The 227,756-nt window shown below is 63.3% G+C and carries 220 protein-coding genes, 1 tRNA gene and 3 pseudogenes (1 of these 224 cut by a window edge); 101 read left to right on the top strand and 123 right to left on the bottom strand.

The features are described 5' to 3' along the window. Positions 1-49 precede the first annotated feature (49 nt). Together NDO75_RS04615 and NDO75_RS04620 are read right to left on the bottom strand one after the other, a co-directional pair. Positions 50-241, bottom strand: a complete 192-nt coding sequence (locus NDO75_RS04615) for an HEWD family protein (RefSeq protein ID WP_310904919.1) — start codon at positions 239-241, stop codon at positions 50-52. A gap of 143 nt (positions 242-384) precedes the next feature. Beyond that, positions 385-1,896: a phosphoenolpyruvate carboxykinase (ATP) gene (locus tag NDO75_RS04620; protein WP_310904920.1), complete on the bottom strand. Its 1,512-nt coding sequence runs from the start codon at positions 1,894-1,896 to the stop codon at positions 385-387. A 340-nt stretch (positions 1,897-2,236) separates the two neighbouring features. On the opposite strand from NDO75_RS04620, the gene NDO75_RS04625 reads away from it, so the two are divergent. Continuing rightward, positions 2,237-5,674 (top strand): chromosome segregation ATPase, encoded by a 3,438-nt coding sequence (locus NDO75_RS04625; RefSeq protein WP_310904921.1) that lies wholly within the window; start codon positions 2,237-2,239, stop codon positions 5,672-5,674. A 97-nt stretch (positions 5,675-5,771) separates the two neighbouring features. Here NDO75_RS04625 and NDO75_RS04630 read toward each other — a convergent pair whose 3' ends face one another. Both NDO75_RS04630 and NDO75_RS04635 read right to left on the bottom strand, forming a co-directional pair. Continuing rightward, positions 5,772-5,903, bottom strand: a complete 132-nt coding sequence (locus NDO75_RS04630; RefSeq protein ID WP_310904922.1) for a rubrerythrin-like domain-containing protein — start codon at positions 5,901-5,903, stop codon at positions 5,772-5,774. Between the two features lie 138 nt (positions 5,904-6,041). Then, on the bottom strand, positions 6,042-7,271 hold the full coding sequence (locus NDO75_RS04635; RefSeq protein ID WP_310904923.1) for an MFS transporter: 1,230 nt from the start codon (positions 7,269-7,271) through the stop codon (positions 6,042-6,044). A gap of 180 nt (positions 7,272-7,451) precedes the next feature. Between NDO75_RS04635 and NDO75_RS04640 the strand changes: the two genes are divergently transcribed. From NDO75_RS04640 to NDO75_RS04650, 3 genes are all read left to right on the top strand, one after another. After that, positions 7,452-7,634, top strand: coding sequence for a hypothetical protein (locus tag NDO75_RS04640; RefSeq protein ID WP_310904924.1), 183 nt, complete (start codon positions 7,452-7,454; stop codon positions 7,632-7,634). 114 nt (positions 7,635-7,748) lie between these two features. Further along, on the top strand, positions 7,749-8,336 hold the full coding sequence (locus tag NDO75_RS04645; protein WP_310904925.1) for a class I SAM-dependent methyltransferase: 588 nt from the start codon (positions 7,749-7,751) through the stop codon (positions 8,334-8,336). Between the two features lie 113 nt (positions 8,337-8,449). Further along, a complete protein-coding gene (locus NDO75_RS04650; RefSeq protein WP_310904926.1) occupies positions 8,450-8,590 on the top strand; it encodes a rubrerythrin-like domain-containing protein in 141 nt (46 codons plus the stop codon). A 21-nt stretch (positions 8,591-8,611) separates the two neighbouring features. Here the strand turns inward: NDO75_RS04650 and NDO75_RS04655 are convergent, their stop codons facing one another. Next, positions 8,612-9,082: a hypothetical protein gene (locus tag NDO75_RS04655; protein WP_310904927.1), complete on the bottom strand. Its 471-nt coding sequence runs from the start codon at positions 9,080-9,082 to the stop codon at positions 8,612-8,614. 75 nt (positions 9,083-9,157) lie between these two features. Beyond that, complete coding sequence (locus tag NDO75_RS04660) at positions 9,158-9,607, bottom strand: hypothetical protein (protein ID WP_310904928.1); 450 nt, start codon at positions 9,605-9,607, stop codon at positions 9,158-9,160. Positions 9,608-9,733: 126 nt separating this feature from the next. Here NDO75_RS04660 and NDO75_RS04665 point away from each other — a divergent pair, with 126 nt between their 5' ends. The 3 genes from NDO75_RS04665 to NDO75_RS04675 all read left to right on the top strand — a co-directional run bounded on the left by NDO75_RS04665 (position 9,734) and on the right by NDO75_RS04675 (position 11,335). Beyond that, positions 9,734-10,513 carry an HAD-IIA family hydrolase gene (locus NDO75_RS04665; RefSeq protein WP_310904929.1) on the top strand — a complete coding sequence of 260 codons (780 nt, stop codon included), beginning with the start codon at positions 9,734-9,736 and terminating at the stop codon, positions 10,511-10,513. Between the two features lie 84 nt (positions 10,514-10,597). Next, on the top strand, positions 10,598-10,825 hold the full coding sequence (locus tag NDO75_RS04670) for a hypothetical protein (RefSeq protein ID WP_310904930.1): 228 nt from the start codon (positions 10,598-10,600) through the stop codon (positions 10,823-10,825). Positions 10,826-10,996: 171 nt separating this feature from the next. Further along, positions 10,997-11,335, top strand: coding sequence for a hypothetical protein (locus tag NDO75_RS04675; RefSeq protein ID WP_310904931.1), 339 nt, complete (start codon positions 10,997-10,999; stop codon positions 11,333-11,335). 82 nt (positions 11,336-11,417) lie between these two features. On the opposite strand, the gene NDO75_RS04680 is transcribed toward NDO75_RS04675, so the two are convergent. The 5 genes from NDO75_RS04680 to NDO75_RS04700 all read right to left on the bottom strand — a co-directional run bounded on the left by NDO75_RS04680 (position 11,418) and on the right by NDO75_RS04700 (position 15,030). Then, a tRNA-Gln gene (locus NDO75_RS04680) sits at positions 11,418-11,520 on the bottom strand. Between the two features lie 101 nt (positions 11,521-11,621). Beyond that, positions 11,622-12,371, bottom strand: coding sequence for an HNH endonuclease (locus NDO75_RS04685; protein WP_310904932.1), 750 nt, complete (start codon positions 12,369-12,371; stop codon positions 11,622-11,624). Between the two features lie 124 nt (positions 12,372-12,495). After that, positions 12,496-13,641: a pyridoxal phosphate-dependent aminotransferase gene (locus tag NDO75_RS04690; RefSeq protein WP_310904933.1), complete on the bottom strand. Its 1,146-nt coding sequence runs from the start codon at positions 13,639-13,641 to the stop codon at positions 12,496-12,498. Next, entirely contained in the window at positions 13,638-14,075 is a 438-nt protein-coding gene (gene ribH, locus NDO75_RS04695; protein ID WP_310904934.1) for a 6,7-dimethyl-8-ribityllumazine synthase, read from the bottom strand. Before ribH ends, NDO75_RS04690 begins: the two co-directional genes overlap by 4 nt. A 127-nt stretch (positions 14,076-14,202) precedes the next feature. Continuing rightward, positions 14,203-15,030, bottom strand: coding sequence for a DUF4097 family beta strand repeat-containing protein (locus NDO75_RS04700; protein WP_310904935.1), 828 nt, complete (start codon positions 15,028-15,030; stop codon positions 14,203-14,205). A 190-nt stretch (positions 15,031-15,220) separates the two neighbouring features. Between NDO75_RS04700 and NDO75_RS04705 the strand changes: the two genes are divergently transcribed. From NDO75_RS04705 to NDO75_RS04785, 17 genes are all read left to right on the top strand, one after another. Further along, on the top strand, positions 15,221-16,429 hold the full coding sequence (locus NDO75_RS04705; RefSeq protein ID WP_310904936.1) for a 5-(carboxyamino)imidazole ribonucleotide synthase: 1,209 nt from the start codon (positions 15,221-15,223) through the stop codon (positions 16,427-16,429). Positions 16,430-16,505: 76 nt separating this feature from the next. Beyond that, positions 16,506-17,141 carry an AIR carboxylase family protein gene (locus NDO75_RS04710; protein WP_310904937.1) on the top strand — a complete coding sequence of 212 codons (636 nt, stop codon included), beginning with the start codon at positions 16,506-16,508 and terminating at the stop codon, positions 17,139-17,141. Positions 17,142-17,435: 294 nt separating this feature from the next. After that, positions 17,436-17,840: an NADH-quinone oxidoreductase subunit A gene (locus NDO75_RS04715; protein ID WP_310904938.1), complete on the top strand. Its 405-nt coding sequence runs from the start codon at positions 17,436-17,438 to the stop codon at positions 17,838-17,840. Next, on the top strand, positions 17,837-18,544 hold the full coding sequence (locus NDO75_RS04720) for an NADH-quinone oxidoreductase subunit B (RefSeq protein WP_310904939.1): 708 nt from the start codon (positions 17,837-17,839) through the stop codon (positions 18,542-18,544). Before NDO75_RS04715 ends, NDO75_RS04720 begins: the two co-directional genes overlap by 4 nt. Further along, positions 18,541-20,202: an NADH-quinone oxidoreductase subunit D gene (locus tag NDO75_RS04725; protein ID WP_310904940.1), complete on the top strand. Its 1,662-nt coding sequence runs from the start codon at positions 18,541-18,543 to the stop codon at positions 20,200-20,202. The genes NDO75_RS04720 and NDO75_RS04725 overlap by 4 nt, the downstream gene beginning before the upstream one ends. 1 nt (position 20,203) lies before the next feature. After that, on the top strand, positions 20,204-21,286 hold the full coding sequence (locus NDO75_RS04730) for a complex I subunit 1 family protein (RefSeq protein ID WP_310904941.1): 1,083 nt from the start codon (positions 20,204-20,206) through the stop codon (positions 21,284-21,286). Continuing rightward, a complete protein-coding gene (locus NDO75_RS04735; protein WP_254522901.1) occupies positions 21,283-21,744 on the top strand; it encodes an NADH-quinone oxidoreductase subunit I in 462 nt (153 codons plus the stop codon). Before NDO75_RS04730 ends, NDO75_RS04735 begins: the two co-directional genes overlap by 4 nt. Before the next feature lie 41 nt (positions 21,745-21,785). Next, on the top strand, positions 21,786-22,061 hold the full coding sequence (locus NDO75_RS04740; RefSeq protein WP_310904942.1) for an NADH-quinone oxidoreductase subunit J: 276 nt from the start codon (positions 21,786-21,788) through the stop codon (positions 22,059-22,061). Beyond that, complete coding sequence (locus NDO75_RS04745) at positions 22,058-22,558, top strand: hypothetical protein (protein WP_310904943.1); 501 nt, start codon at positions 22,058-22,060, stop codon at positions 22,556-22,558. Before NDO75_RS04740 ends, NDO75_RS04745 begins: the two co-directional genes overlap by 4 nt. Further along, a complete protein-coding gene (gene nuoK / locus NDO75_RS04750; RefSeq protein WP_310904944.1) occupies positions 22,555-22,860 on the top strand; it encodes an NADH-quinone oxidoreductase subunit NuoK in 306 nt (101 codons plus the stop codon). Before NDO75_RS04745 ends, nuoK begins: the two co-directional genes overlap by 4 nt. A gap of 1 nt (position 22,861) precedes the next feature. After that, positions 22,862-24,910 (top strand): NADH-quinone oxidoreductase subunit L, encoded by a 2,049-nt coding sequence (nuoL, locus tag NDO75_RS04755; RefSeq protein ID WP_310904945.1) that lies wholly within the window; start codon positions 22,862-22,864, stop codon positions 24,908-24,910. Further along, complete coding sequence (locus NDO75_RS04760) at positions 24,907-26,427, top strand: NuoM family protein (RefSeq protein WP_310904946.1); 1,521 nt, start codon at positions 24,907-24,909, stop codon at positions 26,425-26,427. The genes nuoL and NDO75_RS04760 overlap by 4 nt, the downstream gene beginning before the upstream one ends. Beyond that, on the top strand, positions 26,427-27,953 hold the full coding sequence (locus NDO75_RS04765; RefSeq protein WP_310904947.1) for an NADH-quinone oxidoreductase subunit N: 1,527 nt from the start codon (positions 26,427-26,429) through the stop codon (positions 27,951-27,953). Before NDO75_RS04760 ends, NDO75_RS04765 begins: the two co-directional genes overlap by 1 nt. Before the next feature lie 49 nt (positions 27,954-28,002). After that, positions 28,003-29,502, top strand: coding sequence for a DHH family phosphoesterase (locus NDO75_RS04770; RefSeq protein ID WP_310904948.1), 1,500 nt, complete (start codon positions 28,003-28,005; stop codon positions 29,500-29,502). Between the two features lie 55 nt (positions 29,503-29,557). Then, positions 29,558-30,382 carry a CBS domain-containing protein gene (locus tag NDO75_RS04775; RefSeq protein WP_310904949.1) on the top strand — a complete coding sequence of 275 codons (825 nt, stop codon included), beginning with the start codon at positions 29,558-29,560 and terminating at the stop codon, positions 30,380-30,382. A gap of 114 nt (positions 30,383-30,496) precedes the next feature. Continuing rightward, entirely contained in the window at positions 30,497-31,237 is a 741-nt protein-coding gene (locus tag NDO75_RS04780) for an NAD(P)-binding oxidoreductase (protein WP_310904950.1), read from the top strand. 84 nt (positions 31,238-31,321) lie between these two features. After that, positions 31,322-33,022, top strand: coding sequence for a methylmalonyl-CoA mutase family protein (locus NDO75_RS04785; protein ID WP_310904951.1), 1,701 nt, complete (start codon positions 31,322-31,324; stop codon positions 33,020-33,022). 46 nt (positions 33,023-33,068) lie between these two features. On the opposite strand, the gene NDO75_RS04790 is transcribed toward NDO75_RS04785, so the two are convergent. From NDO75_RS04790 to NDO75_RS04800, 3 genes are all read right to left on the bottom strand, one after another. After that, positions 33,069-33,308: a hypothetical protein gene (locus tag NDO75_RS04790; RefSeq protein ID WP_310904952.1), complete on the bottom strand. Its 240-nt coding sequence runs from the start codon at positions 33,306-33,308 to the stop codon at positions 33,069-33,071. 214 nt (positions 33,309-33,522) lie between these two features. Continuing rightward, complete coding sequence (locus tag NDO75_RS04795; protein WP_310904953.1) at positions 33,523-33,771, bottom strand: DUF6684 family protein; 249 nt, start codon at positions 33,769-33,771, stop codon at positions 33,523-33,525. A 31-nt stretch (positions 33,772-33,802) separates the two neighbouring features. Then, positions 33,803-34,204 (bottom strand): hypothetical protein, encoded by a 402-nt coding sequence (locus NDO75_RS04800; RefSeq protein ID WP_310904954.1) that lies wholly within the window; start codon positions 34,202-34,204, stop codon positions 33,803-33,805. Positions 34,205-34,461: 257 nt separating this feature from the next. On the opposite strand from NDO75_RS04800, the gene NDO75_RS04805 reads away from it, so the two are divergent. Continuing rightward, a complete protein-coding gene (locus NDO75_RS04805; protein WP_310904955.1) occupies positions 34,462-35,169 on the top strand; it encodes a DUF2270 domain-containing protein in 708 nt (235 codons plus the stop codon). 15 nt (positions 35,170-35,184) lie between these two features. Here the strand turns inward: NDO75_RS04805 and NDO75_RS04810 are convergent, their stop codons facing one another. Further along, positions 35,185-36,249 carry a polyprenyl synthetase family protein gene (locus NDO75_RS04810; RefSeq protein WP_310904956.1) on the bottom strand — a complete coding sequence of 355 codons (1,065 nt, stop codon included), beginning with the start codon at positions 36,247-36,249 and terminating at the stop codon, positions 35,185-35,187. Between the two features lie 134 nt (positions 36,250-36,383). Here NDO75_RS04810 and NDO75_RS04815 point away from each other — a divergent pair, with 134 nt between their 5' ends. Then, complete coding sequence (locus tag NDO75_RS04815; protein WP_310904957.1) at positions 36,384-37,694, top strand: M28 family metallopeptidase; 1,311 nt, start codon at positions 36,384-36,386, stop codon at positions 37,692-37,694. A 104-nt stretch (positions 37,695-37,798) separates the two neighbouring features. Continuing rightward, positions 37,799-38,623 (top strand): NAD(+)/NADH kinase, encoded by an 825-nt coding sequence (locus NDO75_RS04820; RefSeq protein WP_310904958.1) that lies wholly within the window; start codon positions 37,799-37,801, stop codon positions 38,621-38,623. A 15-nt stretch (positions 38,624-38,638) separates the two neighbouring features. Here the strand turns inward: NDO75_RS04820 and NDO75_RS04825 are convergent, their stop codons facing one another. Together NDO75_RS04825 and nth are read right to left on the bottom strand one after the other, a co-directional pair. Next, complete coding sequence (locus tag NDO75_RS04825; protein ID WP_310904959.1) at positions 38,639-38,896, bottom strand: hypothetical protein; 258 nt, start codon at positions 38,894-38,896, stop codon at positions 38,639-38,641. Positions 38,897-38,994: 98 nt separating this feature from the next. Further along, positions 38,995-39,678: an endonuclease III gene (nth, locus tag NDO75_RS04830; protein ID WP_310904960.1), complete on the bottom strand. Its 684-nt coding sequence runs from the start codon at positions 39,676-39,678 to the stop codon at positions 38,995-38,997. A gap of 130 nt (positions 39,679-39,808) precedes the next feature. On the opposite strand from nth, the gene NDO75_RS04835 reads away from it, so the two are divergent. The 3 genes from NDO75_RS04835 to NDO75_RS04845 all read left to right on the top strand — a co-directional run bounded on the left by NDO75_RS04835 (position 39,809) and on the right by NDO75_RS04845 (position 42,753). Beyond that, positions 39,809-40,480 carry a hypothetical protein gene (locus tag NDO75_RS04835; protein ID WP_310904961.1) on the top strand — a complete coding sequence of 224 codons (672 nt, stop codon included), beginning with the start codon at positions 39,809-39,811 and terminating at the stop codon, positions 40,478-40,480. A 40-nt stretch (positions 40,481-40,520) separates the two neighbouring features. After that, positions 40,521-41,504, top strand: a complete 984-nt coding sequence (mvaD, locus tag NDO75_RS04840) for a phosphomevalonate decarboxylase MvaD (RefSeq protein ID WP_310904962.1) — start codon at positions 40,521-40,523, stop codon at positions 41,502-41,504. Between the two features lie 82 nt (positions 41,505-41,586). After that, positions 41,587-42,753 (top strand): FAD-dependent oxidoreductase, encoded by a 1,167-nt coding sequence (locus NDO75_RS04845; protein ID WP_310904963.1) that lies wholly within the window; start codon positions 41,587-41,589, stop codon positions 42,751-42,753. 46 nt (positions 42,754-42,799) lie between these two features. Here NDO75_RS04845 and NDO75_RS04850 read toward each other — a convergent pair whose 3' ends face one another. The 4 genes from NDO75_RS04850 to NDO75_RS04865 form a co-directional block, all read right to left on the bottom strand. After that, positions 42,800-43,780, bottom strand: coding sequence for a hypothetical protein (locus NDO75_RS04850; protein ID WP_310905177.1), 981 nt, complete (start codon positions 43,778-43,780; stop codon positions 42,800-42,802). Between the two features lie 51 nt (positions 43,781-43,831). Further along, entirely contained in the window at positions 43,832-44,047 is a 216-nt protein-coding gene (locus NDO75_RS04855; protein WP_310904964.1) for a DUF4177 domain-containing protein, read from the bottom strand. Between the two features lie 131 nt (positions 44,048-44,178). Then, positions 44,179-45,156, bottom strand: a complete 978-nt coding sequence (gene fen / locus NDO75_RS04860) for a flap endonuclease-1 (RefSeq protein WP_310904965.1) — start codon at positions 45,154-45,156, stop codon at positions 44,179-44,181. A 374-nt stretch (positions 45,157-45,530) separates the two neighbouring features. Beyond that, complete coding sequence (locus NDO75_RS04865) at positions 45,531-46,289, bottom strand: DUF2797 domain-containing protein (protein WP_310904966.1); 759 nt, start codon at positions 46,287-46,289, stop codon at positions 45,531-45,533. 148 nt (positions 46,290-46,437) lie between these two features. On the opposite strand from NDO75_RS04865, the gene NDO75_RS04870 reads away from it, so the two are divergent. The 4 genes from NDO75_RS04870 (at position 46,438) to NDO75_RS04885 (ending at position 49,375) form a co-directional block, all read left to right on the top strand. Further along, complete coding sequence (locus tag NDO75_RS04870) at positions 46,438-46,782, top strand: BsuPI-related putative proteinase inhibitor (RefSeq protein WP_310904967.1); 345 nt, start codon at positions 46,438-46,440, stop codon at positions 46,780-46,782. A gap of 104 nt (positions 46,783-46,886) precedes the next feature. Further along, positions 46,887-47,792 carry a CbiX/SirB N-terminal domain-containing protein gene (locus NDO75_RS04875; protein ID WP_310904968.1) on the top strand — a complete coding sequence of 302 codons (906 nt, stop codon included), beginning with the start codon at positions 46,887-46,889 and terminating at the stop codon, positions 47,790-47,792. A 3-nt stretch (positions 47,793-47,795) separates the two neighbouring features. After that, positions 47,796-48,959 carry a DR2241 family protein gene (locus tag NDO75_RS04880; RefSeq protein ID WP_310904969.1) on the top strand — a complete coding sequence of 388 codons (1,164 nt, stop codon included), beginning with the start codon at positions 47,796-47,798 and terminating at the stop codon, positions 48,957-48,959. Between the two features lie 281 nt (positions 48,960-49,240). After that, on the top strand, positions 49,241-49,375 hold the full coding sequence (locus NDO75_RS04885; RefSeq protein WP_310904970.1) for a hypothetical protein: 135 nt from the start codon (positions 49,241-49,243) through the stop codon (positions 49,373-49,375). 9 nt (positions 49,376-49,384) lie between these two features. Here NDO75_RS04885 and NDO75_RS04890 read toward each other — a convergent pair whose 3' ends face one another. The 3 genes from NDO75_RS04890 to NDO75_RS04900 form a co-directional block, all read right to left on the bottom strand. Further along, positions 49,385-49,975, bottom strand: a complete 591-nt coding sequence (locus tag NDO75_RS04890; protein ID WP_310904971.1) for a hypothetical protein — start codon at positions 49,973-49,975, stop codon at positions 49,385-49,387. Positions 49,976-49,990: 15 nt separating this feature from the next. After that, positions 49,991-50,185, bottom strand: coding sequence for a methytransferase partner Trm112 (locus NDO75_RS04895; protein ID WP_310904972.1), 195 nt, complete (start codon positions 50,183-50,185; stop codon positions 49,991-49,993). Positions 50,186-50,288: 103 nt separating this feature from the next. Further along, a complete protein-coding gene (locus NDO75_RS04900) occupies positions 50,289-51,653 on the bottom strand; it encodes an adenylosuccinate synthase (RefSeq protein WP_310904973.1) in 1,365 nt (454 codons plus the stop codon). 266 nt (positions 51,654-51,919) lie between these two features. On the opposite strand from NDO75_RS04900, the gene NDO75_RS04905 reads away from it, so the two are divergent. Beyond that, a complete protein-coding gene (locus tag NDO75_RS04905) occupies positions 51,920-52,225 on the top strand; it encodes a hypothetical protein (RefSeq protein WP_006429686.1) in 306 nt (101 codons plus the stop codon). Positions 52,226-52,425: 200 nt separating this feature from the next. Here NDO75_RS04905 and NDO75_RS04910 read toward each other — a convergent pair whose 3' ends face one another. From NDO75_RS04910 to NDO75_RS04930, 5 genes are all read right to left on the bottom strand, one after another. Further along, entirely contained in the window at positions 52,426-54,984 is a 2,559-nt protein-coding gene (locus NDO75_RS04910) for a transcriptional regulator (protein ID WP_310904974.1), read from the bottom strand. 57 nt (positions 54,985-55,041) lie between these two features. Beyond that, entirely contained in the window at positions 55,042-55,320 is a 279-nt protein-coding gene (locus tag NDO75_RS04915; protein WP_006181940.1) for a UPF0058 family protein, read from the bottom strand. A 69-nt stretch (positions 55,321-55,389) separates the two neighbouring features. After that, the gene (locus tag NDO75_RS04920) at positions 55,390-56,034 is read right to left on the bottom strand and encodes a DUF998 domain-containing protein (RefSeq protein WP_310904975.1); all 645 of its coding nucleotides are present in this window, start codon (positions 56,032-56,034) and stop codon (positions 55,390-55,392) included. A gap of 122 nt (positions 56,035-56,156) precedes the next feature. Further along, complete coding sequence (locus NDO75_RS04925; RefSeq protein ID WP_310904976.1) at positions 56,157-57,335, bottom strand: ABC transporter ATP-binding protein; 1,179 nt, start codon at positions 57,333-57,335, stop codon at positions 56,157-56,159. A 106-nt stretch (positions 57,336-57,441) separates the two neighbouring features. Continuing rightward, positions 57,442-57,912, bottom strand: a complete 471-nt coding sequence (locus tag NDO75_RS04930) for a DUF5793 family protein (RefSeq protein ID WP_310904977.1) — start codon at positions 57,910-57,912, stop codon at positions 57,442-57,444. A 169-nt stretch (positions 57,913-58,081) separates the two neighbouring features. On the opposite strand from NDO75_RS04930, the gene NDO75_RS04935 reads away from it, so the two are divergent. The 6 genes from NDO75_RS04935 to NDO75_RS04960 all read left to right on the top strand — a co-directional run bounded on the left by NDO75_RS04935 (position 58,082) and on the right by NDO75_RS04960 (position 64,823). After that, positions 58,082-59,875 (top strand): type II/IV secretion system ATPase subunit, encoded by a 1,794-nt coding sequence (locus NDO75_RS04935; RefSeq protein ID WP_310904978.1) that lies wholly within the window; start codon positions 58,082-58,084, stop codon positions 59,873-59,875. Continuing rightward, positions 59,872-61,950 carry a type II secretion system F family protein gene (locus NDO75_RS04940; RefSeq protein ID WP_310904979.1) on the top strand — a complete coding sequence of 693 codons (2,079 nt, stop codon included), beginning with the start codon at positions 59,872-59,874 and terminating at the stop codon, positions 61,948-61,950. The genes NDO75_RS04935 and NDO75_RS04940 overlap by 4 nt, the downstream gene beginning before the upstream one ends. 193 nt (positions 61,951-62,143) lie before the next feature. Beyond that, the gene (locus NDO75_RS04945; protein ID WP_310904980.1) at positions 62,144-62,617 is read left to right on the top strand and encodes a 30S ribosomal protein S15; all 474 of its coding nucleotides are present in this window, start codon (positions 62,144-62,146) and stop codon (positions 62,615-62,617) included. Positions 62,618-62,623: 6 nt separating this feature from the next. Next, positions 62,624-63,880, top strand: coding sequence for an exonuclease (locus NDO75_RS04950; RefSeq protein ID WP_310904981.1), 1,257 nt, complete (start codon positions 62,624-62,626; stop codon positions 63,878-63,880). Beyond that, positions 63,877-64,185, top strand: coding sequence for a KEOPS complex subunit Pcc1 (locus tag NDO75_RS04955; protein ID WP_310904982.1), 309 nt, complete (start codon positions 63,877-63,879; stop codon positions 64,183-64,185). Before NDO75_RS04950 ends, NDO75_RS04955 begins: the two co-directional genes overlap by 4 nt. Then, on the top strand, positions 64,182-64,823 hold the full coding sequence (locus NDO75_RS04960) for a 30S ribosomal protein S3ae (RefSeq protein ID WP_310904983.1): 642 nt from the start codon (positions 64,182-64,184) through the stop codon (positions 64,821-64,823). Before NDO75_RS04955 ends, NDO75_RS04960 begins: the two co-directional genes overlap by 4 nt. A 141-nt stretch (positions 64,824-64,964) precedes the next feature. Here the strand turns inward: NDO75_RS04960 and NDO75_RS04965 are convergent, their stop codons facing one another. After that, entirely contained in the window at positions 64,965-65,270 is a 306-nt protein-coding gene (locus NDO75_RS04965) for a putative quinol monooxygenase (protein ID WP_310904984.1), read from the bottom strand. A 94-nt stretch (positions 65,271-65,364) separates the two neighbouring features. Next, positions 65,365-65,802 carry a plastocyanin/azurin family copper-binding protein gene (locus tag NDO75_RS04970; protein ID WP_310904985.1) on the bottom strand — a complete coding sequence of 146 codons (438 nt, stop codon included), beginning with the start codon at positions 65,800-65,802 and terminating at the stop codon, positions 65,365-65,367. Between the two features lie 109 nt (positions 65,803-65,911). Between NDO75_RS04970 and NDO75_RS04975 the strand changes: the two genes are divergently transcribed. The 3 genes from NDO75_RS04975 to NDO75_RS04985 all read left to right on the top strand — a co-directional run bounded on the left by NDO75_RS04975 (position 65,912) and on the right by NDO75_RS04985 (position 69,769). Then, complete coding sequence (locus NDO75_RS04975) at positions 65,912-66,637, top strand: protein sorting system archaetidylserine synthase (RefSeq protein WP_310904986.1); 726 nt, start codon at positions 65,912-65,914, stop codon at positions 66,635-66,637. A 66-nt stretch (positions 66,638-66,703) separates the two neighbouring features. Further along, on the top strand, positions 66,704-68,044 hold the full coding sequence (locus tag NDO75_RS04980) for a HEAT repeat domain-containing protein (RefSeq protein WP_310904987.1): 1,341 nt from the start codon (positions 66,704-66,706) through the stop codon (positions 68,042-68,044). A gap of 78 nt (positions 68,045-68,122) precedes the next feature. Continuing rightward, positions 68,123-69,769, top strand: coding sequence for a phospholipase D-like domain-containing protein (locus NDO75_RS04985; RefSeq protein WP_310904988.1), 1,647 nt, complete (start codon positions 68,123-68,125; stop codon positions 69,767-69,769). An 8-nt stretch (positions 69,770-69,777) separates the two neighbouring features. Here the strand turns inward: NDO75_RS04985 and NDO75_RS04990 are convergent, their stop codons facing one another. The 5 genes and pseudogenes from NDO75_RS04990 to NDO75_RS05010 form a co-directional block, all read right to left on the bottom strand. Further along, entirely contained in the window at positions 69,778-69,975 is a 198-nt protein-coding gene (locus tag NDO75_RS04990; protein ID WP_310904989.1) for a hypothetical protein, read from the bottom strand. A gap of 521 nt (positions 69,976-70,496) precedes the next feature. Further along, positions 70,497-70,772, bottom strand: coding sequence for a PadR family transcriptional regulator (locus tag NDO75_RS04995; protein WP_310904990.1), 276 nt, complete (start codon positions 70,770-70,772; stop codon positions 70,497-70,499). A 1,435-nt stretch (positions 70,773-72,207) separates the two neighbouring features. Further along, the gene (locus tag NDO75_RS05000) at positions 72,208-72,648 is read right to left on the bottom strand and encodes a response regulator (protein WP_310904991.1); all 441 of its coding nucleotides are present in this window, start codon (positions 72,646-72,648) and stop codon (positions 72,208-72,210) included. Between the two features lie 696 nt (positions 72,649-73,344). Beyond that, positions 73,345-74,117, bottom strand: a pseudogene (locus NDO75_RS05005) (IS5 family transposase). 505 nt (positions 74,118-74,622) lie between these two features. Beyond that, positions 74,623-74,811: a hypothetical protein gene (locus NDO75_RS05010; protein WP_310904992.1), complete on the bottom strand. Its 189-nt coding sequence runs from the start codon at positions 74,809-74,811 to the stop codon at positions 74,623-74,625. A gap of 121 nt (positions 74,812-74,932) precedes the next feature. Here NDO75_RS05010 and NDO75_RS05015 point away from each other — a divergent pair, with 121 nt between their 5' ends. Together NDO75_RS05015 and NDO75_RS05020 are read left to right on the top strand one after the other, a co-directional pair. Then, entirely contained in the window at positions 74,933-75,286 is a 354-nt protein-coding gene (locus NDO75_RS05015; RefSeq protein WP_310904993.1) for a hypothetical protein, read from the top strand. Between the two features lie 105 nt (positions 75,287-75,391). After that, positions 75,392-76,093 (top strand): recombinase family protein, encoded by a 702-nt coding sequence (locus NDO75_RS05020; protein WP_310904994.1) that lies wholly within the window; start codon positions 75,392-75,394, stop codon positions 76,091-76,093. Here NDO75_RS05020 and NDO75_RS05025 read toward each other — a convergent pair whose 3' ends face one another. Further along, positions 76,094-76,273, bottom strand: a complete 180-nt coding sequence (locus NDO75_RS05025) for a hypothetical protein (RefSeq protein ID WP_310904995.1) — start codon at positions 76,271-76,273, stop codon at positions 76,094-76,096. It lies immediately after the preceding gene. Positions 76,274-76,506: 233 nt separating this feature from the next. Here NDO75_RS05025 and NDO75_RS05030 point away from each other — a divergent pair, with 233 nt between their 5' ends. After that, positions 76,507-76,866, top strand: coding sequence for a hypothetical protein (locus tag NDO75_RS05030; RefSeq protein ID WP_310904996.1), 360 nt, complete (start codon positions 76,507-76,509; stop codon positions 76,864-76,866). 253 nt (positions 76,867-77,119) lie between these two features. Here the strand turns inward: NDO75_RS05030 and NDO75_RS05035 are convergent, their stop codons facing one another. The 6 genes from NDO75_RS05035 to NDO75_RS05060 form a co-directional block, all read right to left on the bottom strand. Beyond that, positions 77,120-77,869 carry a DUF6339 family protein gene (locus NDO75_RS05035; RefSeq protein ID WP_310904997.1) on the bottom strand — a complete coding sequence of 250 codons (750 nt, stop codon included), beginning with the start codon at positions 77,867-77,869 and terminating at the stop codon, positions 77,120-77,122. Positions 77,870-77,900: 31 nt separating this feature from the next. Further along, positions 77,901-78,971, bottom strand: coding sequence for a hypothetical protein (locus NDO75_RS05040; protein ID WP_310904998.1), 1,071 nt, complete (start codon positions 78,969-78,971; stop codon positions 77,901-77,903). After that, on the bottom strand, positions 78,971-80,860 hold the full coding sequence (locus NDO75_RS05045) for a hypothetical protein (protein ID WP_310904999.1): 1,890 nt from the start codon (positions 80,858-80,860) through the stop codon (positions 78,971-78,973). Before NDO75_RS05045 ends, NDO75_RS05040 begins: the two co-directional genes overlap by 1 nt. Before the next feature lie 1,731 nt (positions 80,861-82,591). After that, positions 82,592-83,365 (bottom strand): hypothetical protein, encoded by a 774-nt coding sequence (locus NDO75_RS05050; protein WP_310905000.1) that lies wholly within the window; start codon positions 83,363-83,365, stop codon positions 82,592-82,594. A 546-nt stretch (positions 83,366-83,911) separates the two neighbouring features. Further along, positions 83,912-84,520, bottom strand: a complete 609-nt coding sequence (locus tag NDO75_RS05055) for a hypothetical protein (protein ID WP_310905001.1) — start codon at positions 84,518-84,520, stop codon at positions 83,912-83,914. Between the two features lie 10 nt (positions 84,521-84,530). Continuing rightward, positions 84,531-85,646: a DNA cytosine methyltransferase gene (locus NDO75_RS05060; protein ID WP_310905002.1), complete on the bottom strand. Its 1,116-nt coding sequence runs from the start codon at positions 85,644-85,646 to the stop codon at positions 84,531-84,533. Between the two features lie 189 nt (positions 85,647-85,835). Here NDO75_RS05060 and NDO75_RS05065 point away from each other — a divergent pair, with 189 nt between their 5' ends. The 3 genes from NDO75_RS05065 (at position 85,836) to NDO75_RS05075 (ending at position 89,462) form a co-directional block, all read left to right on the top strand. Next, positions 85,836-87,737, top strand: a complete 1,902-nt coding sequence (locus NDO75_RS05065; protein ID WP_310905003.1) for a hypothetical protein — start codon at positions 85,836-85,838, stop codon at positions 87,735-87,737. Then, positions 87,734-88,771, top strand: a complete 1,038-nt coding sequence (locus NDO75_RS05070; RefSeq protein ID WP_310905004.1) for a hypothetical protein — start codon at positions 87,734-87,736, stop codon at positions 88,769-88,771. The genes NDO75_RS05065 and NDO75_RS05070 overlap by 4 nt, the downstream gene beginning before the upstream one ends. Before the next feature lie 64 nt (positions 88,772-88,835). Then, positions 88,836-89,462: a DUF6339 family protein gene (locus NDO75_RS05075; protein ID WP_310905005.1), complete on the top strand. Its 627-nt coding sequence runs from the start codon at positions 88,836-88,838 to the stop codon at positions 89,460-89,462. 6 nt (positions 89,463-89,468) lie between these two features. Here the strand turns inward: NDO75_RS05075 and NDO75_RS05080 are convergent, their stop codons facing one another. The 4 genes from NDO75_RS05080 to NDO75_RS27715 all read right to left on the bottom strand — a co-directional run bounded on the left by NDO75_RS05080 (position 89,469) and on the right by NDO75_RS27715 (position 92,921). Further along, the gene (locus tag NDO75_RS05080) at positions 89,469-90,233 is read right to left on the bottom strand and encodes a hypothetical protein (protein WP_310905006.1); all 765 of its coding nucleotides are present in this window, start codon (positions 90,231-90,233) and stop codon (positions 89,469-89,471) included. Further along, positions 90,226-91,233 carry a hypothetical protein gene (locus NDO75_RS05085; RefSeq protein ID WP_310905007.1) on the bottom strand — a complete coding sequence of 336 codons (1,008 nt, stop codon included), beginning with the start codon at positions 91,231-91,233 and terminating at the stop codon, positions 90,226-90,228. Before NDO75_RS05085 ends, NDO75_RS05080 begins: the two co-directional genes overlap by 8 nt. Positions 91,234-91,400: 167 nt before the next feature. Next, a complete protein-coding gene (locus tag NDO75_RS05090) occupies positions 91,401-92,402 on the bottom strand; it encodes an HNH endonuclease (protein ID WP_310905008.1) in 1,002 nt (333 codons plus the stop codon). Between the two features lie 237 nt (positions 92,403-92,639). Continuing rightward, positions 92,640-92,921, bottom strand: a complete 282-nt coding sequence (locus NDO75_RS27715; protein ID WP_345784886.1) for a site-specific integrase — start codon at positions 92,919-92,921, stop codon at positions 92,640-92,642. Between the two features lie 589 nt (positions 92,922-93,510). Between NDO75_RS27715 and NDO75_RS05095 the strand changes: the two genes are divergently transcribed. The 5 genes from NDO75_RS05095 to NDO75_RS05115 all read left to right on the top strand — a co-directional run bounded on the left by NDO75_RS05095 (position 93,511) and on the right by NDO75_RS05115 (position 101,600). Then, a complete protein-coding gene (locus tag NDO75_RS05095) occupies positions 93,511-95,598 on the top strand; it encodes a HEAT repeat domain-containing protein (RefSeq protein ID WP_310905009.1) in 2,088 nt (695 codons plus the stop codon). A 144-nt stretch (positions 95,599-95,742) separates the two neighbouring features. Next, the gene (locus tag NDO75_RS05100; protein ID WP_310905010.1) at positions 95,743-96,714 is read left to right on the top strand and encodes a hypothetical protein; all 972 of its coding nucleotides are present in this window, start codon (positions 95,743-95,745) and stop codon (positions 96,712-96,714) included. After that, on the top strand, positions 96,707-97,624 hold the full coding sequence (locus NDO75_RS05105) for a DNA-processing protein DprA (RefSeq protein WP_310905011.1): 918 nt from the start codon (positions 96,707-96,709) through the stop codon (positions 97,622-97,624). The genes NDO75_RS05100 and NDO75_RS05105 overlap by 8 nt, the downstream gene beginning before the upstream one ends. Positions 97,625-97,744: 120 nt before the next feature. Continuing rightward, on the top strand, positions 97,745-99,436 hold the full coding sequence (locus tag NDO75_RS05110) for a hypothetical protein (RefSeq protein ID WP_310905012.1): 1,692 nt from the start codon (positions 97,745-97,747) through the stop codon (positions 99,434-99,436). Next, entirely contained in the window at positions 99,426-101,600 is a 2,175-nt protein-coding gene (locus tag NDO75_RS05115; protein WP_310905013.1) for a hypothetical protein, read from the top strand. Before NDO75_RS05110 ends, NDO75_RS05115 begins: the two co-directional genes overlap by 11 nt. A 237-nt stretch (positions 101,601-101,837) precedes the next feature. Here the strand turns inward: NDO75_RS05115 and NDO75_RS05120 are convergent, their stop codons facing one another. From NDO75_RS05120 to NDO75_RS05190, 15 genes are all read right to left on the bottom strand, one after another. Beyond that, positions 101,838-102,725, bottom strand: coding sequence for a phosphatidylserine/phosphatidylglycerophosphate/cardiolipin synthase family protein (locus NDO75_RS05120; protein ID WP_310905014.1), 888 nt, complete (start codon positions 102,723-102,725; stop codon positions 101,838-101,840). Next, complete coding sequence (locus tag NDO75_RS05125) at positions 102,722-104,671, bottom strand: DUF1998 domain-containing protein (protein ID WP_310905015.1); 1,950 nt, start codon at positions 104,669-104,671, stop codon at positions 102,722-102,724. Before NDO75_RS05125 ends, NDO75_RS05120 begins: the two co-directional genes overlap by 4 nt. A gap of 2 nt (positions 104,672-104,673) precedes the next feature. Further along, positions 104,674-108,381, bottom strand: a complete 3,708-nt coding sequence (locus tag NDO75_RS05130) for a helicase-related protein (RefSeq protein ID WP_310905016.1) — start codon at positions 108,379-108,381, stop codon at positions 104,674-104,676. A gap of 202 nt (positions 108,382-108,583) precedes the next feature. Then, positions 108,584-111,049 carry a DrmE family protein gene (locus NDO75_RS05135; RefSeq protein WP_310905017.1) on the bottom strand — a complete coding sequence of 822 codons (2,466 nt, stop codon included), beginning with the start codon at positions 111,047-111,049 and terminating at the stop codon, positions 108,584-108,586. Between the two features lie 81 nt (positions 111,050-111,130). Continuing rightward, the gene (locus NDO75_RS05140) at positions 111,131-111,850 is read right to left on the bottom strand and encodes a hypothetical protein (protein ID WP_310905018.1); all 720 of its coding nucleotides are present in this window, start codon (positions 111,848-111,850) and stop codon (positions 111,131-111,133) included. A 38-nt stretch (positions 111,851-111,888) separates the two neighbouring features. Beyond that, a complete protein-coding gene (locus tag NDO75_RS05145; RefSeq protein ID WP_310905019.1) occupies positions 111,889-112,200 on the bottom strand; it encodes a hypothetical protein in 312 nt (103 codons plus the stop codon). A 136-nt stretch (positions 112,201-112,336) separates the two neighbouring features. Beyond that, positions 112,337-113,125: a hypothetical protein gene (locus NDO75_RS05150; protein WP_310905020.1), complete on the bottom strand. Its 789-nt coding sequence runs from the start codon at positions 113,123-113,125 to the stop codon at positions 112,337-112,339. A 326-nt stretch (positions 113,126-113,451) separates the two neighbouring features. Continuing rightward, positions 113,452-113,772 carry a hypothetical protein gene (locus tag NDO75_RS05155; RefSeq protein WP_310905021.1) on the bottom strand — a complete coding sequence of 107 codons (321 nt, stop codon included), beginning with the start codon at positions 113,770-113,772 and terminating at the stop codon, positions 113,452-113,454. Next, positions 113,769-116,276 carry a phage/plasmid primase, P4 family gene (locus NDO75_RS05160; protein WP_310905022.1) on the bottom strand — a complete coding sequence of 836 codons (2,508 nt, stop codon included), beginning with the start codon at positions 116,274-116,276 and terminating at the stop codon, positions 113,769-113,771. The genes NDO75_RS05155 and NDO75_RS05160 overlap by 4 nt, the downstream gene beginning before the upstream one ends. A gap of 193 nt (positions 116,277-116,469) precedes the next feature. Next, on the bottom strand, positions 116,470-116,643 hold the full coding sequence (locus tag NDO75_RS05165) for a hypothetical protein (protein WP_310905023.1): 174 nt from the start codon (positions 116,641-116,643) through the stop codon (positions 116,470-116,472). 47 nt (positions 116,644-116,690) lie between these two features. Continuing rightward, the gene (locus tag NDO75_RS05170) at positions 116,691-117,020 is read right to left on the bottom strand and encodes a hypothetical protein (RefSeq protein WP_310905024.1); all 330 of its coding nucleotides are present in this window, start codon (positions 117,018-117,020) and stop codon (positions 116,691-116,693) included. Positions 117,021-117,571: 551 nt separating this feature from the next. After that, positions 117,572-117,706, bottom strand: coding sequence for a hypothetical protein (locus NDO75_RS05175; protein WP_310905025.1), 135 nt, complete (start codon positions 117,704-117,706; stop codon positions 117,572-117,574). A gap of 22 nt (positions 117,707-117,728) precedes the next feature. Continuing rightward, positions 117,729-117,962, bottom strand: coding sequence for a hypothetical protein (locus NDO75_RS05180; RefSeq protein WP_310905026.1), 234 nt, complete (start codon positions 117,960-117,962; stop codon positions 117,729-117,731). A gap of 4 nt (positions 117,963-117,966) precedes the next feature. After that, on the bottom strand, positions 117,967-118,167 hold the full coding sequence (locus NDO75_RS05185; protein ID WP_310905027.1) for a hypothetical protein: 201 nt from the start codon (positions 118,165-118,167) through the stop codon (positions 117,967-117,969). Between the two features lie 198 nt (positions 118,168-118,365). Further along, positions 118,366-119,847 (bottom strand): tyrosine-type recombinase/integrase, encoded by a 1,482-nt coding sequence (locus tag NDO75_RS05190; protein WP_310905028.1) that lies wholly within the window; start codon positions 119,845-119,847, stop codon positions 118,366-118,368. Between the two features lie 48 nt (positions 119,848-119,895). Here NDO75_RS05190 and NDO75_RS05195 point away from each other — a divergent pair. After that, positions 119,896-120,120 (top strand): annotated as a pseudogene (locus tag NDO75_RS05195) (phospholipase); the annotation flags it as partial. A gap of 24 nt (positions 120,121-120,144) precedes the next feature. On the opposite strand, the gene NDO75_RS05200 reads toward NDO75_RS05195, so the two are convergent. The 7 genes from NDO75_RS05200 to NDO75_RS05230 all read right to left on the bottom strand — a co-directional run bounded on the left by NDO75_RS05200 (position 120,145) and on the right by NDO75_RS05230 (position 129,570). Then, complete coding sequence (locus NDO75_RS05200; protein WP_310905029.1) at positions 120,145-120,573, bottom strand: metal-dependent transcriptional regulator; 429 nt, start codon at positions 120,571-120,573, stop codon at positions 120,145-120,147. A 124-nt stretch (positions 120,574-120,697) separates the two neighbouring features. Further along, positions 120,698-121,192: a ferritin-like domain-containing protein gene (locus NDO75_RS05205; protein WP_310905030.1), complete on the bottom strand. Its 495-nt coding sequence runs from the start codon at positions 121,190-121,192 to the stop codon at positions 120,698-120,700. 139 nt (positions 121,193-121,331) lie between these two features. Next, positions 121,332-122,552, bottom strand: a complete 1,221-nt coding sequence (gene sufD, locus NDO75_RS05210) for a Fe-S cluster assembly protein SufD (protein ID WP_310905031.1) — start codon at positions 122,550-122,552, stop codon at positions 121,332-121,334. 1 nt (position 122,553) lies between these two features. Further along, positions 122,554-123,984, bottom strand: a complete 1,431-nt coding sequence (gene sufB / locus NDO75_RS05215; RefSeq protein WP_310905032.1) for a Fe-S cluster assembly protein SufB — start codon at positions 123,982-123,984, stop codon at positions 122,554-122,556. Between the two features lie 61 nt (positions 123,985-124,045). Continuing rightward, complete coding sequence (locus tag NDO75_RS05220; protein ID WP_310905033.1) at positions 124,046-124,954, bottom strand: ABC transporter ATP-binding protein; 909 nt, start codon at positions 124,952-124,954, stop codon at positions 124,046-124,048. 210 nt (positions 124,955-125,164) lie between these two features. Then, positions 125,165-127,903, bottom strand: coding sequence for a DNA-directed DNA polymerase (locus NDO75_RS05225; RefSeq protein WP_310905034.1), 2,739 nt, complete (start codon positions 127,901-127,903; stop codon positions 125,165-125,167). Positions 127,904-127,956: 53 nt separating this feature from the next. After that, on the bottom strand, positions 127,957-129,570 hold the full coding sequence (locus tag NDO75_RS05230; RefSeq protein ID WP_310905035.1) for a carboxylesterase/lipase family protein: 1,614 nt from the start codon (positions 129,568-129,570) through the stop codon (positions 127,957-127,959). A 140-nt stretch (positions 129,571-129,710) separates the two neighbouring features. Here NDO75_RS05230 and NDO75_RS05235 point away from each other — a divergent pair, with 140 nt between their 5' ends. From NDO75_RS05235 to NDO75_RS05245, 3 genes are read left to right on the top strand one after another with little or no spacing between them, the layout of a single operon-like run. After that, complete coding sequence (locus tag NDO75_RS05235) at positions 129,711-129,896, top strand: hypothetical protein (protein WP_310905036.1); 186 nt, start codon at positions 129,711-129,713, stop codon at positions 129,894-129,896. 51 nt (positions 129,897-129,947) lie between these two features. Next, a complete protein-coding gene (locus NDO75_RS05240) occupies positions 129,948-130,454 on the top strand; it encodes a hypothetical protein (RefSeq protein ID WP_310905037.1) in 507 nt (168 codons plus the stop codon). Further along, positions 130,451-130,900, top strand: a complete 450-nt coding sequence (locus NDO75_RS05245; protein WP_310905038.1) for a hypothetical protein — start codon at positions 130,451-130,453, stop codon at positions 130,898-130,900. The genes NDO75_RS05240 and NDO75_RS05245 overlap by 4 nt, the downstream gene beginning before the upstream one ends. Before the next feature lie 21 nt (positions 130,901-130,921). Here NDO75_RS05245 and rad50 read toward each other — a convergent pair whose 3' ends face one another. From rad50 to NDO75_RS05260, 3 genes are all read right to left on the bottom strand, one after another. After that, positions 130,922-133,609 carry a DNA double-strand break repair ATPase Rad50 gene (gene rad50 / locus NDO75_RS05250; protein WP_310905039.1) on the bottom strand — a complete coding sequence of 896 codons (2,688 nt, stop codon included), beginning with the start codon at positions 133,607-133,609 and terminating at the stop codon, positions 130,922-130,924. Next, positions 133,606-134,982: a DNA double-strand break repair protein Mre11 gene (gene mre11 / locus NDO75_RS05255; RefSeq protein ID WP_310905040.1), complete on the bottom strand. Its 1,377-nt coding sequence runs from the start codon at positions 134,980-134,982 to the stop codon at positions 133,606-133,608. Before mre11 ends, rad50 begins: the two co-directional genes overlap by 4 nt. A 185-nt stretch (positions 134,983-135,167) precedes the next feature. Then, a complete protein-coding gene (locus tag NDO75_RS05260) occupies positions 135,168-135,437 on the bottom strand; it encodes a helix-turn-helix domain-containing protein (RefSeq protein WP_254763671.1) in 270 nt (89 codons plus the stop codon). A 126-nt stretch (positions 135,438-135,563) separates the two neighbouring features. On the opposite strand from NDO75_RS05260, the gene NDO75_RS05265 reads away from it, so the two are divergent. Continuing rightward, complete coding sequence (locus tag NDO75_RS05265) at positions 135,564-136,781, top strand: proteasome-activating nucleotidase (protein WP_310905041.1); 1,218 nt, start codon at positions 135,564-135,566, stop codon at positions 136,779-136,781. Between the two features lie 217 nt (positions 136,782-136,998). Here NDO75_RS05265 and NDO75_RS05270 read toward each other — a convergent pair whose 3' ends face one another. Together NDO75_RS05270 and NDO75_RS05275 are read right to left on the bottom strand one after the other, a co-directional pair. Then, positions 136,999-137,136, bottom strand: a complete 138-nt coding sequence (locus tag NDO75_RS05270) for a hypothetical protein (protein WP_310905042.1) — start codon at positions 137,134-137,136, stop codon at positions 136,999-137,001. Between the two features lie 89 nt (positions 137,137-137,225). Next, the gene (locus NDO75_RS05275) at positions 137,226-137,447 is read right to left on the bottom strand and encodes a hypothetical protein (RefSeq protein ID WP_310905043.1); all 222 of its coding nucleotides are present in this window, start codon (positions 137,445-137,447) and stop codon (positions 137,226-137,228) included. 205 nt (positions 137,448-137,652) lie between these two features. Here NDO75_RS05275 and NDO75_RS05280 point away from each other — a divergent pair, with 205 nt between their 5' ends. From NDO75_RS05280 to NDO75_RS05305, 6 genes are all read left to right on the top strand, one after another. Continuing rightward, the gene (locus NDO75_RS05280; RefSeq protein WP_310905044.1) at positions 137,653-138,924 is read left to right on the top strand and encodes a PQQ-binding-like beta-propeller repeat protein; all 1,272 of its coding nucleotides are present in this window, start codon (positions 137,653-137,655) and stop codon (positions 138,922-138,924) included. Positions 138,925-139,054: 130 nt separating this feature from the next. After that, entirely contained in the window at positions 139,055-139,609 is a 555-nt protein-coding gene (locus NDO75_RS05285) for a GMP synthase subunit A (protein ID WP_310905045.1), read from the top strand. A gap of 106 nt (positions 139,610-139,715) precedes the next feature. After that, positions 139,716-140,213: a DUF892 family protein gene (locus tag NDO75_RS05290; RefSeq protein ID WP_310905046.1), complete on the top strand. Its 498-nt coding sequence runs from the start codon at positions 139,716-139,718 to the stop codon at positions 140,211-140,213. A gap of 253 nt (positions 140,214-140,466) precedes the next feature. Continuing rightward, positions 140,467-141,369: an NmrA/HSCARG family protein gene (locus NDO75_RS05295; protein WP_310905047.1), complete on the top strand. Its 903-nt coding sequence runs from the start codon at positions 140,467-140,469 to the stop codon at positions 141,367-141,369. A 119-nt stretch (positions 141,370-141,488) separates the two neighbouring features. Beyond that, positions 141,489-141,995: an LUD domain-containing protein gene (locus NDO75_RS05300; protein ID WP_310905048.1), complete on the top strand. Its 507-nt coding sequence runs from the start codon at positions 141,489-141,491 to the stop codon at positions 141,993-141,995. 1 nt (position 141,996) lies between these two features. Then, entirely contained in the window at positions 141,997-144,306 is a 2,310-nt protein-coding gene (locus tag NDO75_RS05305; protein WP_310905049.1) for an LUD domain-containing protein, read from the top strand. A 318-nt stretch (positions 144,307-144,624) separates the two neighbouring features. On the opposite strand, the gene NDO75_RS05310 is transcribed toward NDO75_RS05305, so the two are convergent. The 5 genes from NDO75_RS05310 to NDO75_RS05330 form a co-directional block, all read right to left on the bottom strand. Beyond that, a complete protein-coding gene (locus tag NDO75_RS05310; RefSeq protein ID WP_310905050.1) occupies positions 144,625-145,131 on the bottom strand; it encodes a metal-dependent hydrolase in 507 nt (168 codons plus the stop codon). Then, positions 145,131-145,763, bottom strand: coding sequence for a hypothetical protein (locus tag NDO75_RS05315; RefSeq protein WP_310905051.1), 633 nt, complete (start codon positions 145,761-145,763; stop codon positions 145,131-145,133). Before NDO75_RS05315 ends, NDO75_RS05310 begins: the two co-directional genes overlap by 1 nt. Before the next feature lie 180 nt (positions 145,764-145,943). Beyond that, the gene (locus NDO75_RS05320; RefSeq protein ID WP_310905052.1) at positions 145,944-146,252 is read right to left on the bottom strand and encodes a hypothetical protein; all 309 of its coding nucleotides are present in this window, start codon (positions 146,250-146,252) and stop codon (positions 145,944-145,946) included. 388 nt (positions 146,253-146,640) lie between these two features. Further along, complete coding sequence (locus tag NDO75_RS05325; protein WP_310905053.1) at positions 146,641-147,813, bottom strand: MFS transporter; 1,173 nt, start codon at positions 147,811-147,813, stop codon at positions 146,641-146,643. A gap of 84 nt (positions 147,814-147,897) precedes the next feature. After that, positions 147,898-149,067, bottom strand: coding sequence for an acyl-CoA dehydrogenase family protein (locus NDO75_RS05330; protein ID WP_310905054.1), 1,170 nt, complete (start codon positions 149,065-149,067; stop codon positions 147,898-147,900). Positions 149,068-149,289: 222 nt separating this feature from the next. On the opposite strand from NDO75_RS05330, the gene NDO75_RS05335 reads away from it, so the two are divergent. Beyond that, on the top strand, positions 149,290-150,510 hold the full coding sequence (locus NDO75_RS05335; RefSeq protein ID WP_310905055.1) for an MFS transporter: 1,221 nt from the start codon (positions 149,290-149,292) through the stop codon (positions 150,508-150,510). A gap of 12 nt (positions 150,511-150,522) precedes the next feature. On the opposite strand, the gene NDO75_RS05340 is transcribed toward NDO75_RS05335, so the two are convergent. Continuing rightward, positions 150,523-151,710 carry a CaiB/BaiF CoA-transferase family protein gene (locus NDO75_RS05340; RefSeq protein WP_310905056.1) on the bottom strand — a complete coding sequence of 396 codons (1,188 nt, stop codon included), beginning with the start codon at positions 151,708-151,710 and terminating at the stop codon, positions 150,523-150,525. 260 nt (positions 151,711-151,970) lie between these two features. Here NDO75_RS05340 and NDO75_RS05345 point away from each other — a divergent pair, with 260 nt between their 5' ends. Beyond that, entirely contained in the window at positions 151,971-153,107 is a 1,137-nt protein-coding gene (locus NDO75_RS05345; protein WP_310905057.1) for an acyl-CoA dehydrogenase family protein, read from the top strand. Positions 153,108-153,130: 23 nt separating this feature from the next. Here NDO75_RS05345 and NDO75_RS05350 read toward each other — a convergent pair whose 3' ends face one another. Continuing rightward, positions 153,131-153,541, bottom strand: coding sequence for a DUF6069 family protein (locus tag NDO75_RS05350; protein WP_310905058.1), 411 nt, complete (start codon positions 153,539-153,541; stop codon positions 153,131-153,133). Positions 153,542-153,746: 205 nt separating this feature from the next. Here NDO75_RS05350 and NDO75_RS05355 point away from each other — a divergent pair, with 205 nt between their 5' ends. Continuing rightward, complete coding sequence (locus NDO75_RS05355; protein ID WP_310905059.1) at positions 153,747-154,538, top strand: SDR family oxidoreductase; 792 nt, start codon at positions 153,747-153,749, stop codon at positions 154,536-154,538. On the opposite strand, the gene NDO75_RS05360 is transcribed toward NDO75_RS05355, so the two are convergent. The 4 genes from NDO75_RS05360 to NDO75_RS05375 form a co-directional block, all read right to left on the bottom strand. After that, positions 154,539-154,934, bottom strand: a complete 396-nt coding sequence (locus tag NDO75_RS05360; RefSeq protein ID WP_310905060.1) for an OB-fold domain-containing protein — start codon at positions 154,932-154,934, stop codon at positions 154,539-154,541. Positions 154,935-154,936: 2 nt separating this feature from the next. Continuing rightward, positions 154,937-156,103, bottom strand: coding sequence for a thiolase family protein (locus NDO75_RS05365; RefSeq protein WP_310905061.1), 1,167 nt, complete (start codon positions 156,101-156,103; stop codon positions 154,937-154,939). A gap of 76 nt (positions 156,104-156,179) precedes the next feature. Further along, positions 156,180-156,647, bottom strand: a complete 468-nt coding sequence (locus NDO75_RS05370; protein ID WP_310905062.1) for a MaoC/PaaZ C-terminal domain-containing protein — start codon at positions 156,645-156,647, stop codon at positions 156,180-156,182. A 174-nt stretch (positions 156,648-156,821) separates the two neighbouring features. Next, positions 156,822-158,000, bottom strand: a complete 1,179-nt coding sequence (locus NDO75_RS05375; RefSeq protein WP_310905063.1) for an MFS transporter — start codon at positions 157,998-158,000, stop codon at positions 156,822-156,824. Positions 158,001-158,239: 239 nt separating this feature from the next. Between NDO75_RS05375 and NDO75_RS05380 the strand changes: the two genes are divergently transcribed. From NDO75_RS05380 to NDO75_RS05395, 4 genes are all read left to right on the top strand, one after another. After that, the gene (locus tag NDO75_RS05380) at positions 158,240-159,436 is read left to right on the top strand and encodes a 3-hydroxyacyl-CoA dehydrogenase NAD-binding domain-containing protein (protein WP_310905064.1); all 1,197 of its coding nucleotides are present in this window, start codon (positions 158,240-158,242) and stop codon (positions 159,434-159,436) included. A 132-nt stretch (positions 159,437-159,568) separates the two neighbouring features. Further along, positions 159,569-160,744, top strand: a complete 1,176-nt coding sequence (locus NDO75_RS05385) for a thiolase domain-containing protein (RefSeq protein WP_310905065.1) — start codon at positions 159,569-159,571, stop codon at positions 160,742-160,744. Further along, positions 160,741-161,151, top strand: a complete 411-nt coding sequence (locus NDO75_RS05390; protein WP_310905066.1) for a Zn-ribbon domain-containing OB-fold protein — start codon at positions 160,741-160,743, stop codon at positions 161,149-161,151. The genes NDO75_RS05385 and NDO75_RS05390 overlap by 4 nt, the downstream gene beginning before the upstream one ends. 211 nt (positions 161,152-161,362) lie before the next feature. Further along, positions 161,363-162,529, top strand: a complete 1,167-nt coding sequence (locus tag NDO75_RS05395) for an acyl-CoA dehydrogenase family protein (protein WP_310905067.1) — start codon at positions 161,363-161,365, stop codon at positions 162,527-162,529. Positions 162,530-162,561: 32 nt separating this feature from the next. Here NDO75_RS05395 and NDO75_RS05400 read toward each other — a convergent pair whose 3' ends face one another. The 3 genes from NDO75_RS05400 to NDO75_RS05410 form a co-directional block, all read right to left on the bottom strand. Then, a complete protein-coding gene (locus tag NDO75_RS05400; RefSeq protein ID WP_310905068.1) occupies positions 162,562-163,338 on the bottom strand; it encodes an aldolase/citrate lyase family protein in 777 nt (258 codons plus the stop codon). Positions 163,339-163,399: 61 nt separating this feature from the next. Then, positions 163,400-164,188: an enoyl-CoA hydratase-related protein gene (locus NDO75_RS05405; protein WP_310905069.1), complete on the bottom strand. Its 789-nt coding sequence runs from the start codon at positions 164,186-164,188 to the stop codon at positions 163,400-163,402. A 34-nt stretch (positions 164,189-164,222) separates the two neighbouring features. Continuing rightward, positions 164,223-164,372, bottom strand: a complete 150-nt coding sequence (locus NDO75_RS05410) for a hypothetical protein (protein WP_310905070.1) — start codon at positions 164,370-164,372, stop codon at positions 164,223-164,225. A 77-nt stretch (positions 164,373-164,449) separates the two neighbouring features. On the opposite strand from NDO75_RS05410, the gene NDO75_RS05415 reads away from it, so the two are divergent. Then, a complete protein-coding gene (locus NDO75_RS05415) occupies positions 164,450-165,289 on the top strand; it encodes a VOC family protein (protein ID WP_310905071.1) in 840 nt (279 codons plus the stop codon). A gap of 188 nt (positions 165,290-165,477) precedes the next feature. Here NDO75_RS05415 and NDO75_RS05420 read toward each other — a convergent pair whose 3' ends face one another. Next, on the bottom strand, positions 165,478-166,218 hold the full coding sequence (locus NDO75_RS05420; protein WP_310905072.1) for a redoxin domain-containing protein: 741 nt from the start codon (positions 166,216-166,218) through the stop codon (positions 165,478-165,480). A gap of 170 nt (positions 166,219-166,388) precedes the next feature. Next, on the bottom strand, positions 166,389-166,601 hold the full coding sequence (locus NDO75_RS05425) for a hypothetical protein (protein WP_310905073.1): 213 nt from the start codon (positions 166,599-166,601) through the stop codon (positions 166,389-166,391). 108 nt (positions 166,602-166,709) lie between these two features. On the opposite strand from NDO75_RS05425, the gene NDO75_RS05430 reads away from it, so the two are divergent. Next, on the top strand, positions 166,710-167,003 hold the full coding sequence (locus NDO75_RS05430) for a helix-turn-helix domain-containing protein (protein WP_310905178.1): 294 nt from the start codon (positions 166,710-166,712) through the stop codon (positions 167,001-167,003). A gap of 148 nt (positions 167,004-167,151) precedes the next feature. Here NDO75_RS05430 and NDO75_RS05435 read toward each other — a convergent pair. Beyond that, positions 167,152-167,501, bottom strand: a pseudogene (locus NDO75_RS05435) (response regulator). Continuing rightward, positions 167,494-169,923 (bottom strand): PAS domain S-box protein, encoded by a 2,430-nt coding sequence (locus NDO75_RS05440; protein WP_310905074.1) that lies wholly within the window; start codon positions 169,921-169,923, stop codon positions 167,494-167,496. The pseudogene NDO75_RS05435 and the gene NDO75_RS05440 overlap by 8 nt, the downstream one beginning before the upstream one ends. Before the next feature lie 363 nt (positions 169,924-170,286). Here NDO75_RS05440 and NDO75_RS05445 point away from each other — a divergent pair, with 363 nt between their 5' ends. Together NDO75_RS05445 and NDO75_RS05450 are read left to right on the top strand one after the other, a co-directional pair. Continuing rightward, complete coding sequence (locus NDO75_RS05445; protein ID WP_310905075.1) at positions 170,287-170,580, top strand: hypothetical protein; 294 nt, start codon at positions 170,287-170,289, stop codon at positions 170,578-170,580. A 202-nt stretch (positions 170,581-170,782) separates the two neighbouring features. Continuing rightward, entirely contained in the window at positions 170,783-170,965 is a 183-nt protein-coding gene (locus tag NDO75_RS05450) for a hypothetical protein (RefSeq protein WP_310905076.1), read from the top strand. Between the two features lie 4 nt (positions 170,966-170,969). Here NDO75_RS05450 and NDO75_RS05455 read toward each other — a convergent pair whose 3' ends face one another. Further along, positions 170,970-171,416 carry a universal stress protein gene (locus tag NDO75_RS05455; RefSeq protein ID WP_310905077.1) on the bottom strand — a complete coding sequence of 149 codons (447 nt, stop codon included), beginning with the start codon at positions 171,414-171,416 and terminating at the stop codon, positions 170,970-170,972. Between the two features lie 275 nt (positions 171,417-171,691). On the opposite strand from NDO75_RS05455, the gene NDO75_RS05460 reads away from it, so the two are divergent. The 3 genes from NDO75_RS05460 (at position 171,692) to NDO75_RS05470 (ending at position 174,020) form a co-directional block, all read left to right on the top strand. Next, positions 171,692-172,117, top strand: a complete 426-nt coding sequence (locus NDO75_RS05460) for a universal stress protein (protein WP_310905078.1) — start codon at positions 171,692-171,694, stop codon at positions 172,115-172,117. A gap of 308 nt (positions 172,118-172,425) precedes the next feature. Further along, positions 172,426-172,773 (top strand): hypothetical protein, encoded by a 348-nt coding sequence (locus NDO75_RS05465; RefSeq protein WP_310905079.1) that lies wholly within the window; start codon positions 172,426-172,428, stop codon positions 172,771-172,773. A gap of 59 nt (positions 172,774-172,832) precedes the next feature. Next, positions 172,833-174,020: an MFS transporter gene (locus NDO75_RS05470; protein ID WP_310905080.1), complete on the top strand. Its 1,188-nt coding sequence runs from the start codon at positions 172,833-172,835 to the stop codon at positions 174,018-174,020. A gap of 124 nt (positions 174,021-174,144) precedes the next feature. Here NDO75_RS05470 and NDO75_RS05475 read toward each other — a convergent pair whose 3' ends face one another. Then, positions 174,145-174,900 carry a PAC2 family protein gene (locus NDO75_RS05475; protein WP_310905081.1) on the bottom strand — a complete coding sequence of 252 codons (756 nt, stop codon included), beginning with the start codon at positions 174,898-174,900 and terminating at the stop codon, positions 174,145-174,147. Between the two features lie 64 nt (positions 174,901-174,964). After that, entirely contained in the window at positions 174,965-175,540 is a 576-nt protein-coding gene (locus NDO75_RS05480) for a DUF5806 family protein (protein ID WP_310905083.1), read from the bottom strand. Between the two features lie 268 nt (positions 175,541-175,808). Here NDO75_RS05480 and NDO75_RS05485 point away from each other — a divergent pair, with 268 nt between their 5' ends. From NDO75_RS05485 to NDO75_RS05510, 6 genes are all read left to right on the top strand, one after another. Further along, complete coding sequence (locus NDO75_RS05485; RefSeq protein ID WP_310905085.1) at positions 175,809-177,353, top strand: AMP-binding protein; 1,545 nt, start codon at positions 175,809-175,811, stop codon at positions 177,351-177,353. 1 nt (position 177,354) lies between these two features. After that, positions 177,355-178,050: a helix-turn-helix domain-containing protein gene (locus tag NDO75_RS05490; protein ID WP_310905086.1), complete on the top strand. Its 696-nt coding sequence runs from the start codon at positions 177,355-177,357 to the stop codon at positions 178,048-178,050. Between the two features lie 139 nt (positions 178,051-178,189). Continuing rightward, entirely contained in the window at positions 178,190-180,349 is a 2,160-nt protein-coding gene (locus tag NDO75_RS05495; RefSeq protein ID WP_310905088.1) for a hydantoinase/oxoprolinase family protein, read from the top strand. Continuing rightward, the gene (locus NDO75_RS05500; RefSeq protein WP_310905089.1) at positions 180,346-182,601 is read left to right on the top strand and encodes a hydantoinase B/oxoprolinase family protein; all 2,256 of its coding nucleotides are present in this window, start codon (positions 180,346-180,348) and stop codon (positions 182,599-182,601) included. The genes NDO75_RS05495 and NDO75_RS05500 overlap by 4 nt, the downstream gene beginning before the upstream one ends. Before the next feature lie 4 nt (positions 182,602-182,605). Further along, positions 182,606-183,121, top strand: a complete 516-nt coding sequence (locus tag NDO75_RS05505) for an acetone carboxylase subunit gamma (protein ID WP_310905090.1) — start codon at positions 182,606-182,608, stop codon at positions 183,119-183,121. Positions 183,122-183,128: 7 nt separating this feature from the next. Beyond that, complete coding sequence (locus NDO75_RS05510) at positions 183,129-184,736, top strand: long-chain-fatty-acid--CoA ligase (RefSeq protein WP_310905091.1); 1,608 nt, start codon at positions 183,129-183,131, stop codon at positions 184,734-184,736. Positions 184,737-184,784: 48 nt separating this feature from the next. Here the strand turns inward: NDO75_RS05510 and NDO75_RS05515 are convergent, their stop codons facing one another. After that, positions 184,785-185,183, bottom strand: coding sequence for a thiamine-binding protein (locus tag NDO75_RS05515; protein ID WP_310905092.1), 399 nt, complete (start codon positions 185,181-185,183; stop codon positions 184,785-184,787). 148 nt (positions 185,184-185,331) lie between these two features. Here NDO75_RS05515 and NDO75_RS05520 point away from each other — a divergent pair, with 148 nt between their 5' ends. Together NDO75_RS05520 and NDO75_RS05525 are read left to right on the top strand one after the other, a co-directional pair. Beyond that, on the top strand, positions 185,332-185,475 hold the full coding sequence (locus tag NDO75_RS05520) for a hypothetical protein (protein ID WP_310905093.1): 144 nt from the start codon (positions 185,332-185,334) through the stop codon (positions 185,473-185,475). Positions 185,476-185,528: 53 nt separating this feature from the next. Beyond that, entirely contained in the window at positions 185,529-186,260 is a 732-nt protein-coding gene (locus tag NDO75_RS05525) for an SDR family NAD(P)-dependent oxidoreductase (RefSeq protein ID WP_310905094.1), read from the top strand. Positions 186,261-186,294: 34 nt separating this feature from the next. On the opposite strand, the gene NDO75_RS05530 is transcribed toward NDO75_RS05525, so the two are convergent. After that, positions 186,295-186,633 (bottom strand): hypothetical protein, encoded by a 339-nt coding sequence (locus tag NDO75_RS05530; RefSeq protein WP_310905096.1) that lies wholly within the window; start codon positions 186,631-186,633, stop codon positions 186,295-186,297. A 224-nt stretch (positions 186,634-186,857) separates the two neighbouring features. Between NDO75_RS05530 and NDO75_RS05535 the strand changes: the two genes are divergently transcribed. The 3 genes from NDO75_RS05535 (at position 186,858) to NDO75_RS05545 (ending at position 189,303) form a co-directional block, all read left to right on the top strand. Then, a complete protein-coding gene (locus NDO75_RS05535) occupies positions 186,858-187,295 on the top strand; it encodes a universal stress protein (RefSeq protein ID WP_310905097.1) in 438 nt (145 codons plus the stop codon). Between the two features lie 51 nt (positions 187,296-187,346). Further along, positions 187,347-188,210 (top strand): universal stress protein, encoded by an 864-nt coding sequence (locus NDO75_RS05540; RefSeq protein ID WP_310905099.1) that lies wholly within the window; start codon positions 187,347-187,349, stop codon positions 188,208-188,210. 208 nt (positions 188,211-188,418) lie between these two features. Continuing rightward, positions 188,419-189,303 (top strand): universal stress protein, encoded by an 885-nt coding sequence (locus NDO75_RS05545; protein ID WP_310905100.1) that lies wholly within the window; start codon positions 188,419-188,421, stop codon positions 189,301-189,303. A gap of 3 nt (positions 189,304-189,306) precedes the next feature. Here the strand turns inward: NDO75_RS05545 and NDO75_RS05550 are convergent, their stop codons facing one another. Continuing rightward, a complete protein-coding gene (locus tag NDO75_RS05550; RefSeq protein ID WP_310905101.1) occupies positions 189,307-189,738 on the bottom strand; it encodes a DUF2267 domain-containing protein in 432 nt (143 codons plus the stop codon). Between the two features lie 303 nt (positions 189,739-190,041). Between NDO75_RS05550 and sulP the strand changes: the two genes are divergently transcribed. Continuing rightward, positions 190,042-191,748, top strand: a complete 1,707-nt coding sequence (gene sulP / locus NDO75_RS05555) for a sulfate permease (protein ID WP_310905102.1) — start codon at positions 190,042-190,044, stop codon at positions 191,746-191,748. Between the two features lie 95 nt (positions 191,749-191,843). On the opposite strand, the gene NDO75_RS05560 is transcribed toward sulP, so the two are convergent. Further along, positions 191,844-195,383 (bottom strand): PAS domain-containing protein, encoded by a 3,540-nt coding sequence (locus tag NDO75_RS05560; RefSeq protein WP_310905103.1) that lies wholly within the window; start codon positions 195,381-195,383, stop codon positions 191,844-191,846. 175 nt (positions 195,384-195,558) lie between these two features. Here NDO75_RS05560 and NDO75_RS05565 point away from each other — a divergent pair, with 175 nt between their 5' ends. Continuing rightward, positions 195,559-196,347 carry an enoyl-CoA hydratase-related protein gene (locus tag NDO75_RS05565; RefSeq protein WP_310905104.1) on the top strand — a complete coding sequence of 263 codons (789 nt, stop codon included), beginning with the start codon at positions 195,559-195,561 and terminating at the stop codon, positions 196,345-196,347. A 44-nt stretch (positions 196,348-196,391) separates the two neighbouring features. On the opposite strand, the gene NDO75_RS05570 is transcribed toward NDO75_RS05565, so the two are convergent. Both NDO75_RS05570 and NDO75_RS05575 read right to left on the bottom strand, forming a co-directional pair. After that, positions 196,392-197,183 (bottom strand): enoyl-CoA hydratase-related protein, encoded by a 792-nt coding sequence (locus tag NDO75_RS05570; protein ID WP_310905105.1) that lies wholly within the window; start codon positions 197,181-197,183, stop codon positions 196,392-196,394. A gap of 112 nt (positions 197,184-197,295) precedes the next feature. Then, positions 197,296-197,676, bottom strand: a complete 381-nt coding sequence (locus NDO75_RS05575; protein WP_310905106.1) for a putative zinc-binding protein — start codon at positions 197,674-197,676, stop codon at positions 197,296-197,298. A gap of 84 nt (positions 197,677-197,760) precedes the next feature. On the opposite strand from NDO75_RS05575, the gene NDO75_RS05580 reads away from it, so the two are divergent. Then, the gene (locus NDO75_RS05580) at positions 197,761-197,922 is read left to right on the top strand and encodes a hypothetical protein (protein ID WP_310905107.1); all 162 of its coding nucleotides are present in this window, start codon (positions 197,761-197,763) and stop codon (positions 197,920-197,922) included. Here NDO75_RS05580 and NDO75_RS05585 read toward each other — a convergent pair whose 3' ends face one another. The 3 genes from NDO75_RS05585 to NDO75_RS05595 are packed head-to-tail and all read right to left on the bottom strand — an operon-like array spanning position 197,923 to position 204,515. Continuing rightward, complete coding sequence (locus NDO75_RS05585) at positions 197,923-199,107, bottom strand: hypothetical protein (RefSeq protein WP_310905109.1); 1,185 nt, start codon at positions 199,105-199,107, stop codon at positions 197,923-197,925. 46 nt (positions 199,108-199,153) lie between these two features. After that, positions 199,154-199,450 carry a colicin immunity domain-containing protein gene (locus NDO75_RS05590; protein WP_310905110.1) on the bottom strand — a complete coding sequence of 99 codons (297 nt, stop codon included), beginning with the start codon at positions 199,448-199,450 and terminating at the stop codon, positions 199,154-199,156. A gap of 10 nt (positions 199,451-199,460) precedes the next feature. Continuing rightward, entirely contained in the window at positions 199,461-204,515 is a 5,055-nt protein-coding gene (locus tag NDO75_RS05595) for a colicin D domain-containing protein (RefSeq protein WP_310905111.1), read from the bottom strand. Between the two features lie 252 nt (positions 204,516-204,767). Here NDO75_RS05595 and NDO75_RS05600 point away from each other — a divergent pair, with 252 nt between their 5' ends. After that, positions 204,768-205,205 carry a hypothetical protein gene (locus NDO75_RS05600; RefSeq protein WP_310905113.1) on the top strand — a complete coding sequence of 146 codons (438 nt, stop codon included), beginning with the start codon at positions 204,768-204,770 and terminating at the stop codon, positions 205,203-205,205. 87 nt (positions 205,206-205,292) lie between these two features. On the opposite strand, the gene NDO75_RS05605 is transcribed toward NDO75_RS05600, so the two are convergent. The 13 genes from NDO75_RS05605 to NDO75_RS05665 all read right to left on the bottom strand — a co-directional run bounded on the left by NDO75_RS05605 (position 205,293) and on the right by NDO75_RS05665 (position 215,771). Continuing rightward, positions 205,293-205,544 carry a DUF3194 domain-containing protein gene (locus tag NDO75_RS05605; protein WP_310905115.1) on the bottom strand — a complete coding sequence of 84 codons (252 nt, stop codon included), beginning with the start codon at positions 205,542-205,544 and terminating at the stop codon, positions 205,293-205,295. Next, positions 205,545-205,943 carry a prefoldin subunit beta gene (locus NDO75_RS05610; protein WP_310905116.1) on the bottom strand — a complete coding sequence of 133 codons (399 nt, stop codon included), beginning with the start codon at positions 205,941-205,943 and terminating at the stop codon, positions 205,545-205,547. It lies immediately after the preceding gene. Positions 205,944-206,048: 105 nt separating this feature from the next. Then, positions 206,049-206,597 carry a DUF2243 domain-containing protein gene (locus tag NDO75_RS05615; RefSeq protein ID WP_310905117.1) on the bottom strand — a complete coding sequence of 183 codons (549 nt, stop codon included), beginning with the start codon at positions 206,595-206,597 and terminating at the stop codon, positions 206,049-206,051. Between the two features lie 101 nt (positions 206,598-206,698). After that, a complete protein-coding gene (locus NDO75_RS05620) occupies positions 206,699-206,965 on the bottom strand; it encodes a KEOPS complex subunit Pcc1 (protein WP_310905118.1) in 267 nt (88 codons plus the stop codon). A 3-nt stretch (positions 206,966-206,968) separates the two neighbouring features. Next, complete coding sequence (locus NDO75_RS05625; RefSeq protein ID WP_006181151.1) at positions 206,969-207,103, bottom strand: DNA-directed RNA polymerase subunit P; 135 nt, start codon at positions 207,101-207,103, stop codon at positions 206,969-206,971. An 18-nt stretch (positions 207,104-207,121) separates the two neighbouring features. Then, entirely contained in the window at positions 207,122-207,385 is a 264-nt protein-coding gene (locus tag NDO75_RS05630) for a hypothetical protein (RefSeq protein ID WP_008009665.1), read from the bottom strand. Between the two features lie 97 nt (positions 207,386-207,482). Beyond that, positions 207,483-207,689 carry a hypothetical protein gene (locus NDO75_RS05635; RefSeq protein WP_310905119.1) on the bottom strand — a complete coding sequence of 69 codons (207 nt, stop codon included), beginning with the start codon at positions 207,687-207,689 and terminating at the stop codon, positions 207,483-207,485. A 139-nt stretch (positions 207,690-207,828) separates the two neighbouring features. Continuing rightward, a complete protein-coding gene (locus NDO75_RS05640) occupies positions 207,829-208,608 on the bottom strand; it encodes a DUF2103 domain-containing protein (RefSeq protein WP_310905120.1) in 780 nt (259 codons plus the stop codon). Positions 208,609-208,719: 111 nt separating this feature from the next. Next, positions 208,720-210,261 carry an Ig-like domain-containing protein gene (locus NDO75_RS05645; RefSeq protein ID WP_310905121.1) on the bottom strand — a complete coding sequence of 514 codons (1,542 nt, stop codon included), beginning with the start codon at positions 210,259-210,261 and terminating at the stop codon, positions 208,720-208,722. 2 nt (positions 210,262-210,263) lie between these two features. Continuing rightward, on the bottom strand, positions 210,264-212,513 hold the full coding sequence (locus NDO75_RS05650) for a type II secretion system F family protein (RefSeq protein ID WP_310905123.1): 2,250 nt from the start codon (positions 212,511-212,513) through the stop codon (positions 210,264-210,266). Positions 212,514-212,516: 3 nt separating this feature from the next. Continuing rightward, positions 212,517-214,376 (bottom strand): type II/IV secretion system ATPase subunit, encoded by a 1,860-nt coding sequence (locus NDO75_RS05655; protein WP_345784889.1) that lies wholly within the window; start codon positions 214,374-214,376, stop codon positions 212,517-212,519. 82 nt (positions 214,377-214,458) lie between these two features. Further along, positions 214,459-215,295 (bottom strand): 5'/3'-nucleotidase SurE, encoded by an 837-nt coding sequence (gene surE / locus NDO75_RS05660; RefSeq protein WP_310905126.1) that lies wholly within the window; start codon positions 215,293-215,295, stop codon positions 214,459-214,461. 26 nt (positions 215,296-215,321) lie between these two features. After that, positions 215,322-215,771, bottom strand: a complete 450-nt coding sequence (locus NDO75_RS05665; RefSeq protein ID WP_310905127.1) for a zinc ribbon domain-containing protein — start codon at positions 215,769-215,771, stop codon at positions 215,322-215,324. Positions 215,772-215,867: 96 nt separating this feature from the next. Between NDO75_RS05665 and NDO75_RS05670 the strand changes: the two genes are divergently transcribed. Further along, positions 215,868-216,389: a hypothetical protein gene (locus NDO75_RS05670; protein ID WP_310905128.1), complete on the top strand. Its 522-nt coding sequence runs from the start codon at positions 215,868-215,870 to the stop codon at positions 216,387-216,389. A 118-nt stretch (positions 216,390-216,507) separates the two neighbouring features. On the opposite strand, the gene NDO75_RS05675 is transcribed toward NDO75_RS05670, so the two are convergent. The 4 genes from NDO75_RS05675 to NDO75_RS05690 all read right to left on the bottom strand — a co-directional run bounded on the left by NDO75_RS05675 (position 216,508) and on the right by NDO75_RS05690 (position 220,161). Beyond that, positions 216,508-216,804, bottom strand: coding sequence for a hypothetical protein (locus NDO75_RS05675; RefSeq protein WP_310905129.1), 297 nt, complete (start codon positions 216,802-216,804; stop codon positions 216,508-216,510). Between the two features lie 136 nt (positions 216,805-216,940). Beyond that, positions 216,941-218,320, bottom strand: a complete 1,380-nt coding sequence (truD, locus tag NDO75_RS05680) for a tRNA pseudouridine(13) synthase TruD (RefSeq protein ID WP_310905130.1) — start codon at positions 218,318-218,320, stop codon at positions 216,941-216,943. Positions 218,321-218,398: 78 nt separating this feature from the next. Beyond that, positions 218,399-219,172, bottom strand: coding sequence for an ABC transporter permease (locus NDO75_RS05685; protein WP_310905131.1), 774 nt, complete (start codon positions 219,170-219,172; stop codon positions 218,399-218,401). After that, positions 219,169-220,161 carry an ABC transporter ATP-binding protein gene (locus NDO75_RS05690; protein ID WP_310905132.1) on the bottom strand — a complete coding sequence of 331 codons (993 nt, stop codon included), beginning with the start codon at positions 220,159-220,161 and terminating at the stop codon, positions 219,169-219,171. Before NDO75_RS05690 ends, NDO75_RS05685 begins: the two co-directional genes overlap by 4 nt. Before the next feature lie 326 nt (positions 220,162-220,487). On the opposite strand from NDO75_RS05690, the gene NDO75_RS05695 reads away from it, so the two are divergent. Further along, positions 220,488-221,444: a TIGR03557 family F420-dependent LLM class oxidoreductase gene (locus NDO75_RS05695; RefSeq protein ID WP_310905133.1), complete on the top strand. Its 957-nt coding sequence runs from the start codon at positions 220,488-220,490 to the stop codon at positions 221,442-221,444. 24 nt (positions 221,445-221,468) lie between these two features. Here NDO75_RS05695 and NDO75_RS05700 read toward each other — a convergent pair whose 3' ends face one another. Then, positions 221,469-223,097, bottom strand: a complete 1,629-nt coding sequence (locus NDO75_RS05700; RefSeq protein WP_310905134.1) for an NAD-binding protein — start codon at positions 223,095-223,097, stop codon at positions 221,469-221,471. A gap of 145 nt (positions 223,098-223,242) precedes the next feature. Between NDO75_RS05700 and NDO75_RS05705 the strand changes: the two genes are divergently transcribed. From NDO75_RS05705 to NDO75_RS05715, 3 genes are all read left to right on the top strand, one after another. Continuing rightward, complete coding sequence (locus NDO75_RS05705; protein WP_310905135.1) at positions 223,243-223,404, top strand: hypothetical protein; 162 nt, start codon at positions 223,243-223,245, stop codon at positions 223,402-223,404. A 47-nt stretch (positions 223,405-223,451) separates the two neighbouring features. After that, positions 223,452-224,468: an aldo/keto reductase gene (locus tag NDO75_RS05710; protein ID WP_310905136.1), complete on the top strand. Its 1,017-nt coding sequence runs from the start codon at positions 223,452-223,454 to the stop codon at positions 224,466-224,468. 222 nt (positions 224,469-224,690) lie between these two features. Beyond that, positions 224,691-225,233, top strand: coding sequence for a hypothetical protein (locus tag NDO75_RS05715; RefSeq protein ID WP_310905179.1), 543 nt, complete (start codon positions 224,691-224,693; stop codon positions 225,231-225,233). A 93-nt stretch (positions 225,234-225,326) separates the two neighbouring features. On the opposite strand, the gene NDO75_RS05720 is transcribed toward NDO75_RS05715, so the two are convergent. Continuing rightward, complete coding sequence (locus NDO75_RS05720) at positions 225,327-226,523, bottom strand: Xaa-Pro peptidase family protein (protein WP_310905137.1); 1,197 nt, start codon at positions 226,521-226,523, stop codon at positions 225,327-225,329. Between the two features lie 102 nt (positions 226,524-226,625). Between NDO75_RS05720 and NDO75_RS05725 the strand changes: the two genes are divergently transcribed. Next, a protein-coding gene (locus tag NDO75_RS05725; RefSeq protein WP_310905138.1) for a DUF2092 domain-containing protein crosses the window boundary here: on the top strand, positions 226,626-227,756 show its 5' portion. 24 nt of this gene lie beyond the right edge of the window; the window shows 1,131 of its 1,155 coding nt (coding positions 1-1,131); its start codon is at positions 226,626-226,628; its stop codon lies beyond the right edge, outside the window.

The following is a 227,756-nucleotide window of genomic DNA, read 5'->3' on the forward strand; positions in this document are numbered from 1 at the left end:
ACCGGAAGCCGGCCGTTCGGCGGCTCGGGCGGCGGTCGAGGCGCTCGGGTTAGCTGTCGTCGCTTTCGACGGGGTTGAACGTCCCGTTGATGTCCCACTCGTGGATGCAGTGGGGGTTGCCGACTTGCTTCTCGCCGTCTTCGCGGGCGAGTTGCCAGGCCTCGAGGTCGTCGTCCCATACTTCGCCGCGACCGCAGGCTTCGCAGACCCGTGCGGTCGGTGTTCGTACCTGTGCGCTCATTACCCAACCGTGGGAACTCGACACATATAACGGTATTCGTGTGCGGCAAGGACTGCGCCGCTGTTGGCGGCTCGAGAAAACTGAAACCTGTGACCGATCCGCTGAGCGTCGTGCTGCTGGTCGAAACCGGTGTCTGAGGCCGGTCAGTAGACGGCGTCTTTGATCTCGTCGCGGAGTTCGTCGAACTGGTCCAAGTACTCGCGGCGTTCGGCACGCAGGTCGGCGAGCGCGTCTTCGTAGTCGTCGACGTGGTCGGGAACGTAGTAGTCCTCGATGTCGAGGCCGGGGACGTACTCGGGGATCGTCAGATCCATCCGATCGTCGTGGTCCCACTCGATCGTTCCGCGAGCGGCCTCAGTGAGGATGGTGACGGATTCCGTGACGCCGATGTCCGCGGATTTCTGGCCGAGATAGCCCGTGTTGATCACGTAACACTCGACGTCGAGGATGTCGATGAGTTCGTGGAAGATGTTGCCTTCCTCGCCTTCGGGACCGACGATGAAGGGGTTCGTCCCGACGACGCGAATCGATTCGCCGGCTCGGGACGGATCGCCCGCACTGGTCTCGATCGACTCGCCGAGCATGAAGGCGACGGCAGCCTGGTCGTCCTCGAGCTTGGCGACCGGCGGCATCAGCGGGTTCCGGGTGATGAAGAAGACCTGATCCATCCGACCGAGGTCGATCTCCTCGTCGGCGCTCTCGAGCTCGTCACGCTGGACGATTGCCCGGGAGTTCGACGTGTAACGGTCCTCGTCGAAGTGGACGGTGCCGTCGTCGTCGACTGCGACGTTCTCCAGGATCGCGGACTCGTCCGTCGCGGCCTCGTAGAGTTCGGGCTGTTCGTCCTCGTCCAGGCCGATCGTCTTGATGAACAGGCCCTGGCCCTCGCTGCCGGCCACGGAGCCAGTCGGCAGGAGCCCGCAGACGTCGTCCTGGAGCATTGCGGCGCTTTCCGGCTCCTCGAGCCAGCAGCCGTGAGAGGTCAGGGTCGATTTGCCCGTCGCAGAGAGGCCCATGAACACCTGCCCGACGGTCTGGAGTTCGCCGTCCTCGTCGCGAACGCGGACGCGCTTGCTGCCGGCGTGGAGGCCGAGGCCGCCCTGCTGTTTGATTCGGTACATGAACAGCCGGAGGAACGACTTCTTGGCCTCGCCGGTGTAGTCGCTACCGAGCACGGCCGTAAAGCCGGTATCGGGAAGGATTCGGATCGCGGTTTCGTCGTGATCCGGTAGCTGGACGGTGTAGAGATCGGGGTCCTGTCCGTCGGCCGGCTCGAAGAGGTTCGCCCACGCGTAGGCGATCCGGGCGTGTTCGACCGGCACGAACAGGCGACAACAGAACATCGCGTCCGGATGCCGCCCCATCAGTCGGTCGACGCAAACGAGCTCGAGCTCCTCGGTGCGGTCGACGGCGTCGTCGATCAGGTCGTGATCGCGCCCGGTGAACTCGTCGTCGACGGCGTTTTTCGTCCGATCGGCGCTCCGCGAGCGAAACTCGCTGACGTACGACGGCGAACCGAACTCGGTCGTCGTCTCGTCGGCGTCGGCGAGTTCGCGCAGTTCCGCGAGCGACGGGTTGTACCGGACGTTCGACGCTGTCGCTGGATCGGGAAGCTGTCGGACCAGCGGACGGGACTCCGTCCCGGTTTCAGACATACACGTAATCCACCATCAGCCTGATAAATAAACGTGAGGATTTCTCTCTTCGTATGCTATCGACTACCCAGTGACGAAGTGACGTACGCTGTGTGAGCCCACCAGCGGCCGGAAATAACCGATTCCCGTTTCGTCGACGAAAGTGGTGTGTCGACCGTCCACAAGTATTCAGATACGAGATAATTCTTGTCTCACGGTGGGCGAATGCTCGGGAATCCGGGGACGGAATCCGGAGTCGGAAGGTGTGCCGCAGCCGCCGGACCATCTCGACGGCGGGCTGATTTTCACATCTGGTATTCCGGGGGGAACCTCCAAGAGGATGGTACGACTTGCCGAGGCTATGGACTACGGTCTCGACATCGGCCCGGGGGGGATTCGGGCCGCCACCGATGCCGGCGACGGCCCGACGATCGACTCGACCCCGCCGGTCGTACTGGCGGTCGACGACGACGCGCTCGAGGCGGCTGAACTCACCGAGGAGAGTGCCACCGTCAGCGCGGACGGAACGACGTACGCGGTCGGTTCGGCTGCGCAGACGGTCGCCGACGCGGTCGGAGAGGAGCCGACGTCGCTGTTTTCGGGCGGCAGTCTCGCCGTCGATGCGGGGGCCCACGTCACGCCCGCACTGGCGGCCCTCGTCGACGACGCCGTGGGGGACGCGACGGACGGCCGGCTCTGCTACACGACGCCCGGTCCGTTCGCCGACGCGGCGGCGTCGACCGACGCGCACCGCGAGATCGTCGCGTCGGTCCTCGACGACCGCGAGTTCGAGGCGACGCCGATCCACAAGGGCTTCGCCGTCGTCTACGACCAGCTCGCGAGCGACAACTACACCGGTCTCGGGATCTGTCTCGAGGCCCGATCGACCAGCGTCACGCTCGCGTACTACGGCGTCCCGGCGATGGCCGTCTCGATCGAGAAGGGACGCGAGTGGATCGTCGAGCGGGCGGCCGCCGAGACCGGCCACGCGCCGGCGCAGGTCGCGGGCGTCCTCGAAGGATTCGCGCTCGACCCCAACGCGGCGGCGGGCGGGATCGAGAGCGCGCTCGCAGAGGCCTACGATGCCCTGCTCGGCGAGGTGATCGCGGCGATCGCCGACGAGGCCGACGAAAGCGACGTGCAACAGGGACTGTCGGTCCCGATCGCGATCGCCGGCGAGGCCACCGTCGACGGCCTCGAGTTCCTCGTCGGCGGTCGGTTCGATGCGGCCGGACTCCCGTTTTCGGTCCGCGGCGTCCGGCTCGCGGACGAGCCCGGCGAGAGCGCTGCCAGAGGTGCGCTCGCCGCCGCTCGAGACGGCGTCGAGGCGTACGAGGGGGTCACCTGGTCGGACTCCAGCGCCGACGGCGGCGAAACCGCCGAAACGTCGAGCACTGCCGGTGCGACGACCGAAAGCGAGCAGATGGAGCTCTCCTTCGACGAACCGACGGCCGCGACCGCCGCAGCCGAGCGCACCGACGACGCGATCGACCAGCTGTTCGACCGGCTCGCCAACCGCGACGACGAGATCCAGTCCGTTCGCGAGGATCTCGAGTCGGTGTTCGAAGACCTCGAGTACGTCCAGGAACGGGCGGCCGCGGTCGACGACGTCGACGAACTCGACGAGCGCCTCGAGACGTTCGCCGACGACCTGGCGGATCTCGAGGCCGAAAGCGAAACGCACGCGAGCGCCGAGACCGTCGAAGCGATAGACGACGACCTCGAGACGCTCTCGACGGCGCTCGAGGAACTGGAAGCCGATGTCGACGACGTGGATTCGGCGCTCGAAGGCGTCGAGACGGATGCGGCCGACGAGCGAGCCGAACTCGACGAACGGCTCACGAACGCGGCTGCCGATCTCGAGGACGTAGCCGACCGAACGGCGGCGCTCGACGACGACATCGAGACGGTTCGAGCGAATCTCGACGAGCTCGAGTCGACCGCCGCCACCGAGTCGTCGCTCGAGAACGTCGAGGAGACCGTCTCGACGCTGGGCGACGGGCTCGAGGAACTCGACGCGGCCGTCGATCGGACCGAAACGCGACTCGACGGCTTCGCCGGTCGACTGGAGGAGCTCGGAACCCGAATCGACGGCGTCTCGGAACGGCTCGAGGAGCAGTCCGAGCGGACGGACGAACGGGTCGACGCGCTCGAGGCGACGATCGACGCGGAGACCGACGCCGTCGACGACGAACTCGCCGCCGTCCGCGAGACACTGGACGACCGTACCGACGAGCTCGAGACGGCTCTCGACGACACCCGGGAGACGATCGCCGCTCTCGAGGACGCGGCGGCCGAGACCGACCGGGTCGACGCCGTCGCCGACGATATGGCCGAACTCGAGGCGACGGTCGAGGACGAACTGACCGACTTCGAGACGGCGGTCGAAGACGACCTCCCGGCCCTCGAGGCGACGGTCGACGGGATCGACGAGACGGTAACCGCCCTCTCGGAGCGACTCGACGAGATCGACGCGCAAACGGCGAGCGCGGAGACGGTCACCGCGCTCGCAGACGACCTCGGTGCGGTCGAATCGGACCTCCGGTCGCTCGACGCCGAACTCGACGAACGGATCGACGACGCCGTCGCTGACGTCGAGACGGACCTCGACACAGCGACCGACGCACTCGAGGACGATTTCGAGGGGCTGGCGGCCGACCTGGAAGCGCTCGAGACGACCGTCGACCGGCTCGACGAGGAGGCCGCGACCGACGACGAACTCGCCGCTGTGCGCGAATCGATCGCCGATGCCGGCGACGAGATCGATTCGGTGGCTGCGGACGTCGCCGACGTCGCGGCGAATCTCTCGGCCGTCGAGGAGCGACTCGACGAGTTCGACCGCGAACTCGCGGCCCAGTTAGACGACGTTCGGACGACGGTCGACGATCGGCTCGCCGAGACGCAGGCGGCAGTCGACGAGACGCAGGCGGCGGTCGACGAGACGCAGGCGGCGGTCGGCGAGACGCAGGCGGAACTCAACGAGCGAATCGACGAGACGCGGACAGCGCTCGACGACCGGAGTAGCGAGCTTCGGACGACGCTCGACGAGCATCGCGACGAAATCGAGGCGGTTCGAACGGCGCTCGAGGAGAACGTGGCCGCGCTGGAGGCCGTCCTCGAACGCGAAACCGACGCCCTCGCCGACGACCTCGGGTCCCTCGAGGATCGCGTCGACGACGGCGAGCAACGGCGAGACGCCATCGAACGCCGCGTCGACGAGTTCGCGTCGACGCTCGAGGCAGTCGAAACCGTGGCCGACCGCCTCGACGACGAGGTCGAGACCCTCGACGGGCGGATCGACGAGGCCGTCAGTCGAGATGCGCTCGCGTCGCTCGAGCGCGAGCTATCGACCGTCGGTGAGCGCCTCGACTCGCTCCAAGCGGAGCACGACGAACTCGGCCAGACCGTCGCGTCCGGCCCGGACGAGTCGGCGGTGCAGGCCCTCGACGAGGTTCGGACGCTCGACGACGACGTTGACGCGCTGGACGAGCGGGTAGCGACGGTCGCCGACGGACTCTCGCGTCTCGAGGAGCGAATCGAGTCGATCGACGCGCAACTCGACGGCGACGAGCGCGGAGCCGGTGACGAGGAACTCGCGGCGCTTCGAACGGAGCTCGAGGCCGTCCGAACCGACGCGACCGCGACGCCGGCGGTGTCGTCCGCGGTCGCGGCCGGCGGCGGGGGTGCGGGTATCGTCGCCGGGAGCGTTACCGCGCTGGCCGGCGACGCTGCTATCGGAGCCGGTGCAGTCGTCCTCGGCCTCGTGCTGCTCGGTGTCGCGTTACAACAGGCTCGCTAACGTTCACGGAGGGACAGTGAGCGGTAGCAGCTAGAGGGGTCGACCAGCGACGCCGCTCGAGGTGTGTCTGCGACTCGACGGACCCCGCTCGGTCCAGTCAGTCGCGGACCGGTTCGACGTTTCGCATCTCGCCGCCACACCGGCGGCACGTGCTCAGCAGCGCGTCGCCGGCCGTCTCCCGCCGGCCGCACTGCACGCACTCGTACTCGCGCTGGGCCTCGAGAGCCATGTGCTAACATCACACACGGGCTCTATTAACTCTTTTCGTGGTAAATCGGCCCGGCGAACGAGTGAGACGGTAGCCGGCGGTGACCCGTGCGTTCGAACGTCGGTTCGACGGCGAACGGACGCTCGCTCGAGTGAGTCGTCACGACCGCTTCTCGAAGACCCACAGCAAGCAACCGAGTCCAGTTGCACAGAGGACCGACGACGCGAGCAGCCAGAACGCGGCCTCGAAGCCGGCGGTTTCTGAAAGCGCGCCGACGACCGCGGGTGCGATCGCGCCGGCACCCATCAACAGCGTCCGGACGACGCCGAGACCACCCCCGGCGACGTCGTCCGGGATGGCCGACATCAGGTACGCACCTCGGACGGGGCGAAAGCCGTGTGAGCCGATCCCGACGGCGACGAGCAGCCCGCCGAGCAGGATCGGTTCGCCCGTCTCGGTCAGCGCGACGAACGCGACCAGCGCGACCGACGCGAGCCCGAGCGTCGCGACGATGATCGGGAGTCGCCCGACGCGGTCGCTGAGGTTGCCGGTCACCAGCTGGACGAGGCTCGCGAGGAAGAGGCCGCTGTAGAGCAGACTCGCGGTCGCCGTCGTGAGCCCCGCCTCCACCGTCAGATACCGCGGTGCGAACGCGACCAGCCCGTTGTAGGTGAACGAAAAGAGGACAGTCAACAGAGAAAACGCCGAAAACCGCCAGTCCCGAAAGAGCGCGGCATACCGTGCGATTCCGCCGCCGCGTCCGTTCGCGCTCGCGTCGATCCCGCTGGCTTCGTCGGGAAGTCGCAGCGGAACCCGGATCCGGAACGTCACCGCGAGCGCCAGCCCGACCACTCCGGCCCCGAAGAAGAGCAGCTGCCAGCCGGCGATCGAACCGATGTGGAGCGAGGCGACCGCGACCACCGCAGCGGGTGCGACGACGCCGCTGAAAGCGCCGAACGTATCGAGGACGCCGAGCGCCCGCCCCGTCCGGGCGGGATAGGCTCGAGCGAGGAGCCGCACGGCGACGGTCTTGTGTGCGCCGGTCCCGGCCCCGATCACGAGCATCGCGCCCACGACGACGAGAAACGGCGAATCGATGGCGAGCACGAGCGACGCGGCGGCCGCGACGACCGCACCCGCGGTAATGACGGTCACGGTGCCCAGCCGGTCGGCGAGGACGCCCGAGGGAAACTGCATGGCGGCGTAGACGAGCATGAGTCCGGAGAAAGCGGCTCCGAGGACCGCGTCCGAGACGCCGAAGCTCGCTCCGAACGCGTCGAACAGGGGCGGGAAGGCGTACCGAAGGAACTTCGCGAGAAACCAGATCGCAGCCGTCAGGACGAGCGCGTCGTACCCTGCAAATCGACCGGCTGCGCGTCGAACCGACATTCGTTCTCGCGAGAGTCACGACCGGACGACCGAGTATCCTCCGATCGCAATCCGCGCTCACTGCCGATGGTTCGAACGAAACCGACCGGTCCACCATTGTTGGCATTATATGCCATACAAAGTGTACTAGACCTTAACGGACGAGACTTATATGATAGTTCCTGATAGACTCGGGTACCAATGGCTGCGAACACGACGACAGACTGGGTCGACCCGATCACGTGTCCGTTCTGCGGCGACGAGCTCGCGTCACCGGGCGCCGGATTCATGGACCACATTCACGAGAACGCGGACTGCGAGGACGGCTTCGACCACTGGCGCGAAAATATCGCCGGCGACCTCGCCGGCGAGTGGACCGGATAACCGAACGGATCGATCCACGAACCGTCACGGTCGTCGAGTAGTGACATAGTTTTCCCGTTCGCTGCCACGGCGGCGTAGCGAAATCGAAAAGTCCGGGGAACGCCGAACGGTCGTATGGGTTTTCACACGTTTCCGATCGAACGGGCGGAGTCCCTCGAGGATCCCGGGCGCTACCGGTACTGCTCTCGCGAGGAACTGGTCGCGATGCTCGAGCCGACGGCCGACGGCGTCGTGGCGGATCTGGGTTCCGGGACGGGGTTCTACGCGGACGACGTCGCGCCGTTCGTCGACACGCTGTACGCGGTCGACGTGCAGCCGGCGATGCACGACTACTACCGTGAAAAAGGTGCTCCCGACGCCGTCGACTTTGTGACGGCCGAGGTCTCGTCGCTTCCGTTCGAGGACGACCGACTCGACGGCGCCTATTCGACGATGACCCACCACGAATACGCATCGCCACCCGCGGCCGACGACGGCGATCTCTCGACCGATGGAGCGCTAGTTGAACTAGCGCGCGTGATCCGATCCGGCGGCCGACTCGTCACGGTCGACTGGTCAGCCGACGGCGACGGGGAGGCCGGCCCGCCGGTCGAAGAGCGGTTCAGCCTCGCCGATGCGACCGCCGGCCTCGAGGACGCCGGTTTCGAGATCGAACGCGCCTGCGAGCGGCCGGAGACGCTTGCGATCGTTGCGATCCGATGAGTTGGAATACATTCGTCCAGTAATTAAACGAATATAGTCTTCCTTGGTCAACGTCTTCCGATTATTATTGTAGCTCCACAACACTTTTCCGAGGTATTGTCTAGCATTGTTCTATGCTGTACGACGATCCGTACACGCCCGAGCGATCGTACTACGAATGCCTCGATTGCGGCCATCGGGAGACGAGCGACTCGCTCGAGACCTGTCCGGAATGTGATGGCCGCGTTCGGAACATCGCAGTGCCGCGAGAGTAAACCGCCCCGTCGTGAGGCCGATCAGTCGAAGTCGGGCAGGTCTTCCGGCGGCTCGTACTCCGCTTCCCAGTCGACGTACTCCTCTTTGAGGGTGACCGAGACGATCTGGCCGAACTCCGTGAGTTCGGCGTTGATCGAGGAGACCGTCCCCCAAGTGTCGAGGTCGGGGTGGTACTCGCGGGCCTGCCAGTCCTCCGGAATGCCGGGCGCGTGATAGCCGACGCGATCCGCGAAGTCGTCCCAGAAGAAGTCGAAGCCGGCGAAGAGGTCGAGATCGCGCGCAATTCCGTACTCCCGCTCCCCGAGATCGGTGTCCGCGCGCCACTCGTCGAACGCCTCCGTCCAGGCACCCTCCTCGAGGAACGCCTGTAACTCCTCGCGGCGGTAGTCAATCTCCTCGGCACCGTCGGCGCTGATGGTCGCGTCCTCGTACTCGTTCGGGTCGACGAACTCCAGTTCCGGCGGCTCGGGTGGTTCGACCTCGAGTGTCATGGGCAGTCGTAGGTCGGGTCGGCGGATAAGAATTCCCACCTCGCTGTCGATCGATGGCGACCGCCCGGTCGCCGGTCATTCCCAGGAGTAGCCGAATTCTTCGCCGTCGCGGTGAATGTAATCGTTTTCCAGCACCTCACTTACCGTTCGACCGAGCTCGGCTAACTCGTCCTGAACGTCTTCGACCTCGCCCTCGTCGATATCGTCGTACTGGGTCGTCAGGTCCTCGGGAACCGTCGGCACGCGATAGCCGACGTCTTCCGCGGACGGATTCCAGTAAAAGTCGAGTTCCTCGAGCAAGCCCAGTTCGCGGACGGCTCGAAACTCCGACTCGTTCATGTAGGTGTCGGCCGCCCACTCGTCGAAGGCGTCCTCCCAGGCCCCCGCTTCCAGGAAGTCGGCTAGGTTTTCCCGGCGGGTGCTGTCACCCGTTCGCTCGTCGGGTTCGTCGACGGCGTCGTAGTCGCCGGGGTCTTGCGGCCCGCGGAGCGTCGGCGGCTCGGGTGTCTCGACGTCGAGGGTCATGAGGGCTACTACGACCGACAGCGGTATGGGGTTTTCCCGGCGAGTGGACGGCTGGTCGCCTCGTTTGCCCGCTCGAGGCGCCGTCGATCCCAACACTCAATCGCCGGCCGACCGTACCCGTACGCCATGACCGACTACGAGGCGGCGATCCTCGACGTCGACGGGACGATTGTCCGAGGCGACGACCCGCTTCCCGGCGCGGCCGACGGCGTGCGCGCGCTCGAAGCGGCCGGCTGCTCCCGCTTGCTCTTCTCGAACAACCCGACGCGCGGGAGCGATCACTACGGCGAGAAGCTCGCGCCCCACGGGATCGACGTCGATCCGAACACCGTCCTCACGTCCGCGACGGTCTCGGCGGAGTACCTCGCGGCGACCCACCCCGACGAGCGGGTCTATCTCGTCGGCGGAGAGCGCCTCGAGGCGATCCTCGAAGCAGCGGCCGTCGAGCTAACGACCGACCCCGACGCGGCCGAAGTCGTCCTCGGCTCGTTCGACAAGAACTTCTCCTTCGGCACGCTCTGGGAGGCCCTGCGAGCGCTCGAGGGCGACGTTCCGTTCTACGGCACCGATCCCGACGCAACGATCCCGATCGACGACGGTGAGATACCGGGCTCGGGCGCGATTCTCGCCGCGATGGAGGCCGTCGCCGGACGCGAACCGGACGCGATCCTCGGCAAACCGTCCTCGGTCGCGGCCGCTGCCGCCATGGACCGACTGGACGCCGATCCGACGAAGACGCTGGTCGTCGGCGACCGACTCGACACCGACATCGCCCTCGGGAACCGGGCCGGCATGGAGACGGCCCTCGTCCTCACCGGCATCACCGATCGCGCGGCCCTCGCTGCCGCCGACGTCGAACCGGATCACGTTCTCGAGTCGCTGGCTGCGGTCGAGACGCTTCTCTGAGCTGCAGCCGATTCTGCCGGAGCCCGCTCTCATCCGGTGCACTCGAGAGACATATTTATCCGTCACAGTCACGATGTACGACACATGAGAGAACGAATCAAGCAGGTGTTGCTCCGCGCTCGGTACGCGGCGATGGGGGCAGCGATCGGCGCGGCGATCGGCGGACTATTCAATCGGAACGCCGCGAGTACCGGCGGCGCAATCGGCGGCCTCGTCGGCGCGACGGTCGCCGACACCCGGGGGACGCTCGAGGGAGCGCTCGAAGAACTGCAGGAGCGCGATCCCCGATCGAAAGATATCGAACTCGAGTAACCGGACGGATTCGTCGAAACGTCGATTTTTGAACAGGCCTGAATTCAAACGTGTCAGTCTCGCTTCGGCTCGTCTCGGTCACTCGCGACTGCTCCGTCTAACCGGGTACCGTAGTAGATGCATCATTGCAGGCTCGATCATATGGCGCCATCTATTGAGAATTCCATACTCATGGCTACCGTCGAGACTGTCCTCTCGTCGATTTTCAGCACGATTCCCGAACTTCACTCCGGCCAACTCGGGTTGCTAGCGGGTGTTCTCGTCGGCCTCCTCTACTGGCACGGCCACCGCCAGTCGTCGCTCGCCCTCCTCACCGCGTTCTACCTGCTGGCGCTCGGTGTCGTGCCCGCTCCCTCGAGAGGACTCATTGTGGTGCAGTCCAAACCGTGGTACTTCTGCTCGTTTCTAGTACTGACGTCGGTGAGCGCGATCGGCCTCCGCGTCATGTGGGCGCGCGTTTCGGGCTCGAGTCGGCCGCAGGTGCCGGAGATCGGGCAACGAGAGATCTAGCGCTCGTTCGCAGCTCTTTGACGGCCCGCTACGGATTTTTCGGAGAGTCCAAGGCCACCGCAGAAATGTAGGAAGTATTTCATAGTCCCGGGCGGATTCGAACCGCCGTCATGGGCTCGCTTCCGTGACGGCCTGAACCGGACACGTCCAAAGGCCCATATGATTGGCCACTACACCACGGGACTCCTTGTTTCACTCGTCATCCCGCGTACCTCGCAAGTCCGTACGGACTCGCTCACCATCACGGGACTTCACTTGCGGGATAGATTGCCGTCGCACAATAGTGTTACTTTTCGGCGACAGGCGAGACGGCTATCTGTCCGTTCTCGGCGCGCCGATGACAGCTCCGACAGAGCGTGATCACGTTATCCATCGTGTGTGAATCTTCGACGTGCTCGAACGATCGGACGGGCCGTAGATGATGGACGTCCGGATTTCGACCGAGTTCTTCGTCGTCCACTCCGCAGTGCTGGCACTCGTAGTCGTCTCGCTCGAGCGCTTGGCTTCGAATCCGCCACCACTTCTGCCCGTAGTTGATCGAGCCGCCCTCCCACTGGTGGTGATCGGGGCCGACGACGTTCTCCGAGAGCCAGTCACCGTAGCACTCGAGCGTGCAGAACGGCCCTCGTTTCTGCCGTTCGAGTCTTGCCGGCCGGACTTCGAGGGACGCACCGCAGGCACGACACTCGATCACTACCCGTTTCCCTTTTTCTGCGTAATTCTTCGGAAGCAACCCGTCGACGGCCTCGACACACGCCGAACAGTAAATACCTTTTTTCGATGACGGATAGAACGAGAACGTCGATCCACAGCACGTACACGCTGCCGTTTCCTTCCCACCTTTCCAGTTGCCGTTGTGCTTGCCGCTGTTGGGATCGCAGTCGTCGCAAAACTCGAGTCGGGCTTTTGGATCGTGAAATTCGGACTCGCAGCCCGTACACGTTCGATTCGGGAGCGGTTCGTCGTGGACTTTGGTATGGCGTTGACGCATTCCTCGTTTCGTGCTCAACGACTTTCCACAAGTCGGACAAGCCATACGGGGGTTGGCCTCGGTATCCTGTATAAATATGAGGCCACGTCGACGGAGAATGCGATACTAAAATTACGTCAATTGATAAGAACGAGATGGTGAAACGGCTACCGAGAAGCCGGGGAATTACTTACAGATAGCCTTCCTCGGCCAGCCGCTCGATTCCTTCCTCGAGCCGTTCGTCACTCGCCGCGTAGGAAATCCGCGCGTAGCCGGGGGTACCGAACGCGCTGCCCGGTACCGTGGCGACGTGGGCGTCCTCGATCGCGCCCTCGCACCAGGCCTGATCGTCCTCGTCTACCGGAAGCATCATGTAGAACGCGCCCTCCGGCACCGCTACGTCGACGCCGTGGTCGTCGAGCAGGTCGACGACGAGGTCGCGGCGCTCTTCGAAGGCCTCGACCATTTCGGTGACGGCGTCCTCGGTCTCGAGGGCCTCGAGGCCGGCGTGCTGGACGAAGTTGACGGCTGACGACACCGAGTGGCTGTGGAGTTTGCCGGCCTGGTCGATCAGTTCCTCGGGGCCGGCGAAGTAGCCGAGCCGCCAGCCGGTCATCGAGTAGGCCTTCGAGAAGCCGTTGACGGTGACGGTGCGGTCGGCCATCCCCTCGAGCGTCCCCAGACTCGTCGGCTCGACGCCGTAGGTGATCTCCTTGTAGATCTCGTCGGAGATGACGGTGATGTCGTGTTCGACGGCCAGCTCGCGGACGCCCTCGAGCGCGGCGTCGGAGTAGACCGCGCCGGTGGGGTTCGACGGCGAGTTGACGATCAGCAGTTCGGTGTCGTCCGAGACCGCAGCGTCGAGATCGTCGAGCGCGGGCTCGAGCTTGAACTCCGAGTCGGAGAGATCGACGCGGGTCAGGTCGCCGCCGGCCATCTTGACCATGGCTTCGTAGGAGACCCATGCGGGGTCGAGCAGGACGACTTCGTCGCCGTCCTGGATCAGCGCCTGAACGATCTCGTAGAGGGCCTGCTTCGCGCCGGGCGTGACGATGATCTCGTCGGCGGTGTGGTCGAGGCCGTCGTCGGCGAGTTTGTCGGCGATCGCCTCGCGGAGCTCGAGGATGCCCGCGGAGGTGGTGTAGCCGGTGTGGCCGGCGTCCATCGCGTCCTTGCCCGCTTCGATGATGTTCTCCGGCGTAGGGAAGTCGGGCTCGCCGACCGAGAGGTCGACGACGTCTGCGCCCTCGGCCTCGAGTTCGGTGGCGAGCGCGGAGATGGCGAGCGTTGCGGACGGTTCGACTCGGCTTACGCGGTCGGTGAATTCCATCGTCATTGTGAATCGGAGTCGGTCGCGGGACTGGGGTCGGGGAGTTCGTCGACGAGATCGAGCGCGCCGTCGACGGCTTTCGCAGCGTTTTCGACGCGCTCGCGGGCTTCGGCGGCGGACATGCCGGGCCCCGTCACGCCGAGGGTTACGGGCGTATCGCGCTCGAGGCTCACGTCGGAGAGCCGCTGGGCGGTGGCGTCGGTGATCACCTGGTCGTGATTCGTATCGCCGGTGATGACGGTTCCGACGACGGCGACGGCATCGACCTCGTCGCGGCGGGCGAGCCGGTCGGCGGCCAGCGGCGCGTCGTACACGCCCGGCACGCTGACTGTCTCGTACACCTCCGCGCCCGCGGCGGTGGCCGCCTCGAGGGCTTCCTGCTCCATCTGCTCGGTGATCGGCCGATTGAACTCCGCGACCACCAGTCCGAGCGAGGTCATACGCGAGCGGTGGGGAGGGCGAGTAAAAGAGGTACCGTTCTCGGGTGACTGCGCGCCGACGCACCGCCGCCGAACCGAGCGCCGATGTGCCGGGGGCGCAATCCGAGATACCGCTCGCGTGACGGCGTTACGACGCGTTTTCGCTCCGGATCGTCACGCTCCCGTTCGTCGTTTCGATACGGATCGTCCGCGTTCCGTCGCCCAGCGTCACCTCGACGTCGCCGTCGCTCGAGACGTTCGAGCCGTCGAATCCCTCGATCGACACCTCGCCGTTGGTCGTCGAGACGCTGACCGACGCGTCGAGCGACGACGGTGCGCGAACCGTCACTTCGCCGTTGGTGGTGTCGGCGGTCAGATCACCGCCGTCCGCCGCGAGGGTGACGTCGATACTTCCGTTGGTCGTCTCCGCGCGCACGTCGCCGTTGACCCCGGCCGCGTGTACCGTCCCGTTGGTGCTGTCGGCGACCAGTGCTCCGTCGACGCCCTCGACGTCGATCCTGCCGTTCGTCGTGTCTGCGACCAGTTCACCCGTCACGTCACTGACCTCGACATCACCGTTGGTCGTCTCTGCGCGCGCGAGTCGGACCCCCGCCGGAACCGTCGCTTCGAGGTCCATCTTGGCATCGGGACCGATCAGGAACGGCGTCTCGTCTCGGTTCGTTTCCACCGTGAGGTGGCCGTCGCTCCGTCCGGTCTCGAGCGTCAGCGACTCGAGGGCGTCCTCGGTCGGGGCGGCCTTGTGGCCCCGAACCTCGATCTCCTCGCCCTGGTTCCCCTCGACGGTGACCGAGCCGTTCTCGGCGATCAGCGAGAGGGCATCGACGCCGTCGGTCCCGTAGGTCTCCGTCACGGTTTCCGTCGCGCTTCGTCCGGTCGCGAGACAGCCAGCGAGCGATCCGAGAACGCCGAGACTCCCCCCGGCGAGCAGCCGCCGCCGCGAAACGTCAGTCCTCATACCCATAGCTATGTGTTTCAGACGGGATATGTAATACCTGTCAGTTTCCGACCCGGGTGTTCTACACGAGGATTTTTATAGAATGAGTATCCGGCCCGGTCTTCTCCCGGTCGCGGTGGCGAAGCGACCGGGTCTCGAGCGACGGTCCGTTTGAGAATTCTTAAGCGCGGGCGACGACAACTGCCGCGCAATGACGACGTTACGGACGCCGGGACCGACGATCGGCGTAGTCGGCGGCGGACAGCTCGGGCGGATGCTCGCCGAGGCGGCTGCGCCGCTGGGCGTCGAGGTGGTCGTCCTCGATCCGACGCCGGACTGTCCGGCGGCGTTGGTGGCCCGCGACCAGATCGTCGCCGAGTTCGACGACGAAGCGGGGATCCGCGAGCTCGCCGAACGGGCCGACGTCCTCACGTTCGAAATCGAACTCGCGGATCAGGACGTGATGGCCCGGATCAGCGAGGAGACGGGGACGCCCGTTCACCCCGAGCCGTCGACGCTCGAGACCATCCACGACAAACTCGTCCAGAAGCGCGAGCTCGAAGACGCCGGGGTGCCGGTTCCGCCGTTCCGCGCGGTCTCCGACGCCGACGACGTGCGCGCGGCGATCGACGACTACGGCGCGCCGGTGATGCTCAAAGCTCGCACCGGCGGCTACGACGGCCGGGGGAACGTTCCCGTCGAGTCGAAAGCCGACGCCGAGGCCGCCCTCGAGTCGGTCGCCGGCCCCGCGATGGTCGAGTCGTTCGTCGACTTCGAGCGCGAGGTCTCTGTTATCGCGGTCAAAGGCGACGACGAAATCGAGACCTTCCCGATCGGCGAGAACGTCCACGAGGAGGAGATCCTCCGGGAGACGATCGTCCCCGCACGCTCGAGCGAGGCCCTCACCGAACGCGCCCACGCGGTGGCGCGCGACGTGCTCGATGTCATGGAGGGCCGCGGCGTGTACGGGATCGAACTGTTCGAAACGCGCGAGGCGCTTCGCGCCTCGGACGACTCGAGCGGCGATCAGCCGCGAGAAGGTGAGATCCTGCTCAACGAAATCGCGCCCCGGCCGCACAACTCCGGCCACTGGACGATCGAGGGGGCGCAAAGTTCGCAGTTCGAGCAGCACGCCCGAGCCGTGCTGGGCTGGCCGCTCGGCTCGACGGAGCTTCGCTCGCCGACGGTCTCGAAGAACCTGCTCGCGGACGTCGAGACGGACCAACCGGCGCAGTTGGGCGACATCGACGAAATTCTCGAGACGCCCGGCGCGCACCTCCACTGGTACGGCAAACGACAGGCCCGCCCCCTGCGGAAGATGGGCCACGTGACGCTCTCGGGCGGCGACGCGGACGCAGCGGTCGACGAATTGCTCGAGCGTGCGCGCGAGCTCGAGGCTGCCGTCACGTTCCGATCGTAACGTTTCGATTACGGGCCGCCCGGGTGGTCGACACGTTTGCTACCGTTTCAAGTCGCTCGCCCGACCACGACCAGCCATGAGCGACAGCGTCTCAGACCTGATCGATCGCCTGCACGACGAAGCCGAACAGGACCGTCCGTCCGAGGACACCCCCGACGTGGGGATCGTCATGGGCAGCGATTCGGACCTCGAGACGATGATGACCGGCGGCGAGCGCCGCGGAGCCTACGACGCCTTCGTGGACGAACTCGACTTCGCTGAACAGACGGATTACGAGCACCCGCCCGACGAGCGTTTTACCTTCGAGACGTACGTTACCTCCGCCCACCGCACGCCCGACTTAATGACGGCTTACGCCGAGACGGCCGAGGACCGCGGCCTCGAGGTCGTCATCGCCGGCGCCGGCGGCAAGTCGGCTGACCTGCCGAACATGACCGCCTCGATCGCGTACCCGCTGCCGGTCATCGGGGTGCCGGTCCAGGAGAAGTCCGTCGACAGCGTCATCGGCATGCCGACCGGCGCGCCGCTGGTCGCGGTCGACGCTGGGAAGTCGTTCAACGCCGCGCTGTCGGCAGCCCAGATCCTCGCCCGGCAACACGAGACTGTCCGCGACCGGCTCGTGGCGTACCACCAGGACCTGCGCGAGGGCGTCGGCGACGTCTCTCGAGAACTCCACGACAGCGGGACGCCCGCGTTTCAGCAGCGCGACTGACGAAACACAGCCTGAAACCGGTCGTTCCACCCCTCTCGAGTCCGGTACCCGTTCGGATATCCGAACCGGTTCGGTAGCGTGACCGTCTCGGTGCAGTGTGCGTATCGAACCATTTCCACCGCGAGTAATACTCGATTTCCGATTCGGCCACACCTCGGACAGCCATATATAATTTAAGGTGATTATTCATCAGGATCGTTTCGGGCTGAAGTCGCGCTACGGGCCCGCGTCCCCCCGAAAAGGGAAGAATCAACCCTTATATGCGTGCGGTTTGAAGCTCCGAACGTTACCGAGATGAATGATTGGATCGCCATCGGGGCGTTGGCGCTCGTCGGGGTACTGATACCGTTCAGTATGATGGCGGCATCGTACCTCCTGCGGCCCACCGTGCCCGAAACGAGCAAACGCGCCACCTACGAGAGTGGCGAGATTCCGACCGGCGGAACGCGCATCCGGTTCAACATCCAGTACTACATGGTTGCGCTTCTGTTCGTCGTCTTCGATATCGAAGCCGTCCTCCTGTTCCCGTGGGCGGTCGTCTATCGGGATGCGCTCGCGGCGGATATCCCGCTCGTCCGCGCGCTCGGGCCGATGCTGTTGTTCGTCGCCATCCTGCTCGTCGGACTCGCGTGGGCGTGGCGCAACGGCGCGGTACAGTGGGCACGGACACCCCGCCAGCTGGATACAGACAGACTATGAGTAGCGATCAACCACGCCAGACAATCCACGGCAGCACCGCACCGTCGACGGACACCCGCGACTCGCGGATCGGCGAGGGTGCCGACGACCGATTCAACTCCAAACTCCGCGAGGCCTTCGGCTCCACCCCGTTCATCCTCACGAAGTTCGACAAGTTCATGAACTGGGTTCGGGGCAACTCGATGTTCATGCTGCAGTTCGGGATCGCGTGTTGCAGCATCGAGATGATGCACACGTACGCGATCAAACACGACCTCGACCGCTTCGGAGCCGGGGTCCCCCGCGCGTCACCGCGGCAGGCCGACGTGATGATCGTCCCCGGGACGATCGTCTCGAAGTTCGGCCCCCGCATGAAGCGGGTCTACGACCAGATGCCCGAACCCAAGTTCGTCGTCGGCATGGGCTCGTGTACCATCTCCGGCGGCCCGTTCCAAGAGGGGTACAACGTGGTCAAAGGGGCCGAGGAGATCATCCCCATCGACATCCACGTCCCCGGCTGCCCGCCGCGACCGGAGGCGCTCGTCTACGGCATCGCCAAACTCCAGGAACGCATCCGCAACGGCGAGTCGACCCCCGTCGTGGTCAAACCGTACGAACTCGAGGAGTTCGGCGACCTGCAGAAGGACGAACTCGTGCAGAAACTCGCCGACGACATCGACGAAGACGACCTCGTCATGCGCTACAACTGGGCTGATTCACCATGAGCACGGGACTCGAGCGAGGACAGCGACCGCCGGTCGAAGTCTCGGAGGACGAACTCGAGGCGCTGATCGGCGACCGCGCGCTCGCACGCGACGATCACCTGAACGCACCGGGCTTCGTCATCCGACCCGACGACGTCCAGAGCGTCCTCTCGGATCTGCGTGACGAGGCCGGCTTCGACCACCTGGCCTGTCTCACGGCTCAGGAGTACCCCGACCGGTACGAATCGATCTACCACCTCCGGAAGTACGTCGATCCGACCCAGGAGGTGAGCGTCGTCGTGCCGACGACCACCGACGAGCCGGTCAGTCAGACCGCCGAACCGGTGTTCCGGACCGCCGACTGGCACGAACGGGAGGCGTTCGACCTCGTCGGCATCGACTACGAGGGCCATCCGGATCCGCGACGGATCCTCCTGCCCGAGACCTGGCAGGGTCACCCGCTCTCGCGGGGCTACGATCAGGAGAAACCGCAGATCGTCACCCTGACCGAACACGCCAATCCGGTCCAGCCGGACCACCACGACGACGAGTCGGACACGATGTTCCTGAACATCGGTCCCCACCACCCGGCGACCCACGGCGTGCTCCACATCGAGACAGTCCTCGACGGCGAGACGGTCGTCGACGTCGATCCGGACATCGGCTACCTCCACCGTTGCGAGGAGCAGATGTGCCAGCAGGGCACCTACCGCCACCAGATCATGCCCTACCCGGATCGCTGGGACTACGTCTCGGCCGGCCTCCTCAACGAGTGGGCCTACGCGCGAGCGGCCGAGGACCTCGCGGACATCGAGGTCCCCGACTACGCGCAGGTCATCCGGACGATGGGCGCGGAGCTCTGCCGGATCGCCTCGCACATGCTCGCGCTGGCGACGTTCGCGCTGGACGTCTACGGTGACTTCACCGCCATCTTCCAGTACGGGATGCGCGACCGCGAAGTCGTACAGGACATACTCGAGGATCTCACCGGCCAGCGGCTCATGTTCAACTACTTCCGACTGGGTGGGGTCGCCTGGGACCTGCCCGAACCCCGCGAGGAGTTCGTCGAGAAGACGCGGGACTTCCTCGACGGGCTTCCCGCCAAGGTCGACGAGTACCACGACCTACTGACCGGCAACGAAATCTTCCAGATTCGGACGCACAACACGGGCATCTTAGAGCCCGAGGTCGCCAAACAGTACGGCTGTACCGGGCCCGTCGCCCGCGGCTCCGGGATCGACTACGACCTCCGTCGAGACGACCCCTACGGCTACTACGAGAACCTCGAGTGGGACGTCGTCACCAAGGACGGCTGCGACAACTACAGCCGCGTGCTCGTTCGCATGCAGGAGGTCGAGGAGTCCGCGAAGATCATCGAGCAGTGTCTCGACCTGCTCGAGGACTGGCCCGAAGACGAGCGGACGGTCCAGAGCAACGTCCCGCGGACGCTCAAGCCGGACGCGGACACGGAGATCTACCGCAGCGTCGAGGCCGCGAAGGGCGAACTCGGAATCTACATCCGCTCGGACGGGACGGACAAGCCGGGGCGGTTCAAGATTCGGAGTCCGTGCTTCCACAACCTCTCGGCGCTGCCCGAGATGTCCGAAGGCGAGTACGTCCCGGACCTGATCGCGTCGCTGGGCAGCCTCGACATCGTTCTCGGGGAGGTGGACCGCTAGTATGTCGGCTGGCGTCTCTGCGTATCCGCTCCAGGATACGGTCTTGCTCCCCGAACGGATCGGCGAACTGACCGGTCTCGACGGATTCGGGCTCGCCGGTGAGCTCGTCGCGGCGTTCGTCGCGGCCGCCATCGTCGGCAGCCTGATGCTCGCGATGACCGGCGTCGCGGGGCCGTGGGCGAAGCGAAAGATCACCGCTGCCTTCACCGACCGAATCGCGGTCAACCGGCTCGGGCCGGCGGGCATCTTCATCATCGTCGCCGACGCGGTCCGGCTCCTCTCGAAGGAGCTGATCATTCCCGAGAACGCGGACCGGCCGGCCTACGACCTCGCGCCGATCGTCGTCGCGGGATCGGCGCTGCTTGGCTTCGCCGTGATCCCGATGGGCAGCGGGATCCACCTCGCGGATCCGGAGGTCGGGCTCGCTTACGTCTTCGCAGTGTCGGGCATCGCGAGCATCGGCCTGGTGATGGCCGGCTACTCGTCGTCGAACAAGTACTCCCTGATCGGCGGGCTCCGTGCGGTGGCACAGAACATCGCTTACGAGATCCCGCTGGTCGTCACCGGGATGTCGGTCGTGATCTTCGCCGGCACCTTGCAGATGGGCGAGATCGTGGCTGCACAGCACGAGACGCTGGTGGAGATCGCTGGCGTCTCGATTCCGACGTGGTACGCGCTGGTCAACCCCTTCGCGTTCGTCCTGTTCCTCGTCGCGAACTTCGCGGAGGTCGGCCGCAACCCCTTCGACACGCCGGAGGCACCGACCGAAATCGTCGCAGGCTACCAGACCGAGTACTCCTCGGTCTACTTCGTGTTGATCTACCTCGGGGAGTTCCTCCACATCTTCCTCGGCGGTGCGATCATCGCGACAATCTTCCTCGGCGGCCCCGCCGGGCCCGTGCTGCCGGGAATCGTCTGGTTCCTCATCAAGATCTGGGCGGTGTTCCTCGCGACGCAGTGGCTGCGCTCGGCCGTGCCGCGGGTTCGAATCGACCAACTGATCGAGATCGGCTGGAAGGGGCTGCTGGTGCTGGCCTTCGCCAATCTCGTCCTGACAGCGGTAATCGTGGGGCTGATAGCATGATCGGGATACTCAAATCGATGGCAACGACGATGAAGCATGCGCTGGACGGCTCCACCTTCACGGTGGAGTACCCGGAGACCGCACCCGACGTGTCGCCACGCTTCCGCGGCGTCCACAAGTTCAGTCAGGAGCGGTGCATCTGGTGTCGGCAGTGCGAGAACGTCTGTCCGAACGACACGATCCAGATCGTTATGGACGAGCAGCGAAACGGCGAACAGTACAACCTCCACATCGGGCAGTGCATCTACTGTCGGCTCTGTGAGGAGGTCTGTCCTGTCGACGCCATTCTGCTGACGGAGAACTTCGAGTTCACCGCGGACACGAAACACGACTTCGTCTACAACAAAGAGCAGCTGAAGGCGGTGCCGTGGTACAAGGACATCGATCCGCTGGCCTCGCGCGAACCCGACCGGGGCGCGTGGGTCGGCGAGGGTGAGGGAGAGGTCGACTACCAGTAACGGGTCCGCCCGTCCCGCAAACGGGCACCAACTACCAACACATGAACTACGAGCTGATCGCGTTCGCGCTGTTCGCGTTCGTCACGCTGGCCAGCGCGGTGGGTGTCGTCCTCGTGCAGGACCCGTGGCATTCGGCGCTCCTGCTCGGCGTGGCGCTGCTCAGCGTGGCGGTCCACTACGTGATGCTGGCGGCGGAGTTCGTCGCGATGATGCAGGTCCTCGTCTACGTCGGCGGGGTCCTCGTCCTCATCACGTTCGCCGTCATGCTGACCCAGCGCGACGAATCCGACGCCGACGCAGAGGTGGTACAGGCATGACGACCGGTCCGAAGCTCCGACTCGGCAAGACGCTCGTTCCGGGACTGCTCGCCGTCGGGCTGTTCGGCGTGATGGCGCTCATTACGTTGAACACGGCGTTCGAGCCGATGACCCAGGCCGCGGGGGCCGGCTTCCCCAACGACGTCTCCATCACCGCCGAGCTCGGCTACGCGCTGTTCGGCTTCGACGAACTCCAGCAGATCGGCGGCACCGAACCGTTCCTCGCCGCCGTCTTGCTCGTCGCGGTCGCGCTCGACGCCGCGCTCGATGCCTCGCTCGTCCTCGCGAAACGCGAGGAGAGTGGCGAACCCGTCGCCGCGCTCTCGACGACCGGCGACGCCTCGAGCGCCAGCGAGGGAGCGCAACCGACCGTCGCCGACGGCGGTGAGCGGTCCGCGGATGGACCGCGATCCACGTCAGACCGAGGGTCTGACGGCGGTGAGCCGAGCGAAGTCGAGGCCGACGAATCTGCCGATGGGGAAGGTGAGACCCGATGACCGTCGACGTACAGTACTACGTACTGCTGTCGATGGCGCTGTTCTCCATCGGGCTGTTCGGTATTCTGACGCGTCGCAACGCACTGTTGTTCCTGATGTCCGTCGAACTGATGCTGAACGCGGCGAATATCAATCTGATCGCGTTCGCGTTCTATCACGGCAACCTCACGGGCCAGCTGTTCGCGCTGTTCACGATGGCGCTGGCCGCCGCCGAGGTGGCCGTCGGACTCGGGATCATCCTGGTGCTGTACCGTAACTTCCGTGACGTCGACGTCACGGTTCCGACGACGATGAGGTGGTAAGATGGCAGCAACAGCAACAGGACCGTTCGGATTCGCACCGGCGATCGCAGTGCTCCCGCTCGTGGCCTTCGCCGTCACGCTGCTGTTCGGGAAACACCTGCCGAAGAAAGGCGCGTTCCCCGGCATCATCGCGACGGCGGGCTCGCTCCTGATCTCGCTCGTCATGTTCGCGAGCGTCGCCGGCGGGAACGCCCATCACACGACGTTGTACGAGTGGACGGCCGGTTCGGCCGCCAGCGAAACCGGCGTCGAGACGATCGCCTTCTCGTTCGGGATCCTGATCGATCCGCTCTCGGCGCTCATGCTGGTGATCGTCTCGCTGGTCGCCCTCCTCGTCCACGTGTTCAGCCTCGGATACATGAACGCCGAAGGGGAGACCGGACTGCGGCGGTACTACGCCGAACTCGGCCTCTTTACCTTCAGCATGCTCGCGTTCGTCTTCGCGGACAACCTGCTGATGGCGTTCATGTTCTTCGAACTCGTCGGGCTGTGTTCGTACCTGCTGATCGGGTTCTGGTTCCGCACGGAATCCGCGCCCTCGGCCGCGAAGAAGGCGTTCCTCGTCACCCGTTTCGGTGACTACTTCTTCCTGATCGGGGTCGTCGCCATCGCGGCGACGTTCGGTACAGTCGGCTTCGCCGGCGAGGAGTCGTTCGTCGCCGCCGCGGAGACGGCGATCGACGACGGCGCGACGCTGTTCGGGTTCGACGCCCAGACGTGGGTGACGATCACCGGACTGCTCGTGCTCGGCGGGGTGCTGGGCAAGTCCGCACAGTTCCCCTTCCACACCTGGCTGCCCGACGCGATGGAGGGTCCGACCACCGTCTCCGCGCTCATTCACGCGGCGACGATGGTCGCGGCCGGCGTCTACCTCGTCGCGCGGATGTTCGGCTACTACGCCCTGTCGCCGACCGCGCTGGCGATCATCGCCTTCGTGGGCGGCTTCACCGCGCTCTTCGCGGCGACGATGGGTGTCGTCAAAGACGACATCAAGCAGGTACTGGCCTACTCGACGATCAGCCAGTACGGCTACATGATGCTCGGCCTCGGGGTCGGCGGCTACGTCGCCGGGGTCTTCCACCTCATGAACCACGCCTTCTTCAAGGCGCTGCTGTTCCTGGGTGCCGGGGCCGTCATCGTCCTCATGCACCACGAACAGGACATGTGGGAGATGGGTGGCCTGAAGGACAAGGCGCCGATCACCTACTACACGTTCCTCGCCGGCGCGCTCGCGCTCGCGGGGATCGTCCCCTTCTCGGGCTTCTGGTCGAAAGACGAGGTCCTGTTCGACGCGCTGATCGTCGGTTTAGAGCAGCCAGTCATCCTCGCGGCCTACGCGATGGGGCTCGTGGCGGTGTTCTTCACCGGCTTCTACACGTTCCGAATGGTCTTCCTGACCTTCCACGGCGAGCCGCGGACCGAGACGGCCGAGGACCCGCACCCGGTCGGCTGGTCGATCAAGGTGCCCCTGCTCGCGCTGGGCGTCCTCGCGGCCGTCGCCGGACTGGTAAACATGGCCCCGGTCGCCAAACTCGCGGGGATGGACATCACGTTCCTCGAGTTCTGGCTCGACGGCGAGTACGGCTACGTCGAGGGGCTGACCTATCACGCCTACCACGAGACGGTGGCCTTTGAGGAGGGCGCCATCGGGTCCGAAACGACCACGTTGCTGTTGAGCGCCGGGCTCTCGCTCGGGCTGGCGCTGGCCGGCGCGTTCGCGGCACACACGCTGTACAACGTGCCCGAGCCGGAACGCCACACCCGGAAACTCGGCGGCGCGTACCGCGTCCTCAAGAGCAACTACTACCAGGACGAGTACCAGGTCTGGCTCGCCCGCGGATTCACGCTGCCGCTTGCTCGAGCCGCAGACCGATTCGATCAGACGATCGTCGACGGCGTCGTCAACGGCACGTCGACGATCAGTCTGTTCGGGAGCAACTGGATGAAACGACTACAGACGGGTATCGTGACTAACTACGCGGCGTTGCTGGTCGCCGGGTTTATCGGCTTATTGCTGATTCTCGGCGTTCTCGGAGGGTGGTTCGTATGATGATAGAGATTCTGCTCGCGGTGACACTGGTGGGCGCGCTGGTCACGTTCGTCGCGCCGAATCGTATCGCTGGCAAACTGGCGTTCGCGATCAGCCTCGTCCCGGCGGCGCTGTCGCTGTGGCTGTTCGCCGCCTTCGACGGCAGCGGGAACGCCTTGCTCGACGGCGAACTCGCGTTCGAGTCGCAGGCGGCGTGGCTCGAGGTCGGCGAGTACACGATCTCGTGGTTCGTCGGGCTCGACGGGATCAGCCTACCGCTGGTCGTCCTGACGACGATCCTCTGTACGCTCGCGATCGTCAGTTCGTGGACGCCGATCGACGAGCGCGAGTCGCAGTTCTACGGTCTGATCCTGTTCATCGAGGCGATGCTGATCGGCGTCTTCTCGGCGCTCGATTTCTTCCTGTGGTTCGTCTTCTGGGAGGCAGTCCTGATCCCGATGTACCTGCTGATCGGCATCTGGGGCGGTCCACGCCGGAAGTACGCCGCGATCAAGTTCTTCGTCTACACGAACGTCGCGTCGCTGGTGATGTTCGGCTCCTTCATCGCGCTGGTCTTCGGGCTCGACGTCTCGTCGTTCGCGCTGCCCGAGATTGCGACGGCGATGCTCGAGGGCGGGCCAGGCAGCTTCTTCGGCCTCGAGGGGACGACCCTCGCGTCGGTCGTCTTCGTCGGGCTGTTCCTCGGCTTCGCGGTGAAGGTGCCCGTGGTGCCGTTCCACACGTGGCTGCCGGACGCCCACGTCGAGGCACCGACGCCGGCGTCGGTGCTGCTGGCGGGGGTCCTGCTGAAGATGGGGACCTACGCCCTGCTGCGGTTCAACTTCACGATGTTCCCGGAGCAGGTCGCGACCTACGCAGTCCCGATCGCAGCGGTCGCGGTCATCAGCGTCATCTACGGGGCGATGCTCGCGCTCGCCCAGACCGACCTCAAACGGATCGTCGCCTACTCGTCAGTCTCCTCGATGGGCTACGTCATCCTCGGACTGGTCGCCTACACCCAGTTCGGGGTCGGCGGCGCGACGTTCCAGATGGTCTCGCACGGCCTCATCTCGGGGCTGATGTTCATGGCCGTCGGCGTCATCTACAACGCCACCCACACCCGGATGGTCACCGACATGTCCGGGATGGCAGATCGGATGCCGATCGCGGTCGGGATCCTGATCGCCGGCGCGTTCGGCTACATGGGGCTGCCGCTGATGTCCGGCTTCGCCGCCGAGTACTTCATCTTCTTCGGCGCGTTCGGTGCCGGCTTCGACTACGCGCCCCTCTTTACGGCGCTCGCGATGTTCGGCATCGTCATCGTCGCCGGCTACCTGCTGTTCGCGCTCCAGCGGACGGTGTTCGGCCCGTATCGACTCGAGACCGACTACGAGGTCGGCCGCGCGCCAGTCCACGACGTCGCGTCGATGGTCGTCCTGCTGGGACTGATCATCGCGCTGGGCGTGGCCCCCGACCTGATCTTCGACATGATAACCGACGCAATCGATCCGATCATCCAGCAGGGAGGTGAGCTCTGATGGCGGTCGTCCAACTCCCCGAGTGGGCGGCGCTCGCGCCGGCACTGATTCTGGCCGGGACGGCACTCGTCCTGTTTCTGATAGACAGCATCGACCCGCGCTCGACGAACCGGCCGCTGCTGGCCGGTACCGCCGTCGTCGGCTCGCTGGCCTCGCTGGCCGTCGCCGTCTGGTTCACCGTCGCCGGCGTCGGCGCGACGGGGATCGAGAACTACGGCGTCATCGAGATCATGGGCGGCCAGTTCGTCGTCGACCGATTGGCGCTGTACTTCATGATCATCATCGCGACCGTCACCGCGCTCGTCGCGGTCGCGAGCTACGACTACCTGCGGGATCACACCTACCAGGCCGAGTACTACTCGCTCGTGACCCTCGCGGCGACCGGGATGGCGATGATGGCCGCCTCGAACAGCCTCGTGACGATCTTCATCGCCCTCGAGCTGACGAGCCTGCCGTCGTACGCACTTGTCGCGATCCTGAAGGACAACCGCGGCAGCGTCGAAGCGGGACTGAAATACTTCCTGATCGGCGCGCTGTCCTCTGCGATCTTCGTCTACGGCGTGTCGCTGGTCTACGGCGCGACCGGCTCGCTGCGGCTCCCGGACATCGCGACGGGACTGCAAAACGCCGGCGAGATGGGCGGCCTGCTCGGACTGGGCATCCTGATGCTGATCGGTGGGATCGCGTTCAAGACCGCGAGCGTCCCCTTCCACTTCTGGGCTCCGGAGGCCTACGAGGGCGCGCCCGCGCCGATCTCCGCGTTCCTCTCCTCGGCCTCGAAGGCTGCCGGCTTCGTGCTCGCCTTCCGCGTGTTCACGACGGCGTTCCCGCTCGAGGCGACGACCGACGTCATCGGTGTCGAGTGGACGTGGGCGTTCGTTATCCTCGCGCTCGTCACGATGACGGTCGGCAACTTCGCGGCCGCGACCCAAGAGAACGTCAAGCGGATGCTCGCGTACTCCTCGATCGGCCACGCCGGCTACGTGCTGATCGGGCTGGCGGGAATCACGGCCGACGGCGGCGAGTTCGTCATGGGCGCGGCCATGATGCACCTGCTCGTCTACGGCTTCATGAACACGGGCGCGTTCCTGTTCGTCGGGCTGGCCGAGTACTGGGGTGTCGGCCCCCGATTCGAGGACTACAACGGCCTCTCGAAGAAGGCACCCGTCGCCTGCGCCGCGATGGCCGTCTTCATGTTCAGCCTCGCGGGCGTCCCACCGTTCGGCGGGTTCTGGAGCAAGTACCTGCTGTACACCGCGACGCTCGAGGCGGCCGCGGACAACACGGTCTTGCTCGTCCTCGCCGGCGCGCTCGTCGTCAACAGTGCGCTGTCGCTGTACTACTACTCGCGGCTGGTCAAGGCGCTCTGGATCGAGGAGCCGATCATCGACCGGGAGCGGCTGGCCCAGCCGACCGCGCTCTACGCGGCGGTCGTCGCCGCCGCCGTGATGACGGTGGTCATCCTGCCGGCGTTCGATCCGATTGCCGACGCCGCGCTCGAGGCGGCCGCCGCGGTCATCGCCTGACGAGAGGGACCCGGTAGCTTTTACCCGTCGCGGTCGCAAGCCGCGACAAATGGTTTTCTGGCTCGTGCTCGGCTGCGGGACCATCTGTCGGCAGGTCACGCAGCGACTGTCCGAGCGCGGCGGCGGGCGATTGCTCGCCATCACCGACGACGAGGGCGTCGTCGAGACCCTGCGCGACGAGAGTGTGCCGGCCAGACGTGCCAATCCGGCCGACCCGGAGACGATCGCGACGGTCGATACCCCGGACGTGATCTTCGTCGCCGGCGACCGCACCGACGTCAATCGGACCGCGCTCGAGGCCGCCCGGGACCGGTTTCCGGACGCGGCGATCGTAGCCTACGTGGGCGGCAACGCGACCGCAGCCGACCGCGAGCGGTTCGACGACCTCGCCGATCGCCTCGTCGACCCCTCGAGCGCCATCGCCGAACGGGTGCTCGAGGACGCGGCGAGTCCGTCGGCCGAAGCCGCTATCGAACTTCGGGAGCTGCTGTCCGGGATCGACGGCCGGCTCGCGGTGGTGGCCCACGACAACCCGGACCCCGACGCGATCGCCAGCGCGGTTGCGCTCGCCGACATCGCCGACTTCGTTGGGGTCGACGCCGACGCCTGCTACTTCGGCGACATCTCTCATCAGGAGAACCGAGCGATGGTCAACCTGCTCGATCTCGACCTGCGAAATTTGGATCCCGGCGACTCGCTCGAGGAGTACGCGGCGTTCGCGTTGGTCGACCACTCGCGGCCCGGTGTCAACGACCAGTTGCCCGTGGATCTCCGTCCGGACATCGTCATCGACCATCACCCGCCGCGGGGTCCGGTTCCCGGCGAGTTCGTCGATCTGCGCCAGGGGGCCGGTGCGACCAGCACCGTCCTGACCGAGTACGTCGACCGGTTCGATCTCCCGTTCGACCCGTCGACGGCAACTGCGCTGTTGTACGGTATCAGAGTCGACACGAACGACTTCACCCGGGAAGTTTCGCCCGCCGACTTCCGGGCCGCGTCGCGCCTGTATTCGCACGTCGATACGTCGCTCCTCCGCCAGATCGAACAGCCCTCGCTCGAGGGCGACACTTTGGAGACGATCGCACGGGCGATCAAGAACCGCGACCAGCGCGATTCCGTGGCCGTCGCCAGCGTCGGCCGGATCGGCGACCGCGACGCGCTCCCCCAGGCGGCCGACCAGTTGCTCGCGATGGAGGGTGTCGAGACGACGCTCGTCTTCGGCTTCGACGGTGAGATGGTGTATCTCTCGGCCCGATCGCGAGCGGCTGACGTCGACTTGGGCGAGACGCTCCGGGACGCCTTCGATCGGATCGGCAGCGCCGGCGGTCACGCCGACATGGCCGGCGCGCAACTCGAGATCGGGATCCTCGGCAGCGCCGACGGCGAGGAGGAGATCGAGTCGATCGTCAGCGTCGTCGAGGAGGTCATCACCAACCGATTCTACGAGGCCCTGGAGACGCGACCGGGGGTTCCGGTGGGGGCCTACACGCAGACCAGCGAGTGGCTGTTCACGCAGCGAGGCGAGCGCGAAGACGGCGAATCGGCGTGATTCGAGGCCGACCGCAGTGACAGTACTTTTGCGCGCGGCTCCCGTTTATGCCGGTATGGAGGTCGTGTCGGACCGGACGAAACCACGAGTCAAGGACTACATGACGCGCGACGTGGCGACGGTGTCGCCCGACGAGACCGTCAGCGATGTCGCGACGCGGATCGCCGAGAGCGAGGAGCACAGCGGCTTTCCCGTCTGCGAGCGTCGCCGCGTCGAGGGCTTCGTCAGCGCCCGCGATCTGCTGCTCGCCGAGGACGACGATCCGATTTTCAAGGTCATGGCGACCGATCTGCTGGTCGCCCACCCGGACATGAAAGTAAACGACGCCGCCCGGGTCATCCTCCGATCGGGCATCCAGAAACTCCCCGTCGTCGACGACGCAGGTAACCTCGTGGGGATCATCTCCAACGCCGACGTCATCCGGAGCCAGATCGAGCGCGCGACCCCCGAGAAGGTCGGCAAGCTGATGCGCACCCTGGAACAGATCCACGAGATCGACCTGACCGAAGAGCGGCGCACCATCCCCCTCGAGGACCTCACGCCGACGCAAGGCCGGGTCTACGCCGACGAACTCGAGGGGCGGCGCTACGAACTCGAGCGCGGCCTGGCCGAGCCGCTGGTGGTCATCGACAACGACGGAACCCTCTTGCTGGCGGACGGCCACCACCGCGTGCTCGCGTCCGACCGGCTCGGGATCGACGAGATGGACGCCTACGTCATCGTCGTCGACCAAGAGATCGATCTCGGCATGGCGCAGACGGCCGAGAAGGAAGACCTCGAGCGGATCGACGACATCGAAGTCGTCGACTACGCACGCCATCCGCTCGTCCGGACGACACAGCGGCTCCAGTCCGACGAGGACGACGTCGAAAAGGAGTGAACGCCCCGTTTGGGAGGAGCCGCCTGCGACGCTGTCTCACGTTCTTCGCGGACGGACGGTCAGTACCGTCGACCGCTGGTGAGGGTTTTCCGTGTCCGCGCAGTACCTCGTCCGATGGCTGGATCACGCAATCCTGACCGAGTCCTGCTGGCCGGTGCTAGCGGCGCGACCGGACAGGAACTCCTGTCCGTTCTCCGACCGACCGACCTCGACGTCCGCGCGACGACGCGATCGTACGCCAACGTCGACACGCTCGAGCGCCACGGCGCGGACGAGGTGATGGTGGCCGACTTCTTCGAATCTGCCGACGCCGTCGCGGCGGTCGAGGACTGCGATATCGTCTGCTGTGCGCTCGGGACGCCGCCGAGTTACCGCCACGTGACCGGCGGAAAGCTGGTCGACCGAACGGGCGTCATCAACCTCGTGACTGCCGCGGTAGCCGAAGGGGTCTCGCATTTCGTCCTCGAGAGCGCAATCGGCGTCGGAAACTCGAAGGCGGGGATGCCGCTCCCGGCCCGGCTCGTCGTTCGAGGTTCGCTGTCGGCCAAGCACGACGCCGAGGTGTCGCTTCGCCGGTCGGGAGTACAGTACACGATCATCCGTCCGGGGAAGCTCACGAACGACCCGCCGAGCGACGACATCCTCGTCGGTGAGGGCGGCGACTCCGTCTCGGGGTCGATCCCGCGGGCCGACGTCGCCCGGATCATGGCCGCCGCGCCGTTCACGCCGGACGCGCGCAATCGGACGTTCGAGGTCGTCAGCCGCGATGGGCTCTCCGGAACGCCGACGAACCTCGTCGACGTCGACTGGGCCGACGACCGGCTCACGGCCGCGTACGAACGCCACCAGCACTGACCGCCGCGTCGCCGCCGACGGCCGGTTCTCACCGCGACCCGTCGTCCCCGAACCTTCATTGCGTCGTCGGCAAATATTACGACCATGTACGACGAGGACGAGCTCCGGGAAATCCGCGACGCTGGAGAGCGATGGGAAGCCGAGACGCTCGAGTCGGTCCTCGAGCGCCACGGCGAACGGCAGGACCGGTTCGCGACCGTCTCGAACCACGAGGTCGACCGCCTGTATACGCCGGCGGACGTCTCGGAACTGGACTACCTCGAGGACCTCGGCTTCCCGGGCGAGGAGCCCTACACGCGCGGACCGTACCCGACGATGTACCGCGGGCGGACGTGGACGATGCGACAGTTCGCCGGCTTCGGCACCGCAGAGGAGACCAACGAGCGGTTTCACTACCTGATCGACGAGGGCCAGACCGGGCTTTCCGTGGCCTTCGACATGCCGTCGTTGATGGGGCTGGACTCGGACGACCCGATGAGCGAAGGCGAGATCGGCAAGGAAGGCGTCGCGGTCGACACGCTCCGAGATATGGAAATCCTCTTCGACGGGATCGATCTCGCGGAGATCTCGACGTCCTTTACGATCAATCCCTCCGCGCCGGTGATCTACGCGATGTACGTCGCCCTGGCCGATCGACGCGGAGTACCGCGAGAACAGCTTCGCGGCACCCTGCAGAACGACATGTTCAAGGAGTTCATCGCGCAGAAGGAGTGGGTGATCCCGCCCGAACCCTCCCTCGATCTCGTGACAGACGTCCTCGAGTTCAGCACCGAGGAGACGCCGAAATTCCATCCCATCTCGGTCTCGGGCTACCACATCCGCGAGGCGGGATCGACGGCGGTACAGGAGCTGGCGTTCACCCTCGCGGACGGCTTCGGCTACGTCGAGGACGCCGTCGACCGCGGGCTCGAGGTCGACGAGTTCGCGCCGCGGCTCTCCTTTTTCTTCAACTGCCACAACTCCTTCTTCGAGGAGATCGCGAAGTTCCGCGCGGCCCGCCGGATCTACGCGCGCGTGATGGACGACTGGTACGACGCCGAGGCCGACGAGTCGAAACGGCTGAAGTTCCACACGCAGACGGCGGGCCAGTCGCTGACGGCCCAGCAGCCGCTGAACAACGTCGTCCGGGTGACGATTCAGGCGCTGGCCGGCGTCCTCGGGGGCACCCAGTCGCTGCACACCAACAGCTTCGACGAGGCGCTGGCGCTGCCCGGCGAGAAGGCCGTCCGGGTCGCCCTGCGAACCCAGCAGATCATCGCGGAGGAGTCCGGCGCGGCCGACATCGTCGACCCGATGGGCGGCTCCTTCGCCGTCGAGACGCTCACCAACGAGATCGAGGAGCGGACGATGCGCTACATCGAGGAGATCCGCGAGATGGGCGACGGCTCCGTCCGCGACGGTATCCTCAAGGGCATCGAGGACGGCTACTTCCTCCGGGAGATCCAGGAGGCCTCCTACGAGTACCAGGAGCGCGTCGAGCGCGGCGAGGAGGTCGTCGTCGGCGTCAACGAGTACACCCTCGAGGAGGACACCAGTCCCGACATCCTCCAGATCGACGAGACCACGGCCGAGCGCCAGCTCGACCGCCTCGAGTCGGTGAAAGAAGAGCGCGACGACGAGGAAGTCGAGGACGCGCTCGAGGCGCTCGACGACGCCTGCGAGCGCGGCGAGAATACGATGCCGTACATCGTCGACGCGGTGAAAGCTTATGCGACGATGGGCGAAATTATGGGCGTCTTCGAGGAGCGGTACGGTGCCTACAGCGAGCAGATAGGACTGGCCTGATCGCGACTCGAGCGCGGAATTGGTGCGAACCCGCCCGAATCGCCGGCTACGCAGTATCCCCGTCCCGCGTGTCGACGCGCCGCGAGACGGCGTGGACGACGAGTCCGGCCGTCGTCAGTGCGATCCCCATCGCGACGGCCCCGTAGGCGGCCAGCGTGAGCGGTGAGACGGGGACTGCGATCGTGAAGAGCGTAATTTCGTTCACGCCCATCTGGGTCGGGAGGGTCGCACCGAGCAACGCGCCGAAGGCGGCGGTCGCGGCGACCAGCGCGAGGCCTAGGCTCACGACGACGCTCCGACCGGTGAGCCGACGACCGTCAGGCACGATATCAGGGACGCCACTGCGGAAGTAGGTTTTTGCGCCCGGACGGTGAGCGAGTGCACATGAAGGAGAAGGAACTGTTCTTGCTCCTGCTGGTCGGTATCGCGGCCCTGATGGCGGTGACCGGGTTCGTTCTCATCATCAATTGAACCGGTGGGTATCGACGCTCGGACGACCGTCAGGTCTCGGACGAATCGCCTCGCGTACGGTCGTCCGTCTCGATCCTCCTGGCCGCGACGAGGGTCACGATCGCCAGCGAGAGCATCGTCGTCACGAGAATGGCGAACTGAACCGTCGACTGGAGGAGATCGAACCCCCACGGGTTGAACAGCGCGAAGACGGCGACGAAGAAGCCGATGATCAGGAACGGAATGGCATTGACTGCGAGGTCGAGCGCGATCTCCGCGTCGTAGGCACGTCGGCTCATGGTTCGGTCTTGGATCTCGGTTTCGCGACGGCTATCGCTCGTCTCGAGCCCGCCGAAATCGGAGGACGGTGGCTCCGGCCATCGTCACGACGCCCGCCCCGACGAGTGCGACGCCGCGACTCGTCAGCCCCGAGAGGGGCTCGAGGAGGCCGATCGGCAGTGTCCCGGTCCCGTGAGCGGCCAGCACCGCGCCGATGACGACGAACGCGGCACCGAAACCGGCCGCGAGCCTGCCGGGCCGATCGACGTACTCGGCGTCGGTTAGAATGCCGGCGACGCTCGCTGCGAAGACGACGAGACCGGCGACGGCGACGGGGAGGAGGCCCACGACGAGCCCGACCTCCGAGCCGACGAGTCCGAGAGCGACGAGGAGCGGCCACGGCTTCGCGGCGTCGGCCCGCTCGGATCTGACCTGCCTCGAGTGGTCGGCCATATCCGCCGTTCAACGTCGGGGGTGTAGTATCTGGCCCTACCCGTCGGGTTCCGTGACGGTCGTGGTGTCGTGACGGCAGTTCGGCCCGTCACCCGGCGGTCACCGGCGGAAAGGTCATCGTCGCACCCGGCCTACTAGTGACATGGTATTGAGAGAACGATCGCCCGGCGTCCCCGTTCCTCTCTCCGGCGGCGGGACGTTCGCCCGCGTCACCGCTTGTCGACTGCCGTCGCCCCTCTCGAGGTCGGAGGCGGCCGATGACTGAGCCGATCCCCGAGGATTTCGATTCGACCGCGCACGAGGAGCGCAACGTCGCCACCGTCGCGGCGACGGACCGCGAGGAGTTCCTCGCGCTACTGCCCCACTATTACCGCGGCGAGATGTCGCAGTCTGGGAACCTCCTCTCGCGGCTCGACCTCACGACCGACTGGGCCATCGTCGCGGTCACGGCCGTTCTCGCGCTCGCCTTTCAGGGCGGCGACGTCTCCGCGTACCTGCTGTTGATCGGCATCGTCGGCGTCTCGCTGTTCCTCCTGTTCGACGTCCGGCGGTACCGGGTCTACGACGCCAGCCGCGCCCGTATCCGCCTCATCGAGGAGAACGTCTTCGCGAACGCCCTCGAGCCGAGCGACGCGGTGCTCGAGGCGTGGCGGGCCGAACTCGCCGAGGATCTGCGCCGGCCGACGTTCAAGGTCTCCTACTGGGAAGCCATCTCACGTCGGCTGCGCCGCATCTACTACCCGCTCTACCTGCTGCTGGGGATCGCGTGGCTCTTCCGGATCACGCTGTACACGCCGAAGGAGACGTGGACGCAGACCGCCTCCGTCCCCGGCGTTTCGGGTCCGATCGTCGTCGCCGTCGTCGCCGCGTTCTTCCTCGCGGCGACGGTGGTCACCGTCTGGCCGCGCGGTCGGGAGGCGAAAGGCGAGTTTCACGGGGAGAAGTCGGGACGGTGGAAAGACTGATACCGCACGGATCCGCTACTCGTCGCGGTCGATGACGAACTCCGTGAACTCCTCGAGTTTCCGGGTCGTTTCGTCGTCGAAATCGAGGCCCTCGATCGCTGCGCGCGCCTCTGCGGCCAACTCGAGTGCGCGTTCGCGGGCGTACTCGACGCTGCCGGCGTCCTCGAGGATCTCGAGGGCCTCGAGGATCTCGTCGTCGGTGTTGTCGTCGGCCTCGAGGATGTCCTGCAGTCGGCGGGCGCGCTCCGGCTCGCTTTCGCCTACGGCGTGAATGACCATGAGCGTCTTCTTGCCCTCGCGGATGTCGTTGCCGAACTCCTTTCCGAACTCACCGGCTCGCCCGAGGGAGTGTTCGACGTCGAGGATGTCGTCGCCGATCTGGAAGGCGACGGCAGTCAGTTCGGCGTACGTGGCGACGGCTGCCTCGACCTCGCGGGGCTGACCGGTGATGATCGCGGCCAGCCGGGCGACGATCCGACCGAGACAGCCGGTCTTGCACGCGCACATCTCGAGGTACTCCTCGGTGCCGACCCGGACCTCGCGTTCGTTGTGCCAGCAGATGTCCATCCCCTGGCCGAGGTGGGTCCGGTTGAGTTCCTCCATCAGCATCTCGTAGGCGGCGAGCTGACGGTCGGCCGGGAGGTCGGCCGGGTCCTGCGTGATGACCTTCAACGGCAGGAAGTACATCGCGTTGCCGGCGTTGAGCGCGATGTCGCGACCGTAGACCCGATGTAACGCCGGTTCGCCGCGTCGGATCGTCGCGCCGTCCTCGACGTCGTCGACGATGATCGTCCCGTTGTGGAGGATCTCCGGGATACAGGCGTAGGGCAAGTACTCGGCGGGGTCCTCGCCGAACCCCTCGACGAAGACGAGGAAAAGTATCGCGCGCCACCGTTTGCCGCCGCGGTCGAGCAGTTCCCACAGCGGCGTCGCAAGCGCGCGCTGGATGCCCTCGGGATCGTACTCGTAGGTGGGGGACCCGAAAAACGACTCGAGGTAGTCGGCGTCGATCTCGCGTGGGACCAGGTCGGCGATCGCCTCGTCGACGGCCGGCCGCCAGTCGGCAAGCGTCTCCCGCATACCCGCACCGAGAGGGAGCGACGTAAAAAAGATTCGCAGTTCTACCTGTCAGCAACGACTAACAGCGAGCCGTCGATTCTCCCGGACCGCGCCCGAGCGATACAGTTACAGAGCCGTATCTCGACGCCTCATCCATGTCCGACTGGATCGGCTCGATTTTCGAGAGCGACGCCGGCTGGGACCACCTCGAATCACTGGTCGACGTGGGGAACCGCATGGCCGGCAGCGAGGGCGAACGCGAGGCCGCCGAACTGACCCGGGACGCGCTGGCCGAGGCCGGCGCGCGAGACGCCCGCCTCGAGTCCTTCGAGATACAGGGCTGGACGCGGGAAGACAGCGCGATCACCGCCGGCGACACGACGCAGGACTGCATCGCCCTCCCGCGCAGCCCCGACGAGCGCGTCGTCGCGCCGCTGGTCGACCTCGGCTACGGGCTGCCCGCGGACTTCGAAGACACCGACGTCGAGGACGCGATCGTCATGGTCCGCAGCGACGTGCCGGGCTACTACGACCGGTACCTCCACCGCCGTGAGAAGTACCACCACGCTATCGAGCACGGCGCGGTGGGGTTCGTCTACCGCAACCACGTCGAGGGCTGTCTCCCGCCGACCGGCAGCGTCGGCTGGAAAGACGAGCCGATCGGGCCGATCCCGGCCGTCGGCGTCTCGAGCGAGGTCGGCGCGCGGCTGGGCCGCCGGTTCGACGGCGAATCCATCACGCTGTCGGTCGAGGCGGATATCCATCCCGCCGAGAGTCAGAACGTCCGGGCCGGACTCGGCCCGGATACCGACGAACGCCTCCTCGTGACGAGCCACGTCGACGCCCACGACATCGCCGAGGGCGCGATGGATAACGGCGCGGGGACCGCCATGGTGGTCGAGATCGCCAACGCGCTGGCCGCTCGGGAGGACGACCTCGAGACGCGCGTCGAGTTCGTCGCGTTCGGCGCGGAGGAGGTCGGTCTCCTCGGCTCGACGACGTACGCCGAGCAGGCGGACAGCGAGTCGATCAAAGCGGTAGTCAACAGCGACGGCGTCGTCCGCGATCGGACGCTCTCGATCGTCACGCAGGGGTTCGACGCGCTCGGCGAGACGGCCGACGAGATCGCGGACCGTTACGATCACCCGATCGGGACGGTGCCGAAACTCGGCCCCCACAGCGACCACTGGTCGTTCGTCGAATCCGGCGTCCCCGGCTGTCACGTCAAATCGATCTCCGACGGAGAGGGCCGCGGCTGGGGCCACACCTTCGCCGACACGATCGAGAAGCTCGAGCCCCGAAACCTGACAGAACAGGCAATCCTCCTGACCGCGTACGTCGTCGCACTCGCTCGCGAGGACGTGGCGATCGAGCCCAGGGAACCGGCCGACATCGCGGCCGACCTCGAGGAGCAGGGCCTCGCGGAGGGAATGAAGGTCACCGGCGACTGGCCGTACGACGAATAGATCGCGCGGCGTCGGTGAGGCGATCTCGCGGACAGATCGCCGCCGGCGCGCGGTCGGGGACCGACAACCGTACGCTTTTGAGCGGGCCGTGTGAACTGACGGTCATGGATACCGCGTGGCGCGCGGGCGAGGACCCCGTCGTCGGCGTCGTCGATCGCGACGAGGCGACGAGCGACGCCGCGGACGTCGGCTCTCGCCTCGAGACCGACGCTCTCGAGGCGGCGCTCGCCGGCGACGCGACGGTCGTGGGCGGCGACCTCGAGGACGTCCTCGCGGCCGAACCGACGGTACTTGTCACGGCCGGCGAAGCACCCTTGTCGGCGGCCGCCCGCGCCGGCGTCGACGTTCCCGTGCTCCCGGTCGGCCCGGTCGACGGCATCGAGTCGGCCGATCGCGAGCGGTTGCCCGCCGCGCTCGCGGCGGCGATCGAGGGCGACGCCGTCCGACGTACACATCCCGTTCTGGGCGTCGAGATCGAGCCTGCGGCCGAATCCGGCGCGAGCGAGCTCGAGGGCCGCGAGCGGGCGCTGTTCGACGTGACGCTCGTGACCGACGAACCGGCCCGCATCTCGGAGTACGGCGTTCACAGCCGCGGGGAGACCGTCGCGACCTTCCGCGCCGACGGCGTCGTCGCGGCGACGCCGGCCGGCAGTCACGGCTACGCGAGCACCGTCGACGCACCCCAGCTCTCTTCGGCCGTCGACGCGGTCGCGGTCGCCCCAATCGGCCCCTTCGTCACCCAGACCCGACAGTGGGTGCTGCCGGACGACGGTCTCGCGGTGACGGTCGAACGGGAGGAGGGCGACGTCGCGCTCGTCGTCGACGGTCACTCGGTCGGTACCGTCTCCCTCGACTCTACGGTGACCGTCGCTGCGGTCGGCACGCTCGAGGCGCTGTCCGTTCCCGCCGAGCGCCTCGGGCGTGAGTAACGCGACGGGTCTCGCTCAGCTGTTGTACGGCTCCTCGTCGCGGTGGTGATCGGGGTTCGCGTTCTCGAGGGCGTCGTCCTCCCGGTCGTCGGACTTGTGTTCGATGTCCTGGCGACGCTGTTCTTCGTCCTGTCGCTCGCGGGCTTCCTTCTCTTCCTCGGTGAGTTCCGTTTCCTCCTCGTCGTCGGGATCTGACTTCTCCTTCGCGAGTTCGACGTCGCGCCCGTGTTCCTCTTTCCCCGTGTTGTCGCGCTGGTCGGAGTCGTCGGACATAGTGATCCGACTGGGGATACCCGTGAGTCGCGAAAAGGCGTTGGGCTTGCGAGGGTCGGCGACCCGAATACCGCAGCTTCAGCTCCGTCTGCAGGTCCTTACCACGGTTCGCCCGAGGCGAGGTCGACCTCGCTGTCGCCTCGCTCGGAGGGACAGATATCCGCCAGTACACAGCCGTCGCAGTCGGGTTTCCGGGCCGTACAGACCGCTCGACCGTGATCGATGCAGAGGTGAGTGAACTGCTGCCAGTGCTCCTCGGGGACGATATCCATCAGGGTCTCCTCGATCCGTTCGGGCCGTTTCTCCTCGGTCAGGCCGAGCCGCCGCGAGAGCCGCTGGACGTGTGTGTCGACGACGACCCCCTCGACGATGTCGTGGCCGTGCTGGAGGACGACGTTCGCCGTCTTCCGGCCGACGCCCGAGAGTTCCGTCAACTCGGCCATCGTGTCCGGCACCTCGCCGTCGTGGTCCTCGAGGATCGTCTGACAGGAGTTGCGGATGTACTCGGCCTTGCTGTTGTAGTAGGTGATGGAGTTCAGATCCTCGGCGAGTTCGTCCTGCGGCGCGTTCGCGTAGTCTTCGGGGCCGTCGTACTTCTCGAAGAGGTCGGCCGTCTCCGTGTTTACCCGCTCGTCCGTACACTGCGCCGAGAGGATCACCGCGATCAGCAACTCGAGTCGGTTCGAGTATCGCAGCGAGATCGTCGAATCGGGATACTCCTCCTCGAGCCGGTCGACCACCGTCTCGGCCTGCGCCTGCGTGGTCTCGCGTGGCGTTCCCATAGGAACGACGTGGCAGGCGCCCCGGTTTAGCGTTCGGGTTCGGTTCGGCCCGCCGTTCAGACGGAGGGGCACTATTATTAGGTCGGGCGCGGACCGTACCAAAAAGCGGTCGACGGGGGACGTTCAGACAATGACGGAAGACGACCGGCGCACGGCGGACGACGAGGGGAACCAGCGACAGCGCGTCGACATCCTCGACGCGGTGTTGGCCGAACTCGAGGCCGACGACGGGGCGCGAACGGCGGCGTTTCGGCGGCGGCTCGACCTCGAGCCCGAGCCGACGGTAACCGCGGGCCGACTGGAGGCCGTCGAAGACGAACTCGCGTCGCTCCGGGACGAGATCAACGACCTCGCCGCGGCCGACGCGCAGCGCCGAGCGGCGATCGAAAGCGAGATCCAGCCGCGACTCGACACCCTCGAGCGGCGACTGCGCGAGATCGACGATCAGGTGACGAACGTCCGGGCCGAAGCGGGCGGGCTCCGAACGGAGGTCACCGGCGTGCGCGACTCGCTCGAGGCCGCGTCCGACACCGGCACCGGCACCGGGTCTGGGTCTGGGTCCGGGTCCGCGTCCGACGGCGATGGCGACCCCGATATCGAGGCCCTCGCGGACGACCTCGCTGAGCTCGAGCGAACCGTCGCCGAGGCCTTCCGGGCGGTCACGTCCGAGGCCCAGAGTGATCTCGAGTCGCTGCAGGCGACGTTCCGGGCCGATATCGAGTCTCTCGAGCGGCGACTGGACGCGCTCGAGACGGCAGTCGGTGTCGACACGGACGCAGACCCCGACGACTCGTCAGCGTGATGCCGTGAGCTTTAAGCGGCCTTCATCCACCAATGAGGGTATGAAAGCCACCGCCATGGCCCACCCCATCCAGGGGCTGGTCAAGTACCACGGGATGCGCGACGAGATCGAGCGGCTCCCCTATCACGACAGCATCAGCGTCTGTACGGCCCCCAGCCACACCCGAACGACGGTCGAGTTCTCGATGGACTACGACGAGGACACGTTCATCGTCGACGGCGAGGAACTCGAGGGTCGAGCGTACGAACGGGTCGAGGCCGTCGTCGAGAAGGCTCGCTCGATGTCCGACGCCGCCCACACGGTGTATCCGGTGCGCCTCGAGAGCGAGAACAGCTTCCCCACGAACGTCGGACTGGGCTCGTCCTCGTCGGGCTTTGCGGCCGCAGCGATGGCGCTGGCCGAAGCGGCCGAACTCGACGCGTCGAAACAGGAAATCTCGACGATCGCCCGCGTCGGATCGGCCTCGGCCGCGCGAGCGGTCACTGGCGCGTTCTCACATCTCCGGACCGGCCTGAACGACGAGGACTGCCGCTCCGAGCGGATCCCCTCGAACCTCCACGAGGACCTCAAGATCATCGTCGGCCTCGTCCCCTACCACAAGGACACCGACGACGCCCACCGCGAGGCCGCCGACAGCCACATGTTCCAGGCCCGCAACGCCCACATCCACGGGCAGATCGCCAAGATGCGCGACTCGCTGCGAAACGACGACTTCGAGGGCGTGTTCGAACTCGCCGAGCACGACTCGCTCTCCCTCGCGGCGACCACCATGACCGGGCCCTCGGGCTGGGTCTACTGGCAGCCCGCTACTCTCGCCATCTTCAACAAGGTGCGCGAACTCCGCGAGGAGGAGGACATTCCAGTCTACTTCTCGACTGACACCGGCGCGAGTGTCTACGTCAACACCACCGAGGAGTACGCCGAGGAAGTCGAGGAAGCGGTCTCGGACTGCGGCGTCTCGACGACGACCTGGAACGTCGGCGGCCCCGCGAAGCTCCTCGACGAGGAGAAACACCTGTTCTGAGGGCGCTCTTCGATTACCGTTCTCGATCCCCGTGCTCGCCCTCGCGCACAGCTATACGCCGCTCGAGGCCCTACGGAGACCCATGCACGTCGTCGTCCTCGGCGCAGGGTACGCCGGGCTGGTTCTGACGCGCTTGCTCGAGCGGGATCTCCCCGCCGAGACCGACATCACGCTGGTCAACGAGTCGCCGGATCACCTCGTCCAGCACGAACTCCACCGGGTGATCCGGCGGCCGGAGCTGACCGCGGCGATCACGGTTTCGCTGCCGCAGGTCGTCGATCGGGCCGCCGTCCGCGTCGCCCGCGTCGAAGGGATCGATCAGGACGAGCGGACGGTCTCGCTCTCATCTGGCTCGCTCTCCTACGACGTAGCGGCGGTCTGTCTCGGCGCGCGGACGGCGTACTACGGACTCGAGGGCGTCCGCGAGCACGCGACGCCGCTCAAACGGCTCTCGCACGCGAACCGGATCCGCGCGGGCGCGCTCGAAGCCCTCTGGTCCGAGGACCCGCAGTTCGTCGTGGGCGGTGCCGGCCTCTCCGGCGTGCAGGTCGCGGGCGAACTCGCCGCGCTGGCCTGCGAGGAGAACAGCGAGGCGACGGTCACGCTCCTCGAGCAACTCGAACGCGTCGCGCCGAACTTCCCGGCGGACTTCCAGCGAGCGGTGCGGGACGCGCTCGAGGATCGCGGGGTCGACGTTCGGACCGGCGCGACCATCAGCCGGGCCGACGATGCGGCCGTCTCCCTCGAGTCGGGCGATCGTGTCCACTACGACCAGTTCGTCTGGACGGGCGGCATCCGAGGCGGGGACGTGCTCGGGGGCGAACGGCCGACCGTCGAGAGCGACCTCCGACTCGACGACCGGACGTTCGCACTGGGGGATGCAGTCCGCGTGACCGACGCCACCGGTGAGCCGGTGCCGGCGAGCGCGCAGTCGGCCGTCCGCGAAGCCCGAACGGTCGCCGAGAACGTCTCGCGGATCGTCGAGGCCGACGGTGGCGATGGCGATCCCGAGCTCGGCGGTTCCGATCCGCTCCTCGAGCCGTTCACCTTCGACTCGCCCGGCTGGGCCGTCAGCGTCGGCGACGAGGCGGTCGCGACGATCGGCTCGCGGGTCGTCACCGGCCGCGCGGCGACGGCGCTGAAGGCGACGATCGGGGCAGGATATCTCTCCGCGGTCGGCAACGCCGGGAACGCGCTCGGGTTCGTCTACCGGGACCTCGTCGCGGACCGAGTTCGGCGCCAGCGATAGATCCGTCGCTCGCCGAGGGCCGTGGAAGTCGGTAGCGGGACCTCGCCTACCGCTGTGAATCGCGGAGGATGAGCGGTTCGATGGCGAGCGTCCGCTTCGCGATCGTGACGATTCGCAGGACGTAGGCGGTAAACAGGAGGAAGGGCAAGAGCGTGATGGTAAACGCCACTCCGATCGCCCACGTCATGTTCGAGACGCCGACCGTCGCTCCCGGAAACGTGCCCGCGTCGACGACGGTCAGCATGACTCCGGCGACGACCAGCGCCGGCACCGCCGCGTAGAGGATCATCTGCGACAGCGAGACGAGCGCCCACTCGAAGTACAGCGTCTTGACGTGTTCGCGCGCCGGGCCGAACAGGCTGAGCGCGGTTTTCAGGTTGTCCAAGTGTTCCGTTTCGTCGGCGGAGAGCTCGTCTTCGTGTTCGTTTGCGATCCGTTCGACCTGATAGATCTTCCAGCCGTAGTTGAAGTTGAGCGCCGCGAACAGGACGTCGAACGTTCCGAACGAGGCGTCCTCGAGCTGGTCGCGGACCAGCTCGGCGTTACCGACGAGGCTGTCGGTGAACTCGTCGACCTCCTTGCGAAGCTGGTCGCTGTCGTTCTCCGAGATAGCGGACTGTAGCACCGTCGCTCGATGCTTCGTGACGCCGATGAGATCCTGTAGGAACGTCGACGGGTCCGGGGGACTGGGCGACCCGATCAGCTCCTCGGTGAAGTCGCGGAAATCCATCGCCCCTTCCATCCGGGCCCGCTGTTCGCCGAGCGGGCCGTTCTCCTGGGAGAGGACGAGCTGTCCGATCGTGACGACGAGGGTCGCACCGGTGATAATGGCTCCAATCATCGTCGAGAACATCGTCTCGATCGTGTCTTCGGCTCGAAGCTGTGGCAACAGCGGTTCCGGCAGGAGGGTAACGGCCGCGACGAACGTCGCTAACACGGCCAGCGCCAGTACGGCGGTCACTTCGAGTCTGTTCGCGCCGAGGAGGAGCCAGATCTTGAGCCGGCTTTCGCCGGCCCGCTCTCGCATCGTGTTGGCCGTACTGATCTCGTCCGAATCGGAGGACTCGCTCACGCTACGTCACTCCTCGTCGCTGCTGTCGGCGGACTCAGCCGGCCGTTTGAACACGAGATACTTCGTCCCGCCACCGGTGTACTCGATCGTCTCGACGAGCTCCCAGCCGTCGTCGCCGTACTCGTTCAGGGCGTCCTGGGGGTTCTGGGCTTCCTTTTTCGTCTCGTCTCGAGGCGGCCTGAGCGTCCTGTACTCCCATCGACGGATCGCGGCTCTGCTCACCGTCGTCGGTACGCGGTCGACGCCGGTAAGACTGGCGCCACTCTCATCGGTTCTGACCGAAACGAACCGATAAACGGCCCGGAACGGTGACGTTCACGAACCGATGTCGGTCCGGCCCCGTTCGGTCGCGGCTACGTCCAGCGGTCGAGCCCCGTCTGGGTGACGCTCTCCTCGATCCGTTCGAAGCCACGCTCGACCTCGCCGGCGTCGACCGCCCACTCCTCGGTGACGTACTCCCGTGCGGCCGTGATATCGGGATCGAGCGTCGTCTCGAACTCGTAGTTGTCGGTCACGTCGGGGTCGCGGAACAGCTGTCGGACGCGGTCGCCGTACTCGATGTGTGCGCCCCGGGCCTCGAGGACGCTCCAGAGGTCGCCGTGTTCGGTGATCGCCGAGATCGCCGTCTTCGGGCCGATGCCGGAGACGCCCTCGTTGAAGTCCGTCCCGATGAGGATCGCCGCGTCGATCAGTTGCTCCAGGGTGAGGTCGTGGTGCTCGAGGGTCGCCTCGAGATCCATCAGTTCGGGATCGCCCTTGCTCGTCAGCTGGCGCAGCGTCAGCGGCGCGCCGAAGAGCAGGGCGTCGTAGTCCTCCGACCCGACGTAGTCGGCGTCGCCCCGTTTGACCATGTGGGCGGCCTGGGCCTCGCCTTCTGCGGGCGCTTCGACGACCGGTACGTCGAGCAGCCGGAGCAGTTCTCGGCTGGTCTCCTGGATCGTCGGCGTCAGCCGCTGGGTGCGGGACTCGAGTTGCGCGATGGCGACTTCGTCGCCCTCTTCGCGGGCGGTCTCGAGTTGCTCCTCGTAGCTGCGGCGCTGTTCGCGGCGGGACTCGATCTCGTCGGTCTTGAGCTCGGAGGGGCCGCCGTCGAAGACCATCACCGGCGTCACGTCGTTCTCGAAGAACTTGGGCAACCCCTGAACGATTCCGACGAGGTTGGCGACCTCGGTCCCGTCCGCGGTCGTGTACTTCCCGCTGTTGGTCCACTTGACCGTCGTCGTCAGATACCGATAGAGCCAGTTGTGAGCGTCGACGGCGACCACGCCTTCGATTTCATCGAAGGGGATCTCCTCGATGACGGCGATGTCCCGGAGTGCAGCGTTTCCCATTACCGACTCCTTGGTACGACTGGGATTTGAATCGTTGGCTTCCGTCCGTCACGATCGGAGCGAGAACGATCGCGGCCCTACGGGAAGTCGCGCCGGGATCTCTTCCTCGGGTACGCGCGAAAATTGCGGTGAGTACAGGCGAACGACGTATCACTTCACCCACTCGTTCAATCACGGTGGCGTGTGCTGGGCCGCGGTGAGCGGACAGCGAACCGCGGCTCAACGCCGCGCGAGGGATGAGCGAACGCCGGAGGCGAGAGCGAATCGGCTGGGGAGGACGTGGAAATTCCCTGGTGCCACGCGAGCAGGACGCTTTGGTTCCCACGAACGCCTTCAAACCCCTTCTCAGCGAACGCAACTGCCGAATTCTTCCTCTATTCGAACGAGCCGAGCGACGACTGTAGGTTTCGATCCGCCGCTCCTTCCTCCACGTCGTAGCCCACCAGATCGCGCATATCGACGGCGTAGGTCGTCCCGCCGTTCTCGAGGACTAGCAGTCGCCCTTTGACACCCACGACGGTCCCCGAGGCGATCGTCTCGCGCACGGGCCGCGCCTCGAGGTCGATCCCGTAGTCGAAGTCGAACCGGTCGATGACGTCGAACTCCGTGAGGGTTTCTTCCCACGCGTCTTCGTCGACGGCGGCCGCGAGTGCGGCGACCTTCGGGCCGGTTCGAACGCGGTCGGTGAGCCGGGTCGCGATCTCGGCCTCGAGTTCGCGGGCGATCCGGCCGTTCGAGACGGTGTGGACGTGCGCCGCGCGATCGGCCCCCTGTTCCCGGAGACGGGTCTCGAGTCGCCACTCGCGGGTGACGCCGACCTTGAACGTGTCCGGGGCGAACGCGGCGACGTAGACGGCGTGCGCTTCGTAGCAGTCCATCTCGTCTTTGAGGCAGCTGCCGGTACAGCGGGCGCAGACCCAGGTGCTCGTGTGGTACTCGCAGTAGGGGGCCGACGGCCGGTCGCAGGCGATGTGGGCTCCGTCGTCGATCGTCCCGGCGCAGTGGCGCTCGCCGAGCGAGAAGGCGAGGTCGTCGCCGGGCTCGAGCGGGTGGCGCTCGACCGCGGCGCCGTCGCCGTCGCTCACCAGCAGCGCCGAGCCGGTCCCGCTCGGTTCGTAGCCCACCAGTTGCACGGCTTCGGGTTGGGGTCGGCCGCAAATATACTCCCCGCTGTCGCCGAGGCGGGTCGCGACCCGTCACGGCTGCAGCCGTTGCACCGACCCCGTCCACCGCTGTCCGCGCGGACGAACACCTATACGCGACGGCGGCCAACGCGGGGCTATGACTCTCGACGGATCGCTCGAGACGGCGGGCGACGACGCCAGAGACGCCGTGTTGTTCGTGTTCACCGTCACCAACGCGGGAAGCGAACCGGTCGAACTCCGATTTTCGGACGCGTGCAAGGCGGAGTTCGTCGTGATCGACAGCGACGAAGAGGTCTGGCGGTTCTCCGAGGGGCGCATGTTCGCGCAGGTGCTCGAGTCGGAGACGATTGCGCCCGGCGAGTCGACGACGTACGAGGCGGAGTGGTCCGATCCCGAACCGGGGACGTACGAAGCGGTCGCCGACCTGCGAGCGCAGGACGAGACCTGCGAGGCCCAGACCGCCCTCTCGATACAGTCGTAACGCCCGCCATGTAACGGGACGAACAGGTCGCGACGGCGTCGGCGGACCCGGCGACGTGGACCGCCAGCGAAGTCCATATACCATCTCCATCCTAAGCCGCCTCTATGCAAGCGCTGGTCGTCGCGGCACACGGATCGCATCTGAATCCGGACGCCTCGGACCCCACCTACGCCCACGCGGATATGGTTCGCGAAACGGGCGCCTTCGACGAGGTCCGCGAGGCCTTCTGGAAGGAGGAACCGCACTTCCGCGAGGTGATCCGAACCCTCGAGTCCGACGAGGTGTTCGTCGTTCCGCTGTTCATCAGCGAGGGCTACTTCACCGAGCAGGTCATCCCGCGGGAACTGCGTCTGGAGGAGTGGGATCCCGACCGGTGGGACTCGGACGGAACCGACGCCTCGCAGGCGACGCTCGAGGCCGAAGACGTCGGGAAGACGATCCACTACTGCGGGCCGGTCGGAACCCACGACGCGATGACGGACGTGATCGTCCAGCGAGCCGAGACCGCCACGGAGGACCCCGACGTGGGCGACGGCGTCGGCCTCGCGGTCGTCGGCCACGGCACTGACCGCAACGAGAACTCCGCGAAGGCCATCGAGTACCACACCGAGCGCATCCGCGACCGCGACCGCTTCGACGAGGCCAAGGCGCTGTTCATGGACGAGGAGCCCGAGGTCGACGACGTGACGGACTACTTCGAGAGCGACGATATCGTCGTCGTCCCGCTGTTTATCGCCGACGGCTACCACACCCAGGAGGACATCCCCGAGGACATGGGTCTGACCGAGGACTACCGCCTGGGCTGGGACGTACCGACCGAGGTCGACGGCCACCGGATCTGGTACACCGGCGCGGTCGGTACCGAGGACCTCATGGCCGACGTTCTCTTAGAGCGGGCCGCCGACGCCGGGGCCGACATCGGCGACGCCCGCGAGGCGGTACGCGAACGGGCCGCGTCGGTCGCCGATTCCGACGCGGAACCGAGCGCGGACGCGAGCGCGGGGGACTGATTCGTGACGGTGGCGATCGAGGACCTCGAGATCCTGGTCGACCGCGCGTCGTCGGGCGTCGCGTTCGACGGTCTCCGAATCGACGAGACGGACGGCGAGTTCACGCTCGAGACGCCCGACGACGAGTGGACCGGTCTCGACGAGGCCGACCTCGAGGAGCCACTCGCCGCCTGCGAGGAGTACGTCACGAACTGGCGCTACTGGGCGGAGACGGTCGGCGGCGAGGGGACCGCCCGCCGCGCGTTCCTCCGGTGGTGTGAGCACGCCCCGGTCGCGGACGCGGATCCGGAGACCGATCCGTCGGGCCCGTGGAGCGAGCGCGGCGAGGAGGCGAACGCCGGCCCCCTCGCGGTCCCCGACCGGTACGACGCCCTCCGCGACGGCATCGATCGTCAGTGGGGTCAACTGTGTATCACGGCCCGCTTCGTCGACGTCGCCGATCCCGACGGCGAGCGCGTCTACGATCTGTGGCACGTCGACGACGCCGACAGCGACCTCGCCGACCTCGCGGTCCACGACGACCCCCGCGACGCGCGCGAGATCGCGACCTACGACGCGGACGGTCGGTACCGGCCGCTGAAGACCGCCCCGACGCTGTCGGACGGCTGGGCCTTCACCGGCCTCTCGGGCGACGAACTCGTCGAGACGGTCGAGTTCTTTTACCCCGCGACGGTCGCCAACTGGCACCGAGAACTGCGCGGGAATCTGGACGTCGATCACTGGCTCGAGACCGCCGAGCGACAGACCGGCATCTACGACGTGATCGACGACCTCCCCCGCGAGGCCGTCGCTTGGATGGCCGAGGCCTGTTGCGTCGACTCGCAGTGTCTCCGCCGCCGCGAGTGGCAGTACGAGGAGGGCGACGACCTCGCCGTCGACGGCGGCGACGGCCCCTTCCCCTGCCGCGAGCCATGCTCGCTCGTGATCGCCGCGGCGCGCAAGTGGGCTATCCTCGAGTCCGAAGACGAGCACACCTACGAACTCGAGCTCACGACGAGCGAACGCAATCAGCTCGAGGAACTGATCGACGCCGTCGCCGAGGGGCGCGTCGACGAGATCCGCGAGGCAGACGTCAACGACGGCGCGAACCGGTACCGGGCACGCTATCTCCGGGCCAAGCGATTCGACGAGGACGGCGCGCTCGAGGCGACGCAGGTCGACGACTGACCGCCGTCGCCGGAGCGTGTTGTCGTTCTCGTTCGAGGGTCGCGCCCGCGTCTCTCCCGGCGGTCGCCGGCTGTTCGAGCAGCGGCTCGAACGAGACCGGCCGAACCTATACCCTCGCTATCTCCGACGGTGCCGACGACCTGTCGGGCGATCTACTCGATTTCGATACGACGGGGCTGGCCGGCAGCCAGGCCGACGTTCTCGAGGAGGCGATCCGAACCGGGTCGTACAGTGAGGAGGGGGTCAACTGGGACTCGCTACCGGGTCGAAAGGGAATAACGATGGAGTTTCGGACGGTGATCCAGCTGATCGCCCGTCACGCCGGCCGCGATCCGCAGGTCAAAAGCGAGGCGTCGTTCGGCGCGCCGTGTCGGTACGACGGGCGGCGCTACCGAGCGACCGTCGAGGTCACGTGAGGACGCCCGCTACCAGACGAGCAAGAGCGCTGCGACGACGACACCGGCGACGACGATGCCGAGCCCGGCCGTCGCGACCGGGCTGGCGATCGTCGCCGCGGTCGCCGCGGCGATACCGACCGCGACCAGCCCGAGCGCGAGGACCGCGACCGTCGCCGGTTCGAGCCCGCTACCGCTGGTGACTCGATCGACGGCCCGCTCGAGCGTCGTCGGGTCGGGCTCCCGGCGAGCGGGTTCGGCGAGCGTCTCGTCGACGTCGACGGCTGGCGGGCCGGAGACGACGGTGACGCCGATCGAGATCGATTCCGAGCCGTAGCCGGTCAGTACCTCGAGCGTCCCCTCGATAGGGCGGTCGATGCCGTCTGCATCGACTGCGATCGGAACCGTCGTGACGCCGTTGGGCTCGACGTAATAGTTCGATCGGTCGACCGATGCGATCCGCTCGAGGTCACCGTCGAGGCGACAGTGGACGTGCGCGGGCGACTCGTGGCCCTGCAAGCGGAGGCCGAACGACTCGTGGGTTTCGAGCGTCGCGCTCGACGCCTCGAGTTCGTCGGCGGCTCCGCGGTTGACGTGGACGGTGACCTCGGGTTCGGACATGGGTAGCGTGGCCGCTCAGGCCGGCGTCTCTTCGCGCATATCCGGCGGGAGCAGGTTCGGAATACCGTCCTCGATCGGGTATCGCTCGCCGCATTCGGTGCAGACGAGATCGCCGGCGACGACCTCCCCCTCGTCGTAGGCGGGGTCCTCGAGCTCGAGGTCGTGTTTGTCGAGCGGACAGCAGAGAATCTCCAGTAACGACTCCTTCATACTACGTAGGCTCGTCGCCTCCAGCAAAAGGTTTCGGGAACGTCGATCGTGAGTGGAAGGTCAGCGACCGGTATTACCTGCGGTCGAAGATCCTCAGCCGGCGCTACTCGTAGGGATTCTCGACGACGACGGTCTCGCCGCGACCGGGACCGACGCCGACCGCGTAGATCGGCGCGTCGAGCTCGTCTGCGATGTACTCGAGGTAGGTCCGTGCGTTCTCGGGAATCGCGTCGTAGCCGTCCTCGGCGGCCGCGGACCAGTCGACGTCGGACCAGCCATCGAAGGTTTCGAAGGTGGCCTCACAGCGGCCCCACGCCTCGGTCGTCGGCGGCATCGTGAAAATCTCCTCGCCGTCGAACTCGTAGCTGTGGCCGACTTTGACCTCGTCGAGACCGGCCAGCACGTCGATGTGATTGACCGCGAGGCCGGTGAAGCCGTTCGCGCGGGCCGCGTGGCGCAGCATCGGCATGTCGAGCCAGCCGACTCGTCGCGGGCGGCCGGTGACGGTACCGTACTCCCCGCCTTCGTCGCGGATGTACGTCGCGAGCTCTTCCTCGTCCGCGTCCGCCCCCTCGGTGGCGTCGTAGTCGGGCGTCTGGCCCTCGACGCCACCGAGCTCGGTCGGCAGCGGCCCGGTACCGACTCGCGAGAGGTAGGCCTTGACGATGCCGATGACTTCGCCGTCGCCGATGACGGTCGGGCCGAGCCCGGTGCCGACGGTCGCGCCACCGGCGGTCGGGTTCGAGGAAGTGACGTAGGGGTAGACCCCGTGGTCGATGTCGAGGGAGGTTCCCTGTGCGCCCTCGAGCATAACGTTGTCACCGGCGTCGATCCGCTTCTGGAGGAAGCTACCGCAGTCGACGGTCATGTCCTCCTCGGCGAGTCGCTCGCCGTATTCGCGGTACGTCTCGTACAGGTGGTCGATGTCGAATTCCTCCCCGGTCTCCTTGCCGAAGACCTCCTCGGCGAGGGCCTTCTTCTGGGGGACGACGTACTCGAGTCGTTCGCGGAGCACGTCCGGATCGAGCAGGTCGCCGACGCGGACGCCGCGACGGCCCGCCTTGTCCTCGTAGGTGGGGCCGATGCCGCGCTTGGTCGTCCCAGCGGCGAGGTCCTCTTTCTCGTCCTCTTCGATGCCGTCGAGCGCGCGGTGATAGGGAAGGATAACGTGTGCGCGCTCGGCGACGCGGACGTCGGGCTCGAGCCCGCGCTCGCGGAGCGTATCGATCTCGTCGAACAGCGTCTCGGGGTTGACGACGCAGCCGTTGCCGAGGACACCCACCTTGCCCCGGACGGCCCCCGACGGCACGAGCGACAGCTTGTACTTTGCACCGTCGTGAACGACGGTATGGCCAGCGTTGTCGCCGCCCTGATAGCGGGCGACGACGTCGGCGGCGTCGCCGTAGAGATCGACGACGCCACCTTTGCCTTCGTCGCCGAGTTGCGACCCGACGATAGTGACGGTCATAACAGCGGCGGGTTCTTGCCGGGCCGATAAACAGATTACGGTATGCGCGGGGCCGGACCCGGGATCCATCGCCGCACTCTTCGTGCTGCATCGCCTTTCGTCCTCCAACGCCAGCGCTAGGTGCCGGGATCGAGGCGCTCCCCGCCCGATTATTTCCCGGAAACGGAAACGTTAACTACTGACAGGAACGAACATCCAGTTGACAGTGGTCGTTTCACTCGCCGAGAGTAACTTTTAAAAGGTCCAAAGACAAGTTAACAAATGCCATGATAGACCGACTTGAGAAGGAAGTCGATATGTTGGAACGCCATCTGCAGGTCCTGAAGATGGTGATCGAAAACGAACCCATCGGGATCGTCAAGATGTCGAACGAGACCGGCTACCCCCACCACAAGGTCCGCTACTCCCTGCGGGTCCTCGAGGAGGAGAACCTGATCGAGCCCTCGAGCCAGGGCGCGATCAAGACCGAGCGCACCGCGGAGTTCGTCGACGAACTCGACGGGAAGATCGACGACATCGTCGACAAGCTCGACGGGATGAAGATCGAAGACGTCGCCGAGATCGAAGGCTAGTCTCTCGTCCGGTTCGGCTACCGCCGCCCGTCCCCGCGAGCGATGACGATACGGCTGGATCGACTTTTGACTTTTCTCGTTCCTCGAGCGATTCGCTTCTCGCTTGCGAACTCCCGAACGACGGTGACTGTCGGCGCTGGCAGCGGCGCTTTCGTGTCGAACATCCCTCGAGGTACCGGCGGCGAAATCGGGCCCGACTGCTACAGCTCGGGAACGTTCATGTGGAACCCTTCGGAGCGCGATTCGGCCAGACAGAGGTGGTACCCCTCCTTGCGCGAGAGGTTGACGTAACTCAGCTTCGAGCCGCGACTGAGGAGTCCGCCGCTGGTGGCCTGTTCGGTCACCTCGAGCGCGCCGGGTTCGAAGTAACTCGAGGTGACGGCGATCGCCGCCGCGAGCGACGGATAGTTGGCCTTCACCGCGGAGGCGGCTTCCTCGAGTTCCTCGAGGAGGGCCTTCGATGCCGGCTCGCGCGAATCGTTGAGCGTGGCCAGCACTAACGGATTCCCCATCTTGTCGAACGCGACGATGTCGAAGGTGACCTGATTGGGGACGTCCTCGGTGTCGTCGTCTTCTAACGAGATGGTCGCGCCGAGTTCGGCCCGGTCGATGCGGGGAATCGCATCGTACAGGTCGCCCAGTCCGTCGGCGTTGCCGGTGTCGCGGATCTCGTAGAGCACCATCTCGGTGAGCCAGTCGACGAACCGGTACTCCATCGTCGACGCGAGGAAGTCCCCGTAGGGCTCACCGTCGACGACGGCGTCGGCCGAGTCGAACTGGGTGTGGTGTTCCAGCCGCAGGTTCGAAGCGACCTCGCTGCGGTCGGCGGCGCCGTCGTGGGCCGTCTCGAGGGTCGGTTGGCTCTTGGAGGCGTACCGGACGAAGAGGTTCGTCCCCGAGAGGGCTTGCTGGGGCGAGAGGTGCGTTCCCCGTCCCGCGCTGGCGTCGGCGGCCCCGGCCCCCGTTTCGGTCTCTCGCGTGCGAGCCTGTTCTAAATCCGTCTCGAGGCTCTCGATTCGGGACTGAAGCCGTTCGACGGTGGCGGAGAGATCCTCGTTCTCCGATCGCAGTCGGTCGCGTTCGGCCTCGAGTTCCTCGGCTTTCGCCACGAGCGCGTCGCGTTGCTCCTGCAAGGTTTCGACCTTCTCGGTGAGCGCTGCGACCTGCTCTTGATTCCCCTGCTCGGCCGTCTTTGTCCGAGACTGCGCCGTCTCGCGCCCGCGGCTCTGAGCCTGCGACCGTTCACCGCGACCGCTGGCCCGGGACGCCGTCGACGCCGAGTCGGCCGGTCGTCCTCCCCTCGAGTCGGACTGACCGCCGGTCGACGCTTCGGCACCGGCCGTGCGAGCGTTCCCGCCGCCGCTGCTCGAGTCGGCGTCCGAGTCGCTGTCGTCGGGATCGATCGACGGGATGCGTCGCGTCTCGCGCCACTCCTCCTCGCGTTCGAACTGTTCCTCGAGGTCGTCCTCGTCGGATTCGGGTTCGGCTGCCGAACCGGCGTCCGACTCGTCGGTAGTGCTACCTTCGACCGTCGAGGCGGCGTTTACGTCCGGCTCGTCGTCCTCTTCGACCCAGGAGATGTTTCGATCCAGTTCCTCGGCCGCCGCCTCGACCTCGGCGAGGTCCGGATCCGTCGGGCTCTCGACCTCGTCGGTCTCGGGTTCGCTCTCGATCGGCTCGGAATCGCCGTCCGACGCGTCGCCAGCAGCGGCGTCCGCCGTGGCGTCTGCCTCCGAAAACTCGGTTTCCACGCCGGTCGTCGACGACGAATCCGTTTCGTCCGATACCTCTGGTTCGTCGTTCCCGTTCCGGTCTACCGATTCGACGCTTTCGTCCGACGCTGTCGACTCGGCCTGAGAGGTTGGATCGGAGTCGAGGGACGGCTCGGCCTCCGTGATCCCGGGCGATGCCGACTCCGATTCGACCTCCGTCTCCTCGGTCGCGGTGATCCCCGACGCATCGCCCGTGAGGTCGATGTCGCCCGTCAGCGCGGAGTCGTCGGCGGTCACGTCCTCGATCGGGTCGCCGGCTGCGGCGTCGGCCGTATCCGTACTCGAGACGTCGATCGGATCGATCGAGGACGTCGTCGGATCGGCGCTCGGCTCGGCGTCCGTGTCGTCGACCGTGGACGAACCGGCAGCGCCGGTGTCGATCGCGTCGTCGTCGTTTCCGTCCGCCGTCGCCCGATCGCTGCCCGACGAGTCGGGCTCGGCGCCGCCCGTTCCCGGAACGTCGGTGACCTCGATCTCGACGTCGACGACCTCGTAGATCCCGACTTCGTCGGCCGCGCGGTCGAACGCCTCGTCGCCGGTGAGCAGCCGTTCGGCGTTCCCGATGTAGGCGGCTGCCATGCGGCGACCGCCGTAATAGACGGCGTAGTAGTCGCCGCTCAAGACGTTCTCGCTCAGTTCGACGTAGCCGGTAAACGACCCGCTCTGGAGGGTGTTGTCGACCTCCCGGAGCGGCGTCTCGTTGGTGTAGTAGTTCGCCCGTGTCTCGCCGCCCCGTTCCTCCATCGTACAGAGCAACGGTAGCGACGGGTGGGGTGCCTCGTACTGCGTTCCCGAGGCCGTCTCGAAGTCCTCGATGTCGCCGTCGAAGACGCCGACGATCCGGCCGTTGAGCATAAAGAGCCACGTGCCGGCCGCGGAGACGGCACCCGAGAAATCAGCAGCAGCGAGATCGGAGAGGCCATCGAAGCCGCCGTTGAACGGGCGGGAGTCCCACTCCTCGACGCGCTCTTGCGTGCGCGGGTCCATACGTCAACAAGCGGGAACCACACCAAATACGTTTCGCCTAGAATAGGTCGATCTTTTCTATATCTTCGACTCTGCATCCTCGGCGAGTTCTTTCATGCGCTTGCCGATCCGGCCGGCGCTCGAGAACTCGTCTTCGCTCATCGCACTCGCTAGCGCGTTTCCGAGGACGAAAACCGCGTGTTTGTGTTCGCTCTTCGACTTGTGGACGTGCGAGGGATCGACGTCGAGCTGGCGGTAGGGATCGAACAGCGTTTCGTCGACCTCCTCGCGCTCCGAGAAGTACTCCATGATGACGACGAGTTCTTCGTGGAGCTCGAGGAGTTCGTCCTTATGCATACCCGCCTGTAAGGACGGTCTCGATTTAAGCGTTGTGTGGCCGAGGGTCCCAAATACTGGTGCGAACGCTCAGCGGTTCGGTCCGTCCGAGTCGCGGTCGGCTCGGCGGTAAATGACGATTGCAAGCAGCAGAATCCAACCCCCGAAGGCGACGGCGGCGACGAACTCGGGGACGGCGAACCACGTCCCGGTATCGGTGCTCCCGCCGAGCGAGAGCACCCAGGCCAGCCAGGCCACCGGATGAACGTTGCCGAGCCAGAACGACGCGACCGCGAGCGGGCCGTCGCCGGCCAGTGCCGCTCCGGTGCCGTAGACCCAGCTCGCGAACGGGGCGACGCCGAACACGGTCAGCGCCGCGAGCCCGTGCAGACTCGTCTCGAGGTAGACTGCCGTGTGTTCGAGGAAGAAGATCCCGACCCCGATCTGTCCGAGGACGGCGACCGCGAGCAGGACGATGCCGAGCCGCTCGAGGGCGTTCCGACTCGCGACCCACAGCCGCCAGGCGAAGGGGAGGCCGACGAGGCCACCCAGAATCAGGCCGCCGTTGAACACCGGAAACGTCGGGGCGCCGTACCGGCCCATGTCCGAGAGCGCCCGGTCGGCCCAGGTGAACGTCTCCGGAGGTGCGAGGAGGGTCGCGAGGAGAATCGCAACCAGCGAGAGGAGCGCCCCGGCGGCGCCGCAGTACGTCGCGATCCGTTTTCGGTCGGGCATGGTACTGGTTCGTAAGGGACGACGTATCAAGATGACTGTATGGGTCGCTGACAACTGTGGTGATCGGAGTCAGAGAAAACGGATGGCAGACGGAGAGCGCAAAACGCTGTGGGTGCGTCCGATCAGTCAGCGCCAGCGGGGGCGCTATCCGCGTTCGCGTCGCCGTTGCCCTCCTCACGGTGATCCGCGGGGAACCACGCGAGTTCGTGGTCGGCGGTGACGCGGACGCGGACGCGCTCGTCGAGATCGATCCGGTCCGAGTGGTTGTGCATGCACTCGATCGTCTCGCCGTCGTCGAGTTCCACGCGGTAGAGGACGGTCGGACCGAGATAGCGTCGGTAGACGACGCGGCCGTCGGCTTCCGATTCGTCGGCCGGGTAGGCCGTCACGTCGTCCGGCCGGACGAGCAGGTCGACGGCGGAGCCATCGTACTGGTGAGCGAGGCCGTGAACGTCGTCACGGAGGACGCGGCCGAGCGCGGTGTCGACGCTGTCGCCGCGGACCTCGCCGGCGAGGAAACTCGCGTGCCCGAGGAAGCCGGCGACGAACCGGGATTCGGGCTGCTGGAAAACGCGCTGGGGCGTGTCGATCTGTTCGATATCGCCGTCGTTCATCACGGCGACGCGGTCGGAGATCGACAGCGCCTCCTCCTGATCGTGGGTCACCGAAATGGCGGTGACGCCCGTCTCTTTGATGATCCGGCGGACCTCCTCGCGCATCTCGACGCGAAGGTCCACGTCGAGACTCGAGAACGGTTCGTCGAGCAACAGCATCTCGGGTTCGGGGGCCAGCGAGCGCGCGAGCGCGATCCGCTGTTGTTGCCCGCCGGAGAGTTCGTCCGGATAGTGATCGCCGTGGGATTCGAGGCCGACGAGTTCGAGAAGGTCGTCGACGCGGGACTCGCGGTCGGCCGCGTTCCAGTCCTGGAGGCCGAAGGCAACGTTCTCACGGGCGTTCAGGTGGGGAAAGAGCGCGAAGTCCTGAAAGACGACGCCGATATCGCGGTCCTCGGGCGAGACGAATCGTCCCTCGCCCGAGACGGTCTCGTCCTCGAGTCGGACCCGGCCGGCGTCGGGCCGCTCGAGGCCGGCGATCAGCCGGAGCGTCGTGGTCTTGCCACAGCCCGACGGTCCGAGCAGGGTCAGGATCTCGCCCTCGCGGACGGACAGCGAGAGGTCGCCGATAACGTCCTGGCTGCCGTAGCGTTTCGCGATGCCGTCGAGTTCGAGTACCGGCTCCTCGGCCGTCGGCTCTCGCACTGGTTCTTCGACCGCCGTCGTGAGCAGTTCTCCGTTCCCCATAAATCGACTCTCCGGCGTGGGCCGGCGTTACTCTATTTAGGCACGCCTAAAATACTTATAGCTGCCGGTCCAGTTCTGGCTGGCGGAAAACGGAAGCGAGAGAACCCTAGAGTTCCACACCGCTGGGAATCAGGCTGTGCTGGCGGAGCAGGCTCCCTTCGTCGTCGTAGACGAGAAACGTCCGTTTGTCGTAGGTAACGAACGGCTCGCCGTCGAGCGTGATTTCGACCTCGTACCGACCCTCGTCGTCGGCGGCGGTCTCGCCGTAGCCCCGCGCCGCGCGGATGAACTGGAGGACGTCGTCGGCGTCCTCGTTGAGTTCGAGGATGAACTCGCCGGTGATGCGGTTGGTCACGCTCACCACTCCCGCGGTGTCGTCCCCGAGCGGTCCCTGGAGTCGGAGGGCCGCGTCCGTCTCGCCCGCCTCGAGAACCTCGCCGTCGGGACCAGTCAGGCGCTCGCGAAGCATCGTCGCCGGGCCGGTGAAGTCGATCGATACCGCGGGCTTTTCGGGTTCCCCGTCGGTTTCGACCCAGTCGATATTGTTGACGTCTAACGTGAAGTGCTCGCGCCTCATTCCGTACGTGTCGCTTCGGACTCCGGCAGTATGAACGTAACGCACAACAGATACGCCGGCGACACAGTTCGGACGGCGAGGGAGTAACGGCCGAACGACTGCCCGGTGGACTGATCGGCCATCTCACTTATCAGGGTTGCGCCCGGACGTGTCACGAAACCTGCGTTCAATGGAGCCTCCAGATCACACCGACTCGGCCGTGGACGCGCCCGTCGATAGCGCGGCCGGTGCTCGTCCCCGCCGCGACGCGCCGGCCGAAACCGGTGACCGCGAGCCAGCGTCGGACGACGAGCGCCCGGCGTCGACGATCGACGTCGCCCGACGACGGATCCAGCGCGTCGTCGAAACGCTGCGCGGATCGACCGTCGATGTCGGCGACTACGAACCAGACGCGCACGGTCCGCTCGTTTCCTTCGACGATCCCGACGGTCTCGAGGAGGTCGACCGCTACTGGGTCGACGCCCCGTTCTCGTTCGTCTCGATCGGCTACGACGACGAGGCGAACGAACACCGGTATCGCGCGGTCGAACCCTCGCTGCGCGAGGAGGAGGCGGTCGTGCTCGAGACGCTGTTCGAGGACGTTCGCGATCCGCTGCTCTATCGCGAGGCCGACGGCGACGATATCGACGGGCTGCTGCGCGAGACGATTCGGGAGTCCCTCGAGCGCTACGGGGCCGAGGTCGACGCGGCGACGTTCCACCGGCTGTTCTACTATATCCACCGCGACTTCCGCGGCTACGGTCGGCTCGCCCCGATCATGCACGACCCGCACGTCGAGGACGTTTCGTGTGACGGCTACGGACTGCCGATCTTCGTCTACCACGACGAGTACACCGACATCGAGACGAACGTCTCGTTCGAGAAGACCGCGCTCGACCGGTTCGTCGTCCGGCTGGCCCAGCACTCCGGTCGACACATCTCCATCGGCGATCCGATGGTCGAAACGACGCTGCCCGACGGCTCCCGCGCCGAACTCGCGCTCGGCGAGGAGGTGACGCCGCGTGGCTCCGCGTTCACGATCCGAAAGTACGCCGAGGAACCGTTCACGCCGATCGACCTGCTCGAGTACGGGACGTTCAGCGTCGGGCAGTTGGCCTACCTCTGGCTCGCGATCGAGCACAACAAGAGCCTGCTCTTTGCGGGCGGCACCGCATCGGGGAAGACGACGAGCATGAACGCCGTCTCGATGTTCATTCCGCCGCGCTCGAAAGTGGTGACGATCGAGGACACCAGCGAACTCCAGCTCTCCCACGACAACTGGCTCTCGTCGGTCACGCGCGAGCGCATCCACGAGGGAACCGACGTGACGATGTACGACCTGCTGCGCTCGGCGCTGCGCCACCGCCCCGAGTACATCGTCGTCGGCGAGGTCCGCGGGGAGGAGGCGATGACCCTCTTCCAGGCGATGAACACCGGTCACACGACCTACTCGACGATGCACGCCGATTCGGTCCAGACGGCGATCAACCGGCTCGAGAACGAGCCGATCAACGTCCCCCGGTCGATGGTTCGCAGCCTCGACATCCTCTCGATCCAGACGCTGACTCGGTCGGGCGACCAGCGCGTCCGCCGCAACAAGGTACTCGCCGAAATCGAGGGAATCGACCAGCGCACCGGCGAACTCGACTACTCGACGGCGTACACCTGGGAGAGCGAGAGCGACACGTTCCGGAGCAGTTCCAGCCACGTCCTCTCGGAGATCCGCGACGAGCGCGGCTGGAGCCAGCAGGAACTCCTGACGGAACTCGAGAACCGCGAGCGGTTCCTCACGTATCTCCGAGACAACGGCATCGCCGACTACCAGCGGTTCACCGCGCTGGTCAACGAGTACTACGGCGATCCCGAGCGCGTCCTCGAGACGATCGGCGACGAGCGCGATCACGGCGCCGACGTGCGGGACGAAACCGAGCACACGGCGAAGACCGACCCCGGAACCGGGGGCGAGACGGCAACGGACCGATGACCCCCGTCACCCTCGTTCCGCTGGTGATCGCCCTGCTCCTCTGTTCGCCCGTCGCCGTCGCCAGGTACGTCGACCGCGTCGATCGCGCGCTGACTCGAGTCGCGGTCCGATCGTTCGGAAGTCACGTCGACGTGTTCGCCAGCGTCCACCCGGACCGGCGGGCGGCCTTGCGCGCTGCGCACGTCCCGACGACCGACCGCGAGTACGGCTCGCGGACGCTACTGTCCGCGGCGATCGCCGCGCTCGTCGGCTCGATCCTCGGGGTCTACGCCGTCTGGGGTCTCCTGACGGTTCTCTCGGTCGGCCCCGAAACGATGCGTGCGGCGTTGCCCGGCCCGCTCGGGTTCCTCGCAGCTCTCGGAGGGCTCCCATCTTTGTCGGCCGGCGAACTGGCCGTCCTGTTCGCGTTCTCCGCGCTCACACTGGGGGCCGTCGCCGGCGCCGGGACCTACTGGTTCCGGTGGTGGTATCCCGGCTACGTCGCCGCCGCTCGCGCCCGCCGGATCGAGGCGGGACTCCCGTCGACGGTGGCGTTCGTCTACGCCCTCTCGAAGAGCGGGATGGCGTTTCCGAACGTGGTCCGGGTCGTCGCCGACCAGGAGGACACGTACGGCGAACCCGCCGCGGAGTTTTCCGTCGCCGTCCAGCAGATGGACACGTTCGGGACCGACGTCGTCACCGCCCTCCAGACGATGGGGCGGCGCTCACCGAGCCCGCAGTTTCGCGAGTTCACCGAGAACCTCGTCAGCGTCCTCCAGAGCGGGCAGGGACTCTCCGACTTTCTCGAGCGCCAGTATCAGGAGTACCGCGAGGAAGCCGAGTCCCAGCGGGAAGGAATCCTCGAGCTGCTCGCCACGCTGGCGGAGGGCTACGTCACGGTGCTGGTCGCGGGGCCGCTCTTTCTGATCACCATCCTCGTCGTCATCGGCATCGCCGCCGGCGACACGTTCGGGGAGCTGCAGGCGCTGGTCTACCTGCTCTTGCCGCTCGCCAACCTCGGCTTCGTGGTCTACCTGAGCATGGTGACGGACAACCTCGATCCCAGCGACGGGGTCGACGGAGAGCCGACCGCCACCGAACCGCAGACGGTCGAGACGGCCCGAACGGCGCGAGCCGACGGTACCGGAACAGCGCCGGGCCCGACCCCCCATCCCAACGTCGAGCGAGTGCGGTACCACCGCCGGATTGCGGGCCTGCGCGAGCGGTTCGGCCACCCGATCCGGACGTTCGTCGAACGGCCGTCGCTCACGCTCGCGGTTACCATTCCAATCGCGCTCGCGGCGATCGGGACACAACTCCCGACGGCGCTCGAGGGCGGATTCGATACGACTGCGATCGACGACGCGATCGCCGTCGGTACGCTCGGCGTCGTGACCGTCTTCGCGGTCGCCTACGAGATCCACCGCCGCCGGCTCACGGCGATCGAAACCGCGGTGCCGGACCTGCTCGACCGCCTCGCTAGCGTCAACGAGGCCGGCCTGTCGATCGTCTCGTCGATCGATCGGATTCGAGGATCGGATCTGGGGCCGCTCAGCGACGAACTCGACCGCGTCTGGGCCGACGTGCAGTGGGGTGCCGACCTCCAGACCGCCTTGCGTCGATTCGAGGCGCGCGTCGGCACTCGCTCGATCTCGCGGGTCGTCACGCTGCTGACCGAGTCGATGAACGCCAGCGGAAACCTCGCGACCACGCTCCGGATCGCCGCGCGAGGGGCGGCGGCCGACAGACGGCTCGAAAGAGAGCGCAGGCAGGCGATGCTCGAGTACATGGTCGTCGTCTACGTCTCGTTTCTCGTGTTCCTCTTCATCATCGCCGTACTGGCGGGGTATCTCCTGCCGAACCTCCCGGCCGACGGCGCGGAGCTGGGATCGAGCGCGGCCGCGTCACAGCTCGGTGGATTCTCCGGAGCCGATACCGACGCGTACGCCACGCTGTTCTATCACGCGGCGCTCGTCCAGGGGCTGTGTTCGGGGCTGATCGCCGGCCAGCTGAGTACCGGCGACATCCGAGCGGGCGCGAAACACGCCGCGATCATGCTCGCGCTCTCGGTGACCCTGTTCGCGCTCGTCCTCTGAGGGCGTCTCCGACGTGCCGGTATCGGCGGTGTCGATGTAGAAACCCTTTAGTCATCGACGGCGGAACCTCTACTGGGAAACGCACGGCCGCAAATCCGACTGCGTCGCCCGCTCTTTCGGGCGGCTTGGGATTGCGGAAGTGCACGGCGAGAGCCGTATTTACGCGCGGTCAGTGCGGTTCCTATCCTCAACAATGGCACGAATGCACACCCGCCGTCGCGGCTCGTCCGGTTCGGACAAGCCGTCGGCAGACGAACCGCCGGAGTGGAGCGACGTCGACCCCGACGATATCGAAGACCGGGTCGTCGAACTGGCAGAGCAGGGTCACGATCCCAGTCAGATCGGAATGAAGCTGCGTGACGAAGGCGTCACCGGCACGCCCGTCCCGGACGTCAAGCTGGCGACCGGGAAGAAAATCACCGAGATCCTCGAGGAGAACGACGCCACGGCCGAAGTCCCCGAGGACCTGCGGAATCTGATGGAGCGCGCAGTTCGCCTGCGCGAGCACATCCGTCAGAACCCCCAAGACGCCCAGAACAAGCGCGCCCTGCAGAACACCGAATCGAAGGTGCGCCGCCTGGTCGACTACTACCGCGGCGACGAACTCGAGCCCGACTTCACGTACACGCCCGAGTTCGCGGCAGAACTGCTCGACGATCTCGAGTAATCCCGTATGTCCACCGAGGGTCGATCCGCCGAGCCGGCATCCGCCACCAGCGCACTCGAGAGCGCCGGCTTCGTTCGGCTGGTCGCCCGCGCCGACGGCGACGCGCTCGCGGCGAGCGGGCTCATCGCGAGCGCCCTCGCCGCCGCCGAAACGCCGTTTCAGGTGACCGTCGGCCGGACGATCGCGGAGCGATCCGAACGCCTTCGCAAGCCGACCGGTGACGGCGACGCGACGGTCGTCGTCGGCACCGCCGACGGAGCCGCCGACGCGGACAATGTGCTCCGACTGGCGGCGACCGACCGACCAGCCTCGCTCGAGGCCGTCGATCTCGTCCGCGATCTCGGCGCGACGCCGGATCCGGTGCTCGCACTGGCCGGCGTCGTCGCCGCCGGCGGCGAACCCGGCGCTGGCGAGAGCGAGTGGCTCGTCGAGACCGCACGCGAGCGCGATCTCCTCGAGCGACGGCCGGGCGTCGCGGTGCCGACCGCGGACCCGATCGACGGGCTCGCACACTCGACGCGCGTTCGTGCGCCGTGGTCAGGCGATCCCGATGCGGCTCGTGACGCGCTCGCCGACGCCGCCGACGGGGATCCCGCGTCCTTCGACGCGGACGACCACCGCGCGATCGGCTCGCTGGTCGCGCTCGACGCCGTCGGTGCCGAGGGGGCTGCAGACGCCGCCGCGGCGTCGATCGCTCGAGCGCTGCGACCGTACGCGACGCCCGACGGCCCCTTCGCGACGCTCGGCGGCTTCGCCGACGTCCTCGAGGCGACGGCCAGAACGGAGCCCGGCACGGGAACGGCGCTGGCGATGGGCCACGACGTTCGCGAGCGCGCACTCGAGGCCTGGCGCGAACGCGGACGCCGCGCGCACGCGGCGCTCGAGGGAGCCTCGACCGGCCGCTACGACGGACTGTTCGTCGTCGGCATCGACGACGGCCCCGTCGAGGCGGTCGCACGGCTTGCGGCGGCCTACCGGTCGCCGGAGCCGACCGTCCTCGTCGTCGCGAACGGCGAGGGACAGGGTCCCTCGGGCAATCAGGCGCCGTCCGATGACGGCGAGGCCGCGATCGCGACCCGCGAGACCGACCCCCTCGGCGCGACCGTCGAGGGCGTCGCTCGCGACCTCGAGGGCGCAGCGCCGGATTCGGCGACGGACGCTGCCGGCGTCGACTACGACGTCGGCCACCGGCGCGGATACCTGCGATACGACCCCGGAACGGACGAATCGACGATCATCGCGGCAGTGAGGGACCTGCTATGAGCCGGCGAGCGACGATCCGGACGGACTGCGACGACCCCGAACTCGTCGCGCGGTCGCTCGCCCCGGACAACACCGACGAGATGGAGACGACCGTCGAGCGGACCGACGAGGGACGCGGGACGGTCGTCACGCGGATCGACCGCGAGACGACGAGCGGCCTCCGCTCGACCGTCGACGACTACGTCGTCAACCTCTCGGTCGCGATCGACGTCGCGACACACGCACGGAACGGACAGCACGCGGAACCGACGGACGCGGGACCTGCGTCCGATAGCGATACCGACTCAACACACGATACACAATGAGCGAACGATCAGTTTCACGCGCGAAACAGGAGAAGCGGTGGTACACCGTCCTGGCACCCGAGCAGTTCGACCGCCAGGAACTCGGCGAGACCCCCGCTGACGAACCCGAGAAAGTCTACGACCGAACCATCGAAACGACGCTCGGCGAACTGACCAACAACGCCAGCGAGAACAACACGAAGCTCACCTTCAAGGTGGCCGACGTGGGTAGCGACAGCGCCTACACGGAGTTCGTCGAGCACGCGCTGACCCGCGACTACCTGCGCTCGCTGGTCCGCCGCGGCGCCTCCAAGATCGAGGCCTACGTCACCGTCCTCACGACGGACGACTACCGCGTCCAGATCCAGCCCGTCGCCTTCACGACCAAGAAGGCCGACGCGAGCCAGGAGAAGGCCATCCGCGAAACGATGGTCGAGATGATCGAAGAGGCCGCCGAGGAGCGCTCCTTCGAGGAACTCATCGACAGCGTCGTCGAGGGTCGCCTCTCCTCTGCCATCTACGGCGAGGCCAAGACGATCTACCCGCTGCGCCGCGTCGAGATCCAGAAGTCCACCCTCGAGGCTCACCCCGAGGAAGTCGCCGAAGAGGAAGCGACCTCGGTCGACGTCGACGACGAAGACGTCGCCGCGGACGACTGATTCGGACGGCGAACGCAGCCGACACTCGCTGGGCGCTGTTCGATATTTTTGATCGATCGCCGATCGACTCGAGTCCGTCAGGGAGCGCTGTCGCTCTCCACCAGTCCGGTCGGCGAGAGCCGGGATCCGCGACGCGGCCGCTCAGAGGTCGACGTCTTCGGCCGACTCGACGTCGAATCGGGTCACCGTGGGCTCGCCGGCGAGCAGGTCCGGCAGCGCCGCCGAAAACTCCTGGAAGTGGTCCGCCTGACCGTGGGCACCGAGGGCGGCCTCGTCTTCGTACTGCTCGAAGAACCGGACGACGTTCGGATCGGACACGTCGGTCGCGGCACGGTAGTCGATTATCCCGTCTTCCCGCTGGGATTCGTCGACGAGATCGTCGACGAGTTCGAGCGCCTCTTCGCGGCTATCGGGGTCGAGCGGAAAACTCGCGTGAACTACTATCATGCGACAGTAACGTCCTGTCGTCGAGGGATAAAACTGCCTGTGTCAGGCATTTGTGCCGGCGCAGCGGGTCGTTGGTCGTCGGTCGTCCCGGCAGTCACTCGGTGACGACGATCTCGCCGGTCATGTTCCCGCGTTCGTGGGGAATACAGAAGTACTCGTACGTGCCCGGAACGTCGAAGGTGTGCTCGTACGTCTCGCGCGATCCGAGACGGCCACCGCGCTCGCCGTGCCACGCGTTGTACGCTGAATCCTGGTCCTCGAAGCCGCCAGAGGCGAAGTACGCCGCGTCGTCGGGGATGAGCTCACCGTAGGCCGTGACGGTGTGGTCGGCTTCGCTCGTGTTCTTCCAGACGACCGTATCGCCGACGGAGACCTCGTAGGTGGCGGGGAGGAACTCAGTGCGATTCATACCGATGTGACAATCCCCGCCGCTACAGGGGTCGCTCTCGATAACGCTGAGCGCGGACGAACATCCCGCGAGGCCGGCCGACGCGGCGGTGCCGACGGCGGCGAGGTAGACACGCCGGTGCATACCGGATCGTTGGGAGAGTCGCGGTATAACCGTCTTGGTTCGCTCCCCGAAACTGGGAACGCCCCGGAAACGAAAACACGTAAGGTAACTCCCCGTCGAATCCGGGCATATGCTCCCCCGGTTCGTCGGTCGGCTGGGCGTCGCCGACGCGGTGACGATCGCCAACGCGGCGCTGGGGTTCGTCGCCGTCGTCGTCGCGACCGTCGACATCGAGTTAGCCGCCCGACTCATTCTGCTGGCGGCCATCGCCGACGGCCTCGACGGCATCCTCGCGCGCCGGTACGGCGGCACCGACGCCGGCCCGTATCTGGACTCGCTCGCCGACGTGGCCTCCTTCGCAGTCGCTCCCGCCGTCCTCTCGTTCGTCGTCGTTACGACCGGACTCGAGGTCGCGTTCGACGCAGTTACGGCCGAACTGCTGGCCGTGGCGGGGATCTGTGCGCTGTTCGTCGCGATGGCCGTCACCCGACTGGGAATGTACACCGCCTACGATATTTCGGGCAGCTACACTGAGGGCGTGCAGACGACGCTGGCCGCGACGGTGCTCGGCGCGGCGATCCTCGCCGGCGAGACCTACCCCTGGCTCGTCCTCGCGGTCACCGGCGCGTTCTGTTACCTGATGGTCTCGCGGATCCAGTACCCCGACCTGCTGGCTCGAGACGCCGGGATCATGGGCGTCGTCCACGCGCTCGCGATCCTCGTCCCCGACTTCGCCGGCCGGACGTTCCCGTACGCGCTCCTGACGCTCGGGCTTGCCTACATGACGCTCAGCCCGTGGCTCTACTGGGGCGAGAAGGAACGTTCGTCGGAGGTCGACGTGCATGGAAACGCTTAGGGCCGTGCTGACACGACCGTAGAGTATGTACACTGTCACGCGTCGGCGTCGTCCCCGGGTGGTACGATGAGCGAGGACGAGGCGAACGGTGACGACGCTGCCGCCGCGGACGACGCGAGCGAAGAGCAGCCGGCCGATCTCGAGGAAATCGGCGAGCGACTCGACGCGCTGGCCGCCGACCTCGAGGATCTCGCTTCGGAGCTCGAGGCGGCCGAGACGGAAGACGACCTCGACGTCGTCGAGGCCGACCTCGAGGCGTTCCGCGAAGACCTCGAGGCCGTCGAGATACCGGAGCCGCCCGAGACCGACGACGAGGAGGAAGACGAGGAGCCCGCGCCCGAGGAGGAACTGCAGGACCGGTACGACGAGACCGAGAGCGATCTCTCGGATCTCGAGTCCGACCTCGAGGACCAGCGCGGCCCGTATGGCGAGGACGTCGTCAGCGAGATCGAGAGCGCGAGCGGAACGATCACCGGCACCCGCTGGACCGAGGAGGGCAACGCCGAACTGATCGAGGCGGTCGACGACTTCCTCGACGAACTGAACGACCTGCTCGGCAGTTCTGTCACCCTGATCAATCAGGGCGAGACCGTTCCCGATCAGCTCGACGCGACGCTCGACGAGGCAGCCGAGGCGGTCGAGAACGCCGACCTCGACGCGGACGACGACGCCGAGACGATCGCCGGCCTCCTCTCCGCGACCGACGGTCTCCAGAGCGACGTCGACGACGCGACCGAGTGGACCGACCTCGAGATCCGCGAACGGCTCCGCCGAGAGGGCTACTACGACGTGCTCGACCACGTCAAGGACTTCCCGCCGGAGTGGCACGCGCTCAAGGTCCACGAGAAGCAGGGGAACGTCGACATGATCCTCCTGGCGCTCGAGACGTTCGATTCGGACTTCATGGAGGAACACTGCATGGAGGCCCTCGAACGGATGGGACCCGAAGAGGCCATCGAGCCGATGCTCCAGAAGGCCAATCGGCGCGATCAGGCGGCCATGCGCATCCTCGGCACGATCGGCGTCGACGACGAGGAGATCGTGGAGACGCTGGTCGATTACGTCGACTCCAACCCGAACCTCCAGCAGCCCGCCTTCCGCGCTCTCGGCGAGATCGGTGCCGAAGCCGCCGTCGAGCCGATCGCCCAGCAGCTCGTCGCCGACGAGGCGGACGTCCGAAGCTGGGCCGCTCGCGCCCTCGGCCTGATCGGCGACACCCGCGCTATCGACCCGCTCGCGGACGTCCTCGCCGACGACGAGTCCGACCGCGTCCGAGCCAGTGCTGCCTGGGCACTCCAGCGAATCGGTACGAAGGACGCCCTCGAGATCGTCGCCGACTACGGCGACGACCGGGCCTACCTCGTCCAGGCCGAAGCCGAACGCGTCGACCTCGAGCCGGCGGCCTGACGACGACCGCTTCCTCGCGAGCACCGTTTTCACGGCGGCTCCGAGATTTTAAGTAGGAAAACGCGGCCAGACGCGGTGATGGACGCCCGTCGGGCCACCCTCGTCGCCGTCTTCGTCTGCTGTCTCGTCACCGGTACCGCATCGTTCTCGGGACTCACGCCCGTCGACGGGACGGCTGCGAACGGATCGGTCGCCGCTCGAGCGACCGCGGCGGCGACTCCGGTTCCGTCCGACCCCGCCTGTCCCGCTCGAGCGTCGACGACCACCGGCGACACCGACCCACCGACGCGCCCGAGGATCGTCGGTCTCTACCCGAACCCGACCACCGATGACGATGTCGGCGAGTACGTCGTCCTCGAGACGCCGCCCCACACCCGTCTTCGAAACCTGACGCTGACCGACGGCCACACGACCGCGCGGCTCCCGAACGCGACGGGTTCCGGTCGCGTGGCCGTGAGTAGGGCCCCCAACGTCACCGAACGGCTCACTGATACACCGGTCGTCGGCCTCGAGGCCAATCTCCAACTCGCGGACGATGGCGACGACATCCGCCTGCGAAACGCGACGGCGACGATCGGTTCGGTGTCGTACGACAGCGCGCCGACGGCGGAACAGTGGTATCGGGCGGCGACGACCGGCGACGGCGACGCCGCAGCACACGGAACGAAGAGTGACCGCGCCAGCGGCCGGTGGTGGCCGCGAGACGCGACCTGTCTCCCCGTCTCGAGCGCCAGCGTCGACGATGCGACGGTGTTCGTCCTTCCGGACGCACCGGGCGTGTCGCGTGAGACGATTCGCACCGCCGACGAGCGGCTCCTGCTCGCGGGCTACACCGTCACCTCTGACGCGATCACCGACGAGCTCGTGGCCGCAGCCGAGCGCGGTGTCGACGTATCGGTCCTCCTCGAGGCGAGCCCGGTCGGCGGCACCCCTGTGCCGACCGACGACGTGATTCGGACGCTCGAGGCCGGCGGCGTCGACGTGCGGGTCATCGACGGCGAGGACGCGCGCTATCGGTACCATCACCCCAAATACGCGGTCGCCGACGATCGCGTGCTGGTCACGACCGAGAACTGGAAGCCCGCGGGCGTCGGCGGCGAGAGCAGCCGCGGCTGGGGCGTCCGCCTCGAGAACGAGGCGCTCGCGGCCGACCTCGCGGACGTTTTCCGCGCCGACTTCGAGGGCTGGGACACCGTCTCCGGTGCGGCCTATCGCGCGAACGCCTCGTTCGTCGAGGACGAGCAATCGATCTTCTCGTCGTCCGCTCCCGAGTTTCCGACGAACCACGAGCCGAGCACGGTTCCAGTCGAGTCCGCCGAACTGCTGATCGCACCGGACAACGCCGACCGACGGATGCAGGAGTTGATCGGTGCGGCCGACGACGAACTTCTCATCGTTCAGCCGAGCATCGCCGCCGACGTCTCGCTGCTCGAGGCGACCGTCGAGGCGGCGCGCCGCGGCGTCGACGTTCGCATCTTGCTGGGCTCGACGTGGTACAACGCCGAGGAAAACGAGCAGTTCGTGGCCGATCTCGAGCGCCTCGCGAAGACCGACGACCTCCCGCTCGAGGTGCGACTGGTCGAGGACACCGACCGCTTCGAGAAGATCCACGCGAAGGGCGTCGTGGTCGACCGGGAGGTGGCGATCGTCGGCAGCGCCAACTGGAACAGCGAAATCAAGTTGGGGTTCCAAACCAGAATACACGAAAATAGTATGCGAAACTAACTAGATGGTCAGAGGTCGAACACGTCGAGCGGGTCCTCTACTTCTTTGCGAATCAGATCGGGGTTGTCTGCCGCCACCGCCATGATCGCGCGGTTGATTTCCACTCGCGACGCGGCCGAGATATTTTTGTGATGGATGCCGACAAGCAATGCTTCGGCTTCGGATCGATCTGGCACGCGGAGTAGGATTTTATCTGATTCTTCCATGCTCTTGTCTATGGGATTGCAATGCATAGGTGTAAGACAGTATATATTTATTCCCGATCCTCGCCGATGTGGATAGACTGACGTATGCCGGTCTCGCATCGATCTCCAAACGCGGCGATGGATGTCAGTTCAATATCCCTTCCGAGGTCATGCGTCGGACGCCCTATGATGACGGTAATGGTGAGGACTCGGATGGGCCGACAGTGCTCCGATTCCAAGGTGTCGGTGGAGTCCTAGTGTTCGCTCCGCAGAATTCTGACTCTCAGCAGCGCATCGACGAGATCATCGCGCATCGCGAGGCGATGATGGACGCGCAGGATTAGCTGTAGCAGCTAAGAAGTGTATCAACGGTCCCGAAGCTCGAGCGACACCTGATATATTCTTTCGCACATTGGGCACATTAGAAACGGATGGCTCTGTTGAAACCCTCAATTTCTGATAGTTTGTTGAGGCCGTGCTGCCCAGCTATCGCTTAGTGCATCTTGATAACATGAATCAGAAAATGTTTTTAGAGACTGTTCTCAGAAATCCACATATTTCTCTTCCCACTCACGACGCTCTTCAATTAGCTCCTCTCCTTGTTCTGTAATATCGTAGTAATTAGTCCGGCGATCCAATTGCCCCTTCTCGACTAACTCCTTGTTCACCACTGTATCTAGATTCGGGTATAAACGCCCATGGTTGATTTCACTACTATAGTACTGCTCTACCTCATCTTTCACGTCTTGACCAGATGGCTGCTCTTCACCCGCGATGACGTAGAGGAGGTCACGCTGGAAGCCGGTGAGATCGTCCATGCAATGGGCCCTCACCCCTTTGGAAATTGTTATAAACAAAATACGGATGTGTATGTGAGTACTATAGCCCTCTCTTTATATACGAGCAAGGTAAGGAGAATACTTAGGATCCGACCTTCGAGCCTCGTAGGGTGCCTATCTCATGCTCAACGAGTTTATCGAATACCTCTTACCAAAACTCTGTAGCGGTTTTCTACTTTCACTGAGGCTGGTACACCTTTTTCACTCGAAAGATCAAATACATCGCATGGAGCTGTGGATTCCCCTGTCACACGCTCCATGGCTCCACTCCGGTTCCCTATGACATTCGAAAACCAGACGCTCGGAAACTGTCCGTTCTGTAATGCTAGAGTCCCAGAACATCAATCCATCATCAAGTTCGTGATGAACGGCAAGCAACGAGTATTCGCAGAATGTCCTGAATGCCGTGAAGTTGTTGATCCGGAAAGCACTGGTTGACTACGCAGGAGTCACCATCGATTTCGTTGAGGATAAGACCTCCCCCATGGCCGATAAGCACCTGCGCTGATCGGTTGTCTCTCGCAGGTAGAACCCTTATAGATCACTCTTTCTGGAGGGTCCTCCTGAACTACGATGGAATTGGAAGGCAGTTACGGGGTTGGCGAACAGACGGCCGCGGCCAGCCGCGAGCGGCTCGCGTAGCCAGCGGCCGTTGATGACCAAGGACGCGTTTGACGGTCGCACGTGAAGGGACAGACGCAGAATAGCGTCAGTCCCTGCTACAGACACGGGAAGCGTGAACGCGATGTCCCAGATGGTTCAGTGCTGGCACAGTTGGTGGGGATCGTGTGCCGGTGCGATACAGCGTGATCTACCCCGGATAGTCGACATCGGTTAGCCATGTCCCGTACCTTGGGGCAGATCGTGTGAACGTGTGGCAGTGAAACGAATAGGCGTTAGCCCGACGAGTTCAAGCAAGCGACGCAGTCTGTGACTTTTCGGGTGACTTCTCTTGACGGGCGTATTCGTAGCTCTCAGTCGGATTTACGAGTGTGCCTTCTGTCGGAGTTCGACATCCGGCTGTAGTCACTGACCTAAACACGATGGGCAGAGTCTGAAGGGAATGTAGGCTGTTTCGACGATGTGGGTGAATGCCATGGCACAGCAAGATCGGTTCGCAGCAGTTTGTGACCAGTGCGGGTCAGTGTACGCTGCAAGAGAGCTATCGTCGGGCAAAATCGGTCCAATAGGACGATCTGAATGTTCTTGTGGGTGTGCGGAATTTCGAGAAATGGAATGAGCAGTACTGACTCTGCATAGAACGGTACTACTCGAATATTTCATACCATATCTGAATTTATTAACTATTCAGGCCGCACCCTATATTTCGCAGTCGGGTTCTGCCAGTTTCAGTGCAAGTCGAGTCAGAGCGTGATTGATACAGGTCAAGGAGTTATCACAGAAGTTGTGCCGGTCAATTGTCCAGCATAATTGCTAAGCGGAACTGCTCGAACGACCGAATTACCTCAACAAATTCGCCGGGGTCAACTGGTTTTTCGAGGACTGCATCTTCATCTGCATCCTCATTGAGGTCACGGGATTCAATCAGGCCTTCATCCAGCCCGGTTAGGACGATTACGGGAACATGACCTAATTCGGGGTGATGTTTGATCTCGTGGAGAACGTCCTCACCATCCACTTTCGGCAGATTCAGGTCAAGCAGTACGATGTCCGGTCGGCGAGCATCCTCGTACTCTCCACGTTGATAGATGAAGTCGAGTGCTGCATGGCCATCGTTGACGGTGTTAAGTGTATTTCCGATGTTACCGTCTGAGAGGGCTTCTTCGATGAGACGAATATCACCGGGATTGTCTTCCACTAACAGTATCACCGCCTCAGATGACTCATCACCCATGGTGTAACGGTCCGGGTTAATAGCTATAAGCAATTCGGTGAGGTGCCTACTAAGCAGACGTTCAAGGTTTCAGTATCAGCCAATTCTGGCGATTATTGGTTAATAAGCACCTGTAGTTGTCGCTCAGCACAGGTTACGTACGTAGCCCCACTGTTCGCTCACAAGCATTTATCTGTCTGAGAAGTCTCTATCTGGTACGGAACAACGATTCATATCGTGTGTTCGCACCCCGAGAATGGAGGGGTCGCTTGAACCAGTTACCCGTTCTGTTGAGGAACGAACCTTGTTCTCTCCACGTCGCGGTCACGTGGAACACATTAGAGTGGACACGGATTCCCCCACAGTGACCACATATATCCAAAAACAAGACTACCTCGACAGAGAGGGCCGTGCAAACCTCAGAGAAAGTCCGCATCGTGTGTACTGAATGCAATTTCTCGAAACTGGTAACGAAGGAAGGGCAAAAATCTGCAGACGTAATTAGGGAACACGGTCGAGAAACTGGCCATAGACTCACTGCTGAGGAACTCGACGATGGTGAGTAAGCAAGTGTAGTGAGCGGGTGGTTCACTGGTTTCGGTGTGAAACAAACGCAGTCGTTGTGCTGTACTAATTCTCTGAGTCAGTCACCACTCTTCTGACGAGAATAAGAAAGGTTCGACCGATTTCGTTGTCCCGTTCATCGATATCCGCTGTTCAGAGTGACTTGACGATGTTGTGAGTGAGACAGCCGACAATGAGTTCACCGAACTGCTTCCACTAGTGTCGTGAGCGAACGAATGCGCCATATTTCCGTTTGAGGCTGGAGTAAACTGTCTCGTTCTGACTCCGTTGGCCGCAAAGGTCGGCGTCCAACCGAGCATTCCACGCTTTGTGGAGCGACGAAAATTCTCGGTGCTTGATGAGGGGGCGAACACCAGCGTCACGGGCTAACGCGCGAACCGTCTGGTCGTCGTATCCCTTATCACCGAGAAGAATTGCCACATTCCCGGCATTCCGCTTGATGAGCGACGGTGCGATCCGCGAGTCATGTTTTCTGGTCGTCGTCACGTGGAGATTGAGGATAGCATTCGCTCTCGTGTCTACGAGCAATGTAACTTTCAACTGCTGAATCGTCAGCTTCGTTCGCTTCGTGTAGTGTTTCGAGGCGTGACTGCGGTCGAACCCGGAAGCGTCGACCCCGACGACACCGTTAGTCGGGAGAAGCGTGATCGAGTGGGTGAGCAGGACACGCCCGACTGCCATATCGAGCCGGTCGAACGCTTTACACAACGTTGAGGGTGAGGGAGTTCGTCCAGATTGATGGCTTTCCGAACCCGGGGCATCTCGATGAGTTCGTCGAGAAGCGTCCGGTACGTCGTGTTCTTCCGAACTTTGAGACAGAGGAGAACGATGTGCTGGTGGAGTGTGTAGCGTCGTTTGGAGAACTTCGAGGAGTAGCAAGCGACAGCTCGGCGTGCCAAGTGCATCGCTTACTCAACGAACCGGAGCAAGCGCGATTTCGGGAGGGCTTCCATCCGGTCAGACTACCTTACGTACCTGTAACTCCCTGAGGATTTCAACAGAGCCGCTGACTTATAATTCAGAACTCGGACGGAAGAGTTGTTACTCGGGTCCCGCGTCGTCCTCGTCATCCGGGGCGAAGAGATCGTGGAAGCAATCTCTGCATAGCGCCGTTCCGACTTGGATATTAAATTCAGATATCATTTTGTGCCAGCGACATTCCGCGCATCGTCAATAATAGTATTCCGGTTCGTCAGTTATTGTTTTCCTCCTGCTCGTAGCGGAGTCGCTCTCTATACGACATCCACGATGTGGGTTTATTTTCCCAGCCGTTCTCCACCGTATATTCAGGGTGACACCGTTTACAAATTCCAACGGTTTTCCCATCCTCTTCGTAGGTGTAGAGACTGCTCGCCCGACGGCATCGTTCTCGGTAGCACGCCCACGTTTCCGAGTTAAGTGGATATGCCATTATTCGTCCACCTCCTCGAAGTCGACGATGACCTCGCCCGCATCGTTGAGGGACCAGCGGACGTTGACGTCTGATTGCGTGGGGACGCCTTTGATCGCGAGGATATTGTGGGGGATCGTGGACGCGTAGCTGTTCTGAGATCGTTGCCAGAGCTTCGTCGTGAACGTGAACCGGTCGTTTTCGCTCATGCTCTATTCAGTGTTATATTCTGAGTGCTACGCTTATATATACCTTCCCCCGTTCCGACCTGTTCACGGTATCCCCGAACCACGAAAAGCTTTTATTGCATCATACCATAGTAACTAACACATGAAGAAAAATTGTCAAGAAATCGTCGACGAAGAAGAGCTAAACGACCTGACCAAGCACAGCATTGAACACGGCATCAAACTCCGCGAGTATTCCGTCGAAGACTGGGGGGACGAGTACTGCGTCGATCCTGACCATATCCGCGAAGCACTGATACACTACGCCTTCGGCGACGGTCCCGTCCAAGCGAAGTTGGACTTCACCTGGAGCGACATCCCCGACGATTTCCCGATTCCGTTCCCCGTGATGTACGCTGATAAGGTCGGTATGGCTGCTGCGCACATCACCAACTGGTCGGATCAGTCCCGGGAGGACTACCTTAACGATCTCGGCATGGGTAAGCCCGATGACTGAATGCTTTGATTGCGGGTACGAACTTGAGTGCGAGCGCGCATTATGCGCGGACTGCCTCGCAGCTCGCGAAAACAGGTTCGAAGTCTCCCTCCGGGGGTGATCGCGATGTCTGAAACTGCAATCGGATACACGCGGTTAAGCCAGACAAGTGATCCGAGCATCAAGCGGCAAAAGCGGCACATCCGCGAGATGGCGGAGGATCATGACTATAATCTGGAGGAGATCATCAACGACGGCCAGCGCACGACGGGATTCGACGATGATCGTGACGGGTTTAAACGATTGTATCGGCTCGTTCGCGATGGAGAGGTTGATGTAATCCTGCTGAACGATAAACGTCGCATCGCCCGCGACTACGAACTCACAACGGAGATCATCGACTACCTTCGTACAAATGAGATTCTGATGCACACATATCGTGAGGGGAAGGTGCGGGTGAATTCGCCCACTGATGCCGCGTTCGAGATATTCAAAGCCGCGAACGAACACGAGGCGATGCAGCGATATATCGAGGCGACTCGCGAGGCTATCGAGGAACGTCTGGAAAACGGCTGGGATCACGGCTGCCCGCCTTATGGACTTGAGTTTGACGACAATGGCCACTACTGGGTGCCTGACCCGGACGAGTGGGATACGGTTCGCACGGTCTATGAAATGCGGTTCGACGGCGATGAGATGGCGTCGTACACTGATATTGCGGACGAGACGGGGTTGAGCAACGGTGGACTGGCCAACATCCTAGATCGAGCGGGCACCTATGCCCGCGCGGCTGACCGAACGCACGAGTACACGTTCGAATGGGGCTGATCATGTATGGGCTACCACGTGAATACGACCGCTGAGATGGTGGATGCCGCGTTCGAACATGCCGAACCTCGCGATGACGGGGGCTATCGCGACGAGTATGAGATTCACCTCGACTCTCTGTGCGGAATCCTCGCGGAGCAAGCCGTGTGTGCGGCGCTCGATGGCGTTCGCGAGCCGCACGATTAGGATATCTGGTGGTATGATCTGCTTGCATCCAGGGGAACGACCATCGATGTGAAGACCAAATACTCTCGCGAGGACGAGTATGACGACACGCTATGCGTTGATATCTCCCGTCTCCGCCCTGTAGAGGACTTGTTCGACCGTTTCGGACGCGCAAGAGCATAATACGCGCACGTGTAAGTTCGTATCCAAAATTTATACCGGGTCCCTCCCATGGATCAGGTACAGCAATGTATAACGAGGAATGGGAACCTGCGATGACGGCGGATTCAATGGACGAGCGGATTGAAGAACTGGCCCAGCTTGCCCGAACGCGGGCGGAAAAGAAGGAGAAGCCGATTGACGACGTGGTCCACGAGATGACTCATGATGCTTATCTAATGAAGCATACCACGGGGGACGTGCTGAGCGAACTTGATGATCTACAAGCGCTATACCCTGAGGAATTCTACAATGGTGGAGATGCGAACAACCATATTATGTCGTATCTCGACGAGGCAGAGGGATATGAATTCTGGGCAGATTACATCTATCTCTCCCTTGGCGCAGGACTAGAGTGGGCAATATTAGATCGACTGGACGCCAATTGAGTTTTATCTGAAGGCAAGGGGTGGATCGCTCAGTTGGTAATGGTCTAATAGTCGGTGCAACACTTCGTCGATTTCGACTGGTCCGACAAGATCGAGGGAAGGCGCATCAAGCGGAATCATTCGTGTCGGGCACCGCTGACGCGGTGCCCTCGCCCTCTCCAACTCTGTAGCTTCCGTTCAGCAGTATCGACAATCTCCTACGGATGAGTGTAGAGCATAAATGGGTTGATGCAGTCGGGAAACGCATCCCCCGCTACGCCCAGTCGGCCTCTCGGCGCATCACGTCGTCACGGAGTTCCTCTACTACCTCCAAGATATCGTCGTCATCCATCATCTCCACACGTCGAACCGTCAGTTCCTCTCGGAGTAGTGTCGTCGTCCGGCTCACGATGTTACTGTTCGACGGTGGATCGTCGTACGTTCCCTCTTCCTTGATTTCGTTCAGTGTGTCGTGACAGAGAAGATCACCGCATGCGTGCGTAACAGGGATGTACCGCACAAAGTTGTGGTCTAGAACGTCGTTGGCGAGTTCTTGGAAACCGAGAACTTGCTTTGTTCTACTGTAGTCCCGATCCTCAACATCTCCCGATTCACCTTCCTCGTAGGTAAGCTCAGCACCCCACCAGATCCGGTGTAGTGCGTTAGAGTATGCGTCTGTCCCGGCCTTCAGGAACTTCTCCTCCATGTTCCCTGGGCTCTCTGGATCGAAGACGTGGTCCCACCGGTAGTGGACAAACTCCGGGAATCGAACGACACAAAGGTAGTGCCACAGTCCGGCGTCCGCCGCCTCGTTGCGTGTCAGGTCGAGTGTACGGTGAAGTGTCGGAGCCAACTTGGCGTCGATGAGCGAGTCCTGAGCCTCAATGTCGTCGTCAGCACGGATTTCCTCTATTCGCTCGTCTACAGGACTAAGGTCTATGGAACGACCCAGCGGCTGTAAGTATGGACCAAGGTCGTCCTCAGTGAGTTCCCGCTCGCCCGCGAGGAAGCGATTGTCGATCATCGGGTGGGCCGCACTCTGTAGGTGGTAAAGTTCAGTCGCCACTCTGGATCGCCTCCTCAATCAGATTCGTCGTGTCGGACGGGATGTCGTACTGCTGATGCACCGCACGTTCGATCCGCTGGACTAGATCTGGGATATCGACGTGACTCCGAACGTCTTCGGCAAGTCGGATCGCCGCCTCGTCCTCCTCAAGATCGGGATACAAATCGTCTAAGAAGATGTCGAACACGTCTTCCTGCCAGCGGTACTCCGGTTCGCCGGTGTCGGGGCTCGTGTCTCGTGCCGTCTGCATCAGTAGCTGCGTCCAGACGGAGTGCTCGATGTAGTCGTAGAGTACATCGCGCAGCCGTGGTGGCCCACCCGTAGCTCCCGTGTTGTTCAGAACTTCCACCACTTGTGGGTGTTCCTGGTTCAGATAGAGTTGGGGGTTCCGAGGTGCCTCCAGGCTGAGATAGTGGATATGATTCTCGTCGGGGAAGCTGTCGTAGTCGCTGAAGTCTTCTATAATCGGCATAAGAAGACTTCCACCGTTCTCCCTCTCGTCAAGTCGAATGATCCACGAGAGCCCGTCAGCGACTCGTGCGCCAACCTTTGACGCATGTTTCGACCCACCAGAGCCGCCTTTCTCGGTTCTGGTGAGGTACGGCTTGATCTTCACTCGTCCACGGTGGCCGTCACGGTTGATACTCATAGTGAATTCGTAAGTCCCTCCATCCAAGGGAGAGTCGGCGAGTATCTGCCGGTCTCGACTCATTGCGAGGGGGTTCTCCTTCACCAGTGCGAGGCGACCCGGCGTCTCTTCCCACTCGTCGAACGGGAAAACCTCCTCAATAGTATCCTGTTCGATGGTAACCTTACCCTCCAACTCCAGACTTTCCCAGTTGCCCTCATCCACCAGCGACAGGAACTGGTCCTCCTCGTCAAGGTTTCCTCTATCACCGAGAGGAGCCCTATCTAGACGGAACGATTCGACATCAAATTCAAGCGCCTCTTCCTGGTACTTGTGCGGGAGGGACTGGCTGACTAAGCTGCCTGTCTGGACGTCATCTTCTCCTTCTTCGTCCGGTTCTGTTCCTTCGACTCCTTCGTTGACAGTCGCCATTACTCGTTCCTCCGTTCTGCCACATCAACCGATACCTTCAACCTCGTCTCGACTTGTCTGTGATCTTCTGTTGATACACCCTCGAAGGAGATCTCCGATGTTCCAGGAGCCGGCTCCAGCCGTCCGACTTGGACTCCCTTCTGTTCCGGGAGTGATATCGAGACCCCAGCCGTATCTGACGAGATGTTCTGCACGGGAAGACGGTCCGACGTCGCTCGCTCCTCAGCCATTCGGATCAATGAGACGGTGACTGCTCGTATCTCGTTACGGTCGCTCAAAGGCTCCACCTCACCGTTGAACGACCAGTGTGTGTACACCTCATCGAACGAGATGTTTGTATTTCCAGTGACGCGCTGACTACTGGGAGATTCACGATCAGAACGCCCACCTCGTGATTCGTTTCCAATCTTGAACCGGTTTCCCAGACGCTGAGGTCCAGTCGTGCCTCGGTTAACGTCGGGCGCGACGAGTCCACGTAACTTTTCGGTTACGTCAGACTTGATGCCCTCTACTGTGGTCCGGAACCCCCGAGAGTAGGTGTTCGCCAGTGTCTCCGTTCGTACCCACTCGTCGTGCTGAGGTGGCTCCGCAGCGGTCAAGAATTCCTCTACGATAGTGTCTTCATCTCGTGGACTCTCGTCGGTTCCCCAAGGTCGTGCACGCCCCCCGAGGAGGACGGCGTGGAAGTTCTGATTTCCGACGACGACTCTATCTCGGTCGTAGTACTCAACGACCATCCCCGCACCTCGGACGAACGCCACCTCATTCCGATGCTGATACTCTCCGGTATCTGCACGTCGAACCAGCAAGTCAAGTTGGGTATCGGCACCGCCACTGCCGTCGCTCTTCTCGGGTACGTCAAGTGAGATGCCCGCCTGCGCGACATCTCCGGGTTCGTCCAGCTGGCTGACCGAGTCACCGCGTTTGTCGAGACAGCTTGTGAAGGGTTCGTACTGCGGATACTCGTCGATACTTGCTTGTTTCGTCTCACCGTCCACTTCGACTGCTACCTCCAGATCGCCACGATAAATCGCGGGCCAGAACCATTCGATTGCCATCTCCGTGATCTGGTCCGCTAACTCTTCGTCGTCCAGTCGCTCTTCCGCTGTAGGTACGCGGAAGTCCACAACTTGGATACTCGTTCCCGGTCCGTCCGGACGACCTAACTGGAGGTCGTCCGCTATCGATTCAGCTTCTTCTCCCCAGATGGACTCCGGCCTCGCGCCCTCCTCGTCGCCGTTCAGACCACCGTACCAACCGTGCCCTTGGTACACCGTATCGCCGTCCTCCGACTTGTGCGTCGGCAAGCGCGTCCGACCGATCAATCGAGGGGACTTGTCTTTCGGGTCGGGTTCGCTCAACGTTGAGTTGAACATGACGAGTGACAGGCCCGAGTACAGCCAGAGGACAGCCTTCCCCAGACCGTAACTTCCGCCGGCAGTATCCCCTGATTTACTGCTGAACAGGACGTCGCGGACCAGAGCGGTGAAGTTTGATTCGTCGGCGTTCTCTTCACCGAGTAGACCTTCTGTGTTTTCGTCCTCAATAGTCAGAATACGGATCTTCTCGTCGTCTTTTATGCGCTTGATCGCCTCAGCGATGTGCTTGCCACTCTCCGTATCTGCCGCTAAATTAGCGTGTTCGGACCACGTCTCGATATCAAGTGCTCTGAGGTACTCTATTGCCTTGTTACCCTGTATAGATTCCAACTTGAACGTGACCCGTGCTGGTTGATCGTTGTCCAACCGTGCGTCATTCGAATTCTGTAACACCTCTCGAACGAACGTCTTCAGCCCCGGTTCACCGTGCGACATCGCGTACTTTGCGACGTCGTCACCGTACCGAGCATCAGTTGGTCGAGACGTGGTGAACCCCCACTGCCCGCTCATCACGACACCCCACTGGCACTAGCGGTTGTGATCCCAGATATGTCGGAAAAGTGTGTGCTTCGGTTCATAATTGCCACAACTCTCTCCTTCCGACATAAATATGTGCGGTACGTCGCCGGTGTAGCCCCCCGATTGGGGTCAGAACTGTGCCTTCGGGGGAGTGCCAGTGGCCAAGTAGTGTGCACCGGCGAGATCGTAACGGGCTTCTCTGAGTTCACGCGACCGACGTTGTGTGTCAGAACTTAGCCCGTCAAGGGTGACAACAGAGAAACGCATCTCGTCCCCATACTCGTTCTGCAGTTTGAATAGCCGACTTGATATCGATCCGGTCGTACCCATTTCTTGGACCGTTTGACCCCACCGTTCCCCCGTTTGATCCTCCCGCCACAGTCGAAACGCATGTACTCCACTACTGTCGATCCTGTCTCGCTCAGAGAGCGGACGGCTCTCGGTCCAGTTGAAACCCAACCATTGTGGGGCGGTCACGTCACGCCAGGGCTGCCACGACGGTACGGTATATGAGGACCGTTCTGCGATGTCCCTCAACTCTTGATGTAACTCTCCGTCGGAGTCGCTTGCGTGCTCAACAGGCTCTCGGTTCAGTTGGACCATAGGAGTCCAGCCAATTTCTCGCCGACAGACCGCCACCAGAGTCGCCTCTATGGCGCGGCGATGTGTTCTATTCGACGATATTGGGGGTGTAGTAACAGAAACCTCCATCTTACCCCCCGCAATTTCAGTAATTTGCTGGAGAGGACGGGCAGCACCGTGTTTGTCACTAGTCTGTCGATCCGATTCGTTCACCCCGGCCGATAGACCAAGCCCTACGCGCTGTCGAACGCCTCCCTCGGATCCCGACTCCCCGACGTACATCAATCCCGGGAGTTCTGAGTGTCGAACTCGGTAGAGGCCTGGGCGACATGGCAGTTCTTTACGGAGCGTTTTCCAGTCTCGAAGGTTGAACCATCTAGACCAATTGAGCCCCATCCACATCGAGGCCTGAGGCTCCGGTTCAAGGCGAGTGAGTGGACCAGGGACGTCAAGAGTTCGTATCTCTGCCGCGCTCCGTCGCGTAGTCTGGTCAACGGTAGCGAGCTCCGACTGAACGATTGACTCGGGGACCGAGAGTATTCGGGCGATTGCGTCACTACCTGGGACGTACTGTGAGAGGATCCAAAACGTCGCCTGTCGATTTGTCAGTCTGGTCTTGGCCACCACCGCTACGATATCGTCAATAGCGTCTGCGGGAAAATCCGAGCACGAGACAACGAACCCACCGCCATCTCTTATTTCTCTGTCTTCAACCACTTTTCTGACCTGCCAGTCGTGAGCGGTCGCTACGGCTTCTCGACCATCTTCTGTGAGTCCGATTCGCCTGGCCACAGTGTCCCAACACCCGTCCGCCTCGGCTAGCACGTACAACAGCCCGTCTTCACTTCGACCGACGGGAAGGGGGTCAAAACCAGTAAAGAGGGTTTCAACGTTAATCACGGACGTGCTTCGAACTTCTCGCAGGGCTCTGGCGAGTGAATCGGCCTCTACGTGATACTGAGTAGCGACGGCTTCAACGATGTCGCGGGAGATAGGCACACCGACGAACGGGTCCCCGACGTACGACGAGTTCGACTCTCGATCCAGATATACGTAACACTCGTTCTCGCCCATCAGACTGTACCTCTTACCGAAATCTGCGACCCACTTGTCCGTATCGGATGCCTGTTTTGTGTCACATCAGAACTCGTCTAACTGGCGGTTGTCCTCACTTTTACGCTCGATGTCCATCCGCTCGTCGTAGTCGGAGTAGTCCACTCGCCCCTCCGAGATTCCTTGTTCGTCCTCGTACACCATCAGCCACACCCGAACCAGGTAGTAAATGAATGGCGCGGGAATCGCGTTCTTCGCTATGTGACTCTTCGGATACGACCTCGGTGAGTAGTTTTTGACCGCCGCCCACCACTCTCTGGACCGTTCGGAGAAAAAGAACGACGAGGTCTCAGCTTTCTCAGACGATCCATCTGTAGTCAAGAACCGTTTCTCACGGGGTGGCTGTGGAACCTTGAACGAAGTCTCGAACGCGCGCTCGTACTCAATCGGCATACCGAACATCCGGCCGTTCAACACAACGGGATCGTTAAGGGGTGCGCGCGGAACGTTTTCGATGATGTAGTGATCACAGTACTTCTCGGCGAGTATCCGTGCACTCGGGATCATGTTCTCGTGCTCATCAGGGTCCCCCGAGATACTCGTCGTCGCGGCCCACCGTGAGCAGACCGGGTGGAACAGCCCGAGATCGAACGTGGTGCCGTCCTTGATCGGTAAGTCCCACTCTTTTTCTTCAATGTGGGCGTCTGCCTTGATCGGCGCACTTTCGTTTGTGTCCTGAGGGTCAATTCCGACACGAATTACGTTTCCGAAGTCGCTGAGTACCTCTGATTCCGTTCCGTAGTCTGCGAAACAGTGGAGGATAAGTGGCTCTTCGCATGTGGTCTCTCCATCTGATGTCACGCAGAACCACCCACAACTGGTTCAGCATGCTGGAAGCAACTAAGAGAATATCCAGTAGGGCAGACCCGTGTATCGTTCACGTAGATTGTCACTGCTATGCGCTTAGACATTGACTCAATTTAAAGCCTCCATCTGAAAACGGTAGTAAAATATAGTCCAACTCAGTCGGCTATGTCTAAAATACTATAATTTGGGAAGTTCAAGTGGTCGTGCTGGATATATAACGTAATTTGGTCATGCGACAGCATCCCGAGAACAACTGCCGGCGATCTCGTAGCGCTATGCATTCCTTTCCAATTCTTGGAAGTAGACACAATACTCGTTGGGGCACTGTCTAGATAAGGGAAACCGCAAGACAGGAGGTCGATGAAGTGACGGTATAAGCTGTGAAACTACCACCTAGAATCTGACACAAAGAGACCCTGTTCCACGAGTCGCGAAAATCCGGCTACTTCAGCAAACATCTCATAAGAAGTAATACTCTCACCACTCATCGATGATGCTGCAACAGACGTTGAAACGCCGCTCTACGTCAGAATCGCTTAACTAGACAGTGCCCTCGTTGGCGAAACACTGCTCACACAACGGTTCAGTCTGACAGACCAGTGCACCGAAATCAAGCAGGGAGAGATTGTACGCTTGAGCGTCGTCAGGTACCAGTCTCTTCGTGAAAGTCAACTTATCCGCTTCTGTCTCGGGCCATGCATCTCGAAGTACTCGATTGTACACCCTCCCAACGTTCCTGTCAAGTACCGGCAATCGGTCACCACGAGCGAAGCATAACGTGGCGTTCGCCACGTACCGTCCCACTCGCGGAAGTTCAATCAGCGATTCCGGCTCGGTGGGGAGGTGGTCGTGTGTTGAGGCGATCTGCTTCAGCGCCTCTGCGCGCATGTTTTGGAATCCGAGGGGCTCAATAGCTTCGACGAGTTCGTCCTCACTAGTCTCCGCTATCTCGTCCAGCGTGGGGAACCGTTCTAGGAACCCCGGATAGACCGCTGCGACGTTTTCAGCCGGCGTCTGAGTCAGGAAGAACTCCGCTACAAACACCTCGTACAGTGTTCGATCTGGTTCCCGCCACGGATACTCGCGGAGGTTCTCTTCACCCCATTCAAGCAGGTCTTCTCGAAACCGGCGCTCTGTCTCGGACAACATCAGTTCTCTCTCAGTCGTCGGCGACGGTGGACTCTACAGACGGCGCGGCAGCGCCGACGTGGGAGAGAATTGCCTGTCCCATGTACTCACCGAGTTTCGGAGGGACTGCGTTACCGATCATCCGGCCCAGATTCGACACACCGACGTCCTCCCACTCGTCGTAGAAGTCGTAGTCTTCTGGGAATGTTTGAAGCAATGCTCCCTCAAGGATCGAGAGTGCCCGATTCTGGCCCGTATCGTAGTGTCCAAAGCGACCACTTCCGTAATTGTAGAACTGCGTCGTGATCGTCGGAGAGGGTTCGTCGGGCCGCATACGACTGTAGGGTGCCTTGTACGAGCGTCCGCTCGCTTTCCGGTGGCAGTCCGCGAGGAGGTGGTCGAGGCCTTCTTCTTCCCAGAGAGTCCAATCCCCACCGGGATCCATGTTATCGATACGTTCCAGGTTCTTTTTCGAGAGAGAACGTGCTCTATGCACGTCGTTCACGTCACTAACTTCTCCAGCTTCGATTGGTGGCAAGTGATCAATCGTGTCCTTGACCGTCGGGTAGTCGTCCTCGTTCTGAATCGGGGGATCGGGCAGAGAGAGGGGGCCCCGTTTGGACGCCATGACAACCCACCGCTTCCGCTTTTGTGGGATTCCGTATTCGGGACAATAGACGTTCTTATTATCGTCGCTGTTGACCTGATAACCTTGGGACTCGAGACTCTCAATGAATGCGTCGTAGACGCCATCCTCCTGTTTCACTTGGAGTACGTTTTCGGTGACGACTACGTCCGGTTCAACGTACTCTACGATCTGTGACACCTTGTTTAGCAACCCCCATTTTTGATGGTCCTCGTGGCCCTCTCCCTTCGAATGGCCCATCGTGGAGTATGGTTGACAAGGCGCGCATGCTGCGAGGACCTTTAGGTCCGCATCCCACGGATACATCTGTGCGATTGGTTCGGGATCCTGTGCTAACGCGCGGATGTCCGCTCGTACGTATTCGCCGTCTATGTTCTGTTCGTATGGGTGTTCACAGTCTCGGTCCTGATCGATCCCCGCAACGACCGAGATGCCGGCTTGCTGGAGGCCATAACTGAGTCCGCCGGCCCCGCAGAACAGATCCACTGCGGCTACCTTCATGACCCTCTTTCTTGCGTATCGTCACATAAGCGTTCGGCAACGACACCAACCCGACTACTTCCTACCGCGTGAAGAGTGACAGCACCTGATTAGGATCTCTGCTTGTTCCAACTGACCGGACTCCATCAACTCGTAACAGTAATACTAACTAGGTGGTCTTAGTTCCGTACGAACATACCGGTTTCTCACATGGATCAGGAGCAGATACAAATCAACGAAGCGGTTGAGTGGTTCTTCTTCAGTGGTGGACCAGGAGCGCCACGCTACGGCGACGATCCAACCAAACACGCCGTTGACCATGACTCCGAGGCGTTCGTTCGTGAGGTCCTCCAAAACGCAAACGATCAGGGCCTCCCGAATGGCGATCCAGTTGAAGTGGCGTTCCGTTTCGTCACGCTCACGGGTGATGAGAAAGAGGAGTTCCTTGACGGACTCGGCTGGGACGATGGACTCGGTGAACGGATGCGAGCAGTCGCAGACACCCATAATGGCCATCGTTACGAACGGGTCGTCGAACGAGTCAACGATCCCGATGCCGAGCTCCGACTCCTCATCGTCGAAGACAGAAACACGACCGGTTTGACTGGAAGCTGGGACGGAGATTCCAACTACGCCGCTTTGGTGCGCGACGAACTCTACAGCAGCAAGCAAGACGACACCGCAGGCGGCTCGTACGGCCTCGGTAAGTCCGTGCTCTGGACGTTCTCGGGCGCTTCGACAGTCGTCTTCAATTCGCACCTCGCGGGTGAGCGTGAGGACGACTCGCCCCGTCTTATCGCCCGTTCTAAGTTCCCCACACACCAACTCCAAGAAGACGATACGACGTACCAAGGTGCGGGGTGGCTCTGCCAGCCAACCGAGACTGACGACGGCCCCCGTCCCGAGTCCTTCTGGGGAGAGCGCGCGTCGCGGCTCGCAGAACAACTGCACGTGGAACGACCCGCTGTCAGTGGAACGAGCGCCATGGTCGTTGAGTTCCAAGACCCGACGCGGGACGAGCGACCGGACGTCGAAGACCTCGCACAGGAGTTCGTTGACGCCTCTGTCAAGTACTTCTGGCCAGCCATCTATCGGGGTGATCTCGAAATCACGGTTGAAACACCCGACGACACACTGACGGCCGACGTTGAGAGCGTTCCGGCGATTCGGCCGTTCGTTGAGGCTTACGAGGAGAGAACTACGGACGCTCAGACGTTGGTGAACCCCGGAGACGTTGCTGGACTCGATATCCCAGTCAATCTCCCGCCTCGTGCCGATGGAACCGAGACTCCCGACGGCTCGGTTCGGTTGTCGGCTCGCCTCGCATCCCCTGCAGACGACGATTCGTACCTGAATAACGTCGCTCTGTTCCGGGGAGCGGGGATGGTGGTTAAGTACTACGACCAGAGTCGTGTCGCCTACGGTGACCGGAACTTCTTCGGCGTAATAGCTGCTGGCGAAGCGCGGTTGGAAGGGACTCCCTCAGATAGTGATCGAGAGATCGACCGATTCCTGCGGTTCGCAGAACCGCCCGAGCACGACGAGTGGGAGTCCACTGAGAATCTCCGTGAGCAATACCAGCGTGGATTCCGGATGGCACTTGACGATATGTTTGGAACGCTGCGTGATGGCCTCCGTCACTTGATCTCGAAGGGCAGCAACGGTGACTCTCTCTCCGACAACGTTCTGAATCGGTTTCCGATCCACGGAAGCGGGAATCCCCGATCCACGGCATCGCCTGCCGACCCTGTCTTCGAAATAGACAGTTCGTCTCGCTTCGACGGCGACGCGTGGGAGATATCTGGTCGAATTAAAGTACTCCCAGAAGGGTTCGACGGGTGGAGTGCCGACATCTCACTCACCGGTGTTGGTGAGGACGGATCCCGTTATGAGGAAATCCCCATTGACTACGTTGAAGCCGATCAATCCAGCGTAACCGTGTCGTACGACGATGGATGTGTTCACCTCGTCGCCGATGAAGACGTCGATGAACTCTCGTTCTCAGGTCGTTCTCATTCCGACGAACCCGCTGACTTGGTACACGGTGATGTGGGTGCGACACAACTAGAGATACTCGCAGAGTTACAGACTCTTGAGGAGGATCAAGCGTGACCAGTCACTCTCAACGACACCGTACTACGACACTTCCGTTCAGCTACCGGGATAAGGGGATAGATTTCGATCTGGACTCGTTCACCGTTGATGACGGGGATCGAACAGCGCTCGAGCTGAATCCGTCACAGACAGAGATTGACCTCGCGTCGGCTGTGTCGTCGTCAGACAGTAGTGACGGGCCGGATTGGGATACGATTACTCTCCACGGGAAACTTCGCCTACCAGAGGAGACGGTACAGGCAGTCTTTCCAGAAGACGAACGGGCAGAACCGCCGGCCAAACTCTACGTCACTACTCGCTGTCACGAAACGATCTATCGTGACCGGGAGGTAATCTCCGAAGCTCCTACGACGCCCGGTGAATACGATGTCACGCTAGAAGTTCCGAAGAATACTGTCCGAGGGACCGTCGAACTGCGTCCGTATCTCGTTCGCACCGAGGCTCATCCGGGAGAAGAACCGAATGATTACGCCGACCAGAAGAACTTCCGCGTCGCCAGTGGGACGCTGTACTACGTCGTCGTTGACCGCCACGAAGAAGAAGAGCGAGCCGCCATTGATGGTGAGCGAGTCCGGTTCTCACAAAATGCTCACCTCCCAGATGGGAACAAGCTATACTACCTCGACTTCCGGAACGAGAGTCGTCCTAAATTGTGGATCAACGCCGATCACCCCCGTATTGCTGAGGTTCTACAGAGTAGAGGATCTGTCGGGGCCGAGGCTCGGATGCGTGACGTGATACTCGACCAGGTGAGCTACGGTGTGTGGGTACAACTGCTCGTTCGGGCTGGGAGTGCTGTAGACGTAGAGGGCGAGGTGGAACACGAGTGGCAGGAGATGGTGCTTCAGACGTTTGCTCGGAACCTCTACGATACTAATGACGTATCAGAAGCGACTCACCGTCTCAGGGACGACCTCTCTGACCCACAAACCCTACCCCACGTAATGCAGCGGATCGATAGCGAACTTCAGGAGTACATAGATCCCCGAGAGCAGCTGATCCATCTCATGGAGGAGGGTCTCCAGATCTAACGTGACCGAAACAGAACTACACCGACTGACCGAAGATGGACGCCGCCTCGTTGGTGAATCGTTCATGCAGGGCGAGGCGGCGATCACCGACGAACAACTGACCGAGTACGTCGAGCCCATACCGGGTCGTCCGACAGCCGATCTCGACAGGATCGACTCGGCGGTAGAGCAGGTGCTAAAGGAGTACCCCGAGTACGACACAGCTATAGACGGCGCACTCGCTGAAGAGATCCACCGTGGTCTCGACATCACGAGACGAACCGCCGGAGATCCAGGCCTCTGGCACTGGCTGGCAGTTGTGCGGTATCCCGATCTCGTCCGTCACCGTTGGGAGTATCGCTCCGAGGAGGCGATGAGAGAGAAGTTCCTTGGTGCGGGCTCTGACTTGTACTCGAACGCCATCCACCGGCTCTGGTGGATTGCGGAGCTCACTTCGCGCGGCGACGATTATTCGACGACTGACGCGGTCTTTGCCAACCAGACGATGGTCAACAAGGTGTTCGACCGCTGGTTCGCGCGCTACCAGCCCGCTGCACGAGCCATGTGTGACGAACTCGCAGACGAACCGTCGCGTGTCATAGACGAGACGACACGGCGGTTCAATCACGCACTGACGAACGTGCAGCTCGAAGGGCTGTCAGAGAACGAGGCACAAGAGATGATTAGACAGATTGTTGCTGAGTCTCGGTGATAACTCTCACTTAGCCTCAATAGTGAGAAAATCGTCTAAGGAGAGAATCTGTAACGCTGAGTCCGTATCGTAGCGACTCACTATTTGGTCGTTGATTCGCTCCGGTACGGACTTGTTTTCTGAGCCCAAAAAATTCGCAAAGGAGTCGGGGAGACCATCACCGCTCTCATCCGCACCACTATATTCTACAGCACCTCCTGCATCCTCGTCGCTTCCCAAGAGGTCTTCAGTGTCTTCGGTGAGGAATGTACCCGAGCCGCCGTTTCGGCTCCACGCGGCTGCATCACAGAGAACTCTGATATCGTCCTCGTTCTCAACGACACCACGTAGCAGGCCAACCAGCTGAGCGTCAACTCCATCAAGGGCCAGGATAGTGAGAACTCCGTCGGTTTCGAAGAGTTCCTCTCTCGCCTTCTCCAGCTGATTGATCAGCTCGTTCAATCGACGAACTACTTCAACATCGTTCATATCGGTGAGGTTGGAGTACAGGTCAATGACGTACCGAACGTCGTTCTTCTGGTGCAGGTCGGTGGGCTCGTACTCATCCAGATCATCCGTCGCGGCAAACTCTAGGAGTTCGCGGTGGATGTCTTGGTGCCGATCAGCTACCGAGACGAACTCGCGTTTGATGCGCTCACTGGCTACTCTGTCGAGAGTCGAGTCTTCGAAGAGTTTTCTTGCATCTGCCTCCCCTTCGACAGCGTAAGCGAACAACACGCAGGTATCGGTGAATACGTCCTCTACGTCCGCTGCGGGTACCATTTCACTCATTTCGACGCATCGCCTGAAGTGCGGCCGCGCGACCGATAGTTTCCACGTCGTCGTCGTGTTCTGGGTACTGATCTGAACTCGGAACTAGGCCTGCATCTACACACGACTGACTAACACCGTCGATATGTTTCTGTAGGTTGTCCTCCACAGAGAAGTGCTTCTGGGCAGACCACTTCCGCAAGGTCGGGGCGTTCGGGCCCTTCGCAGTCTCTTTCGACATCAAAAGGGTAGGATACTCCCAGATCCACTCGTTGTAGACCTGCTTCAGTTCTTCTAGCGCGGCCACCTGTGGCTCCGTGACTTCCGAAGCACGCGTCTGACTGAGGACGAGAAACGCGTCCTCTACTAGATTCGTAAACTCTCGGACTTCGTCGAGAGTCTGACTCAGGAAGTTGACACCTACTAAGCCGAGGTGGATTCTAGCAGCAGCACTCCCGACGTCCTCGTACTGCTCTGTCCCGAATACCGGAGAAGACCGATCTACTGAGAATTCCTGCCGAGCCGTTCGAACCTCCTCTAAGGCGGAATCAAGGTGCTTTCGGAGCGCCACGTTCCCTAGGTACAAGTCCCGATACTCCTCTGGCGCGTGCGACTCGTAGAATGCCGCAAGGAAGTCCAGATCGCTCGCGTACCACGAGTTCTGGTCTAAACTGGGTGTGAAGTCACTCCGTCGGTAGAAATCGACGATATCGCCGAAAGCCGCCGTGAATATGCCCGACTCGCGTGCGTCCGGTGTTGGCATCTGCGTGCTTGCCGGACCGATTGTTCCCGACTTCGGAGCTGCCGGCATCACGGCCCCGAACTTGTACCAGCTATACGTGACCGGGAACGTCTCGTCGCTACCGGTGAAGTGCTCAACCGCGAGGTACGTGTACTTCTGTCGCTTGATCCGAGTCCCGTACTCCCAGTTTAGGTCGGAGTGCTCTCTCACTGCCTGTTTCAGAGCAGTCTCGACTTTTTCGAGGACATTAGACTCGTTCGGTGGGGCGTCCGGATGCATTACCGTGTTACCTCGAGGATGGGCGTTTGAGTGTTCGACACGAAGTACGTGAGAGTAAGTGTACTAACACCAATTTGCTACTTGCATAAGTATCTTTCTGGCTCTGTTGAAACCATCAGAAACTGATATGAAGCGGGCGTTGAATACAGAGGATTAGTTCAGCACAATCAGCTCATTTGGTTCTGCTCTAAGCCCTGCACAATCTCAAACAACTCTTGGTTGTAGTCATCTCCATCGTCACCGTGATGGACTCGGTAGTGACAGTTTGGACAAAGCGCGATAACAGTATCTGGAGTATCTGAACCGCCGTTGCTCAGTTCATGGATATGATGAGCATGAAGGTACGGATCTCCCGTCTTACTGGTGAACGGAGCGGGATCGCCGCATCCTTCGCAGAATCCATTCGCTCTAGCTAACACATATCTCCTTATTTTCCGAGAGCGAGTGTACTCAGGCACCTTCTGAGTACTACTAGAAACTCTTTCAGGAACTTCTTCTACAGCACTTTTTTCTGCTTGCTCACGTAATCTTGAGATATCTTCTGAACCCTGTTCCTCATTGGTCTCTAATCCCTCATTTTCCACTTCTTGAACTATTGGTTCAGAATCGGGGTCGGATGATTCTCCTTCTAACACCTTCCCCATCGCAAAACTAGGTGTCACCTTCGTTATCTTCACTGACTGCGTCGTATCCAAATCTGCTCCAGGAACGTGGATTTCTTTATCACCATAGGAAGCGATTGGTGTACCCCCTAGCCCCTTCTGATTAATTTCCACTGTGATTGTCTCTCCAACGTTAATCCAATCAGGATCTTCAGGAGTAGGGTCAGGTTCATCTCTTTGAATGTCATTACCCCATTTATCTGGTTGATATACAGGTTTAGACGAGAAATGTGAAGGACACATCCGACTCATCTTCTTCTTATAGTTATCTTTCCGGTGTTTCTTACCCACACATTTTGCAAACCCATTAGTCAACATCTCAAATTCGATTTTGTTATAAAGAGTTGACTCCTTGACTGGCCCAACGTTAATTGAGCCTTCATTCGTGTTGATTATACCGTTCCCTGAACTGCTTATACGATCTACTCGTGCGCTGAATTTCTCCCCCTTTGCCGGGTGCTTCATTGAATATGTAAATCGTGTATTCAGGACGTAAATTCCACTCATATTTCCGAGGTATAATATTCAGACATCAAACATTTGGGCCCCTTCAAATGAGGAACATATATAAGAGAAGCCACTGGTGAGGATAAAGAGTCGAACTCTTTGAAAAGAGCGGCCACTGTTAGTCATTCGAAGAGTCCGAGCGGTTCAATCAAGTCGTGAGCGATCTCGCCGACTCATTGTGATGCATACGCGCCGTGAGTTCAGCAGAGGTTGCAAGAGTAGTAAGTAGCCTGTTAGTTAGCGATGATGCGCTTGCCGAAGTGCATCTGCGGTCGCTGTGCCGGAAATTCGGATGTATTTCTGGGCAGTAGCAAGATCGCTCCATCCCATCAATGCTTGAAGCGGGACTGGCGCAACTCCCTGATAGGCGTGATAGCTTGCAGCGGTTGCTCGTAAACAGTGTGGGTAGACACGTCCTCGAAGATCAGTAGACTCGACTGCTTCGTTCACCCGCCTATTGATCGTTGAGCGCGAATGTGGGCACGAATCGTAGCGATTGGCGAATCGTTCGATACACAATTCGAGACGTAACGACAGGTCGAAGGGGATCGCCCGTGCGGAGGAGACTGTCTTTGGATGCCACCGGGCCTCTTCTGCTTCAGCCTCTGTGAGGTCGTCACAGTGGTTTGCTTCTTGAACTGCTTGGCGACGACAGTACCCACAAGAACACGGCTCGTGCTGTGGAATTTGGAGAAGCTTCCGATCCCAGTCGAACCACTCGGTATTGAGGTGGGAAATCTCCCCTACTCACAATCCGAGCCGACCTGCTACCAGACAAATGAACCGCGCTTGGAAATCACGGGACTGGGTAACTCCGAACAGGCTTCGAGTAGCAACTCGAACTCTCGGTCGGTCAGTACATCTTCGTGAGAATGTCGAGTCGTTAACACTCGTTAATGTCGCTTCGCCCATATTGATGACTCAGAATGATGCTGTGTCATTACAGTCGGAAGTGTGCGCGGTTCCCAGAGAAACTATTCAAAACTGAGATTGTTTGGCGGTGCTAAATATAGAGGGTAAGTCCAACATGGTACCAGATTTTCTTCAGCCTACATTGGTCAAACTTCGTTAATTGAAACATAAGCAGTGATGAAATAGCGCCAATATGATGGTTCTTGGGCTGCTTGCTCCTTCTATGGGGGCGAGTGATTGGGCCGGTTCAATGGTGAAGAAAATGCACCGGGAGTACGGAGTAGATCAGGACCGGGCCCTGCAGATAACGAATCAAGTTCGGAAACTGGCAGCCAGCCCCGATATCAAGGCGCTGGAGGAAGCGGGCTTACTCAGCGAGGAGTTCGTCTCGGAACTAATCCAAGATCTGATTGCGCTGCTGAACGAACAAGACGAGAGAACGATAGAGGGGCGCTGGAACGCCCTTGCGAAGGATCGTGGGATCTATGATATCGTTGGGGCCGACGCGCTTCTCTATGATCCGGCGCATAACGGCCTCAATCCAGACAAAGAACTGGTTGCTGACAGCGGGGAATCTATTACAATACAAGAGGCGATGATTACCGCCTGGAGGGAGGAGATCCCAATTGAGGTAATCCCAGGAGGCTTTCGATTAGGAAACACTGAGTTCCGGACTGGAAATGGCAGCCAGACCACACTCTCGCAGCACGCAGATGAATTTGACCAAGACGGACTGCATGACCAACTCAGCCGGGACTTGCGAAGGAGCCGGCTCGTAGTCGATGGCGATCTGCTTGCTTTGGAAGACGTTGGTTTTTCCCCTAAAGCATCGCGCCAGGACTGTGTACTCGCTGTTGCGGCTACACGACGACATATTATTGAACACGGTGGTGCGTCACGTGATGATATCTTAGAAGCGCTGGTGCCTGAGAAAAATTACCCGCTTGGGATAAACGGGGCGCAGGCCAGAGCAAAGGGTTTCGAATATAAATTCCAGCAACAGTGGTGGGCGGATGTCGTTGCTCCCGGGTTACGTTCGCTTGCAGATATCCGGGAGCCGACCAACGATTCCGGGATGTGGCTGTCTAAGGAATCGATGACCGGAGGCTTTGATTCCGAAACAACGGTCGGAACCATCCTGGATGAGGGGTACCTATATGAAATTGCATACCGTGACGATAACGAAGAACAGCGTGTGGTTGGCTACCACGAGGAGATTAGACGGCCATCAGCAAAACCGCTCAAAGGGCCGCCTGTATTTCGGTTCCAACCAATTGTCGGGAATAGCCCGATCACCATTCGTCTTCCGGCGCTGCGTGAACTTCACCCGATTTCACTCGAACAGCTATCCGACCAGATCTGGACTTCCGCAATTGAAGAGTTGGTGTCGGTTGCGGATGAGAACGCAGAGCAAATCCCACTCAGGGATGTGGAGGTTGTTCTCGAAGCTGTTCAGAATGACCAAATTGAGGCCGTCACAGCACTGCAATTCATCGCTTCAGTCTTCGGGGAACGGGAAGACGTCCGCCAGACGGTTGCCGACGAATTGGAGGGTGAACTCCTCGCTCAATTAGATCTTCTGACCGATCAGGAACAAGCAGAGGAGATGGCAGAGTGTCTCGGAATTGTAGCTGAGGTGGCTCCGGCACGGGTGCTGGATGCGGTGCCAGCGATGGCGTCGGCAGCCGATTCAACGACCCTGGAGACTCGCCGTTGGCTGCTATATTCGCTCTCTAACATCGCCGACACATATCCCGAAGAACTCCTCCCGGCAGTCGAGATCTTGGTTGAGAGTATCGAGAAGTCCGACGAAAATCTACGGACAAATGCACTCTCCTCGCTCGGGAAAATTGCACAGGGCTACCCTGACGCAACCGGAGATATATCTGTTTCACTTGGTGAATTGCTTTCGAGCGACGATGCGTTGGTTCGTGCGAATGCTGCTGGTCTCCTGGGTGACATTGCGCAGACGAACCCCGACACCGTCATCGACCTTGCTCCAGAGCTGGCAGAGTCTCTTACTGCTGAAGACGAAGAAACCAGAGTACACGCCTCAATCACGTTAGTTCGTTCCGGCGAGGCTAACCCTGAAGCAGTCCGTGATGAACACGAACAGTTGACCGCAGCGCTCAGCGATTCAAATCCCACTGTACGAGCGAACGCTTGTACCTTGATCGGCAACGCCGACGTGCCGGTTTCAATTGACCAGTTACAGCTGCTCAAAGACGATCCTAATGAACGAGTTCGGGACCAAGCAGCGTGGGCGCTTGAGCGAATTTCCTGACTATCTCTTTTGGTCGCTGACAAGGAATGGTAGGGTAGCCACAGCGATAGAAAAGCCCCCTCAGGAATCACCAATACGCACCCCCATACCTTGATTTACAATGGCCGAAAACTTGTTGAGTCTCTGTCCTAATTGTCATCTGATATGGTTTTCAAGTGTAAGGAATGCCAACGTCACTTACCTGAATTTATGGAAACTAGCTACAGACAGTGTAATGAATGTACTGGAGAAACGATCAATAGTACTCGGGGCTCTAGAAACAATAGCGAGAAGCAGCCAGTTCAAGAAAAATCACCTACAGAAACCAGAAAAAAACTTTCGAACGGTGCTATCTCCAAACATGAGAAACCAGAGTTCAGTGCCGAGCCAGAAATTGTGGAGATAGAAACTACTTCTCCAGATACATCCACCGGTTTCTCCAAAGACAGCAAAGAGAAGGAAAAGAAACCATCAATCAGTCAAGCAAGTCGGCAGCCATCCACAGAACCCTCTGCACAGATCTATTTTCAGACAGACGTACCGGAACAGTTCACTGATCTTGATTCCTGTGATGTCTTTGCAATGGGTAGATACGATAGCGATTCTTGGGAAAATCACAAGTTCTCAAAGAAGGTGTTAGAGTACTGTAAAGAGGATAACCTCGACGAGAAGGACTTTTTTGCTAAGCAACTATCTGGATTCTTTGAGAGTCGCTTCGAAGGCGAAATAGACCCTGATATCATTACTGTCTATCCAGGGCATGACGGCGATATCTCTGACGGGTTGGTGGCCTTAGCTAACCACCTTGAATCGGAGTATGCCGTCGAGTATCAACAGTTACTAAGACGAACTGAACCCCGTCCATCACAGAAGGACCAAGGACGTAAAGAGCGGTGGGAGAATCAATACGATAGTATTGATGTTGATGGTAATCTAAGCGGTCAAATCGTGCTTTTGCTCGACGATATCATCACATCAGGAGCGTCGGTCACTATTGGGAAGAATGAGCTCACTGCTGCAGGAGCCGAGACCGTGATAGCAACCTGTTTAGGTGCCACCAAGAATAGGTACGGTCAAATGGTCAAAATACTCACTGCGGATACTCATTCGGTCGGAAGTGTGATCTCCAATGAGTAATCTCACGGATGCGGACCGAGCAAAGCTTCTTGCACTAACTGAACTATCGGGTATTGGTGACAAGAGAGCACTCAAACTCGTTGAAATCGCTGGTGGAATCGATGCTGTCTATGAATCGTCGATCAATACGTTCACAGATCTTCATTATGTGAACGAGAGTACGTACGAGGGACTCCAAAACTTAGATGACAAAATCCACCAGTACGTTAAGCGGATCAAAGATGCGCGTGAGTCCGGTATATCGTTGGTGACTCCACTCGACGACCAGTATCCTGACCGGTTACGGGAGCATCATTCCCCATTAAAACTCTTCCTTAGAGGAAACGAGGACCTTCTCAATAGTCCCATGATGTCGTTTGCTGGCTCCCGAGATGCTAATGACGAAGCATTGGAGTGGACAAAAGATGTCTCCACTTCTCTCGTTGACGAGGGGTATTGTATTGTGAGTGGGGGAGCGTTTGGCGTGGATGTAACCGCTCATCGAGCAGCGCTTGACGCCGGGGGGAATACAATTATTGCTTCTCCAAGCGGCCATGACAATCCATATCCGAAGGCTCACGAGGACTTATTCAAACAGATTGAGGAAAATGGATTAGTGATATCACATAGGTTCCCTGACCAAAAACCAGCCCGGGGTGGTTTCCTTTATCGCAACAAGACAAATTCTGCTCTTGGGAATGCAATTGTAATCGCAGCTGCGAGTGATGATGGGGGTTCAATGGCACAATTCGAAACTGCATCCGATCAGGGTAGAGAGGTGTTCGTTCCCGCTAAGGAAATAAGCGCTGAACCAAACGACGGCCTGGCCAAAATGCAGGATGCTGATAACGTTACAATGGCTGGGACTGCAAAGACTATTCTTCAGAAAAGGAACTCAACGGAGGGTCAGAGTTCATTGGACGATTGGTAGAGACTGCGAACTGACTGCTAGGACTCCTACCAGTTTCATATAATGTTTGTAGCGCCGTGAAAGATAATGGTATTGGGATGAGCGTCACCATTATTGTGGTTGAGATGAAACGGTCGGCGGATGCAGCCCGGTGACCCGTTTTGGACGGAGAAAGTCGAGGAGTCTGATATTGCACAGGATCCCCTAGCAATGACACGGGTCACAAACCGACTCCTCGGAGATCTGCTACCCGGTATCACCACGATAACCCCACGCGCTCGTTACATCGCACATCACACGTGGGCAGTCTGGGATACCGAACAACGCGAGGATCCCGAAACGAGGGCTGAGTTTTTTGAGGAGATTTACCGGCGTGAACGCGTGTTAATGCTAGCATCAGTCCAGCACCGCCAGTCCAGTGAAGATAAGCCCCGGAATCACACCAATATCGTCGGGATCAGCACCGGCACGACGGTGCTTGATTCGGACAGCGACCCGATACAACTGGATTTCCGATTCATCCGGGATCGCGCAGGGAGTTACGGACAGGCCTACACCGGCCCGATGCAAACCATGGGGCTCACCGCAGCAGACGAGGGTGATCCGTATAGAACAGTCACCAAGCGTGGAGAGGAGTTAGCCGAAATCTACGACGACCTCATGGACTCACTCGACATCCGGGAGATACTCACACAAGACTCAATTTCGAGGGAGACGCTCCGCAGGATTGCCCCGAAGCTCTGTCTATGTAGCGTCTGTACACCAGACGCACCGGACCGATCCCCGTTGCGAGACATCTATATCCCACAGACCATCGATCCCGAATGGCCCCGAGATAAGTTCTGTGCCCAGAGTCTACAGTTACTTCTCAACCTTGCCGACCACGTTGACGACGCGGCGGCATTTACATCAACAGCATTCGTTAATGCCTACTATTACGGCACTGTCGACACCCCTGACGGCCTCCAAGCAATTACGGTCCCTTCTCACCTCGCTTCACAGGCTGCGCGATGGCAAGCCCTGCGAGCCCACGATTACTTCGGGTATGCTGCCGAGGCTGTTTTAGAAAGTTGGCTTGCGTTTCTCGACGCCCAACCACAGACGGACGCGACAATCGACCAGTTCAAAGATCACGTCACCGCCAACGCGGTGTACGACCAGATCAGCACCATCCTAGACCAAGATGTGACACGCGACACCTCACTTGAAACCATCCTGACAGCCCTCTGGCCAGATACCGACGCATCGGTACTCACCGGCGACACACCCGGTACTGTTCCTCCAATGCAACACCCTCGGAGAGAACACGCGTTCGACTCCCGTCTCCAGCAGGCACTCGAAACCCGTGCTTGGGAAGATGTCCATGCCGCCTGGCCAGGGTTGATCCTGAGCATCATCCTCCGCTTTGCACAGGCAACCGGCGAAACCGTGGAAGGCTGGCAGTGGCTTCGGTCTCATACAGAGACTGATCTAACCCCTGTTCGGTTGTACGACGACGTACGAACACACCTTGCGGAGGACCGCACCGTAGCAGAGTTCATGACCTGGTTCATCCAGAACTACGTAATCATGCGTGCCGAGGAAGTCCGGCAGCAGAAAGAACACGGTACCTCAACGCAGTTCCGCGGGTGGTTCCAACGACAAGACACCGGGTGGGAAAAAATAAAAGACCACACAGCCAGGCACTGGTCAGCACGGTTCAACAGCGCAGTCAGCATTTTACGCGATCTCGCGCTCCTCAACCCCGATCCAGACTCAGACACAGTGGCGCTGACACCTACTGGTCGAGATGTCTTTGAACGCGACCATACGGAGACCACCGATGCCCCGTAACACACTGAACCCCTTGGAAACGATCCGACAAGCGGACGAATACTCCAGTGCAATCCTCGGCACCTACCAACTCGACGGCGAGTTCTTTGAAAACGACGTCCTCCCCAGTATCCAAACCCTCGGAGTGAACCACACGGTCGTCCTCACTGACACCAACGAATACCGAACGACGGACACACTCACCCACGCCGGCACCCAGTATTATCTCGATCACGTTCGGTGTCCAGGTGCCTTCCACCCCAAATTTGTTTTACTTCTTGGTCATCGACGCGGCCTCTGCCTCCTCGGAAGCGGGAACCTTACCGCCGCCGGGTGGCAACGAAACGCCGAACTCGCAACTACCCTCACCTACACCGCAGACGAGGCCGCTACGAGCGAAGATAGTGACGCGACGCCTACAGCTGACGACCCAGTCAATGCCGCGTTCACACAACTTGTCGAATTCATCCACGGGATTATGACGACTGACCGGGTCCCAAGCGAAAAAACCAGAACTGCAGTCACGGAAGCCCTACGCGATGCACCCTGGCTGTCACACACAACGGCCTCAAGCGCCAGCGACTCCCTGCAACTACTCCACAACCTACAGCGGCCACTCCTGGATCAAGTCTTCGACCAGATCCCCCAAGAAGACATCCACGACATCGAAGTCATCTCCCCGTTTTTCAGCGGCACAGACACACAAGTCCTAACTGACCTCTGTCGCGCCACTCCCGACCAGCTCACACTAAACATCCAACCGGACCGCGTCCAAGGCTTTGACGCCGACGCACTCACCACAACAGTCCCCGCCGACACGGACGTGACAGTCAATGCAGTCACCGCCGGTGACGATACAAACCGATACCTCCACGCGAAACTCTTTGTCTTCCGCGGGACCGATGACGTCTGGACGTTATACGGCAGTCCGAACCTGACGACTCCGGCACTAGCAAACTCGGCTGCAGCCGGGAACATCGAACTCGCAGTGCTCCGGCACGAACCAATCCCCGGGTACTTTGAATACCTCCTCGACACCAGTCTCCTTCAGCGCTCCCCAATCACCCCCGGGTCAGTCACTCACCGAACGTACGATCCGACCGACACCGACACCGAAGCAACCCTCTCCCTTACAGGAGCAACTCTCCAGACAGACGGTGACCTCGTACTCACCATCGACACTCTCTCCGATGAGATAGTGACTATCACGGTTCATCTGTGCCACCCACGTAACGACGAGACACTAGACTTAGATGTCACTGTAAAGCACGTCGAAGACGGGACCATCCACGTGAGTGATGAGCGGATCGTTGCATTCCATGACAGCGCAACACAGGTCTGGATCACCGTTCACACCGATGACGAAACCCTCCGCACAGATCGCCGCTGGATCGCCAGTCACACGCTTATGGCTCAACCCCGAACCAGCGAAATCAAACAAATCAAAGACTCACACGGTCGCTCTGGACTAGTCAACCTCCTTAACCGTATGGAAGGGTTGGACGTCATATACCACTTCCTCGACGACTTAGACATCGGATCAGACGATATCAACCCGTCAATTCCCGGCGGTACTGGGACTAATGGAGGAGACGACGATCCGGGGGGTTCCGGGATGGACGACCGAAACCTCCCGGAATTCAGCGATCTGCTTGAAGAAAAAGTAGACGCGTTTCATAATCGGCTGGAAACAAAAGTAGCCGAGCCAAAAGGCGACGACACGTGGGCCAACAAGTTTGACCAGATCCTCAATCTATTCATCGGCGGAGCTAAGCTCACCCTCTGGTGGACCGAACGCGACCCGGACGCCAGCCTCCACCTTCGATATATCCGACTCGGCATGGACAAGCTTTCACAATTTCTCACACGGACTCGCGGCGTAACCGAAATCCAAGACGTTGAGCGCGACCGGCACCTACTTGAACACGTCGCAATCATCGCCTACCATGTCAACGATCTTCTCGTCAGAACCAATCGAACAGATGGAGCTGACGCTACCGTATATAAAGTGTTCCAGCGGACGATCCGCTCAACGCTACAAACCTGTGCCGTGTCCCGATCTGATCCCATCCCTGATACTGAATCATTAGCCGATTGTTTAGAAGAATACGACGGAATCAAAGACCGACCACCATCCCCGAAACGAGTGCAAGCGTTCTGTAAGCAGTTTCTCAGTGAGAAATGAAGCCATTCGAAATAGACTCTGAATTCTGTGATACTGTGGTGTTTGGACGCTCTTCCGTAGACTGTTCCTCTGTACTGGGCGATCACCTCTTTAGCAAATCGGGTTGGATTTCGTACGTCATTCGCGCTGTGTATTCAGCGCGTCTACTGAAACACATCACATACCTAGGGTTTCAACAAGGCAGATGAAATCAAAGATAGATAGCCGGTAAAACCTCAACACGAGCAGAATCACCGACTATATCGGCAGATCAACTGGGTACGAGTACTCAAACACTTCGTCAAACACCTTCGCGGCCTCCTCAACGTTGTCACCTTGGACGATAACGCCAAACTCAAAGTTAGTCGAGAGACTCGTATCGGTCAGGTTCGCGCTTCCGACGTAGCAGACCCTATCGTCAACGATCACGATCTTCGCGTGGGTCGCAAACGCCTGAGATCCCTGTTTCTCGTCCCATCGGTAGAGGTCTCTCACCTCAAAGTTGTCGCGGTGGTCCTCGTCGATCAAGTCCCACATCTTGTTGAGCGTCGTTCGTGTATCACCTTCCTTGTCCGCAGTTTCTCGAGTCAGTAGTTGTGTCTCGACACCACGTCGAGGGAGACTCGCAAGGTCGGACACGAGTTCGAGTGATGGATCGAAGTACGGATTGGCAATCCGTATCGACGAATCGGCGTCAAACACCTGGTTGCGGATCGTAGAGGCGATACCGGGGATCGACCGGACTTGAGCAGAGGTCGGTTCGAATCCTCCCGGAAGTGTGGCCACGAACTCGACGACCTCGTCCTGGCCTGTCTGGGGGGAACGACCGTCTGATGCAATCACCGCGGCTTGCTGGGTCAGGACTCGGTCTACTTCGAGAGGATCAACCTCGAAAGTGTAGGCCGCAAAACCCCGTTCGTCGGTCGCCGATTGAGTTGCTGCCCCGTTCTTCTGAAGACAGGTGAAGAGGGCAGCCGCTTCTCGGGTGGTCAGCGGTGTTTCTAATCCCCGATCTACGTCTGCCCGAGTTACGTCGCTGTGGTCAAGGGCCAAAATGGTGTCTCGGATAGCGACGACACGGTCAAGGTCGTCGAACTGGCGGACCACCGCGAAGTTCGTACAAATCGAATCGTGGTCGTCGGTCACACGTACTCTGACTCCCAGAATGCGGGTATTCGACCTCTATCGCCGCCGACTAGATATCGGCGGTCAAGGTTCCCGTTGGCGCTCTCGCAAGCGACTTCACTCATGTGAAGGCACGCGTGGCAGGCACCGTCCTCATGTTCACACACGGGGTCGTAGACGCACTGCTGGACATCTGCGATTGTCTCGTCCACCCAAGGGTGAATCCTCGTCTTGAACAGTGTGTGCATCCCTCCTAGGGAGAAGTGTTCGGTGCTGCTCGCGTATAGGAAGATCGCCGGAACGCTCGGCATCACGTACTCCGAGATACTGTTACTGTCGAGACCACACTGTCCGCTCGCCTTCCGCATCAACGCGTGGCTCATCGAGTGGAGGAGCGTGTATACTTCACGTGTGAGATGGTCTTCGATGGGCGAGTAGTGGTCACGGAGTTCGTTGGTGTCCACGTTCTCCAAGAACCACTCCTTGAGGTCACTCTCATCGTCTGTATCGGGGCGCTCAACACCACGCAGTGCGCCCTTCTCGTCCAGCCACTCGATGATCGCGGATCGGTCTACTTGGAGGACGATGGCCTCAGAGGGAGTTTGGTCAACGTACACGGGGGTACTGTCCTCACCCCGGGGGTGTGGGAACGGCTGTAGATCTGTCCGCGACCGTTCAGGGCGGTCGCGTGTGAACCCGAATGTGTAGTTCAACAGGGGGAGATTGTCCACGACCCATGCCGACGCGATGTTCACTTTCTGGAGTTTTTCCGGGTATACCTCTGCCTCCGGGTTCGATTCGAGGAAATCTTCCTGCTCCAAGAGACCGTCTAGGGACAGAGGAGTGGGTTGTCGTTCCATTCCATCCGTAGTGTCTATGTTCCCTTCGTATCCCTGAGTTGAGCGAAGGTAGGTGAAGAGTTCGTGAGAAAGCGTCGAGTACGCCTGATCTACATCGCTATCGCTGCCTCGCTGAGAGGGGAGCTCAACACGTTCGCGGTTCTCTTCGACGACCTCCTCTCGCGTCGAACCCTTTATGGTGTCCTCCGCGACGTCAAAGACGTCTCCGAGATCCACACCACTCTCGATCATCTTTTCAACCTGATCTGCGCCCACTTTCTCCTTCAGCTCCTCTATCTGCTTCTCCCGGCGTTTTGCGTCGCGTTCGTCCGTCGTCATCCGGCCGAGTTCTTCATAGGTCTTCCCCTCCTCTTCGACGACGTCGTTGAGGTCGCCGAGGTGGGCGGCCATCAGTATACGGGCCCAGCTCTCCCCGTATTCGATGTCGTCGCTGTATCGTTGGTCGATTGGAAGGTTGACGAGGACGTCGCCTTGGGAGTAGTAGACGGAGTTGCTCGCTATCGGACGGAAGTAGACCCGTTCCTTGTTGCACTTGGTACAACGCTTCGACATGTTCCCACAGAAGTCGCCACACTCACCACAGTAGAAGTACCACGAAAGGGGGTCGTTGATGTTCTGCTTGTTGAGGTAGATGTTGTCGTATCCGTGATCCGGATTGCTGCAGGGTTGCGGGTTAATCGACATCATGTTCCCGCAGTCATGCACAAGAACGAAGGCGAGTTGACGGAGTTCACCGCCACACTCGGGGCACTCCCCGTTGGTGTAGACGAAGTGACTGGGCTCTTTCTTACTCACGACCCGGTGGCAACTCCGGTTCTGACAGTACATGGTCAGCGGGTAAAGCGATCCGACGACGCGGTTCGGTCGACGGAAATCTACGTCGTCCACTGTGAGGTCTACCCAGGGGTCCTCGTCGTCGTTCCGGAAGCTGGATGCGTGAGTGGCGATCTGTTCCGCGACGTAGTTCGCGTCAAGCGAGCTGACCTTGTCGGTCTCCCAACGGGATACTTTCATCGACAGTCCCCGTCGCCCGTAGTCAAACAGCGACTTGGGACCGAATCGATACATCACCTGCGCCAGACCGCGTTTCATCTCTGAATCTGCCATCGTCACTGCCTCCTGTCGAACATATTCAGCACCTGTGCGGTACCTGTATCGACGTCAATCGGAAGCTGCTCGTCAATGTCTCGTAGACTCCGCATCGGTCCTCGGTCGTCCTCATTACGCTTGATCATGTTCCCGATCCATCCTTGGTATCCATCCTTTGGATGGCCGGACATGCACCGTTCCCAGATATCTTCGAACTCCCGCTCGACTTTTCGCTCGTAGAGATCAACTGTCCGATCCTCCGCCCACTCAGGGCGCTGGTCGGACGTGACACAGTAGGACCGTTTCACGAATTCGAGGAGTTCGTCCTTTTCGAGATCGCCTGCACGCTGCGCCTCTCGGAACGAATCGTAGAGGTACACGCGCCCGGCAGAGGATTCGAGTTGCTCGTCGTAGTACTGGAGGAGCGTCGCAGCGAAGATACCCGGCATCGTACAGTTTACCGCGAACTCAGCCCAGCGTTCCAGCGGGGTCGCTTCGACGAGGAGGTCCTGGAAGTCGTGGTACCGGTCGAACCGCGTGTAGTGGGAGCGGTCACGGACGTGGACCGGGTTGAACAGGTTGAAGACAGTACCCGTGACTTGGCGACCGACACGGGAGTACGCCTGGATGTACTCCGCCGTCTGTCGTGGCATCCCGAAGAACGAGATGAAGTTCAGCGTGTCCACGTCGACGCCGTGGGATATCATGCTCGTCGCGTTCACTATATCCACTGGATCCTCGGGGTCATCCGATTCGAGACGGTCCAACACGTCACGAACAACATCGAAACCGGTCTCACCGCTCATCACTACGGAGTTCAGCGCGTCGCGCTCTTCATTCCGTGTCTCCAGCCACGGGTTGATCATGGAGGGGACGGCACGCTGTAGACGGTCGCTGTCCACCTTCTGGATGTTGTACGCGATCTGCGTATCGTAGTACTTCAAGATGTCCAAGATAGCGTTCCGTCTCTCTAAATCGTCGTCGGGAAGAGCGAGGTCAACGACCTCCCCGTACGGTGTCGTGCGGTGGTTTTCCCGTTCTAATGCCGCCGAGAGTTCGTCTGGGTTCCGCTGGTAGTGCTGGATAACGTCAGCGTACTCGCGGAGAACCTCAACCAACGCGTACGTCCGCGATACGTTGTGCGGGACGGAACCGACGATGCGACGACCGAGTCGGTGGGGATCCTCGTACGCATAGAACGACTGTTTGAGGAGTGGGCCCGGAGAGGGGTAGGTGTTCACGTCCTTCCAGTAGAGGGCGTGAACCTGGTTCTCGGCACCCTTGATCGTCGCCGTCGCGGTGACGTTCTTGATGTCCCAACCGTCACCGACCCGGTTGGCCCACTCTTGGAGGAACGTCTCGTAGTGGGAGTCGAACGCGCCGAACTCCTCACGGAGGAGGTGGAGTTCATCCTGAATAAGGATAGACGGCGGGTCCACCGGGTCGACGTCCTCAACGTCTTCGTCGCAGCTGTACCGTGAGTACCCCCGGTTCGCCACCAAGCATCGGTTCTCTCCCGAGAACCCGTGCTTCGGACAGCGTTTCTTCAACCGCCCGAAGAGGGTCCGGAAACGACGTTGCATCCCGACTACCGCGATCTTGTCAATCGTGCTCACCACGAAGGTCGGAGCGTACCGATAAACCTCTCGGTCCGTCACGTAGATGGGGAGCTCCTCTTCGTCGCAGTCGTCGTTCGTGCAGATGTGGAGGAGGCGCATCCGGTCGTAGTCGCCATCCAGTTCGACGGCATCCTCGCCACAGAACGGACACGTCGTCACGATCTTCCACTTCTCGGCATATCGACTGTTCTCCTCTTTCACCAGACTGATGTTGTCAGTGAGATTTCCGTCCTCGTCCGTCTCCATCAGTTGGTTCGGAGTGTTCCCGCTCCCGACGAAGTACCCGAGGCTGAACTCGTCGGTATCTGGGCACTCACGACGGCGAATCAGTTCTGCTTGCGCGAAGACGTCTGCGATACGCTGGAGTTGTTGGAGAGAGAGCAGCCGGAGGGGAAACTTCGTGAGCGCCGTCGTCCCGTGAGCCTTCCCCCTGAGTCGATCTCGGAACGCGGTGAAGACGACGAGGCCGAGGTATGCCTCGGTCTTCCCACCACCGGTAGGGAAGTAGATCACGTCAACCTCGTCCAAACAGTGGTCCTCAGCGTCGATATCTTCGGTTTGGGCCACGACGTCCGGGATGGCCATGACGATGTAGATGATCTGGAAGAGGTACCACTCCTCGTACTTCTCCCCCATCTGGTCGAACGTCTGGTTCATGAACTTGAACGCCGCTCGACTGTGGCCCACGTCGTCCCGGATGAGCTTCCGGCCTTGGTCGAAGCGCCGTCGTTCCTTCTCGAACGCCGCCAGGTTCTCGTCGAACTTCTCGCGTGCTTCGTCGCTCCGGTCGGTCAGGACTTCGGAGCGCATTGACTCGTATTGTTCCCGGGCTTCTTCCATCTCCCGAGAGATGCGGTCCAAGTGCGTCTCGATAGTTCCCCACGCGAAGTCGCTGAACGGGGCTGAGAGCGTCTCTCGGCTACGGTACTTCCGCTGCTCGTGAATCGGAACGGTCACCGTCTCTATCGTGGTGGGATCGGTTCGTTCGACGCTGCAGTTGCGTCCGAGACCATCCATCTCGGGGTCGTAGTGGTACTCGTTCCTGATCTCGTCGGAGACGAACGGCTCAATCGGGGTCTCCTCGACAGAAACTTCGGAGTTGACGTCGAAGAAGAAAGCCCGCCACTCCTCGCCTTTAGGGTTGAGCGCATCGGGATACTCAACACCGTGTTTGTTCACGAAGGAGACGGAGACGATGATGTCGTCCTCGTCGTATTGGGCTGTAAGTGATATCTCGAAATCCCACACCGGCGTCGGCGTGTCTCCACTGAATCGTTGTTCTAAGAACGTCTCGAAGGTTTCCTCGTCTTCCAGAGCAGTTTCCGGAATCTTGTCCTCGTTACGACTGTCTACCTCTTCTGGCGGGTCCGGCTCTCGGTACCGGCGCTCGTCTTGCCGGTAGGTCTCCATCGCATCCGTCAGCGCATCGTCGGCCGTGAGTGGGGGTAGCTCGCCGTCGGACTTTGCGGCTCGCTTTAGGTCGCCTGCAGTAACTGTGAGAGGGCCAGCTTCAATCTGAACTCGTTCGTACACTGGTCGGAGCTCCTCTAGTGACGCGTCGTCTCCTGCATACTCCCCGGATTCTTCGTCCTCGGAATCTCCTGCGTCGGACTCTTCGTCCTCCTCAGGCGGTGTGAGCGCATCGTCTTCAGCAATCTCCGGATCGAATCCGACGGGCCCACCGAATTCCTGTTGCTCCTTGTAGGTCGGTAGACGGCGATAGTAGACCTTCGCAGTAGGATTGATCGTCACCGCCACGTCGTCCGGAACTGACGCTGGGAGCTTGAACTGGAGCCCCATAGTGAAGGGCGCAACTCGTGTGGCGATGTTCCCGAACGCGTCGTCGGACTCTTGGGCTTCGCGGTACTGGTACTGGCTCGCTAGTGCGCCCGCAAAGAACTGGTCCTTCGGATTAACGTCGTAGACGGTCTGACCGTAGTCGCCTCGTCCCGTGATTCGTTCGACGAGTCGTTCCAGTAGAACGTTGTTGACAGCTTGGTGCTGCTGATATTCCTTGTCATCTTCGTCTATCTCGTACGCGTCGTCCGGTGGTCGAACGTACCCACGGGAGTCGGATTGTGGTGGGATTTCACGCGGCCCAAGGCCCATATGCTCTCGTCATAGCAGAGTATCATAAGTTTAGGGAAGGAGTCCAATCCAGGATGACAAATCTAGCTGGAGAATAGGTTACTCGGTCCACTCGTCCAGTTGCCGTATAACAGCCTGGAACTAGAGGAGTGCAGCAGCAGAAACCAAGATGGCACAGTACATTCAGACAAGGTTTTGACTAACTAGAGACTATACGAAGTGGTCAGAACCCACGTAATCGTCCTATCTGTGAACTCTTGGCCTCGACACCCTCCTCTATCGATTGGACGTTGAGTCGGAAGAGGTACTTCCCGATCTCGAAGTCGCTGAGGCGGATGTCCGGACTCTCCGACAGCATTACGTCGTCTAGTGTTCCGTCGGCGGCAGATCGAAGTGCTGTCTGTCTGAGTGCTTTCTTCAGACGACTGTATATCGTCTCCATCTCCTGTACGGCGTTCCACACCAGGCTGAAGTTCTCTTTCACACCGTCGAGATCGTACGCATCGGCGATAGCCCAGAAGCTCTTCTTCGACCGCGTCCGGTGGACTTCCATCTCGTACCACCGCTCGTAGGTGCCGCGGTTCTTGTTGAGACCCTGTTGCTCCATCTTCTCAACGAAGTCGTCAAGGTCGTCACCGGTCTTCTCCAAGGCAGCTTCAAGGTTGACTTTCCACAGGTTCGCGTAGTAGTACAGTCCGACGTCTCCGCGTTCACGAATCAACGCGTACAGTTGGTCACGCATCTCGTCAGTGTCTTTCAGGTGGACGACGACATCGTGTTCCTTGAGGCGCGAGGCGTTCTTCTTGAACAGTTTGTCGTGGCCTTCGCGCACGGTGTACACTTCGGTGTCCTTGCGAAGATACATGGACAAGCCGTCGTCAAAGTGGACGTCAAGACAGTCGGTCTCGGTTCGTCCACCAGAGGTGGTTGTCTGTTGCGTGGAGGACGTCTCGTACTCGGTAGGGTCGAAGTCTTCGCTGTCCTCGTAATCTGTTTCGTACCCTCGCACGATTTCACCTAGGTCTTCTCCTTCGGCCTCATCTACGGAGATGTCATCACCGAGATCGCTCGTACTGGGCTCCTCATACTCGGGGAGGTCAATGTTCACACGTTCGACGTCCGCGGGTTCGTCCGTAGCGATACGGGTCAGGTTGTTGATCACGTTCCAGAACATCGTGTCCGCAATCGACTCAAAGGAATCCTCCAAGGCGTCCACCTGTGAGTGGAGGAGACCCATTTCGATGGGATACGCCAGGACGATAGCGTCTGTTGCGACGTCGGTGCGGAGGAGATCACGGTCGCCCCACCTAAGTGCGCCGTATAGGACGACGTGGTCCGTCGGGTCTGCCGAGCGAATACTGTGGGTGTCGTGTATCGAGAGGTCGTCACCCAGGTCACGGTAGAGAGCAGCGTGCTCAGACTGGAGAAACGTCTTGAGTGCCTGCTGTTGACTCTCTGTCGCAGTGACGACGGAAATCGAGTCCCCTCTGTCGAGTGCACCGTAGAGCAGGTTGTCAACTAGCACGCCCTGTTTCTTATCGCTCGCAGGCACACTGTCCCAAAGTTCCTCCAACTCTTCGAGAGCCGAGACTACATCCCGAAACGTGCCGGTTGCGGGATTAGCCTTGGGATCGGACGCGATGCGGCCCGCGAACCGATCAAGTTGCGCGAGCCGGCTCGATATCGTCGTCCGCCGGGCATGAAAGTCGGCCACGTCAAGGGGGGTCAAGAGTTCGCGGAAACTGCCCAGAGTATACCGCACGAGCTGCTGGCCTCGCTTGAGGATATCGGCGTCCAGCTCTCGCGCTAAATACTCGAACCTCGCTCGACGGTCGTTTGCCCGTTTTAGGGCTGTGAGGAGGTCCCCGTCACCGCACGTATGGACGTCGATAGAGAGCCCCGAAACGCGGTTCTGCTCCCGCCTAGCGACGACCTGCGCACGGTGGGTTGTCGGACTCACTTCCTCGTCGGTACCTAACCACTCGTGCCCACTATCTCGATCACTCTCGACTACGGCAGACAACAGCCGAGGTGGCCACGTCCAGAGGAATGCTCGTCCACGTAGTTTCTCTACAAGGTCTGACGTCGGATTGCTCGTGAAGTAGACTATCGCGGGCACGTCGTTTCGCTGTTTCCATTTCCATAATCGGAGGAGACGTTCTTCGTCGTACTTTACAGAGCCGTCGTAGATTACACATCGAACCCGGTCTCCGACATCATCCGAAGGAATACGCGTGCTCGTGTACGAGAAGAGAAATCGCGCAGGCTTGTCGGGGTAGTTCAGGTTCTTCGTTACTGTCGCTGGGGAGCCGTCTTTCGTCACGTTAGCTATCGGGGTCTCCTCACGCGCATAGGGAGACTTATCGTGTGGCGGCCGCATCGACGTCGGAGCAAGCTGCCGGAACCGTTCGCGGAATTCCGTGTTGGAACTGAGCAGGAAAACCGCGTTACGGCCATCTACCTTGGGTCCGAAGAGTGCTTCAAGGGCGTAGAGGTGCAGAAATTCGGCTCTGTCGGACGGCGTCACGACGACGAGGTCTTGTCCTCGTTCTACCATCGCGTTAAGCAGGCCTGCGTGTACTCTCGTCGTGGCTGGGAAGTGGACTAGTCGCTCTTCGTCAGCGAGATTGCCAGACGAGATGAACGGCGATTTAACCGCTGGCGTGTCAAAGAGCGCGCTGAGCGGCACAACTCTGACAAAACGATCAGAGCTGGAAATAGTTTACTAAAGTTGAACGACAACGATTATGAATAAAACTTAGATGACATTTCAATTGTTAGTACCGACGTCTTGATCCTCCCTCATGCTGAGGAAATCACGGAGATTCTCTTGACCGGTCTCTATTGAAACTGGTTCCATCCCCAGAAGGGTGTCGGAGGCAAATAGTATGACCCACCTCCGAATCGGGGGACGATTAACCGCGTCACAGATACAGTCAATGGTATAGGTTTGGCCATCTAGTACTACACCTGAATACTGTGCGAAGATCGGCACCCCAATGCCGGGTTCTAGCCTTGTTCGAAACAGAAGAAAATTGAAATCCGTGCATTGGGAGGGGACTTTGTCAACCCCTATTAGGTTTGCACCAGCCTCAACAAGTTCCTCCAATAGGGATTGAAGCGTCGTTGTTTCTGTTGACTCCTGTGTTGGTTTGCGTTCTTTCGTGAGGAACTTGCGTACGTTCTCAATTCCTTCTTCAAAAGATATCTCGGGAGTCCCGAGTATTCCTGTGCTATAAATAGGAATTCGATGGCAGAAGTGTACATTTGTATGGTAAACGTCCGTCCACATCGTTGGGTATTCCTTGCCGTCGAGAGTAACATAGTCCACTTTCGGAATATCCTCCTTGAGTGGACTATAGCCTCTCCATGAGTGGTAGAGAAGTAGCATCTTCCCATCTACAAGTTGTCCTTTTGGGATAGCTATGAAGTTGATGTCATCAGCATTTGCCGTTTCAGAGAGTTGCTGGAAGGGGATTTGTGATTTCATGCGCTACTCAGAAAATTTGTCGCATATATTAGTGTATATCATTCAGTGAAATTTTCTTCGAGTGCATTATGGATGCGATCCGGTCTGCAGTAACGTTGCTTAAGTTGACGGCGCTCACGTTTTGAGAGAGTACAATATCTCTCCTTGATGTTATCAGGCCAATCAGGGGGCGTAGCTATGCCAGGCTTGATTGTTACGTTCAGGGTCTCCCCCATTGTAACGATAAAGACATCATACGAGGAATACCCCCGCTGGTCAACGAGAAGTTCATGCAACCTTTCTGCTTCCTGAGCTACTTGATCGCTTGCATTCTTCTTTATTGTAAACACCATGGGGTCGTGTTTAGACACCACTACTAGAGCAATATATACTTTCCCTCGACACGAAATGGTATATTTCAGGTATTTTTAGAGGGGAATACTTTCTCACTCGTCAATTCCGAACTATGAACAAAGAAAAGTATCGTCAGTAAGTACACATACTGATTCATCGGCTGAGTCGGAGCCAGCCTGCGTCGTCCTCCTCACGCAGTTCCTTAATTTCTTCGTACAGACGGGTGTTCTCCTCGCGCAGTTCCTCGATCTCGTTCTCTAGGTTATTGATCCGGTCTTCGTTCATGGAGCAGTGGGTCTTTGCCGAGTCGCGTGTATCCGCCAGATAGTCATCGTGCCAGTCGATGATATCCCACAGTCGCTGGATCTCCGTAACGATGTTCCGCGCTTCAATGTTGTCAGTGTCACCGATATGCTTCACCCGGAGTCGCTCGAGGCGGGAGTCGAGCGTTTGCAGTAGTTGGTTCTCCATTGCGCCCTTGTGTGAGTCGAAGCTGTCGTCGGTGACCGCCTTCTCCTCGATCTCCTCAACACGCTCGGCCGCGGACTTGGCAGTGTTCCTCGTCCGGGAAACTTTCTTGCGATAGCTCTGGACTGATTCCTTCGCGCTCTCAGCTTCCTGTTTTGCTTCGTGTACTGCTTCGGAAACCTCGTCGAATGACGCAGGTATCTCGAGTTCCTCGTGGTTCGAGTTGACCCAAAACTGTCCCTCGACGGTCAGATGATAGCGCGGAGGGTCGTCGTCTTCGCGAGCGACCAGCCCGTGATCAATCAGGCTGGGGTCACGGTCGACGAGACGATACCAGACTGACTGCCGTTTGTCGCCCGTCTCACGCATGATCTGCGCGAGCGTCTTGGGGTTGTCCGCGTCGTCCAGCGCGAGCATTACACGTTGGGCGATGCGGTCGATACTATCGTGTTCGTTCGCGATTTCTTGACTCATATATAATATAAACTAGCTGTCGTCCTAAAGGAGCTACCATCAAATATTTGATACTATTTGACACCAGCGACACCCCATTCATGGGAATGGGGTCTCGTCTCACAAGGCACTTCTCGAGTAGAGAGGAATGCAATGAAAAACTGGAAGCTGGGTGGGCAACCCACAGGGGGCGAACAGGAAGAGATCAGAAGAGATGCGAATCTCTTGTTTGGGGCATGGGTCTCGAAAGAACGCAACCCGGAACCTGCTCGAGATCTCGAGCAGGAGAATGGGTAAGAGAAAGATGAGAACATGGGAAGGGAAACCAACCAAAACCCGCGGCGGGGTCAGTCGGGTGCGTCGGGGCGGCCGTCGTCGGTCAGTCGAGGACAGGGAGCAGCTCGCGAGATCGTGACCTTGTGATCCTCGGCCAGTCGCTGCGCGACCGCGGATACGTGTTCCACTGGAATCAACGGTCGCCCAGTTCGTGTCTCGAGCACGCAGTCGAAATACTGAGCGACCCAGTCCGCGCCGCGGATGACAGCGACGCGTTGGCCCTCGTATCGTTTCCTCGCGAGTTTGATCGCGACGTCCGCGGACGGTCGCCCGCGGGGCTCGATAGACCCGTCCGCGTTTACCCGGACGTGCTTGGGTTTCAGAGTGCTCATACGCGATACACCTCCGTTTCATCCACAACATTGTAGATCACGTCACCCTGTTCCGCGAGCTTGTCCAGCGTGGCAGAGACAGTAGACTGATCAAGTGATAATTCCCCAGCAAGTTCAGTGGCGGTCACTTCTCCGCGTTCATCGAGTTCATCACGAACCATCTGGATGCGTTTGGCCTGTGCAACATCGTCGTCAGAGGACTCATCAGAGTCCGTATTTTCGAGGATATCCTGCACATCGTCGTACGCGTCACCATCCAACTCGAACTCACGCATCACGGCATACACATCAGTCTCAGGGTTCTTGAGCACGTACTCGCGAACGTCCTGAGACGACACACCGGGGGCGATTTGGAATCCCTCCGAGTCAGTAGTATCGGACTCGCCATCCGGGTGATGATACATTAACGCAGGGGTATCGTCAGCGTCCAGTTTAGCGGACCGCACGTACAGAGTCTTTACGGCCTCACGCTGTGTCGTATTCAGATACTGATACGCTTCCTCCGTGAACTTGACACCGAACATTGCTCGGGGACGATCCCCATCCTCGTCCGTATACTGACCGATATGCCAGTATCCGCCACCGCGTTTGTTCAGCGCACGGATGAACGTCGATTTATTGTGTACCTTCCCGGAGTCTCTGGAGTCCATCCACGCTTGGTAAACCGAGTGTGTGACTTCCGTGGGGATTCCATGACCGGTTGCGGGTTCGATGTACCGTGATTCGAACCCTGCGACATCGTCGGCGAGTTTCATGTACTCTTGGTACCGTTCTTCCGGGTCCGATCCAAGCTCATTCGAGAAGCAATTGTTCTCGAGGAGACGCTGCAGCCCCTCAACAGCGACGTTCAGAATCCCCGACATCGATTCATCAGTTAGCAGATCATCACGCAGTTCATCGCGGGGACGAGCCTGTTTCTCGTGGGGTTCAGTAGGGTCCTGAACGAAGTCATACGGGAAACGGACCCACAGCAGTCGCCGTGGAATCGCATTGCCCGACTCGTCGACGAGCCGAGGCGGTTGATTAGCACTGAACATGAGCTTGCACGTATTCATGATAGTATAGGGCTGCTCCCGCTTCCGCTCGATCATGATCTCGTCCTCACCGGTGAGCTGTTTGAGCTTGTTAAGCTTCGAGCCGTAATAATCGTCCCCGGAGGTGTCACCGTCGATATTCAGGAGCTTCCCCTCTAGGTTGGCGAGCCCAAAATCAGACGATGAGGTCATACGTTCGAGCCCGACACCAGTCGTATTATCAGACCCGAGGAAATCGCGCAGGATCTCCATGAACACCCCTTTTCCGTTCTGACCGTCGCCGACAAGGATCAGGAACTTGTGGAGAGGCATCCCTGAGGCCAGCGTGAATCCAACCCATTCCTCGAGCGTGCGGCGATCTTCTTCCGAGTCGGTGATCTCAGCGAGAAACTCTTGGAATGCGTCCCCAGATGCATCAGGGTCGTACTCGACAGGAATACTGACGGTGAATCTATACTTGGGATCATGATCGTGCAGTTTCTCTTCTTCAACATCCAGCACGCCATTATCCACACAGATCAACTCTTCATCAAACTCGCCTGCGTTGAGCGCGTCAGGATCGGTTGGCGAGACCGCTTTGAGGCGGGTGTACACCTCCTTCCACCGATACGTAGGGAGTGTAGTCACATACTCGCGCAACTGGGATTCAACGAAGGCCACACCATTACGTTGATAGGTACCTGTCTCCGCATCGTACAGATACAGCGGACGACTGGATACCCCCGCTTCTTCGACCGAAAGAGTCAGGAAGTTATACTCGTCCTCGAATTTCTGCGCGAGGTAATGTTCTTTCTCAGCCTGTGTGGGGTCAGGACGATCATCAGATTCCACCCGGTCTTTGCGCCACTTACAGTAGTCGCGGTACCAAGTGGGGCCACTAGCATCAGTGGTCATCTCGTAGTATACGTCGTTGAGGTACTCCTGCAGTTCCGTATCGAAATCCGCGATAGGACTGTCAGTGTCCGCGGATACGATATCCATCGCGTCCGCGTCCTCGCGAGCGAGTAGGAACGATCCCTCGCGGATGATGGACATACATCCTTTTTTGAACCCATCTGGGTCGCGATGACGATGATAGGGGATGATCAGATGCTGACCATCACGAGATACGGTGTACCACACACCGCGGTCATCGAGCGGCTCAAGATCGATCTCGATCTCAGGCTCTCCTCCGAAGGTATCGATCACGTTACGAATGACGACGAAGTCAATTTCAGAGTCTTCGGGAATTGTGTACCCGATTTCGTCAGGGTCGTATTCACCACCACGCTCCCAGTTCTCATACACGTCGTCGAACTGGTAACGCATGTGATCGGCCGGAGGGTTAGACTCGATATACCCCTTCTCGTAGAGGGTACCTCCTGCGTGGTTCTCGATCCACCGATCATCGTCAGTGACGAGTTCGGCGGGGACATGGATGTCACACTGTGCTGCTAGATCGTGGGCGTCCGTTGACGTTTTGGGATTCATGTATATCGTATATGGTGTTCTGGTGAGTGGACGCCCGAAACTGGGGAGAAAAACCTAGGGAACGAAACACATTAGGACTATTAGCCTAATATCGAATCGTCCCAAGGCACCGTACAATGCCCCAGACCCGGGACGCCCAACTTACTTCGCCGCGTGATCTGCCTCACACAGATCGCGCGGGAGCGGTTCCAAGTTATTCGACCCGGAGGCGCACCTCCGTCGAGCCATCGGGTAGTTCGACGATATCCTTGACGACAGACTCGGGGGAATCCCAGTCGCCGTCATAGATATCTGCATTGACCCGAAACACGGGACCTGTTACTGTACTCCGTTCGACCAAGCGTTCTTTTGATTCGGATTGAGCCATGATGATATTATATATCTAATAGTATTTAGGTGTTGTTACGACCGTAACTAATCCAAGATCACCGCGTCGTCTGCAGCAACAATGATATCATCGGGGGTATCATCGCGCGTGGGTGAACACAGGACATCGCCCCGGACTCCGATCTCGATAATATCCCCATCGGTCGGCTCAGGGACATCGCGATCATCAGTGCACCCGATGACTATTTCTTCGCCGTCCTGCCAGACCTCAGCGTCTGTCCACAGGCCGTCGACAGTCGCGTCGATGATGTTGTCGGTACTTTGATTACTTGTCGATACGTCTGATCCCGTGACGTCGGCGAACGTCGATTGTGTGATACTCATTTGGGTCGCACCTCGTTCGTCGGCGTCTTCCATCGGGCGGCTGTGACCCGCCCGATTTCTGACGTGTTAGATACTATTGCACTGGAGGATTATATACTTTGTTACAACCGTAACGATTCAATTGAAATCCAATTGTCGTGGTCCGTGCAGACCAATTTAACTCTCTGAGTTAATGCACAGGGTAGTTCTTGCGCCGAGAAAATACGTTGTACACTGCACATAGAACATGGGGGATGCAAGAGCTACCCTGTGCAGGTTCGCCCCTTGATCTTGATAGCTCTCAGGTCTCTACGTGGGGAACTCGATTGCTGCACAGGGTACACAGGGTATTTCGTGAATTCAAAATATACACAGAACCGACACCCACTATAAAAATGTTTTGTTGAATGTCGTCGTAATAGGCGGTAATGCACTGATATAATATGAAGTGCGGACCCACCCTGTGCACCCTGTGCAGGGGGGATCTAGAGGGTCAGATTTACTCGCTCAGTTAATTGAGAGTAGCGGTCGAACCATCGCAGCGTCGGGGGTGGTCGCAGCATGGGGATACCCCGCGTCGTCATAACTGGGAGAAGAGAGCAAGATCAGATCAGGAAGTGTGCGAGCATCGCGATGCCGATGATGAGAGCCGCCCAGCGGAGGAGTAGTTTGACGAGTCGGAAGAGGGCGAGCATCGCGAGGGCGGTGATCGCGAGGGCCACGAGTTCGATGCTGTTCATGCCTGGGGAAGCTCGAGCGAGGTCAGGGGAGAGCGATCTGATGGTCGCAATCAGGGTTGAGGCAGGTGGGTTGATCGATTCGACGTGGCAAGGAGATATAATGGTGTTCTTGCGAACAATGGGCGCATTCGGCTTTGACGATGTGTTTGATCAAGAGTTCGATTTTGACGTCCTCAGGAACTTCGTTGGGGTCGGGGTGGTTGGTGATCGACGCGGCGCGGTCGGCGTCGAGATGTTCGTATCGTTCTTGTGTCATGGTATCACCGTTGGATAACGCGCGGTCGGTCGTCCTCCACCACAGCCATTCCGTCCCGGTCCCACATCCATTTCATCTCCGCGTGGGCGGCGTGGACACAGTCGTCGAGCGAGTCGTGTTCCGTGCCTTGGACGGCGACGTAGACGCCGTTTTTGTCCGCTCGCATCTCGATTTTCGGCGGGATTTGGGTGGGTTGGTGCGACATTGCAATCATATAGTCATCATGTTCGCATATATACCTAGTATAAGGAACCTAACACCAATGCAGAAGAATATTGAAATATTATGGTATGAGAGAGTCAGTCGAAGAATTAGAGCATTACACACGCACGCGTAATGGATATAGATGTTTGCGATGTGATGAGTTTATTGGAAGCGATCCCGGGCTTCACGAGCTTCGCGTTCACTCGTCGTCGTCGGAGTAGCGGTCGGCGAGTTCTTCAAGCCGCTCGAGATCGTCCTCTGCTATCTTGTAGTCGGTGGGGTTCTCGACGTAGTTTTTCGCTAAATCCTCATTCGCGAGCAGGAATTGCTCGTTCAGTTCTGATGTCTCTTCGCGATCCATGGCGTTGATGGCGTCATAATCGAGTGATTCGTCAACGCGGTCCGGTACGTCTGCAGTGTCGTGGTCATGCGCCATGATTGCCCAGTAGCCTACTGCCCGGGCATGCTCGAACTCGTTCTTTGAGATTTGATGGAACGTTGGGGTGGCGCTGGCGAGGGAGTCGTATTTTTGTCGGACGGGGTCGTCTTCGACGGTGATTTTGCAATAGTGTTGGTACCAGCCCGCGGGGGTGTCGTCAACGATGAGGCTGCAATATGGGCAGCTCCGCGCGTCATAGGGGATCGCCCGCTGGCATTGGGGGCAGTCCTGTTCTTCGGGTTCCATAGGATCATCTTCGGGTTCGACTCCGCGAGCCCTGAGGAGTGAGTGCACCTTATCATCTTGATCCAAATGCTCGTAGCGTGCATGTTGGTTTGTGCCGTCGGCCCAGTCGAGCGTGGTTTCGATGTGGAGATCGCTGTACTCGTCTGATTTTTTCATAAACGTCGCGCGCGCATGACGAAAGGCGTGAACATTAACGCGATCTGTGTCGATCTCTGCGTTCTCGGCTGCCTTGTTGAGTTGCTTTCGGACTGCTTCATTGCTTAAATGGCTGCCGTAGTGCTGTTCTTGATCGGTCCGGCAGAAGAGGGCGGCATCCGGATCATCGCGACAGGGATGTTCGCTCAACCAATTCTCTAGATACCCTTTCGCGACCGTGAGTGGTTTTTTATTTCCATCGGCGTCCTTGAGCCCGACTGCGTTCGTTGGCGCGGTGAGAAGGGCATAATCACTGCCTTGTGGATGGTAGTCTTTGATCTTGAGGGAGAGCAGGGCGGAGGCACGCCACGCACATTCCCAGCTAACCGCGATCAGGGCTTTCGTCCGAGTTTTATTTGCGTTTTCGAGCAGGTCCCAGACTTCCGATTTCGAGAGAACGATGTCTTCGTTGACTGGAGTTGGAGTATCGCTGGGAACGTCGATGTCTGTGAGCGCCTCGACATTACGTCTGTCTCCGAAATCTGCGACTGTTTCGAGATATTTGCGTTTAGTGCCGGGTTTGTATGATCGTCCTTCGCCGAGGTTTTTCGCGGCGAGATCGCTCATCGCGAGGCGGATGTCGTCTTCGTCACAGTCGGTGAGTGGTTTCTCGAGGACTTGAGATAGGCGTTTAAGCCGTCCTATGCGGTTGTAGGCGCTTGATGCAGAGAGGTCGTCGATAACGGCTTGGCCATACAGTGTTACTTCCTTTTTGTCCGGTTGATTGAGTTGTTTAGCGTGGTTGAGGGCTCGTTGGGCTTTTTCGCCGTAGCGGTGGACGTCAAGAGGGCGGTCGGCCATGGTACTCTGTTTGACATCATGGAATACCAACCTAGGGGATGGATACCCAACTGGAACTCGAACTCGCTCGAGAACAACCGCGAGGTGCTCGTCGCGCTCCACGGCGAGGCGGCCGCGAGTTACTACGCCGAGGTCTTCGAGGCCGACTGGAAGGGCGGCTCACGGCGGTTCCCGATCGGGCTCGTCGTTCCGGTGCTGGTCGCACTCGCGGTCGCAGCGCTCCTCGGCCGACGCTACATCAGGTTCGGCGATCCACCGTCAGAGCACTCCTGAGGAGACGGAACTCGAAAATCTGAGTCAGTCAGCGCGACCGCCGACCTCGAGCAGCTCACAGCAGTCCGCTTCGGGATCGAAACAGTCCGGGCACTGTTCGGGTCGGTCGATGATCGTATCCAGCCGTTCGGCGACGGTGTCGTCGATGACGCTTTCCAGAGCGCGGGCCTCCTCTCGGAACTCCTCGACCTCGAGGACGTTCGCGAGGAACCGTTCGATGATGCAGTAGGTCTGGAGGGCGTTGTGGGCGCGCTCGAGGCCCTCGTCGGTCAGGCTGGCCCCCTTGTACTTCTCGTGGTCGACGAGGTCGCGCTCCTCGAGTTTGCCGACCATCTCGTTGACGCTGGCCGGACTCACCTCGAGCAAGTCGGCGAGGGTGCCGGTCGATGCGGGGCCGTCTTCGATTCGCTGAGCCAGGTAAATCGCCTTGAGATATTGATCGGCAGTGTTCATAGCCTCCCTCCAGTGGTGTCGCACCGCGCCGCGTCGGTACCTCGCCGGTGTCCCCGAACCCGGGACTCGATGCGCGCATCGGACGGCGTCGAAACGGTCGTGACCGCTGCGGTAGTCGTCCCGATCATGCTCTGTGTTCCATGATCTCGGTCACTTCCTCGACGCCCTCCTTTTCCTCCTCTCGAATCGCGTACAGCGTCTCGAGCAGGCGATCGCGGTCGACGGCGAACGCGGCGTCAGAGGCCTCGATCGCCTCGATCAGGTCGTCGTAGAACTTGTAGGCCGTCTCCTCGTTCGCCAGCTGGTCGTAGAGGACGCCGTCGGTGTCCTCTGGCGGCCCGTACTGGGCGTCGACCAGTGCATTGATCTCCTCGTATCCGACCGTCTCGGCCTCGAGATCGTCGATCAGCGCCTCGAGTCGCTCGCGGTGGTCGGCCGACTCGGCGGCGGCCTCGGCGAGCAACTCCTCCACCTCCTCGTCGAACTCCGCCCGCTCTTCGGGGGGCAGGGACTCGATGTGGTGGGCGGCGCGTGACTCGACGAGTTCCTCCAGCACGACGCCGATCTGGAGCAATCGGGTCAGCTGGTGGTCGCTCGAGACGCGCTGTCCCAGACTCATGGGTGACATACTGGACCGTCGGTACTTATGCTTCCCTATTGCCGGGATGGGTCGCCCGACGCTCTCCGGGACCGGCGCTACCGCTGTCGGTCGTCAAAATCGGGTGAACGAGAGAAACGGACCGAACGAAAGCGGCCGACTATTCGCGCTGACGCAGTCGGCCCCTGATCAGTTCCTGCAGGTCGTCACGGAGCTCGTCGACGTCGATCTCCTCGAGGACGGGCACGAAGAAGCCCTCGACGAGCATGTTGCGCGCGGCACGCGGGTTGACGCCGCGGGAGGTCATGTAGAGCAGGTCCTCCTGGTCGATCTGGCCGACCGTCGCGGAGTGGCTCGCCTCGGTGTCGTGATTGTTGATGATCAGCTTCGGAGAGGCGTCGGCCTCGCTCTCGTCGGAGAGCATCAACGTGTTCTCGCGCTGGTAGGAGCTGGTGTCCCAGGCGTCCTTGCCGACGTCCTGAACGCCCTCGTAGACCGAGCGGGCTACGTCGTCGGTGACGCCGCGGGTGACGAGGTCGGCCGTCGTGTGCTCGGCGCGGTGCCAGACCTTCGCGTCGAGGTCGAAGTGCTGATCGTTGTGGCCGTAGAAGGCTCCGACGATCTGCGTCTCGGAGCTATCACCGCTGAGCGTCGTCGAGACTTCCGTCTTCGTCAGCTGGGTGCCGAGGTTGCCCTCGATCCAGTCGATCGTGGCGTAGGTGTCGGCGACGCCGCGCTTGACGGTGAAGTTGTACGCCTCCTCCGAGAGGTTCTGGAGGCTGCCGTACTGGACGTAGCTGTTCTCGCCGGCCGCGACCTCGACGATGCCGCTGTAGTACTGCTCCTCCGCTTCCTCGCCGGTCGACTGGCGCTCGAGGATCGTGACCGAGGACGACTCCTCGGTGACGACGAGCGTGTAGTTGAACAGCGAGCGGGAGTTCTGCTCGGTCCGGACGGTGACGTCCTCGGCGTCGACGCCCTCGGGGACGTAGATGACCGTCCCGGTACTGAAGAGGGCCGTCGAGAGCGCCGTCAGGTAGTTCTCCTGCGGGTCGACGATGGATCCGAAGTGCTCTTTCAGGAGCGCTTCGTGCTCGGTAACGGCGTCGCTCCAGGGGAGAACCTCGGCGTCCTCGGGGCCGACCTGATCTTTGTTCTCGGCCGCGTTCAGCGGGTCCACGAGGGACTCGAAGTCCAGCTCGTGGAGGTTCGTCCAGTCCCGACCCGGCGTCCGGATGACGTCCGGCATGTCGAGTTCCTCGAGGGCTGCGAGGGCCTCGAGTCGAGTCTCGAGGAGCCAGTCGGGCTCGTCGAGTCCGTCGCTGATCTCGCGTACCTGTTCCTCCGTCAGATTGGCGTGTACCTGTGTTCCTGCGCTCATATTATCCGAGGCTCCCCTCCATCTCGAGTTCGATGAGGCGGTTGAGTTCGACCGCGTACTCGATCGGCAGTTCCTCCGTGATCGGCTCGATGAAGCCGGCGACGATCATCTTCTTGGCGTCGTCGTCGTCCAGACCGCGGCTCTGGAGGTAGAAGATGTCCTCGTCGCCGATCTTGCCGACGGTCGCCTCGTGTGCAACGTCGACCTTCGACTCCTCGATCTCCATGTACGGCATGGTGTCCGACGTGGACTCGTTGTCGAACATCAGTGCGTCACACTCGACGGCAGTCGAGGAGTTCTCGGCGCCGTCGGCGATGTGGACGAGGCCGCGGTAGTTGGTGCGGCCGCCGTCCTTGGAGATCGACTTGGACTCGATGGTCGAGCTCGTGTCGGGCGCGTTGTGGTAGACCTTCGCGCCGGTGTCGATGTCCTGACCCTCGCCCGCGAAGGCGATGGTGATGTGAGTGTCGGTCGCGCCGCGACCCTTGAGGATCGTACACGGGTAGAGCATGGTGGCTTTCGAGCCCATGCTGCCCGAGACCCACTCCATCGTGCCGTTCTCCTCGCAGATAGCGCGTTTGGTGTTCAGGTTGAACGTGTTCTTCGACCAGTTCTGGACGGTCGAGTACTGAACGTGTGCGTCTTCGCCGACGAAGACTTCGACGCCGCCCGAGTGCAGGTTGTGGGTGCCGTACTTGGGTGCGGAACAGCCCTCGATGTAGTGGACTTCGGAGCCCTCCTCGGCGATGATGAGGGTGTGCTCGAACTGGCCCATCCCCTCGGAGTTCATCCGGAAGTAGGCCTGGACGGGCATCTCGACGGTGACGTCCTCGGGAACGTAGACGAACGAGCCGCCGGACCAGACGGCCCCGTGCAGCGCGGCGAACTTGTTGTCGCTCGGGGGCACGCAGGTCGTCATGAAGTGCTCTTTGACGAGCTCGGGGTGCTCCTGGACGGCCTTGTCCATGTTGCAGAAGATGACGCCCTTCTCCTCCCACTGCTCCTGCATGTTCTGGTAGACGACCTCGGACTCGTACTGCGCGCCGACGCCGGAGAGCGCGTTCTTCTCGGCCTCCGGGATGCCCAGCTTGTCGAAGGTGTCCTTGATCTCGTCGGGCAGCTCCGTCCAGTCGTCGACGCCTTCGCGCTTGTCGACGTCCGGGCGGATGTAGGGGATGATCTCCTCGACGTCCAGTTCGGAGAGGTCCGGCATGCCGGGCCAGTCGGACGGCATCGGCATGTTCTGGTACTGCTTGAGCGCGCGCAGGCGGCGCTCGAGCATCCACTCGGGCTCGTCTTTGTCTTCGGAGATCATGCGGATGATCTCCTCGGTCAGGCCCTTGTCGGATTTGACCGCGGCGTTCTGCTCTTTCTTGAACTCGAACCGGGCCTCGGTGTCGGTCTCTTTCAGATGGTCTTGATCGGAACTCATTGGTTGATGTGGTTAGTGGTTACGGCTGCAGCGTTATTACGGTTGTTCTAGTCGAATTCGGTTACGCAGTGCCGTAGACTTCCTCGCGGACCCAGTCGTACCCCTTGTCCTCGAGCTGCTCTGCGAGCTCCGGACCGCCGCTCTTGGCGATCTGGCCGTCGAGCATCACGTGGACGTGGTCGGGTTCGACGTAGTCTAAGATGCGCTGGTAGTGAGTGATCTGCAGGATACCGGTGCCCTGTTCGTCGCGAAGTGCGTTGATGCCGCTCGAGACGTCCTGCAGGCGGTCGATGTCGAGCCCGGAGTCGATCTCGTCGAGCACGGCGATAGACGGCTCGAGGATGGCTGCCTGCAGCACTTCGTTCTGCTTCTTCTCGCCGCCGGAGAAGCCGGCGTTGAGGTAGCGCTGGGCGAACTTCTCGTCCATGTCCAGCTGCTCCATCTTCTCCTGGAGGATTCCCTGGAATTCGGCGACGCCGACCTCGCCCTCGTCGGCGGGGCCTTCCATCGGCGAGGACTCGAAGCCCTCGTCCTCCGCTTCGTCTTCCTCGCCGTCCTCGTCTTCGAAGAGTTCCTCGCGTTCTTCGATCTTGGCGTTCAGCGCCGTTCGGAGGAAATTCGTCATCGTGACGCCCTCGATCTCGGCGGGATACTGGAAGCCGAGGAAGATGCCGAGTGCGGCACGTTCGTTGGGCTCGAGTTCCAGCAGATTCCACGTACGCTGGTCCTCGTCGATCTCGATGTCCTCGCCGAACTCGTCGTCCTCGATGTGGAGCAGGACCTCGCCCTCGGTGACTTCGTAGGCCGGATGGCCGGCGATGACCTTCGCGGTCGTGGACTTCCCGGAGCCGTTCGGCCCCATCAGGGCGTGGATCTCGCCGGATTCGACCTCGAGATCGACGCCCTCGAGAATTTTCTCACCGCCCTCCGCTACTTCCGCGTGCAGGTTGTTTAGTTCGAGACGTGCCATGGTAGTTGCTCGTCTGAAGGGTGGGTCGTATGACTGATAACGGTTTCGTATCCAATTGGATACTATCCCACATTAGCAAAATAATTTGCTGAAAGCGAAACTCGTGTTGTTGTCGGGGGACAACGAGCGGTCGTCTCTCCGTACTATTACCCTCGTCCGTACTATCGCTCTCGTCCGTACAGAAACGAGCGCATTTGATGTCCCGAGCGGCTACATGAAGCTGTCTAAGCCCTTCTGCTCCTGGCCGCTTTTGACTTCTTCCCACGAGACGTCGAGCGCCTCGAGAATGCGCTCGATCGGCCCCTTCAGCGTCTTCTCGAGCATCTTGTCGTAATCGACCGCGAATTCCTCGGGAATCTGGTCCTCGTACTCGAAACAGATCACGTCGGGATCGCGCTTGAACGCTCCGTAGAGGGGATCCGTGCGGGCGTCGAACCCCTCTTCCTCCTCGAGGCGCTCGAAGAACGTCGGATCGACGCGGTCGAGGTAGAGTCGCTTCGGTTTGCTCCCGCGCTGGAAGTTGGTCCCGAGCATGAGATTGGCGTACTTCGCCCCGCGGACCTGCGCCGTATCGGTGTCGTAGTTGTCGAGGCGCTTGCCGATCCCGCCCGGAATCGCGATCTCCTCGAGGGAGATGTCGCCCGTACGCACGTCCTCGATGACGCCGTTGACGTACTCCTTTGCGCCCTCGATATCGCCCTCGCGAACGATCATTTCGATGACCCGGTGTTGGACCTCCTTGGTGATCGGCGCGATGTCCGAACGCTGGTACTCGAAGCCGACGATGTCGACGTTGTCGACGTCTTTCCCCTCTTTCCAGGTGATGTGTCCCGCGTAGCGTTTCTTCTTTCCGGCCTGGAAGAAGCGCCGGTAGAGCTTCTCGAACTCGATCTGGAAGCGGTGGTCCTCGGCGTTCAGGTCCTCGCGCGCGAAGTCGTCGTAGCGGCCGTTGATGTACTCCTCGATCTCGAAGGACTGCTCGAGGGCGTCTTCTTTCGAGACGCCGGGACCGAGCTCGAGCATGACGCTGTCCGTGTCCCCGTACGCGACCTGATAGTCCAACTCGCCCGCGGCGGTGTCGGTGAACTCGATCACTTCGCGGCCGGTCGCGGTGATCGCGGACGCCGCCTCCTTGTCGTAGAGGCGGAACTGTTCCCAGCCCGAGACGCCGTACAGCGAGTTCATGATGACCTTCACCGCGCCCTGCTGGCGGTCGTACTGCTCGTACTCCCTGGTTCCGGGTTCGTGCCGGTCGCGCTGGGATTTCTTCTCCTCGCGTTCGGCCAGCAACTCGTTGATCATCTCCCGCATGACGCCGTCGGGTTCCTTGCGGAAGTGGGTCGGCTCGGGTTTGGTCGGCGCGACGAACGTCTCGCCGTCGTACTCGTCGGGATCGACTCGCGTCTCGGGCGAGGCGTTGACCGTCACCATACACATGGGGTACAGCGACTTCAGGTCGAGCACGGTGACGTTCTCCTTGACGCCCGTGATCGGCTCGAACACCGCGCCGCCCTCGTACTCCTCGCCGGCCTCCTGCTGGCCCTTCGACGGCAGCGAAAACCGGCCGTGAGCCTCGTGAAGGACGTACATGTCGACCGCGTCGCCGGGAGTAGGTGCGTCCTCTAACTTGCAGCCGACGAAGGAACGCACCTCGTCCCAGAAGGCGATGATCTCCTGCTGGCGGTCGAGTTCGACGCAGAGTTCGACGTCCCGGAGGTTGTACTCGAGCAGCCGGGTCGGTTCGTCCTCCCAGAGGTCGCCGATGTCGCCGGCGTAGCGCTCCTTGCCGACGCCGAGTTCCGCCTCGCCGACGGCGTCGAGCCGGTAGGAGTCGAGTTCGGAGAAGACCGTCCGCTGGTAGGCATAGAGCAGGTCGAAGACGATGCGGCCCTTGATGTCGGGGCCGCCCCAGTTGCTGCGCCAGACCTCGTCGACTCGCGAGAGCCGGTCGATCGAGAGGTCGTACTCGTGGTGGGGCCCTCCGAGTTCCTCGAGCCGATCGAGGAAGTACGGCGCGTCGAAGTCCTCGAAGTTCCAGCCCGTGAGGATGTCGGGATCGGTCGCTTCGATGTACTCGATGAACGCCTCGAGCATGGCTTCCTCCTCTTCGAAGGCTCGAACCTCGTGGTCGATCTCGCCCTCGATCGGGTCGTAGTCCTCGATCTCGGCCGGAATCGGGCCGTCGCCGATCGGAGCCTCGTAGAGCCACATGATGTACTCGTCGTCGTACGAATCGTGGCTGGTGAGACAGACGATCGGCTCCTCGCCGTCTTCGGGGAAGCCCTGGCGGTCGTCGACCTCGATGTCGAACGTATTGACGCGCGGTTCGGCGTCGACCGGGGCCGCCTCGACTTCTTCGTGAGGGACGACCAGCGAGTCGTCGTCGGCCCGCCGCTCGGGGACGCGAAGCCCGCTGCGGATGTCCTTGTCGATCAGGAACCGGTTCGGGAACAGGATGTCGGCCTCGTAGTGTTCGAACTCGTCGCGAACCTGTCCGACGTCGCGGGGCGTCTGGCCGAAGATCTTGGTGAGCTTCTCGCCTCGGATGCTCTCGTAGGGCTCGCCGTCCTCGCCGACTTCTCGGCTGCCCGTGAGCCGGTCGTACTGCTCCTCGGGCGGCCGCTCGAGCGTCTCCGTCGGCGCGTAGAAATACGGTTTGAAGCCGACGACCTGCACGTGCTCGAGCGTGCCGTCTGGCGTGCGCCCGAAGACGTGCACGATCGGCCGCTCCTCGTCGCCGTAGCCGGCGATGGTGTAGTCGACCTGCATCACGGCGAGTTCGAGTTCGCCCCGTGCCTCGGGGAGCGTCTCCTCGAGGACGTCGATCACCTCCGCGGCGTCGGAGCCGCCGTTGCCGGCGACGGCGACGGCCTCCTCGTCCGGCCGGTCGTCGGCATCGTCGGGCTCGCCGCCGAAGTCCGCGAGTCCGGTCTGGCCCGCCTCAGTCATGGTGCCGTGGTTGGCAGGCGGCGGATAAAAACCCCTGCAATCCCCGACCGCGATCAGAGACCGATCCGCTGGCGATAGAGCGGTTCCCAGAGGGCACATTCGGGCTTCGGTCCGGATTGCCCGATAATCCAGTCTTCGGTCAGCCGGACCTGTTCCTGCCCGTCGGCGGAGAACTGCGGCCAGTCGGGGCGCAGCCGGCTGTTCGGATCGCCGGTCTCGGCGAACGTCGTCCAGTAGTCCTGCATCCGCCGAGAGAGCAGTCTGTCCTTGAGGCCGAGTCGGGCCAGTGCGGTATCGCCCTGCGCCACCTCCTCGCCGAAGACGTAGGCGAGTTCCGCCGCGTGGTAGGCACCGACGTCGTCGGCGAGCAGCGACAGGGCGGTGAGCGGATACGTCGGTCGATCGTCGAACAGGTATCGGTAGACCGTACCACCGTTCTCGTCGATCCACTTCGCGATCAGCCGATCGCCACAGAGGAAGGTCGCGTCGGTCGTCGCGGCGATGAGCGCCTTTTTCGGGGTCTCGTACTCCGACGCCGGATACGTCTCGAGGACCTGATTGGCGAGCTCGCCGTAGCGTTCGCGGACGGTCGACTCGTAGGCATCGGCCGACGGAACGTCTGTCTGGAGGAGGAACAGCTGCGTTTCGTCGGCGTTGCCGCCCGTGATCAGGGGCACGTCGTTGAACTCGCCGTCGGCGAACCGCTTCGCGGGGTGTTTCTCGATGACCTCGCCGTCGACGGTGACGCCCAGCGGCCCGTCCAGCGTGCTCTGGGCGGAATCGGGCGCATTCGCGTTCAGGATCTCCTCGGGCGATTTCGCCCGCAGGCACTCGCCCGGATCGCTACCGGTGCAGCCCAGTTCCGTCGCGAGGTCGACGCCGGCCTGAGCGGCCTCTTCGCGATCGTAGAGGCCGTCGACGACGGGACCGCTCTGAGAGATGACGCGGTGGAATAGCCCCTCCGTAGCCGGGTCGCTCATCAGGGTCAGCACGGCGTTGCCGCCCGCTGATTCGCCGAAAATCGTCACGTTGTCTGGATCGCCGCCGAACGCCTGGACGTTTTGTTGAACCCAGCCCAGCGCAGCGAGCGTGTCCTGATACCCCTGATTGACGTTACGGGGACTCTCCGCGAGGAGGTCACGATGAGTGAAGAAGCCGAACGGCCCCAGCCGGTAGTTGATCGTGACGACGACCACGTCGCCGAACTCGGAGAGCCGTCGCGATTCGTACCGATTGCTTCCGCTCGTGTACCCGCCGCCGTGGATCCAGACCATCACCGGTCGCGGATCGTCGGGCGTCGCGTCGGTCGGAGTCCAGACGTTCAGGTTCAGACACGCCTCGCTCCCGCGAACTTCCGTCTCTCCGCCGGTCACCGCCGAGAGGCCGCCGTTCTGAACGCAAGCCGGGCCGTACTCGGTCGCGTCGAGCGTCCCCTCCCACTCGCCGGGAGTCTCCGGCGGTCGCCATCGACGGTCGCCGACCGGCTGTTTTGCGTACGGGATCCCCTTGAATACGTTCGTATCGCCGACTTCTTCGCCAGCGACTGGCCCGCTTTCGGTCGTCACTTGTGGGCTCGAGCTCGCGATCGCGCTGCCGACCCCACTGCTGGCACCGATCGCCATCGTGCCGAGGAGCGCTCGGACGTAACGCCGTCTATTTAGTGTCATAATCGAGCGTCAGATATAATAACATAGTAAACAACGTTAATTCATCGCCTCCGAAAGAAGGTTGTTTATATGATCTCCCTGTCTCAATCGTTGCAAGAGCAAGAAGACATTTAACGTGGTAACACATACCACAGATACAGGTGATCGATGTGTCCACCCACGTGAACGACGATGCGACGGACCAGCGCGAACAGGGCAGTGAGCTCGAGGGTACCGCAACGATCGAATCCTACGAGACCGAGGACGGTGTCGTTTTCTACGACGCTCAGAACCCGCTCGCGTGGGTCGAGGCCGCCCGGCCCCTGACCCTCGAGGAGCTCGCCTGAGCGGCGGTCTAAACGCGAACGCTTTTCTTTCCGTTCCGCCTTCGCCCAGACGTGGTGTTCGAACCGTCCGACGACGAGCCAGCGGATGCGGAGCCGGACCCGGAAGCGCAGTTTCGGGATCCGGACCACGATTCGCTCACGATCCCTCAGGTCGAGGGCCCGGGTTCCGAGCCCGAGACGGACGACGAACCGTACGCGGACTCGGTCACGATCCCGTCCGTCGACACCGACGAATTCGACGCGCCGGAGGATCTCCTCGAGGCGTTCTGGGTGGTCGTGCTCGTCATCAACGGTGCGATCCTCGCGTTCTCGCTGGGAGTTCTCTATCTCCTCTTCGAGGGAAACGTGCGGAGAGGTGGGGGGCTGCTCGCGATCGCGCTCGTTCTCGGCGGGTTCGCTGTTCTCCGCTACAGAGAGTACGAACGCGTCGCATCCGAGTCGACGGGAGCGACCGATTCCGACGAGAACGACGACGCGACCACCGCGGACGAAACGCTGAATACCGACGCTTCCGACACGTCACATACGCGATCGACCGACGATTCAGGCACATCATGAAATCCGTTCAGGACGACACCGGCAAGCGCTATCTCCTTCTCAAACACTCTACCGAGGCGAGTCTCGTTCGTGACCCCGCGACCGGCAACGAGTGCTATATCCAGAACGACCGCCTCGAGACCGTCGACGGGGAATCCCCCCTCGAGACGGCCGCCAGAAGCGTCGACGATCCCGTGTTGACGCTGCTGACGAACGTCCACGACGAGGAGACGCTTGGCCTCCTGATCGAACTCTCGGATCGCGGTCCCCTCGACGTTCGCACGCTGCTCGACGCGTACGATTTCTGTGAAAGTGATCTTCACGGCCGGCTCACGGTCCTCTCGGCAGCCGGTCTACTCGAGGAGGCGGACGTCGCCGGCGAGCGTGGCTATCGACTCACCGAGGACTGTGAGACTGCGCTCGCGGTACTTCGGTCGAACCTCGAGCAGGCGACCGACTCGACGTAGCGCCGACCGCCGCTGCGGCGCTCAATCGGACGCGAGCAACTCCGTCTCCGGCGGCTGGCCCCGCTCGAGTCGCGAGCGGTTCGACGTGGCGTCTTTCTCGACGCGGACGAGCGAGTCCGCCGCGCCGACGAGTTCTTCGTCGTGACTGACGACGACGATCTGTTCGACGCCGAAATCGTTGCGCATCGATTCGATCAGTGAAACGAGCTGGGTGACGTGGCCCGAATCGAGGAAGACCGTCGGCTCGTCGAGAATCAGCGGTGGCATCGGCGCGGTTCCCTCGACGCCTTCGGCGAGCAGCCGATAGATCGCACACCGCAGGCTGAGGTTGAACAGCGCCCGTTCGCCGCCGGAGAGCTGCTCGGGCTCGAGGGCTTCGCCGTCCTTCTGGTAGACCGTCAGCCGGTAGTCTCCGTCGAGATCGATCGCCGCGTAGGAGTCGTTCTGGTAGACCAGATCGAAGGTCTCGTTCAGGAGTCGCTCGAGGGTCTCGACGTTTCGCTGGCGTAGCTCCGCGCGCAGTTCGCCGTAGGTCGTCTGCAGCGTCTCGGCTTCGTCGTACAACGACTCGAGTTGCTCGCACCGGTCTTCGACCGTTTCGAGGCGCTCGCGAAGCCGTTCGAGCTCCTCGAGTTCGTTCTCGACGGCACCGATGGCGTTCTGGATCTCGTTGCGCCGTTCCTCGAGTTCCGCCAATTTCTCGTCGACCTGGTCGATGTAGCTCTCGGCGTTCTGTTTGTCCTCGCGGGCGGTCTCGACGCGCTCCTCGTCGAACTCGGACTCGAGGTCGCGCTTGCGCTCGCGCTTTTCGGAAAGCGTCTCACGGCGCTCGTCGTTCATCGTCTCCCAGTCCTGGCGCCGTTCGCGCAGATTCTCGATCTGGGTCTCGAGGCTCGCTCGCTCGTCGGCGATTTCCGAGACGCGGCGTAAGGCCTCGAGGGAGTCCTTGATCTCCCCGCGCTCGGTGTTGATCTCGCCGAGGGCGGTCCGCGCCTCTGCCACCTCGTCTTCGCGTTCTGCGGCCGCTGAGCGCTTCGCTTCGGCCTCGGACTCGTATTCTTCGGCGTCGTCGCGAAGTTGATCGCGCTGCTCGCGCCGATCGTCGATCGTTTCGCGTTTCTCCGCGAGGAGCTGCTCGAGGTTGTCGCGGTTCTCCTCGAGCCGGTCGACCTGTCGTTCGGCTTCCCGAAGCTCTTCGGCCCGTTCGATCCGTTCGTCGAGTTCGTCGCGTTCGGTCTCGAGTTCCTCGCGGCGCGACTCGAGGTCGGCCAGTTCCTCGCGGCGGTCGTCCAGTACGTCGACGTGAGGCGAATCGTCGACCGGCTGGCCGCACTCGGGACACTTCCCCTCCTCGAGCAGCCGCTCGCCCTCCTCGATGGCGTTCTCGGCGGTCCGGATGTCGGCAGTCACGTCGTTGAGCTCCGCAACGATCTCCTCGCGCTCGGTCTCGAGTTCGTCGACGCGCGAGTCGGCCTCGCCGAACGCGACCGGCGCGTCGTCGAACGTCGCGCGTTCGTCCTCGATCTGCGCCGCGAGTTCCTCGAGCTTCGCCTCGCGCTCCGCGATGGTCTCCTCGTCGGCCTCGATCCGTTCCTCGAGGTCGTCCGCCTCCTCGCGGGCCCCTTCGGCCTGCGACTCGAGGTCGTCCGCCTCCTCGCGGAGCCGCTCGATCTCGTTGTTCCCCTCGGTGATCGTCACCCGGACCTCCTCGAGGTCGTCGCGGAGGTCCTCGTCGCGGGCCTCGAGTTCCGCGATGCGGTCCTCGACCGCTGCCTCGTCGGGACCGGCCGCTTCGAGGTCGACCGTCTCGAGCAACTCGGTCCGTTCGTCGGCGAGTTCCTCGCGCCGTTCCCGCAGGTCGCGGATCTCCTCAGCCGCTTCCTCGCGCTCGCGTTCGGTCTCGGAGACTTTCGAGCGGAGGTCGTCGATCTCCCCCTCGAGTTCCGCGATCTCCTCGCGAGTCTCTTCGTGGCGCTCGAGGACGTTTTCGGCGGTCTCGAGCGTTTCCTCGGCCTGCTCGCGCTGGGTCTCGTAGCGGTCGGTCTCCTCGCTGACCTCGGCTCGGCGGGACTCGAGGCCGTTGAGGCGCTCGTGCAGCTCTTTCTCTTCTTTCTTCTCGACCTGTTTGCGAACGTCCTCGAGGACCTCCCGCTGGCCGTCGAGGACGGTCTTGACGCCCAGCCGGGCTTCGCTGCCCCGCTCCCGATACTCCTCGAGGGCCCCGAGCTGGAGGAGGTCGTCGATCATGTCCTGACGGTCGCTCGGTGAGGCGTGGATGAGCTTGTTGACCTCGCCCTGGCGGACGTACGCGCAGTTGACGAACGCCTCTGCGTCCATTCGCAGGAGTTCGGTCACCTCGCGGCGCACGTCGCGGGCCCCCTCGATCGCCCCGTCGGGCGTCTCGAGGACGCACTTCGTCGTGGTCGCGCGGTCGCCGCGCAGCTTTAGCCGGCGCTCGACGTGGTACTCGCTGCCGTCGTGGGTGAACCAGAGTTCGACTTCGGCCTCCTCCTCGCCGGTCGTGATCACGTCGTCCAGGGTGCGCTCGTCCAGGGCCTTCGAGCCGTAGAGCGCGAAGAAGACCGCCTCGAGCAGCGTCGACTTCCCGCTGCCGTTGACGCCGTGGACGACGGTGACGCCGCGCTCGAGCGAGAGGTCGGCGTCGCCGTAGCACTTGAAGTTCAGCATGCGAACGCGGTCGACCCTCACGCGAAATCACCCAGCGAGGCGGTGTCGGCGTCGGCAGCACCGTCCGGATCCTCGGCATCGACGGCTCCATCCGCGTCTTCGGCGTCGGCATCGGCGGCTCCGGTCGTGGCGTCGGTAGCACCCTCGTCGGCCGCGACGGCGTCGCCATCGGCGGCCGTCTCGCTCTCGTCGGCGGCGGATTCGATTTCGCCGTCGTCCGCGATCTCGTCGGCGACCGTCGTCACGTCCTCGTCGCCCGGCTCCCGTTCCGGCGCGGGCTCGAACGCCGACTCGTCGTCCTCGAGCAGTTCCCGGACCCGTCGTTCGACGGTTTCGCGGACGTTCGTGTCGACGATGTCGTCGTTCCGGACCGTTTCGTCGATCCCGAGGGCGGCGTCGCTGAGCCCGAGTTCGCGGACGCGTTTGCGGACGGCGTCGTCCGGGTCGGCGAAGCTCACCGACACCTCCTCGTCCTCGTCGGGAAGTTCTCGGCGGTCGTTCACGCGGGCGACCAGCGCGCCGCGGTCGATCGCGAGTTCCTCGACGGCGGCCGGCGTGATCGGCCGGCCGTCGCCCTCGACGGTGACGATGACGACCGCCTCGTCGAGGTCGTACTGGCGGACGCGTTCCTGCACACGGTCGATACCCTCGCCCGCCTCGAGTTCCACGTCGACGAAGACGAACTCGCGGGTATCGGTGAGGCCGCGGCGGCTGATCGCGACCGACTCGTCGTACTCGACGAGGTTGTAGCCCCGATCCTCGCGTTCGCTGGCGCTCGCGCGTTCGGTCGAGCCGCAGTAGGTGACCCACGTATCCAGCACTTCCGCGGTGTCGGGGGCGTGGTTGTCCCCCAGGAGAACGGCGTCGAAGTCGATCGTCGACTCCTCGAGGACGGTCTCGGTGTCCCAGTCGGCGTGGGCAAAGGGTTCGAAGAGGCCGTGGCTCACGAGCGTAGCGTGGTCCGCGTCGTCGGGGACGGGATCGAAGTCGTACGCGAGGTCGTCGCGCCGCGACCGGGGGACGAAATCCAGTCCGTAGAAGGCGGCGTCGCCGACGACGACCGGCTCGGCGCCGAGTCGCGTCGCCAGTCCGAGATCGGCGAAGAGATCGAGCCACTGGGCGTCGCGTTTCGATTCGTGGTTGCCGACGACGGCGAGAAAGGGGATATCGGCGTCGGAAAGCGTTCTGAGAACGTCGACGGTGCCCTGGAGGTCGACCAGACTCGGCCGGCGGTCGTGAAAGAGGTCGCCGGCGTGGATCACCGCGTCCACGTCGTCTTCGACCGCGTCGTCGACGACGTTCCGGAACGCCTCGAGAAAGTCCCGTCGCCGCTCGGGCGAGTTGTACTGCTGGTACCCGATGTGGGTATCGCCCGTATGGATAACCCGCGTCATTGTCCCCTCGTTGGCGTGTCGCCCCTAAAGGGGTTCCGTCACCGGAGTGAAACTAAAACCGGAACGTCACTCGAGGGGACAGGTGATGACGACTGCGCGGTCACGTCCTCGGAGAGACTCCACTGCGATTCACCGAGGCGATCCGCCGAAACGGTGGGGGAGAAGAATCGGTCGAAAGACGGCCGTTAGGACTCGATCTCGAGGCTGTACAGGCGCTTGCGCGCGTCGGAGAAGGAAAATCGGGAGTCGATGACGTTCTGCTCGTCGAGACGGTTCAGTGCGTACCGGACCGTTCGGGAGGGCAGCAGCGTCTCGTCGGCGATCTGTTGCTGGGTCATCGTGTCGTTGTACTCAAGGACCTTCGCGACGAGTTTCGCGCTGGGCGGCAGCTCGCGCACGTCGTCCCACGTTCCCCGCTCGCTGGTCTCCTGTCGAAGCGGCTCTGAGGCGCTCATCCTGTCTCCCCATTCCGGATACGAGGTAATAATATTTTCCATTCTATTTAATGCTCATGGGTAATACTCCGCGGTTGAGTGCACCTACCCGAAGCCTCTTAAGAACCAACACCCAAAGGTCGGGTGATGAGCGACACTGTGGACGACGTCGACCTCCCATACGACGAGGACGAGGCGTCCCAACAGGAGAAAATCCAGGCGCTCGAGGAACGGCTGGAGATCCTCGAGGCGCAAAACGAGGAGATGCGGGACAAGCTCCTCGACGCCAACGCCGAGAACAACAAGTACCAGCAGAAACTCGAGCGACTCACGCACGAGAACAAGAAACTCAAGCAGTCCCCGCTGTTCGTCGCCACCGTCCAGGAAATTACGGACGAGGGCGTCATCATCAAACAGCACGGGAACAACCAGGAGGCGCTGACCGAAGTCACCGACGAGATGCGCGGCGATCTAGAGCCCGACGCGCGGGTCGCGGTCAACAACTCGCTGTCTATCGTCAAGCCCCTCTCGAACGAGACCGACGTACGCGCACGGGTGATGGAAGTCACCGAGAGCCCCGAAGTCAGCTACGAGGACATCGGTGGTCTCGAGGAACAGATGCAGGAGGTCCGCGAGACCGTCGAGATGCCCCTCGAGAAGCCCGAGATGTTCGACGACGTGGGCATCGACCCGCCCAGCGGCGTCCTGCTCTACGGGCCGCCGGGCACCGGCAAGACGATGCTCGCCAAGGCCGTGGCCAACCAGACCGACGCCACTTTCATCAAGATGGCCGGCTCGGAGCTGGTTCACAAGTTCATCGGTGAGGGTGCCAAGCTCGTTCGCGACCTGTTCAAGGTCGCCCGCGAGCACGAGCCCGCCGTCATCTTCATCGACGAGATCGACGCCATCGCCGCCAAGCGAACGGAGTCGAAGACCTCCGGCGACGCCGAGGTCCAGCGGACGATGATGCAACTGCTCTCCGAGATGGACGGCTTCGAGGAACGCGGCGAGATCCGCATCATCGCCGCCACCAACCGCTTCGACATGCTCGACCGCGCCATCCTCCGGCCCGGCCGCTTCGACCGCCTCATCGAAGTGCCCAAGCCGAACGCGGAGGGTCGCGAGATCATCTTCGAGATCCACACTCGCGGGATGAACGTCGCCGACGACGTCGACTTCGCCGAACTGGCCGCCGAGGCCGAGGAGGCCTCCGGTGCCGACATCAAAGCCGTCTGCACCGAAGCCGGGATGTTCGCCATCCGCGACGACCGTACCGAGATCCGGATGGAGGACTTCCGCAGCGCCTGGGACAAGGTCCAGGCCGAGTCCGACGAGACCGAAGACGTTTCGAAGACGTTCGCCTGAGACCGCGACCCGAGGCCGACGTCGTCCGCGTTCGTTTTCGCCACTTCTCTCTGCCCGTCGAGTGCTGTTCCGGACACAGCCATAGCACTGCGGCTCGAGCCTGAGAGAATCGTCTCGGTGCGGAGTTTCGAAAAGTGCCGACGTACTGCGCTGCGTAAATCGGTCCGTTTTCGAGATCGTCTCGCCGCGCTTCGGTGTGGTCTCGAGCGCGGTCTCGTTACAGCGCCATGAAGACGAGCCACGGGACGATAAACAGCGCCACCGTCAGCACGACGAGGATCAGTCCGTACCCGATGCCCGTTCCCGCAGCGGTGAGCCACGACGGATGCTCGAATTCGCCGAGATCGACTGCCATGTGTTCTCAATCCGGTGACGACCGCATAAACGTACCGGAACGACGATTCGCCCGGTCGGGCGGCGACTCGAGTGGCCCCGAGTCGCGGACTACCGATAGATGTTCTCGTACCGTTCGCGGTACTCGCGCAAAGCGAGTCGCGCTCTGCGTCGCGAGGTGAAGCCGAAGCCGACCGCCTCGCAGTCGTCGGCGTCGCACTCCCACCGGAAGGTTCCGGAGTCGGGATCTCTCGTCACCGAAGCGTCCGTCTGGCAGAGCGGACAGCTCCATCCCCATCGCATATCGCCTGCGTAGTCGTCAGCTCGAACCATACTAGTCTTAGACGTTCTCCGTACTGTCGCTCGAAAAGGGTTGACCTCCAACTGTGTACTCTCTTATACGTCCTCGGTAGTCCGCGTCGAGGCGACGGCTCGAGAGCGCGTCCCGGCGTGAACCCGCTATCATGCGAGCGAATACCACTGAAGAGCCGATCTGACGGCCATCAAGGTAATTGAGGTGCGTTGGATTGGAGGCGGTATGAACCGACGGCAGACCCTTCGACTCCTCGGTGCAGGGACCGTGTCGGCGCTCGCCGGCTGTACGAGTGGGACGGGGAACCACGGAGACGATTCGGCCGAGGCTGGCGAGTCGAAAAAGCGCGTGACGGGCGAGTGGCCGATGGCGGATTTCGACCCCGCACACTCGGGGTACGCGCCAGACGAGCGCGGTCCGGGGAGTTCGCCGGCCCCGCTCTGGCAGACGGGGACCGGGAACGACAGGCGGTTGACGGAATCGGGGCTCGGCGGAGCGCCGGCTGTCCGGGACGGGACGCTCTACCTTGGGGCGTCCAGCGGGGACGTCATCGCGGCGGACGCGACGACCGGCGAGGAGGTCTGGCGCAACGGGACGAACTTCTACATCGAGTCCTCCGTGGCGATCGGCGACGAGCAATTGTTCGTCGGCGCCGGTGACAACCACGTCCACGCCTTCGACCTCGAGAGCGGCGATCGGAACTGGAAGCGAAACTTCGGCACGAGCGTGGATTCCTCCGTGATATACACCGACGGCCTCGTCATCTGCAACCCCGTCTACGGGGCGCTGACGGCGGTCGACCCCGGAAGCGGGGAACCCGTTTGGGAGTACGACGGCGGAATCGGGTACACGCCATCGGTGCGCGCGGGATCGGTCTACGTTCCGACGGCGAACAGCGACTGTGGCATGTGGTCCGGCTGCACGACCACTGGCGGCGTAGACGTGGTCGACGTCGAGACGGGCGAGAAAACGGACCACTGCGTGCTTGGGGAAGACGTTCGGCCGACCTCGACCCCGACGCTGGACGACCGGCAGCTGTATTTGACCGCCGAAGGTGGAGCGGTCTACGCGGTCTCGCTCGAGTCGCGGGAGGTGGTCTGGGAGAGCAGTATGGGGGGCTCGGTCGGCGCCGTCCCGACCGTCTCGGACACGTTGATCACCGCCGATACCGCTGGCACCGTCTACGCGTTCGATACGGCGGACGGCACCGAGCGCTTCCGGCTCGAGGCCGGATCGTCGGTAACGGGAACGTGCGTCGCTTCGGAGACGCTGTACGTCGGCGCGGCGCGGGGATCCGATGGCGTCGTCCACGCGCTGGATCCGGCGTCGGGAGAGAAGCAGTGGAGTCACGAACTGCAAACACCGGTGACGACGAGTCCGGTCGTCGTCGACGGTGTGCTCTATATCGGCGACAAAAGCGGATCTCTGCGGGCGCTCGTCGCCGAATCCGAACTGGAGTCGTACGAATCCGCCGGGAACGTCACCGCGTCCGAATAGGCCGCGGCCATCACTTCACGGTACCAGCGCCGACCGGTCGCGACGATCCGCCACGGACGACTCGAGCCAGAGCGGAGATCGAGAGCGCTTTTCGGACTGCTTTTACCGGGTGACCCGCTACGCACAGGCAATGACGAAGATCGTCGTGGTGGACAACCACGGACAGTTCACCCACCTCGAGCGCCGGGCGCTTCGCGACCTCGGCGTCGAGACGGAGTTGATCGACAACGACACGCCTCCCGAGGAGGTCGACGCCGACGGCGTCGTCCTCTCGGGCGGTCCGGACATGGACCGCATCGGCCGCTCGGCGGACTATCTCGAGGCGGGTGTCCCCGTGCTGGGTATCTGTCTGGGAATGCAATTGATCGCCGAGGAACTCGGCGGCCGCGTCGGCGGCGGCGAGTACGGTGGCTACGCCGACGTGACCGTCGACATCGTCGACGATGAGGACCCGCTGACGGGCTCGCTGCACCCCGAGACCCGCGTCTGGGCGAGCCACGCCGACGAGGTCAAGGACCTCCCCGAGGGGTTCGAACTGACCGCGAAAAGCGACGTCTGCGACGTGGAAGCGATGAGTGACACCGACCGCGATCTCTACGGCGTCCAGTGGCACCCCGAGGTCGCCCACACCGAGGAGGGCGACGAGATCTTCGAGAACTTCCTGGCGATCTGCGAGTCGGAGTAGCCGCCGCGCGACCGCCCGTTCTCGCGCGATTTGCGGACAGACGAGGGTCAGCCAGTTCGCAAGCCGCTCGCTTATGGAAATCAGCGCGCTTTCCTTGCACGTCGCTATGACCGTAGACACAACTGAAGACCTCTTCGTCGACGGACTGAAACACGCGTACTACACCGAACAGCGCCTCGTCGATGCCCTGCAGGAACTCGAGGAGACCTCCTCGAGCCAGGAGCTCAAATCCGGCTTCGCCGAGCACCGCGAGGAGACGCAGAACCAGATCGACCGCCTCGAGCAGGTGTTCGAACACGTCGACGCCGACGCGGAAGCCGAGGAGGATCCGGTCGTCGAGGGGATGATTCAGGCCCACGAGGAGTTCATGGACAAAGATCCGAGCGACGAGGCCGTCGATCGGTTCAACATCGCCGCCGGCCAGAAGTCCGAACACTACGAGATCGCCGTCTACGGGAACCTCATCCCGATGGCCGACCAGCTCGGCCTCGACGACGTCGCGGACACGCTCGAGGAGACGCTCCGCGAGGAACAGGACGAACTCGATACCCTCTCGGAGATGGGTGAACAGTTCGATTACGGCGAACTGACGGTCTCCGAGTAAGCCGCTCAGCGCCTCCTGCCGTTTCGCCTGTCCGATACCGAACGGACGTATCGATCAGCGGACGTATTCACGGACGCGGTCGTCGGCCGTTCCCCGGTGACATCGGTGTTAGGTAGTATCGTTCGTGTCTAAAAGAATATATATCGGTTCGGAAATAAACTAGCTAACGTAATGCAACCAGCTGCTACCACCGTCTCGACGACACTCGTATCGACCGAAACCGACGAGACGCGAACGGAAGAGGTGAACTGAAATGGCCACGAGCGTCCTCGTCACCGGTGCGACCGGCAATCAGGGCGGTTCGGTCGTCGATCACCTGCTCGAGGCCCACACCGACTTCGACGTTTACGGGCTGACCCGAGGCGTTTCGGGCGACCGCGCCCAGGAACTCGCCGAGCGAGGCGTGACGATGGTCGAGGGCGATCTGAACGAGAAAGACTCCCTCGCGCCCCACGTCGCCGAGGTCGACGCCGTCTTCGCGGTCACGAATTTCTGGACGCAGGGCTACGACGCGCAGGTCCAGCAGGGCAAGAACGTCGCCGAAGTCGCGAGCGAGGAGGGCGTCGACCAGTTCGTCTTCAGCGGCGTCGGCAGCCACGAACGGGACACTGGCGTCCCGCACTTCGACTCCGCGTGGGAGATCGAACAGCACGCACAAGAGTTGGAGCTGCCGCTGACCGTCCTCCAGCCCGTGTTCTTCTTCCAGAATCTCGAGGCCTTCGCCGAGGACATCGTCGAGGACGGCCAGCTCGCGCTCCCGCTCGAGGAGGGCGTCTCCCTCCAGATGATCGACGTCGACGACGTCGGTCGGGCTGCGGCGGTCGCGCTCGCAAATCCGGACGAATTCATCGGTGAACGGATCGAACTCGCGGGCGACGAGAAGACGCTGGTCGAGACGGCAGACGTGCTTTCGGCGGTCACCGGCGTCGACGTCGACCCCGTCCACGTCCCGATCGAGGACGCCTACGAGAGCTTCGGCGAGGAGTTCACCGTCATGTGCGAGTGGTTCAACGCAGTCGGCTACGACGCCGACGTCGACGTCCTCGAGGAGCAGTTCGGCTTCGCGTTCACGCACCTCGAGTCGTATCTCCGCGAGCACGGTTGGGAGGACAAGGACGGGATGGCGGCGACGCCGGGCTGGGTCAAGGCGATGTAACGTCGAGGCCACCGTCGAGACCGATCGCGACTCCGTTCCAACTCCCTACTTGTTTCCGGTGAATCCGTACGGCGAACCGACCGTCACTGTCTTGCCCGTCCGGCCGGATGTGAGAAGCAATGACAGTCGACACTGTCGGGCGGTTCGAACGCGCACTCGAGGGGCTCGAGGTGGGGCTCGAGCGCGTCGCGGCCGCCGACGCGAGCGAGCGGATCGAGACGATCGTCCAGGAGCCGGCCGTCGGCGCGCCGCTACCGTTCGAGGGCGTCACGCTCCCCGAGGGAGTGACGACCGAGCCGACGAGCGCAGAACTCGAGGCGGCCGAGACCGGCGTCACGCCGGTCGGCTTCGCCATCGCCGAATACGGCACCGTCGCCGTCGAGTCGACGGCCACCGGCGCTGAACCGATCAGTCTCTACCCCGAGCGCCACGTCGCCGTCGTCGCGGAGAGCGACGTGGTGCCGGACATCAGCGCCGGCTTCGACCGCCTCGCCGACGGCTTCGACGGCGGGCGAGACAGTGTCGTCTTCGCGACCGGCCGGAGCGCCACCGCCGACATGGGCGATCTCGTCCACGGCGTCCACGGCCCCGGCGACGTCCACGTGATCGTCCTGGAGGATCGATAGGATGGCCCAGCGAACGCGATCACAGCAGGCCGATCGGATCCGTCACCTGCTCGAGACCGAAGGCGAAGCGATCCACACGCACGCGAGCGCCTCGAACGCCCGTCGCTATCAGACCTACGGTGAGACAGACGATATCGAAGCGCTGCGGGACGAGGCCCGATCGATCAAGGAAGACGCCATCGATCGGCTCCCCGACCTGATCGAAACCGTCCGCGAGGCGGTCGAGGCGAACGGCGGTACCGTCTACGTGGCCGACGACGCCGCGGACGCGAACGCGTACGTCTCCGAGGTCGTCCAGACGGAGACCGAGGAGAACGGGATCGCGGGGGACGGCGACACCCCGTCGGTCGTCAAGTCGAAGTCGATGACGACCGAGGAGATCGACCTCAACGACGCGCTCGAGGCCGACGGGATCGACGTCACCGAGACCGACCTCGGCGAGTGGGTCCTCCAGGTGGCCGACGACACGCCCTCGCACATCGTCGGCCCGGCGATGCATCTCTCGCGACCGGAGATCGCCGAACTGTTCAACGACCGGTTCGACCCCGACGAGCCGTTCGAGACGGCCGAGGAGCTGACGCGGTTCGCCCGAGACCACCTCGGCGAGCGCATCCGCGCGGCCGACGTGGGGATCACCGGCGCGAACTTCGTCGTCGCCGACAGCGGGACGATCACGCTCGTCACGAACGAGGGCAACGCCCGCAAGTGCGCGGTCACGCCCGACACGCACGTCGCGATCGCCGGCGTCGAGAAGCTGATCCCGACGCTGTCGGATCTCGAGCCGTTCGTCGACATCATCGCCAAGAGCGCGACGGGCCAGCCGATCTCCCAGTACGTGACGATGCTGTCGCCGCCGACGGACTCGCCGACGCTCGACTTCGACGCGCCCGACGAGCCGATTACGGGCGACGGCGAGGGAGCCGCCGACGGGACGGGGAACGCGGACCGCGACTTCCACCTCGTCTTGCTGGACAACGGCCGCATGGACATGCGCCAGGACGATCAGCTTCGAGAGACGCTGTACTGCATCCGCTGTGGGGCCTGCTCGAACTCCTGTGCGAACTTCCAGTCCGTCGGCGGCCACGGCTTCGGCGGCGAGACCTACTCGGGCGGCATCGCCACCGGCTGGGAGGCCGGCGTCCACGGCCAGGAGTCGGCCGCGGAGTTCAACGACTTCTGTACCGGCTGTACGCGCTGCGTCGACGCCTGTCCGGTCAAGATCGACATCCCGTGGATCAACACCGTCGTCAGGGACCGCGTCAACCGCAGCGGCGATCCGGCAGCCTACGACTTCCTCGTCGACGGCCTCACACCCGACGTGGAGGAGGGCGGTCTCGACCCCGGCAAGCGCTTCTTCGGCAACATCGGCACCGTCGCGAAAGCGGCCAGCGCGACCGCTCCCGTCTCGAACTGGCTGGCCGACGCCGGTCCCGTTCGCGGCCTGCTCGAGCGTACCCTCGGTATCGACCGGCGGCGCGACCTCCCCGCGTTCCAGCGGGAGTCGCTCGTCGACTGGTTCGAGGGGCGAGGTGGCGCGGATGCCTCCAAAAAGCGAGCGGAACGGGCCGTGTCTCGCGGGAACGGCGCCGACCTCGAGCGTGAGGTCGTCCTCTACCCCGACGTCTACACCAACTACGTCGACACCGAGCGCGGGAAAGCGGCCGTCCGGACGCTCGAGGCGCTCGGCGTTCCCGTCCGCGTACCCGACCTGCCCGAGAGCGGGCGCGCAGCGCTCTCCCAGGGGATGATCGCGACGGCGGACCGACAGGCCAGCAAGCTGTACGCCGCGCTGGCCGAGGAGATCGACGCCGGTCGGGACGTGGTCGTCATCGAGCCCTCGGATCTGGCGGCGATCCACCGCGAGTACGAGCGCCTGCTGCCCGAGCGATCCGTCGACCAGCTCCGGACGAACAGTTACGAGATCTGTGAGTACGTCTACGGGCTGCTCGAGAACGGGGCCGACCCGTCGGCCCTGTCGACCGGCGACGGCTCGGAACCGGTCGCCTACCACTCCCACTGCCAGCAGCGCACGCTCGACCTCGAAGCGCCCACCGTGGCCGTCCTCGAGCGCTGTGGCTACGCGCCCGAGACCTCCGACGCCGAGTGCTGTGGCATGGCCGGCTCCTTCGGCTACAAGCGGGAGTTCTACGACCTCAGTATGGACGTCGGCGAGCGGCTCGCGGGACAGGTCGAGGGCGCCGAAACCGTCGTCGCCTCCGGGACCTCCTGTGGCGACCAGCTCGAGACGCTGCTCGAGCGCGACGTGCCCCATCCGATCGAGTTACTCGCACCCGGCGGCTACTCGACGTAGCGGGCGCTCGGTGGCTCGCAAAGGCGTCCGGCGAGCCGGGACAGTGACCGCCGGACGAGGGGTGGACAAGAGTTGGGTAGGTGCTACGGTCGTTGTCGCGGTGGGGAACGCGACAGTGAACAGGTTCGGCGTCATGAATATCAACCTCTCCACGATTCCGAGTGCGTTGGAATCGGAGTCACTCGAACCTCTGGCCGGCGTTTTCACTGTCATTTCCTGACTGCCGGTGTGACTCCCGAGTATGCTCTCGGACGTCGCGGCCCACTACGTCGCTACGTCCCGAGAGCGGCTACTGTCGCTAATCGGCGTCCGTCCGAGCTACGATCGAGTGCTCTGCGCGGCGGTGCTGGATCGACGTACCGCCCACAGAACGGCGGCAAGCGCGCCCGAAACGATCGCGGGCCAACGGTCGGTGCTGAGGTAGAGGTCCAGCGACGGAAGCCGATACTGGCTGATCGGGAAGAAGACGGCGTAGGACTCGCCGGTGGCCGTGAGCAACGCGACATCGAGCGCGTGGTGTGACGCTGCGCCGAGGGCGATCAGCGCGACCGCCTGCCGCCGATATTCGGGCGCGACCAGGAGCGCACCCAGGGGAACGACGAGCAGGGTCCCACCGAGCGTATGCAGCGGCGCCCACGAGAACGGAACGCCGACGACCGCCTGAACGATGTCTGCCGGAAGGAAGAGCCGGACCTTCGCGAGGTCCGGCGAGAGCGCGCCGGCCATCACGAGGGAGACCTGTGCCGATCGGATCCGCTCGTCTCGAAGGGAGAGGAGAGTCCCGATGCTGTAGCCGACCAGAACGTGCGTGAGGAGGTCGGGCATCACCGATCACCGCCGGTTCCGTTCCGCTGGCGATCGCGACCCGGACGGCTTCGGGCGCGCTCGCTCGAGCCGGCGACCGCCTCGAGAGACGATCCAGTGTCGCCGTCACGCCGACCGGCGGTTGGGGGCGTCGCAGTCCGGGGAACGAGAGCGAACCGGTCGCGATCGATGCGCCAGCCGCGGACGAGACGCACGAGGACCCAGCAGCCCCCGACGAACGAGACGGCGAACATGTACAGCGTGTCCCGCAACTCGTCGGTGACGGTCCGATCCGCCTCGAGGGTGGACTCGTCCGCGAGGGTGCCGAAGACGGTCACGTCGTCGCCTCGCTCGAGCGGCGCGGTTGACTGTAGCCGACTGTCGTCCGCGTTCACGACGGTGAACCTGCCGTAACCGCTCGCTCGCGTCGCGATCACGACGGGATCGGTCTCGACGACGAACCCGCCGAGAACGACGCGCTCTCCGACGTAGGCGTCCCGGTTCGATGTCACCTCGACTTCGTTGGGATAGGCTTCCTCGAGGGGCGTTGCGGCGGCTGCCCCCGTCCACCACAGGAGGACGAGTAGGGCGGTGAGGAGCACGACACCGGCGAGGAACCGACCACGCTGGCCGAACGGTTCGCGTGCGGGCATGTATCGCCGACAACTTCGGCGCGGCGTATAGGTCTAGTGACATCCGCCTGGAGCACAGCCGTCTGCAACCACCGCGACGCTGGGACGGGTCCGCCGAGAGCGTCCACAGTGGTCGAGGTGGTGATCGCGCGTTCGGCGGCCGCGACCGGCGCACGAGCAGTATCGGAGAGAACCAGCAAGTTACCGCCGACGGCCGCGTTTCCGATCGCTCCTCGAGACCTGAATATCGAGCTTCTCGGTTCCGCGAATCCAGCCGATGTAGTCCGTCAGGCGATCCGCCGACCGGAGTGCGTCGATCGTATCGTACCCGTCCCGGAGTTCGTCGTTCGTAAACAGCGCGTGGATCTGTTTGTGGCAGGGCCGACACAGCAGTACCGTCGGGCTCGTCGCTCGCTCCTCCGGCCGCAAGTGATGTTCCTGCACGACCTGTGGGTCGTCGATTCGCTCGTTCGGCACGATGCGCCGACAGAGCGCACACGTCGTCGGCATCGTTCGACCTACGGATTCTGCGATCAAAACGGCTCGGGTCCGGCCTACGCTGGCCTTCGTACGGAGGAATTTCAATTCCTCGAGCAAATATGGTACCCGCTTCTCGAAGAGTACGTGTCCTTTCGAATAAAAATATAGCACTAAATATACGGCTACTATCAATAGCTATATCATGTCTGGTGGTATCATACCACGACCTGTAGGGGTGGGAGCCATTGTGTGTCACTGAGGGGTCTCACTCCTACACGTACCGAGGCCATCCGCTGAATTTCTTCGTCGAACGCACCGACCGATAGGGGTCCCCACGAGGTGCCGTACGCGCTCCCGAGAGCGGTTCGGGACAGGCCGGACCGTCCGCCGCGAACAACCGGACGCAGGAACCGAGGGCTCAGTAGCCGAGTTCGAACGCCCAGTTGACGGCCAGCGCGACGGCGACGACCGCTAGCAGGACCATCAGCATCCCGAACGAGACCGCCCAGCCGAACGCGTCGGCGAAGAAGCCGACCGCGACCGAGCCCAGCGAGGCGACGGTGAGGTACGTCGTCCGAACGAGTCCGAAGCCGGCACCGCGCTCGCCCTCGGTCATGTTGTCAAGAAAGCGGGGCTCGACCGCGACCGCCCAGCTCAAGCCGTTCGCGATCAGTACGAGGCCGACCGCGACGCCGACGAGTCCGGGGACGGCGACGAAGAAAGCGAGCCCGGCGACGCTGAACACCATACAGCCGAAGGTCGTCACGTCCCGGCCGAAACGATCTGACAGTGAGCCGATGCCGGGCTTGACGATCGACTGGACGACGAAGTACGCGGAGAAGACGCCCCCGGCCATCGTGGACGACATTCCGCGGTACTCGACGAGGAAGGTCGGGAGGAACGAGGCCGTCCCCTGCCAGACGAACGCGCCGACCGACGCGATGCCGACCGTGAACGCGATCTCGGGCTTCCCGAGGACGTTCGCGAGCTCGGCGAGCTGTACTCGCTCCCTGAGCGGCTGCTCGGGACGGTGTGGATCGACGGGTCGAACCCGCCAGACGAACAGTAGAAAGATCGGTGCGGCGATCGCGGCGCCGATCGCGACGGCCGGTCGCCACCCGTAGCGGACGCTGATCCACGCGGCTGCGATCGGGGCGACCAGTCCCGCTGCCGACGAGCCGATCGTGTGAACGCCGATCGCGAATCCGAGATTGTCGTAGGTCCTGCCGAGGAGCGTCGTCGCGGCGCTGTAGTGGAGCCCGGCGACGCCGCCGAGGACGACGATCGAGACGACGAACAGGGCGTAGTACGGTGACACCGCGAGCAGGAGGCTCATGACCGTCGTCCCGCCGACCGAGAGCAGAACGATCGACCGCTCGCCGAAGCGGTCGGCGAGGAGACCGCTCGGGAACTGCATCAGCGCGTACGCCATCCACATGCCCGTCAGGGCGATCCCGACGACGGTGTTTCCGATGGCGAAATCGTCGGTGATAGCAGGCACGACGGGGCTGACCGCGAGCCGGGCGACCATCGTCGCGAAGAACGCGAACGTACAGAGCGTCAGCACCGTGTACCGATATCGCCATCTCATCTGTCGGTACGCGTTCCGAGCCGTGCCGGGTTTCTCACACTTGCGAAAACGGCATGGATCGTCCGTCGATCAGAACGCGGTCGGTCAGTACGACTTCGGCAGGCCGAGCACGTGTTCGGCGATGTAGTTTTTCACCATCTCGTTGGAGATCGGCGCGATGACGTTGATCATCGTCTCGCGCCAGTAGCGCTCGACGTCGTACTCGCTGGCGTAGCCCATCCCGCCGTGGGCGCGGACGGCGCGTTCGCACGCCTCGAGGGCGTCCTCGCTCGCGCGGAGTTTGACCGCGTTGGCTTCGGCCCCGCAGTCGCGGTCGCGATCGTAGAGCCACGCGGCCTTGCGGACCATCAGCTCGTCCTGCTCGAGTTTCGCCCACGAGTCGGCCAGCGGGTGCTGGACCGCCTGATAGGAGCCGATCGCGTTCCCGAAGACGACGCGGTCGTCGGCGTAGGCGGCCGCCTTCTCGATCGCGGCCTGGCCGACGCCGACGGCGTTCGAGGCGAGCGCGATCCGCTCGGTGTTGGCGAACCGGAGGAGGTAGCGGAAGCCCTCGCCTTCCTCCCCGATCCGGTCGGCGGCGGGGACGCGGTACTCGTCGAACCAGACCTCGTTCGAGTCCGACGCGCCGCGTCCGGCCTTCGGGATCTCCGCCACCTCGATGCCGTCCGCGTCGCGGTCGAACTCGGTGAAAAAGAGGGTGAGACCGCCGAACCGATCGGACTCCTCGCGCGGCTCGGTCCGTGCGAGGAGCATGATCACGTCCGCTTCCTGGGCCTTCGAGGTCCAGATCTTCTGTCCGGAGATGACGTACTCGTCGCCGTCGCGCTCGGCGGTCGTCTCGATTCGGGAGGTGTCCGTCCCGGCGTTGGGTTCGGTCACGCCGGTACAGACCTGCACCGACCCGTCGGCGATCTTCGGGAGATACCGCTCCTTGTGCGCATCGTCGGCGAAGGCGACCAGCGGCTCCGTGCTGAACGTGTGATGGGCGGTGATCGAGGTGCCGGCCATCCCGGCCCCCGAGCGGGCGATCTCCTGCTGGACCAGCGACGCCTCCTGAACGCCGTACCCCTGGCCGCCGTACTCCTCCGGGATCGTAATGCCGCACCAGCCGGCGTCGGCGAACGCCTCGAAGAATTCCGCGGGGTACTCGTGTGCCAAGTCCTTCTCGCGCCAGTAATCGTCGCCGAACTCGTCACAGAGCTCCCGCACCTGCGAGCGGATCATCCGCTGCTCGTCGGACAGATCGAAGTTCATACTCAGTTGTGTCCGGCCGTCGGCTAAACCGTTCCCCACACGGGCAGCCGAGATCAGTGCCTCGTCGACGCCGGTTCGAGGATGGGCGGGAGTCGCCGATCGGGAGTACGGTGATTCGATCCGCTACATATTTGAAATGTATATTACACTGGCTGAACCTACCACCGTACGTCGTTCTCCCGGAACAGAATTTTTATCGTTGTCACCAGACAACGGCTCGGCGTGGGAGACACCTCTTCGGGCGCCCTCTCTGCGTTCGGTACCGGCGCTCGCGAACTCTGGAGCGGCGGACGCGGGAAGGTCCTCACCGCGGTCGCCGGCGGCTGGTTCCTCTCGATCGGCGTTCGAATGATATATCCGGTGATGCTCGACGACCTGCAGTCGGCCTATGGACTCGATCTCTCGACCGCGGGTCTCCTGCTGACGGTACTGTTCCTCGCGTACGCGCTGGGACAGTTTCCGGGTGGCGTCCTCTCGGACCGGTTCGGCGAGCGGGCCACGCTCACGGCGAGTGCGGTGCTCTCCGCGGTCACGCTGACGCTCGTCGTCACCGCCGGCTCGACGATCGTCCTCTTCGCGGCCACGGCGCTGTTGGGGTTCGGAACGGCACTGTACGCGGTCGGCCGGTACACCGTCCTCTCGCGGCTGTACTCGGACCGACTCGGCGCCGCGAACGGCGTCACGGCCGCCTCGCAGGACGCCGGTCAGTCGGTCCTCCCCCCGATCGCCAGCGTGGTCGCGGCGACGGTTTTCTGGCAGCTCGGCTTCGGCTTCGTCGTGCCGCTGTTTCTGCTCTCGGCCGCCGCCCTCTGGATCGTCGTGCCGACTCGAGCGCCGGACGCGGTCGACGACGGCTCCGGGCTCGATCGCGAGGAACTCCGCCTGCTCTGGTCGGTGTTACGCCAGCCGTCAGTCGTCTACGCCACGGTTGCGATGATCCTCGGGCTCGTCGTCTGGCAGGCGTTCACCAGCTTCTATCCGACCTACCTGATCGCCGAGAAGGGGCTCTCGAAGACCGTCGCCAGTCTCCTGTTCGGTACGTTCTTCGCGCTGGGCATCCTGATCAAGCCGCTCGCGGGCGCGGCGTACGACCGGTTCGGCATTCGGCGCTCGCTCACGGCCGTCGCGAGCGGGCCGACGGTCGCCCTCGTCGCCCTCCCGCTCGTCGACGGATTCTGGCCCCTCACCGTCGTGACGGCGCTCGTGAGCACCCTGCTCGGTTTCGCGACGGTCCTCGAGCCGTCGATGCTCCGCTCGCTCCCCGACGAACTCCGCGGAACGGGGTTCGGCATCCTCCGATCGATCAGCTTCACGGTCGGGGCGGCGAGCCCGGCATTGTTCGGTGCGGCGGCCGACCGCGGCTTCTTCGACGAGGCGTTCGCGATCCTGGCCGCCTTCGCGGGCGGCATGATCCTGCTGGCGTTCCTGATCCCCGAACGGTAACGCGGCCGGAGCCTACGTGCTCGAGCTGACCGCACCGGCGTCGTGAAGCGCCTCGATTTCGCGCTCGGAGTACGCGAGAGCCGCCAGCACGTCGTCGGTGTGTTCGCCTTTCGCCGGCGGCGGCGAGGAGTACTCCCCGTCGTGGATGGCCGAACTAAAGCGGAACGGCAGCGCCGCCGTCACGACCGATTCGTCGGCCTCCGGATTGTAAGAGTCGACCAGCGACGACCGCGCCGCGGCCTGGTCGTCGGTCTCGACGAGGTCAGCGACGGTCTGGACCGCTCCCGCGGGAATCCCCGCCTCGAGCAGTTCTCCCTCGAGATCGGCGGACGTGTACTCCTCGAACACCTGAACCAGTTCGTCGCGGAGCGCCTCGCGGTGCTCGAGGCGGTCGTCGATCGTCCGAAACCGCTCGTCCTCGAGCAGATCGGGCCGCTCGAGGACCGAACAGAGGCGATCGTACATCGCTTCCGAGATCGCCGCGACGTAGATGTGGCCGTCACCCGTCGGGAAGACCCCATTGGGCGCGCTGCCGATCCCGTTGCCGCCGGCCCGTTCGGGGAGTTCGCCCGTCTGGTCGTAGTTCGTGATCCAGTAGGACATCCACGAGACCGCCACGTCGAACAGCGAGATGTCGATGTGCGTGCCGTCTCCGCCCCGGTCGCGCTGGCGGACGGCGGCGAGGATCGCGAACGCCGCGTTCGCTCCTGTACCGCAGTCGATGAGGCTCGCGCGGATACGGATCGGCGGCCGGTCGCGGTAGCCGGTGATCGCCATTAACCCCGACACCGCCTGAATGCAGGGATCGTAGCCGGGGTACGACCGGTACGGTCCGGTCCGACCGAACCCGGACAGCGAGCAGTAGATTACGTCCTCGTTGCGCTCCCTCACTGACTCGTAGTCGAGATCGAACGTCTCGAGGACGCCGGGGCGGAAGCTCTCGACGATCACGTCGGCCTCGTCCATGAGGTCGGTGACGACCTCGTGTCCGCCGTCGGTCTTGAGATCGACGCACAGGCTCTGCTTGCCGTGGTTGAACGGGGCGAACATATTCCCGTTCATGATGTGCCGGAACGTGTCCCCCTCGGGCGGTTCGACCTTCAGAACGGTCGCCCCCATCTCGGCGAGCAACTGGGTACAGACGGGGCCGGCGATCGACTGCGTGAGGTCGACGACGGTCAGGTCGTCCAGCGGCTTCATACTGGCCTCGATGTCAGCACCGAAGAAATACCTTGGGGAGTGATACCATTCGTGAAACGGGCGACGAGGACACCGATCTCGGTCTCGACTGATCCGAACCCGGAATCTCGCGGATACGTCGCCGGTCGGCCGTCCCACAGACACTGATCCGCGTCCCGACAGAACGCGATAAATCGTGCTCGGATTGTGTGATGGCTAGGTTACACGTTCGGCGAACTGACTCCCGTACTTTGATACCGATAGCCACGATACCGGAGTGCATGATCTCGCTCAGCCCCGAACAGGAGATGCTCGTGTCGGCCGTCGAAGACATCGCGGAACGGGAGTTCGCCGATCGAGCGTTCGACTGGGATGACGAACCGCCGTGGGAGAACGTCAAGCTCCTCGCCGACCAGGGCTTTCTCGGCGTCAACTTCCCGGAGGAGTACGGCGGCGGCGGAATGACCGAACTCGACGCGATCCTCGTCATGGAGGCCGTCGGTCGCGTCTGTCCCGACACCGCCGAGTTGCTCTACAACATGCAACTCGTCGCGCCGCGGGCGATCGAACTGTTTGGGACCGACGAAGCCAAGGAACGGTATCTGCCCCCAGTGCTCGCCGGCGAGGACAACGTCGCCATCGGCATCTCGGAACCGGAGGCCGGCTCCGACGTCGGCTCGATGGGGACGCGAATCGAGGAGGATGGCTCCGAACTGGTATTAAACGGCGAGAAAACGTGGGTGAGCCACGTCGAGGACTCGAGCGCGGCCCTGATCTGGACGAAGTTCCCCGAGGGACTCGGCTCGGTGGTCATCGAGTTCGACTGGGACGGCGTCGAGATCCAGCAACACTACGAGAACATGGCGGGTCACCACCAGACCCACTTCACGATGGAGGACGTGACCGTCCCCGCGGAGAACGTCGTCACGCGCGGATCGGAGGGGTTCAAAAATCAGCTTCGGGCGCTCAACTGGGAGCGCCTTGGTAGCTCGACGCTGGCGAACGCGATCGCCAGCTGCGCCCTCGAGAAGGCCCTCGAGTACGCGCAGGACCGCGTGCAGTTCGACCAGCCGATCGGCGACTTCCAGGGAATCGAGTGGAAGCTCGCCGACGCCGCCACGGAGCTCGAGGCCTCGCGGGCGCTCACTCACCGGGCCGCGGTGCGGGCTCACGAACAGGGTCGGGTTCCCGACCGCCGCGACGCGTCGATGGCCAAGCTCTACTCGAGTCAGATGGTCGAGAACGTCGTCAGCGAGGCGCTGCAGGTCCACGGCGCGAACGGCTACCAGCAGGGACATCCCCTCGAGTACCTCTACCGGCTGGGCCGTGCCCGGCGGCTCGCGGCCGGCACCGACGAGGTCCAGAAGAACCAGATCGCGTCCAGTCTGAAGAGCGACGGGCTCGGCGACCTCGCCTGACGGCGGCGCCCGTCGCTACCGGCTCACCCCAGTCGCCTCGTCAGCGTGGCGACGCAGACCGCGGCGACGGCGGTATGCATGAGCAGCAACACCACGACGCCGAGTATCGTCGCGTTCTCGTCGGCGGAGAGCAAGAAGAAGTCGGGGACGTACGAGAGGACGAGGACGACGGCGGCGACGATCGTGAACGTCCTGTTCGGCCGATCGGATACGCGTGAGAGGAGCCAGTAGACGGCGACGGCGCCGGCGGCACCGACGACCGTGAGAAAGATTACTGGGGGCCAGGTGAGCGGTTCGAAGCCCGGTGCGATCGGGACGGCTCGAGCGACCGCGAGGATGATCGCGGTACTGAGAACCGAGAGCAAGATCGCGAGCAGGCCCCGTTGGACGAGCGATCGGTCGCTCTGCGATGGGGTTTCGGTTACGGTTGCCATAGTACGGTAGGTAATAGGGGTTCAGCGCTCACATAGGTGTGACTTCGGAAACACGAAGTCGCCCCCGGTTCTCGTCGCGACTGTCGGTCTCGCCACACATCGTCCCGGTTCCGTTCGGACGAAGAAACCGCCCATCATCGTTCGAAATTTCGTCCCGGAACGAAACAGGGAGCATATGTTAATTGGTATCTAGTACCACGGCACGATGGACTTGCAGATCGACGGCGACGCGGCACTCGTCACGGCATCGAGCAGCGGATTGGGGAAGGCCTCGGCGACGGCGCTGGCCCGCGAGGGCGCGAACGTGGTCATCAACGGGCGCGACGAGGAGCGGCTCGAGGCGGCCCGCGAGGAGGTGGCGGCCGCCGGCGACGGTCGGGTCGTCGCCCAGGCCGGCGACCTGACCGATCCTGACGACATCGACGAACTCGTCTCGGTGACGGCCGACGAGTTCGGCGGGATCGATCACCTCGTGACCTCCGCGGGCGGGCCGGCCAGCGGTCCGTTCCTCGAGACCACCGACGAGGACTGGTACCACGCGTACGACCTGCTCGTGATGAGCGTCGTGCGGCTGGTCCGGGCGGCCACCGACGAGTTGCGCGCCGGCGACGGCGGCAACGTCGTCCACATCACGTCCCGCAGCGTGAAGGAGGCCATCGACTCGCTCGTCCTCTCGAACTCGGTGCGAATGGGCGTCATCGGCCTCGAGAAAACGCTCTCTCGCGAACTCGCCCCGGAGGTGCGGTTCAACAGCGTGCTCCCCGGACCGATCGAGACCGAGCGTATCAGCGACCTGATCGAGCAGTCGGTCGAACGCGGGGAGTTCGACTCCTACGAGGAGGGGCTCGCGGCGAAAGGGGAGGCGAACCCGCTCGGGCGGATCGGACGGCCGATGGAACTCGGCAACACCGTCGCCTTCCTCTGTTCGCCGGAGTCGGCGTACATCAACGGCGTCGCCGTCCCGATCGACGGCGGGCTCGGCCGATCGAACCTCTAATCACTCCTCGAGGCGGCTCGCCGCGAAGAACGGATACTCCGACGGCCAGCCCCGGTCGTAGTCGGGCTCGTACGTGACGGCCTCGAGAGCGACCGGATCGCCGATCTCGAGCGCCGCGTACGGCTCGTCGATCGGTGCGAGTAGCTGCGGTCCTTCCTCGAGTTCCACGACGCCCACGACGAGTTCGTCGGGGAACCCCGCCGCCGTGGCGTGGGTACGGGTGAACGAGAAGAGCGTTCCGTGCCCCGTCGCCGCCGTCCAGTCCACGTCGGTCGAGTGACAGTGCGGGCAGATCGGCGTCGGCGGGAAGAAGTGCTCGCTACAGTTCTCACAGGTGTGGATCATGAACGTGCCGTCCTCGAGGGACTCCCAGAACGGTTTCGTGTAGGGCTCCATGATCACACCTCCGCGGAGAAGACGGTGGCGGTCACGCCGTTGACGTGGCCGTGTTCCGCGGTCGTGAGAACGCGTTCGGCGCCGGGCACCTGCGTCGGCGCGGTCCCGCGAAGCTGTCTCACGGCCGCCACGTAGTTGAGAAGTGGCGTCACCATCGCTGGATGGCCCCGCCCGAGACAGCCACCGGACGGGCTGATCGGAATCTCGCCGCCCGGGGCCGTTCGCCCCTCGAGGCAGGCGTCGACGCCGTCGCCGCGCGCCGCGAGTCCCAGCTCCTCGGCGACGATCGCCTCGATGTGCGGGAACGGCGCGTACGGCTCGACGACGTCGATATCGGCGACCGAGACGCCGGCACCGTCGACCGCCTCGTCCGCGGCGCGTCCGACGGCCGGCAGCTCGGTCGCTCTCGAGCCGCGGCTCATGACGAAGTGGCTCGGGTCGTGGTGGTAGCCGGTGCCGGCGACGGAGACCGGCTGGGAGTCGGATTCGGGGCGCTCGTCGGCGGTGAGGAGGATCGCGGCCGCGCCGTCGCAGGGGGCCGGACAGTCGAAGAGCCGGATCGGATCAGCAACTGGGCGCGCCTCGAGGACGTCCGTCCGCGAGAGGTCGTCGTCGAAGAGCGCGTCGGGATTCGCGACGCCGTTTGCGCGGTTCTTGACGACGATCTCGGCGATGTCGTCGCGGTCTACATCGTGTTCGTGGCAGTACCGCTGCATGCTCTGGGCGTAGGCGGCCGGGATGGTCATCCCGATCGGCGATTCGAACTCGGCGTCGAACAGTTTGAGCACGTAGTCGAAGTACGGCCCCGTCGTGTCGATCGTCGAGTTGCGCTCGACCGCGAGGACGAGCGCCGTCTCGACGGTCCCGTCGCGGACGTCCGACACCGCGGCGTGGAACGCGTGGCCGCCGCTGGTGCCGCCAGTCGAGACCTCGAGCGAGCGGTCGACTTCGAGCCCGAGCTGGTGGAGGAGGTACGTCGAGAAGAACCCCTGTCGCGTCCACGGGCGCGGCGAGGGCATGTAGATCCCGTCGACGGCGGGGAGTTCGACCGAAGCGTCCTCGAGCGCGTCGCGAACAACGGTCAGCGCGAGGTCCCGCTCCGGGACCGAGTGGGTCCCGTTCGGGACGGTCCCGATGCCCGCGACGACCGGCGCAGTAGCCTGTGTCATGTCACAGGACAGCACACGGAGCGGGATAAAGACGGCTGAAACCGACCGAGGACGGGCGGTGAACACGACCGAGGTCCTAATCGAGAAGCGACGTCATCTCACAGGAGAGCACCGTCGTCTCGTCGTCTTTGCGCACGTCCACGCGGTAGCGAACCGTTCCGGTCCCCGGCGCGTCCGGCGTTCGCTCCGTCTCGAGGACCTCGCGCTCGACGTGAATGGTATCGCCGATGAACGTCGGCGCGGTGAATCTGAGGTCGTCGAGACCGTAGAAGGCGACGACCGATTCCCGCTCGAGGACGCTCCTGCTCTGCCAGATCAGGCCGGTCGCGGCCGACAGGACGAGCATCCCGTGGGCGATCCGCTCGCCGAACGTGGAGTCGGCCATTCGGGCGCCGTCGGTATGCAGGTGGTTGAAGTCGCCCGAGACGCCGGCGAAGTTCGTCACGTCGGCCTCGGTGATCGTCCGCCCCTGGGTGACCGTCCGGTCCCCGACCGAGACCGTCTCGAAGAAGCCGTCCGCGTCGGACTCCGCGTCCGAACTCATCGGCGGTCACCTCGTAACCGGTCGCGACCGCGACTGCCGGCCGTCTCGCGGGAGCGTTCTCTCGTGATTCGATCACCAATCACACATGTGAGAGGCGTCATAGGTCAGGTGACCGTGACCGTTCTTGTAAGCGTTGGGGCGAAACCGCGATGCGTGGCCGACTCGATCCGATTCTCAGTCGATCGGGGTCGGGCTCGAGTCGCGCGTGAGGAAGAGTACGCCGATTCCGGCGATGCCGATGAGGGCGTAGAGGAAGAACGTCGTCTCCCACGAGAACGCGTCGATCAGCCAGCCGCCCAGCGTCGGGGAGACTAACGTGCCGCTGAACGCGATCGACGTGAACACGGCGAGGCTCGTCCCGCCGCGGCCGTCGGCGGCGAGTTCCCGCGTGTAGACGTAGTAGACGCCCATGCCGAACTGGAGCGAGAAGCCGACGCCGAGCATCACGGCCGAAAAGAGGGCGACCGAGATAGTTCGCGAGACGACGAAAAACGCCGGGAGCGCGAACGCGAGCGAGCAGACGACGATCAGCCGTCGACGGTAGCCGACGTAGTCCGAGAGCCAGCCGCCGACGGGTCGCGCGACCATGCCGACGGCCGGCAACAGCGCCGTTATCGCCCCCGCTTCGCCGAGCGAGAGGGGTAACTGTTCCGTCGCGTACGTCGGCATCCACGAGTTCATGAAGATGTAGAGGAGGTACGAGCAGAATCCCGAGAACGAGACGAGCAGCACCGCCCGGTTTCGTAACGCGTGGCCGAACTCTCGAGGCGTGATCCGGTCGCCCGTTCGGATCGCCGCCGGTCTCGAGAGGCGAAAGACGAGATAGCCCAGCGCGGAGAGGAGCGGGTAGGCGACGAACACGGTCTGCCAGCCGAACGCGTCCGTGAGGAGCGGCCCGCCGAACTGACTGATCGCGAACCCCAGCGGCGCGCTCGCGATGAACACCGTCGTCACGACCCCCTGTCGCTCCCCGGCGAACACCTGCGCGACGACGTTGGTTCCGAGGACGAACACGGCACCGCCCGCGACCCCCGCGACAGCCCGGCTCGCGAGAAAGAGCGGATAGCCCGTGGCGAACGAGCCCGCGACCGCGACCGGCACGAACACGGCCGTTCCGGCGGTCATCAGCAGCCGGTTGTCGTAGCGATCCATCAGGAACCCGAACGGGATCTGGACGACGACGGATCCCAACACGGCCGCGCTGATGGCGACTCCCGCACCGGCTTTATCGACGTCGAACACATCTACGAGCAGCGGCACGATGCTCGCGGGGGCGATCATGTACGCGTTCACACCGACGGAAACGAGGAAGCACGCGACGAACACGCCCGCTCGAGACTGGTGATTACGCATCCGCTCGTACTTGCCGGGCGACGGGGTCCGTTGGACGCATACTGTTCCGGTCTCGACGGTATCCGAGCCGACTACTTATACCTGTCTCGACCTGTCATACTATATATCATCTCGAGCGGGTATCTTCGTCCTGTGTCGGAACGAATCGCAGGGGGGCGAGCCCGAATAGGGATCCATCCGCTGACACGGATCCGTGTCGACAGAACACGTTTATCACGGAACCTGAGAAACGGTGACGCATGGTCGTGGACATCGACGACATCGAGACCGTCGCAGTGATCGGTAGTGGACAGATGGGCCGTGGCATCGCCGCCGTCGCCGCGCTGGCGGGGTACGAGGCGTTCGTCAACGATATCGACGAGACACAGCTCGAGGAGGCCGAAGAACGGATCGAGTGGTCCTACGAGAAGTCCGTCGAGAACGGGGCCGCGACCGAAGCAGAGGTCGAGGACGCGCTCGAGCGGCTCTCCTTTACCACCGACCTCGAGGAAGCGGTCGGCGACGCGGACTTCGTCACCGAGGCGGCGGTCGAACAGCAGTCGGTCAAGGAGGACATCTTCGAGGACCTGGACGAGGCGGCCCCCGAGGACGCTCTCCTCGCGACGAACACGTCCGGACTGAACATCACCCGGCTCGCCGAGACGACGGACCGTCCCGAGCAGGTCGTCGGCACGCACTGGTTCAACCCGCCGATGCTGATGGAACTGGTCGAGGTCATCATGACCGAACACACGCCCGACGGCGTCGCCGATACCGCCGAGGCGCTCATCGAATCGTTCGACAAGACGCCGATCCGCTGCAAGATGGACATCCCGTCGTTCATCGTCAACCGGCTGATGCGCCCCTACGGCGAGGGCCCGGCGTGGATGGCTTACCGGGGCGAACACTCCTTCGAGGAGATCGACTCCGCGATGAAGTACAAGGAAGGGTTCCCGATGGGGCCGTTCGAACTCGCCGACTTCACCGGCGGCATCCAGCTCCGCGTCGAGGGCGAGCAAGACCACCTCGAGGACGACCGGCCGATGGCCTACGACACGGAGGTCTGTCCGCTCGTCCACCAGCTCTACGACAAGGGACGGTACGGCCGGAAGGCCGACGCCGGCTACTACGAATACGACGAGCGCGACGAACCGCAGATTTCGGTCGACGCGGGCCAGGGCTTCGACACGCTGCTCGTCTGGGCGCCGATCGTCAACGAGGCCGCCAAGATGGTCGAGAACGACGTCGCTAGCGTCGAAGACGTCGACACCGGTGCGCGTCTCGGCGGCAACTGGCCGGTCGGCCCCCTCGAGAAGGCAGACGAGGTCGGCGCCGATGTCATCCTCGAGAAGCTGACCGAGGTCGCCAGCCGCCACGAGGACACGAACAAGCTCGCGGAGACGCTCCCCTGTGACCTGCTCGTCGAGAAGGCGAAGACCGGCGAGACGTTCTACTGAGTCGGATCGACCCGCGAACGCGATTCGAGGACATTTTTTCGAGGTCACGCCCCTGTTGTCCGATTCCGACGCGATCTCGGCGTTTCGTCCGCATCGGCAACGCTTACGGACCCCCTCGAGAATTGCTATCTGATGGCAAGCGAAGAGCCAGTGTACATCGCCGGCGCGTACGAGCATCCAACGAGGGAAGCTCCGGACAAGTCGACGATGCAACTGCACGCGGAGGTCGCGAAGGGAGCCCTCGAGGACGCGGGGCTCGAAAAGGACGACGTGGACGCGTACTTCACGGCCGGGGTGCCGGAACACGGCTCCGGGCTGTCGCCGCTGGTCGCGGCCGACTACCTCGGCCTCGATCCGTCCTACGCTGATACGACGGACTACGGCGGGTCGTCGTACGTCAGCCACGTCGGCCACGCCGCGAGCGCGATCCGCGACGGGAAGTGTGACGTGGCACTGATCACCCTCGCCGGCCGACCGAGATCGCGCGGGCAGGCAACGGGCTCCGGGGTGCGCGACCTGCAGACGGTGCAGGACAGCTTCGAGCGAGTCTACGGCGTCACCAACGTCACCATGTACGGCATGGCCGCCCAGCGCCACATGCACGAGCACGGGACGACGAGCGAACAGCTCGCCGAGATCCGCGCCGCGGCCTCCCACCACGCCCAGTACAACGAGCACGCGATGTTCCAGGAGCCGGTTTCCGTCGAAGACGTCCTCGAGTCGCGAGTCGTCGCCGATCCGCTCCACCTCCTCGACTGCTGTGTTATCTCGGACGGCGGCGGCGCGCTACTCGTCGTCTCCGACGACGTCCGGTCGAAATTGAACCGGTCGTGCGTCGAGGTACTCGGCCACGGCGAAGCGGTCGGTCACCACGACGCCGGCCGCATCGACCTCTCGAAGACCGCGGCGGATCAGTCCGGAGCGCGCGCATTCGAGGAGGCCGGTCTGGGGCCCGAACACATCGACTACGCGTCGATCTACGATTCGTTTACCATCACGGTACTCGAGGCGCTCGAGGATCTCGGGTTCTGCGCGAAGGGCGAGGGCGGGGAGTTCGTCGAGGGCGGGACGCTTCGCGCGCCGGACGGGGAGCTGCCGTTCAACACCGACGGCGGCGGCCTGTGTTCGAACCATCCGGCCAACCGCGGCGGCATGACGAAGGTCATCGAAGCCGTTCGCCAGCTCCGCGGGGAGGCCAACGACGAAGTGCAGGTCGACGCCGATATCGCCCTCGCCCACGGAACGGGCGGCAGCATCGCGACCCGTCACGGGGCCGCGACGCTCGTCCTCGGAGGTGAGGACCGATGAGCGAGCCCCATCGGCCGGTGCCGGACGTGACGCCCGAAACGGAACGCTACTGGGAGGCGGCCGCCGAGGGCCGGCTGCTCGTGCGCGAGTGCCAGGACTGCGGACTCACGTATCACTATCCGCGAGCCCTCTGTCCGGACTGCTTCAGCGACGACGTGGACTGGGTCGAAGCCGCCGGCACCGGCGAGGTCTACTCCTACTCCGTCGCTCGCAGTATGAGCGGCTGGCCCGACGACGACCTCCCGCTGGTGGTGGCTTACGTCGAACTCGACGAGGGGCCGCGGATGGTGACGAACGTCGACTGCGACCCCGACGAGGTGACGGTCGGGTCCCGAGTCGAGGTTCGGTTCGCCGACGTGGACGCCGAAGACGTGGCGATTCCGGTGTTCGTCCTCACGGAGGACTGACGGACGCGCGGAGACCGTTTCGACGGAGACGCGACGTCGCGTTCCACGGTACCGCTTCGCGATACAATTTCGCACTCGGCGGTCGGCGACACGTGGATTGAAGTGATCGCTGTAGATGGTGCATGTATGTTATCATCAACCGCTGTACCACCGGTCTGCCGGCGGCGACGAACGAGAGGCAACTCCCGGCCGCCGCGGGCGAGAGGGTAGCATGGGCGTCCTCGAGAACGAGATCGCCGACAGCGTGTTCACCGACGAACACCGGCTGCTCAGGGACGAGACCCGGAAGTTCGTCGCGAACGAGGTGCTCCCGGAGGCCCGCGAGCGGGATCCAGACGGTGAGCGGATGTCGGACGAACTCGTCGATCAGCTGGCGGAGATGGGCTTCTTCGGGATTCTCATCGACGAGGAGTACGACGGACTCGGACTCGATCTGAAGGCGTACGCCGCCATCGCCGAGGAGCTCTCCCGCGGGTGGCTTAGCGTCGGCAGCATCATCGCCCGCGGGCAGAGCCTCGCCGGGGCGACCGAGGCACAGAAGGAGCGCTATCTCCCGGAGATGGCGCGCGGCGAGTCGCTCAAGAGCATCGCGATCTCCGAGCCGGACGCCGGCTCCGACGTAGCGAACATGCGGACGCGGGCCGAGCGAGACGGCGACGAGTACGTCATCGACGGGCAGAAGATGTGGTGTACGTTCGCGAAGGGGTCGGATTTCATCCTCACGTACGCGGTCACTGATCCCGACGCCGAGCCGGCACATACGGGCATCTCGGGGTTCATCGTCGAGAAGCCCGCCGGGACCTTCGACCGTGACGGACTGAGCGGCCAACCGGTGAACAAGATCGGCTACCACGGCTGGGAGACGTGGATGGTGAACTTCGACGGCGTGCGGGTGAGCGAGGACAAGCTCGTCGGCCGCGAGGAAGGGCAGGGGTTCTACCAGATCATGGAGTTCTTCGAGGAAGGTCGCGTCCACACCGCCGCGCGGGCCGTCGGCCTCGCTCGCGCCGCCCTCGAGGACTCTCTGACGTACGCGCAGGACCGCGAGCAGTTCGACCAGCCGATCGCGGAGTTCCAGTCGCTCCGGTTCAAACTCGCGGACATGGCGACGAAAGTCGAGGCCGCGCGGGCCCTGACGCTGCTCGTCGCGGAAACGGTCGACCAGGGCGACCGCGCCGACGCGCAGGCCGCGATGGCGAAGCTGTTCGCCACAGAGATCGCGGAGGAGGTCACCAGCGAAGGGATCCAGATACACGGCGGCTACGGCTACACCACGGAGTTCGACGCGGAACGCCACTGGCGCGACGCTCGCCTCACGAAGATCTTCGAGGGGACGAACGAGATTCAAAAGCGCATCATCGCCGACAACTTGCTCTGAGTTCGTCGCGGCTCCGATCTCGTTCCGGCGCGTTACGACTCCCGCTCCTCGATCGCGTCCTCGAACGTCGATTTCGCGCGCTGGCTGCCGGTCAGGACGTGCGTCGTATCGGTCCCGGCCATGACGAAATCGAATCCACGGTGTACCCACCGCTCGATATCCGCGTTACGGACGGCGAGCGTCGAAACGGCCGTATCGGCCGCGTGGGCCGATTCGATGACCGCGTCGACGGCAGCGAGGAACTCCTCGCTGTCCCACTCGCCGTAGATACCGAGGTTCGCGGACAGATCCGCGGGGCCGACGAACAACGCGTCGAGTCCCTCGACCGCGGCGATCTCGTCGACGTTCTCGAGCCCCCGCTCCGTCTCGATCTGTGCGATGGTGACGATCTCGTCGGCCGCGGTCCGGTAGTACTCCTCCATCTCGAGCCCGTACCGAGAGGCGCGACTGCCAGCGACGCCGCGAACCCCCTCGGGCGGGTAGCGCGTCGACTCGACGAGCGTCTCCGCCTCCGCCGCGGTTTCGATCATCGGTGCCATGACGCCGCTCGCGCCGGTGTCGAGTACGCGCTTGACGACGACGGGGTCGTTCCAGGGGAGGCGGACGATCGCTTCCGTCTGGCTGTCGGCGGCGTCGACGGCCCGGACCATCTCGATCACCGTCTCCATCGTGTTCGGCGTGTGCTCGATATCGAGGACGACGAAGTCGAACGCGAGTTCGGCGGTGAGTTCCGCGACCGCCGGGTCGCGGAGCGACAGCCAACTCCCGACGGCCGGATCGCGCTCGCGGAGTGTCGCTGCGAGAGACATACGTAGCCGTTCGCGAACCGAGGGAAAAACCTATCGGCGGACGGACCGGTCGGCCGGCTACTCAGCCGTCGAACTCCGGCTCGCGGTCGTCCAGGAAGGCCGCCATCGACTCGCGCTGGGCGGCCGTTCCGAAGGTCCGTCCGATGTCGCCGATGCTCGCTTCCATCCCCCGCTCGAGGCCGAGCGAGCGGAACCGGCGCATCACTCGCTTCTGCGCTTGCAGGACCTGGGGGTGTTTCGATGCCAGCGAATCGACGAGGTCGTCCATCGCGTCGTCGTACTCGGTCGCTTCGACGGCGCGGTTGACGAGTCGCCGCTCCACCGCCTGCGTTCCAGACAGCGTTTTTCCGGTGTAAATGAGCTCCGCCGCGGTCCCCATCCCGGCCAGACGGATCAACAGTCCGCCGTGGATCACCGTCGGGAGGCCCACGTTCACCTCGGGCAGTCCCAACTGGGCGTCGGTCGTCGCGATGCGGAACTCGCAGGCCATCGCCAGTTCGAACGCCGCGCCGAGCGTGTACTCGCCACAGCCACAGACCACGACGGCGTCGAGATCTCGGACCGCCTCGATCATCTCGTAGAACGCCCGCAGGAGGTCGTGTCCCTCGTGTGGCGACAGTGACTGCGCCCACTCGAGGTTCAATCCGGCAGACAGGCCGCGGACTTCGTCCACGGCCGTCTCGGACTGCTCGGCGGCGATCGTCAGCACGGACACCGCCTCGGGGACCGATTCGATCTCGTCACGGACGGCGTCCGCTTCGTCGAGGGTCAACAGGTTCAGATCGTTGCAATCGAGACGGAGGTGAGCGACGTGCGGGCGCTCCGCTTCCCGTGAGAGCGTAACTGCCATCGATACGCCTCGTTCGGGCCGAACCGACAAGTAGCTACTCGCGGATCCCGCCGCCCGAGCCCACAACCGGACGTCCGGCGAGGGTGATCGATGGCGGATCGTCCGCGAGCGCGTCCCTCGAGCCAGACGGTGCGACCCGGACCCGTTCAGCGCCGACGACTGACGGCTCACTGAACTGCAGCACCCCCATAGCACCTATACGCTGGCCGATCGTCTCTCCGTCCGAAGCCAGTGACCTCCCCGACTGAGACATCGACACCGATGACAGCGACACCCATTATTCCGGACACCGCGCGGATCGGCCGCACTGCACTGCTCGTCGCGGATCTCGACGCGATGGTCGACTTCTATCGCGACGTCGTCGGCCTCGCGGTCCACGCACGAGACGAGACGACGGCGACGCTCGGCGTCGACGAGACGCCGTTGCTCGTCCTGAAGCGAGCCGAGAACGCACCGGCCAGAAGTCGGGAGGCAGCGGGGCTGTTCCACAACGCGTTCCGGGTCCCATCGCGGACCGCGCTGGGCGCCGCGCTCGAGCGGGTTCGCGATCGGTGGCAGCTAGACGGGGCGTCCGATCACCACGTGAGCGAGGCGCTGTATCTCACCGACCCCGAGGACAACGGGGTCGAAATCTACAGGGATCGGCCGAAAGCGGAGTGGCCACGCACGGACGATGGATCGGTACGGATCGGGACGGTTTCGCTCGACCTCGGCGACGTCGCTGCGCAGTCGGACGGGGCCGCGACGGCCCCGCCCGAAACGACGGTCGGACACGTCCATCTCGAGGTGTCCTCGATCGACGCCGCACGGGCATTCTACGTCGACACGCTGGGGCTTCGCGTACAGACGGCAGCCCGATCCGCGTTGTTCGTCGCGGCCGGGGACTACCACCATCACCTCGGCCTGAACACCTGGAACGGCCGCTCGAAACCGCTCGACGGCCGTGGGTTGGCGTGGTTCGAGTTCGTCGTTTCGGACGAGGGAGCGCTCGCGACGGTTCGGCAGCGCCTCGAGGGCGCGGATATCTTCATCCGGGAGCAAGGGCGTAGTCTCGAGATCCGCGATCCGGACGGGATCCCGATCCGACTCCGAGCGGAGTGAACGCGGCGAGCACCGACGCGAAGGCACGTTTACCAGACGATGGTCGCACGGTTTCTTTATTCAGAAACACACTCGAAACCGAATCGAGCAATTCGGTAACTACAGATGCTTATCGACCGCTGAGATTCTTGCCAATCAGCGTATCTCTTCAAAGAATCGTGCTGAATACAGGGCGCGTATCCACCGGGCTATTTTTCTGACTGCTTACTTCTGAACTCTTTTTTCAGATGCATCAGTGCGAGTGTCGGCGCATTCTTGATAAAATCCCAAACAGCCCGTGGGCCTGCACCGGCTAGCACTCTCGTGGCCCCTTTCTTCTGTGTGAAGAATACCGGGCGGCCTCGGTAGATATCGCGTTCGTAGATTCTGTTCTCGTCCCTGTTTTCGAGTACCTCCGTCACCGTTCGTACGTTATTCCAGTCGCCTCGCATCACGACCACGCCGTCGGGATTCACGATGTGTACCGAGTTCGGCATCCCCCCGTATTTCCCGTGGGCGGTTCCTTCATGATCGTCCACGAGGACGGTGCGCTCAACGTCATACTCGGCTGCAAACGTCCGTGCTCGTTCGAGTTTGGCTTCCAACGAGTCGTGGGCCTCGTAGTGTTCTCCTGGATGTGCCTCCCTCGTATACAGCAGGATGAACACCACGTCTTCGAACTGCTTCTGGAGTTCGTCCATCACGTGAACTTTCGAATCCGTGATGGGACACGTGATGCTGCCGGTCTCTAGGACGACCCAACTCCCCCTGAAATCCGAAAACTCGACCGTCTCCCCCTCCAGCGTCACAGCTTCGAAATCGGGGGCCTCGTCGCCCGGCTCGGGCCCGTCGAAGCTTCTGAAGTCGTAGTATTCCGGGCTGAAATGCCTGTAGTTATATGCCCGATTCGTCGGTCCGTCTCCCGTCGGATCCGTTCGTGACTCAGCCATGGTTCTACCAGTGAGTAGGGTGACGGGACAGGTATGGAGGCTGCCTAGTATTATCGGTAGTATATAAGTCGAAGCGGAGCGAACTACGGGCAATGAATCCAGAGAGCACCGAACCGGAGTCCGACTAGCGTATGCGGGCTGTCACCTTCACGCTCGACCAACCGGACGGTTCACACATCGTATACAGAATGTTCGGTGCGAACTCGGAATTCGAACGAGAGCAAATCTACCATCTCAACGTCCTCGCGGATGAAACTGTCATCCTCCTTGGCCGGCTCCGGGGAGACCTCGACGAAGCGAGACGATTGCTGGGAGACCACACGGACGTACTCGGGTACAGTATCTCCAGCGAGGAGCCACAGGTCGGGCTCGTGTATGTACACGCTCGGCCACCGTCCGTCACGAAGCAGTTCTTGGAGCTCCCCCGAATCCACGAGGTGTTCTTCAATTTCCCGATCGGGAGTACCAGCGACGGACGGCTCAGCGTGGAGATGCTCGGCGAGACGAACGACGTGTTACGAGAAGCCCTTGCTGACGTGCCGCCGGAACTCGACGTGACTATCGAGCGCATCGGCCCGTATCCGGACGCGGGAGAGCATATTTTGGCCCTCTTGACCGACCGCCAACGAGAGGTGCTGGATATCGCTCTGTCCCTCGGATACTACGACGTTCCACGGCAGGCAACCCACAGTGATATCGCGGACCGACTGGACTGTTCTGTTGCCACCGTGGGCGAGCATCTCCAGAAAATCGAATCCCGCGTGTTCGAGCATATCCGTCCCTAATCCGATTCGCTGGAAACACCCTCCGTATCTTGCACGCGCTTTCTGCCAGCTGCTGGATAGATTGAGCGAGGTGTGCAAGATACAGCGCGTATCTTGTAGACCTCTCAAGGGTAATGATGCCTCGATTTCGCGTGCCTGCGCCGTATTGTTACCCGTCCGGTGATGACAGACGGACTACTTCGAACCGGAACCCCTCGAACGTTCGGATGAGATCGGTGAACGCGTCGGGGCCGACCGGCTTGGTGAGGTGCGCGTTCGCGTATCCCTCGTAGCTCCTCACGATGTCCTCTTCGGCGTCCGATCCGGTCAGGATGATCACCGGAGTGCGCTTCAGGTCGGGATCGTCCTCGAAAGGCAATCCGATGCCACCTGCCCGTCCGTGACGACGTGAAGGTCGTTGCTGATCCGTCCATCCGTGAACGCCTCCCGTATTGGTCGAACGTCCCCGGGATTATCCTCAATGAGCAGAATTTCGGCCGGTTCGTGGCGATCAGTCATCGGTTTCCTCCGCCGTCGTGGTCTGTTCGTTGGGCTGATCGCCGAAATCAGGCGAGCGATTAGCATCCGGGATGGTGAAGTAAAACGTCGATCCGTCACCCGGCTCGGACTCGACCCAGATATCGCCTCCGTGTCGGTCGATGATCTTCTCACACTGTGCCAGCCCGATACCGGTTCCCGAGTATTCCTCGTCGGTGTGAAGCCGCTCGAACACGTCGAAAATACGGTCGGTCTGCTCGGAATCCATCCCGATGCCGTTGTCGGCCACCTGGAACACCCACTCCCCACCGTCACGTTCGGCGCTGATCTCGATCTCCGGTGGGTCGTCGCCGCGATACTTAATTGCGTTCGAGACGAGGTTCTGGAACACCTGTTCGAGCTGATTCCGATCGGCTTCGACCGTGGGCAGGGATCCGACGTCGATGGTAGCGTCGCTCTCTTCGATCTGTCGCTCGAGGTTTCTGAGCGCGTTCTCGATGACAGCGCCACAGTCGGTGGGTTCGAGCGGTTCGGCCTCGGTATCGATCCGCGAGTACGCGAGCAGGTCCTCGATCATCTCACGCATCCGCTCGGCGCCGTCGACCGCGTATTCGATGAATTCCTCGGCGTCCTGATCGAGTTCGTCCGCGTATCGACCTTCGAGGAGCTGGAGGTAGCTCGATACCATCCGGAGGGGCTCCTGGAGGTCGTGGGAGGCCACGTAGGCAAACCGTTCGAGTCGCTCGTTGGACTCCTCGAGCTCTCGTTGGTACTCCTTTAGTCGGGTGATGTCACGGGTGACGCCCACCCGGCCTACCTCGTCATCGATTTCGAGGGGGACGAACCGGTTGTGTACGTCGCGGACCTCGCCGTTCGGCCCGATAATTTCCGTCTCGAACTCGACTGAGTCGCGTTCACCGTCGATGAGTTCGCGCCATTCCTCCTCGTCCGTGTCCACGAAACGCTCGCCGAAGAAGGCCGAACCGTGAGCGCCCAGCAACTCCTCCCGGGTATGCTGGCTCATCGAGACGAAGGCGTCGTTGACGAAGACGATGTGGCCTTCGCCATCGGTGGCGTACACCCCGTCGTTGACGGTCTCGACTATCCGCTCAAACTGTTCTAACCGCTGCTCGCGTTCCTTGCGCTCGGTGACGTCGTTCGCGTCGCCGACGATCCGATAGACGTCGCCGTCCTGGTCGTAGATGGGGGTAGCCCGATCGTGGATCCACCGAACCTCGCCGTCGGGGCGAACGATCCGGTACTCGGCCTCGTACTCGTCTTGCACCTGCTTCTCGAATTCCTCGACCACCATCTCCCGATCGTCCGGATGGATCGTCTCGGCCCAAGTCGTGGTGTTCTCGTAGAGGTCTTCGCGGTCCACCCCCCAGACCTCCTCGTAAGCGGGGTTCACGTAAAGTAGCTCCTGCTGATCGGCGGTCGTCATCCAGACGACCTGGTCGAGGTGCTCAGCGAGCTGTCGGAACCGGCGTTCGCTCTCGCGAAGCTCCTGTTCCATCTGCTTGCGCTCGGTAATGTCGCGGACGACGCCGACGCGACCTCGCCCGCCCTCGACCTCGAAATGCCTGAACCGGCTCTCGACGTTGATCGCCTCGTCGTCGGCCGTGTAAATATCCTCCTCGAACGAGGCGACGTCCGTCTCGCCGGACTCGAACTGCTGGCGGGCCTCCGCGTCGATGTCTTCGAAATTTTTCCCGAACACCACCGAGGCGTGGGATCCCAAAAGCTCAGACCGGTCGAAACGCGTCATCGAGACGAATCCGTCGTTCACCCGCTGGAACCGTCCTGCCTCGTCGAGGACGTATACCCCGTCATCGACCGTCTCGACGATCCGCTCGTACTCTTCGAGGTCATCTCGGGCTTGCCGCAGTTCCGTATTGCGTTGTTCGAGTTCGCTTGCGCGCGTTCTCGACCGGGAATCGTGGAAGCCGATAGCGTACCCAGCGATGGCACCGAACGAAGCCAGGTTGAGGATGATTCGGAGTGGTGCAGTCAAGGTACCGGCGGCAGGTTGGACGTGATAGAGCCAGAGGGCCGTGGCCGTCACGACAGCGCTACCGAAACACCAAACACCGATAAGCGGATAATAGCGAGGATCGACGCCGGTGTCCGGCAACTGGTACGAACGGTAGATGAGGATGACTCCTGGACCAGCGGACAAGCTGAAGGCAATAAATATGTCGAACGGTGACGCGTTCCCCGAGGCCAACGTATACGCCAACATGGTGGCGAGGACGATCAACAGGACCCCGAAGATCGTGAGTGAGTATCGCCCACTAACGGCGCGCATCCACGGATGCCTGTCGATGGCGCGAATCAATCGGCGTACGCCAGTCAGCTCCTCACGAGGAGTAACTTGCTTCTTTGAGGTGTCCCTGGTCTGAGATCGGTAGCTCGTGTCCGATCTTGTATTCTCTCTTGTCATTCTTCGGGAGGCCCTTTACTGCGGAACGCGTGGGTCAGCTACCGCCTGCCCCGCGATCGGCCCTTTCAGCAGTAGGGATCGAAGTCGGGTTTGACCTCATTATTCATTTGATAACGGGAGCGGGGATAATCCTGCTGGTCGTCTCTACCCGTTCCTCGGTAGAAGTGAAGACGGTAAGAGACTCCCTGAGCACACGCTGGCCTGTTGTTGATGCGCTGCTGCATTCACCCTCTGTATCTTGCACGCCGCTTCTGACAACTGATCAGTAGTTCGTTGAACCTCTGCAAGATACAAGGCGCGTATGCATCTCCGAGATTACGAACGACCACAGCATTATGCCGCTTGCTTCCCTAAGGAGTAGGGATGGCAGACACGGAAAACTGCCGAGAGGAGCAAACAGACGACGAGAACCGACGCGGGGACGGAGTTCCGGACTCGCTTCCCGAGTGCCACCGTCGCGGCTGCACCGAGAGGGCGACGTTTGTCGTCCTCGAACGATATCAGGAAGAAACCGGGCACGGCGCCGTCGAGGCAGAGGCCGTTCTCTGTCAAGAGCATGCCGACGAAGAGAGTCCCACGAATCTTGATGGCAGTTACGCGGAGTACGTGTTTCGTGTCGAGCCTCTCCAAGAGACGCTTGACATGGACACAGCATAATCGAACGGATGTAGTTCGATCACTCTGTCGTGCTGAATCCATCCTCTGTATTCAGCAGGCGGCTTTTGGCACGGTTCGGATAGATCGATAGCCGCTTCGGAAACTGCTTGCTCCATACCGAACGTGGATTGCACGTTCAACTCTGGATAAAGAAACCATAGTACCAACTACTGTTATCCGCTCCGGTACTGTGGTCTCTCCTATGGCCCCCGACTACCTCGAGGAGTCCGACGACGGTGCCTGGAAACGCGTCGACGCCGAGACCTGGGAAGACTGGCTGACCGTCACCTGTCCGGAGTGTGGTGCCGAGATGCAACTCCGCGCCCTCGCGCAACACGAGTTCGTCGCCGACTGTGGGGGGTGTGGCACTCGGTTTATCGAGTGAGTCGCTACCGGACGAGAGTCACGCGAACGGGCGCTCGAAATGCCACCGTTTCGGTGACGCTCCCCAGTAGAATCCGTGATTCCTCGTCGCGGCCGTGACTCCCCATGATGATGTGGTCGATGTCGTGATCCGTCGCGTAGTCGACGATCACGCGCGCCGGCGAGCCCACGGCGAGTTCGGTCTCGAGTTCTACATCGTAGTCGTCCGCCGTTTCCTGAGCGGCCGCGAAGAGGTCGTCCGCGAGGTCCTCGGCACGGTCGTACCACGCTTCGGAGCCGTGGAGGGGTTCCCTCGTGACGTCGACGTCGATCGGATAGCTGTAGCCCGGATCGGCTGGGTCGATCACGTGGAGGACGGTAAACTCGGCGTCGTCGTTCTCGGAAAGCGCCACCTCCAGCGCTTTTTCGGAGAGCGGCGCGCCGTCCATCGGTACGAGGATGTGCTTGCTCATATCACCACGTACGTCGCCGGCTCGTAAAACGGCTACACAGGTAGACGAGCCGATAGATCCCGCTATCGGGACGGTTCCGAGAGACGGACGGTTCGGAGGGAGACGAAGAATCGTACCGAGAGCACTCGAAATGGACGAGGGGCTAATCAGCAAGCACAGTCCGGCCACGTCCGCCACGGTCGATGGTCCCGCCCGTCGGCGGTCCTACGTTCGTCCGCGGTCGTCGGCGCAGCCGGGGTGAGCGTATTATGTGAATTGATACCGTACGGGGCGCTATGAGCGAGCATATCCTCGTTCCCTACGACGGCTCCCCACCGTCGGCGGACGCGCTCGAGTACGCCCTCGAGACGTTCTCCGACGCTCACGTGACCGCGCTGTACGTCGTCCCGGCTCCGGACGGCTACGAGGCGCTGTTCGAGAACCCGGAAGACAGAGTGCCGGCCGCCGACGCGGCCGACGAACGGGGACGCGATATCCTCGACGACGCGGCAGACGTCGCGGCGGAACACGGCGTCGATCTCGAGACCGAGATCCGCACCGGAAAACCGGATCACGTGATCGTCGAACACGCAGAGACCGAGGAAGTCGACACGATCGTCCTCGGCAGCCACGGCCGGGAAGGAGTGTCGCGGCTCCTTCTCGGTAGCGTCGCGGAAAACGTCGTCCGCCGATCGCCGGTCCCGGTCGTCGTCGTGCGCTGATCGACTCGGAGTCAGTAGGTGGCCGCTCGTCCAGCGGATGTCTCGAACCCCGAGTGATCGCACATCGTCGCGGCTCGAGAGCGCAATCGACGAGAACGTCGAGGGTCCCTGCTCCTATAGTAACAACTGAAACGATGTACACCCGATCGCACAGCCATCGTACAATCGGGTGTGCAGTGACTTTCAGTGACTACAATAACGGTCGACGAAACGACGGTTGCGTCCCCTGCCGGGGACAGTCGCAGGAATGGTAACTGTTAGCAAGTGTTATGCACGTCCGCCTCGATAAGACACGTAACGCTGTAGCCATGTCGACACCGGCCCACCGAACGATCGCCCTCCCACTCTCGCCCGACGATCTCTGGGCGCTTCACCACGTCCTCCTCGAGCGAATCGAAGCGGAACTGACGGCGACGGACGCGTCGACCGTCGACCCGCCGCCGCTCGCGGTGTACCAGGCCTTCGAGACGCTCGAGGACGGCGAAACGCGTTTTACGATCACACAGCTCGAGGCGATCGTCGATACGCTACGCCACGACTCCGATTGCCCTCCGTGGTGTTTCGACTGTGCACGACTCGCGGAGGTGCGCCACGCGATCACGAGAACGATCGAGGGGCACAGTCCCACGCTGGGCCACGCTGCGGCCGACGATTGACCGCGCTCGGGCCTCGTGGAACCAGAACCCTTTCGCCGGCGGACGAGGGACGGTGACACGTGACGAGCGAGTTCGAGGAGACGCCGGACGGCCGCCGCAGCTGGGCGGTGGCGATCGTCGGTGCGGTCGCGATGGTGTTCACGTTCGGCACACCGCTCTCGTACGGCATCTTTCGGGAGCCGCTAAGCGAAGCCTTCGGCCTCTCACCGGTGGCGCTCTCGAGCGTCTTCTCGATCATGCTGTTTACCTTCTTCATCGGCTCCGGCGCAGTCGGCATCGTCGCCGCGCGATTGCCGGCTCGCGGCGTTCTCCTCACCTGTGCGGTCGTGACCGGGCTCCTCGCACCCTCGCTGTACGTCACGGCGTCGTATCTCGGTCTGGCCGTCGTCTTCGCGGCCCTCGGACTCGCACTCGGCAGCGTCTTCGTCCTGCTCGCGTCGATCGTCCCGCGCTGGTTCGACGCCCGCCGCGGTGCCGCGACGGGGCTGATCTTCGTCGGCAATGGACTCGGACTGTTCGTCCTCCCGCCCCTGTGGCAGTACGCCCTCGCGACGGTCGGCGTGCGGCGAGGGTTCCTGCTCGTCCTCTCGGCGACCGCGGTCGCCTTTCTCATAGCCGGCGTCACGTGTCGCCGCCCACGATGGGCGAGCTGGTCCGCGACGACGGTGGGAGAGGTGCTCGAGTGGGTCCGCCGGCTGGCCGGGACCCGGACGTTCCGACTGTTGTTCGTTGGAGTCGGACTCGCGTTCGCCTGGTACCAGTTGCTCGCCGCGTACGCGGTCGATCTCTTCGCGGCGCGGGGGCTGACCGAGGCGGCGGCGTCGACCACGTTCGGACTCATCGGCGGAGTCAGTATCGTCTCCCGGATCGGCGGCGGCTATCTTGCCGATCGCATCGGCTCGAGGCGGGCGTTTCTCGCGTCGCTCGGCTGTTCGGCCGCCGGCGTCGTCCTCTTCTTCGCACCGCCGGTTCCGATTCTCGCCGTCGGCGTCGTCCTGGTCGGGCTGGGGCTCGGCGGCTGTGCGACGCTGTACGTCCCCGTCCTCATGCAGGTATACGATCCCGAGAAGGACACCGCGATCGTCGGGGTGTTCAACGTTGCCGGCGGGGTCGGTGCGCTCGCTATGCCGCCGCTCGGGACCGCTAGCGTCGCCTATACGGGTAGCTACGTAGTCGCGATTCTGCTGACGTTCCTCGTGACCGTCGTCTCGTTCTGGGCGATCGCGACCGGGACGAACACCGGGTGAGCCGTTGGGGACCGCGATCCTCGCTCGAGTATCGGCGCGCCATCCGCTCGGGGAATCGAACGGAACGCCGGCGTCGGCAGCGATTTGATGCAGTGACGCCGGCGCGGTAATCGACCGGAGCGCCCTATCGGAACATTCCCCGTACCTGCGCGGACTCGTCCTGCTGGCCCTGTGCCTGCTGTAACTGCTGTGCAACCTGTTGCTTCTTGCGCTGGATCTCCTCAGCTTGCTCGCGGAGTTCGTCGGTGTCGATGTCGAACTCGACGAGCGGCTCGAGCGCGTTCTCGATCACCGACCGCGCCGCGGCCGGATCCGGAAGGCGCGGATCCGCCCGCACGAGCAACAGCGCTGCCGGAACGTCGGCCTGATAGCACGCAGTCACGAACGCCCCGGTGACCCCGCCGACCACCCCGGAGTCGTCGGCGATCTCGATGTCGGCCGCCTCGAGTTCGTCTCGCATCGACTCGGTCGTCGCGACGCCGACGACCTCGCCCTGCTGGTCTTCCGACTGAGCGGGGGCACCGGCCAGGAAAATCGCGCGTCCGAAGTCCTCGGCCAGCTCCTCCAGGACGCACTGACTCAACTCGTCGAACGCCGCTTCCGGAATCGGCACGTCGCTCTGGAGCGTCATGATGTCGGGGTCCGTTCCCCCGTATACGCGCACCGCATCCTGTACGAGCCCGTCCGCGAACGACGCGACGGGCGGGAGAGTGTCCGACCGAATCGCGCCGTACTGCTCGAGTCCCAACTGGTCGGTAATCTGATCGACGGCGATCGAGGCCACCAGGCCGTGTCCCGGCAACCCCTCGATCAGCGTCGGGGTCTCCGCGTCGAGGTCCATCGAGCGGTGAAACGTCGCGTCGGAGGTTCCAGTCGTCATACCGACACGGTACGCCCGCTCGATACATATTCGTAGGGGGGCTAACGCACCGCTCGAGTGACGGTCAGTCCACGCTCTCGTCGGCCGCACCGTCACCCGATTCGCTCTCGGCCACGAGTTGGGCCGACACCTCCCGACTCGTCGCTCTGACCTCGTTCATATACGCGGCGAGTTCCGACTCGACGCGCTGTTCGGTCTCGAGATCGATCGTGCCGCCTTCGGTTTCGATCAAAAGCGTCGCCGTTTCGACGGCTTCGTAGAGGATCTCGTCGAGTTCGTCGGCCGTGTAGAACCCGGAGAGCGCGCCGTATAGCATCGTGTTCGCCGCGCGTTGCACCTTTTCGTCGAAGCGATACTTCGCGCTGCTCACCGACTGTCCCGAGTACGCCTCCTCCATGAACGGGACGATCTCGGGGAGGTGCTTGCCGACCGTCTGCATCGGCACGCCCGTCGGAGTGCGGAAGTCCTGGCAGGCGCGGGCGATCGCCCACTCCCGCGCGGTGAACGCAGTCCGCTCTTTGAGGAACTCGTTGACGCGGTCGTAGTCGGCAGTACGGATCTTCGTGAACCGCTCGCCGTCCGGATTGCCGGCGTATTTGCTGGTCGATTCGCCGTCCGTGGATGTGGATTCGTCGGGCATGGTGTGTGTCAGGTAGTCGCCCGAAGCCCCGCCGCGGGAACGATCCGCGGTCCGCCGACCGGGGTCTCCGCTCGCGGTCGCGCTGTCGTGAGCGGAACGCGATTCGCATCACCGGGAACGGCCGGATCGAAGTTAAGGAGGAGCCAAGCGCGGTGAAAGTGGACGTGCCCGTTCCCTCGAGCGGGAAACCGTTCGCACCGAGATTTATAAGCATCGATGTGGCCGTGACTTACTAACAATGATCAATGGTGGGCGATCTGATACGACGATGGCGCTCGATCGCTTTTACGCGGGGTTCCTCGAGCGATACGGCGATCGGACGGCGCTCGTCGACGACCGCCGCGAGCTCACGTACGCGGCGCTCGACGAACGGAGCGCTCGTTTCGCGAACGTTCTCGGATCCGTCGGACTCGGTCGCGAAGACTTAGTGGGGATACTGCTCGGCAACAGGAGCGAGTACGTCGTCGCCCAGCTCGGTGCGGCACGGGCCGGCGTCACCGCCATCCCGTTCAACGATCGGATCGATCGATCGGCGATCGAGCCGATCTGCAGGAACGCTGGACTTCGAACGCTCGTCGTCGGGCCGGATCACTTCGAGACCGCCCGACAGCTCCGAAACGGGCCGCTGGAGTTCAACTATCTCATCGGCGTCACGGACGAGTCAGAGCCGCCGCTGGGGTTTCACCGGTACCGGGATATGCTCTCGCGGGTCGACGCCGATCCGCCGTCGCCGTCCATCGATCCCGAGGACGTCGCCGCGGTCCACTACACCGGCGGCACGACCGGCTCGCCGAAGGGGACGCTCCACACCCACCACGCGACGATCCTGAATATGTACGCGCACGTGAACGAGCTCGAGGTCCGTCACGGCACGGAGATGCTGTTGGTGACGCCGCTGGGTCACTCGGCGGGGAAGTTCATGTTGGCCGGTCTGATGCAGGGTGGGACGATCCACCTCCAGCAGGGGTTCGACAGCGAGCGGATACTCCGGACGATCGACCGGAACGAGATCACCTGGACGTACCTCGTTCCGACGATGATCGCGCGGCTGTTAGACGACCCAGCCGTCGACGGCCACGATCTCGAGAGCCTGGAGACGCTGGCGTACGGTTCAGCGCCGATCCCGCCGGCAAAGCTGACCGACGGGATCGAGACCCTCGGGGACGTGTTCGTCCAGTTCTACGGGCTGACCGAGGTACCGAACCTGGTGGCCGTGCTCCCGAAGTCGAAACACGACCCCGAGAACGAGGCGTGGCTCCGCTCGGCGGGGCGTCGGGCGCAGTTGGCCGAGGTCACGATCTTCGAAGACGAGACGAACTGGGGCGACGACGTCGGGGAAATCGGCGTTCGATCGCCGTACGCCGTCGCGGGCTACCTGAATCGGAGCACGCTCGCCGACGGCGACGACTGGATTCGGACCGGCGACGTCGGCTACGTCGACGACGAGGGACGGCTGTACGTGCTCGATCGGATTCAGGACGTCATCACGGTCGACGGCGAAGCAGTGTACTCGACGGAGGTCGAACGGGTCGTCCAGCGCCACCCCGCGATCAGTCAGGTCGCGATTATCGGCGTTCCGAGGGAACCGAGCGACGCTCACGAGGCGCTCGATCGGAGCGCGGTCGAGCAACGCGTGAAGGCGATCGTCGTGCCCGCGGGCGACGCGGACCTCACAGTCGAGTCGGTACGGGAGTTCTGCGCCGGCGAACTCCCGGAGCGAGCCCTCCCGGAGTCGATCGACACGGTCGGACAGTTGCCCGAGACGCCGTACGGGAAGATCAACAAGCGCCTCCTCCGGGAGCCGTACTGGTGACATGTCCAGTGACCTGCTCCGCGTCCGGTTTCAGTTACGACTCGACGATCGACTCGCCAGGGTCGTCGACGCGTGCGAGGCGTTCGAGACGATCGAACTGGACAACGCGATCTACGCGGGGAACGGCCAGTGGTTCGAGTACCTCACGCTCGTGGCATCGACGGCGGACGCGTCGCCGGAATCGTCGCTGTCGGCGCTGCAGACGGTCGAAGTGGTGGACAGCCGGACCGCCGGAACCGATCCGCCCATCCACCACGCCGTCCTGTTCGCCGACGAGGGAGACGACTTCGTCCTGTCGACGATCACCCGCGGCCGGGCCGTCCCGCACCGCGTCCTCTTCGACGGCGATCGGCTCCGCGCGGCGGTGACGCTCCGGGACTGGAACCACCTCAAGGAGTTCGCCGACACCCTCGAGACCACCTACGACGGGTTCGAGTTGCTGGGGACGACGCAGGTCGACACCGTCGGGTTTCTCCTCGGCGGCGACAGATTGAAAGAGACGGTGCGGGGGAAGCTGACCCGCGACCAGTTGGCGGCGCTGGAAGCCGCATACCGGATGGGCTACTTCCAAGTGCCACAGGAGGCGACCGGCACGGACGTCGCCGAACGGCTCGAGACCAGCCAATCGGCGGTCAGCGAACGTCTCCGTCGGGCCGAGCAGCGTCTCTTCGAAGTCCTGTTCGGTCCCGTGGAGTGATCCGACTTAAACCGGCGATATATATCTCGCCGCATCGTCCCAACCTAGTTGTGCGATAGCGTGGCACAGGGTCGTGCATGGTGTTGACAACCACAGCGGACTCGCCCGAAGCGGGGCGAGCAACGGAGAGGGAGTGACGATGGCGGCTGAGGAGCAAAACGATCCGGAGTTGCTGTCGCTGGACACGGGCGGGACGATGACCGACACGTTCGTGGTCGACCACGACGGCAACTACACGGTCGGGAAAGCACAGACGACGCCCGAGAACGAATCCGAGGGGGTCATCGACTCGTTCGACGACGCGCTCGGCTACTGGGGCACGTCGATCGAGGACTCGGCCGATACGCTCAGAGGAACCGTCTACTCGGGGACGGCGATGCTCAACCGCTTACTCGAGCGCGAGGGCGAGGGGAACATCGGCGTCATCACGAACAGAGGGTTCGAGGACACCCACCGGTTCGGCCGCGGCATCCAGTCGTGGGTCGACCTGCCGTACTCCGGTCGGCTGCACGCTCGCGAGCACGAGCATCCGGAGCCGATCGTTCCGCGGGAGAACATCCGGGGCGTCCGGAGCCGGATCGGGATGGCGGGCCAGGAACTCGTTCCCCTCTACGAGGAGGAGGCCCGCGAAGCCGTCGGTGAACTGCTCGATCGCGGCGTACGGGTGATCTGCGTCTCGCTCGTCTACTCCTACCAGAATCCGGAGCACGAGCAGCGCATCAAGGAGATCGCCGCCGAGGTGATGGACGACCGCGGCGTCGACGTTCCCGTCTGGCTCTCGAGCGAGCAGAACCCCGTCCGGGGCGAACTGCCGCGGCTGAACAGCCTCATCCTCGAGGCCTACGCCGTCGACCCGTCGCGCGAACAGCTCCACGGCATCGAGGAGGCCCTCGAGGAGCAGGGCAACGACGCGCCGTTCAGAGTACTGTCCTCTTCGGGCGGAACCATCTCGCCGAACCACGACTGGCTCGTCGAGACGATGATCTCCGGCCCGATCGGCGGCATCTTCGGGGCCGAGTTCCTCGCCGACGAACTCGGCATCGACAACCTCGTCTGTTCGGACGTCGGCGGGACGAGCTTCGACGTGGGACTGATCACGGAAGGACACTACCCGACGCGGTGGGACCAGAGCCTCTCGCAGTTCATGGTGAACATCCCGATGACGGCGATGGACACCATCGGCTCGGGGACCGGCTCCTACGTCCGCGTCGACAAGGCGTCGAACCGACTCGAGGTCGGCCCGGACTCGGCTGGCTATCAGGTCGGCGTCTGTAACAGGGATAGCGGCGTCGAGACGCCGACGGTGACCGACTGTACCGCGATGCTGGGGTATCTCAACCCGGACTACTTCCTCGGCGGCGACATCGATCTCGACGTCGACCGAGCGAAGGAGTACATCGAGGAGCAGGTCGCCGGACCGCTCGACCAGGATCCCTACGAGACCGCTCGCGGCGTGCTCGACATCGTCGAGCGCAACATGACGAACGAGCTGAACGCGATGATTCTGGGCCTGGGCTACTCGCCAGAGAACTACCATCTCGTCAGTTACGGCGGCGGCGGACCGCTGCACGCGGCCGGCTACACGCAGGAGCTCGACTTCAAGGACGTGCTCATCCCCGACTGGGCGGCGGCGTTCTCCGCGTTCGGCTGCGCGACGGCCGACTATGCCTACCGGTACGATCACTCGCTGGACCTGATGATCCAGCCGGATCTGAGCAACGCCGACGCCGTCGCGACGGCGCTGACCGACACGCTCCAAGAGTTACGCGACCAGGCCGAGGACGCGTTCGAGCGCGACGGGATCGAGGTCGAGGAGATGCGGTTCGATCCCGCCGTCCGGATGCAGTACACCGGCATGCTCGACGACCTCGAGGTGACGATTCCCCACGAGATCTGGTCGGGCGAACTCTCCGCCGACGACATCGTCGACGTCATCGACGTCTACGAGCGGGAGTTCGAGCGCGTGTTCCAGCGCGCCGCCCAGAGCCCCGAACAGGGGTACACCGTCACGATGGCCGTCGGGACCGGCATCGCGCCGTCGCCGAGCCCGACGCTCCCCGACGAGGAGCCGGTCGGCGAGACGCCGCCCGAGGCGGCCAGCCGCGGCGAGCGCGAGATCTACTGGGACGGTGCCTGGCACGACGCCGACCTCTGGGAGATGTCGGAACTGCAGGCAGGCAACGTCGTCGACGCGCCGGCGGTCATCGAAGCGCCCGCGACGACCACGCTCGTCCCACCGGGATTCGAGGCATCGCTCGACAGAAACCGCATCTTCCACCTACAACAGTCCGATTCATGAGCAAACCAGACAGACAGACCGACGCCGGAACGCAGTACGAGCGGGTCGACCCCCCGATCGGGTGGGACGACCAGACGCTCCACGAGATGCTCGAGGAGAGCGAGCGGCTCCGCGAGGAGACCGGGCGCTATCAGGGCCTCGAGGAGCTCGAACTGAAGGAGGAACAGCCGTTCGAGTACGAGCAGATGTACTCCCGACTCCGCGGCGCGCTGGTGTCCGCGCGGGAGACCGCACTGCACGTCAGCGCGTCGCCGATCGTCCGCGAGATCGGCGAGCTCTGTTTCCAGGTGTACACGCCGGAGGGCGACTGCATCGCCCTCTCGACGGGGATCATCGTCCACGTCCACACCGGCTCGCTGGCGATCAAGTACATGATCGAACAGGACTACGAACACGACCGGACCATCCAGCCCGGCGACATCTTCTGTAACAACGACAACGATCTGGGCAACGTCCACACGACGGACGTCCACACGATCGTGCCGATCTTCCACGAGGGCGAGCTCGTCGCGTGGGTCGACGGCGTCACCCACCAGGTCGACATCGGCGGGATGACCCGCGGCCACGACCAGCTGGCCAGCACGACCCGCTACGAGGACGGCCTCTACGCCACCTGCGAGAAGATCGGCGAGAACGACGAGATCTACCAGGACTGGCGCGACCGCGCCCAGCGGGCCGTCCGGACGCCGATGTACTGGGACCTAGACGAGAAGTGCCGCCTCGCGGGCTGTCACATGGTCCGCGACGCGGTCGAGTCGATGATCGACGACGTCGGCGTGGACACGTTCAAGCAGTTCTCCCGCGAGGCCGTCGAGGAGGGGCGACAGACCCTCCACTCCCGGGTCAAAGAGCGGTTCTTCCCCGGGACGTATCGCGACGCCAGCTTCATGCCCGTCCCCTTCGAGGACGAGGCCTGGAAGCCCTCGGCCAAGCAGGACATGATGAACCACCTCCCCGTCGAGGTCACCGTCGACGAGGAGGGCGGCCTCGAGCTCGACATGGAGGGCGCGAGCCCGCCCGGCCCCCACCCGTACAACTGCGCGGAGGGGGCGATGGAGGGCGGCCTCTGGGTGTCGCTCACCCAGAGCATCCTCCACGACGGGAAGGTCAACGACGGCTCGTACTTCGCCGTCGACACGAACTACCCCGACGGCAGCATCGTCAATCCGGACGATCCGAGCCTCTCGTATCACACGTCCTGGGGTTCGCTGATGCCGGCGTACAACGCGTTCTGGAAGAACGTCTCGCGGGCCTTCTTCGCCCGCGGGTTCCGCGAGGAGGTGGTCTCCGGTTACTCCGAGACCGGCGACCCGGTACAGGGCGGCGGCTGGTACGAGCCGATGGACGACTACTTCCCGGTGTCCCCGTTCGAGCACTCCTGTCAGGGACTCGGCGCCTCCGCCGTTCGCGACGGCCTCGACTACGGCTACGCGATGTGGAACCCCGAGTCCGACATGGGCGACGTCGAGGAGTGGGAGCTCATCGAGTGGGGCCTGCCGTACCTCTCCCGTCAGGTGAAACCCAACACCGCCGGGCACGGCAAGTACCGCGGCGGCACCGGCTGGGAGGGGATCCGAACCGTCTCGAACAGCGAGGACGTCTCCCTGTACAAGCACGTCGTCCCCGGCGTCGGCTTCACGACCTCGGGCATGGCCGGCGGCTATCCGAACGCGCTGAACTACTCGCTTCGCGCCCACGACACCGACCTCGAGGAACGGCTCGAGAACGGGGAGCCGTATCCGGTCGGCGACTCGCCGACGGAGTCGTTCGAGGAGCAGATCGAGGGCGACGTGCGGCGCACCCAGAAGGGGATGTACTTCCCCGAGGAGTTCGAGAACGGCGACCTGCTCCACTACCAGATGGGCGGCGGCACCGGCTACGGCGATCCGTTGGAGCGGCCGATCGACCTCATCGTCGAGGACGTCGAGGAGGGCATCTACACGCCCGATATCGTCGAGCAGGTGTACGGCGTCGTCGGCGACTTCGACGAGGACGACCGCGAGTTCGAACTCGACGAGGAGGCGACCGAGCGGCGCCGCGAGGAACTGCGCGACGAACGCCGGGAAGAGACCCGGTCCTACGACGAGTTCCACGAGGAGGAACGCGAACGAATCGAGGACGGCGACGTCAGCGATCCGGCGAAGTGGATGTACGACGGCGTGCTCGACCAGTCCGAGGAGTGGGCCGCGTTCTTCCGCGAGTTCTGGGACCTGGACGACGGCTTCCGATTCGACCAGACGGAGGAGGCGTGATACGATGTCGACGACAGACCGCAACCAGATAGCAAAGCTCATCGACGGCGACCTGCAGTGGGAAGAGCTGCGAAACGACGTCCTTCCGGACCCGAAGGACGGCCAGCGGTTCGAGGTGACCCGCGAGATCCTCCAGGACCGCGTCGACTGGGACGAGCCGATCCTCGTCCCGCTGAACGACCACCTGTTCGCCGTCGGCACCGACGACGGCCGGATCGTGAAAGGCGAGTGCGGCCACGAGTTCGGCCCGCTCGAGGACAACTGGAAGACCGAGTGTCAGATCCGCGTCCGGGAGAGCGAGGAGGAGATGCGAGACCTCTATCCGAAGTGGATGACGCCGGATCCCGACTGGACGTTCCAGCTCCGGGAGTTCTTCTGCCCCGAGTGTTACGCGCTGCTGGACGTCGACGCCGTTCCGGCCGGCTACCCGGTGTTGAAGCCGTTCGAGCCGGATATCGACGTCTTCTACGAGGAGTGGCTCGGGGAGCCCGCGCCCGACGCGACGGAGGCGAGCCAGTGATCGAGCGATGAGCGAAGCCATCGCGACCTCGGCGGCGACCGAGCCGGGGTCGACCCTGAAGGACGCCTTCGAGACCGGCCTCCGGAAGTACGCCGAGCGGACCGCCGTCGTCGACGGCGACCGGACGCTGACCTACCGGGAACTGGATCGCCGTGCCAACGCCGTCGCGCGGGGGCTCGTCGAGCACGGCGTCGGCGTCGGCGACCGGGTCGCGCTCGTCATGTCCAACCGCCTCGAGTACGTCGTCGCCGATCTCGCGGTGATCAAGGCGGGGGCCGCGAAGCTTCCGCTGAACGACATGCTCACCGCCGAGGAGTTCGAGTACATGCTTCGCGACTCCGGGGCCGGGACGGTCGTCTGCGGGCCGAACTTCGCGGACACGATCGCATCGATCCGGGACGATCTGCCGGACCTCGAGACGGTCGTCGGCATCGAGGACGCCTCGCCCGAGGGGTTCGTCCCGTTCGCCGACCTCGACGGCGACGAGCCCGACCCGCCCGAGCAGTCGCCGACGGTCGACGACGTAGCCGGGCACTACTACACCGGCGGCACCACCGGCAAACCGAAGGGCGTCCTTCACACCCACGACGGGATCACGACCAACGTCTACGCCCACATCGTCGAACTCGGCGTGACGGGCGACGACACGCTCCTGCTGATGACGCCGCTGCCCCACTCGGCCGGGATGTTCCTGTGGAGCGCCCTGCTGACCGGGGCGACCGCGGTCATCAGGCCCGGCTTCGAGCCGGAGGCCGCGCTCGAGTTGATCGAGCGCCACGCGGTGACCTGGACCTTCATGGTTCCGACGATGATCTACCGCGTGCTCGATCACCCCGACCTCGAGTCGGCGGACGCGTCCTCGCTCGAGACCCTCGCCTACGGCGCGGCGCCGATGACCCCGGCACGGCTCCGCGAGGGACTCGAGGCGTTCGGACCGGTGTTCCTGCAGTTCTACGGCCAGACGGAGGTGCCGAACGTGATCACGACGTTCGGCAAGGAGGAACACCGGCGTGCCGTCGAGACCGACCGCGACGAGCGGCTCTCGTCGGCCGGCCAGTCGTGTCTCATGGCCGACGTGCGCATCGTCGACGCCGAGACCGGTGACCCCGACGATCGAGTGGCGACCGGTGAGAGCGGCGAGATCCTCGCGCGGTCGCCGTACGCGATGGCCGAGTACTACGAGCGTCCGGACGCGACCGCCGAGACGATCGTCGACGGCTGGGTCAGGACTGGCGATATCGGCCGCCGCGACGAGGACGGCTACGTCTACCTCCTCGATCGGGCGAGCGACCTCATCATCTCCGGCGGGATGAACGTCTACTCGACGGAGGTCGAGGAGGCGCTCGACGAACACGAGGGCATCGCCGAGGTCGCGGTGATCGGCGTCCCCGACGACGACTGGGGCGAAGCGGTCAAGGCCGTCGTCGTCCCACGCGGCGACGCGTCGCTAACCGAGGACGAACTGCTGTCGTTCGCCGACGAACGGCTGGCAGACTACAAGAAACCCAAGTCCGTCGATTTCCGCGAAGAAATTCCGAAGACGCCGTACGGGAAGATGGACAAGAAGGCGCTGCGCGAACCGTACTGGGAGGACGAAGAGCGGGCCGTCGGCTGATCAGGCTGCCCCGCTCTCGCCACCGCTCGGAAGCACGAGCTCGGACGACTACCGCTGCCAGCCGGGCGACTGTGAGCGGTGCGTCTGCGGCTGGGTTCGGGACCGGCCGCCGCCCTGTGATGGCTGCTGCGAGGGCCCGCGGACCTTTCGCGGCGGCCGACCGAGCATCCGTTCGACCGATTCGATGCGGTCGTGCATACTCTGCCTACGCCCCCGGGTCTCGTCGAGTTCCAGTGACGTGATCACGCGATCACCGTCGATCGCTTCGTGGGCCGCCTGCACGGCGGCCAACACGTCGCCGACGGATTCGCCTTCGATGATCGTGTCCGTCGCGGTCGTCTCGTAGGAGACGGGGAATCGATCGAGTGCGTTCAGCGCGCTGGCGATCGCCTCAGACATACTCCTCTCTCGAATCGGGATGACCTCGAACCGTGCGATGACTGTCATGGTTTCTCTCCGGTACCGCGTTCACGGCTCCGGTCGCCGTGTCGGTACGGTGCGCCCTCCATCGAGCGGCCTCAAAACGCTTTCCCGCCTCGAGGGGACCCTGCCAGTGCCGAGTCGTCCGTTTCCGAACCCGGTCGGTGAAACGACGATGAAAGCACGAGAGATGAACACCTGTATGCGCCCGATCCCGTTAGCAACCGACGGAAGCGAGCACGCGCGTCAGGTGGCCGAAAACGTCATAGAGATCGCGGCGAGCGGGAAACGATGCTGGCCGATCTCCACCTCGCGGTGACAGTTGCCACGCCCCTTTTACCATAGCCGTCGTACCGGCTCCCGGAACCGACAATGCAACTCGAAGGGAAAACCGCGATAGTTACCGGCGGGTCATCGGGTATCGGCAAGGCGATCACCACCGCATACGTCGACGAAGGGGCAAACGTGGTCATCGCGGATCAGGCCGAATCCGAGGGAGAGGCGGTCGCGGACGAGCTCGGCTGCGAGTTCGTTCAGACCGACGTCAGCGAGTACGATCAGGTCGAGGCGCTGGTCGAAGCGACCGTCGACGAGTTCGGAACACTCGACGTGATGGTCAACAACGCCGGTATCGCGAGCGAGACGTCCGTCGAGGAGATGAGTCTCGAGGAGTGGGAGCGCGTCGTCGCCGTCGACCTCGACGGCGTCATGCACGGGACGAAAGCGGCGCTGCCGCATCTCAAGGAGACCGACGGCTGTATCATCAACACCGCCTCGATCTACGGACTGGTCGGCGGCAGAGGGGCTGCCTCGTACTCCGCGGCCAAGGGCGGCGTCGTGAACTTCACCCAGCAGGTCGCCGTCGACTACGCCGAGGAGGGCGTCCGCGTCAACAGCATCTGTCCCGGCTTCGTCGAGACGCCGATGACGAGCGACCTGCTCGAGTCCGAGCGCTTCTACAGCTACGTCCTCGAGGAGACGCCGATGAACAGGCCCGCGCAACCGGAGGAGATCGCGCCGCTGACGGTGTTCCTGGCCTCCGACGGGGCCTCGTATCTCACCGGGGCGAACATCCCGGTCGACGGCGGCTGGACGGCCCACTGAAGGGCGTGCGTCTCGCGATCCGGAGCGTCAGGCGTTATCCTCCGACCGAGAGAGTGAATATCGCGGTGGAACGCGCCGAACGTCGCTGCTGTTCGTCGCCCGTTTCGAGGGCGGGTGGAAGCCCCTGATGTTTGATTCCCGTCTGCTCGTCGACGCTGAACTCGTAAACGGTGACCTCGCCCGAGAGAGTCGCTGTGTCGAACAGTCCGGGCCGCCACGTCTCGCCGTCGTAGCCGAAGGTCAGCGGAAGCAGATACGGGGCGTCTTCTTGGGGGAGACCGAGGACGCCGGTCTTCTGGCTCGACAGGAAGTTTCGAATCTCGGTGTCGCTCATCTTCTCCAGCCCGTACTCTTGCAGTTCTTCGACTGACATGTTGCTCTCCGAGGAGCGGAAAAAAGCCATCCCGGCGTGCGCGCGCCGTGAGAAGGAAACGAGCGAGTCGACGGCAGACCGCCGTGGGCGCTCGGCACCGTTACGTCTGCTTGCAGCGGGTCGACGGCACCGGACGGTTCGATTTCACTGACTCGACGCCAGCAGTCGCCTCGCGGTATCGGAAGTAGGGGAAGAATCACTTACTATGGTGTGGTACGTTAGCTATGGACGAACCATACGACTTCGACGACATTCTCGTTCCGACCGACGGTAGCAAAGCCGCCCGCAACGGGGCCAAACAGGCGATCAAGTTCGCGCAGCGAAACGACGCGACCCTGCACGTCCTGTACGCGATGGACATGGGAGACGCCGACTACGTCGCAGTCCCGAGCGACATCGCACAGACCCGGAACCGCCTCGAGAAGAAGGGCGAATCGTTCGTCTCGGAGATCGAAGACCTCGCCGACGACGCCGGGGTCGACTGCGTTACGATGGTCAGGGCGAACACGCCCGTCGAGGCAATCCTCGAGTACGTCGACGACCACGACATCGATCTCGTCGTGATGGGCAAACGCGGGCGCTCGGACCCCGATAAACCGCTCATCGGCTCGATCACGAACCGGGTGGTGGGCTCGCTCGATATCCCCGTGTTCACCGCCTGAACGCCCCCTAGAATAAGGCCGATACGGAGCGAACTATCGGTCGAGAACACCATGTACGAACGAATCCTCCTTCCCGTCGACGGAAGCGATGTCGCCGACGCCGCGGCAGAGGCAGCCGTCGCGATCGCCCGTCGGTTCGACGCCGAACTGCACGTGGTCCACGTCCTCGAGTTCGGCGAGCGCCTGCCCGAGTCCGAGAACGACGCGGCAGACGAGTTCGCCCGTCTCGGCGAGGAAGCGGTCACGAGAGGCACCGAGCTGGCGGCCGACGCCGGCGTCGACGCGACGGGAACGATTCTCGAGGGCGGCCGGCCGGTCTATCGCGCGGTCCTCGAATACGCGGACGACCACGACGTGGACTGTCTCGTGATGGGGACCTACGGCCGCACCGGACTCGACCGGTTCGTCCTGGGGAGCGTCGCGGAGCGGCTCCTTCGCGAATCGCCCGTACCGGTCGTGACCGTCCACGAGGAGACTGTCGTCGACTCGACCATCGACTCGGTGCTGGTACCGACCGATGGCAGCGACTGCGCCGCGGCGGCCGTCGATCACGCCATCGAACTGGCGACGGCGACCGACGCAGCGCTCCACGCCGTCAACGTCGTCGATCTCGGCGTCTTCTGGGACGAGAGCGCGGCCGTCGCTCTCGACGCGCTCGAGGACGCGGGCGAGCGCGTCACCGAACGGGTCGTCGAACGCGCCGGCGACGCCGGCGTCGCGACCGCCGACGCGGCGGTCCTGACCGGGACGCCCCACCGCGAGATCCTCACCTACGCCGACGAGCACGACGTGGACTGCATCGTCATGGGCACCCACGGGCGGTCCGGGTTGGACCGGGTCCTCCTGGGCAGCGTCACCGAGCGGGTGGTCCGCCACACCGACGTTCCGGTGGTCTCGGTTAAAGACCAGTCGTAGGTGTAGTCGCTGGCGGACCCGCACGGAGACGGGATCGGTCCGGACTCGACGCGAACGCCTCGGTAGCCCGCCGAAGCGGTCCTCGAGTGATCCCCGTCGGTAGAGGCGGTGCTGATGAGAGCCACCGATGGCCGCCCGTTCGTATCGTCCACACCGAACCGAGCAGCTAGCGGGATAGCTGTAAGTGAGCGACGGTCGAACGTAGGGTATGTTCGATCGACTCCTCGTTCCGACCGACGGGAGCGGTCCCGCCACCGCTGCGATCGAGCTCGCGGCCAAAGTCGCGTCGCCGTCGGCGACCGTCCATCTGCTGTACGTCGCCGAGACGGAGCGCGACACGGACGGAACCGACGACGTGCCCGCTGGTGCGTCCGAACGCGGCGAGGAGATACTCGAGACTGCTGACGAACTGGTGAACGCTGCCGGCGCATCCGTCGTCTCCGAGATTCGACACGGAGTGCCTCGCGAGCAGATCCTCGAGTACGCCGCGGCCCACGATATCGAGGCGATTGCCATGGGGTCGCACGGACGGCGGCGGACCGGACGGCTAGCACTGGGACGCGAAACGCGGAACGTCGTCCGCGATGCGCCGATACCCGTGTTCGTCGTTCGGGCGAGCGACGACGTCAGGCGGGTCTTCCCGTTCGAACGCGTTCTCGTACCGACGGACGGAAGCGCCCACGCGAACGCCGCGTTGGAGCGTGGCGTCGAGACGGCGGCGGAGACGGGGGCGACGCTCCACCTCCTCACGGTGGTCAGCGCGACGCGCTACGGGGCCGACGACGAAACCGACCGGCTGATCGGCCGCCTCGAGGAAAACGCGCGGGCGGCCCTCGAAGCGCCGGCCGAGAAGGCGGCCGAAGCGGGACTCGAGGTGCGAACTGCGGTCTCCGTCGGAACGGTCCACAGGGAGATCGCTGCGTACGCCGAGTCGGAAGACGCGGACCTGCTCGTCATGGGGACCCACGGGCGAAGCGACGCGGGCTCCGAGCGAGAACTGCTCGGCAGCGTCACGGAGCGCGTCCTCCAGACCGCGCCGAGCCCGGTGCTGACCGTCCGGGCGTCCGAGACGACCGACGGTACCGTCGAGTGACGCTCACTCGTTCGCTTCGGATTCCTGCCACCCGCCGGCGTCGACGACCTCGAATAGCTTGCCCCAGTTCTCGTCGTCCTGACTCTCCGGGAGCTGGTCGCGGAGTTGCTGAAAATCGGACGCAGGTACCTGACTGTGCACGAGGTCGATGACGACCCGTGCGTGATAGGCCGCCGTCGACGGATCGACCCGTTCGATCTCGCTGACTCGAGAGACGAACTCGTGCCAGTCGAATCGCTGGCCGTGGTCGTGGACGGCGCCGGTCACGTACCACCGGATCTCCATCGGCAGCGATCCGGCGAGATCCTCGGCCGCACCGGCCGGAATTCGCTGTCCGAGCGTCACGAGCGTGGCCCGGATGGCTCGAACCGTGTCCCCGGAACCCGGTAGCTCGAGTCGGTGCTGGACTTGGCCGATGAATTCGTCGAAGTTCATGCGCTCTCCGGACGACGATGACTGACGTAAAGCCCTATTCCGAGAGCGGAAACTGTACAGTGTCGCTGCATGACTGTCGTCCTGTCGCGTCGAGGGAAACGCAGCGTTCGTTATTTCCGGTGCCGAACGCCCGGAATACGTAGAGATGATATTTAACTGACGGCGGCGATGTACGGCATACCATCGCAATAATCGCGGGGTCGAACACGGGAAGCGGGCGACAGAATGGCAGACGATTCGATACGGTACGGGTCCCGTTCTGATATGGAATCGGCGAGGGGACAGTAGCAGACACCGAAACGCATGGTCGACCTCGAGACGGCCGTAGTGCAGCGGTTTCGATCTCGACTCCCCGTGATCGATCTCGTCACGGAGTATCGAAGGGAGTACGTGACTGACGACCTTCTCGCCGGCGTCACGCTATGGGCCGTGCTCGTTCCACAGGCGCTCGCTTACGCGTCGCTAGCCGGCGTCCCGCCGGTCGTGGGTCTGTACACTGCGCTCGGATCGATGGCTATGTACGTCGTGTTCGGAACCTCGCGACAGCTGAACGTGGGTCCCGAAGGGACGGTCGCCATCCTGGTGGCGACTATCGCATCGCCGCTCGCGGGCGGCGACGTCGGCCAGTATCTGGCCTTCACGTCAGCGTTGGCCGTCTTCGTGGGGTTCTTCTCGATACTGGGCGGCCTCCTGAAGCTCGGGTGGATCACTCGGTTTCTGTCTCGTCCGGTCCTCATCGGCTATATCCTCGGCTCCGCGGTTATCATCGCGACCAGCCAGCTCGGCAGTCTCCTGGGGATCGACGCGCCTTCCCTCGTCGCTACCCTTCGGGCTCTCGACGAACTCAACCCGTGGACGCTCACCGTCGGGACGCTCACCGTTCTGGTCGTCCTCGTCGCTCGACGCTTCGGACCCCGCGTCCCCGCGTATCTGATCGGGATGACGGTAGCGACCGTCGTGGTGACGGTCGGCGACCTCACGACGCGAGGGGTCGCCATCGTCGGCGACATTCGACCCGGTCTCCCAGCCATCGGTTTCCCCGATCTCGCCGTGGCCGACTTCTCATCGCTGCTCGGGCCGGCGCTCGCAGTCGCACTGCTGATGTACGTCGACAGCCTGCTCACCGAGCGATCGCTGGCGAAGCGAAACGATTACGAAGTCGACGCCAATCAAGAGTTCTTCGGCCTCGGAGCGGCCAACGTGGGCTCCGGCCTGCTGGGCGGATTCCCCGTTAACGGGAGCCAGTCTCGGAGCACCGTCAACGACGCGGCGCGTGCCAAGACGCAGGTCGCCAACCTCGTGGCGTTGCTTCTCGTCGTTTTGACGCTCCTCTTTCTGACGCCGCTGTTCAGGGATCTGCCGCGAGCGGCCCTGGCCGGAGTGCTTCTGGTAGCGGCGACGGAACTGGTCGACGTCGCGGCGCTGCGTCGTGTCTGGGTCATCAACAAGTTCGACTTCCGGCTGGCGCTGTTCACCGCCGTGTTGGTCGTCGTCGTCGGCGTGCTCGCCGGAATTCTGGCGGCCGTCGTTCTCTCCCTCTTCGACGCCGCGGTCAAGCCGTACCAGCCCCACACTGCGGAGCTGGCCCGCGTTCCGGGAACGGATCGGTTCCGCGACGTCGACTCGGTCCCCGACGTCGAGCCGATCCCGGGACTGATCATCTATCGGTTCGACGCCCGGCTCTACTTCGCCAACGCCGAGGTCTTCGCCGACGAGGTGATCGAACTGGTCGAATCGGCCGATCCGCCGGCTCGAGAAGTCATGCTGAGCGCCGGAGCGATCATCGACATCGACTCGACGGCACACGAGACGTTACACGAACTGATCGAAGACCTCCACGAACGCGGAATCCGCTTTACCGTGGCCCGGGCCAAACCGACGTTCCTGGAGACGCTGGATCGCAGCGGTCTACTGGAGGAGATCGACGCCTGTTACCTCGAAGTGGACACCGGAGTGTCCGCTTTCCAACGGCGCAACGAGCGCGACGGTTCTCCGGACCGTGAGGGGTAATCCGTCACTCCCGTTCGATCGTGGGAACGGCAGTGCACCTCGCTTCGGAATCTCGAGTGAATTCGAGTCGATCCCGCTCTCGGGCCCGTCCGGATCTATCGATCGCCCGAGGCGGGGAGCGTAAACGAGAACGTCGCCCCCTCGCCGGGCTCGGACTCGAGCCAGATCTCGCCGCCGTGGCGCTCGACGATGCGCTCACAGAGCGCGAGGCCGATGCCGGTCCCGTCGTACTCCTCGCGGCTGTGGAGTCGGTCGAAGACCGTGAACACTCGCTCCTGGTCGTCGGGATCGATACCGATACCGTCGTCTTCGACCGAGATCACCCACTCGCCGTCTCGGCGATCGGCGCTGACGCGGATCGACGGCGGCGAATCGCCACTGTAGGTGACGGCGTTGTCGAGCAGGTTCTGGAACAGCTGTCGGAGCTGGCTGGCGTCGCCCTCGAGGTGGGGGAGTTCCTCGACCGTCACTTCGGCACCGCTCTCCGCGATCCGGACCTGGAGATCCGCGAGCACGTCCTCGAGAATCCCGTTCAGGTCGATCGGCTCGAACGGATCGCCCCGGGTTTCGATCCGCGAGTACTCGAGGAGCGCGTCGATCATCTCACGCATGCGCTCGGCCCCGTCGACGGCGTACTCGAGGAACTCCTCGCCGTCCTCGTCGAAGGCGTCGCCGTACCGGTTCTCGAGCAATTGGAGATAGCTCGTGATCATCCGCAGGGGCTCCTGTAAGTCGTGAGAGGCCGCGTAGGCGAACTGTTCGAGTCGTTCGTTGGACTCTTCGAGTTTGCGTCGGTACTCGCGGCGTTCGGTGATATCCGTCAGGGTGACGACGGCGCGGCTCACGTCGCCGTACTCGTCTCTGATCGGCATGCCGTACTCCATGATGATGCGCTGTTTGCCGTCGAATGCGGTGATCTCGTAGACGTTCGGCTCAGTGACCTCGGCTCCGTCGAGGACCTGAGCCATCGTCCAGTCGTCCGGGGCAACCGGTTCGCCCGTCTCCGCCCACACCGCGGGGTACTTGTCGTACTCCGCGACCGAGTCGGCGTCGAACACGTCGCCGCCCCAGATCTCCCTGGCTGCATCGTTGGCCCTGATCAGCGACCCGTCTGCGTCAGCGACGACGACGCCGACTGGAAGGATCTCGAACAGCGTCTCGAGTTGCTCCTGGTTGCGCCGGCGCTCGAGTTCGGCACGCTTGCGCTCGGTGATATCGGTCAGTGCACCGGGGAAGGTGATCGGTTTGCCGTCGTCGTTGCACTCGACGCGGCCGCGGGCGACGACCCAGCGGAGTTCGCCGTCAGCGTTCCAGACGCGGTACTCCGCCTCGTACTCGCCGCAGGCCTCGACGGCGTCCTCGATCTCGCTGACCACACGTTCGCGGTCGTCCTCGTGGATGGCGTCGATGAATCGGTCGAGCGAGACGCCCCGCTGGGCCACGTCCGGGTCGATGTCGAACGTCTGGGCGAACGACGGACCGACGAACATCTCGTCGTTCTGGACGTCTAACTCCCACGTCCCGACCGCGCCGGCCTCCGTCGCCGCCTCGAGCTGTGACTTGGCGTCGCGGAGGTACCGCTCGCGTTCCTTCTGCTCGGTGACGTCCTGAATCATCGCCATCCCGGCGAACACCGTGCCCTCCTCGTCGGTGATCGGCACGGCGCGTGTGATCCACTCCCGACCGTCGTACGAGAGTTCGACCGTTCGTTCCGCACCGGCGAGCGCGTCGCGATACACCGGCTCGAGCGCGTCCGCGATGTCGTCGCCCCACACGTCTCTGACGTGGCGTCCCTCGGCCTCGTCCGGATCGACGGCGACGTTCTCGAACCCCTGCCCGGCCAGGAGCGTGTACTCGAGACCGTCGTCGAACAGCGTGACGGCACCGTTGGGGAAGTACTCGGCGAGCGTCCGGTAGCGCTGCTCGGACTTCTCGAGGTCCCGCTGCGCTTCGACCCGCTCGGTGATGTCCTGAGACATACCCATGGCGGCGAACACCTCGCCGTCGTCGTCCCGAACCGGTATGAAGTGGAACTGGTAAACGCCGTCGCCGACCGTGCTCTCGAATGTAGACAGCTCGCCGTCGAGGGCGGCCTCGTACCCGGGGACGACGACGTCTGCCAGCTCCGGCGGCAGCGCGTCTCGAAGCGGCTCCCCCTCGAGGTCCGCGCTCGTGACGCCCGTATCGCCCTCGGGCGTGCCGCCGAAGGTGACGTACCGGAAGTCTCGGTCGACCAGGGCGACGGCGCCGTTCGGGAAGTGCTCGACCAGCGTGCGATAGCGCTGTTCGGACTCCTCGAGCGCTCGCTCTCGCTCGACCCGATCGTAGGCCGCCTCCGCGTTCGACGCCAACAGTTCGACGAGCTGTTGCGTCTGCTCGTCGAACGCGCCGACCGCCCGCGAGCCGACGATGAGCACGCCGTGGTCGCGCATCGGGACGAAGACCCCGGCGTTCATATCCGTCTCGTCGGGCTGGAGGTATGGCGAGTCGGCGACATCGTCGAATCGGCACGTCTCCCCACTCGCGTAGACGTGACCGGTGATGCTCGAGTCGTCCGGCGGGACCGCCGGGAGCGTCTCGCGCATGAAGTCGTTCTCGATGGACTGAGCGGCTGGATACAGGTGGTGCTCGTCCTCGTCGTATAGATACGTCACGACGCCCGAGAGGTCGAGGACGTCGGTGGCGGTCTCGACGACGACCTCGCTGACCTCGTCTCTCGTCTCGGCGTCGAGTAACCCTCGAGCGGAGTCGTAGAGTGTCGTGAGCGTCTTCCCGAACTGCTTGCGGTCGGTGACGTCGCGGAAGTAGACGGACAGACCCGTTTCGGACGGGTAGGCGCGCACCTCGAACCACGTGTCGAGCGGCTCGGGGTAGTACTCCTCGAACGAGACGGTCTCCTGTTCGGTCATCGCTCGCTCGTACTTCGGTTCGAACGCTCGTCCGATCGTTTCGGGGAACTCGTCCCAGATCCGTTTTCCCACCAGCGTCCGGCCCTCTGGGTTGATGAGTTCGTGTGCGCGCTCGTTGAGGTACGTGAACCGCCACTGCTCGTCGAGCGCAAAGAAGGCGTCCGAGATGCGGCCGTACACTTCCTCGAGGTCGCCGGGCGTCCGCTCGCGGCCGATGGCCGACTCGAGGACGTCCGCGACGCTGCGAACGAACTCCACCTCGGCGTCGGTAAACGACCGCCGCGCGGTCGCGTACGTCCCCAGCACGCCCCACGGGTCGTCGCTCGAGCCGAGACGGACGGCGATCCCGCTGTCGATGCCGCGGTCGGAAAACAGCTCGGAGGGGGTAAACCGCTCGTCGGTACGGAAATCGTCGATGACGACTCGATCCTCGGCATCGAACACGTGCCGCACGTGCGAGTCTCCGCTCAGAGGAGTCCGCCCGCTGTCGACGCGCTCCGTCGGCCAGCCGGTCCCCTGACGCAGTACGAACACGTCCTGGTTTGGCACCTGCTCGAGGACGGCACAGCAGTCGGTGTCGAGTGTTTCGGCGACGGCGACCGCCGCATCGCGGAACAGACTATCGAGATCGTCGCTTTCTATCGCCCGTTTGCTGAGGTCGGTGACGACTTCCTGCCGACGGACGCGGGCTCGAAGATCGGCATTGGAAGGCGAAGAAGCGCCCATTCACCTGTTTGGTGGGAGACGGAGGTGTAAAACGCCTGTGCTGTCTGTGGGCTCGAGGTCGTCCCCGCTGCAGTCCCAGCGTTCGCGTCCGCAGTTGCGGGCGATCACAGCGGATCGTCCACCGAAAACAGTCTGGGATAATGATATACGTCTCACCGTTGAGGGATAGGCTAGTATGCTCGGTGAAGACGTACTCCTGGACGTAGAGGACGGCATCGCGACCGTTACGCTCAACCAGCCGGATCGGATGAACGCGCTCTCGGACGGCATCAAAACCGGCATCGAGGAAGCGCTCGACGAAGTGAACGACCGAGACGACGCGCGAGTCGTCGTCTTCGAGGGCGCGGGGAAGGCGTTCTGCGCCGGCGGTGACATCAGCGGCATGGAGGCTGCCGACTACACCGACCACGAGCGCACCCGGGGTATCGTCGAGGACTGCGCGGCGATTCCGATCCGTATCTACAACCTCGAGTTGCCGACGGTAGCGAAAGTCGACGGCTACTGCGTGGGTGCCGGTGTGGGCGTCGCGATGTCCTGTGATATGGTGCTGGCGAGCGACCGCGCCCAGTTCGGGCTCGCGTTCCGCAACATCGGACTGACGCTCGACTACGCGACCTCGCTGCTCGTTACGCGGGCCGTCGGCCCGTACGTCGCGAAGGAACTGGCGCTCACCGGTGAGACGATCTCCGGCGAGGAGGCCGACGAGATCGGACTGATCAATCACGCGTATCCGGCCGACGAGTTCGAGGCCGAAGCGGGCGAGCTAATCGAGCGGATCGCTACCGGTCCGACGGTCGCGCTGCACTACTCCGTTCGCAACATCGACCGGTCGTACAACAGTTCGATCCGCGAGGTCGTCGAGCGGGAAGCCCAGTCCCAGAACCTCGCCAGTAGCACGCGGGATCATCAGGAGGGCGTCGAGGCGTTCGGCGAGGATCGCGACCCCTCGTTCGAGGGTCACTGACGGCGGTTCCGGGCGGGCTGGAGTCGATTCTCCATCCGCAGCACTCACCGCCCGTGGAATTCCGGCTCCTCACCGTCGCGTAGCGCCTCGACCGCGCGTTTGTAGTCCTCGGTTTCGAAGACGATCGTCTGTCGCGTCGCCTCGTTCGCCAGCGCGTCCTCGAGGGTCGATTCGTGGCTGGTCCGGACGAGTTCCTTGATGTGCTGGAGGGCGATCGGCGGACCGGTCGCGATCTCCGAGACGATTTCGTCGGCTCGCTCCTCGAATTCGTCGGTCGGGAAGACGTGATTGACGAGTCCGAGTTCGCGAGCGCGCTCGCCGTCGACGATCCGACCGGTCATCGTCAGTTCCATCGCGAGCCCTCGACCGACGAGGCGCGGAAGGACGTACGAGATGCCACAGTCCATGCTCAGCCCGAAGCGAACGTGGGAAAAGCCGATCCTGGTTCGCTCGCTCGCGAGCGGAATATCGCACGCGATGGCGAACCCCGCCGCGTCGCCGATCGCCGGCCCGTCGATCTTCCCGATGACGGGGAGGGGATGGGTGATGATCTCCCGGACGAGTCGGTGCTCGTGGCGCTGTATCTGTTCGACGCTGTCGTGGAGCGACCCGTCCTCGGCGTCCGACTCTCCCATCGACTCCACGTCGAACCCCGACGAGAACGTATCCCCGGCACCCTGCAGCACGACACACCGCGCATCGGTGTCACGCGCCGCCTGCAGCGCGTCGTAGATCGCGAGGTAATCGTCTCGAGAGAGGGGATTCCCCCGCTCGGGCTCGTTCATCGTGATCGTGACCACGCGATCGGCGAACTCGGTATCGATAGTATCCGTCATGATCTGTCACATCACCGAGCACACGTGTAAAATTTCCGTGCGATCCGGTGAACGGGTCGAACTCCGCGAGGCCCGCTCGAGCGAGGGCCGTTCGCTCGTCTCCGAGCGGTCGTCACCCCGTCGCGTCGAGTTGCTCGGCCGCGTCGACGAGTTCGTCGTACACCGTCGCCGCCCGCTCGTCGTCGTAGTCGGTGTGGTACTCCTTCTGCACACCTCGCTCGGCGAGGTTGACGTGACGGTCGGGCGTGACGTCGTGTTGGGCCAGACATTTCCGCGCACACTCGAGCGGACAGCCGTCGATCACGAGCGTCGGCCGGTCGTCGGTCGCGGTGGTCACGAGCGGCGGAACGTCGCCGCCGACGCCGGCGATACAGGACATCTCCGCGCGGCGCTCCCGGTCGAGCCTGACCGCGAGATCGTTGGCCATCTGGGCCGCGCTCGAGCAGCCCGAGCACGAGTACACTAGCGGGAGGTCGTCGTAGTCAGCGCTCATCAGCGGCCCGTTTCGAAGCGTCCCGAAAAGGAATTGTCCCGAACGGCGTTCGCGCGGGGAAGCTGCTGTTGCTCGTGGTCCGGATTGACGGCAAAGCGAGGCGACGGCCAGATCCTCGTCGTCAGTCACTGTCCCGCGCGGAACAGCGGTCCCGATGGATTCGTCGACGTCGTCGACGGCTTCGAACTCGGTGCGCGTGTCGAGCGCGCCGAGCATCGTCTCGGGGTCGTCGGTGACGGTTGGTAGTTAGAGGAGCCGGTTTCGGAGGTACTGATCGAGGTCGACGGTGTCGTCGAGGGTCTCGAGTCGCTCGAGACCCTGCTCCATCTCCTGGACATCACCGGCAGCGAACTCCGCTTCGCGAGCGACTCGGCCGAGACTGACGAGTAACTCTACCTTGTTGATGCCGGTATCGAGAGCCATGACCCTCGAGACGACGGTCTCGCCGGACGAGTCGTCGAGCCGGACGAACGCCGGAGGGATAGCGTCTCGGAGTAACGCCGATACCATCAGATCGGCTTCGACCGCGTCGGCCGGAATGTCGGCGAGCATCGCCATCATGAACGCAGCGTCGTCGCCGGGGTCGTCATCGACGATATTCCGGACGAAGCTGTCAGTGTCGGTGCGTCGAAGGTCCCGCTGCTCGTCGACGCGGACACGAACGAGTTCGAGGTCCTCGTTGCGGAACTCGGGTGCGATTTTCTCGCGGGGAACACAGAGGTCGGTGCCCATCTCGCCCGTCTCGAGGGCGGCGAATGGATCTGCGAGCCCACGGCGTTCGTTCGACACTGGATCGTCGCTCTCGTCGAAGGCGGCATCGTCGAGGTACGCGGCCTCGGTCGGTGGCCGCCAGCCGCCATCGAGCCACGGCGTGTCGGATTCGATCACGACGGTTTTGCCGTCCTCGAGCGACGCGGTGGACCACGGTAGTGACTCGAACATGGCCGTGACGCCGCCTAACTCGTCTAAGAGCTCCCGGGAGTACACGCCCATGCGGGGGAGTTCCTCCACAGCCTCGGCGATCGGCCGACTTTCCGGGACTGCACGTCTCCCCATCGGATTGAACAGCGGCGCGTAGTCGGCCTCGAGGGTCACGGCGAGCCGACAGAGGAGTTCGAAGATGCCGTCCATCTTCGCCCGGTAGTCTGCTTCGTCGGCCGCGTTCGGCGGATAGATGCGCTGTCCACAGCCGATACTGAGTACCGGTTCGCTCGGCGGGCGATCGGCGTCCAGATTGAACGCGAAGTCAAACCACCACCGATCGTAGTAGCCGTCGAACTCGAGATACTGATTCTCGATCCCGCTTTCGACTTGCTCGCTGTCCGCATCGATATCGAACCCCGCTTGCTCACTGCTGGCAAAGGCGTCGTCGACGACGCCGTCCAGCGATCGAGACGTGTAGAACGCCATGACTGCAGTTCCTTCGGCCATTCAAATCTTCATTCGATTTGGCGCTACAGCGGATTGGTCCTCGGTACTATTCGATCTCTTCTAACCGACGATCTAGCTTGTTTGACGCGTCGATAGCTGCTTTTCTCAACTCTGCTTCCCCGATCCCGTCGCTGGTTTTCTCGCGCAGTTCGGGATCTTCACAGTATGCATCGGCTTTCCGAAACAGATCCTGTAATATATCATATGTATTGTCTGACATCGTCATCGTTTCACCCTTGAATTCCTGTAAGTAGTTGAGGGAGAACTCGGGTGCTGATATCTCTCCCTCGAGATATCCTCGTATCATCTCCTGATATTTCGATAGAACTGGTTGCTCAGTCATCGTATCTCTTTTATAGATCTCCCGTCTCCTCGAGGTGCTGTCTCTGCTTCTTACTGAGTTTCCACCCAGAGACGAACTCTCCATCAGAGTTCAGCATGACGTTATTTCCGGTCCCGGAATTATAGATGTGTTTCACAGACCTGCCACGATACGTTCCTTCAATGATTTCTGTGTCAGGGTTCAGGATATGTTCACTGAGTGCGTCCTTGTACCGCCTCTTGTTCTGCGTGTTCCAATTACCTTCTACGCCGAAGTCGTCAGCGTGCTTGAATTTACTTTGAACTTGACTATCGGGAAGATAAACTTCACCGAGTCGGTGTGCCCTCCGCAAGCTACGCTCGTCGAGTACATCAGATTTGCCGTACTCGGTGATGAGTGTTCGTGAAAGATCACCGTCTCTCATCAGCGTCGCCGTGACATCAACGTCGTCCTCATCAGCGACTTTCTTGACATCACCGAGCAACGTCGCTGCCCGTTCGTCGGTAAGCGCGCCACTACTGGTCTTGCGCGATAGTTTGACGGCGAGCTCTCTGGCGGTATCTTCATCAACGCTATTCGTCGAAGCGAGTTCGTCGACAGCTTCGGCGAAAGACCGGCAGGGGCTCGAACAGACCTGTTTAGCTAAGAGAGAAATACCACCGTTGCCACCCTCAGCTAGTATGGTGTCAGCGACTTGTTTCCCATCAGCGTCGAGATCACCGTAACTCTCGAGCGCCTGCGAAAGATCGTTAGCGTCAACGTCGCTGTCCTGATAGGCTTTCACGAGGTGGCGCTGGGTGATCGGATTTTCGATTTCGAGAAGTCTATCCGTGGCACCCGAATCGAGACCGGCAAGGTCATCGAACGCCCGCTGTCCGTCCCCACCAGTCCGGGACAGCAACCGTCCGAGTTGTTGCTGTCTGGTTTCCGGCAGGGCATCCACATCGGCATCCATTCCGCGCTGGAGCCGCCACAATCGGAAGACCTGCCCCGCCGTCTCGCCCTGGCTCAGCAGCGGTTCCGCGGCGTCGTCGGTCGCCAGCAGCAGGCGTGCGGTCACCCGCGCTTTGGCGGCGTCGGTCGGACCATCGATCCGCGAGAGCGCCCGCAGGGCGCGACTGTCCGAGAGCCGATCGGCGATATCGCCGACGCGATCGGTGCTCTTGATCGCGTTCTTCGCACCAGTAGAGCCACCACTGACGACGAGCTTCGAGAGGAAGCCGAGCGCGTAGCCCTCGTACCAGTTCTCCTCGAAGAGCCTGTACTTCGTCGTCCCCTCTTCGTACGGGTTGTTCTGCTCTTGTTTCTGTTCGAACTGCTGGATGTAACCGTCGATCAGCCTGTCGACGACCGCGGGGTCGGCCTCGGCGACGAGCTCGAGCATGGCCCGCATACCGTCGATGAACGCGCCGGGATCCTGCAGGAGCTGTTCGGCATCCCGGAAGACGACGCCGATGCTCGCGGAGAACCCGGAGACGGTGCCGAGCTTGCGAGCGATCTCCCTGTCGGCGAGGTCCCATCCGGTCGGGAGCTCGCCGGCCATGTACCCGTAGAAATTCTCCCGCTGCACGGCGATGGTCTGCTGTCGATTGCCGTTCGCGTCGGTGGCACGCAGGTAGACGCTCGTCCCGAGCGTCACGTCGCCGATGGCCCCGGTGATGTCACCACCGAGGTCGATCGCACTCCCGACGCCGGAGACGATGGTCGACTGAACGCTACTCGTGTCGACGTTCCCCTCGGAGATTCTATCCGTGTACTCGAACTGACGGTTCAGTTCGTCATCGGAGACATCGAATCGTTTTTCGACGGATCCCTCCTTGACGAACGCGACCTCCTCGATGCCTGCCTCGTCTTCGATCGACGCGTACGCCCAGTACGTGGCGTCGAGACTCGTCTCCGGAACGCGCCAGCCGCTCGTTTCCGTGTTGACATCTAGTTTCGGCGGATGGACGTCGTACAGCGTCGGATCGTTCCGGCCGCTCGTCTCGTCACCGTCCCTGATACCGTCGCCGTCCGTATCACCGTCGTCCGGGTTCGTCGCGAGTTCGCGCTCGCGACCGTCGTCGAGGTCGTCGTAGTCTGTGTCGCTGTCCCACGGATCGGACGTCGCCTGATCGGTGTCGTAGGCGTCTTCGAAGGTTTCTTCGGTCGCCTCTCCGGTCTCGAGGACCGATTTCGTCGCTTCGCGACTCGTCGTTCGAGCGTACGTCACCGGTTCCCGAAGCTCCGTGTAGTCGTCGACGCCGTCACCGTCCGTGTGAACGCGGGTCGGGTCGCTCACCGGGTCGATATAGATCGATCCGGAGAACTCGCTGGTGTTGTAGCCGGCGCTCGAGAGCGTGTTGACGATCGCCAGGTACTGTGGATCCGGGCCCGGGGGACCGGAGCCGTCGGAGTTCCGGTCTCGTAGCTCCTCCGCAGTGATCGCCTCGCCGAGTTCGGTGCCGTCCTCGAGTCCGTCACCGTCCGTGTCAGCGCTGTACGGGTCGGTCTCGATGATCCCTGCTCTCGCGGTTACGACGCCTCGATGTTCGGCGGTGTCGGAAATCCCGTCGCCGTCGGTGTCCTGAGCGCCGATATCGTCGGCGACCCGCGAGAAGACGTTCGGCAGGTCGCTTGGGTTGTCGACGTAGGTGTAGTTGCCGCCGGTAATCTGTGCGATGTCCCGGAGTTTGTTCCCGTTCGCGCCGCCGAAGCCGATCGTGTAGATCGTCGTATTCCGTCGGGCTGCCGTCCGCGCCTCGGCGCGACCGCCGCTGCCCTGACCGTCAGTGAGCAGGATCGCGAACTGCGCACGAGAATCGTTGCTCGCTTCGGCGAAGTGCTGATTCGCTTTTCGAACGCCTGCACCGATGTTCGTTCCGCCGCTGGCGTCGAGACTCTCGATCGTGAGGTTGACCTGTCCGAAGTCGGTTGTCAGCTCCTGTGCCACGTGGGCATTGTGATCGAAATCGATGACGCCGGCGCGGTCTTCCTCGACGAGCGCACCGACGAACTCCTTGGCAGCCTGCTTGCGGAACTCCTGGGGATCGTTCCAGCCCATCGAGCCCGACGAATCGATGATCATCGTCACGTCGACGGGCTGGACCTCCGACCTGTCGGTACCGTCTTCGGGCCGTTTCGCGACGAAGTTCGACGCCCAGTTGCGCACGTCGAAGACGACGAACCGCGAGAAGTGTTCGGTCTCCCCGGTGACCGTGTTCGATTCGGCGTCGACCGTCGTGTTCAGCGGCTCGAACATCCCCAGCGACTCGTTGTACCGGAAGACGACGAGATCCGACTCGTTCGTCTCGCCGAGCCGCGAATCGTCGTACGAGAACGTGACGTTGGCCGAGTCGAACGAGCGCTCGGACTCGAGATTGACGAACGACGTGACCTGCGCCGATTCGATCGAGTCGCTCTCGAAGCGCTCCTGTGAGCCGTTCCGAATCGAAACGCCGCTGGCGATCTCACCGTTGCCCGACAGCGAGACGTTGACGCCGAGTGACTCGTTGCTCGTCTCAGTCGTATACGTGGCGTTGCCGTCCAGAACGTCGTCGCCGTCGGAGTCGGCGACCAGCGGGTCCGTGCCGAGTTCGAGTTCCTCCCCGTCGAGCAGTCCGTCGTCGTCCGTATCGGGATCGTTCGAGTTCGTGCCGACCTCGAGTTCGCGGTCGTCGTCGAGGTCGTCGCGGTCCTCGTCTGCCAGGGTCGGCGTCGTGCCGGCCTCGTACTCCTCGAGCGTGGTCAGACTATCGTTGTCGATGTCCCACGCGTCGTCAGTAACGCCGTCGTCGTTCGTGTCGGCCTTCGTCTGGTCGAGTTTCGAATACGTAATCTCGTAGCGGTCGGGAAGCCGGTCGCCGTCGGTATCGCCGTTGAACGGGTCGGTCCCGAACAGGCCTTCGTGGTAGGTCGTGACCGTGTCGCCGTCGAAGTCCTCGAGGCCGTCGATCGTCTCGTTATCGCTCTCGTCGACGGCGGTCCTCGAGGAATCGCTGTCGTGGTCTAACGGATCCGTCCCAGCCGTCTCGAGTTCGTAGGTGTCCGGGAGCGCGTCACCGTCCAGTAGCAGTTCGTCGGTGATCGGCGAGATGTCGCCGTCCGAGTGCCGCCCCTTCGCGTGTTTCGGCGGCCCGCGGCGGTACTTTCCGTTCGTGCTATCCGCGAGTGTCGCCCGAATGCGCTGGTCTCGATCCTCGAAGCTGACGTTCGCGACGAAGGTGACGTTCGACGCTGGCACGGTGCTGGTGCTCGGCTGGACTTCGATAGTAGAACCACCCTCGACCGTCACTGTCACGTTCCCGAGTTCGTCCGGCCGAACGGCCTCGATCGCACCGCCGATGGTCCGATTCGTGGCTTCCGAGCCGTTCCGAACGGGGTCGTTCCGGGTTGTGATCCGCACTCGAGGCGTCGTCTGGCGCTCGAGTTTGTCCAGCGCCTGCTGGCTCTGGCGCCAGGCGGTCATGAACTGCCGGATCGCCCGTGCACGGTCTCGCGCCGTGCGTTCGACGTTGCTGCCCCCGTCGTCCTCGAGGGCTCGCTCCCCGCGGTCGTACGCGCGTTCGGCGTTGCGAATGTGGCTCTCGATCGCGTTCCGATGACCCGGATTGTCGATATCGTCCTCGAAGCGCTTGAGGGCGCGCCGCGTGTCTGTGATCGAAACGTTGGCCGTCCGCGCGTTAGCCTTGGCGAGCAGCCACGTCGACTCGTTGACGGCCGCCGGATCGGCGTCCGCGAGGGGTGCCATGCGTGAGACGGCCGCGGCGTCGCCTTCGAACACCATGTGACTCTCGACGCGGTCCGTGTCGAGATAGAGGTCCAGCGTCTCGTTGAGTCGCTCCCCGACCCGCTTTTTCAGTCGTTCGTCGCGTTTGTCGGCAGGTTGAATCGCTGCGAACTCGGCAACGGCCGCGTACTTCAACTCGAGTGCGGCTGGATCTTGCTCGCCCGCAGCAAAGAGCTGATACGCGCCGTTCAGGTCGTCATCGCCGACGGCCGTCCCTGCTGTGTTCCCTCCCCGTGCAGCCAGGGCTGGCCCGATTGCCCCGGTAATCAATAAAATGGAGAACGCCACTCCCAGTATCTTTTGTACCCGTTGGTTCATATAGCCAGTCTATAGTAGTAATATAATAAAGTAACGGACAATCCAATACGTTGCCAGGCCGTTGGTGTAACTACTTCGAGAACGGAACCACGAGGCCGTCTGCAAGGGATTACCTTGCCCCTTCGACGGTCGAGGTAGTCTCACCGGAGTACACGCCTGACAGCGAGTCGGCGACTGAGCGTCTTCCCGCCTCGAGAGAGCAACATCTTCGACCCGCTACTATTAGGTGGACCCAATTAGACGAGACCGACAATGGCGTCGCTCTCGCTACGCGATCACGTTCGTCCGACTACCGGCGACTACCCGGACGGAATCTATCGCGTCGTCGGTACCGGCGACGAGTCCACCACGTTGCTTCGGGTCGGAGACGCCGACGGACGGCGGGTTGCGACCGGCGAAATCGTAACGCTCGCCGACGACGACCTCGAGGCGTTCGAGCCGGCCGACGATCCCGACGGTAATCGGCCGCTCGGTGCCACCGTCGTGTCGACCGTCAAAACGGGGTACTGGTCGCTCCGGGCCTTCGGACAGCAACTGGCTGCACGACCGCTTCCCGCGGCCGTCGCGGCAGCGCTCGTTCTGGTCGGGTTCGCCGGCGAGGGCGCCCTCCCGGTCCCGGAGGTGGTCCTGACCGTGTCGGTGCTCGCCGGCAGTCTCGGACTCGCGTTCGTCGGGAGCGGCCGCCTGTAGCGGCTCCCCAACTGTCGGTCACGACTTGAGCGAGTCGCTCACCGAGTTCCATCGAACGACCGAGAAGCGAGTCGCAGTCTGAGAGCGCTACTGTTCGCCGAACAGTTCGTCGACCGCCTCTCGCGCGGCGAGCGCGGCGTCGTCGGCGACCTGTTCGGGATCGGCCTCGTCCTCGGGCGCGTTGAGGTAGACGTCGACCTCGAGAACGCCGTCCTCGAAGGTGACGGTCACGTCACAATCGCGAACCTCGGACTGTTTGTACCGCGAGAAGATAAGCCCCTCAGCGGCGTCGGAGGCCGTCTGAACGACGGTCTCGTCAGACGGCTCGTCGGTCGGCATTTACGCGCCGCCAGCGCCCGGGCCGCCGGGGCCGGCCGGACCGCCCATGCCGCCGCCACCGCCGAGCAGGTCTTCGAGTTCCTCCTGGAGGCTCTCGAACTGGTCCTGGACTCGCTCTTCCTGTTTCTCGAGGGTCTCGAGGCGAATCTCGAGCGTGTCGACCTTGTCCTCGAGGTCCTCCTCGGCCTGTTCGTACTCGGTCTCGACGAGGAGTTCGCCGACGTTGCGGTACATCGTGGTGTCCTCGTCGACGTTCTCGAGTTCCTCGAGGGCGCTTTCGGCCTCGGTCAGGCTCGACTCGGCTTCCTGTTTCTGGACGGCGACTTCTTGTGCCGTCTCCTGGAGGTCCTGCAACTGCTCGATTTTCTCCTGTGCTTCCGGCGGCAGGTTTCCTTGCATATCTCGACCGTCGCCCTCCGGACTGATAAAGACCAGCTTTGTCGTCCGGACGGGCGTTCGTTCGGACCCGACGGCTCGCCCCGTGTCTCAGCCTGCACCCTGCCGCTACTCCGTCCCGCCCCCGTCAGTCGCGACCGCGTCGGATCCGGTCGTCGGCGTCGCGGCGCTGTCAGTTCGGATCACCAGATAGCCGCCGCCGAGGAACAGCGCTCCCCAGAGGAGAAAGACGGCGTCCCACAGGACGATCGGGCCGGGGCCGGCGGGCCAGACGTGGTGCAGACCGAGCAGCTGGTGGTCGACGAGCCCCTCGACGACGTTGAACAGGCCCCACCCCATGAGCACCGCGCCGAGTAACGTTCGGCCCGATTTCGGGACCGGGTGGAACCGCCACGCTCGCGAGAGCAACACGATGCCGATGATGGTGAAAGTGTACGTCGCGAGGTGAAAGATCCCGTCGGCCATCACGTTGAGTTCGAGATCGGTCGCGATACTGGTATCCGGATAGGACGAGAGCATGTGGTGGATCTGCAGGATCTGGTGGAAGACGATCCCGTCGAAGAAACCGCCGATCCCCAGCCCGAGCGCGAGGCCGGCCAGTACGAGCGGTTTGGCGTCCCGGCGGAGTCCGAGCCAGGTCTCGGTTTCGGCTGCCATACGAGCGGTTCGGACGCTGCGCCGAAGACGACATCGCCTGCCGGTACAGGCCGGTGGCTTCGACGGTCCGTTACGGTGGTCGGACTCGAGCCGGCAGCCTATCACCGAGTCTCGAGAACTCGTTCTCCCGCGTCGGCGGTCCGCTCGGCGACGTCGACCAGCGAAAACCAGGTGTTCAGCGCCGCACGCAGGGCGACGGCGTCGGCGGCGTCGATCTCGAGGACGAGCCGTTCCTCGTCGCGACGGAGGGTCGTCTGCGAGCGGTCGTCGTCGATCTCGCCGATCTCGCGGGCGACGCTCGCGGCGACGAGACGGGCACGCGACGCGCTCTCGTAGTCGAGTTCGAGGGTCGCGTCGTGAGAAGACACGCGTTACTGAACGTCGACTTCCTTGACGTCGCGGCTGCGTTCTTTCAGGAGCACGCGGTGACCGCAGTAGGGACAGCGGACGCCGCCGTACTCGTCGAGCTGGACGTCGCGTTTACAGCGAGAGCATTTGTAACTCATACTGGGCTGAAGGGGGCGTTATTCGTCGTCCTCTGCGAGGGCAGCACGGATGGAGCGCTGGACGGTGCGGCCGGCGGGGGTCTCCGGGCGGTAAGCGCCGCCGGTGAAGACCTCCCCGGTCTCCTCGTTCTTCCAGATGCCGGTGCCGACGCGGGTAACGTCGTCGCCGTCGACTTCGGCGTTCTGCATGTCGTCTTCGATCTCGCTGACGCGACGTCGTGCGACGCGGCCGTAGCGGGCACCGAAGCGGCCAGCGCTACCGACCTGTCCTTTCTTGGCCATAGTAGTGCTCTCTATCGCCAGCGGATTCTTAAACCTGTTGAGTCGCCGCGGGTTACGGTGAGGGCCCGACGAGTACGATCGAGTTGGTAGTCACCGGTCAGGAACCGCCGAACCGTTCGGCGGCGGGCCACGCAAGTAGTTCTCCGAAGACGAGACAGAGTGCGGCGGCGTATCCAACTGGTGCGAGCGGTGCGGCGAGCAGTCCCGTGGCGACGCCCGTAGCCGCGATGAGCGTTCGGGCCGCGAGGCCGCTTACCGCCAGCAGCGGGATCAGGGTCAGGACGGCGTCCGGTCGCTCGAGCATGGCTAATTATATCTAATTACAGCCATCCCGTTAAGGCTCGGACAACCGGAAGCACATGTCACTTCCATCGGTCCGGCACAATACTTGCCTCGAGAATCTCCCGGCCGGGAACCCGACACTGGGGGGTCGGACCCGTCGGTTACTGGAATTCCGCGTCCGAGAGCACGTCGTTCAAATCGGCGCGGATCCGTTCTCCCATCTCCCGGTCGCGTGCAGTCGTCACGACGCGGTTCTCCTGGACGCTCGAACCGTCACGGATGAGCATCCGAACGTTGCCGCCGTCGTCCGCGCGGGTCACCTTGGCTCGCAGTCCGGACTGCGATCCCTTGCCGCCGGCGTCGATGGGGCCCGGAATCACCTTCTTGACGTGCGGGTGGTCGGCGACGGTGTGAATAGCTTCCATCCCCGTTCGACCGCCGATGAGCGTCGTGTGGCTGCCGCCGATCTTCTCGGCCGGCGGCGTCTCGACGACGTCGAGCGCGCGGTTTCCGCGGCGCTCGAGGACTGCCTGCACGGGATCGTCGTCGTCGACGCGATAGAACGGGTGATGGATGTCCTCGCGGACGGCGCGGATGACCGCTCGCGTCCCGCCGGCGTAGACCTCCTCGGGTCGCTTCCGGCGGATCTCGTCGCCGATCAGCCCTGCGAAGTTCCGGAGTTCGATCGGCTCGTTCTCCCCGTCTTCGGGGGTCGTCGTGATCGTCGTCTCGCCGAGGACCCCCTCCTCGGCGTCGGTTTCGGACGACGCGCTGGCGGACTGCCCAGCGCCGTCAACTCCCTCGTCGTCGCCCGCTAGCATCGTGATGGTCGCCCTGTCGCGCGCCGCCTCGAGGACGATCGCCTCGGTGTTTGCCTCCCGACAGACCAGACAGAAGTCGCCGGGCTTCTCGAGGGGCGATGCGCAGTGGCGACACTCCATAGCGGCCGTTGACGGGTCAGCGGTAAAACAGGCGTGTTTTCCGGCCGGTGCGGCAGGAGTCGCGAGGGAGCGCCGCCACCCGCCGGGCGGTCCCACGCCGCGTTCGACTCACTAGCTGCCGCTGACGAGCCGTTCGTCGCTCCCGGCGTTCCCGTCCGAATCGACGGCGGTCGCGACGATTCGATACGCGGCGAGTCGCTCGCTGCTCCGGGCGCGCAGTGCCGCAGTTGCGGCGTCGCTGCCGCCGCTGATCGTGGCGGTCGCGGTATCGATGACCGTATCGGTATCGTGGTTCCGGAGTTCGAACTCGAGGCGCTCGAGATCACCGCCGCTGTCGCGCGCCTCGGTGCTTACTGTGTACCGATCCTGGCTCCCGCCGGTGTTGCTGGTCACGTCGGTAATCGTCGCGGTCGGTTCAGTCGTTCCCGAACTCGAGCCGCCGTCGCCGAGGTCCATCACGCGAACGTCGAACGTGACCGTCTGTCGGGCGTTCTCGCCGAAACGGAGCGTCACATCGACATCCTGCGTGCGATCGACGTCGTCGGGTGCGTCGTAGACGAACGTCGCGCGGCCGTCGGCGTCGGTGATCGGCTCGACGGCGCGGACGGTCCCGTCGCCGCCCACGCTCCCGGTCACCGCGACGCCGCTGACCGGGTTGTCGAATCGATCGCGGGCCTCGACGACGAGTCGCTGTCGGCCCGCTTCAGGGACGGCCGTCGCGTCGCCGTCTACGTCGGTGAGATACGCCGCGTTCGACGCCTCAGTCCCGCTGCCGACGGCGACGGCACCCAGCCGGAGTTCGTAGGTCGCTCCCCGCTCGAGCGTGATCGTCAGTCGTCCGCACGGGTCGGGCGACTCCCGCTGACAGTCGAACTCCCTCACGTACCGGTCGTCGTCAGGGTCGCCGGCCGGATCCAGTTCGTCCGCGAGGAGGTCGCCCCACTCGTCTTCAGTGAGTCGGGTCGGCACCGTCAGCGTGACCGGGTCGCCGTCATCGCGGACTGCTACCGTTCGGACGGGGGCGCTGGCCGGTTCGACGTCGATCGAGATCTCGTCCGTCCGCGAGACCGAGCGGTTGCCCTCGAGCGCGACCAGCCCGATCCGTCGGCCGTCGACGAGGTCCTGATCGCCCTCGACGCGCGTCGTCTCGGCGAAGCGGTGGTACGCGACCCACGGTTCGAGCACCGTCCGCGGCGCACTCGCGTACTCGTTGTAGTCGGGCACGTACTCGAGCGAGCGCGTCTCGACCGTCCGCGGACTCCCGTTCCAGTAGTCGCCGGTCTCGCCGGTCGCACGGGCGTTGGCGATTCCGACCGCAGCGGGTTCGGTCGTCCGGACAGTACCGCTGACCGGCGGCGGATTGACGAAGAACAGCCGCGGCGGATAGCGCAGTCCCGCCTCGAGCGAGACGGCTTCCCCGGTTCCGGTCGCGGCTACTCGTTCGATCGTCCCGTCGACGCCGACCACGTCGGACTGGACGCGATCGTTGTGCTGGAACTCGAGCCCCTCGTTCAGCGCGGGGATCGCGGTCAGCTGGAGGGTCGCGAGCAGTGCGAGCACGAGTCCGAACATGAGAATCGCGCCGATCACGGGCGAGACGGCGCGGTCAGCGGATCGGCGGTCGACGATGTCGAGGGTGGACGTTCCGATCATAATTACACCAGCAGAAAGAACGCGACGACGGTGAGGGCGACGAGGCCGAGTCCATACTTGAGGCCGCTGAGGACGTCGTTGTCGGCCAGCTTACCGGCGATCAGGCCGCTCCCGAGCCCCTGGATCAGCGCCGAGTGGAGGAACAAAACCTCGTAAGTCCCGACGGGGATCGCACCGAGGGCGACCGGGCTCTCTGCTCCCGTCGACTCGGACCCCGCCGCCAACTCGGCGATCGGCGCGAGGTAGCTCGCGCTGATCATGACGATGACCAGCAGATAGACGAGGAAGCCGACGACGACGATGGCGACGTACGAGCCGATTTCGCGTCGCCGCGCTCGAGCGAGTTTCGCTTGCGCCCGGGTGTTTTCGGCCGCGATCTCGAGCAGTCCGTGGAGGTCGCCGCTCGAGCGACTGCCCTCCGCGACGAGCGTCATCGTCCGGGTCAGTTGCGGGACGTGGAGCCGGTCGGCGAAGGCGAGCAGCGCGCCGGTCAGGTCGTGGTTCCAGGCCACGTCGTTGCGGACCCGCCGGAGTTCGTCGGCGAGCGTGCCGCTGGTCCAGCGTGTGACCAGTTCGAAGGCGTCGACGACGTCGACGCCCATCTGGTTCGCGCTGGCGAGGATGCGCAACACGTCCGGAAAGCGCTCGGTGATGGCCCGAGTCCGCCGGCGCTCGCGCTCGTGGAGGATCATCAGCGGCCCGGTTGCCGTCACCAGCGGCGCGACGACGAGGCCGACGGTCGCCCGGAGCGGCGCGTCTATGAACCCCGCGACGCTCGGTTCGACGAATCCGGTCCAGATCCCGATGCCGGCGACGGCCACGCCGGCGGGGGCCGTCAGTCCCAGCGATAACACGGGACGGCGGCGGATCGCCCGGAACGGATCGGCGAGGAACGCCCGGAGGCCGGTTTCCCGTTTCGACTGCTGATAGGCCGCGAAGCGTGGATCGCCGGCGACCGCTTCGGTCTCGACCGTTCGCTCGATCTCGGTCGCGAGAGTGGCCGTCGGTTCCTCGAACGGCCGCGACAGGAGATCGACGACGAGCAGGAAGCCGACCATCGCGAGCGGGAAGACGACGTAGACGAGGGCGGCGATCAGGTCGACCGTCTCCGCCCCGAGGAAGCTCACGACCATCAGCACGACGATGACAAACAGCGGGGCCGCGACGAACGCGACGACGAACGTCTCGCTCAGGACCCCCAGCGTCTCGATGAACGACGCCTGTTCCTCGAGCGCGTCGTCGAGCGACGACTCGGCTTCCTCCTCCAGAAACGTCTCGAGGTCGCCGCCGGACTCGAGGACGCCGAGTAGGTCGTCGAGGAACCGCCGAAGGTCGTCGCTCGGCGTGAGCGTCCGGACGTTGTCCAGCGCCTGCAACAGGTCGTTGCCGAACAGGTCGATCTCGCGGACGACGAGATCGAACTCGTTCGCGACCTCGCCGTAGACCCGCTCGCTGTCCCCGAGCCGACGGCACACCTCGATGACGTTCATGCCGCCGCTGGACAGCGCGTACATGAACGTGATCGCGTACGGCAGGTTGAGTGCGATGCTGCGCCGACGAGCGGCCACGACGCTGCGCGGATAGTAGTGGTTCCGAATCGCCCAGGCGCTCCCTGCTGCAGCGATCGAACAGCACAGCGACGCCGCGATCGCAGCCGCGACGAGCGAGCCGCTCAGCACGTGATTCGGACCGGTTCCGAAGAACCGGGTCACCGGCTCGAGGACGCCGACCGTCCGCCCGAAAACGGCCAGTACGAGGATCGCGATGCCACCCGTGATGCCCGCAACGAGCGCGGCCAGCCCCGCTATCTCGACGCTCTCCGTCAGGTACTCGTCGTACGTATCGCCGATCCGGGCCTGCTGGAGCCGGCGCTGGAGGCCGCGATACCGTTCCGAACGCGTTTTGAAGAACGCGCGAACGCGCCCGTAGACCTCGCGGAGCTCGAGCTGTTCGATCTCGCCGAGGTCGCGTTCGGCCGCGAGCGGCTGGCTGAGTGCCTCTTCCGGCTCGGGTTCGTCCGCTGGCCCGTCCGTCTCGACGAACGCAGCGCCTCCGGTCCCCTCGAGCGCGCTATCGGATTCGCCGTCGAACGCGTCGTCGATCACCGCTGCCGCCGTCGCCTCGTCGAGCGCCGGTTCGCGAAAGGCCGGCTCCGACGCGTCGGGGTGGGTACTGCTGCCGGCCACGTTGCCGACAGTCTCCCCGGTCGAGTCGCGCCCGGAACCGTCGTCGCTCGGCTCTCGTTCGGTCACGGCTCAGTCGTCCGCCTCCGTCACCGCGATGGCTGCGGGATCCAGGTCGCCGGCGCGGACCTCCGCTAAGATATAGTCGGGATCGCGGATGAACCCCTGGATGACGCGGGCAACGCGCTCGTACTCGGTGATTTCGCGTTCGAACAGGTATCCGAGGACCTCCTCGCGGCGCTCGAGTTCTCGCTCGATGCGGCCGGGCGTCCAACCGCGTTCGTCGGCGATCTCGCCGAGGACGCGCGAGCCGGCGACCTGCTCGAACCCGTCCTCGCGGGGATCGTACTCGAAGACCTCGTGGCGGTCGATCTCCTCGCCCGTGTCGTCGCCGGCGAGCTCGACGAGCCGCCGGTTCCGTCGGACGCGCCGGCCGTCCTGAGTGGTCTGTTGCTGGATGGAGACGATGTCGAGGTTGCCGATCATCTGCGTGGGGACGTTCAGCGGCTCGTTTCGCAGCCGGCTCAACAGCCCACGAACGGAGTCGGCGTGGAACGTCGTGTACGCCGTGTGACCGGTCGCGATCGACTGGAAGAAGGTGAGCGCGACGTCGCTCTCCGTCCGAATCTCGCCGACGACGAGGTACTCCGGACGCTGGCGGAGGGCGGCCTGCAGGAGGTCGAACATCCCGACTTCGCCGCGTCCGCCCGCGGTGACGCCCTCGCGAGTGACGCTCTGAATCCAGTTGTCGTGGGGGAGCGTGATCTCTGGGGTGTCCTCGATCGAGACGACCTTGCTCTCCGGCGGCACGAACATCGAGACCGCGTTGAGACTCGTCGTCTTCCCCGAGCCGGTGCCGCCCGCGAACATGAGCGAGGCGTTGTTCTCGACGGCCAGCCAGAGGTACGCCATCTGCTCGAGGCTAAACGTGCCCCAGTTGACGAGGTCGACCGGCGTGAAGGGGACCTCGGCGAACTTGCGGACGGTGAAGTTCGCGCCGCGGGTCGTCACCTCGCCGCCGAGGGTGAGCTGGACGCGCGAGCCGTCGGGCAGGGCAGCGTCGATCAGCGGGTCGGCGACCGAGAGGTGCTTGCCGGCGCGCTGGGCGAGCCGGACGACGTAGGCGTTCAGCCGCTCGTCGCCGAACGCGAGGTTCGTCCGCAGGTCGCGGTAGCCGTGGTGGTAGACGAAGACGGGTTGGCCCGCGCCGTCGCACGAGATGTCCTCGACGGCCCGGTCGCGCATGATGGGATCGATCTTCCCGTAGCTGACGAAGTCCCGCCGGAGGTAGTAGATGAGCTGGTGTAGCGAGCCGTCGCCGACGGTTGCCGCGTGTTCTCGCATGACACGCGGCACCTCCTCGTCGAACGCCACACCCCGATCGATCTCGCCGTCGAACTCCTTGTACAGCAGATCGCTCCGGAGCGACCGAATGAGGTCTTCGCGGACGTACTCCTCGAACTCGTCTAGGTCGGGTTCGACGACGTGGTACCGGTTCGTGTTGGTCGCCTCGTCGTACAGGACCGTCACGTACGCGTACGGCCGGTTCACCCAGTAGCGGTCGACTTCCGCGTAGTCGTCGAGATAGCCGAAATCGAAGAACTCCTCCTCGATGAACGCGTCGGACGGTCGCCCGGGAAACGCATCGTCGGGTCGCTCGTCGAAAAACGCTTTCACGTCCGCGAGGACGGCGTCTCTGACCGCTCGCTTCGACTGCGGATCGGACGGCGCGGTGGCCGACGTCGACTCGGCTTCCGTCTCCGCGTCACCGGTTCCGAACGTCACGTCGTCTCCCGTCGCCCCATCGTTCCGAGAGACGACGGCGTCGACATCGCGCTCGGTCCCGGACGCCGGCCCGACGCTGCTCGGCGGACTCGAGGGAACCCCCTCCCGATCGTCGTCGCGTCCCGTCGGCTGATTATCGTCCGCCATCGATTGATTGGCTGCCCCTTGCGAGTCGACCACCTAAACCGTACTGGCTACGATACTGAAAGCGGATCGTGACCGATCGGATTCACAGTATGTCGTCGAAGATGTTCCGTACCGGTTCCGTGTCCACGACCTCGTAGGGCACCCGGAGCGGCGAGACCGATACCTGCTCCTCGAGCACGGCGTGGCGGTCGGTATCCTCGGGGTCGGGGATGTCCCGGTTGGCCATCTGCTGCCAGAGCCGGTTGGTCAGCTGGAAGCGGCCGTTCTCGAAGGTCGCGTCCATCTCGTAGATCCGAGTGGGCCGTGTGATCGCGAAGCCGTTGGGCTCGCGGTCCGGTCGCGGCACGTTGACGTTCAGGTAGTCCACGCGATCGAACAGGCCGGTTCCGGGCGCGCCGTCGACCAGGGCGGCGGCGATCTCGCCCGCGTGCTCGAAGTCCGCCGGCTCGAGGTCGCGCTCGTAGCCGAGCGTGTCCATCGAGACCGCGATCGACGGTGTCTCGAGGAAGGCAGCTTCCATAGCGGCGCTGACGGTTCCCGAGCGGGAAAAGACGTAGGCCCCGAGATTCGCCCCGGAGTTACAGCCGGAGACGACGATGTCGGGGGCCGGCTCGAGAGCCTTGACGCCGACGATGGCACAGTCACAGGGGGTGCCGTTGACGGCGTAGCCGAGTTCGTGGTCGGTGTGCGGGACCGGGGAGGTGAAGGCGTCCGATTCCAGGTCGATCTCGTGGTCGTCACTCTCCTCGCTCGTCCGGCCGTAGGACAGCGACCGGCCGACCGCGCTCTGATTCCGATCGGGCGCGACGACGGTGACCGTGCCGACCGACGAGAGCGCGTCGTACAGCGCGCGGATGCCGGGTGCGTCGATCCCGTCGTCGTTCGTCAGGAGAATGTGGGGGTCCGAATCCAGTTCCATTGCCTGTCCGCTGGATGGCGGGCGAGCTACGTATCAGTTCGGTTCCCGGAGGCGGGCTCGGACTCGGTCGCGAATTTCGCCCCACAGGCCGGGCAGTACCGCGATCCCTCGGTGGCCACCGCCTCGCACACGGGACAGGTCACTCCGCCGTCGGGTTCGGCGACGGTCTCGAGGTCCTCTCCGCAGGACGGACAGTAGTCCGCGGCCGTCGGAACGTCCGCGCCACAGGCCGGGCAGCGGCCTCCGTCCTCCCAGAGGACACGGCGTTGCGAGTTCGCGACGTAGTTGTACGCGGCCCAGACGAGGTTGCCGACCCCGAGCGAGAACCAGACCGTCAGGATCGCGACCAGAACGTGGCTGCCGACGGAGCCGAACTCCCGGTCGACCACGACGATGCGGTCGGGCGTCTCCTCTTCGATTCGCCAGCCGTCTGCCACGAGGTCGTCGACCTCCCGTTGCAGTCGCGTGCTTCGCATAGGGTTCGTAGGACGCGAGCGGGCAAAAGCCTGTCAGCAGAACGATGCGGGAGCCATGACAGTCCAGTTTACGTACCTCGAGTACCTCTAGAGGATATGATCGGATTCGATCACTGGATACGAACCGTCTCGCTGATCGCACAGACCGACCCCGGCGTCAACGTCGACGTCGGGACGACGAACGGACTGTTCGGGGGCGCGATCAGCGCCTTCCTGACTACGCTGGTCGTCGGCGCGATCATGGTCGCCATCTTCCCCGCGTACACGGAGCGGCTGATGGGCGAGGTGCTCGAGGACCCGGTCAACTCGTTCGTATACGGCCTCTTCTCGCTCGTCGCGCTCATCGTGTTGACCATCGCTCTGGTCATTACCATCATCGGGATCGCAGTGGCGATTCCGCTGATTCTCGTCGCGTCGCTCGTCTGGGCGATCGGCGCGGCGATCGCCTACCTCGCGATCGCCGAGCGACTCGTCGGGCGTGGCGACGGCTGGCTGAAGCCGCTGCTGGTCGCGTCGGCCATCAACGGCGTCCTCGCGCTGACCGGCGTCGGCTGGATACTCTCGGTCTGCATCGGCGCCGCCGGTTTCGGCGCGATGTTACGGAAGTACCTCGAGTAGGCTCGATTTCGGTCAAGAGAGGCGAACCGCGGCTCGATCGATCAGCGGACTCCTCGAGATGTCCACCGGCCAATGAATCCTCACCTGCACGAGAGGGGAGCCGACGCAATCCGGACCGTTACCACGGGAGATACCGCCGGAGACGGGCCACCAATGATCGCTCGTGACGGACGCGAAGCGTCGTTCCCTCGGCGTCGAACGCCGCTTCCGTCGCGGGGATCCGTTCGCTATCGGGCAGGTGGAAGTACTGTTCGCCGGACGGGACCGTCCCGCCGCTGCTCGCGCCGAACAGCGTTTTCGATCGGCCCGTCGGCTCCGGAACGGGCTCGCTGTACTCGATTTCGTACACCGTCTGCCCGTCCTCGGTCGTCTTCCGCCAGTCGACGATCTCGCGGTCGCCGTCAGCGCCGATCATGCTCGAGAGTCCGACCGCGTGGATGGCGTCCGAATCGCACTGTTCATGTCGCTCTCGACTACTCGTGACGACGACCTAAAATCACCGACGAAGGGTTGGAGAGCGAGCGGCCGCCGCGAGTCGCTCGTCCCCGGTGTCACCCGAGATCGACCGGATCGACCTTCAGATACTCCCGCAGAACGACCGTCGCGTAGGACCCCTTCGGCAGCGCGAACGCGAGCGTCAGCGGTTCGGTCTCGAGCGCGAGATCGGTCCGGACGAGCATCGCACGGCGCGTCCCGGTCGAGTGGAACTCCCCTGGAAGGTCGAAATCCGCGGGATCGAGGCCGAGTTCGTCCAGCACCGCACGCTCGATCTCGCCCTGCTCGCCGTCGGCCAGTTCCGTCTCGGTACCGACCAGCGGCGCGGTGACGAACGCGCGGCCGCGCTCGCAGTGGCGGGTCACCGAGTCGACCCGGCGCTCGTCGACGCGCTGGAGCCGGTCGGTGTCGGGCAACTCGAGGCCGTCGGGCGCGTCAGTGTCGGAAAAGCAGACCACGTCGCCCGCGACGGGGCGATCGAACGGCAGTCCGCGCTCGAGACGCTCGGAGAGCATTAGGTTGAACGCGTACGACTGGGCCGCGTGGACGAACAGCCGCTGGAGGTTCGACGGGACCCGCTCGAGGGCCGCCCGGAACGTCTCGGGACCCGGCTCGCCGTCGTGCTCTGCGAGCGCGTGGATCATCGAGCGCTCGTAGCGCAGGCGGTTGGGAACGCGCTCGAGGGCCTCCTGCCAGTCTCGCGTCTCTTCGACGAAGGCCCGGGCCTCCTGCGTGCCCTCCGGCTCCGCGCCCGTCGGATTCCCCAGGTAGGCCATCACCGCGCCCTCCCAGTCGCCGCGAGCGATCGCGAGGCCGACCTCGTGGGTGACCGGGCGGCGGCTGCCGAAGCGCTGCTGGCCGAAGAAGTTGGGGACGCCGATCGAGGTCCCGTCGTCGCCGTCCGCGTCACCGGCTGACCCGCCGCGGTCGCCGCTTTCGAGCCCCCCGAACGCGGCCAGTTCGTCGGTGATCGCCGCCGCGTTTGCCGGCCGTTCGGGCTCGCTCACGACGAGTTCGAACGCGTTGCCCGCGAGGTCGCCGAATTCGAGATTGCGTCCTGCGCGTCCGAGCACCTCGAGCTCCGCGCCGTCGACCTCGGGCAGGTCCTCGGGGTCGGCCCCGTAGACCGAAAACAGCTGGGTCGTCACGGCGTACTTGTCCTTCGTGCCGGCCCAGTTGACCCGCTCTCGGGAGATTCCGAGGGCGTCGGAGAGCCGCGAGGCGAAGTCGTTGGTGTCCCACCCGCGCAGGGTCGCCCGGAAGACGAGATGCGGGTAAGCGTCCGTCGCGGCATCGACCGGCTCGGTGTCGAAGCGCTCGAGTTCGCGCACCCGGAAGTGCTCGTCGTCCTCGCGCAGGCGGCCGCCGACGCCGTCGGTGTCGCTGACGTAGTGGTCCATGCCGACGGCCTGCTCGGTGGGGTGGGCTGGGCGCATGCTGTTGGCGGGGCTTGGCGTGCGGGGCCTAAATCGGTTCGTTCTCGAGAACGCGTCGCGGCGGTCAGGCGGGCAGGATCAGTCCGTCTGCGGGATCGACCGCGCTCCCAGTGCGAACGCGACGAGGGCCACCGCGGTGAGGATCAGCAAGTTCGCGATTTCCGGATCGAGTCCCGCGACTGCGGTCGTCTCAGCCCCCGAATACGTGGCGGCCCGCACGCCCCGTGCGAAGTAGGTCAGCGGCGAGAGGTTCACCAGCGGGCCGAACCAGCCGGGCAGCTGCTCGAGCGAGATGAACGTCTCCGAGAGGAAGAGCAGCGGGAGGCCGATCGCGTTGCTGGCGGCGACCGCGCCGTCCTGGGAGTCGGTGTAGCTGCCGAGCATCGCGCCGACGCCGCAGAAACAGACGACGCCGATCAGCACGTACGGCACCAGCAACACCGAAAAGGCGATCTCCGCTCCCGTGAGAACGATCACCAGCCCGAGGATGAGCAGGCTCGCCAGGCCGATGATCGCGGCGTTGACCGCGGTCTGGGCGAGTAACCACTCCGCGCGGGAGAGCGGCGTCGTCGCGAGTTTCTCGAAGCGGCTCCCCTCGCGGTGGCGCGCGACCTCGCTGCCCATCCGCGAGAGCGGTGTGAAGAGGACGACGACGGCGAGGTAGCCCGGTACGTAGTAGGCCGGCGGCTGCGTGAACAGCCCTCCTCCCGTCGGGTCCGTCCGGACCAGCGCCCCGAAGATGACGATCAGGATCACCGGGAAGAAGAAGGTGAAGAAGACCGCCGTCCGCCGCCGGACGAACGACCGCCAGCCGGCGCTGGTCTCCGCCCGCACGCGCCCCATCCGGCTCATGCGGTCTCACCCGCCTGTGCGAGTTCGTCCCCGTCCCCGTCTCCGCCGGCGACGCCCTCGAGTCGGTCCGTCCGCTCGCGTTCCGTCGCGTCGGCCAGCGAGAGGTAGACGTCCTCGAGGTCGGGCTCGGCCCACGAGAGTTCGGTGTACGCGATGTCCCGGTCCTCGAGGTAGTCGACCACCGTCCCGATCGCGGCGGGCTCGATCTCGCGGACGACGACGGCGCTTTCCGGGCTCCGGCCCCGGCCGCGCTCGGGGCGTTCGACCGGATACGTGAGATCGGCGAACGCGTCCGGATCGGCGCTCGTTTCGATCGTGAGTCGGCTCGAGCCGCCGTGCTCGCGGACGAGTTCGTCGGGGGAGCCCTGCGCGACGATCGTTCCGCCGGCGAGCAGACCGACGCGATCGGCGAGCCGCTCCGCCTCCGCCATGTCGTGGGTCGTCAGAACGACGGTCGTCCCGCCGTTCGCAAGGTCCTCGATCAGCCGCCAGACGGTGCGCCGACCGGCGGGGTCGATGCCGGTCGTCGGCTCGTCCAGAAAGAGTAGATCGGGGTCGTTGACGAGCGCGGAGCCGACGCAGACGCGCCGCTGCTGGCCGCCCGAGAGGTCCTCGTACCAGGTGTCGCCGGCGTCGACGAGACCGACGTCGGCGAGGACGGCCTCGGAATCACGCGCGTCGTCGTAGAGGCCGGCGTAGTACGCCAGCAGCTCGCGGGCGCTGAGGCGGCTCGGCGGCGAGAACTCTTGCGGGAGGACGCCCAGCCGGCCGCGATCGACCGCCGTCGGCGACTCGCCGAGGATCCGCGCACGGCCGGCGTCGGGCTCGGACGTCCCCGTCAGCGCGCGGACGAGCGTCGTCTTTCCGGCCCCGTTCGGACCGATCAGCGCGAAGACCTCGCCGCGGGCGACCGACAGCGAGGCCCCCGTCAGTGCGGCGGTCTCGCCGTAGGTCTTCTCGAGGTCCGTCGCTTCGACTACGGCTTCCATACGGGCCGGTTCCGGCGCATTGTGGGTAAGGCGTTCGATTCTCGCGGCCGGACAACGCCTCGTTCTCACGGTTTTATCGTCTGCTCGCTGTTCGTGGCATCGGTCGAACGGTCTGCAAAACGGTTAGTCTCGCACTGCTCGTATCGTGATTCTCACTAGCGTCGCGTGCTCACGGCTTCGCCTGCTCACGGTTCTACCGTTCGCACCGCGGTTCTCACTCGCTTCGCTCGTTCCGAACCGCGCACCTTCCGAACCGTGCACGTTCCGAACCGCGTTGCCCTCGCAGGTACAACCGTTACCTGCCGGTTCGTGATAGCGAGCCGGGAATGACGCAACTCGGTTATACCCTCTCGAGCGAGGAGTTCGGTCCCCAGGAACTGGTCGAAATCGCCCGCAGCGCCGAGGCGGCCGGCTTCGACTTCCTCTCGATCTCGGATCACTTCCACCCGTGGGTGGCCGCGCAGGGCGAGTCGCCGTTCGTCTGGTCGACGCTGGGCGCGATCGCGAACGAGACCGACGAGATCGAGGTCGGCGTCGGCGTCACCTGCCCGACGACGCGGATCCATCCGGTCAACGTCGCCCACGCGGTCGCCACCGTCGACGAACTGTTCGGCGACCGGTTCACGTTCGGCGTCGGGACCGGTGAGAACCTGAACGAGCATGTCACCGGCGAGCGCTGGCCCGAGCACGACGTTCGCCTCGAGAAGCTCGAAGAGGCGATGGACGTGATGCGCTCCCTCTGGACCGGCGAGACGACGAGCCACCGCGGCGAGCACTACACGGTCGAGAACGCGAAACTGTTCACCGTCCCCGACGACCAGCCGACGACGATCGCCAGCGCGTTCGGCCCGCAGACGGCCCGCTGGACAGCCGAACACGCGGACGGTCTCTGGTGTTCCGGCCCGAAATCGGAGCCGGTGGAGGCCTACGAGGACGCCGGCGGCGAGGGGCCGAAGTACACCCAGCTGCACGGCTGTTACGCCGACAGCGAGGAGGAGGCGGTCGAGACGATCTACGAGCAGTGGCCCAACGGCTCGATTCCGGGCGAACTCGGTCAGGAACTGCCGACGCCGGCCCACTTCGAGCAGGCCGCTCAGATGGTCGAAAAGGAGGACATCGCCGAGAGCGGAACGACCACCGAGCCCGACGCGCAGGCACACATCGACAGCATCGAGGAGGCGATCGACGCCGGCTACGACCACGTCTACGTCCACCAGATCGGGCCCGAACAGGAGAAGGCCATCGAGTTCCACGCCGAGGAAGTCCTCCCATCGTTCAGCTAGTCGGCCACGATCCCGTCGTTTTGGCTACTCGGTCGCGAGCGCGACGAACTCGTTGATCGCCTCGTCGCTCCCCGCGACGATCAGAGCGTCGTCATCGCGGACGACGAACTCGGGACCGAGGTCGGTCAGCAGCTCGTCGCCGCGCTCGGCCGCGACGACGGTACAGCCGGTTCTGGCCCGCAGGTCCACGTCGCCGAGGCTCCGGCCAGCGATCCGCGGCGCGGTCGTCCGGACGAGTTCGAACTGCGTCTCCGGCGTCAGGATCTCTTCGTCCTCGATCAGGACCGAGGCGAGCATCCGTCCGGTCACCGTCGACAGCGAGAGGACGTACTCCGCGCCGGCGCGGTAGAGCTTCGGGATGTTCTCGGTCTCGTTCGCTCGCGCGATGATCTCCACCTCGGGTGCGACCTGTTTGATGACCAGCGTCGCGTAGATCGTCGTCGCGTCGTCGTCGAGCGTGAGGATGATCGACCGGGAGTCGTCGATCCCGGCGGCCTCGAGGACGTCCTCGTCAGTGATATCGCCGACGACGTCGACCCCCTCTTGACCGACGAGATCGACGACGCAGGTCGACGCTCCGTCGGCTGCCAGCGTCTCCGCCGCGGTGTGGCCGACGACGCCGTAGCCGCCGACGAGGACGCGATTCTGTCGGTGCTCCAGGGCCGACACCGTCCGCGCCTTCAACTCCGTGAGGTCGTCCCGCTGCCCCGCGACGAGCAGAATCGTGTTGCCGTCGATCCGGTGTTCGGGGCCCGGGACCGGGACGAACTCGCCGTTGAACCACGCGCCGATGACGGTGATCCCCATGCGATCGCGGATTCCCGACTCCGGGATCGTCTGGCCGACGAGGTCGCTGTGGTCCTGCACGAGCAGTTCGGTCACCGCGAGGTCGTCGCTAAACGCGATCGTGTCCCGGAGGTCGGCCGAGACGGTCGTCGTCGCCTTCGTCGCGAGGCTCCCACCGAGGACCCGCCGCGGGCGGACGACGTCGTCGGCGCCGGCGTAGCGGTGGTAGCTCGCGACGTCGTCGTCTTCGACCACGGTGACGATCTGGAGGTCGCTCGAGAGTTCTCGAGCCGTGAGGATCACCATCGCGTTCGTCTCGTCGTCGATATCGGTGACGAGAGCGTGAGCCTCGGTAGTGTTAGCCGCGCGTAACGTCTCCTCCTGATCGAGTTCGCCGTAGATGGCCTCGATCCCGTCGTTGACCAGTTCCACGACGAGTTCGGGATCGCCGTCGATGAAGACGTACGGCACGTTCGCGGCCTCGAGTTCCTCCGCGAGCACGTCCGACCGCGGCGTGTGCGAGCAGATGACGACGTGATCGGTGAGGTCGGTTTCCTCGGGCGGCCGATCCTCGAGGGCCTGCTGGAACAGCGGGACGACGATCAAGGGAAGCGCGAGGAAGACGAGCAGGACGCCAGTGAGGTTCATCGCGATTACGAACAAATTCATCGCGGTGCTCTCCCAGGGCGCATCACCGCCGAAGCCGGCGGTCGTCAGCGTCTCGACGACGATCTGCACTGCGTGGACGTACGACATGGTCTCTCCCTCGAAGGCGGCCATGCCGACCTGATAGACGCCGGCGTAGACGAGGACGAGCGCGAGGACGGCGGCCAACGAGAGGGCGATGCGCCGCCACCAGTAGTTCATCACTGGGACGTGACCGATCGAGTGCTATGTAGCTTCGGAAACCGGGCCCGTGATCGGCGGGAAACACCGGTGGGACGACATGTCCCTCGGTTTGTTCGGGATCGGTCGCCGAAGAATTACCGAATTCGAGTACGTAGTCGTTCGCATGTCACTCCCGCTCGAGGGCTACTACGGGGCCTGTTCCGAGGCGAGGGAGACGTGTGTCGCGCTCGCACGAGTCGTTGCCGATCGCCGGGTCGGCCGGTCAGACAGCCGTGAGAACCGTGTCCGACGGGTTGCAGACGCGCTCGAGCCCGGGAATTCGTAGATCGCCGCAGCCCCGTTCGTTTTGCCCCTCGCCGTCGAACCCGCGCTATGGAGTACACCACGCTCGGCGACACCGGAACGCGAGTCTCGCGACTCTGTTTCGGCACCTGGCGCTTCGGGAAGGAAAGTGACGGCACCGTCGAAACGGACCGCGACGAGGCCCACGAGTTGCTCGACGCCTGCTGGGACCACGGGATCAACTTCATCGACACCGCGAACGTCTACGGTGACCCCAACGGCACGAGCGAGCGCTGGATCGGCGAGTGGCTCGAAGACCGGGGCCACCACCGCGAGGACCTCGTCCTCGCTTCGAAGGTCTACTTCCCCTTCGACGGTCGCGGCGAGCCGGGACCGAACGACTCCGGACTCGGTCGGAAACACATCCGCGCCCAGATCGAGGGCACCCTCGAGCGACTCGGCACCGACTATCTCGACCTCTACTACATCCATCGCTGGGACGAGAATACACCGATTCGGGAGACGATGCGGACGCTCACCGAGCTCGTCCGCGAGGGGAAAGTCCACTATCTGGGGGCCTCGAGCATGGCCGCCTGGAAGCTCACCAAGGCCCTGTGGACCAGCGACGCGGAGGGCCTCGAGCGTTTCGACGTCACTCAGCCGATGTTCAACGCGGCCGACACGGACGACGTGGGCGACTACCTCGAGGTCTGTGCCGATCAGGACCTCGCCGTCTGCCCGTACTCGCCGCTCGCGGGAGGATTCCTCACCGGAAAGTACGAGCGGGCAGACGACGGGTCCGTCGTCGCGCCGGACGGCTCGCGGGGGACCCTTTCGGACCTCTTCGAGGACCGCTATACGAGCGAGACCGCGTGGGACGTGCTCGAGGCCGTCGAATCCGTCGCCGAGGAGGTCGACGCCACGCCCGCGCAGGTGTCGCTGCGCTGGCTGATGGAACAGGACCGGTTCACTTGCGTCCCGATCGTCGGCGCGCGAACGCCGGACCAACTCGCGGAGAACGCCGGCGCGGTCGAAGTCGAACTCGGCGACGACCAGTTCGAGCGGATCGAGGATGCTCGCGGCGCGGACGACGCCGGCTATCGCTGACCGTTCAGTCGTCGAAGGGACGGCCTTCTTATCCGATGTGTCACGTGCTCACAACCTGTGCGGACTGGACTGCAACTCGACATCACTATCGGATATCGATCACGTTCAGTCCGCCGCTTCTCGGCACGGATATACCCGCCTGCATTAGATGGGGGTCTGGTTATATGTGTGCGACACTAAGTTAGTGTAATGACACGAGATGGGCGCATGTCCCGACGGCGAATGCTCACGCTAACAGGCGTCGCGGCGTCGACGGCGTTCGTCGCCGGCTGCGGTGGCGGCGGCAACGGTGGCAACGGCGGCAACGGTGGCAACGGCGGTACCGAAGGCAACGGCGGTGGCGGCGTGGAGATCGAGCCCGGTACGGCGATCGAATTCGACGGGCAGACGTCCGGTTGGCTCGGCATCTCACCGTCCGCGATCGCGGACGCGGAGAACCCGACGCTCGTCCTCCAAGAGGGAGAAACCTACGAGATCGGCTGGACGACCGGTGACGGTGCCCAGCACAACATCGAAATCCGGAACGAAAACGACGAGGTCATCGACGACCTCTCGACGGAGATCGTCACCGAGCCCCAAGACCAGTGGCTCGAGTTCGAGGCCAGCAGCGAGATGGTCACGTACATCTGTCAGGTTCACCCGAACACGATGATCGGCGATATTCAGGTCGAGGGCGGCGGCGGTGGCGATGGTGGCGGCGGCAACGAGACCGGAAATCAGACCGGCAACGAGACCGGTAACGAAACCGGCAACGAGACCGGCTAATAATCGCCGTTCCGCATATACGGCGGCTGTTACGGGAAGAGACGGAAGACGACGCCGAGAGCGAACGCGGCCTCTTCGATTGCCACGACCGCTCTACTGTCGGCCGCCGACCGCCGGCTCGAGGCCGATCCGATACTCGGTCAGGTTCTCGTAGCCGTCTTCGGTGACGACCACCAGATCCTCGATGCGGACGCCGCCGACCGCGGGATCGTAGATCCCGGGTTCGATCGAGATCACGTGGCCGGCCTCGAGTTCGCCACCGGAGGGCGAGACGCTGGGCTCCTCGTGGATGTCCAGCCCGACGCCGTGGCCGGTGCTGTGGATGAAACCGGTCTCGGTGTTCGGATCGCTTCGCAGCGTCTCGTACCCCGCGTCTTCGATCACGTCGCAGGCCGCGCCGTGCACGTCGGCGCCCGTCACACCGGCTTCGACGGCCTCGAGCGCGGCCTCGTAGGCCTCGCGGGTGACCTCGTAGCGCCGACGGGCCTCCTCGCCGGGATCGCCGCGGGCGAACGTCCGGGTCATGTCCGCGAAGTAGCCCGTCTCCTTGTCCCGCGGGAAGATGTCGATCACGATCAGTTCGTCGGCCTCGAGCGGTCCGCTACCCCGGTCGTGGGGATCCGCGCCGTCGGCCCCGCAGGCGACGATGGTCTCGTCCAGCGCGCAGCCGTGGCGCAGCAGAGTGATTTCGATCTCCTCAGTGACGCGCTCGCTGGTCAGCGGCTCGCCGTCGCGGACGAGCACGCCGTCCTCGACCTCGGCGGTGGCGATCAACCCCTCGGCTCTGGCCATCGCGGCCTCGTTGGCCCGCTGGCTCGCCCGGATCTGGTCGACCTCCCACTCCGTTTTCGTCGCCCGGATTCCCGTCACGATCCCCTCGGGTTCGACGGTTACTTCGAGTCCGCGCTCGCGAAGCCCGTCGGCGGTCCCGGTCGGGAAGTTCCGCGGCACCGCGACCGAGCCGACGCCGTGGTCCTCGAGAAAGGCCTCGATCGCGCGGATCTTTCCCTCGTACCGGCCGTGTTCGGCTACCAGTCGCTGGTAGTCGTAGGCGGCCCGCCGGCTGACCGAGTCCGCGTTGGCCTCCGAACGCGCACGGCCGTACTCGAGGCCCGAGACGAGCAGGTGGACGCCGTCGGCGGTCACCAGCGTCTGGTAGGGATCCGGCGCGGTGAAGCCGGAGACGTACCGCTGGTCCGAATCCGACGCGTCGTCGTCGATCAGATAGCCGTCCGCGCCCGCCGACTCGAGGTACTCGCGAAGGGGCGCGAGATCCGCGTCCACGTTCATGCAAGGGTGTGTGACCGGCGGGCACATAATCCCGGGGATCCCGGCGGTCGCGAATCGATTCCGATCCACAGACTTATCAACAAAGGTGGTAATCCCCCGCGTATGAACCGGCGACGGATCCTGGCAGCGGGGGTGGCGGTCACGCTCGCCGGCTGTGTCACTGTTCCCGGCAGCGATACCGACGGGGAACCGCCCTCGGGCGAGGAACTCGTTCGGAACGCGATCGATACGCGCCGTCACATGCACGACCTCGCAGCCCGGCGCAACATGTCGGTCGAAACCGCGGACGAGGCCGTCGAACGGGTCGAACGCGTCGCCCGGCAGCCGCCGGCCAAACAGCGAATCGAGGTCGTCGAGTCGACCGACCCCGACGTGCCGGCCGGGTCGGTCACCGTGACGAACCGAGGGACGACCTGGGAGTACAACCCGAAGACAGAACTGGTGGACAAGCAGTATCACCCGAACAAGGTCGACACCGACCGGACGCGGCTCGTCCTCGAGAACCTCCTCGAGGAGTACCGGCTCAGCTACGAGGGGACGGCGACCGTCGACGGTCGCAAGGCCCACGTCGTCGAGACGAAGCCGCCGGTCGAGGACGTCGGGCCGGCAATCGACCTCGTCGTCGGTGACACGACGTTCGTCGTCCCGCTGCGCGCGACCGCCGATTCCGACGCGATGGACGTCACCCGGACCGTCTGGATCGACGACGAGTATCGGTATCCGATCAAAGAACAAAATACGCTGACCGTCGACGGCGAGACGCGTCACGATCTGACCGTCACGTACGAAGACCTCGTGATCGACGAGGGACTGCCGGCGGGGACGTTCACGTACGACCCACCGGCCGACGCGACCGTCGAGACCGACGGTCGCAAGCCGGCAGGGGTGTTCGACTCGCTGCCGGCTGCCGAGGAGATCCTCCCCTACGAACTGCCGGAGCCCGAGGTGCCCGATTCGTACGTCCTCGACCGGATCACCGTCGTCGAGCGAGCCGAGAACGTCGGGGGCACCACCGCGACGCTGTGGTACAACGACCCCAACGTGATCGCCCGCGAGCTCTACGTAACTGTCCGGGAGTACCAGCGGTTCGATCCCGACGTGCTCGAGGAGATCGAGATCGACGGCCGTACGGGGTATCGGAGCAGCGGAAAGAGGGCACAACTCTTCTGGACCTGTGACGACGTGAGCTACGAAGTCGGCTGTCTCCTCCAGGACGCCCCGCTCGAGGAGATC

This window comes from Natrinema sp. 1APR25-10V2 (assembly GCF_031626495.1).
Classification (GTDB): Archaea; Halobacteriota; Halobacteria; order Halobacteriales; family Natrialbaceae; genus Natrinema.

Coding starts and splice junctions, on each gene's coding strand:
- NDO75_RS04690 (WP_310904933.1), bottom strand. CDS start 13,641: ATGACGATGGAATTCACCGACCGCGTAAGCCGAGTCGAACCGTCCGCA.
- NDO75_RS05155 (WP_310905021.1), bottom strand. CDS start 113,772: ATGAGCACTCTGAAACCCAAGCACGTCCGGGTAAACGCGGACGGGTCT.
- NDO75_RS05370 (WP_310905062.1), bottom strand. CDS start 156,647: ATGAGTTCGGACGCGGAGTCCGACGCGGACGGCTTCTTCGAGACGGTC.
- NDO75_RS05180 (WP_310905026.1), bottom strand. CDS start 117,962: ATGACACAAGAACGATACGAACATCTCGACGCCGACCGCGCCGCGTCG.
- NDO75_RS05075 (WP_310905005.1), top strand. CDS start 88,836: ATGCAGGGCGAGGCGGCGATCACCGACGAACAACTGACCGAGTACGTC.
- NDO75_RS05700 (WP_310905134.1), bottom strand. CDS start 223,097: ATGAACTACTGGTGGCGGCGCATCGCCCTCTCGTTGGCCGCCGTCCTC.
- NDO75_RS05065 (WP_310905003.1), top strand. CDS start 85,836: ATGGATCAGGAGCAGATACAAATCAACGAAGCGGTTGAGTGGTTCTTC.
- NDO75_RS05015 (WP_310904993.1), top strand. CDS start 74,933: ATGAAGAAAAATTGTCAAGAAATCGTCGACGAAGAAGAGCTAAACGAC.
- NDO75_RS05570 (WP_310905105.1), bottom strand. CDS start 197,183: ATGACGGATACTATCGATACCGAGTTCGCCGATCGCGTGGTCACGATC.
- NDO75_RS05170 (WP_310905024.1), bottom strand. CDS start 117,020: ATGGAAGACGCCGACGAACGAGGTGCGACCCAAATGAGTATCACACAA.
- NDO75_RS05165 (WP_310905023.1), bottom strand. CDS start 116,643: ATGGCTCAATCCGAATCAAAAGAACGCTTGGTCGAACGGAGTACAGTA.
- NDO75_RS05085 (WP_310905007.1), bottom strand. CDS start 91,233: ATGCATCCGGACGCCCCACCGAACGAGTCTAATGTCCTCGAAAAAGTC.
- NDO75_RS05140 (WP_310905018.1), bottom strand. CDS start 111,850: ATGAAATCACAAATCCCCTTCCAGCAACTCTCTGAAACGGCAAATGCT.
- NDO75_RS04990 (WP_310904989.1), bottom strand. CDS start 69,975: ATGGAAGAATCAGATAAAATCCTACTCCGCGTGCCAGATCGATCCGAA.
- NDO75_RS04950 (WP_310904981.1), top strand. CDS start 62,624: ATGTCCACCGAGGGTCGATCCGCCGAGCCGGCATCCGCCACCAGCGCA.
- NDO75_RS04760 (WP_310904946.1), top strand. CDS start 24,907: ATGATGATAGAGATTCTGCTCGCGGTGACACTGGTGGGCGCGCTGGTC.
- NDO75_RS05030 (WP_310904996.1), top strand. CDS start 76,507: ATGTATAACGAGGAATGGGAACCTGCGATGACGGCGGATTCAATGGAC.
- NDO75_RS05380 (WP_310905064.1), top strand. CDS start 158,240: ATGGTCGTGGACATCGACGACATCGAGACCGTCGCAGTGATCGGTAGT.
- NDO75_RS05355 (WP_310905059.1), top strand. CDS start 153,747: ATGGACTTGCAGATCGACGGCGACGCGGCACTCGTCACGGCATCGAGC.
- NDO75_RS05485 (WP_310905085.1), top strand. CDS start 175,809: ATGGCGCTCGATCGCTTTTACGCGGGGTTCCTCGAGCGATACGGCGAT.
- NDO75_RS05490 (WP_310905086.1), top strand. CDS start 177,355: ATGTCCAGTGACCTGCTCCGCGTCCGGTTTCAGTTACGACTCGACGAT.
- NDO75_RS05615 (WP_310905117.1), bottom strand. CDS start 206,597: ATGGCAGCCGAAACCGAGACCTGGCTCGGACTCCGCCGGGACGCCAAA.
- NDO75_RS05035 (WP_310904997.1), bottom strand. CDS start 77,869: ATGATCGACAATCGCTTCCTCGCGGGCGAGCGGGAACTCACTGAGGAC.
- NDO75_RS04905 (WP_006429686.1), top strand. CDS start 51,920: ATGATAGACCGACTTGAGAAGGAAGTCGATATGTTGGAACGCCATCTG.
- NDO75_RS05345 (WP_310905057.1), top strand. CDS start 151,971: ATGATCTCGCTCAGCCCCGAACAGGAGATGCTCGTGTCGGCCGTCGAA.
- NDO75_RS05420 (WP_310905072.1), bottom strand. CDS start 166,218: ATGGCTGAGTCACGAACGGATCCGACGGGAGACGGACCGACGAATCGG.
- NDO75_RS05110 (WP_310905012.1), top strand. CDS start 97,745: ATGCAGCCCGGTGACCCGTTTTGGACGGAGAAAGTCGAGGAGTCTGAT.
- NDO75_RS05520 (WP_310905093.1), top strand. CDS start 185,332: ATGAAAGCACGAGAGATGAACACCTGTATGCGCCCGATCCCGTTAGCA.
- NDO75_RS04675 (WP_310904931.1), top strand. CDS start 10,997: ATGGCTACCGTCGAGACTGTCCTCTCGTCGATTTTCAGCACGATTCCC.
- NDO75_RS05415 (WP_310905071.1), top strand. CDS start 164,450: ATGACAGCGACACCCATTATTCCGGACACCGCGCGGATCGGCCGCACT.
- NDO75_RS05605 (WP_310905115.1), bottom strand. CDS start 205,544: ATGCCGACCGACGAGCCGTCTGACGAGACCGTCGTTCAGACGGCCTCC.
- NDO75_RS05690 (WP_310905132.1), bottom strand. CDS start 220,161: ATGGAAGCCGTAGTCGAAGCGACGGACCTCGAGAAGACCTACGGCGAG.
- NDO75_RS05200 (WP_310905029.1), bottom strand. CDS start 120,573: ATGAACACTGCCGATCAATATCTCAAGGCGATTTACCTGGCTCAGCGA.
- NDO75_RS05150 (WP_310905020.1), bottom strand. CDS start 113,125: ATGAGTCAAGAAATCGCGAACGAACACGATAGTATCGACCGCATCGCC.
- NDO75_RS04820 (WP_310904958.1), top strand. CDS start 37,799: ATGGATACCGCGTGGCGCGCGGGCGAGGACCCCGTCGTCGGCGTCGTC.
- NDO75_RS04965 (WP_310904984.1), bottom strand. CDS start 65,270: ATGATAGTAGTTCACGCGAGTTTTCCGCTCGACCCCGATAGCCGCGAA.
- NDO75_RS04705 (WP_310904936.1), top strand. CDS start 15,221: ATGACGACGTTACGGACGCCGGGACCGACGATCGGCGTAGTCGGCGGC.
- NDO75_RS05600 (WP_310905113.1), top strand. CDS start 204,768: ATGGCGTCGCTCTCGCTACGCGATCACGTTCGTCCGACTACCGGCGAC.
- NDO75_RS04785 (WP_310904951.1), top strand. CDS start 31,322: ATGTACGACGAGGACGAGCTCCGGGAAATCCGCGACGCTGGAGAGCGA.
- NDO75_RS05105 (WP_310905011.1), top strand. CDS start 96,707: ATGAGTAATCTCACGGATGCGGACCGAGCAAAGCTTCTTGCACTAACT.
- NDO75_RS05090 (WP_310905008.1), bottom strand. CDS start 92,402: ATGAGTGGAATTTACGTCCTGAATACACGATTTACATATTCAATGAAG.
- NDO75_RS05040 (WP_310904998.1), bottom strand. CDS start 78,971: ATGGCGACTGTCAACGAAGGAGTCGAAGGAACAGAACCGGACGAAGAA.
- NDO75_RS05365 (WP_310905061.1), bottom strand. CDS start 156,103: ATGACACAGGCTACTGCGCCGGTCGTCGCGGGCATCGGGACCGTCCCG.
- NDO75_RS05390 (WP_310905066.1), top strand. CDS start 160,741: ATGAGCGAGCCCCATCGGCCGGTGCCGGACGTGACGCCCGAAACGGAA.
- NDO75_RS04920 (WP_310904975.1), bottom strand. CDS start 56,034: ATGCCCGACCGAAAACGGATCGCGACGTACTGCGGCGCCGCCGGGGCG.
- NDO75_RS05330 (WP_310905054.1), bottom strand. CDS start 149,067: ATGAACTTCGATCTGTCCGACGAGCAGCGGATGATCCGCTCGCAGGTG.
- NDO75_RS04700 (WP_310904935.1), bottom strand. CDS start 15,030: ATGAGGACTGACGTTTCGCGGCGGCGGCTGCTCGCCGGGGGGAGTCTC.
- NDO75_RS04975 (WP_310904986.1), top strand. CDS start 65,912: ATGCTCCCCCGGTTCGTCGGTCGGCTGGGCGTCGCCGACGCGGTGACG.
- NDO75_RS05360 (WP_310905060.1), bottom strand. CDS start 154,934: ATGGAGCCCTACACGAAACCGTTCTGGGAGTCCCTCGAGGACGGCACG.
- NDO75_RS05705 (WP_310905135.1), top strand. CDS start 223,243: ATGTCACTCCCGCTCGAGGGCTACTACGGGGCCTGTTCCGAGGCGAGG.
- NDO75_RS05395 (WP_310905067.1), top strand. CDS start 161,363: ATGGGCGTCCTCGAGAACGAGATCGCCGACAGCGTGTTCACCGACGAA.
- NDO75_RS05375 (WP_310905063.1), bottom strand. CDS start 158,000: ATGCGTAATCACCAGTCTCGAGCGGGCGTGTTCGTCGCGTGCTTCCTC.
- sulP (WP_310905102.1), top strand. CDS start 190,042: ATGGTCGACCTCGAGACGGCCGTAGTGCAGCGGTTTCGATCTCGACTC.
- NDO75_RS04805 (WP_310904955.1), top strand. CDS start 34,462: ATGACTGAGCCGATCCCCGAGGATTTCGATTCGACCGCGCACGAGGAG.
- NDO75_RS04935 (WP_310904978.1), top strand. CDS start 58,082: ATGGAGCCTCCAGATCACACCGACTCGGCCGTGGACGCGCCCGTCGAT.
- NDO75_RS05475 (WP_310905081.1), bottom strand. CDS start 174,900: ATGACGACTGGAACCTCCGACGCGACGTTTCACCGCTCGATGGACCTC.
- NDO75_RS05300 (WP_310905048.1), top strand. CDS start 141,489: ATGACAGTCGACACTGTCGGGCGGTTCGAACGCGCACTCGAGGGGCTC.
- NDO75_RS05205 (WP_310905030.1), bottom strand. CDS start 121,192: ATGAGTCTGGGACAGCGCGTCTCGAGCGACCACCAGCTGACCCGATTG.
- NDO75_RS04910 (WP_310904974.1), bottom strand. CDS start 54,984: ATGGACCCGCGCACGCAAGAGCGCGTCGAGGAGTGGGACTCCCGCCCG.
- NDO75_RS05655 (WP_345784889.1), bottom strand. CDS start 214,376: ATGGCGGACGATAATCAGCCGACGGGACGCGACGACGATCGGGAGGGG.
- NDO75_RS05550 (WP_310905101.1), bottom strand. CDS start 189,738: ATGAACTTCGACGAATTCATCGGCCAAGTCCAGCACCGACTCGAGCTA.
- NDO75_RS05340 (WP_310905056.1), bottom strand. CDS start 151,710: ATGAAGCCGCTGGACGACCTGACCGTCGTCGACCTCACGCAGTCGATC.
- NDO75_RS05625 (WP_006181151.1), bottom strand. CDS start 207,103: ATGAGTTACAAATGCTCTCGCTGTAAACGCGACGTCCAGCTCGACGAG.
- NDO75_RS04835 (WP_310904961.1), top strand. CDS start 39,809: ATGACGGAAGACGACCGGCGCACGGCGGACGACGAGGGGAACCAGCGA.
- NDO75_RS05245 (WP_310905038.1), top strand. CDS start 130,451: ATGAAATCCGTTCAGGACGACACCGGCAAGCGCTATCTCCTTCTCAAA.
- NDO75_RS05325 (WP_310905053.1), bottom strand. CDS start 147,813: ATGAGATGGCGATATCGGTACACGGTGCTGACGCTCTGTACGTTCGCG.
- NDO75_RS04720 (WP_310904939.1), top strand. CDS start 17,837: ATGAGTAGCGATCAACCACGCCAGACAATCCACGGCAGCACCGCACCG.
- NDO75_RS04635 (WP_310904923.1), bottom strand. CDS start 7,271: ATGTCGGTTCGACGCGCAGCCGGTCGATTTGCAGGGTACGACGCGCTC.
- NDO75_RS05535 (WP_310905097.1), top strand. CDS start 186,858: ATGGACGAACCATACGACTTCGACGACATTCTCGTTCCGACCGACGGT.
- NDO75_RS05695 (WP_310905133.1), top strand. CDS start 220,488: ATGACGCAACTCGGTTATACCCTCTCGAGCGAGGAGTTCGGTCCCCAG.
- nuoL (WP_310904945.1), top strand. CDS start 22,862: ATGGCAGCAACAGCAACAGGACCGTTCGGATTCGCACCGGCGATCGCA.
- nth (WP_310904960.1), bottom strand. CDS start 39,678: ATGGGAACGCCACGCGAGACCACGCAGGCGCAGGCCGAGACGGTGGTC.
- NDO75_RS04970 (WP_310904985.1), bottom strand. CDS start 65,802: ATGCACCGGCGTGTCTACCTCGCCGCCGTCGGCACCGCCGCGTCGGCC.
- NDO75_RS05265 (WP_310905041.1), top strand. CDS start 135,564: ATGAGCGACACTGTGGACGACGTCGACCTCCCATACGACGAGGACGAG.
- NDO75_RS04665 (WP_310904929.1), top strand. CDS start 9,734: ATGACCGACTACGAGGCGGCGATCCTCGACGTCGACGGGACGATTGTC.
- NDO75_RS05590 (WP_310905110.1), bottom strand. CDS start 199,450: ATGACTGAGCAACCAGTTCTATCGAAATATCAGGAGATGATACGAGGA.
- NDO75_RS05505 (WP_310905090.1), top strand. CDS start 182,606: ATGTCGACGACAGACCGCAACCAGATAGCAAAGCTCATCGACGGCGAC.
- NDO75_RS04615 (WP_310904919.1), bottom strand. CDS start 241: ATGAGCGCACAGGTACGAACACCGACCGCACGGGTCTGCGAAGCCTGC.
- NDO75_RS05320 (WP_310905052.1), bottom strand. CDS start 146,252: ATGCCGACGACGTGTGCGCTCTGTCGGCGCATCGTGCCGAACGAGCGA.
- NDO75_RS05060 (WP_310905002.1), bottom strand. CDS start 85,646: ATGAAGGTAGCCGCAGTGGATCTGTTCTGCGGGGCCGGCGGACTCAGT.
- NDO75_RS05080 (WP_310905006.1), bottom strand. CDS start 90,233: ATGAGTGAAATGGTACCCGCAGCGGACGTAGAGGACGTATTCACCGAT.
- NDO75_RS05540 (WP_310905099.1), top strand. CDS start 187,347: ATGTACGAACGAATCCTCCTTCCCGTCGACGGAAGCGATGTCGCCGAC.
- NDO75_RS04885 (WP_310904970.1), top strand. CDS start 49,241: ATGGAGTTTCGGACGGTGATCCAGCTGATCGCCCGTCACGCCGGCCGC.
- NDO75_RS04655 (WP_310904927.1), bottom strand. CDS start 9,082: ATGACACTCGAGGTCGAACCACCCGAGCCGCCGGAACTGGAGTTCGTC.
- NDO75_RS04940 (WP_310904979.1), top strand. CDS start 59,872: ATGACCCCCGTCACCCTCGTTCCGCTGGTGATCGCCCTGCTCCTCTGT.
- NDO75_RS04800 (WP_310904954.1), bottom strand. CDS start 34,204: ATGGCCGACCACTCGAGGCAGGTCAGATCCGAGCGGGCCGACGCCGCG.
- NDO75_RS04715 (WP_310904938.1), top strand. CDS start 17,436: ATGAATGATTGGATCGCCATCGGGGCGTTGGCGCTCGTCGGGGTACTG.
- NDO75_RS04710 (WP_310904937.1), top strand. CDS start 16,506: ATGAGCGACAGCGTCTCAGACCTGATCGATCGCCTGCACGACGAAGCC.
- NDO75_RS05525 (WP_310905094.1), top strand. CDS start 185,529: ATGCAACTCGAAGGGAAAACCGCGATAGTTACCGGCGGGTCATCGGGT.
- NDO75_RS05220 (WP_310905033.1), bottom strand. CDS start 124,954: ATGGCACGTCTCGAACTAAACAACCTGCACGCGGAAGTAGCGGAGGGC.
- NDO75_RS04650 (WP_310904926.1), top strand. CDS start 8,450: ATGCTGTACGACGATCCGTACACGCCCGAGCGATCGTACTACGAATGC.
- sufD (WP_310905031.1), bottom strand. CDS start 122,552: ATGAGCGCAGGAACACAGGTACACGCCAATCTGACGGAGGAACAGGTA.
- NDO75_RS04620 (WP_310904920.1), bottom strand. CDS start 1,896: ATGTCTGAAACCGGGACGGAGTCCCGTCCGCTGGTCCGACAGCTTCCC.
- NDO75_RS05585 (WP_310905109.1), bottom strand. CDS start 199,107: ATGGCCGAAGGAACTGCAGTCATGGCGTTCTACACGTCTCGATCGCTG.
- NDO75_RS05430 (WP_310905178.1), top strand. CDS start 166,710: ATGCTCGGCGAGACGAACGACGTGTTACGAGAAGCCCTTGCTGACGTG.
- NDO75_RS05305 (WP_310905049.1), top strand. CDS start 141,997: ATGGCCCAGCGAACGCGATCACAGCAGGCCGATCGGATCCGTCACCTG.
- NDO75_RS05575 (WP_310905106.1), bottom strand. CDS start 197,676: ATGAGCGCTGACTACGACGACCTCCCGCTAGTGTACTCGTGCTCGGGC.
- NDO75_RS04960 (WP_310904983.1), top strand. CDS start 64,182: ATGAGCGAACGATCAGTTTCACGCGCGAAACAGGAGAAGCGGTGGTAC.
- NDO75_RS04640 (WP_310904924.1), top strand. CDS start 7,452: ATGGCTGCGAACACGACGACAGACTGGGTCGACCCGATCACGTGTCCG.
- NDO75_RS05670 (WP_310905128.1), top strand. CDS start 215,868: ATGATCGGATTCGATCACTGGATACGAACCGTCTCGCTGATCGCACAG.
- NDO75_RS04670 (WP_310904930.1), top strand. CDS start 10,598: ATGAGAGAACGAATCAAGCAGGTGTTGCTCCGCGCTCGGTACGCGGCG.
- NDO75_RS05130 (WP_310905016.1), bottom strand. CDS start 108,381: ATGGGCCTTGGGCCGCGTGAAATCCCACCACAATCCGACTCCCGTGGG.
- NDO75_RS05440 (WP_310905074.1), bottom strand. CDS start 169,923: ATGACAAGAGAGAATACAAGATCGGACACGAGCTACCGATCTCAGACC.
- NDO75_RS04810 (WP_310904956.1), bottom strand. CDS start 36,249: ATGCGGGAGACGCTTGCCGACTGGCGGCCGGCCGTCGACGAGGCGATC.
- NDO75_RS05565 (WP_310905104.1), top strand. CDS start 195,559: ATGCTCGGTGAAGACGTACTCCTGGACGTAGAGGACGGCATCGCGACC.
- NDO75_RS05020 (WP_310904994.1), top strand. CDS start 75,392: ATGTCTGAAACTGCAATCGGATACACGCGGTTAAGCCAGACAAGTGAT.
- mre11 (WP_310905040.1), bottom strand. CDS start 134,982: ATGACGCGGGTTATCCATACGGGCGATACCCACATCGGGTACCAGCAG.
- truD (WP_310905130.1), bottom strand. CDS start 218,320: ATGCGCCCAGCCCACCCCACCGAGCAGGCCGTCGGCATGGACCACTAC.
- NDO75_RS05710 (WP_310905136.1), top strand. CDS start 223,452: ATGGAGTACACCACGCTCGGCGACACCGGAACGCGAGTCTCGCGACTC.
- NDO75_RS05460 (WP_310905078.1), top strand. CDS start 171,692: ATGAGCGAGCATATCCTCGTTCCCTACGACGGCTCCCCACCGTCGGCG.
- NDO75_RS04850 (WP_310905177.1), bottom strand. CDS start 43,780: ATGCGAGAGCGGGCCGGCGAAAGCCGGCTCAAGATCTGGCTCCTCCTC.
- sufB (WP_310905032.1), bottom strand. CDS start 123,984: ATGAGTTCCGATCAAGACCATCTGAAAGAGACCGACACCGAGGCCCGG.
- NDO75_RS04625 (WP_310904921.1), top strand. CDS start 2,237: ATGGACTACGGTCTCGACATCGGCCCGGGGGGGATTCGGGCCGCCACC.
- NDO75_RS05455 (WP_310905077.1), bottom strand. CDS start 171,416: ATGAGCAAGCACATCCTCGTACCGATGGACGGCGCGCCGCTCTCCGAA.
- NDO75_RS05515 (WP_310905092.1), bottom strand. CDS start 185,183: ATGACAGTCATCGCACGGTTCGAGGTCATCCCGATTCGAGAGAGGAGT.
- NDO75_RS05645 (WP_310905121.1), bottom strand. CDS start 210,261: ATGATCGGAACGTCCACCCTCGACATCGTCGACCGCCGATCCGCTGAC.
- NDO75_RS05685 (WP_310905131.1), bottom strand. CDS start 219,172: ATGAGCCGGATGGGGCGCGTGCGGGCGGAGACCAGCGCCGGCTGGCGG.
- NDO75_RS05175 (WP_310905025.1), bottom strand. CDS start 117,706: ATGAACAGCATCGAACTCGTGGCCCTCGCGATCACCGCCCTCGCGATG.
- NDO75_RS05400 (WP_310905068.1), bottom strand. CDS start 163,338: ATGTCTCTCGCAGCGACACTCCGCGAGCGCGATCCGGCCGTCGGGAGT.
- NDO75_RS05480 (WP_310905083.1), bottom strand. CDS start 175,540: ATGCCCGACGAATCCACATCCACGGACGGCGAATCGACCAGCAAATAC.
- NDO75_RS05450 (WP_310905076.1), top strand. CDS start 170,783: ATGGCCCCCGACTACCTCGAGGAGTCCGACGACGGTGCCTGGAAACGC.
- NDO75_RS05635 (WP_310905119.1), bottom strand. CDS start 207,689: ATGCTCGAGCGACCGGACGCCGTCCTGACCCTGATCCCGCTGCTGGCG.
- NDO75_RS05465 (WP_310905079.1), top strand. CDS start 172,426: ATGTCGACACCGGCCCACCGAACGATCGCCCTCCCACTCTCGCCCGAC.
- NDO75_RS05560 (WP_310905103.1), bottom strand. CDS start 195,383: ATGGGCGCTTCTTCGCCTTCCAATGCCGATCTTCGAGCCCGCGTCCGT.
- mvaD (WP_310904962.1), top strand. CDS start 40,521: ATGAAAGCCACCGCCATGGCCCACCCCATCCAGGGGCTGGTCAAGTAC.
- NDO75_RS04875 (WP_310904968.1), top strand. CDS start 46,887: ATGCAAGCGCTGGTCGTCGCGGCACACGGATCGCATCTGAATCCGGAC.
- NDO75_RS04945 (WP_310904980.1), top strand. CDS start 62,144: ATGGCACGAATGCACACCCGCCGTCGCGGCTCGTCCGGTTCGGACAAG.
- NDO75_RS04985 (WP_310904988.1), top strand. CDS start 68,123: ATGGACGCCCGTCGGGCCACCCTCGTCGCCGTCTTCGTCTGCTGTCTC.
- NDO75_RS04900 (WP_310904973.1), bottom strand. CDS start 51,653: ATGACCGTCACTATCGTCGGGTCGCAACTCGGCGACGAAGGCAAAGGT.
- NDO75_RS05530 (WP_310905096.1), bottom strand. CDS start 186,633: ATGTCAGTCGAAGAACTGCAAGAGTACGGGCTGGAGAAGATGAGCGAC.
- NDO75_RS05630 (WP_008009665.1), bottom strand. CDS start 207,385: ATGGCCAAGAAAGGACAGGTCGGTAGCGCTGGCCGCTTCGGTGCCCGC.
- NDO75_RS05055 (WP_310905001.1), bottom strand. CDS start 84,520: ATGTTGTCCGAGACAGAGCGCCGGTTTCGAGAAGACCTGCTTGAATGG.
- ribH (WP_310904934.1), bottom strand. CDS start 14,075: ATGACCTCGCTCGGACTGGTGGTCGCGGAGTTCAATCGGCCGATCACC.
- fen (WP_310904965.1), bottom strand. CDS start 45,156: ATGGGAAACGCTGCACTCCGGGACATCGCCGTCATCGAGGAGATCCCC.
- NDO75_RS04955 (WP_310904982.1), top strand. CDS start 63,877: ATGAGCCGGCGAGCGACGATCCGGACGGACTGCGACGACCCCGAACTC.
- NDO75_RS05125 (WP_310905015.1), bottom strand. CDS start 104,671: ATGGCAGATTCAGAGATGAAACGCGGTCTGGCGCAGGTGATGTATCGA.
- NDO75_RS04815 (WP_310904957.1), top strand. CDS start 36,384: ATGTCCGACTGGATCGGCTCGATTTTCGAGAGCGACGCCGGCTGGGAC.
- NDO75_RS04925 (WP_310904976.1), bottom strand. CDS start 57,335: ATGGGGAACGGAGAACTGCTCACGACGGCGGTCGAAGAACCAGTGCGA.
- NDO75_RS05280 (WP_310905044.1), top strand. CDS start 137,653: ATGAACCGACGGCAGACCCTTCGACTCCTCGGTGCAGGGACCGTGTCG.
- NDO75_RS04730 (WP_310904941.1), top strand. CDS start 20,204: ATGTCGGCTGGCGTCTCTGCGTATCCGCTCCAGGATACGGTCTTGCTC.
- NDO75_RS05495 (WP_310905088.1), top strand. CDS start 178,190: ATGGCGGCTGAGGAGCAAAACGATCCGGAGTTGCTGTCGCTGGACACG.
- NDO75_RS05310 (WP_310905050.1), bottom strand. CDS start 145,131: ATGCCCGACCTCCTCACGCACGTTCTGGTCGGCTACAGCATCGGGACT.
- NDO75_RS04745 (WP_310904943.1), top strand. CDS start 22,058: ATGACGACCGGTCCGAAGCTCCGACTCGGCAAGACGCTCGTTCCGGGA.
- NDO75_RS05510 (WP_310905091.1), top strand. CDS start 183,129: ATGAGCGAAGCCATCGCGACCTCGGCGGCGACCGAGCCGGGGTCGACC.
- NDO75_RS05720 (WP_310905137.1), bottom strand. CDS start 226,523: ATGAACGTGGACGCGGATCTCGCGCCCCTTCGCGAGTACCTCGAGTCG.
- NDO75_RS05095 (WP_310905009.1), top strand. CDS start 93,511: ATGGTTCTTGGGCTGCTTGCTCCTTCTATGGGGGCGAGTGATTGGGCC.
- NDO75_RS04765 (WP_310904947.1), top strand. CDS start 26,427: ATGGCGGTCGTCCAACTCCCCGAGTGGGCGGCGCTCGCGCCGGCACTG.
- NDO75_RS04725 (WP_310904940.1), top strand. CDS start 18,541: ATGAGCACGGGACTCGAGCGAGGACAGCGACCGCCGGTCGAAGTCTCG.
- NDO75_RS05260 (WP_254763671.1), bottom strand. CDS start 135,437: ATGAGCGCCTCAGAGCCGCTTCGACAGGAGACCAGCGAGCGGGGAACG.
- NDO75_RS05285 (WP_310905045.1), top strand. CDS start 139,055: ATGACGAAGATCGTCGTGGTGGACAACCACGGACAGTTCACCCACCTC.
- nuoK (WP_310904944.1), top strand. CDS start 22,555: ATGACCGTCGACGTACAGTACTACGTACTGCTGTCGATGGCGCTGTTC.
- NDO75_RS05295 (WP_310905047.1), top strand. CDS start 140,467: ATGGCCACGAGCGTCCTCGTCACCGGTGCGACCGGCAATCAGGGCGGT.
- NDO75_RS04895 (WP_310904972.1), bottom strand. CDS start 50,185: ATGAAGGAGTCGTTACTGGAGATTCTCTGCTGTCCGCTCGACAAACAC.
- NDO75_RS04775 (WP_310904949.1), top strand. CDS start 29,558: ATGGAGGTCGTGTCGGACCGGACGAAACCACGAGTCAAGGACTACATG.
- NDO75_RS04780 (WP_310904950.1), top strand. CDS start 30,497: ATGGCTGGATCACGCAATCCTGACCGAGTCCTGCTGGCCGGTGCTAGC.
- NDO75_RS05045 (WP_310904999.1), bottom strand. CDS start 80,860: ATGAGCGGGCAGTGGGGGTTCACCACGTCTCGACCAACTGATGCTCGG.
- NDO75_RS05160 (WP_310905022.1), bottom strand. CDS start 116,276: ATGAATCCCAAAACGTCAACGGACGCCCACGATCTAGCAGCACAGTGT.
- NDO75_RS05350 (WP_310905058.1), bottom strand. CDS start 153,541: ATGGCAACCGTAACCGAAACCCCATCGCAGAGCGACCGATCGCTCGTC.
- NDO75_RS05500 (WP_310905089.1), top strand. CDS start 180,346: ATGAGCAAACCAGACAGACAGACCGACGCCGGAACGCAGTACGAGCGG.
- NDO75_RS05385 (WP_310905065.1), top strand. CDS start 159,569: ATGGCAAGCGAAGAGCCAGTGTACATCGCCGGCGCGTACGAGCATCCA.
- NDO75_RS05595 (WP_310905111.1), bottom strand. CDS start 204,515: ATGAACCAACGGGTACAAAAGATACTGGGAGTGGCGTTCTCCATTTTA.
- NDO75_RS04770 (WP_310904948.1), top strand. CDS start 28,003: ATGGTTTTCTGGCTCGTGCTCGGCTGCGGGACCATCTGTCGGCAGGTC.
- NDO75_RS04685 (WP_310904932.1), bottom strand. CDS start 12,371: ATGGCTTGTCCGACTTGTGGAAAGTCGTTGAGCACGAAACGAGGAATG.
- NDO75_RS05225 (WP_310905034.1), bottom strand. CDS start 127,903: ATGACTGAGGCGGGCCAGACCGGACTCGCGGACTTCGGCGGCGAGCCC.
- NDO75_RS04870 (WP_310904967.1), top strand. CDS start 46,438: ATGACTCTCGACGGATCGCTCGAGACGGCGGGCGACGACGCCAGAGAC.
- NDO75_RS05715 (WP_310905179.1), top strand. CDS start 224,691: ATGCTCACGCTAACAGGCGTCGCGGCGTCGACGGCGTTCGTCGCCGGC.
- NDO75_RS04930 (WP_310904977.1), bottom strand. CDS start 57,912: ATGAGGCGCGAGCACTTCACGTTAGACGTCAACAATATCGACTGGGTC.
- NDO75_RS04630 (WP_310904922.1), bottom strand. CDS start 5,903: ATGGCTCTCGAGGCCCAGCGCGAGTACGAGTGCGTGCAGTGCGGCCGG.
- NDO75_RS05405 (WP_310905069.1), bottom strand. CDS start 164,188: ATGGCAGTTACGCTCTCACGGGAAGCGGAGCGCCCGCACGTCGCTCAC.
- NDO75_RS05270 (WP_310905042.1), bottom strand. CDS start 137,136: ATGGCAGTCGATCTCGGCGAATTCGAGCATCCGTCGTGGCTCACCGCT.
- NDO75_RS04915 (WP_006181940.1), bottom strand. CDS start 55,320: ATGCATAAGGACGAACTCCTCGAGCTCCACGAAGAACTCGTCGTCATC.
- NDO75_RS05445 (WP_310905075.1), top strand. CDS start 170,287: ATGGCAGACACGGAAAACTGCCGAGAGGAGCAAACAGACGACGAGAAC.
- NDO75_RS05675 (WP_310905129.1), bottom strand. CDS start 216,804: ATGATCGGCGCTGACGGCGACCGCGAGATCGTCGACTGGCGGAAGACG.
- NDO75_RS04890 (WP_310904971.1), bottom strand. CDS start 49,975: ATGTCCGAACCCGAGGTCACCGTCCACGTCAACCGCGGAGCCGCCGAC.
- NDO75_RS04845 (WP_310904963.1), top strand. CDS start 41,587: ATGCACGTCGTCGTCCTCGGCGCAGGGTACGCCGGGCTGGTTCTGACG.
- NDO75_RS04740 (WP_310904942.1), top strand. CDS start 21,786: ATGAACTACGAGCTGATCGCGTTCGCGCTGTTCGCGTTCGTCACGCTG.
- NDO75_RS04980 (WP_310904987.1), top strand. CDS start 66,704: ATGAGCGAGGACGAGGCGAACGGTGACGACGCTGCCGCCGCGGACGAC.
- surE (WP_310905126.1), bottom strand. CDS start 215,295: ATGGAACTGGATTCGGACCCCCACATTCTCCTGACGAACGACGACGGG.
- NDO75_RS04735 (WP_254522901.1), top strand. CDS start 21,283: ATGATCGGGATACTCAAATCGATGGCAACGACGATGAAGCATGCGCTG.
- NDO75_RS04995 (WP_310904990.1), bottom strand. CDS start 70,772: ATGGACGATCTCACCGGCTTCCAGCGTGACCTCCTCTACGTCATCGCG.
- NDO75_RS05275 (WP_310905043.1), bottom strand. CDS start 137,447: ATGGTTCGAGCTGACGACTACGCAGGCGATATGCGATGGGGATGGAGC.
- NDO75_RS04825 (WP_310904959.1), bottom strand. CDS start 38,896: ATGTCCGACGACTCCGACCAGCGCGACAACACGGGGAAAGAGGAACAC.
- NDO75_RS05665 (WP_310905127.1), bottom strand. CDS start 215,771: ATGCGAAGCACGCGACTGCAACGGGAGGTCGACGACCTCGTGGCAGAC.
- NDO75_RS04645 (WP_310904925.1), top strand. CDS start 7,749: ATGGGTTTTCACACGTTTCCGATCGAACGGGCGGAGTCCCTCGAGGAT.
- NDO75_RS05640 (WP_310905120.1), bottom strand. CDS start 208,608: ATGGAGTGTCGCCACTGCGCATCGCCCCTCGAGAAGCCCGGCGACTTC.
- NDO75_RS04795 (WP_310904953.1), bottom strand. CDS start 33,771: ATGAGCCGACGTGCCTACGACGCGGAGATCGCGCTCGACCTCGCAGTC.
- NDO75_RS05000 (WP_310904991.1), bottom strand. CDS start 72,648: ATGGGTGATGAGTCATCTGAGGCGGTGATACTGTTAGTGGAAGACAAT.
- NDO75_RS05190 (WP_310905028.1), bottom strand. CDS start 119,847: ATGGCCGACCGCCCTCTTGACGTCCACCGCTACGGCGAAAAAGCCCAA.
- NDO75_RS05100 (WP_310905010.1), top strand. CDS start 95,743: ATGGTTTTCAAGTGTAAGGAATGCCAACGTCACTTACCTGAATTTATG.
- NDO75_RS05230 (WP_310905035.1), bottom strand. CDS start 129,570: ATGACACTAAATAGACGGCGTTACGTCCGAGCGCTCCTCGGCACGATG.
- NDO75_RS05185 (WP_310905027.1), bottom strand. CDS start 118,167: ATGTCGCACCAACCCACCCAAATCCCGCCGAAAATCGAGATGCGAGCG.
- NDO75_RS04660 (WP_310904928.1), bottom strand. CDS start 9,607: ATGACCCTCGACGTCGAGACACCCGAGCCGCCGACGCTCCGCGGGCCG.
- NDO75_RS05290 (WP_310905046.1), top strand. CDS start 139,716: ATGACCGTAGACACAACTGAAGACCTCTTCGTCGACGGACTGAAACAC.
- NDO75_RS05315 (WP_310905051.1), bottom strand. CDS start 145,763: ATGCCCGCACGCGAACCGTTCGGCCAGCGTGGTCGGTTCCTCGCCGGT.
- NDO75_RS05610 (WP_310905116.1), bottom strand. CDS start 205,943: ATGCAAGGAAACCTGCCGCCGGAAGCACAGGAGAAAATCGAGCAGTTG.
- NDO75_RS05010 (WP_310904992.1), bottom strand. CDS start 74,811: ATGAGCGAAAACGACCGGTTCACGTTCACGACGAAGCTCTGGCAACGA.
- NDO75_RS05115 (WP_310905013.1), top strand. CDS start 99,426: ATGCCCCGTAACACACTGAACCCCTTGGAAACGATCCGACAAGCGGAC.
- NDO75_RS05545 (WP_310905100.1), top strand. CDS start 188,419: ATGTTCGATCGACTCCTCGTTCCGACCGACGGGAGCGGTCCCGCCACC.